The 223,250-nt window shown below is 62.3% G+C and carries 228 protein-coding genes, 2 tRNA genes, 1 other RNA gene and 2 pseudogenes (1 of these 233 running past the window's edge); 118 read left to right on the top strand and 115 right to left on the bottom strand.

Going from position 1 to position 223,250, the window contains the following annotated elements; all coding sequences use genetic code 11:
• The first annotated feature begins 204 nt into the window (after window positions 1-204).
• From ASD31_RS18540 to ASD31_RS18555, 4 genes are all read left to right on the top strand, one after another.
• Complete coding sequence (locus ASD31_RS18540) at window positions 205-1,527, top strand: MATE family efflux transporter (protein WP_056337296.1); 1,323 nt, start codon at window positions 205-207, stop codon at window positions 1,525-1,527.
• Between the two features lie 88 nt (window positions 1,528-1,615).
• Complete coding sequence (locus ASD31_RS18545) at window positions 1,616-1,894, top strand: metal/formaldehyde-sensitive transcriptional repressor (RefSeq protein ID WP_056337300.1); 279 nt, start codon at window positions 1,616-1,618, stop codon at window positions 1,892-1,894.
• Window positions 1,891-2,874: a CDF family Co(II)/Ni(II) efflux transporter DmeF gene (dmeF, locus tag ASD31_RS18550; RefSeq protein WP_056337303.1), complete on the top strand. Its 984-nt coding sequence runs from the start codon at window positions 1,891-1,893 to the stop codon at window positions 2,872-2,874. The genes ASD31_RS18545 and dmeF overlap by 4 nt, the downstream gene beginning before the upstream one ends.
• Window positions 2,875-3,013: 139 nt before the next feature.
• A complete protein-coding gene (locus ASD31_RS18555; RefSeq protein ID WP_056337306.1) occupies window positions 3,014-3,454 on the top strand; it encodes a MarR family transcriptional regulator in 441 nt (146 codons plus the stop codon).
• Between the two features lie 8 nt (window positions 3,455-3,462).
• Here the strand turns inward: ASD31_RS18555 and ASD31_RS18560 are convergent, their stop codons facing one another.
• The 3 genes from ASD31_RS18560 to ASD31_RS18570 form a co-directional block, all read right to left on the bottom strand.
• Window positions 3,463-3,873 carry an ester cyclase gene (locus ASD31_RS18560; RefSeq protein ID WP_056337309.1) on the bottom strand — a complete coding sequence of 137 codons (411 nt, stop codon included), beginning with the start codon at window positions 3,871-3,873 and terminating at the stop codon, window positions 3,463-3,465.
• A 292-nt stretch (window positions 3,874-4,165) separates the two neighbouring features.
• Entirely contained in the window at window positions 4,166-5,506 is a 1,341-nt protein-coding gene (locus ASD31_RS18565; protein WP_156392723.1) for a sensor histidine kinase, read from the bottom strand.
• Window positions 5,503-6,174 carry a response regulator transcription factor gene (locus ASD31_RS18570; protein ID WP_056337315.1) on the bottom strand — a complete coding sequence of 224 codons (672 nt, stop codon included), beginning with the start codon at window positions 6,172-6,174 and terminating at the stop codon, window positions 5,503-5,505. The genes ASD31_RS18565 and ASD31_RS18570 overlap by 4 nt, the downstream gene beginning before the upstream one ends.
• A gap of 239 nt (window positions 6,175-6,413) precedes the next feature.
• On the opposite strand from ASD31_RS18570, the pseudogene ASD31_RS18575 reads away from it, so the two are divergent.
• A pseudogene (locus ASD31_RS18575) lies at window positions 6,414-6,779 on the top strand (MOFRL family protein); the annotation flags it as partial.
• 294 nt (window positions 6,780-7,073) lie between these two features.
• Window positions 7,074-7,811 carry an SDR family oxidoreductase gene (locus ASD31_RS18580; protein WP_056337321.1) on the top strand — a complete coding sequence of 246 codons (738 nt, stop codon included), beginning with the start codon at window positions 7,074-7,076 and terminating at the stop codon, window positions 7,809-7,811.
• On the opposite strand, the gene ASD31_RS18585 is transcribed toward ASD31_RS18580, so the two are convergent.
• The 3 genes from ASD31_RS18585 to ASD31_RS18595 all read right to left on the bottom strand — a co-directional run bounded on the left by ASD31_RS18585 (window position 7,762) and on the right by ASD31_RS18595 (window position 9,997).
• Complete coding sequence (locus ASD31_RS18585) at window positions 7,762-8,700, bottom strand: LysR family transcriptional regulator (protein ID WP_056337324.1); 939 nt, start codon at window positions 8,698-8,700, stop codon at window positions 7,762-7,764. The two genes, ASD31_RS18580 and ASD31_RS18585, sit on opposite strands and share 50 nt — an antisense overlap.
• Window positions 8,701-8,985: 285 nt before the next feature.
• Window positions 8,986-9,204: a tautomerase family protein gene (locus ASD31_RS18590; RefSeq protein WP_056337327.1), complete on the bottom strand. Its 219-nt coding sequence runs from the start codon at window positions 9,202-9,204 to the stop codon at window positions 8,986-8,988.
• Between the two features lie 52 nt (window positions 9,205-9,256).
• Window positions 9,257-9,997 carry an SDR family oxidoreductase gene (locus tag ASD31_RS18595; RefSeq protein WP_056337330.1) on the bottom strand — a complete coding sequence of 247 codons (741 nt, stop codon included), beginning with the start codon at window positions 9,995-9,997 and terminating at the stop codon, window positions 9,257-9,259.
• A gap of 97 nt (window positions 9,998-10,094) precedes the next feature.
• On the opposite strand from ASD31_RS18595, the gene ASD31_RS18600 reads away from it, so the two are divergent.
• Window positions 10,095-10,988: a LysR family transcriptional regulator gene (locus ASD31_RS18600; protein WP_056337334.1), complete on the top strand. Its 894-nt coding sequence runs from the start codon at window positions 10,095-10,097 to the stop codon at window positions 10,986-10,988.
• A 339-nt stretch (window positions 10,989-11,327) separates the two neighbouring features.
• On the opposite strand, the gene ASD31_RS18605 is transcribed toward ASD31_RS18600, so the two are convergent.
• Window positions 11,328-11,414: transfer RNA gene (locus ASD31_RS18605), tRNA-Leu, on the bottom strand.
• A gap of 145 nt (window positions 11,415-11,559) precedes the next feature.
• Window positions 11,560-12,996, bottom strand: coding sequence for a phosphomannomutase (locus ASD31_RS18610; protein WP_200952228.1), 1,437 nt, complete (start codon window positions 12,994-12,996; stop codon window positions 11,560-11,562).
• A gap of 271 nt (window positions 12,997-13,267) precedes the next feature.
• On the opposite strand from ASD31_RS18610, the gene ASD31_RS18615 reads away from it, so the two are divergent.
• On the top strand, window positions 13,268-13,606 hold the full coding sequence (locus ASD31_RS18615) for a BA14K family protein (protein WP_056337338.1): 339 nt from the start codon (window positions 13,268-13,270) through the stop codon (window positions 13,604-13,606).
• Between the two features lie 54 nt (window positions 13,607-13,660).
• On the opposite strand, the gene ASD31_RS18620 is transcribed toward ASD31_RS18615, so the two are convergent.
• On the bottom strand, window positions 13,661-14,089 hold the full coding sequence (locus ASD31_RS18620) for a YqaA family protein (RefSeq protein ID WP_082520629.1): 429 nt from the start codon (window positions 14,087-14,089) through the stop codon (window positions 13,661-13,663).
• A gap of 14 nt (window positions 14,090-14,103) precedes the next feature.
• Entirely contained in the window at window positions 14,104-14,385 is a 282-nt protein-coding gene (locus ASD31_RS18625) for a SelT/SelW/SelH family protein (RefSeq protein WP_056337341.1), read from the bottom strand.
• 180 nt (window positions 14,386-14,565) lie between these two features.
• On the opposite strand from ASD31_RS18625, the gene ASD31_RS18630 reads away from it, so the two are divergent.
• On the top strand, window positions 14,566-15,015 hold the full coding sequence (locus tag ASD31_RS18630; protein ID WP_056337344.1) for a DoxX family protein: 450 nt from the start codon (window positions 14,566-14,568) through the stop codon (window positions 15,013-15,015).
• Between the two features lie 93 nt (window positions 15,016-15,108).
• Here ASD31_RS18630 and infB read toward each other — a convergent pair whose 3' ends face one another.
• The 4 genes from infB to rimP form a co-directional block, all read right to left on the bottom strand.
• Window positions 15,109-17,805, bottom strand: coding sequence for a translation initiation factor IF-2 (gene infB / locus ASD31_RS18635; RefSeq protein WP_056337347.1), 2,697 nt, complete (start codon window positions 17,803-17,805; stop codon window positions 15,109-15,111).
• Between the two features lie 104 nt (window positions 17,806-17,909).
• Window positions 17,910-18,593, bottom strand: a complete 684-nt coding sequence (locus ASD31_RS18640) for an RNA-binding protein (RefSeq protein WP_056337351.1) — start codon at window positions 18,591-18,593, stop codon at window positions 17,910-17,912.
• Between the two features lie 45 nt (window positions 18,594-18,638).
• Window positions 18,639-20,252 carry a transcription termination factor NusA gene (gene nusA / locus ASD31_RS18645; protein WP_056337354.1) on the bottom strand — a complete coding sequence of 538 codons (1,614 nt, stop codon included), beginning with the start codon at window positions 20,250-20,252 and terminating at the stop codon, window positions 18,639-18,641.
• A gap of 57 nt (window positions 20,253-20,309) precedes the next feature.
• Complete coding sequence (rimP, locus tag ASD31_RS18650) at window positions 20,310-20,930, bottom strand: ribosome maturation factor RimP (RefSeq protein WP_056337357.1); 621 nt, start codon at window positions 20,928-20,930, stop codon at window positions 20,310-20,312.
• A gap of 247 nt (window positions 20,931-21,177) precedes the next feature.
• On the opposite strand from rimP, the gene ASD31_RS18655 reads away from it, so the two are divergent.
• Window positions 21,178-22,806 carry an MFS transporter gene (locus tag ASD31_RS18655; protein ID WP_056337360.1) on the top strand — a complete coding sequence of 543 codons (1,629 nt, stop codon included), beginning with the start codon at window positions 21,178-21,180 and terminating at the stop codon, window positions 22,804-22,806.
• A 31-nt stretch (window positions 22,807-22,837) separates the two neighbouring features.
• On the opposite strand, the gene ASD31_RS18660 is transcribed toward ASD31_RS18655, so the two are convergent.
• Entirely contained in the window at window positions 22,838-24,109 is a 1,272-nt protein-coding gene (locus ASD31_RS18660; RefSeq protein ID WP_056337363.1) for a lytic murein transglycosylase, read from the bottom strand.
• 146 nt (window positions 24,110-24,255) lie between these two features.
• Window positions 24,256-24,861, bottom strand: coding sequence for a recombination mediator RecR (gene recR / locus ASD31_RS18665; RefSeq protein ID WP_056337366.1), 606 nt, complete (start codon window positions 24,859-24,861; stop codon window positions 24,256-24,258).
• 57 nt (window positions 24,862-24,918) lie between these two features.
• Here recR and ASD31_RS18670 point away from each other — a divergent pair, with 57 nt between their 5' ends.
• Window positions 24,919-25,530, top strand: coding sequence for an MOSC domain-containing protein (locus ASD31_RS18670; protein WP_056337368.1), 612 nt, complete (start codon window positions 24,919-24,921; stop codon window positions 25,528-25,530).
• A gap of 21 nt (window positions 25,531-25,551) precedes the next feature.
• Here ASD31_RS18670 and ASD31_RS18675 read toward each other — a convergent pair whose 3' ends face one another.
• From ASD31_RS18675 to ffs, 3 genes are all read right to left on the bottom strand, one after another.
• The gene (locus tag ASD31_RS18675) at window positions 25,552-25,875 is read right to left on the bottom strand and encodes a YbaB/EbfC family nucleoid-associated protein (protein ID WP_056337371.1); all 324 of its coding nucleotides are present in this window, start codon (window positions 25,873-25,875) and stop codon (window positions 25,552-25,554) included.
• Window positions 25,876-25,913: 38 nt separating this feature from the next.
• Window positions 25,914-27,791, bottom strand: a complete 1,878-nt coding sequence (locus ASD31_RS18680; protein ID WP_056337374.1) for a DNA polymerase III subunit gamma/tau — start codon at window positions 27,789-27,791, stop codon at window positions 25,914-25,916.
• Window positions 27,792-27,858: 67 nt separating this feature from the next.
• An RNA gene (gene ffs / locus ASD31_RS25590) (signal recognition particle sRNA small type) lies at window positions 27,859-27,955 on the bottom strand.
• Window positions 27,956-28,100: 145 nt separating this feature from the next.
• Between ffs and ASD31_RS18685 the strand changes: the two genes are divergently transcribed.
• Both ASD31_RS18685 and nudC read left to right on the top strand, forming a co-directional pair.
• Window positions 28,101-28,463, top strand: a complete 363-nt coding sequence (locus ASD31_RS18685; RefSeq protein WP_056338177.1) for an HIT domain-containing protein — start codon at window positions 28,101-28,103, stop codon at window positions 28,461-28,463.
• A 2-nt stretch (window positions 28,464-28,465) separates the two neighbouring features.
• Window positions 28,466-29,440, top strand: coding sequence for an NAD(+) diphosphatase (gene nudC / locus ASD31_RS18690; RefSeq protein WP_056337377.1), 975 nt, complete (start codon window positions 28,466-28,468; stop codon window positions 29,438-29,440).
• A 63-nt stretch (window positions 29,441-29,503) separates the two neighbouring features.
• On the opposite strand, the gene ASD31_RS18695 is transcribed toward nudC, so the two are convergent.
• The 3 genes from ASD31_RS18695 to ASD31_RS18705 all read right to left on the bottom strand — a co-directional run bounded on the left by ASD31_RS18695 (window position 29,504) and on the right by ASD31_RS18705 (window position 32,392).
• The gene (locus tag ASD31_RS18695; protein ID WP_056337379.1) at window positions 29,504-30,556 is read right to left on the bottom strand and encodes a porin; all 1,053 of its coding nucleotides are present in this window, start codon (window positions 30,554-30,556) and stop codon (window positions 29,504-29,506) included.
• 216 nt (window positions 30,557-30,772) lie between these two features.
• Window positions 30,773-31,627, bottom strand: coding sequence for a prephenate dehydratase (locus ASD31_RS18700; protein ID WP_056337382.1), 855 nt, complete (start codon window positions 31,625-31,627; stop codon window positions 30,773-30,775).
• Between the two features lie 12 nt (window positions 31,628-31,639).
• Entirely contained in the window at window positions 31,640-32,392 is a 753-nt protein-coding gene (locus ASD31_RS18705) for a 3-deoxy-manno-octulosonate cytidylyltransferase (RefSeq protein ID WP_056338180.1), read from the bottom strand.
• 155 nt (window positions 32,393-32,547) lie between these two features.
• Here ASD31_RS18705 and ASD31_RS18710 point away from each other — a divergent pair, with 155 nt between their 5' ends.
• On the top strand, window positions 32,548-33,339 hold the full coding sequence (locus ASD31_RS18710) for a c-type cytochrome (RefSeq protein WP_056337386.1): 792 nt from the start codon (window positions 32,548-32,550) through the stop codon (window positions 33,337-33,339).
• A gap of 100 nt (window positions 33,340-33,439) precedes the next feature.
• On the opposite strand, the gene ASD31_RS18715 is transcribed toward ASD31_RS18710, so the two are convergent.
• On the bottom strand, window positions 33,440-34,384 hold the full coding sequence (locus ASD31_RS18715; protein ID WP_056337389.1) for an AEC family transporter: 945 nt from the start codon (window positions 34,382-34,384) through the stop codon (window positions 33,440-33,442).
• Window positions 34,385-34,517: 133 nt separating this feature from the next.
• Here ASD31_RS18715 and ASD31_RS18720 point away from each other — a divergent pair, with 133 nt between their 5' ends.
• Window positions 34,518-34,772: a DUF982 domain-containing protein gene (locus ASD31_RS18720; protein ID WP_056338185.1), complete on the top strand. Its 255-nt coding sequence runs from the start codon at window positions 34,518-34,520 to the stop codon at window positions 34,770-34,772.
• A 77-nt stretch (window positions 34,773-34,849) separates the two neighbouring features.
• Complete coding sequence (locus ASD31_RS18725; RefSeq protein ID WP_056337392.1) at window positions 34,850-35,107, top strand: BON domain-containing protein; 258 nt, start codon at window positions 34,850-34,852, stop codon at window positions 35,105-35,107.
• A gap of 49 nt (window positions 35,108-35,156) precedes the next feature.
• Here the strand turns inward: ASD31_RS18725 and ASD31_RS26945 are convergent, their stop codons facing one another.
• The 4 genes from ASD31_RS26945 to ASD31_RS18740 form a co-directional block, all read right to left on the bottom strand.
• Window positions 35,157-35,288 carry a hypothetical protein gene (locus ASD31_RS26945; protein WP_274534274.1) on the bottom strand — a complete coding sequence of 44 codons (132 nt, stop codon included), beginning with the start codon at window positions 35,286-35,288 and terminating at the stop codon, window positions 35,157-35,159.
• A 12-nt stretch (window positions 35,289-35,300) separates the two neighbouring features.
• On the bottom strand, window positions 35,301-35,480 hold the full coding sequence (locus ASD31_RS26840; protein WP_056337395.1) for a hypothetical protein: 180 nt from the start codon (window positions 35,478-35,480) through the stop codon (window positions 35,301-35,303).
• A gap of 10 nt (window positions 35,481-35,490) precedes the next feature.
• Window positions 35,491-35,682 (bottom strand): hypothetical protein, encoded by a 192-nt coding sequence (locus ASD31_RS18735; protein WP_056337398.1) that lies wholly within the window; start codon window positions 35,680-35,682, stop codon window positions 35,491-35,493.
• A 112-nt stretch (window positions 35,683-35,794) separates the two neighbouring features.
• On the bottom strand, window positions 35,795-37,069 hold the full coding sequence (locus tag ASD31_RS18740) for an alpha/beta hydrolase (protein ID WP_082520630.1): 1,275 nt from the start codon (window positions 37,067-37,069) through the stop codon (window positions 35,795-35,797).
• 334 nt (window positions 37,070-37,403) lie between these two features.
• Between ASD31_RS18740 and ASD31_RS18745 the strand changes: the two genes are divergently transcribed.
• Both ASD31_RS18745 and ASD31_RS18750 read left to right on the top strand, forming a co-directional pair.
• Window positions 37,404-37,799: a DUF1236 domain-containing protein gene (locus tag ASD31_RS18745; protein WP_056337404.1), complete on the top strand. Its 396-nt coding sequence runs from the start codon at window positions 37,404-37,406 to the stop codon at window positions 37,797-37,799.
• A 154-nt stretch (window positions 37,800-37,953) separates the two neighbouring features.
• Complete coding sequence (locus tag ASD31_RS18750; protein WP_056338188.1) at window positions 37,954-38,193, top strand: hypothetical protein; 240 nt, start codon at window positions 37,954-37,956, stop codon at window positions 38,191-38,193.
• A gap of 234 nt (window positions 38,194-38,427) precedes the next feature.
• Here ASD31_RS18750 and ASD31_RS18755 read toward each other — a convergent pair whose 3' ends face one another.
• The gene (locus ASD31_RS18755) at window positions 38,428-38,814 is read right to left on the bottom strand and encodes a hypothetical protein (RefSeq protein WP_056337406.1); all 387 of its coding nucleotides are present in this window, start codon (window positions 38,812-38,814) and stop codon (window positions 38,428-38,430) included.
• 95 nt (window positions 38,815-38,909) lie between these two features.
• On the opposite strand from ASD31_RS18755, the gene ASD31_RS18760 reads away from it, so the two are divergent.
• The 10 genes from ASD31_RS18760 to ASD31_RS18805 all read left to right on the top strand — a co-directional run bounded on the left by ASD31_RS18760 (window position 38,910) and on the right by ASD31_RS18805 (window position 56,137).
• Window positions 38,910-40,484, top strand: a complete 1,575-nt coding sequence (locus ASD31_RS18760) for a recombinase family protein (protein ID WP_274534275.1) — start codon at window positions 38,910-38,912, stop codon at window positions 40,482-40,484.
• Window positions 40,481-41,395 (top strand): plasmid partitioning protein RepB C-terminal domain-containing protein, encoded by a 915-nt coding sequence (locus ASD31_RS18765; RefSeq protein WP_320409410.1) that lies wholly within the window; start codon window positions 40,481-40,483, stop codon window positions 41,393-41,395. Before ASD31_RS18760 ends, ASD31_RS18765 begins: the two co-directional genes overlap by 4 nt.
• Window positions 41,392-42,309: a plasmid partitioning protein RepB C-terminal domain-containing protein gene (locus ASD31_RS18770; protein ID WP_056337409.1), complete on the top strand. Its 918-nt coding sequence runs from the start codon at window positions 41,392-41,394 to the stop codon at window positions 42,307-42,309. The genes ASD31_RS18765 and ASD31_RS18770 overlap by 4 nt, the downstream gene beginning before the upstream one ends.
• A gap of 371 nt (window positions 42,310-42,680) precedes the next feature.
• Window positions 42,681-43,571 carry a helix-turn-helix transcriptional regulator gene (locus ASD31_RS18775; protein ID WP_413813823.1) on the top strand — a complete coding sequence of 297 codons (891 nt, stop codon included), beginning with the start codon at window positions 42,681-42,683 and terminating at the stop codon, window positions 43,569-43,571.
• Window positions 43,572-43,574: 3 nt separating this feature from the next.
• Window positions 43,575-44,033: a BREX-3 system P-loop-containing protein BrxF gene (gene brxF / locus ASD31_RS18780; protein WP_056337417.1), complete on the top strand. Its 459-nt coding sequence runs from the start codon at window positions 43,575-43,577 to the stop codon at window positions 44,031-44,033.
• A 14-nt stretch (window positions 44,034-44,047) separates the two neighbouring features.
• Window positions 44,048-47,779, top strand: coding sequence for a DUF6079 family protein (locus ASD31_RS18785; RefSeq protein WP_244483902.1), 3,732 nt, complete (start codon window positions 44,048-44,050; stop codon window positions 47,777-47,779).
• Window positions 47,780-47,824: 45 nt separating this feature from the next.
• Window positions 47,825-50,608 (top strand): DNA methyltransferase, encoded by a 2,784-nt coding sequence (locus tag ASD31_RS18790; protein ID WP_056337420.1) that lies wholly within the window; start codon window positions 47,825-47,827, stop codon window positions 50,606-50,608.
• Entirely contained in the window at window positions 50,605-53,418 is a 2,814-nt protein-coding gene (locus ASD31_RS18795) for a DEAD/DEAH box helicase (protein WP_056337423.1), read from the top strand. Before ASD31_RS18790 ends, ASD31_RS18795 begins: the two co-directional genes overlap by 4 nt.
• Window positions 53,415-55,415 carry a BREX-3 system phosphatase PglZ gene (pglZ, locus tag ASD31_RS18800; protein WP_056337426.1) on the top strand — a complete coding sequence of 667 codons (2,001 nt, stop codon included), beginning with the start codon at window positions 53,415-53,417 and terminating at the stop codon, window positions 55,413-55,415. Before ASD31_RS18795 ends, pglZ begins: the two co-directional genes overlap by 4 nt.
• Window positions 55,412-56,137 carry a hypothetical protein gene (locus tag ASD31_RS18805; RefSeq protein WP_056337429.1) on the top strand — a complete coding sequence of 242 codons (726 nt, stop codon included), beginning with the start codon at window positions 55,412-55,414 and terminating at the stop codon, window positions 56,135-56,137. The genes pglZ and ASD31_RS18805 overlap by 4 nt, the downstream gene beginning before the upstream one ends.
• 103 nt (window positions 56,138-56,240) lie before the next feature.
• Here the strand turns inward: ASD31_RS18805 and ASD31_RS18810 are convergent, their stop codons facing one another.
• From ASD31_RS18810 to ASD31_RS18850, 9 genes are all read right to left on the bottom strand, one after another.
• A complete protein-coding gene (locus ASD31_RS18810) occupies window positions 56,241-56,747 on the bottom strand; it encodes a 3TM-type holin (RefSeq protein WP_056337432.1) in 507 nt (168 codons plus the stop codon).
• Window positions 56,740-57,474: a glycoside hydrolase family 108 protein gene (locus ASD31_RS18815; protein WP_056337435.1), complete on the bottom strand. Its 735-nt coding sequence runs from the start codon at window positions 57,472-57,474 to the stop codon at window positions 56,740-56,742. The genes ASD31_RS18810 and ASD31_RS18815 overlap by 8 nt, the downstream gene beginning before the upstream one ends.
• An 81-nt stretch (window positions 57,475-57,555) precedes the next feature.
• A complete protein-coding gene (locus tag ASD31_RS18820; protein WP_056338200.1) occupies window positions 57,556-57,846 on the bottom strand; it encodes a DUF6127 family protein in 291 nt (96 codons plus the stop codon).
• 20 nt (window positions 57,847-57,866) lie between these two features.
• A complete protein-coding gene (locus tag ASD31_RS18825) occupies window positions 57,867-58,943 on the bottom strand; it encodes a DUF2793 domain-containing protein (protein ID WP_056337438.1) in 1,077 nt (358 codons plus the stop codon).
• Between the two features lie 9 nt (window positions 58,944-58,952).
• Window positions 58,953-62,918: a baseplate megatron protein TIM-barrel domain-containing protein gene (locus ASD31_RS18830; RefSeq protein ID WP_056337441.1), complete on the bottom strand. Its 3,966-nt coding sequence runs from the start codon at window positions 62,916-62,918 to the stop codon at window positions 58,953-58,955.
• Between the two features lie 6 nt (window positions 62,919-62,924).
• On the bottom strand, window positions 62,925-63,362 hold the full coding sequence (locus ASD31_RS18835; RefSeq protein WP_156392725.1) for an NlpC/P60 family protein: 438 nt from the start codon (window positions 63,360-63,362) through the stop codon (window positions 62,925-62,927).
• Entirely contained in the window at window positions 63,359-64,243 is an 885-nt protein-coding gene (locus ASD31_RS18840) for a DUF2163 domain-containing protein (protein WP_056337444.1), read from the bottom strand. Before ASD31_RS18840 ends, ASD31_RS18835 begins: the two co-directional genes overlap by 4 nt.
• Complete coding sequence (locus ASD31_RS18845; RefSeq protein WP_056337447.1) at window positions 64,240-64,866, bottom strand: DUF2460 domain-containing protein; 627 nt, start codon at window positions 64,864-64,866, stop codon at window positions 64,240-64,242. The genes ASD31_RS18840 and ASD31_RS18845 overlap by 4 nt, the downstream gene beginning before the upstream one ends.
• On the bottom strand, window positions 64,866-67,034 hold the full coding sequence (locus ASD31_RS18850) for a phage tail tape measure C-terminal domain-containing protein (RefSeq protein ID WP_056337450.1): 2,169 nt from the start codon (window positions 67,032-67,034) through the stop codon (window positions 64,866-64,868). The genes ASD31_RS18845 and ASD31_RS18850 overlap by 1 nt, the downstream gene beginning before the upstream one ends.
• A 46-nt stretch (window positions 67,035-67,080) precedes the next feature.
• On the opposite strand from ASD31_RS18850, the gene ASD31_RS18855 reads away from it, so the two are divergent.
• Window positions 67,081-67,440, top strand: a complete 360-nt coding sequence (locus tag ASD31_RS18855) for a DUF5655 domain-containing protein (RefSeq protein WP_200952221.1) — start codon at window positions 67,081-67,083, stop codon at window positions 67,438-67,440.
• Here the strand turns inward: ASD31_RS18855 and ASD31_RS26520 are convergent.
• The 4 genes from ASD31_RS26520 to ASD31_RS18870 all read right to left on the bottom strand — a co-directional run bounded on the left by ASD31_RS26520 (window position 67,434) and on the right by ASD31_RS18870 (window position 69,495).
• A complete protein-coding gene (locus ASD31_RS26520; protein ID WP_210168918.1) occupies window positions 67,434-67,574 on the bottom strand; it encodes a hypothetical protein in 141 nt (46 codons plus the stop codon). The genes ASD31_RS18855 and ASD31_RS26520 overlap by 7 nt on opposite strands.
• A gap of 98 nt (window positions 67,575-67,672) precedes the next feature.
• Window positions 67,673-68,110 carry a hypothetical protein gene (locus ASD31_RS18860; RefSeq protein WP_056337453.1) on the bottom strand — a complete coding sequence of 146 codons (438 nt, stop codon included), beginning with the start codon at window positions 68,108-68,110 and terminating at the stop codon, window positions 67,673-67,675.
• Window positions 68,110-69,051 carry a phage tail tube protein gene (locus ASD31_RS18865; RefSeq protein ID WP_056337455.1) on the bottom strand — a complete coding sequence of 314 codons (942 nt, stop codon included), beginning with the start codon at window positions 69,049-69,051 and terminating at the stop codon, window positions 68,110-68,112. The genes ASD31_RS18860 and ASD31_RS18865 overlap by 1 nt, the downstream gene beginning before the upstream one ends.
• Window positions 69,052-69,075: 24 nt before the next feature.
• Entirely contained in the window at window positions 69,076-69,495 is a 420-nt protein-coding gene (locus ASD31_RS18870) for a hypothetical protein (RefSeq protein WP_056337458.1), read from the bottom strand.
• 93 nt (window positions 69,496-69,588) lie between these two features.
• On the opposite strand from ASD31_RS18870, the gene ASD31_RS18875 reads away from it, so the two are divergent.
• Together ASD31_RS18875 and ASD31_RS18880 are read left to right on the top strand one after the other, a co-directional pair.
• Window positions 69,589-70,119, top strand: coding sequence for a hypothetical protein (locus ASD31_RS18875; protein ID WP_056337461.1), 531 nt, complete (start codon window positions 69,589-69,591; stop codon window positions 70,117-70,119).
• A 3-nt stretch (window positions 70,120-70,122) separates the two neighbouring features.
• A complete protein-coding gene (locus ASD31_RS18880; RefSeq protein ID WP_056337463.1) occupies window positions 70,123-70,602 on the top strand; it encodes a hypothetical protein in 480 nt (159 codons plus the stop codon).
• Between the two features lie 15 nt (window positions 70,603-70,617).
• Here the strand turns inward: ASD31_RS18880 and ASD31_RS18885 are convergent, their stop codons facing one another.
• From ASD31_RS18885 to ASD31_RS18920, 8 genes are all read right to left on the bottom strand, one after another.
• Entirely contained in the window at window positions 70,618-71,247 is a 630-nt protein-coding gene (locus tag ASD31_RS18885) for a DUF6441 family protein (RefSeq protein WP_056337465.1), read from the bottom strand.
• Window positions 71,244-71,555 carry a hypothetical protein gene (locus ASD31_RS18890; RefSeq protein WP_056337468.1) on the bottom strand — a complete coding sequence of 104 codons (312 nt, stop codon included), beginning with the start codon at window positions 71,553-71,555 and terminating at the stop codon, window positions 71,244-71,246. Before ASD31_RS18890 ends, ASD31_RS18885 begins: the two co-directional genes overlap by 4 nt.
• Window positions 71,555-71,890 carry a DUF2190 family protein gene (locus ASD31_RS18895; protein ID WP_056337472.1) on the bottom strand — a complete coding sequence of 112 codons (336 nt, stop codon included), beginning with the start codon at window positions 71,888-71,890 and terminating at the stop codon, window positions 71,555-71,557. The genes ASD31_RS18890 and ASD31_RS18895 overlap by 1 nt, the downstream gene beginning before the upstream one ends.
• A gap of 77 nt (window positions 71,891-71,967) precedes the next feature.
• Entirely contained in the window at window positions 71,968-74,022 is a 2,055-nt protein-coding gene (locus tag ASD31_RS18900) for a prohead protease/major capsid protein fusion protein (protein WP_056337475.1), read from the bottom strand.
• A 5-nt stretch (window positions 74,023-74,027) separates the two neighbouring features.
• Window positions 74,028-75,572, bottom strand: coding sequence for a phage portal protein (locus ASD31_RS18905; protein WP_056337477.1), 1,545 nt, complete (start codon window positions 75,570-75,572; stop codon window positions 74,028-74,030).
• Window positions 75,572-75,781, bottom strand: coding sequence for a phage head-tail joining protein (locus tag ASD31_RS18910; RefSeq protein ID WP_056337480.1), 210 nt, complete (start codon window positions 75,779-75,781; stop codon window positions 75,572-75,574). The genes ASD31_RS18905 and ASD31_RS18910 overlap by 1 nt, the downstream gene beginning before the upstream one ends.
• Before the next feature lie 2 nt (window positions 75,782-75,783).
• Window positions 75,784-77,787: a phage terminase large subunit family protein gene (locus ASD31_RS18915; RefSeq protein ID WP_056337483.1), complete on the bottom strand. Its 2,004-nt coding sequence runs from the start codon at window positions 77,785-77,787 to the stop codon at window positions 75,784-75,786.
• Window positions 77,735-78,331 (bottom strand): hypothetical protein, encoded by a 597-nt coding sequence (locus ASD31_RS18920; protein WP_056337486.1) that lies wholly within the window; start codon window positions 78,329-78,331, stop codon window positions 77,735-77,737. The genes ASD31_RS18915 and ASD31_RS18920 overlap by 53 nt, the downstream gene beginning before the upstream one ends.
• 111 nt (window positions 78,332-78,442) lie before the next feature.
• Here ASD31_RS18920 and ASD31_RS25595 point away from each other — a divergent pair, with 111 nt between their 5' ends.
• Together ASD31_RS25595 and ASD31_RS18930 are read left to right on the top strand one after the other, a co-directional pair.
• A complete protein-coding gene (locus ASD31_RS25595; protein WP_244483903.1) occupies window positions 78,443-78,598 on the top strand; it encodes a hypothetical protein in 156 nt (51 codons plus the stop codon).
• 157 nt (window positions 78,599-78,755) lie between these two features.
• On the top strand, window positions 78,756-79,328 hold the full coding sequence (locus ASD31_RS18930; RefSeq protein WP_056337493.1) for a DUF3489 domain-containing protein: 573 nt from the start codon (window positions 78,756-78,758) through the stop codon (window positions 79,326-79,328).
• 72 nt (window positions 79,329-79,400) lie between these two features.
• Here the strand turns inward: ASD31_RS18930 and ASD31_RS18935 are convergent, their stop codons facing one another.
• The 15 genes from ASD31_RS18935 to ASD31_RS19010 all read right to left on the bottom strand — a co-directional run bounded on the left by ASD31_RS18935 (window position 79,401) and on the right by ASD31_RS19010 (window position 91,954).
• Complete coding sequence (locus tag ASD31_RS18935; protein WP_244483904.1) at window positions 79,401-80,081, bottom strand: hypothetical protein; 681 nt, start codon at window positions 80,079-80,081, stop codon at window positions 79,401-79,403.
• A 100-nt stretch (window positions 80,082-80,181) separates the two neighbouring features.
• A complete protein-coding gene (locus ASD31_RS18940; protein ID WP_056337497.1) occupies window positions 80,182-80,403 on the bottom strand; it encodes a hypothetical protein in 222 nt (73 codons plus the stop codon).
• Window positions 80,400-81,758, bottom strand: a complete 1,359-nt coding sequence (locus ASD31_RS18945; protein ID WP_056337499.1) for a site-specific DNA-methyltransferase — start codon at window positions 81,756-81,758, stop codon at window positions 80,400-80,402. The genes ASD31_RS18940 and ASD31_RS18945 overlap by 4 nt, the downstream gene beginning before the upstream one ends.
• A 369-nt stretch (window positions 81,759-82,127) precedes the next feature.
• Window positions 82,128-82,562, bottom strand: coding sequence for a DUF6362 family protein (locus ASD31_RS18950; RefSeq protein ID WP_056337502.1), 435 nt, complete (start codon window positions 82,560-82,562; stop codon window positions 82,128-82,130).
• Window positions 82,559-82,756: a hypothetical protein gene (locus ASD31_RS18955; protein WP_056337505.1), complete on the bottom strand. Its 198-nt coding sequence runs from the start codon at window positions 82,754-82,756 to the stop codon at window positions 82,559-82,561. Before ASD31_RS18955 ends, ASD31_RS18950 begins: the two co-directional genes overlap by 4 nt.
• Complete coding sequence (locus ASD31_RS18960) at window positions 82,753-83,241, bottom strand: crossover junction endodeoxyribonuclease RuvC (RefSeq protein ID WP_056337508.1); 489 nt, start codon at window positions 83,239-83,241, stop codon at window positions 82,753-82,755. Before ASD31_RS18960 ends, ASD31_RS18955 begins: the two co-directional genes overlap by 4 nt.
• Before the next feature lie 458 nt (window positions 83,242-83,699).
• On the bottom strand, window positions 83,700-85,985 hold the full coding sequence (locus tag ASD31_RS18965; protein WP_200952223.1) for an AAA family ATPase: 2,286 nt from the start codon (window positions 85,983-85,985) through the stop codon (window positions 83,700-83,702).
• On the bottom strand, window positions 85,982-86,749 hold the full coding sequence (locus tag ASD31_RS18970; protein WP_056337514.1) for a hypothetical protein: 768 nt from the start codon (window positions 86,747-86,749) through the stop codon (window positions 85,982-85,984). Before ASD31_RS18970 ends, ASD31_RS18965 begins: the two co-directional genes overlap by 4 nt.
• Window positions 86,749-86,955, bottom strand: a complete 207-nt coding sequence (locus tag ASD31_RS18975; RefSeq protein ID WP_056337517.1) for a DUF6511 domain-containing protein — start codon at window positions 86,953-86,955, stop codon at window positions 86,749-86,751. The genes ASD31_RS18970 and ASD31_RS18975 overlap by 1 nt, the downstream gene beginning before the upstream one ends.
• A gap of 204 nt (window positions 86,956-87,159) precedes the next feature.
• Complete coding sequence (locus ASD31_RS18985; protein ID WP_056337524.1) at window positions 87,160-88,851, bottom strand: DEAD/DEAH box helicase; 1,692 nt, start codon at window positions 88,849-88,851, stop codon at window positions 87,160-87,162.
• 10 nt (window positions 88,852-88,861) lie between these two features.
• Window positions 88,862-89,449: a hypothetical protein gene (locus ASD31_RS18990; RefSeq protein WP_056337527.1), complete on the bottom strand. Its 588-nt coding sequence runs from the start codon at window positions 89,447-89,449 to the stop codon at window positions 88,862-88,864.
• A gap of 17 nt (window positions 89,450-89,466) precedes the next feature.
• Complete coding sequence (locus ASD31_RS18995; protein WP_056337530.1) at window positions 89,467-90,351, bottom strand: ATP-binding protein; 885 nt, start codon at window positions 90,349-90,351, stop codon at window positions 89,467-89,469.
• Between the two features lies 1 nt (window position 90,352).
• Window positions 90,353-90,838 (bottom strand): hypothetical protein, encoded by a 486-nt coding sequence (locus ASD31_RS19000; RefSeq protein WP_056337532.1) that lies wholly within the window; start codon window positions 90,836-90,838, stop codon window positions 90,353-90,355.
• Window positions 90,839-90,849: 11 nt separating this feature from the next.
• Window positions 90,850-91,059: a helix-turn-helix transcriptional regulator gene (locus ASD31_RS19005; protein ID WP_056337534.1), complete on the bottom strand. Its 210-nt coding sequence runs from the start codon at window positions 91,057-91,059 to the stop codon at window positions 90,850-90,852.
• A 205-nt stretch (window positions 91,060-91,264) separates the two neighbouring features.
• On the bottom strand, window positions 91,265-91,954 hold the full coding sequence (locus tag ASD31_RS19010; protein WP_056337537.1) for a hypothetical protein: 690 nt from the start codon (window positions 91,952-91,954) through the stop codon (window positions 91,265-91,267).
• A gap of 105 nt (window positions 91,955-92,059) precedes the next feature.
• Between ASD31_RS19010 and ASD31_RS19015 the strand changes: the two genes are divergently transcribed.
• Window positions 92,060-92,728, top strand: coding sequence for an XRE family transcriptional regulator (locus ASD31_RS19015; protein WP_056338212.1), 669 nt, complete (start codon window positions 92,060-92,062; stop codon window positions 92,726-92,728).
• A gap of 45 nt (window positions 92,729-92,773) precedes the next feature.
• Here ASD31_RS19015 and ASD31_RS19020 read toward each other — a convergent pair whose 3' ends face one another.
• Window positions 92,774-93,493, bottom strand: a complete 720-nt coding sequence (locus tag ASD31_RS19020; protein ID WP_082520641.1) for a thermonuclease family protein — start codon at window positions 93,491-93,493, stop codon at window positions 92,774-92,776.
• 4 nt (window positions 93,494-93,497) lie between these two features.
• Between ASD31_RS19020 and ASD31_RS26060 the strand changes: the two genes are divergently transcribed.
• From ASD31_RS26060 to ASD31_RS19040, 4 genes are all read left to right on the top strand, one after another.
• Complete coding sequence (locus tag ASD31_RS26060) at window positions 93,498-93,770, top strand: hypothetical protein (protein WP_156392726.1); 273 nt, start codon at window positions 93,498-93,500, stop codon at window positions 93,768-93,770.
• 339 nt (window positions 93,771-94,109) lie between these two features.
• Window positions 94,110-94,619: a DUF2924 domain-containing protein gene (locus ASD31_RS19030; protein WP_082520642.1), complete on the top strand. Its 510-nt coding sequence runs from the start codon at window positions 94,110-94,112 to the stop codon at window positions 94,617-94,619.
• On the top strand, window positions 94,616-95,953 hold the full coding sequence (locus ASD31_RS19035) for a recombinase family protein (RefSeq protein ID WP_056337544.1): 1,338 nt from the start codon (window positions 94,616-94,618) through the stop codon (window positions 95,951-95,953). The genes ASD31_RS19030 and ASD31_RS19035 overlap by 4 nt, the downstream gene beginning before the upstream one ends.
• Window positions 95,950-96,342, top strand: a complete 393-nt coding sequence (locus tag ASD31_RS19040; RefSeq protein ID WP_056337547.1) for a hypothetical protein — start codon at window positions 95,950-95,952, stop codon at window positions 96,340-96,342. Before ASD31_RS19035 ends, ASD31_RS19040 begins: the two co-directional genes overlap by 4 nt.
• A 54-nt stretch (window positions 96,343-96,396) precedes the next feature.
• Here ASD31_RS19040 and ASD31_RS19045 read toward each other — a convergent pair whose 3' ends face one another.
• Window positions 96,397-97,509 carry an NYN domain-containing protein gene (locus ASD31_RS19045; RefSeq protein ID WP_056337549.1) on the bottom strand — a complete coding sequence of 371 codons (1,113 nt, stop codon included), beginning with the start codon at window positions 97,507-97,509 and terminating at the stop codon, window positions 96,397-96,399.
• A gap of 494 nt (window positions 97,510-98,003) precedes the next feature.
• A tRNA-Ser gene (locus ASD31_RS19055) sits at window positions 98,004-98,093 on the bottom strand.
• A gap of 292 nt (window positions 98,094-98,385) precedes the next feature.
• Here ASD31_RS19055 and ASD31_RS19060 point away from each other — a divergent pair.
• The 5 genes from ASD31_RS19060 to ASD31_RS19080 all read left to right on the top strand — a co-directional run bounded on the left by ASD31_RS19060 (window position 98,386) and on the right by ASD31_RS19080 (window position 104,234).
• Window positions 98,386-98,703, top strand: coding sequence for a hypothetical protein (locus ASD31_RS19060; protein ID WP_056337555.1), 318 nt, complete (start codon window positions 98,386-98,388; stop codon window positions 98,701-98,703).
• 118 nt (window positions 98,704-98,821) lie between these two features.
• Window positions 98,822-99,469 (top strand): peptide-methionine (S)-S-oxide reductase MsrA, encoded by a 648-nt coding sequence (msrA, locus tag ASD31_RS19065; RefSeq protein ID WP_056337558.1) that lies wholly within the window; start codon window positions 98,822-98,824, stop codon window positions 99,467-99,469.
• 211 nt (window positions 99,470-99,680) lie between these two features.
• Window positions 99,681-100,565, top strand: coding sequence for a helix-turn-helix domain-containing protein (locus ASD31_RS19070; RefSeq protein ID WP_056337561.1), 885 nt, complete (start codon window positions 99,681-99,683; stop codon window positions 100,563-100,565).
• 172 nt (window positions 100,566-100,737) lie between these two features.
• A complete protein-coding gene (locus ASD31_RS19075) occupies window positions 100,738-102,936 on the top strand; it encodes a TonB-dependent siderophore receptor (protein WP_056337565.1) in 2,199 nt (732 codons plus the stop codon).
• A gap of 305 nt (window positions 102,937-103,241) precedes the next feature.
• Window positions 103,242-104,234 (top strand): BMP family lipoprotein, encoded by a 993-nt coding sequence (locus ASD31_RS19080; RefSeq protein ID WP_056337569.1) that lies wholly within the window; start codon window positions 103,242-103,244, stop codon window positions 104,232-104,234.
• 254 nt (window positions 104,235-104,488) lie between these two features.
• Here ASD31_RS19080 and ASD31_RS19085 read toward each other — a convergent pair whose 3' ends face one another.
• Entirely contained in the window at window positions 104,489-104,698 is a 210-nt protein-coding gene (locus ASD31_RS19085) for a SlyX family protein (protein ID WP_056337572.1), read from the bottom strand.
• A gap of 276 nt (window positions 104,699-104,974) precedes the next feature.
• Here ASD31_RS19085 and ASD31_RS19090 point away from each other — a divergent pair, with 276 nt between their 5' ends.
• The 7 genes from ASD31_RS19090 to deoA all read left to right on the top strand — a co-directional run bounded on the left by ASD31_RS19090 (window position 104,975) and on the right by deoA (window position 112,015).
• The gene (locus ASD31_RS19090; RefSeq protein WP_056337575.1) at window positions 104,975-106,510 is read left to right on the top strand and encodes an ABC transporter ATP-binding protein; all 1,536 of its coding nucleotides are present in this window, start codon (window positions 104,975-104,977) and stop codon (window positions 106,508-106,510) included.
• On the top strand, window positions 106,507-107,640 hold the full coding sequence (locus ASD31_RS19095) for an ABC transporter permease (RefSeq protein ID WP_056337579.1): 1,134 nt from the start codon (window positions 106,507-106,509) through the stop codon (window positions 107,638-107,640). Before ASD31_RS19090 ends, ASD31_RS19095 begins: the two co-directional genes overlap by 4 nt.
• A 3-nt stretch (window positions 107,641-107,643) precedes the next feature.
• Entirely contained in the window at window positions 107,644-108,615 is a 972-nt protein-coding gene (locus ASD31_RS19100; protein ID WP_056337583.1) for an ABC transporter permease, read from the top strand.
• Window positions 108,616-108,617: 2 nt separating this feature from the next.
• Complete coding sequence (locus ASD31_RS19105; protein ID WP_056337584.1) at window positions 108,618-109,010, top strand: cytidine deaminase; 393 nt, start codon at window positions 108,618-108,620, stop codon at window positions 109,008-109,010.
• Window positions 109,007-109,804, top strand: coding sequence for a purine-nucleoside phosphorylase (locus ASD31_RS19110; RefSeq protein ID WP_056337587.1), 798 nt, complete (start codon window positions 109,007-109,009; stop codon window positions 109,802-109,804). The genes ASD31_RS19105 and ASD31_RS19110 overlap by 4 nt, the downstream gene beginning before the upstream one ends.
• Before the next feature lie 121 nt (window positions 109,805-109,925).
• The gene (deoC, locus tag ASD31_RS19115) at window positions 109,926-110,699 is read left to right on the top strand and encodes a deoxyribose-phosphate aldolase (protein ID WP_056338221.1); all 774 of its coding nucleotides are present in this window, start codon (window positions 109,926-109,928) and stop codon (window positions 110,697-110,699) included.
• Complete coding sequence (deoA, locus tag ASD31_RS19120) at window positions 110,696-112,015, top strand: thymidine phosphorylase (protein WP_056337590.1); 1,320 nt, start codon at window positions 110,696-110,698, stop codon at window positions 112,013-112,015. The genes deoC and deoA overlap by 4 nt, the downstream gene beginning before the upstream one ends.
• Here deoA and ASD31_RS19125 read toward each other — a convergent pair.
• From ASD31_RS19125 to ASD31_RS19155, 7 genes are all read right to left on the bottom strand, one after another.
• A complete protein-coding gene (locus ASD31_RS19125; protein WP_056337593.1) occupies window positions 112,005-112,520 on the bottom strand; it encodes a TIGR02281 family clan AA aspartic protease in 516 nt (171 codons plus the stop codon). The two genes, deoA and ASD31_RS19125, sit on opposite strands and share 11 nt — an antisense overlap.
• 140 nt (window positions 112,521-112,660) lie before the next feature.
• Window positions 112,661-113,290 carry a uracil phosphoribosyltransferase gene (gene upp / locus ASD31_RS19130; protein ID WP_056337596.1) on the bottom strand — a complete coding sequence of 210 codons (630 nt, stop codon included), beginning with the start codon at window positions 113,288-113,290 and terminating at the stop codon, window positions 112,661-112,663.
• Between the two features lie 108 nt (window positions 113,291-113,398).
• The gene (locus tag ASD31_RS19135; RefSeq protein ID WP_056337597.1) at window positions 113,399-114,367 is read right to left on the bottom strand and encodes an adenosine deaminase; all 969 of its coding nucleotides are present in this window, start codon (window positions 114,365-114,367) and stop codon (window positions 113,399-113,401) included.
• On the bottom strand, window positions 114,364-115,584 hold the full coding sequence (locus tag ASD31_RS19140) for a phosphopentomutase (RefSeq protein WP_056337600.1): 1,221 nt from the start codon (window positions 115,582-115,584) through the stop codon (window positions 114,364-114,366). The genes ASD31_RS19135 and ASD31_RS19140 overlap by 4 nt, the downstream gene beginning before the upstream one ends.
• 149 nt (window positions 115,585-115,733) lie before the next feature.
• Window positions 115,734-116,372 carry a TadE/TadG family type IV pilus assembly protein gene (locus ASD31_RS19145; RefSeq protein WP_244483905.1) on the bottom strand — a complete coding sequence of 213 codons (639 nt, stop codon included), beginning with the start codon at window positions 116,370-116,372 and terminating at the stop codon, window positions 115,734-115,736.
• 2 nt (window positions 116,373-116,374) lie between these two features.
• Entirely contained in the window at window positions 116,375-117,016 is a 642-nt protein-coding gene (locus ASD31_RS19150) for a TadE/TadG family type IV pilus assembly protein (protein WP_056337603.1), read from the bottom strand.
• A 179-nt stretch (window positions 117,017-117,195) separates the two neighbouring features.
• Complete coding sequence (locus ASD31_RS19155; RefSeq protein WP_082520631.1) at window positions 117,196-117,621, bottom strand: pilus assembly protein N-terminal domain-containing protein; 426 nt, start codon at window positions 117,619-117,621, stop codon at window positions 117,196-117,198.
• Between the two features lie 295 nt (window positions 117,622-117,916).
• On the opposite strand from ASD31_RS19155, the gene ASD31_RS19160 reads away from it, so the two are divergent.
• The 9 genes from ASD31_RS19160 (at window position 117,917) to ASD31_RS19200 (ending at window position 126,890) form a co-directional block, all read left to right on the top strand.
• On the top strand, window positions 117,917-118,099 hold the full coding sequence (locus ASD31_RS19160; RefSeq protein ID WP_056337606.1) for a Flp family type IVb pilin: 183 nt from the start codon (window positions 117,917-117,919) through the stop codon (window positions 118,097-118,099).
• Window positions 118,100-118,257: 158 nt separating this feature from the next.
• Entirely contained in the window at window positions 118,258-118,770 is a 513-nt protein-coding gene (locus ASD31_RS19165; RefSeq protein WP_056337610.1) for a prepilin peptidase, read from the top strand.
• Window positions 118,771-118,946: 176 nt separating this feature from the next.
• A complete protein-coding gene (cpaB, locus tag ASD31_RS19170) occupies window positions 118,947-119,759 on the top strand; it encodes a Flp pilus assembly protein CpaB (RefSeq protein ID WP_056337613.1) in 813 nt (270 codons plus the stop codon).
• Between the two features lie 20 nt (window positions 119,760-119,779).
• Complete coding sequence (locus ASD31_RS19175; protein ID WP_056337617.1) at window positions 119,780-121,300, top strand: type II and III secretion system protein family protein; 1,521 nt, start codon at window positions 119,780-119,782, stop codon at window positions 121,298-121,300.
• 60 nt (window positions 121,301-121,360) lie between these two features.
• Window positions 121,361-122,041 (top strand): CpaD family pilus assembly protein, encoded by a 681-nt coding sequence (locus tag ASD31_RS19180; protein WP_413813825.1) that lies wholly within the window; start codon window positions 121,361-121,363, stop codon window positions 122,039-122,041.
• A 44-nt stretch (window positions 122,042-122,085) separates the two neighbouring features.
• Window positions 122,086-123,375: an AAA family ATPase gene (locus ASD31_RS19185; protein ID WP_056337618.1), complete on the top strand. Its 1,290-nt coding sequence runs from the start codon at window positions 122,086-122,088 to the stop codon at window positions 123,373-123,375.
• 32 nt (window positions 123,376-123,407) lie between these two features.
• Window positions 123,408-124,874, top strand: coding sequence for a CpaF family protein (locus tag ASD31_RS19190; protein ID WP_056337620.1), 1,467 nt, complete (start codon window positions 123,408-123,410; stop codon window positions 124,872-124,874).
• 8 nt (window positions 124,875-124,882) lie between these two features.
• Window positions 124,883-125,893, top strand: a complete 1,011-nt coding sequence (locus ASD31_RS19195) for a type II secretion system F family protein (RefSeq protein ID WP_056338232.1) — start codon at window positions 124,883-124,885, stop codon at window positions 125,891-125,893.
• A gap of 10 nt (window positions 125,894-125,903) precedes the next feature.
• The gene (locus ASD31_RS19200; RefSeq protein ID WP_056337624.1) at window positions 125,904-126,890 is read left to right on the top strand and encodes a type II secretion system F family protein; all 987 of its coding nucleotides are present in this window, start codon (window positions 125,904-125,906) and stop codon (window positions 126,888-126,890) included.
• A 248-nt stretch (window positions 126,891-127,138) separates the two neighbouring features.
• Here the strand turns inward: ASD31_RS19200 and ASD31_RS19205 are convergent, their stop codons facing one another.
• Complete coding sequence (locus tag ASD31_RS19205) at window positions 127,139-127,966, bottom strand: tetratricopeptide repeat protein (RefSeq protein ID WP_056337627.1); 828 nt, start codon at window positions 127,964-127,966, stop codon at window positions 127,139-127,141.
• Between the two features lie 138 nt (window positions 127,967-128,104).
• Here ASD31_RS19205 and ASD31_RS19210 point away from each other — a divergent pair, with 138 nt between their 5' ends.
• Window positions 128,105-129,493: a leucyl aminopeptidase family protein gene (locus ASD31_RS19210; protein WP_056337630.1), complete on the top strand. Its 1,389-nt coding sequence runs from the start codon at window positions 128,105-128,107 to the stop codon at window positions 129,491-129,493.
• A 100-nt stretch (window positions 129,494-129,593) separates the two neighbouring features.
• Here ASD31_RS19210 and dnaA read toward each other — a convergent pair whose 3' ends face one another.
• From dnaA to mutM, 3 genes are all read right to left on the bottom strand, one after another.
• Window positions 129,594-131,042 (bottom strand): chromosomal replication initiator protein DnaA, encoded by a 1,449-nt coding sequence (gene dnaA / locus ASD31_RS19215; RefSeq protein WP_056338235.1) that lies wholly within the window; start codon window positions 131,040-131,042, stop codon window positions 129,594-129,596.
• Window positions 131,043-132,112: 1,070 nt separating this feature from the next.
• Window positions 132,113-132,379 carry a 30S ribosomal protein S20 gene (rpsT, locus tag ASD31_RS19220; RefSeq protein WP_056337633.1) on the bottom strand — a complete coding sequence of 89 codons (267 nt, stop codon included), beginning with the start codon at window positions 132,377-132,379 and terminating at the stop codon, window positions 132,113-132,115.
• A 203-nt stretch (window positions 132,380-132,582) separates the two neighbouring features.
• The gene (mutM, locus tag ASD31_RS19225; RefSeq protein WP_056337636.1) at window positions 132,583-133,473 is read right to left on the bottom strand and encodes a bifunctional DNA-formamidopyrimidine glycosylase/DNA-(apurinic or apyrimidinic site) lyase; all 891 of its coding nucleotides are present in this window, start codon (window positions 133,471-133,473) and stop codon (window positions 132,583-132,585) included.
• A gap of 179 nt (window positions 133,474-133,652) precedes the next feature.
• Here mutM and ubiE point away from each other — a divergent pair, with 179 nt between their 5' ends.
• On the top strand, window positions 133,653-134,429 hold the full coding sequence (ubiE, locus tag ASD31_RS19230; RefSeq protein ID WP_056337639.1) for a bifunctional demethylmenaquinone methyltransferase/2-methoxy-6-polyprenyl-1,4-benzoquinol methylase UbiE: 777 nt from the start codon (window positions 133,653-133,655) through the stop codon (window positions 134,427-134,429).
• Between the two features lie 62 nt (window positions 134,430-134,491).
• On the top strand, window positions 134,492-136,066 hold the full coding sequence (gene ubiB / locus ASD31_RS19235) for a 2-polyprenylphenol 6-hydroxylase (RefSeq protein ID WP_056337643.1): 1,575 nt from the start codon (window positions 134,492-134,494) through the stop codon (window positions 136,064-136,066).
• A gap of 66 nt (window positions 136,067-136,132) precedes the next feature.
• Here ubiB and ASD31_RS19240 read toward each other — a convergent pair whose 3' ends face one another.
• Window positions 136,133-138,406: a heavy metal translocating P-type ATPase gene (locus ASD31_RS19240; RefSeq protein WP_056337646.1), complete on the bottom strand. Its 2,274-nt coding sequence runs from the start codon at window positions 138,404-138,406 to the stop codon at window positions 136,133-136,135.
• A gap of 81 nt (window positions 138,407-138,487) precedes the next feature.
• Here ASD31_RS19240 and ASD31_RS19245 point away from each other — a divergent pair, with 81 nt between their 5' ends.
• Entirely contained in the window at window positions 138,488-138,910 is a 423-nt protein-coding gene (locus ASD31_RS19245) for a MerR family transcriptional regulator (RefSeq protein ID WP_056337649.1), read from the top strand.
• A gap of 94 nt (window positions 138,911-139,004) precedes the next feature.
• Window positions 139,005-140,210 (top strand): bifunctional phosphopantothenoylcysteine decarboxylase/phosphopantothenate--cysteine ligase CoaBC, encoded by a 1,206-nt coding sequence (gene coaBC / locus ASD31_RS19250; RefSeq protein WP_056337652.1) that lies wholly within the window; start codon window positions 139,005-139,007, stop codon window positions 140,208-140,210.
• Here coaBC and ASD31_RS19255 read toward each other — a convergent pair.
• Entirely contained in the window at window positions 140,196-141,023 is an 828-nt protein-coding gene (locus ASD31_RS19255) for a class II glutamine amidotransferase (RefSeq protein WP_056337655.1), read from the bottom strand. The genes coaBC and ASD31_RS19255 overlap by 15 nt on opposite strands.
• Before the next feature lie 349 nt (window positions 141,024-141,372).
• Here ASD31_RS19255 and ASD31_RS19260 point away from each other — a divergent pair, with 349 nt between their 5' ends.
• The 9 genes from ASD31_RS19260 to ASD31_RS19300 all read left to right on the top strand — a co-directional run bounded on the left by ASD31_RS19260 (window position 141,373) and on the right by ASD31_RS19300 (window position 151,135).
• Window positions 141,373-142,227, top strand: coding sequence for a MurR/RpiR family transcriptional regulator (locus ASD31_RS19260; protein ID WP_056337658.1), 855 nt, complete (start codon window positions 141,373-141,375; stop codon window positions 142,225-142,227).
• 118 nt (window positions 142,228-142,345) lie between these two features.
• The gene (locus ASD31_RS19265; RefSeq protein ID WP_056337662.1) at window positions 142,346-144,277 is read left to right on the top strand and encodes a bifunctional 5-dehydro-2-deoxygluconokinase/5-dehydro-2-deoxyphosphogluconate aldolase; all 1,932 of its coding nucleotides are present in this window, start codon (window positions 142,346-142,348) and stop codon (window positions 144,275-144,277) included.
• A 263-nt stretch (window positions 144,278-144,540) separates the two neighbouring features.
• Window positions 144,541-146,391: a 3D-(3,5/4)-trihydroxycyclohexane-1,2-dione acylhydrolase (decyclizing) gene (gene iolD / locus ASD31_RS19270; protein ID WP_056337666.1), complete on the top strand. Its 1,851-nt coding sequence runs from the start codon at window positions 144,541-144,543 to the stop codon at window positions 146,389-146,391.
• 67 nt (window positions 146,392-146,458) lie between these two features.
• The gene (gene iolE, locus ASD31_RS19275; RefSeq protein ID WP_056337672.1) at window positions 146,459-147,361 is read left to right on the top strand and encodes a myo-inosose-2 dehydratase; all 903 of its coding nucleotides are present in this window, start codon (window positions 146,459-146,461) and stop codon (window positions 147,359-147,361) included.
• A 260-nt stretch (window positions 147,362-147,621) separates the two neighbouring features.
• Window positions 147,622-148,422 (top strand): 5-deoxy-glucuronate isomerase, encoded by an 801-nt coding sequence (gene iolB / locus ASD31_RS19280; protein WP_056337675.1) that lies wholly within the window; start codon window positions 147,622-147,624, stop codon window positions 148,420-148,422.
• A gap of 36 nt (window positions 148,423-148,458) precedes the next feature.
• Window positions 148,459-148,857, top strand: coding sequence for a GFA family protein (locus tag ASD31_RS19285; RefSeq protein ID WP_056337678.1), 399 nt, complete (start codon window positions 148,459-148,461; stop codon window positions 148,855-148,857).
• A 16-nt stretch (window positions 148,858-148,873) separates the two neighbouring features.
• A complete protein-coding gene (locus tag ASD31_RS19290; protein WP_056337680.1) occupies window positions 148,874-149,668 on the top strand; it encodes an AraC family transcriptional regulator in 795 nt (264 codons plus the stop codon).
• 76 nt (window positions 149,669-149,744) lie between these two features.
• The gene (locus tag ASD31_RS19295) at window positions 149,745-150,356 is read left to right on the top strand and encodes a LysE family translocator (protein WP_056337684.1); all 612 of its coding nucleotides are present in this window, start codon (window positions 149,745-149,747) and stop codon (window positions 150,354-150,356) included.
• Window positions 150,357-150,460: 104 nt separating this feature from the next.
• Window positions 150,461-151,135 (top strand): HAD family hydrolase, encoded by a 675-nt coding sequence (locus tag ASD31_RS19300; protein ID WP_056337686.1) that lies wholly within the window; start codon window positions 150,461-150,463, stop codon window positions 151,133-151,135.
• A 9-nt stretch (window positions 151,136-151,144) separates the two neighbouring features.
• On the opposite strand, the gene ASD31_RS19305 is transcribed toward ASD31_RS19300, so the two are convergent.
• The gene (locus ASD31_RS19305) at window positions 151,145-151,501 is read right to left on the bottom strand and encodes a VOC family protein (RefSeq protein WP_056337689.1); all 357 of its coding nucleotides are present in this window, start codon (window positions 151,499-151,501) and stop codon (window positions 151,145-151,147) included.
• 41 nt (window positions 151,502-151,542) lie between these two features.
• Window positions 151,543-153,126 (bottom strand): peptide chain release factor 3, encoded by a 1,584-nt coding sequence (locus tag ASD31_RS19310; RefSeq protein ID WP_056337692.1) that lies wholly within the window; start codon window positions 153,124-153,126, stop codon window positions 151,543-151,545.
• 98 nt (window positions 153,127-153,224) lie between these two features.
• On the opposite strand from ASD31_RS19310, the gene dut reads away from it, so the two are divergent.
• Together dut and ASD31_RS19320 are read left to right on the top strand one after the other, a co-directional pair.
• Complete coding sequence (dut, locus tag ASD31_RS19315; protein ID WP_056338238.1) at window positions 153,225-153,695, top strand: dUTP diphosphatase; 471 nt, start codon at window positions 153,225-153,227, stop codon at window positions 153,693-153,695.
• Window positions 153,696-154,595 carry a GNAT family N-acetyltransferase gene (locus tag ASD31_RS19320; RefSeq protein WP_056337695.1) on the top strand — a complete coding sequence of 300 codons (900 nt, stop codon included), beginning with the start codon at window positions 153,696-153,698 and terminating at the stop codon, window positions 154,593-154,595.
• Between the two features lie 3 nt (window positions 154,596-154,598).
• On the opposite strand, the gene ASD31_RS19325 is transcribed toward ASD31_RS19320, so the two are convergent.
• Window positions 154,599-155,045, bottom strand: coding sequence for an Lrp/AsnC family transcriptional regulator (locus tag ASD31_RS19325; RefSeq protein WP_056338240.1), 447 nt, complete (start codon window positions 155,043-155,045; stop codon window positions 154,599-154,601).
• A gap of 132 nt (window positions 155,046-155,177) precedes the next feature.
• On the opposite strand from ASD31_RS19325, the gene ASD31_RS19330 reads away from it, so the two are divergent.
• A complete protein-coding gene (locus tag ASD31_RS19330; RefSeq protein ID WP_056337698.1) occupies window positions 155,178-156,074 on the top strand; it encodes a DMT family transporter in 897 nt (298 codons plus the stop codon).
• A 26-nt stretch (window positions 156,075-156,100) separates the two neighbouring features.
• Here the strand turns inward: ASD31_RS19330 and ASD31_RS19335 are convergent, their stop codons facing one another.
• Both ASD31_RS19335 and ASD31_RS19340 read right to left on the bottom strand, forming a co-directional pair.
• Complete coding sequence (locus ASD31_RS19335; protein WP_056337701.1) at window positions 156,101-156,658, bottom strand: cysteine hydrolase family protein; 558 nt, start codon at window positions 156,656-156,658, stop codon at window positions 156,101-156,103.
• 37 nt (window positions 156,659-156,695) lie between these two features.
• On the bottom strand, window positions 156,696-157,328 hold the full coding sequence (locus ASD31_RS19340; protein WP_056337704.1) for a LysE family translocator: 633 nt from the start codon (window positions 157,326-157,328) through the stop codon (window positions 156,696-156,698).
• Between the two features lie 153 nt (window positions 157,329-157,481).
• Between ASD31_RS19340 and ASD31_RS19345 the strand changes: the two genes are divergently transcribed.
• Both ASD31_RS19345 and cysK read left to right on the top strand, forming a co-directional pair.
• Window positions 157,482-158,099: a LysE family translocator gene (locus ASD31_RS19345; RefSeq protein ID WP_056338243.1), complete on the top strand. Its 618-nt coding sequence runs from the start codon at window positions 157,482-157,484 to the stop codon at window positions 158,097-158,099.
• A 133-nt stretch (window positions 158,100-158,232) separates the two neighbouring features.
• Window positions 158,233-159,201 carry a cysteine synthase A gene (gene cysK, locus ASD31_RS19350; protein ID WP_056337706.1) on the top strand — a complete coding sequence of 323 codons (969 nt, stop codon included), beginning with the start codon at window positions 158,233-158,235 and terminating at the stop codon, window positions 159,199-159,201.
• 12 nt (window positions 159,202-159,213) lie between these two features.
• Here cysK and ASD31_RS25600 read toward each other — a convergent pair whose 3' ends face one another.
• The 6 genes from ASD31_RS25600 to rsmI all read right to left on the bottom strand — a co-directional run bounded on the left by ASD31_RS25600 (window position 159,214) and on the right by rsmI (window position 164,392).
• Window positions 159,214-159,651: a hypothetical protein gene (locus ASD31_RS25600; RefSeq protein ID WP_082520634.1), complete on the bottom strand. Its 438-nt coding sequence runs from the start codon at window positions 159,649-159,651 to the stop codon at window positions 159,214-159,216.
• 17 nt (window positions 159,652-159,668) lie between these two features.
• On the bottom strand, window positions 159,669-161,201 hold the full coding sequence (locus ASD31_RS19355) for a YifB family Mg chelatase-like AAA ATPase (RefSeq protein WP_056337711.1): 1,533 nt from the start codon (window positions 161,199-161,201) through the stop codon (window positions 159,669-159,671).
• Window positions 161,202-161,440: 239 nt separating this feature from the next.
• Window positions 161,441-162,388, bottom strand: a complete 948-nt coding sequence (gshB, locus tag ASD31_RS19360) for a glutathione synthase (protein WP_056337714.1) — start codon at window positions 162,386-162,388, stop codon at window positions 161,441-161,443.
• An 84-nt stretch (window positions 162,389-162,472) separates the two neighbouring features.
• Complete coding sequence (locus tag ASD31_RS19365) at window positions 162,473-162,973, bottom strand: cupin domain-containing protein (RefSeq protein ID WP_056337716.1); 501 nt, start codon at window positions 162,971-162,973, stop codon at window positions 162,473-162,475.
• Between the two features lie 131 nt (window positions 162,974-163,104).
• Entirely contained in the window at window positions 163,105-163,473 is a 369-nt protein-coding gene (locus ASD31_RS19370) for a YraN family protein (RefSeq protein ID WP_056337719.1), read from the bottom strand.
• Window positions 163,463-164,392, bottom strand: coding sequence for a 16S rRNA (cytidine(1402)-2'-O)-methyltransferase (rsmI, locus tag ASD31_RS19375; RefSeq protein ID WP_056337722.1), 930 nt, complete (start codon window positions 164,390-164,392; stop codon window positions 163,463-163,465). The genes ASD31_RS19370 and rsmI overlap by 11 nt, the downstream gene beginning before the upstream one ends.
• A gap of 187 nt (window positions 164,393-164,579) precedes the next feature.
• On the opposite strand from rsmI, the gene ASD31_RS19380 reads away from it, so the two are divergent.
• The 6 genes from ASD31_RS19380 to pyrF all read left to right on the top strand — a co-directional run bounded on the left by ASD31_RS19380 (window position 164,580) and on the right by pyrF (window position 169,462).
• Window positions 164,580-165,110: a dihydrofolate reductase family protein gene (locus ASD31_RS19380; protein ID WP_056337725.1), complete on the top strand. Its 531-nt coding sequence runs from the start codon at window positions 164,580-164,582 to the stop codon at window positions 165,108-165,110.
• Window positions 165,111-165,335: 225 nt separating this feature from the next.
• Window positions 165,336-166,454 (top strand): DNA polymerase III subunit beta, encoded by a 1,119-nt coding sequence (gene dnaN, locus ASD31_RS19385; protein ID WP_056337728.1) that lies wholly within the window; start codon window positions 165,336-165,338, stop codon window positions 166,452-166,454.
• Between the two features lie 76 nt (window positions 166,455-166,530).
• Complete coding sequence (locus ASD31_RS19390) at window positions 166,531-167,424, top strand: DUF72 domain-containing protein (RefSeq protein WP_413813824.1); 894 nt, start codon at window positions 166,531-166,533, stop codon at window positions 167,422-167,424.
• Between the two features lie 146 nt (window positions 167,425-167,570).
• Window positions 167,571-168,167 (top strand): phospholipid N-methyltransferase PmtA, encoded by a 597-nt coding sequence (gene pmtA / locus ASD31_RS19395; protein WP_056337734.1) that lies wholly within the window; start codon window positions 167,571-167,573, stop codon window positions 168,165-168,167.
• A gap of 3 nt (window positions 168,168-168,170) precedes the next feature.
• Window positions 168,171-168,761 (top strand): histidine phosphatase family protein, encoded by a 591-nt coding sequence (locus ASD31_RS19400; RefSeq protein ID WP_056337738.1) that lies wholly within the window; start codon window positions 168,171-168,173, stop codon window positions 168,759-168,761.
• A 2-nt stretch (window positions 168,762-168,763) separates the two neighbouring features.
• On the top strand, window positions 168,764-169,462 hold the full coding sequence (gene pyrF / locus ASD31_RS19405) for an orotidine-5'-phosphate decarboxylase (protein WP_162251170.1): 699 nt from the start codon (window positions 168,764-168,766) through the stop codon (window positions 169,460-169,462).
• On the opposite strand, the gene ASD31_RS19410 is transcribed toward pyrF, so the two are convergent.
• Window positions 169,463-170,542: a NosD domain-containing protein gene (locus ASD31_RS19410; RefSeq protein ID WP_056337745.1), complete on the bottom strand. Its 1,080-nt coding sequence runs from the start codon at window positions 170,540-170,542 to the stop codon at window positions 169,463-169,465.
• A gap of 164 nt (window positions 170,543-170,706) precedes the next feature.
• On the opposite strand from ASD31_RS19410, the gene ASD31_RS19415 reads away from it, so the two are divergent.
• Together ASD31_RS19415 and ASD31_RS19420 are read left to right on the top strand one after the other, a co-directional pair.
• The gene (locus tag ASD31_RS19415) at window positions 170,707-170,994 is read left to right on the top strand and encodes a DUF1330 domain-containing protein (protein ID WP_056338247.1); all 288 of its coding nucleotides are present in this window, start codon (window positions 170,707-170,709) and stop codon (window positions 170,992-170,994) included.
• Window positions 170,995-171,113: 119 nt separating this feature from the next.
• Window positions 171,114-172,094 carry a complex I NDUFA9 subunit family protein gene (locus ASD31_RS19420; RefSeq protein WP_056337747.1) on the top strand — a complete coding sequence of 327 codons (981 nt, stop codon included), beginning with the start codon at window positions 171,114-171,116 and terminating at the stop codon, window positions 172,092-172,094.
• Between the two features lie 494 nt (window positions 172,095-172,588).
• On the opposite strand, the gene ASD31_RS19425 is transcribed toward ASD31_RS19420, so the two are convergent.
• Window positions 172,589-173,395 carry an undecaprenyl-diphosphate phosphatase gene (locus tag ASD31_RS19425; RefSeq protein WP_056337751.1) on the bottom strand — a complete coding sequence of 269 codons (807 nt, stop codon included), beginning with the start codon at window positions 173,393-173,395 and terminating at the stop codon, window positions 172,589-172,591.
• Window positions 173,396-173,566: 171 nt separating this feature from the next.
• Here ASD31_RS19425 and ASD31_RS19430 point away from each other — a divergent pair, with 171 nt between their 5' ends.
• From ASD31_RS19430 to ASD31_RS26070, 14 genes and pseudogenes are all read left to right on the top strand, one after another.
• On the top strand, window positions 173,567-174,259 hold the full coding sequence (locus ASD31_RS19430; RefSeq protein WP_056337754.1) for a glutathione S-transferase family protein: 693 nt from the start codon (window positions 173,567-173,569) through the stop codon (window positions 174,257-174,259).
• Window positions 174,260-174,269: 10 nt separating this feature from the next.
• Window positions 174,270-175,445 carry a tRNA epoxyqueuosine(34) reductase QueG gene (gene queG, locus ASD31_RS19435; RefSeq protein WP_056338250.1) on the top strand — a complete coding sequence of 392 codons (1,176 nt, stop codon included), beginning with the start codon at window positions 174,270-174,272 and terminating at the stop codon, window positions 175,443-175,445.
• Entirely contained in the window at window positions 175,445-176,317 is an 873-nt protein-coding gene (locus ASD31_RS19440; protein ID WP_056337757.1) for an SDR family oxidoreductase, read from the top strand. Before queG ends, ASD31_RS19440 begins: the two co-directional genes overlap by 1 nt.
• A gap of 491 nt (window positions 176,318-176,808) precedes the next feature.
• Window positions 176,809-177,150: a septal ring lytic transglycosylase RlpA family protein gene (locus tag ASD31_RS19445; RefSeq protein ID WP_056337760.1), complete on the top strand. Its 342-nt coding sequence runs from the start codon at window positions 176,809-176,811 to the stop codon at window positions 177,148-177,150.
• A 189-nt stretch (window positions 177,151-177,339) separates the two neighbouring features.
• Window positions 177,340-178,629: an RsmB/NOP family class I SAM-dependent RNA methyltransferase gene (locus ASD31_RS19450; protein ID WP_056337763.1), complete on the top strand. Its 1,290-nt coding sequence runs from the start codon at window positions 177,340-177,342 to the stop codon at window positions 178,627-178,629.
• A 199-nt stretch (window positions 178,630-178,828) separates the two neighbouring features.
• Window positions 178,829-180,109 carry an imelysin family protein gene (locus tag ASD31_RS19455; protein ID WP_056337766.1) on the top strand — a complete coding sequence of 427 codons (1,281 nt, stop codon included), beginning with the start codon at window positions 178,829-178,831 and terminating at the stop codon, window positions 180,107-180,109.
• 268 nt (window positions 180,110-180,377) lie between these two features.
• Entirely contained in the window at window positions 180,378-181,886 is a 1,509-nt protein-coding gene (locus tag ASD31_RS19460) for a di-heme oxidoredictase family protein (protein ID WP_156392728.1), read from the top strand.
• Window positions 181,886-183,016, top strand: coding sequence for an imelysin family protein (locus ASD31_RS19465; RefSeq protein WP_056337772.1), 1,131 nt, complete (start codon window positions 181,886-181,888; stop codon window positions 183,014-183,016). Before ASD31_RS19460 ends, ASD31_RS19465 begins: the two co-directional genes overlap by 1 nt.
• An 8-nt stretch (window positions 183,017-183,024) precedes the next feature.
• The gene (locus ASD31_RS19470) at window positions 183,025-184,116 is read left to right on the top strand and encodes a DUF1513 domain-containing protein (RefSeq protein ID WP_056337775.1); all 1,092 of its coding nucleotides are present in this window, start codon (window positions 183,025-183,027) and stop codon (window positions 184,114-184,116) included.
• A gap of 66 nt (window positions 184,117-184,182) precedes the next feature.
• On the top strand, window positions 184,183-184,635 hold the full coding sequence (locus tag ASD31_RS19475; protein WP_056337778.1) for a TspO/MBR family protein: 453 nt from the start codon (window positions 184,183-184,185) through the stop codon (window positions 184,633-184,635).
• A gap of 83 nt (window positions 184,636-184,718) precedes the next feature.
• Window positions 184,719-185,171, top strand: a complete 453-nt coding sequence (locus ASD31_RS19480; protein ID WP_056337781.1) for a PaaI family thioesterase — start codon at window positions 184,719-184,721, stop codon at window positions 185,169-185,171.
• Entirely contained in the window at window positions 185,168-185,806 is a 639-nt protein-coding gene (locus tag ASD31_RS19485; protein WP_056337784.1) for a 5'-methylthioadenosine/S-adenosylhomocysteine nucleosidase, read from the top strand. The genes ASD31_RS19480 and ASD31_RS19485 overlap by 4 nt, the downstream gene beginning before the upstream one ends.
• A 104-nt stretch (window positions 185,807-185,910) precedes the next feature.
• The gene (gene guaA, locus ASD31_RS19490) at window positions 185,911-187,473 is read left to right on the top strand and encodes a glutamine-hydrolyzing GMP synthase (protein WP_056337787.1); all 1,563 of its coding nucleotides are present in this window, start codon (window positions 185,911-185,913) and stop codon (window positions 187,471-187,473) included.
• A 102-nt stretch (window positions 187,474-187,575) separates the two neighbouring features.
• Window positions 187,576-187,686 (top strand): annotated as a pseudogene (locus ASD31_RS26070) (LysR family transcriptional regulator); the annotation flags it as partial.
• Between the two features lie 47 nt (window positions 187,687-187,733).
• On the opposite strand, the gene ASD31_RS19495 reads toward ASD31_RS26070, so the two are convergent.
• The 3 genes from ASD31_RS19495 to ASD31_RS25605 all read right to left on the bottom strand — a co-directional run bounded on the left by ASD31_RS19495 (window position 187,734) and on the right by ASD31_RS25605 (window position 189,464).
• Window positions 187,734-188,123 (bottom strand): RidA family protein, encoded by a 390-nt coding sequence (locus ASD31_RS19495; RefSeq protein ID WP_056337788.1) that lies wholly within the window; start codon window positions 188,121-188,123, stop codon window positions 187,734-187,736.
• Window positions 188,124-188,272: 149 nt separating this feature from the next.
• Entirely contained in the window at window positions 188,273-189,007 is a 735-nt protein-coding gene (locus ASD31_RS19500) for an SDR family oxidoreductase (protein ID WP_056337791.1), read from the bottom strand.
• An 82-nt stretch (window positions 189,008-189,089) separates the two neighbouring features.
• Entirely contained in the window at window positions 189,090-189,464 is a 375-nt protein-coding gene (locus ASD31_RS25605; RefSeq protein ID WP_082520636.1) for an Atu4866 domain-containing protein, read from the bottom strand.
• 94 nt (window positions 189,465-189,558) lie between these two features.
• On the opposite strand from ASD31_RS25605, the gene ASD31_RS19510 reads away from it, so the two are divergent.
• Window positions 189,559-190,461, top strand: coding sequence for a LysR family transcriptional regulator (locus ASD31_RS19510; RefSeq protein ID WP_056337794.1), 903 nt, complete (start codon window positions 189,559-189,561; stop codon window positions 190,459-190,461).
• Between the two features lie 36 nt (window positions 190,462-190,497).
• On the opposite strand, the gene ASD31_RS19515 is transcribed toward ASD31_RS19510, so the two are convergent.
• Together ASD31_RS19515 and ASD31_RS19520 are read right to left on the bottom strand one after the other, a co-directional pair.
• A complete protein-coding gene (locus ASD31_RS19515; protein WP_056337797.1) occupies window positions 190,498-191,061 on the bottom strand; it encodes a methylated-DNA--[protein]-cysteine S-methyltransferase in 564 nt (187 codons plus the stop codon).
• Window positions 191,058-191,552, bottom strand: coding sequence for a methylated-DNA--[protein]-cysteine S-methyltransferase (locus tag ASD31_RS19520; RefSeq protein WP_056337800.1), 495 nt, complete (start codon window positions 191,550-191,552; stop codon window positions 191,058-191,060). Before ASD31_RS19520 ends, ASD31_RS19515 begins: the two co-directional genes overlap by 4 nt.
• A gap of 239 nt (window positions 191,553-191,791) precedes the next feature.
• Here ASD31_RS19520 and ASD31_RS19525 point away from each other — a divergent pair, with 239 nt between their 5' ends.
• From ASD31_RS19525 to ybaK, 4 genes are all read left to right on the top strand, one after another.
• The gene (locus ASD31_RS19525) at window positions 191,792-192,403 is read left to right on the top strand and encodes a 2'-5' RNA ligase family protein (RefSeq protein ID WP_162251168.1); all 612 of its coding nucleotides are present in this window, start codon (window positions 191,792-191,794) and stop codon (window positions 192,401-192,403) included.
• Between the two features lie 84 nt (window positions 192,404-192,487).
• Window positions 192,488-193,546 (top strand): succinylglutamate desuccinylase/aspartoacylase family protein, encoded by a 1,059-nt coding sequence (locus ASD31_RS19530; RefSeq protein WP_056337806.1) that lies wholly within the window; start codon window positions 192,488-192,490, stop codon window positions 193,544-193,546.
• 61 nt (window positions 193,547-193,607) lie between these two features.
• Window positions 193,608-193,955 carry an ArsC family reductase gene (locus ASD31_RS19535; protein ID WP_056337808.1) on the top strand — a complete coding sequence of 116 codons (348 nt, stop codon included), beginning with the start codon at window positions 193,608-193,610 and terminating at the stop codon, window positions 193,953-193,955.
• 4 nt (window positions 193,956-193,959) lie between these two features.
• Window positions 193,960-194,433 (top strand): Cys-tRNA(Pro) deacylase, encoded by a 474-nt coding sequence (ybaK, locus tag ASD31_RS19540; RefSeq protein ID WP_056337811.1) that lies wholly within the window; start codon window positions 193,960-193,962, stop codon window positions 194,431-194,433.
• 7 nt (window positions 194,434-194,440) lie between these two features.
• Here ybaK and ASD31_RS19545 read toward each other — a convergent pair whose 3' ends face one another.
• Window positions 194,441-194,950 carry a MarR family winged helix-turn-helix transcriptional regulator gene (locus ASD31_RS19545; protein ID WP_056337814.1) on the bottom strand — a complete coding sequence of 170 codons (510 nt, stop codon included), beginning with the start codon at window positions 194,948-194,950 and terminating at the stop codon, window positions 194,441-194,443.
• Between the two features lie 18 nt (window positions 194,951-194,968).
• On the opposite strand from ASD31_RS19545, the gene ASD31_RS19550 reads away from it, so the two are divergent.
• Both ASD31_RS19550 and ASD31_RS19555 read left to right on the top strand, forming a co-directional pair.
• The gene (locus ASD31_RS19550; RefSeq protein ID WP_056338257.1) at window positions 194,969-195,658 is read left to right on the top strand and encodes a glutathione S-transferase family protein; all 690 of its coding nucleotides are present in this window, start codon (window positions 194,969-194,971) and stop codon (window positions 195,656-195,658) included.
• A gap of 78 nt (window positions 195,659-195,736) precedes the next feature.
• The gene (locus ASD31_RS19555; protein WP_056337818.1) at window positions 195,737-196,990 is read left to right on the top strand and encodes an aminopeptidase; all 1,254 of its coding nucleotides are present in this window, start codon (window positions 195,737-195,739) and stop codon (window positions 196,988-196,990) included.
• 38 nt (window positions 196,991-197,028) lie between these two features.
• On the opposite strand, the gene ASD31_RS19560 is transcribed toward ASD31_RS19555, so the two are convergent.
• The 5 genes from ASD31_RS19560 to rph form a co-directional block, all read right to left on the bottom strand.
• A complete protein-coding gene (locus tag ASD31_RS19560) occupies window positions 197,029-197,901 on the bottom strand; it encodes an EamA family transporter (RefSeq protein WP_056337820.1) in 873 nt (290 codons plus the stop codon).
• A 20-nt stretch (window positions 197,902-197,921) separates the two neighbouring features.
• A complete protein-coding gene (hemW, locus tag ASD31_RS19565) occupies window positions 197,922-199,097 on the bottom strand; it encodes a radical SAM family heme chaperone HemW (RefSeq protein ID WP_056337823.1) in 1,176 nt (391 codons plus the stop codon).
• A 116-nt stretch (window positions 199,098-199,213) separates the two neighbouring features.
• Entirely contained in the window at window positions 199,214-199,858 is a 645-nt protein-coding gene (rdgB, locus tag ASD31_RS19570) for an RdgB/HAM1 family non-canonical purine NTP pyrophosphatase (RefSeq protein ID WP_056337825.1), read from the bottom strand.
• 43 nt (window positions 199,859-199,901) lie between these two features.
• Window positions 199,902-200,330, bottom strand: a complete 429-nt coding sequence (locus ASD31_RS19575) for a VOC family protein (RefSeq protein ID WP_056337828.1) — start codon at window positions 200,328-200,330, stop codon at window positions 199,902-199,904.
• A 170-nt stretch (window positions 200,331-200,500) separates the two neighbouring features.
• Complete coding sequence (gene rph, locus ASD31_RS19580; protein WP_056337831.1) at window positions 200,501-201,220, bottom strand: ribonuclease PH; 720 nt, start codon at window positions 201,218-201,220, stop codon at window positions 200,501-200,503.
• A 188-nt stretch (window positions 201,221-201,408) separates the two neighbouring features.
• Between rph and hrcA the strand changes: the two genes are divergently transcribed.
• Together hrcA and grpE are read left to right on the top strand one after the other, a co-directional pair.
• Window positions 201,409-202,488: a heat-inducible transcriptional repressor HrcA gene (gene hrcA / locus ASD31_RS19585; protein ID WP_056337834.1), complete on the top strand. Its 1,080-nt coding sequence runs from the start codon at window positions 201,409-201,411 to the stop codon at window positions 202,486-202,488.
• Window positions 202,489-202,588: 100 nt separating this feature from the next.
• Window positions 202,589-203,203: a nucleotide exchange factor GrpE gene (gene grpE, locus ASD31_RS19590; RefSeq protein WP_056337837.1), complete on the top strand. Its 615-nt coding sequence runs from the start codon at window positions 202,589-202,591 to the stop codon at window positions 203,201-203,203.
• Between the two features lie 86 nt (window positions 203,204-203,289).
• Here grpE and ASD31_RS19595 read toward each other — a convergent pair whose 3' ends face one another.
• The 8 genes from ASD31_RS19595 to lptC all read right to left on the bottom strand — a co-directional run bounded on the left by ASD31_RS19595 (window position 203,290) and on the right by lptC (window position 210,769).
• The gene (locus ASD31_RS19595) at window positions 203,290-204,525 is read right to left on the bottom strand and encodes a D-arabinono-1,4-lactone oxidase (RefSeq protein ID WP_056337839.1); all 1,236 of its coding nucleotides are present in this window, start codon (window positions 204,523-204,525) and stop codon (window positions 203,290-203,292) included.
• Between the two features lie 19 nt (window positions 204,526-204,544).
• Window positions 204,545-205,312 (bottom strand): SDR family NAD(P)-dependent oxidoreductase, encoded by a 768-nt coding sequence (locus ASD31_RS19600; RefSeq protein WP_056337841.1) that lies wholly within the window; start codon window positions 205,310-205,312, stop codon window positions 204,545-204,547.
• A 167-nt stretch (window positions 205,313-205,479) separates the two neighbouring features.
• A complete protein-coding gene (gene ptsN, locus ASD31_RS19605) occupies window positions 205,480-205,941 on the bottom strand; it encodes a PTS IIA-like nitrogen regulatory protein PtsN (protein ID WP_056338260.1) in 462 nt (153 codons plus the stop codon).
• A 173-nt stretch (window positions 205,942-206,114) separates the two neighbouring features.
• Window positions 206,115-206,690, bottom strand: coding sequence for a ribosome hibernation-promoting factor, HPF/YfiA family (gene hpf, locus ASD31_RS19610; RefSeq protein WP_056337843.1), 576 nt, complete (start codon window positions 206,688-206,690; stop codon window positions 206,115-206,117).
• 270 nt (window positions 206,691-206,960) lie between these two features.
• A complete protein-coding gene (rpoN, locus tag ASD31_RS19615; RefSeq protein ID WP_056337846.1) occupies window positions 206,961-208,526 on the bottom strand; it encodes an RNA polymerase factor sigma-54 in 1,566 nt (521 codons plus the stop codon).
• A gap of 178 nt (window positions 208,527-208,704) precedes the next feature.
• The gene (lptB, locus tag ASD31_RS19620) at window positions 208,705-209,511 is read right to left on the bottom strand and encodes an LPS export ABC transporter ATP-binding protein (protein ID WP_156392732.1); all 807 of its coding nucleotides are present in this window, start codon (window positions 209,509-209,511) and stop codon (window positions 208,705-208,707) included.
• 13 nt (window positions 209,512-209,524) lie between these two features.
• Window positions 209,525-210,085 carry an LptA/OstA family protein gene (locus ASD31_RS19625; protein ID WP_056337849.1) on the bottom strand — a complete coding sequence of 187 codons (561 nt, stop codon included), beginning with the start codon at window positions 210,083-210,085 and terminating at the stop codon, window positions 209,525-209,527.
• A gap of 15 nt (window positions 210,086-210,100) precedes the next feature.
• Window positions 210,101-210,769, bottom strand: coding sequence for an LPS export ABC transporter periplasmic protein LptC (gene lptC / locus ASD31_RS19630; RefSeq protein ID WP_056337852.1), 669 nt, complete (start codon window positions 210,767-210,769; stop codon window positions 210,101-210,103).
• 202 nt (window positions 210,770-210,971) lie between these two features.
• Here lptC and sppA point away from each other — a divergent pair, with 202 nt between their 5' ends.
• From sppA to ASD31_RS19645, 3 genes are all read left to right on the top strand, one after another.
• The gene (sppA, locus tag ASD31_RS19635; RefSeq protein ID WP_056337856.1) at window positions 210,972-211,931 is read left to right on the top strand and encodes a signal peptide peptidase SppA; all 960 of its coding nucleotides are present in this window, start codon (window positions 210,972-210,974) and stop codon (window positions 211,929-211,931) included.
• 133 nt (window positions 211,932-212,064) lie between these two features.
• Complete coding sequence (locus ASD31_RS19640; protein ID WP_056337859.1) at window positions 212,065-212,367, top strand: integration host factor subunit beta; 303 nt, start codon at window positions 212,065-212,067, stop codon at window positions 212,365-212,367.
• A gap of 61 nt (window positions 212,368-212,428) precedes the next feature.
• The gene (locus tag ASD31_RS19645; RefSeq protein WP_056338266.1) at window positions 212,429-212,773 is read left to right on the top strand and encodes a hypothetical protein; all 345 of its coding nucleotides are present in this window, start codon (window positions 212,429-212,431) and stop codon (window positions 212,771-212,773) included.
• 7 nt (window positions 212,774-212,780) lie between these two features.
• Here the strand turns inward: ASD31_RS19645 and ASD31_RS19650 are convergent, their stop codons facing one another.
• Complete coding sequence (locus ASD31_RS19650) at window positions 212,781-213,233, bottom strand: SRPBCC family protein (protein WP_056337862.1); 453 nt, start codon at window positions 213,231-213,233, stop codon at window positions 212,781-212,783.
• A gap of 116 nt (window positions 213,234-213,349) precedes the next feature.
• Here ASD31_RS19650 and ASD31_RS19655 point away from each other — a divergent pair, with 116 nt between their 5' ends.
• The 5 genes from ASD31_RS19655 to ASD31_RS19675 all read left to right on the top strand — a co-directional run bounded on the left by ASD31_RS19655 (window position 213,350) and on the right by ASD31_RS19675 (window position 219,163).
• Window positions 213,350-214,495 (top strand): class I SAM-dependent rRNA methyltransferase, encoded by a 1,146-nt coding sequence (locus ASD31_RS19655; RefSeq protein ID WP_056338269.1) that lies wholly within the window; start codon window positions 213,350-213,352, stop codon window positions 214,493-214,495.
• Window positions 214,492-215,352, top strand: a complete 861-nt coding sequence (locus ASD31_RS19660) for a TrmH family RNA methyltransferase (RefSeq protein WP_056338272.1) — start codon at window positions 214,492-214,494, stop codon at window positions 215,350-215,352. Before ASD31_RS19655 ends, ASD31_RS19660 begins: the two co-directional genes overlap by 4 nt.
• Complete coding sequence (gene lspA / locus ASD31_RS19665; RefSeq protein WP_056337866.1) at window positions 215,349-215,840, top strand: signal peptidase II; 492 nt, start codon at window positions 215,349-215,351, stop codon at window positions 215,838-215,840. Before ASD31_RS19660 ends, lspA begins: the two co-directional genes overlap by 4 nt.
• A 54-nt stretch (window positions 215,841-215,894) precedes the next feature.
• Window positions 215,895-218,195, top strand: a complete 2,301-nt coding sequence (locus tag ASD31_RS19670) for a hybrid sensor histidine kinase/response regulator (protein WP_056337868.1) — start codon at window positions 215,895-215,897, stop codon at window positions 218,193-218,195.
• Between the two features lie 89 nt (window positions 218,196-218,284).
• Window positions 218,285-219,163 carry a GNAT family N-acetyltransferase gene (locus tag ASD31_RS19675; RefSeq protein WP_056337870.1) on the top strand — a complete coding sequence of 293 codons (879 nt, stop codon included), beginning with the start codon at window positions 218,285-218,287 and terminating at the stop codon, window positions 219,161-219,163.
• A gap of 161 nt (window positions 219,164-219,324) precedes the next feature.
• On the opposite strand, the gene ASD31_RS19680 is transcribed toward ASD31_RS19675, so the two are convergent.
• The gene (locus ASD31_RS19680) at window positions 219,325-221,610 is read right to left on the bottom strand and encodes an NADP-dependent malic enzyme (RefSeq protein WP_056337872.1); all 2,286 of its coding nucleotides are present in this window, start codon (window positions 221,608-221,610) and stop codon (window positions 219,325-219,327) included.
• Between the two features lie 102 nt (window positions 221,611-221,712).
• Between ASD31_RS19680 and mutS the strand changes: the two genes are divergently transcribed.
• Window positions 221,713-223,250, top strand: the 5' portion of a protein-coding gene (gene mutS, locus ASD31_RS19685) for a DNA mismatch repair protein MutS (RefSeq protein ID WP_056337874.1). The gene runs 1,207 nt beyond the window's last position; 1,538 of the gene's 2,745 nt are visible here — the first part of the coding sequence; it begins with the start codon at window positions 221,713-221,715; its stop codon lies off the right edge, out of view.

Consider the following 223,250-nt stretch of genomic DNA (forward strand, 5'->3'; position numbering starts at 1 on the left):
GCCGCTGATCACCCACCGCATCGGCATCGACGGTTTCGCCGAAGGCTTTGCCGCCATGCGCTCGGGAAATTCCGGCAAGGTCGTCATGGATTGGTGAACGGCGAAGACGCGTTGGCGGATGATCGGAAAGTTCGCCGACGGAATAGAATGACATCAGGTCAGGCGGATGCGGCCGCTTTCTTACCGCCGGGACCTTTGTGAGAAATGAATATTTTGCCGCCTGTAGAGCACCAGGAAAACTGGAACCGCCGGATGGTCACACTGGCGTTTCCGATCATTCTCGCCAATCTTGCCCAGCCGATATTGTCGCTGGTCGATACGATGGTGGCGGGGCATCTGCCCGGGGCGTGGTTTCTTGGCGGTGTCGCGCTGGGTGGCGTGCTCTTCAATTTCCTGTTCTGGAGCTTCAGCTTCCTGCGTATGGCGACCACCGGCCTGGTTGCCCAGGCCTGGGGAGCGGAAGACGGCGCACTCATGCGAAAGCACCTGCTCCGCGCGCTTCTCATCGCCGCCGCTGGTGGCGGTGCAATCATCCTTCTGCAGAAGCCGATCATCGAGGCCGGCCTTGCTTTCCTCGGGGGAAGCGAAGCGGTCTATGAAAGTGCCGCCGCCTACGCCTTCGCACGGATCTGGTCGGCGCCGGCCACCCTCGGAAATTTCGTCCTGCTCGGTTACCTTTTGGGTCGCCAGCGCGTGATGGTATCGCTGGCGCTCCAGGTCATGCTCAATGCGATCAACCTGATTGCGACGCTGGTGCTCGTCTTCGGTTTCGACTGGGGGGTCGCCGGTATAGGCGCTGGAACTGCAATTGCAGAATGGATTGCGTTCATCGCCGGCCTCATGATTGTCAGGCCATTCAGGGCGAACCCGGCGTTGGAGCTGCGGGATCTGCTGGATGGGACTGCGTTTCGCCAGCTGATCGCCGTCAATCGCGATATATTCCTGCGCAGTCTGTTTTTGCTGGTCTGTTTCGCCTGGTTCGCCCGCAGCGGCGCAGCCGAAGGCGATGCAATCCTTGCAGCCAATGCGGTCCTCCTCAACCTCCACGGCATCACCTCCTATGGGCTCGATGGCTTTGCGCATGCCACCGAAACCCTCGTCGGATCGGCCATCGGTGCCCGCCGCAGGCAAGCCCTCTATCGTGTTATCAAGGCTGCCTTTGTATGGTCTGGCCTCGTAGCACTTCTCTTCTCTCTTTGTTACGCATTGGCTGGTCCATCGATCATCGCGCTTTTGACGAACCAGGAGGAGGTGCGCGCAACGGCTGTCGAGTACCTTCCCTATGTTGTCGTTCTGCCTCTCATTTCCGTCGTCGGCTATATGCTGGACGGCGTGTTCATCGGTGCGATCCGCACGCGGGACCTGCGCAACAGCATGTTCATTTCGACGATTGTTTTCATCGTGGCCGCCTATGGCCTGCAGCAGGTCTGGGGCAATCACGGTTTGTGGATTGGGATGATCGTGCTGATGATCGTTCGCACGGCAACACTGGGCCGCAGACTCAAATACATATTCGCTGGGCTGTAGCGCTGTCCCGACTTTGCAGCACCGGTTGATGATGTGGACGCCGGATGGGCTTGATTGATACCGCAGATATAGGGTACACCCCTATCTTATGAGTCATACATCGAAAAACAAAACGAAGATCATTGCGCGAATTCGACGGCTAAAAGGCCAATTGGAGGCGATCGAGCGCTCGCTGGAAGCCGAAGTTCCATGCGGCGATATCCTCAACCTCGTCGCATCGGTCCGTGGCGCGATAACGGGCCTGACTTCGGAATTGATCGAGGAACATATTCGAGAACATGTTTCCAACCCGGACAAAGATGACGATCCCGCCCGGGCGCAGGCAGCATCAGAGTTGATCGAAGTCATCAGGACATATCTGAAATGAACAAACAGACCACTCGACTGGCAAGCCCTCACGACCACGTCTTCCTGGGAGACAATCACGTTCGAAACGAACGGCGGACTTGGCTTGTAATCGCGATCACCGCAACAATGATGGTCGTTGAGATCATTGCCGGCACGATCTACGGCTCCATGGCGCTGGTTGCCGATGGATGGCACATGTCGACCCATGCCGCCGCCATGTTGATCGCGGCGCTCGCCTATCTCTATGCGCGCAGAAACGCCCGCAACCCGCGGTTCACCTTTGGTACGGGCAAGATTGGCGAACTTGCCGCATTTGCGAGTGCAGTCATTCTTGCACTGATTGCTCTCTTGATCGGTTGGGAGAGCCTCATGCGCCTCTACAGCCCGGTCGCTATCGACTTTTCGCAGGCCATCGTCGTCGCCGTTGTCGGTTTGGCTGTGAACCTGCTATGCGCCTGGCTCTTGCGCGGCGATCACCCACATCACGCTCACGGCCACCATCATCACGACCACCATGGCCACCACCATGATCACCATGATCACCATGGGCATTCTCATGGCGCACATGGCCATGCCGGCGACAACAATCTGCGTGCGGCCTATCTGCATGTTCTGGCAGACGCCCTGACATCGGTACTGGCAATCGTGGCTCTGATCCTTGGCAGTCTCTACGGCTGGAACTGGATGGATCCCGCGATGGGCATCGTTGGCGCTCTCGTGATCTCCAGATGGTCCTGGAGTCTTGTTCGCGATGCCGGCGGCGTTCTACTCGACTACGTGCCGGGCGATGAGGGCCTTCCTCGGGAGATTCGTCAGGCGATCGAAGGCGAGGGCGACCGGATAACCGATCTTCATGTTTGGCAACTCGGACCTGGCCATCATGGCGCAATCCTTGCGATCCGTTCGGCATCACCTTTGGAGCCCTCAAACTACAAGGAAAAGCTCTCGCATATTCACGAACTGTCTCATGTCACCATCGAGATCGAGAAGGCCGCATGACACCGGGCTTTTGCCATCTCACCTGAGCCGGCGTAGTCCGAGGGCAATTGCAGTTATTTCAGCGCGGGCATTCGCGAAATGTCCGCGTCGGTGTATAGCGTCGGTGAACCGCATTCTTCAGGATGGGCACGAACGACAGATGGCAGGCGATCAAGCCAGTTCCGGTCAGGAAGATGCGTTGGCTCTGGCCGAAAACCTCCGTGATACAATTGGAAAATTTGTCCGAGGCATCCGATCCCAAGCGGATACGCCCACGACATCACAGTCGGAGACGCTCTCGCTTCTGGACAGGAACGGTCCCTTGAGTGTCGCCCAACTGGCAGGCCTTCGCCATGTCAGGCACCAGAGCATGCGTCTGGTTGTCGCCCAGCTGGAAATGGAAGGGCTCGCCGACAAGCTGCCAAACCCCGCCGACGGACGCAGCCAACTTCTGTCCCTTACCGAAAAGGGCCGGGAGGCGCTATCCCGATCAAGGGAGGCAAGGACCTCGAAGATTGCGGACTTGATTGAAGAAAAACTGTCCGACCGCGATAGGCAAATTCTCCGGGCCGCAATCGTCGTCATCGAGCGACTGGCATAGCGGCGGCATTACACTTTCGCCAATGCAGCAAGGACATGCGCCAAGCTGTTCAGGCCCCAGTGCTCTGCATATCTGCCGTCCTCAACCCGCACGATATCGATGACCTCGATGGCGACATCCTTCCCCGTCGCCGGAATTCCCATCAATGTGCCCGAATGAATGCCGCCGATCGTTTTGCGGGTCGTCACCCTGTCTCCCTCGGCGATCTGATCATGGATCGTTACCCTGATGTCGGACAGAGCGGGACGAAGGATGTTCTGGAACGTGTTCCACATGCTTTGGGAGCCGCTCGGCATTCCCAACGGAGCGGCATGATTGATGAAATCCGGAGCCATCAAAGCATGGAATTCGACCTCGTTTCCATTTTGAATGACCTCGATGTTAAAGCGGCGAACCACTTCCTTGTTATCGGCGGGCATGACTGATCCCTTGCATAATTGTGCTACGAGAATACATACAGTCTAACTGTATATATTCTCGCTCTAATCCCCGCTTTGCCGGTTTGCAAGCCTTACGAAAGCGAAAAATTTCAGTGCGCTTTATTGCAACCGAAGCCCGCTTCGGGCGCAGCAAGCTCAGCGAGCAGCGTCTTTCGGCTGCGGAGGCAACGGGCGCCGGGCGAGGAAGCGGGGCAAGTCCTACGGTCGGAAGAAATTGACACCAGAATTGACACAAGAACTTGGCCCCGGATCGCCGGTGCTCCGTCGCTCTTCAGAGCGCAATCGTCACTGTCGTTCCCTCTCCATCGCTTTGCATCAAGACACGGCCGCCATGATTGGAAACGATCTGCTTCACCAGGCTCAAGCCAAGCCCGGCGCCCTGACTTTTCGGGGTCATGCGGTAAAACGGTTCGAAAACCAGTTCCTGCTGCTCAGCCGGTATGCCTGGCCCCTGATCAGCCACTGCTACCGCGCCATTCGCTGAAACGGAAACGGCAATCTCTCCCCGGCCTCCACAGTGATCAATTGCATTGCGGATCAGATTGCTGACGGCTCTCGCCAATGCTGGCGCGTTGCCTTGACGTTCCAACTTTTCAACGTCGCTGTGAAATGAAATCTGATAGCCGGCAGCGATCGCCAAGGGAGCGATGTCCGCCACGGCCGTGTGTGCGATTGCAACCAGATCGACCGTACCATCAAGGTCTATGGCCTGATCATTACGTTCAAAGTCGAGGAGTTGTTCGGCCGTATCTGCCAGGCGTGCGACATCGTCCAATAGTCGCTTGCGCTCCTGCCCCTCAAGCATTCCGTCAATCCGCGTCTGCATGATCGCGATCGGTGTTCTGAGCTCATGCGCTGCGTCGATCAGGAACCGCTGGCGCTTCCTGGCCTGGCTCTCAAGGCGATCGAGCGTTCCGTTGAAAGCCGTAACCAGAGGAGCGACTTCCGTCGGAATCCCAACCACGGGGAGCCGGACCCCATGCCGGCGCGGCTCGATTTGCGCTGCACTTTCAGCGACGTCGCTCACCCGCGCAAGTGCGCGGCTGACGATCCGCGGAACCGCCAGTGAAATCGCCGGCAGCGCGACCGCGAGCAGGGAGACATAGATCGGGTAGGCCCTGGTCAAAAGGGCGAAAACGGGCGATCCCTTGTCAGCCACGCCGCCAAACAGAATTCGAACTTCGCCAACCGCTGTCTCGGCGCTATCAATCGTCGCGATCTCGTTTGTCGCGGAGGATCCGCGTATGTCTGCGTCGTCAAATAAATACACCAGATGCGCGAGGCCGGCATAGGGTGGGGGGATGGTGCCATAAGAGACCAAAGCCCCATCCGTCGCGGCCACCACGTACCAGAGCGATATATTCTGGTCCTTGAGTGCCCTTAGTTCGGGAGTTTCTTGTAACTCCAGAAGCCCTTGGCTATTGCGTACCGCAGCTCCGGCTATTGCCGAACCAACCGTCTCCTCCATGGCGATATTCGGTGACATGACCGTCGCGGCCCAGACGCAGAGCCCGAAGATCACTGCGGCAACAACAGCGACGATGACCAGACTGAGCTGCCAGCTCAGTCTCCACCGAAGCGAAGGGGTCGGTTTCTCTGCTAAGCGCATCATTCTTCCTTCAGGAGATATCCGACGCCCCGGATATTGTGGATTGCAACGCCGGAGCCGGCATCCGCCAGTCGTTTTCGCAGCCGCGAGATGTGCGCATCCAGAGCATTGGACTGGATTTCTTCCTCATAGTTATAGACAGCTTCTTCCAGCATCGACCGAAGGACGGTCTTGTTCTTCCGCTTTGCCAGCGCGATGAGAACCGAAAGTTCGCGCCTGGGCACATCGAATTGAACCGAGTTGATTGCAACGTTTAACTGCAGCGGGTTGATCACCATGTGTCCGGCAACAATCTCCGGTTCGGCAAGGTTTATGGGCCGCCGAAGCACCGCGCGCACACGCGCCCTCAGTTCCTCGACCAGGAACGGCTTGCCGAGATAGTCATCGGCGCCGATATTGAGCCCCTCGACGCGCTCCAGCGGTTCGTTTCGAGCCGTCATGACAATGATTGGGGTATCCCGCCCCGACCGTCTCAGCTTCGGAATGAATGTCAGCCCTTCGCCGTCAGGCAAACGTCGATCCAGGAGAATGGCATCGTAGTCATTCTGAAGCGTCAATTCGACGGCGTCGGCGAGATGCGTTGTGTGGTCGATGACGATACCGTGCTTGCCGAGAGCAACCGCCAGCGCCGCGGCCAGTTCCTTCTCATCTTCTATCAGTAGAAGTCTCATCTTGTCCGTAACCCTTCCGTGCCCCCGTTCTCAGCGACGAAGGTTGCAGCAGTATTACGGGAAAAGAGCGGCCATCCGGTAATGCTGCTGCAATTGTCGATCCTCAGTAATCGAAGCCATGGAACGTAGAATTCGAGGCGCCCGGCAGCTCGCGGGCCGCTTCAACGCCAGCACTGGCGGCCAGACCAAGCATGCACTAACATTAAACCCGGATCACCCGACGGGGGCAGGCCAGCAAGCCCGTGATTGCCCCGGCCGTTCTCCTGTCCGGCGGAGAAGCAACCGTAACGATCGGGCCGGAAGGCGCCGGTCGAGGCGGCCGCAACACAGAGTTCCTTCTGAGTCTGGCGCTTGGCTTGAATGGCGCGAGCGGTATCTGGGCGGTAGCGGGCGACACTGATGGGATAGACGGAACAGAGGATGCGGCGGGAGCAATTGTCACTCCCTCAACGCTGATGCGTATGCGAGAAGCCGGGATCGATCCTGCGGCCATGCTGAGCAAGCACGACAGCTATACCGCGTTTCAAAGGATCGGAGATTTATTGTCTACCGGGCCAACATTTACGAACGTCAACGACATGCGTGCAATACTGGTGTCCGGATAAACAGTTCCGTCCGCGCTCGCGGTCGGGCGGAGCGTGGTGTTCAAGCCGGCGGACGAAAGGCGCTATCGGCGCTGACCCCACGGCTTTGGCGCAATGGACGGACTGCACACGAGCTGTTCAGCGTGGGTTGCCACGACCGATGGTCACGGTTTCGGCCTTGCAGAGGCTCTGGGGCTGACGCATCCAGCAACCCATCATCGGGATTTCCGATGGCGCTATCGGGCTTTTCCGTTTCCTTTGATCGAATCCATCTGCGAATTCCGGGTTGAAGCAGTTCGGCTAAGGATGGAACACATGGCATATAGAAAAGTCGGGATTGAAAAGGTTCTCATTGTTGGGGGAAGCTCCGGAATGGGCCTCGCGCTGGCAAGACGCTGTCTCCGCACCGGAGCAGAGGTCATTATCGTCGGGCGGAATGAGGAGAAATTGAAGCGCGCCCGAGAGCAATTGGATAATCTCGCGGCGTTGCACGCAATCGCAGCCGATATCGCGCACGAAGACCAGGTGGCCGATCTATTCAAACGGATCGGTCCCCTCGATCATATCGTCAGCACCGCCGCCGATATCGAGGGTGCTTATGAGCTGTTGCCATCGCTCAGGCTTGCCGCCGCGCAGAAGGTTGTGGAAAGCAAGTTCTACGGGCCGCTCCTTCTCGCCAAGCATGGCGCCCCCATGCTTTCAGCCGGTGGCTCTCTCACCTTCACGTCCGGCATCGCGGCCTATCGGCCATCGGCGCGCGGCTCAGTCGTTGCCGCCGTCAACGCGGCGCTGGAAGGGCTCGTCCGGGCGCTCGCCGTCGAACTGGCGCCAATCCGGGTCAATGCCGTCTCCCCAGGTTGGGTCGATACGCCCATTTGGGCTTACGTCGCCAGCGACAGGAAAAGCGACACGCTGAGCGCCATGGCAGAGCGGCTGCCGGTCGGGCGGGTCGGGCAACCTGATGATATCGCCGATGCCGTCGGCTTCCTGATGGGCAACACGTTCACGACGGGGACGATATTGCACGTCGAGGGCGGCCACCGGTTGATCTAGCCGGCGCGAAATTTTCACTCGCCGCCGCCAGCAGCAATTTCAGTGCTGGCGGCTGGACACGTCGGCGACGCCAGATCATCACGAGTGAAGCCGCCGGAGCAGGGGCTGGCCACGGTATTTCGATGATCTCGCTGCGGTCGAGCGCATCCGCGACCGCAATGCGCGGAACGAGAGCAAGGCCTGCACCGGCCACGACCATCCCCGCGATCGCGCGGATGCTGCCGACCTCTGCGGCCAGCTTCGGCATCGAAATACCCGCCTCGGAAAATGCCCTGTCGAACAGGTGCCGATAGACGCACCCAACCTCAGTCGCCACGAAACTCATGGAGGTAAGCATGGTCAAGCCAGGCCCTGCCAAGATAGGCTGTCGTGCGGGAGCGGCAACGAGAACCATCGGCTCCACCGATACGATTCGCCGGGAGAAGCGTTCGTCCGGATCCCCTCCGTCGAAGCAAAAGGCGATATCGATGTCGCCATCTTCAAGACCGCGCAGCAAGTCGTCGCTGCCGGCGACCTTAACCCGCAAATCGATGTCGGGATGGTTATTTCGAAAGCGTGATAGCCATTGCGGCAGCTTCACAGAGGCAATCGTCTCCAGTGCGCCGATCGTAACCAACCCGCCCGTATGTCCGACGGTTGCCTCTACCGCAGCCCGGGCTTCGTCCGTCAATGCGAGAATTTCCTCGGCATAGGACTTCAATGTTTCGCCCGCGGGCGTCAGCTTCAGGCCCAGCTTGGATCGCGTGAAAAGAGCCGTTCCCAATTCCGCTTCAAGGGACTGAAGCTGGTCGCTTACACTCGATTGGGCGAGATGGATTTCCTCGGCTGCGCGGGTGATATTCCGACTACGGGCAACCGCCAGGAATGTTCTAAGCAATTTTGGCTGCACGAATACTCACCATCAGTGGTTCTTGTCTGGTAATCCGGCTGATTGCAAATTCCGACGACTTGAAATTTACAGCGTCCATTCGTCGAATTTAATAGGCCATGATCGGTATTCTCGATAGGCGCCATCGCCTCGATCCTCGATCCTCGATCCTCGATCCTCGATCCTCGATCCTCGATCCTCGATCTCGGCGACAGCGAAAATACCGTTGCTGAACGATGCAGCGCTATCAATTTAGGCTTTCGGGTTCAGACAGTGGGCCGCCGGGGACGGGGCCTTGCGTATAAATCAGGTGACGTCCTTGGCCCGATGCGCATCGGGGATGACGAACACTTCGTCGGCACGGCCGTAGCCGCCGTCAGGTACGGTCTCGATCAGCACCATCGTATGGGGACGGGCGGCTTCACTTAAATAATCGACGAGCATCTGCGTCGTTTTGTGGATAAGTTCTTCCTGCTGGATCTTCGAAAGGGCGCCTTCCGGCAGCTTGAAATTGGCAAATGGCATGATCGTCTCCTGTTGGCCGATAGGTCGTATTGCATAAGCCTTCACCGGCCGGTCAGATTATGCCGCCATTGGCGCGGATCACCTGGCCGCTGACCCAGTCGCTATCCGGACCGGCAAGGAAGGACACGACGCCGGCGATGTCGCCCGGCTGGCCAAGGCGGCCGAACGGGTTCATGCCGGCAATCGTCTTCACCAGTTCCTCGCTCTTGCCGGTCATGAACAGTTCCGTTTCCACCGGCCCCGGCGCAACCGCGTTGACGGTGATGCCCCGCGACCCAAGCTCTTTGGCAAGTACATGCGTCATGGCCTCGGTTGCAGCCTTGGTGGCCGCGTAGACACCGTAGTCGGGCTGGTACATGCCGACGACACTCGATGAGAAGCTGATGATCCGCCCGCCGTCCCGAAGCCGCAGCGCGCCCTCGCGAAGTCCGCGGAACACCCCGCCGAGATTGATGGACATCATTTTCTCGAAGGATTCGTCGGTAACCCTGGCCATTGGCGAGAGCTCCATGATAGCGGCATTGTTGATGAGAATGTCGGTTCCACCGAAAGCCCGCTCGGCGGCGTCGAACAGGATCGCCATGCCGGCCGGATCGCCGATATCCGCGCCAACGGAAATGGCCTTGCCGCCCGAAGCCTCCAGCGCCGCAACGACGGCGTCTGCGGCCTCACGGTCTTTCGCGTAGTTGACGACGACGGCAATACCATCTTGTGCCAGGCGCTTTGCGATGGCCGCGCCGATGCCTTTGGAAGCGCCGGTGACGATGGCTACGCGGGTTTGTTGATCTGTCATTTTTCTCTCCATCTGTGATGGCGATAAGATATTGCATCGACGGGCGGAAACAATTACTCGGAATTTGACATGTAAGTTCGGCGGGGGCGAACAATGAATGGATAGGTTGGACCGGATGCAGCTTTTCGTGCGCGTCGTGGAGCGCAGTAGCTTCACGAACGCCGCGACCGATCTGAGGCTGGCACGCTCGACAGTAACTGAGGCTATCAAGCAGCTGGAGGCGGATATCGGCGCACGCCTTCTGGAGCGCACCACCCGGCATGTGCGGCCGACGCTGGATGGGCAGGCTTTCTATGAGCGCTGTCGGTCGATCCTCTCGGACGTTGACGATGCCGAAAACGTCTTCCGCGATGTCCGGCCGCGGGGTCTGCTGCGCATCGATGCAAACGTTCTTTTGACCCGTACATTCCTTTTGCCGCGGCTGCCGGAATTCCTGGCGCTCAATCCGTTGATCGACATCCATTTCGGACAGGGGGATCGCCTTGTCGATCTGGTTCGCGAGGGTGTGGATTGCGTCATCCGGGCCGGCGACCTTGCTGACAGCGGCATGATCGCTCGGCGGCTTGCGACGATCACGGAGGTGACGTGCGCCAGTCCCGGCTATATCGAGAGATACGGCATGCCGGCGTCTCCCGAAGACCTCAAGGGCCATGTGATGGTCGGGTTCATCTCGTCGCGGACGGGAGAGGTTATCCCCCTGGAGTTCATGATGGACGGCAAGGCCAAGGAGTTCATTCTGCCCTGTCGCGTCACAGCTAATCATTCCGACACGACCCATGACATGGCGAAGATGGGGCTGGGCTTGGTCCAGGCGCCCCGCTATCGCCTTCAGGAGGATTTGAAGGCGGGACGGCTAGTCGAAGTGCTGATGGGTTATCCCCCGAGCCCGACGCCGCTTTCCGCTCTGTATCCCCAGAACCGGCAGCTCGCCCCGCGCCTTCGCGTCTTCCTGAACTGGCTGGTGACGATATTTGCCGAGGCTGAGCTTTAGCCCTGCGCGGTGAAGCCCTGCCACCCACGCCCGCCGGCGCCGGTGCCATTTGCATCAGGATTGCCTTGACTCGCTGTCCGCAAGACGCCGGCTGGGAAGGAAGAGTCAAAGGACTGGAGAGATTTTTGTCCGCAAGGAAATGGCCACCAGCTGCGAGCCAGGGATCCAACGCAAGGTCGCGCGACACCACACTCGGCAACCGAAGGTGCCGTTGTACACCATCAGCCGTTTCGCGGGGTGTTCCAACGCGTTGAATGCCTCGATTTAACAGGCACTTTACAGCCGGGACATTGCTGAAAGCAAAAAGCCCTTGAATTAAATCAAGGGCTTAAAATGGAATGGTGCCCAGAAGAGGACTCGAACCTCCACACCCTTTCGAGTACCAGCACCTGAAGCTGGCGCGTCTACCAATTCCGCCATCTGGGCGACGGACCGGGATGTAAGGGGCTGGCGTCCGGGTGTCAACAGGGTTTTTGAAGTTTTCTGGGAAACGTCCGGAAAAAGGCAATAAACCATTGGATCGCAAGAGTTTTTGCCAAGGCGGTTTACGTCCGGCAGTCCATGCTGCCCGTCAGGAATGTTCCCTTTCAAAGGTCCGGATACGTTCGAGGCCCCGCTGGAGCAGCGCATCTGCTTCGGCTTGCGTCTCCGCTTCGACATAGCAGCGCATTTCCGGCGCATTGCCCGAGGGGCGGAAGTGAATGATGCCGCCGCCCGCGAGCGTTACGCGCAGGCCGTCTATGTCGCTGACATGTCGCGGCGTGCCGATCGGCGCGAGGAAGGCGGCAAGCTCGTCCATGCCGGTGCGCAGGCGGGCCATCAGGGCGGCGCTCGTTTCAAGCGGGAAATTCTCGACCCGGTCGCTGAGCGCCACCGGCAGGCGATAATCCGCCGCCAGCGCCGAAAGCGGCTTGCCAGCCTCGGCGGCCCTGAAAAGCACCGCGAGCATCGGCAGAAAACTGTCGCGTGTCGGCAGCGCGGCAAGCACTGTGCCATTGATCGTGAAATCGGTGGCAGTCAGCGTGCCGCCATTGGCCTCGAAACCGACCACGCCGGACGCACGGTCGCCATTGGCGCCAACGGCCTCCGTCATGCCCTCGATGACGAAAGGCGAGCCGACGCGGGTGCGCAGGATGGAGAGGCCCGGCTGGCGCTCCAGGCCGGAATTGGAGGTGACGGGGGTCACAGCCACCTTGGCGCCGGTAAATTGCGCCGCGATCAGGCCGAGAAGGTCGCCGCGCAATGGCAGGCCGGTCTCGTCACTAACAAGCGGCCGGTCGCCGTCGCCGTCGGCGGATATAATTGCGTCGAGCCGGTATTGCTGCGTCCAGGCTTTCAGAAGCGCCACGGTTTCCGCAGATACCGCCTCGGTATCGACGGGAATGAACGTCTCGGAACGGCCGAGCGCGACGATATCGGCGCGGTAATGGCTGAGCAGCTCGGCAAGCATGTCGCGGGCGACGGTGCTGTGCTGGTAGACGCCGACCCTGAGGCCTGACAGGGCGCCCGCCGGCAGGATGGCCTTGTTGCGGTCAAGGAAAAGCGTCTCCGCCTGCCGGGAGTGATCCTGCCCCCGGAGAGGGGTCGTTTCAGGCTGAAGCGCCTCGGCCATGATGTCGGCGGCGGCAGCGGCGATCGCCTGTTCGTCCGTCTTGGCGATCTCGCCGTCCGGGCGATAGAACTTGATGCCGTTGCGATCGGCCGGGATATGGGAACCGGTGACCATCAGCCCGGCCGCCCCTATCGTCCGCCCATAGAGTGCCAGCGCCGGCGTCGGCACCGTGCCGCAGTCGAGAACGGTCAGGCCGGCGCGGCTGAGCGCGCCGGTGCAGATGGCCGAGATCGACGGGCTGGAGGCTCGAAAGTCGCGGGCGATCAGGATCGGGTCGCCGGCCTTCGCCTGGCCTGACGCCAGAAGGTAGCGCGCAAATGCGGTTGCGTAGACCGCGGCGGCCGGGCCGTCGAGATCGGTGGAAAGGCCGCGCAGGCCGCTGGTGCCGAATTTCAAACTCAATGTCTTGTCTCCGTCGCGATGACAGGGTTTTGATGGGCCGAGCAAGTGACATATGGCGCATATTGGCGCATTCTACCCGGCTTGCCATGGACTGGATGGCAATCCTGATTTTTCAGGAGAGCAGCCTTCGCCTAGAATAAAACAAAAAGACCGTGCGTTTATGAAGCAGGGACATCAATCGAAGCAAACCCTTTTGGGAGAAAAGAGGAAGCAAATGACGAGATTTCGGAATTTCGTTGTTAGTTGCGCTCTGGGCGTCGCCACTATGATGACCCCTGCTGCGCCGGTGCTGGCGATGCCGCAGGCGGTGCCATCGACGGCCGTCAGTGCCGGGAACGACGTGCAATTGGTCGATCACCGACGCGGGCACCGTCGTCATTATTACAATCGCCATCACCGGCCCTATTATGGCCATCGCCGGCATTATCGGCCCGGCTTCGGGGTCTATATCGCCCCACGGCCGATCTATCGCGAGCGCTATGTCCGCCGCGGCAGCGCGCATGTGAACTGGTGTCTGGCGCGCTACCGCTCCTATAATCCGGCCACGAACCGGTTCCTGTCCTATGGCGGGGTCTATAAAATCTGCCGCTCGCCCTATCGATAGGGCGGTCACTTCAATCGACGGCGGGGCTTTCCCCCGCCGTTTTCATATCGGCTCCTATCGGGTGACCAGATCGTAGCCCCAGAGCAGCGCGGCATAGCGCGCCGCTTTGCCGATCGTCACATAGACGAAGAATACGGAAAAGGGCATGCGCAGCAGTCCGGCGGCAAGCGTCAGCGGATCGCCGATCAGCGGCAACCAGGAGAAGAGCAGAACCGGCCGGCCAAAGCGCTCGAACAGCGTCTGCGCCCTGCTCCGGTTTTCCGGGCCCACCGGAAACCATCGGCGGTTCTCGAAGCGCAGGAGAAAGCGACCGAGCACGAAATTGACGATGGCACCCGTCACATTGCCGGCGGTGGCGGCAAGGAACAGCGGCAACAGCCGGGCATCCTGCTGGGCCGCCGCCACGAGCAGCGCCGCTTCGGACACTCCGAACAGCAGTGTCGCGGACAGGAAGGCCGCTCCGAAAACACCCAGCAACAGCATAGCCGTCACAGAAATCAGCTCCGATCGGTATGGCCGAGATCGCGCTCCGGCTCGATCACATCGCGCACGCGCTGCTTCAGTTCCTTGGGTCCCGGAAAGCCGCCATCGCGCTTGCGCTCCCAGATCAGCGCACCATCCACGCATATCTCGAAATTGCCGCCGGTGCCCGGAATGAGCGCCACCTCGCCGAGGCTATCGCCAAAGGTGGAGAGCAGTTCCTGCGCCATCCAGGCAGCCCTTAACAGCCAGTTGCACTGGGTGCAGTAGAGAATGGTAATGCGTGGTTTTTCGTTCATGTCGATTTCCGGTGGAGTGCTGGCGAGACGTTATCCATCGAACATCGATCCCGCAACCATGCGGCCACCGACGGCTTCACGAAAATGTCAACTTATTTTATCATGTTTTCTCGGTGCGAGGCTTGCCCGCCAGTCGTTTGCCGGCAAGTAGATCGACATTCGAAATCCACAGGAGACGACATGACCGACAACATATCTGCCCGTCCGCCAGCAATGGTGCCGGCCCTGCAGCGGCTCTACCGGCCCTTTGACACGACAGCGGAGACTTTGCTGCGGGTGGTCGCCGGTGCGCTGCTCGTCACGCACGGCTATACCAAAATCCTCAATCCATTCGGGGCGGCCGGCATGGTCGAAAGCCTGGGTTTCTATCCCGGCGTCTTCTGGTCCCCGCTTCTGGCGGCAACGGAGTTTTTCGGCGGCATCCTCATCGCCATCGGCCTGTTCACCCGTCCGGCATCCTTCGCGGCAATGATCGTGCTGCTGGTGACCGTCTATTTCCACGGGATCGTTAAGGCGGAAGGGCTTGGCGGCGCCGAGAAGTCCATTCTCTGGGCGGCGATCTTCCTTTTCTTCGCAGTTCGCGGATCGAATGCGCATTCGGTCGATGCCAAGCTCGGCAGGCAAATCTGACGGCGCCGCGCGGTCGCAGCCCAATATCCAAGAACTGAAAACGCCGCCTGTGAAAACAGGCGGCGTTTGCTTGTCGCGCTCATGCTGAAAGGCTTACAGCGTGCGGGTGATGTGCTCCACGCGGAAGCACTCGATCGTGTCGCCGGCGCGGATGTCCTCGTAGTTCTCGAAGGCCATACCGCATTCCTGGCCCATCGGCACTTCGGCGACTTCGTCCTTGAAGCGCTTGAGCGTCTTGAGCTTGCCTTCGTGGATGACGACGTTGTCGCGCACCAGACGGACGCCCGCACCACGCTCGACCTTGCCCTCGATGACGCGGCAGCCCGCGACCTTGCCGGTCTTGGTTATGTTGAACACTTCCAGGATTTCGGCATTGCCGAGGAAGGTTTCGCGTCTTTCTGGCGAAAGGAGGCCGGACATCGCCGCTTTCACGTCATCCACCAAGTCGTAGATGATGTTGTAGTAGCGGATTTCGATGCCGGAGCGTTCCGCGGCGGCCCGTGCCTGGACATTGGCGCGGACATTGAAGCCGATGATGGCCGCATTCGAGGCTTCGGCCAGCGAAATATCGGACTCTGTGATGCCGCCGGCGCCCGAATGGACGATGCGGGCCCGAACCTCGTCGGTGCCGAGCTTCTCGAGCGCACCGGCAATGGCTTCTATCGAGCCCTGCACGTCGCCCTTGATGACCAGCGGGAATTCCTTCAGGCCGGTATTCTGCAGCGTCATCATCATCTGCTCGAGCGAGCCGCGCTGGCCCGACGCGCGGGCAACCGCCTTGTCACGGGTCAGGCGCTGGCGGTATTCGGAGATTTCGCGGGCGCGGCTCTCGTTTTCGACGACGGCGAACCTGTCGCCGGCCTGCGGCGTGCCGGAAAGGCCGAGAATTTCAACCGGGGTTGCAGGACCGGCGGACTTCACATGCTCGCCCTTGTCGTTGACAAGCGCGCGCACGCGGCCCCACTGATCGCCGGCAACGATGATCTGGCCGGGTGTCAGCGTGCCCTTCTGGACGAGGACGGTGGCAACCGAGCCACGTCCGCGATCGAGCTGGGCTTCGACCACCGTGCCTTCGGCGGACCGATCGGCGTCGGCACGCAGATCGAGGATTTCCGCCTGCAGCAGGATGGCTTCGAGCAGCTTGTCGAGGTTCTGGCGGGTCTTGGCCGAGACTTCGACATCGAGCACTTCGCCGCCCATGGATTCCACGAACACTTCATGCTGCAGCAACTGCTGGCGCACCTTGTCCGGATTGGCCTCGTGCTTGTCGATCTTGTTGATCGCCACGATGATGGGCACGCCGGCCGCCTTGGCATGGGAGATCGATTCGATCGTCTGCGGCATGACGCTGTCATCGGCGGCAACCACCAGCACGGCGATATCGGTCGCCTGCGCGCCACGGGCACGCATGGCGGTGAAGGCGGCGTGGCCGGGCGTATCGATGAAGGTGATCTTGTGGCCGTTCTGTTCCACCTGATAGGCGCCGATATGCTGGGTGATGCCACCGGCTTCACCCGAAACAACGCTCGTCTGGCGGATGGCATCGAGCAGCGACGTCTTGCCGTGATCGACGTGACCCATGATCGTCACGATCGGCGGACGCGGCAGCATTTCGCCGTCGTCCGATGCGTCGAACAGGCCTTCCTCAACATCGGATTCCGAGACGCGCTTGACCGTGTGGCCGAATTCGCTGGCAATGAGTTCGGCGAGGTCGGCGTCGATGACGTCGCCCGGCTTCATCATCTGGCCTTCCTTCATCAGGTACTTGATCACATCGACGGCACGTTCGGCCATGCGCTGCGACAATTCCTGAATGGTGATGGTTTCCGGCAGGATGACCTCGCGCATGACCTTTTCGCGGGTTTCCTGCATCTGGCTGCGCCGGAATTTTTCCTGGCGACGGCGCATGGCAGCCATGGAGCGGCTGCGCGGATTGCCGTCGTCGGCAAGAGCGGCCGTCAGCGTCAGCTTGCCCTTGCGGCGCTCTTCTTCGGTCTTCGGACGGGCAGGGGCCTTGGCAGGCTCGGGACGAACCACCTTGCCACGCACCGGCGTCGCGCCGGGGCGGCTCGGACGGGCTTCGTCTTCTTCCTGGGGCTTGCGGCGCGCATCGAGCGGTGATGCGGCGGCCGGCTTTGCAGCCTGGGCACGGGCCTGGTCTTCCGCCTTGCGGGCGGCAACGGCCGCAGCTTCCGCTTCCGCTGCCTGCGCGGCCTCCACGGCTGCCTTTTCGGCGGCACGTTCGGCCGGCGTGCGGGCTGCCTCTTCGGCGGCCTTGCGGGCGGCTTCTTCCTGTTCCAGCTTCAGGCGCGCTGCTTCTTCTTCCTTGCGGCGCGCTTCTTCGGCGGCGCGGCGCTTGGCATCTTCGGCATCGCGGATCTGTGCTTCCGCCAGGGCGCGACGACGCGCGTCGATCTCGCCAGCCGACAGCTGGTTGAGAACCACGCCGACGCGCGGCCGGGCAGCATTGCCGTCCTGGCGGTTGCCGTCTGGACGGTTGTCGCTGCGCGGCTGCGGCGACTGGGGTGCCGGACGCGAGGGTTGCTGGACCGGTGCGGCGCGCTGCGGCTCGGGGGCACGCGCCACGGGTGCCGGCGCGGTGATCGGAACGACCGGCTTGTCGTCTTCCGGTCGCATCGGCCGCCGCTTGCGCGTTTCGACCACAACGGCCTTCGTCCGGCCACGACCCATGTCCTGGCGAACGGTCCCCTGTTGAACCCCGGAGGGTTTCAGGGTCAGCGTCTTTTTACCCGCTGCACTGAAGTTCTTGTCGTCGTTGTTGTCGGTCATTCCGTTCCGTTCCTAAGATCAGGGCCGGATGCGTATCACCAGACCCTGCCGTTCGATTTCCGTTCTGCAATCGCGGTTGTTCCGGCATGCGCCGGTGACCCGCGTCATTGTGTCGGCTGGCCAGTATCGGCGCCAACGGCTCGTGCCGGGACGGTTCCCCGGTATCTTTCGAGCATGTTTGCGCGCTTCACTACACCTTCACCTGCCTGCCCTGCAAGCGCGCAAGCATGGATAAACGCATTCTGGCCTAAAAGCCCTTCCATTTCCGCCTCGGTGAAGAAGCGGTAGGAGGGTATTTCCTGTCCGTCCTCGACGACAAAGCTCATCGCCTTGCGCGCCTGGTCGATCTTGCGTACCCCATCCGCCGCGGCATCCACCGCGTGGAACGTGGCCAGCGCCGCCAGGCCGCGCACCGCCTGCTCGACCTTCGAGGCGCCGCTGACGAATTGCGCCGCCTTGCGCGCCAGGTTCATCATGCCGGCCAATTGCAACACCAGGAGCCGGTCGACCTCGTCGGCAAGCTCCGGCCCGGCCGTCACATCGGCCCGCAAGGCCCGGTTGAACAGCTTCCGTGCGATCGCCTTTTCCAGCACAGACCGTTCGGCGCTCACCCAGCAGCCGCGTCCCGGCAACTGCTTCTTGAGGTCCGCCACGACCCGGCCTTCGGGGCCGGCGACGAAGCGGATCAGCGTCTCGGGCGTGCCGCCCTGCCGCGTCACGATGCACATGCGGCCGTTCACGGCTTCACCTTCCACATCCGCGACCGGATCCCTGTCTTCAACCAGCATGGCGCTCGTCACCCAGCATGAGCGGCAATCGCGTCAGCAACGCCGTCAGGCGTCCTGTTCCGCGCCTTCCTCTATGACTTCTTCGAGGGCTGCTTGCTCCTTGGCAAGATCCTCCTCGGTGATCCAGCCGGCGGCAAGACGTGCCTGCAGCACCATGTTCTCGGCCTCGACGCGCGATACGTCGAGTTTTGAAAACAGGCCTTCGAACTTCTTCGTCTCGCCATCCTTGCGTTCCGACCAGCCGACGAGATCGTCGGCGGCACAGCCGGCGAAGTCTTCCATCGTCTTGATGCCGTCTTCGCCCAGCGCCACCAGCATCTGGCCGGTCATGCCGTTGATGGAGCGCAGCTCGTCGGCAACTCCGAGTTCAACCCGCTTGGCGTCCAGCTCGCCTTCCAGCCGCTCGAGATATTCGCGCGCCCGGGTCTGCAGTTCGCTGGCCGTATCGTCGTCGAAGCCTTCGATCGAGGCGATTTCGTCAAGCTCGACATAGGCAAGCTCCTCGACCGCCGCAAAGCCTTCCGAGGCGAGCACCTGGCCGACCATCTCGTCGACGTCGAGCGCTTCCATGAACAGGTTGGTGCGCTCGTTGAATTCCTTCTGGCGGCGCTCGGATTCCTCCGCTTCCGTCATGATGTCGATGTCCCAGCCGGTAAGCTGCGATGCCAGGCGCACATTCTGGCCGCGGCGGCCGATGGCCAGCGACAGCTGCTCGTCCGGGACCACGACTTCGATGCGCTCGGCATCTTCATCGAGAACGACCTTGGAGACTTCCGCCGGCTGCAGCGCATTGACGATGAACGACGCCGGGTTCTCGTTCCAGGGAATGATGTCGATCTTCTCGCCCTGCAATTCGCCGACCACCGCCTGGACGCGCGAGCCACGCATGCCGACGCAGGCGCCGACCGGATCGATCGACGAGTCGTTCGAGATCACGGCAATCTTGGCACGCGAACCGGGGTCGCGGGCAACCGAGCGGATCTGGATGATGCCGTCGTAGATTTCCGGCACTTCCATGGTGAATAGCTTCACCATGAACTGGGGATGCGTGCGCGACAGGAAGATCTGCGGACCGCGCTGTTCGCGGCGCACGTCGTAGACATAGGAGCGAACACGGTCGCCATAGCGCATGTTCTCGCGCGGGATCATTTCGTCGCGGCGGATGATGCCTTCGCCACGGCCGAGATCGACGATGACATTGCCATATTCGACGCGCTTGACCGTGCCGTTGACGATTTCGCCGATGCGGTCCTTGAATTCGTCGAACTGGCGGTCGCGCTCGGCCTCGCGCACCTTCTGGACGATGACCTGCTTGGCCGACTGCGCGGCGATGCGGCCGAAATCCATCGGCGGCAGCGGATCGGCAATGAAATCGCCGAGCGCCGCGTCCGGGTTGCGGTCACGCGCCAGCTCCAGCGGGATCTGGGTCGAGTAATCCTCGGCGACCTCGACGACTTCGAGCAGGCGCTGAAGCCGGATTTCGCCGGTCTTGGAATTGATGTCGGCGCGGATATTGCTCTCCGAACCGTAGCGCGAGCGGGCCGCCTTCTGGATCGCGTCGGCCATGGCGGCCAGAACGATTTCGCGGTCGATCACCTTTTCGCGCGCGACGGCATCCGCGATCTGCAGAAGTTCGAGCCGGTTAGCACTCACTGCCATATTCAAGTCTCCGTCTGAATGCCGGGGCCTCTCCCAGAGGCGTTCCCGCGCCTAAACTCAATTGATCGGCGAATCTTCGTCTTCGAAGTTTTCGTTGGCCGCTTCTTGCGCGGCCTTTGCTTTCTTGTCCGCCGTCAGCGCGTCGCGGATCAGGTCGTCCGTCAGGATCAGCCTGCCTTCCGCCAGCGCCGTGAATGGAATGGTCACCATCGGCGCTTCGCCGGCAGCCGGCTGGTCGCGCTCGATGGTAAAACCCTCGTCGTCGGCCGAAACGATCTTGCCGCGAAAACGCTTGCGGCTATCGACGAGCACCGAGGTCTCGCACTTGATCAGGTGGCCGGACCAGCGACTGAAATCCGATTTGCGCACCATCGGCCGGTCGATGCCGGGTGACGACACTTCCAGATGATAGGCCTTTTCGATCGGATCTTCCACATCGAGCACAGGCGAAATGGCCGTCGAAATCGCTTCGCAGTCTTCCACCGTCATCGTGCCGTCGGGCCGCTCGGCCATGATCTGCAGTGTGGCGCCGTTCTGCGAGGAAAGGCGAACGCGAACAAGCTGGTATCCCATAGGCGTAAGAACGGGCTCGATGATATCGGCAACACGCCGATCGATCCCGGTTTCGGTCACCAGTCGCGGCTCCATGGTATTTTCTGTCGCTGTCATGTCGGACAAACGAGGCTCTCCCGGTCTATCGGGTAATAAAAAAGAGCGGGTCCTGACGGGCCCACTCTTCATCAACCGATCAAGAATTTGAGCTTCATATACGCTCCATCGTCGATAAATGCAAGCCGTCGGCCGAGGTGGCAAAAGCATGATCCGGCGCTCGGCGACAAAATTCCGCCGCCGCGATGCTTTTGCTTGCCCGACACATCAACTGGCCTAAATTGCCAGCAAAGACAGACGAGATTGGAAAAGCGCCTTGCCGCAACGACTATCGCCATTGGCGCCCTTCAGGCACGATACGTTCCGCATCATCTGGGTAGCAAGCCTTGCTTCCAATTTCGGCGGCCTCATCCAGGCCGTCGGCGCCGCCTGGATGATGACCTCGATTTCCAACTCGGTGAACATGGTGGCGCTGGTGCAGGCCTCCACGGCCTTGCCGATCATGCTGTTTTCGCTGGTCTCGGGCGCGCTCGCCGATAATTTCGACCGGCGCCGGATCATGCTCACCGCCCAGTGTTTCATGCTGTGCGTCTCGGCCGCGCTGACATTCTGCGCCTATGTCGGATTGATCACGCCCTGGCTGCTCCTGTTCTTCACCTTCCTCATCGGTTGCGGCACAGCGCTCAACAATCCGTCCTGGCAGGCCTCGGTCGGAGACATGGTGCCGCGCGATGTCCTTCCCGCCGCCGTGGCTCTCAACAGCATGGGTTTCAACCTGACGCGCAGTGTCGGCCCGGCGGTCGGCGGCGCCATTGTCGCCGCTGCCGGCGCCGCGGCTGCCTTCGCAGTCAATACGCTCAGTTATTTCGCCATTATCTTCGCGCTGGTGCGCTGGCGCCGGGAAGTGAGTCTGAGCGCGTTGCCGCGCGAATCGATGGGCCGGGCAATTTCGGCGGGCCTGCGCTATGTGGCCATGTCGCCCAATATCGGCAAGGTGATGTTCCGCGGCTTCGTCTTCGGGCTTTCGGGCAGCGCCATCCTGGCGCTCTTGCCGCTGGTGGCGCGCGATCTCGTCTCTGGCGGACCGCTGACCTATGGCATCATGCTCGGGGCCTTCGGGGTCGGTGCGATCGGCGGTGCGCTTCTGAGTGCCCGGCTGCGTGAGCATCTGTCGAGCGAATGGGTGGTGCGCATCGCCTTTGGCGGTTTCGCGGTAAGCAGCCTGATCACGGCGCTCAGCCCCTATGGCTGGCTCACAAGCCTGGCGCTGCTGCTGTCGGGCGCCGGATGGGTGCTCGCCCTGTCGCTGTTCAATACGACGGTACAGCTTTCAACGCCGCGTTGGGTGGTCGGGCGCGCCCTTTCGCTCTACCAGACGACAACCTTTGGCGGGATCGCTGCCGGCAGCTGGATCTGGGGTCACGCAGCCGAAGCCTATGGTCCTGCCTATGCGCTGATGGCCTCCGCGCTGGTGATGATTGTCGGCGCGGCGATCGGACTGCGCCTGCCGCTGCCGGAGTTCCTGTCCCTCAATCTCGATCCGCTCAATCGCTTCTCCGAGCCGCTCCTGAAGCTGGACCTGAAACCGCGCAGCGGCCCGATCGTGGTGATGATCGACTATGAGATCGCCGATGAAGACGTGCCGAAATTCCTGACCGCCATGGCCGATCGGCGGCGCATCCGCATCCGTGACGGTGCCGGCCAATGGGGTTTGATGCGGGATCTGGAAAATCCGACGGTCTGGACGGAGACCTATCATGTGCCGACCTGGATCGAATATGTCCGCCACAATCAGCGCCGCACCCAGGCCGATGCGATCATCGGCGACCGGCTGCTGGCGCTCCACCGCGGCGAAGCCCCGCCACGGGTGCATCGGATGATCGAACGCCAGACCATCCTTCCCTATGACTACGAGCGCTACAAGCAGCAGGTCGATATGCACTAGCCGATTGAGATGGTGAAGTCCGGAGGCGAAACTATCTGAGCTTTGCCTTCAATCCCGCATCCGGAAAGCAGGTCGGACTCAAACCGTTCTTCGCCTGCCAGTCGCCCAGCGACCGGCGGGTCTTGTAGCCTGCCAGCCCATCAGCCTTGCCGACATCATAGCCTTTCGCCTGGAGGGCTTTCTGCATGTGCAAAACGTCCGAGCGCAGCATCTTGCCGACATCGCCGAAGCCGGCCTTGAAGGCGCCGCTACCGGACGAGATCCGGTCGGCGAGATTGCCGATGAACAGGGCGTAGAGATCGGAGTTGTTATATTCCTTGATCACGTAGAAATTCGGCGTGACGATAAATTCCGGACCGTGCCGGCCGGCCGGCACCAGCATCATGCCGTCCGCCTTCGTCTCGCGCGCAGGGAAAGCCTTGCCGGATATGCGCTCGATGCCGGTCGTTGCCCATTGCGCGATCGGCTTGGCCAGGTCCGGCCCTTCCTGCGCGCAGGAGATGTCCTGCGGGATTTTGACCTCGAAACCCCAGTCGCGGCCGCGTTGCCAGCCTTTTTCGGAGAGATAGTTGGCGATCGAGGCGAGCGTATCCGGCACTGACGTCCAGATGTCGCGTCGCCCGTCGCCATCGAAATCGACGGCATATTTCAGGAAACTCGTCGGCAGGAACTGCGGCTGGCCCATGGCGCCGGCCCAGGAGCCCTTCATGTCCGCCTCGCGCACATCGCCGCTGTCGAGAATATGGAGTGCGGCCACCAGTTCGCGCCGGAAGAGGTCGGGCCGCGTCGACATGAAGGCCTTGGTCGCGAGCACATCCATGACCGGATGGGGGATTTTCGCCCGGCCGAAGCCGGATTCCCGGCCCCAGATGGCAACGATGATCGATCCGGGAACGCCATAGGCCTTCTCGATCCGGCGCAGCGTCGCGGCATGGCTCTTGGCAAGGCTGCGGCCGGTCGCCGCCAACCCCTGCAGCCTCTTTTCGGAAAAATAGGCGCCGGGCGAGGAAAATTCCGCCTGGCTCTGCTTGCGTTCGCCCGGCGGCTTAGTGCCCGGTGGCACCAGATCGGGCAGGTCCCAATTGAGTTTCACATCGGCGAAGGCGGCCGTGAAGGATTTTTGCGAAATCCCGGATTTTTGGGCTTCCGGCCAGAGATCGGCCTGCAGCCACTGCCGGAACTGGGCTTCGGTATCGGCCTTGGAGGCGGCGAGGACGGGGGAGGATGAGAGGAGGAGCAGCGCGGCGAAGGCTGCCGTCAACGTCCTTCGGAGAGTACCCCCCTCTGTCGGCGACGCCGACATCTCCCCCTCAAGGGGGGAGATTGACCGAGACTGTTGTGCCTGCCTGACAATGTGGCCAACGAGGGAAAGGAATGATCTCCTCCCTTGAGCGGGAGAGGTCACGAAGTGACAGAGGGGGGGAAGCCACGGCATATTCAGAGGTTTCCTCATATCGCCGTCCTCGCCCGGAGCGCCGCCGTCAGCGTTCCCTCGTCCAGATAATCCAGTTCGCCACCGACCGGCACGCCGTGGGCGAGCCTGGTGATCTTGACGCCCAGGCCGTCGAGCTGGTCGGTGATGTAATGGGCCGTCGTCTGGCCCTCGACGGTGGCGTTGACCGCGATGATCAACTCGCGCACGCCACCCTTGGACACCCGTTCCACCAGGCCGCGGATATTGAGGTCGTCCGGGCCGACGCCGTCGAGCGGCGACAAGGTGCCGCCGAGCACGTGATAGGCTGTGTTCATCGCGCTGGCCCGCTCCAACGCCCAGAGGTCGGACACGTCCTCGACGACGATGATCACCGAATTGTCGCGCCGCTCATCGGAGCAGACGCTGCACGGATCGCTGGTATCGACATTGCCGCAACAGGAGCAGATGCGCACCTTCGCATGCGCCTCACCCATGGCATCGGCCAATGGCCCGAGCAATTGATCCTTCTTCTTGACGAGGTGCAGGGCCGCGCGCCGCGCCGAGCGCGGTCCGAGCCCGGGCACCTTTGCCAGGAGCTGAATGAGTTTTTCGATTTCGGGGCCTGTGACTCGCTTTGCCATGCGGCGGTTCTATCTCATATCCACATCGAACGGAATCGCTGAACGGGGTCGCCATCCATGAAAATCCTTGCCGTCTGTGCCGGCAGCGCTGAAACCTTGCCCGGCAAGTCCTACAAGACCGGCATCTTCAAACATTCGGTCGAGGCCGGCGTGATGGTCGATCGCGAGGGGCTGATCGGCGATAGAATCTGCAACCGCAAACACCATGGCGGCGTCGATCAGGCCGTCTATGCGCTCGGCACCATCGACCTCGACTGGTGGGCAAGGGAACTGGATCGCGTGCTGGAACCCGGCACGTTCGGTGAAAACCTGGTGATCGAGGGTGCCGACAGCCGCAAGATTTCGGTTGGCGATCGTTTCGTCACGGAGACGGTGGAACTGGAGGTCACCTCCACCCGCATCCCCTGCGCCACGCTTTCCGCCCGCATGGGCGATCCGGGTTTTGCAAGGAGGTTCGTCAGGGCCGGGCGGCCGGGCTTCTATTGCCGGGTATTGAAGGACGGCGTCGTCCGGGCCGGAGATGCCATTGTCTATCACGCCTATTCCGGCCCGCCGGTGCTGATGCCGGAAATGCTCGAAACCTATGGCAAGAACCTCTCCGACGAGGACCGGGCCCGCTATCTGGCGGCCCCGATCCATTATAAGCTCAGAGCCAGGCTGACGGGTTGAGAGATATCCTGCCGGCGCCGGTCAGAACGGCAGTTTCATGCCCGGCGGGATCGGCAGGCCGGCTGTCAGTTCGCGGGTCTTTTCGGCGGTGATCGCCTCGGCCTTGTCCTTGCCGTCCTTGTGGGCGGCGACGATCAGATCCTCGAGGATTTCGACATCGTCCTCCTTGAACAGCGACGGGTCGATCTTCAGTCCCTTGAGATTGCCCTTGCCGTCCATGCGCAGGGTCACCAGGCCGCCGCCGGAGGAGCCGTCGACTTCGAGCGCGGAAATCTCTTCCTGCATCTTCTCCATCTTGGCCTGCATTTCCTTGACCTTGCCCATCATGCCCATGATGTCGCGCATCGCCCTGTCCTCTTCTGAATGTCTCGATAAATCTTAAACTAGTGCTCGATATCGTCGCCGGGAAGGATGTCGCCCTCTTCGGATTCGGCGGCGGCCACCGCTACCGGCTCGAGATCCTCTTCCAGCTCGGGGCCTTTGATCCTGACATCGGTAATCTTGGCGCCGGGGAAGCGGGCGAGAATGGCGGCCACATCGGGGTCCTGGCGGGCGTCGCTGACGCGTTTTTCCTGCGCCTGCGTCTCGGCCTCGATCAGGGTCGGCGCGCCGGGTTCGCGGCTGAGAATGACCATCCAGCGAATGCCGGTCCACTCTTCCAGCTTCTTCTGCAATTCGGCGACCAGCGTCTTCGGTGCATCGTCGGGCAGGTTGATTTCCAGTCGCCCCGGCTCGAGATTGACCAGCCGGACGAAGCCGCGCACGAGGGTCTTCAGCTTGATGTCGCGGTTTGTGCCGCAGAGATCGGCAATGTCGCTGACGGAGCGGACGGTAATCTTCGGCTCGGCTTTCGCGGCAGGCGCCTCGACGGGCCTCTCCTCGACCCTGCCGACCGGCATGGCTTGCGGCGCTGCATCCGGCACGGCGCGCAGCATGGTGGCGCCGTTTCCGGTAGTGCGCTGCGCCGGCATCATGTCGCTGCCACGCGCCTGAACTGGCGCAGCTATCGAGGCCTGGGTGCCGCCGCCATTGCCGTTGCCCGGTGCCAGGGGCTGACGTGGCGCTTCGCCGTTCGACAGTTCCATGAGGCGCCGTGCGGCGTCTTCCGGCGAAGGCAGGTGTGCGGCATGGGCAAGCCGGATCAGCACCATTTCAGCGGCTCCCGCCGGGCGCGACGAGGCTTCCGTCTCGGGAATGCCCTTGAGCAACATCTGCCAGATGCGCGAGAGCGTCGTCACGGCGACGCCCTCGGCAAATTCAGCGCCGCGTGTCCGTTCGATCTCGCTCAGCGACTGGTCGTTGGCGGCATCCGGCACATATTTCAGCCGGGTAACGAGATGGGTGAAATCGGCAAGGTCGGTCAGCACGACAGCGGGGCTGGCGCCCATCTCGTATTGGCCGGCAAATTCGTCCAGCGCCGCGGCCACATCGCCTTTGACGATATGGGAAAACAGATCGACGATGCGGGCGCGGTCGGCAAGGCCGAGCATCGAGCGCACCGCCTCCACCTCGACAATGCCGCCGCCATGGGCGATCGCCTGGTCGAGCAGGGACAGGCCGTCGCGGGCAGAGCCTTCGGCGGCGCGGGCGATCATCGCCATGGCGTCCGGATCGGCGGAAATGCCCTCCTTGCCGAGAATGGTGGTGAACAGGCCGACGAGATCGGACGCGCCGATGCGCCGCAGGTCGAAGCGCTGGCAGCGCGAGAGCACGGTGATCGGCACCTTGCGGATTTCGGTGGTCGCAAAGATGAACTTGACGTGCTCCGGCGGCTCTTCGAGCGTCTTCAACAGGCCGTTGAAGGCCTGGGTCGAGAGCATGTGCACTTCGTCGATGATATAGACCTTGTAGCGCGCCGAAACCGGCCGGTAGCGCACCTGCTCGATGATCTCGCGGATATCGTCGATGCCGGTATGGGAGGCGGCGTCCATCTCGATCACATCGACATGGCGGCCTTCCATGATCGCCTGGCAATGCTCGCCGGGAATGCGCAGGTCGATGGTCGGCTTGTCGGTGTCAGATGTCTTGTAGTTGAGCGCGCGGGCAAGGATGCGGGCGGTGGTGGTCTTGCCGACGCCGCGCACCCCGGTCAGCATATAGGCCTGGGCGATGCGGCCGGTCTCGAACGCATTGGTGAGCGTGCGCACCATCGGTTCCTGCCCGACCATCAGGTCGGAGAAGTCCTTCGGCCGGTATTTGCGCGCCAGAACGCGGTAGGCGGCGGGCGTTTCGGATGTCGGGATCAGGCTATCTTCGCTCATCGCCCTTTTTTCCCACCATGGGGCCGCTTGGGTGCAAGTCGTGTCCGGACAGGACAGAAGGAAAAGGGTGGGAGGCTGGCACGATGACCCGTGCCTGGCTCGTTGGGGCTGCTTCCTTCCGGACCTGACCCGGTTGGCGAGTGGCTCGTCCACCACCAACCTCCCGGTTCTCATATCGGCAATATCCAAACCAAATGCAAGCCAAGCCTTCAAAAAACTGCTATCGATGTGCAAACAAACGGGAAATCAAAGTCATGGGAGAGTTGCTTGTCCGCCTTCGAGATCGATGAACGCCTTGAGCGTGACGGAATGTTGGTCACCACGCTCGGGCTTTGCCAGTTGCGCGTCCACAATGACCGGCGCTGGCCCTGGCTGGTGCTTATTCCGCAGCGCGGCGGCATCTCGGAAGTGTTTGACCTGACGCCGCTCGACCAGGCGATGCTGACCTTCGAGACGAACATGGTCGCTCTGGCATTGAAAAAGGCGACCGGGGCGACGAAGATCAATGTCGGCGCGCTCGGCAATATCGTCCGCCAGCTCCATGTCCATGTCATCGCCCGCAGCGAAGGCGATGCCAACTGGCCGGGGCCGGTCTGGGGTTTCGGTTCGGCCGAACCCTGGGACGAAAGCGGGCGCAAGGCATTCGCAGCACGGATAGTGGAAAATCTCTGACCATGACGAAATCGATCTTCGACCTGCACAGCCCGCATCCCGAGCCGAGCACGCTCGTCGCCTTCTCCGAAAATCATCTCGACAGACAATCCGAACATCGCCCCGACGATTGCCTGGAAACGGCGTTCCGCAAGCAGGGTGCCCATGTCTTTGTCTTTTCCGGCGGCAAGCTGGTCGTCAAGCATGACGAGAAGGTCATCGATCCCCTGTTTGCGCCCTATGAGCTGGCAGGCCTGGAGCCTGAACTCGACGATGCGATCCTGCTCGGTTTTATCGCCAATGGCGAGCCGCGGCTGGCCGTGCCGATCAAGCTCACCGAAGAAACCCTTCCCGAACCCTTCAAGCTTGCCGATGGCCGCACGCTTTATCGCCAGCAGATGCTGACGGACGAATTGCTGGGCCAGTTCGCGCAGGCCTCGAGCCTGATCAGCTGGAACGCCACCAACCGCTTCTGCGGTAAATGCGGATCGGCGATGGAGAGTAAGGCCGGCGGCTATCGCCGCATCTGTACCGGCTGCGGTCATATGACCTTTCCGCGCACCGATCCGGTCGTCATCATGCTGACCATCGACCTGGAACGCGATCTCTGCCTGCTTGGCCGCAGCCCGCATTTTCCCGAAGGCATGTATTCCTGCCTGGCCGGTTTCGTGGAGCCGGGAGAAACGATGGAAAATGCCGTCCGGCGCGAGACGCAGGAGGAATCCGGCATCCGCATCGGCCGTGTCCGCTACCATGCCTCGCAGCCCTGGCCGATGCCGCACACGCTGATGATCGGCTGCTATGCAGAGGCGAGGTCGCACGATATCCACTGCGACGAGCAGGAACTGGAAGATTGCCGCTGGTTCACCCGCGAGGAAACGGCCGCGATGCTGTCGCGCAATACCGGTGTGGCCTTGTCGGCGGGCGAACTCGGGCCACCGCCGAAAGGCGCCATCGCCCATCAGCTGATGCGCGACTGGCTGGACTGGCCGCAATAGGCGGTCAGGAGGGCCGGCGCCCGCAAGACGGGCGCCGTACTTTATCCGGCATCCTGCCCTTGCTTAGAAGTCGCGCTGCAGGCGGAAAGTCCCGCCGATCGCGTCGCCGCTGCCACGCTCTCCGCCGAAATCGGTATAGTTGATTTCCGGCATCAGCTTGAGGCCCGGCACGAGCGCATATTCGACATTGAGAGCCGCGGCAAACGTTCCGTCTTCCTCATAGGCTGCCTGGCCGTTGAGCGAAGCCTTCTCCGAGAGATTGGCGGAAAAACCGCCCCAGACCGCCCAGTCGCCATACCATGGGCCGTAATAATTCAGCTGCCGCGTGCCGCCCGGGCCATTGTCGTTGTCCCAGTCCGACTGGTAACCACCCATCACGAAAGCCGATAGCGTCTCGTTGAAGGTAACATCGACGCGGATCTTGCCGCCGAAGGCCTCGGCATTGGTGTCGTAGCCGCCGATGGCCGCGATGCCGCCCCAATCCTGCTCGTATTTCACGCCGCCGATGACATGCGGAAAATCATCCCCCTTGTAGGAACCGAAATCATAGGTGCCGGCACCTTCTTCCAGGCCGATCAGCGCTGAAAAGCCATTGCCGCCTTCATAGATGTAGCTGACCTGGTTGGTGCGCGAACCGGTGTAGTTGATGACATCGTCACTGATGATGTTGCCGGCCGAATCCGTCCAGGTATCGAAGCGCGAATCGGTGAAGCCGGCGCGGAATCCCGCAAGCTCGATATAGGCGCTGATCAGCTTCGCGGTTTCGTCGCCGTCGCCGTTAACCTCGAACCGCTGCTCGATAAAAGACCGCAACGTGCCGTATTCCGTATCGGAGCGCGCGTCATAGGTCAGCGTCGCGCGGGTAAGCGTTCCCCATCCGATATCTTCGCCGCTATAGACGTCATCGCCGGCCGTCAGATCGAAGCGAACATAGCCGCCGATCTTCAGGCAGGTTTCGGTGCCGGGAATATAGAAATAGCCTTTGCCGAATGCGTCGCAGACGCGCACATATTCCATTGCTTCGGGTTCGGCCGCCACAATCGCGTCGGCTGCGCCCGCGTTGGAGATGGCCATGAGCGCTGCCGCCGAGCCGAGAAAAACTGTCTTGAGAAACATGGGAGAACCTCTGCCGCGCATGGCGGCAGGGAGAGCCGTCCACGCCGGATAAATTGTTGCCGAAAAATGAACGCGCATCGTCGAATGCCATACTGGCCTGTTGCGTCAACGAACCATCTGGTCACCGTAAAATAACCATCTTTTGGCCACGAATTACAGAGGTCAGTTTTTGCCCTTTAAATTCGTCCCAGGCGTGCCTATGCCGCAATTGTCCGGCTACACCGCGGGCCGCATCGGATGGGCGGCATAGGAGCCGAGGATGCGCACTTTCTCGGAGAAGAACCGCAATTCGTCGAGCGCCCGGCGCACGGGCAGGTCGTCGGGATGTCCCTCGATATCGGCATAGAACTGCGTGGCGGTGAATTTGCCGCCCAGTTGGTAGCTTTCGAGCTTGGTCATGTTGATGCCGTTGGTCGCAAAGCCGCCAAGCGCCTTGTAGAGGGCGGCCGGGATGTTGCGGACATTGAAGACGAATGTTGTGACGATCACGTCATTATCTTTATTGCGGCGAATGTCCTGCGCCTCGCGCGCCAGGACGACGAAGCGGGTCACGTTGTTTTCCGTGTCCTCGACATTTTCGGCAATGATGTCGAGCTTGTAGAGATCGGCGGCAAGCCGTGGTGCAAGCGCTGCCATCGACCGGTCGCCGGTTTCCGCCACCAGCTTGGCGGCGCCGGCGGTATCGCCGGCCACTATCGGTCTCCAGCCATTGGCGCGCACGATCTTGCGGCACTGGCCGAGCGCGTGGATATGGCTGTGCACGGTCTTGATCTCGTCACGCGAAACGCCCGGCAGAACCATCAGCTGGAAGCGGATCGGCATGAAATATTCGCCGACGATATGCAGCCGCGATTCAGGCAGCAAGTGGTGAATATCGGCGACGCGGCCGGCAATGGTGTTCTCGATCGGGATCATCGCCAGGTCGGCCTCGCCGTTATCGACGGCCAGAAAGGCATCCTCGAAGGTCTGGCAGGGCAGCGGCTCCATCTGCGGGAACATGTCGCGGCAGGCCATGTCGGAATTGGCGCCGTAGTCGCCCTGAAAGGAAATCCGGTTGGTCTTGGTGGTCATCATGCGTTCCGATCAGTCGTTGGCAGTAAGAAGACGCCGTGCTTTTTCAAGGTCGGCCGGCGTATCGACGCCAAGCGGGATGGATTTGACGATCTCGACGTCGATGCGCATGCCGGCCTCAAGCGCTCGCAACTGTTCCAGCGACTCGCGCTGTTCGAGAGCCGAAGGTGGCAGCGAGACGAATTTTTCGAGCGCCGCGCGTCGGTAGGCATAGAGCCCGATGTGGTGATAAAGCGGCCCCTTTCCATGCGGCGCGGTTGCGCGGGTAAAGTAAAGCGCCTTTAGCCGACTTTCGGACAGGGGCGACCCGACCACCTTTACGATGTTCGGATTGAGCTTGTCGTCCTCTTCCTCGATCTCCACGGCAAGCGTGGCGATATCGACGGCGGGATCGGCGAGCGGCCGCAAGGCGGCGCGAATCGTCTCCGGCTCGATGGTCGGGAGGTCGCCCTGGACATTGATGATCACGTCGGCCTTGCCGTCCGGGTCGCTGGCCAGCAACGCCTCATGGATGCGGTCGGATCCGGACTGATGGTCCACCCGGGTCATCACGGCCTCGAAACCGGCGGCAGTGACGGCATCAAAAACCTTCCGATCATCGACCGCGACAACGATACGGCCGGCCTGCGCGTCCTGCGCCCTGAGGGCCACCTGGACGATCATCGGAAGCCCGCAAATATCGGCGAGCGGCTTGCCGGGGAGGCGGGTCGAAGCCATTCGCGCCGGAATGAGGATAAGTGTTTTGTCCAAATTGTCGCTGGTCATGCTTTGGCCTTCAAAATCCATTGGAAAAGTGTCAAAAGGTCTCAGTCCGGCACTTATAAAGTCTGTTGCAACGCAAAGCCAAAAGACATAGGTTCCGCGCGATTTCAAGATAGGCTGGCGTTTTGTTTGCGCCGGTTGCAAGGGAGCGTTTACAGATGAACTCATATGTGAACATGGGCGTGGGTGCCTTTCTGGGCACGGTCTTTGTTTTGATGACCGTGTCGATCGCATCGGAAGGCATTTTCCATTCGGAGACTCCCGAAAAGGAAGGCTTTGCCATCGTCGCCGAGGAAGGCACGGCGGATACCGGCGGCGGCGCCGCGGCGGAAGTCGAAGTCGATATCAAGCCGCTTCTGGCCACTGCCGACGCATCGGCCGGTGCTGCCGTCTTCAAGAAATGCGCGAGCTGTCACACCGCCGACAAGGGCGGCGCAAACAAGGTCGGACCGAATCTCTGGGGCGTCGTCGATCGCCCGATCGCCTCGCATGAGGGCTTCAGCTATTCGGCTGGCATGAAAACCTTCGCGGAAGCCAACAAGACCTGGACCTATGATCACCTGAGCTTCTTCATCGAAGCGCCGAAGAAGCATGTTCCCGGCACAGCGATGGGTTTTGCCGGTGTGAAGAAGCCCGACGAGCGCGCCAACCTGATTGCCTGGCTGCGTGAGCAGGCCGATTCTCCGGTTGCCCTGCCGGATGCATCCGCTGCCGCAGCTCCTGCCGCCGAAGCACCTGCCGCCGCCGAAGGCGAGGCAGCACAGCCAGCCGCCGAAAGTGACGCAGCACAGCCGGCCGCGGACGGCAATGCTGCACAGCCCGCACCGGAAGGTGCAGCCGAGCAGCCTGCCGCCAACGGCACTGCGCCGGCGACTGAGGGTGCGGCTGAACAGCCGGCTGCCAATGGCGAGGCAGAAACGCCCGCCACCGAGACCGCCCCGGCCCAATAAGCCAGGCGCTTGTGGACAAAAGATTGACGAAAAAAGCCCGGCCCCGTGCCGGGCTTTTTCGTGGAGCCTTGGTGGGGCGGCCATGCCGCCTTTCAAGACTTTAGAGGAGAATGAAGGCCCAGGCGGATACCGAAACGACCCCGAGCGCGGTGGTGATGGTGATCGTCGTCGAGGCCAGCCCGTGTCCGACATTGAAATGATTGGCAATCAGCCAGGCATTGACGCCGGTAGGCACGGAAGAGGTAAGGACCAGCGCCGCCGTCCAGTGATCGCCAAGGCCAAGCAGCCGGCAGGCGCAATAAACGCTGGCCGGCAGCACGACGAGCTTCAGGGTGCTGGTCAGCACGGCAAGGCCGCTATTGCCCGAAAGGCCGTATTTATCGAGCGCCATGCCGATCGATATCAGCGCAGCGGGGGCCGCGACGGCGGCGAGCTGGTCGATCACGACCTCGAACGGGCCGCCGAGCGGCACCCCGGCCAGATGGACGAGGGCACCGGCCACCAACCCGATGACCAGGGGATTGAAGGCCAGATTGCGCAGGATGCCTTTCAAAAGCTGCCAAGGGCTATGGCCGGGGCCGCCGCTGGAGCGACGCTCGGCACGCTCCATCAGGACAGTGCCGGCGATCATCATGACGGGAAGATGGACGGACAGGAGGATGGACAAGGCCACCACCCCTTCCTCACCCAGGCTGTGCGAGACCAGCGGCAGGCCGATGAACACCGTATTGGCAAAGGCGGAGGAAACGCCGGCCAGTACGCCGAGACGGGCATCCTTGCCGAAGAGCAGCGTGGCTGCGAGATGGCCGAGCGTCCATGTGATGGCCACTCCAGAGAAATAGGCGGCCCAGAGCGCCCAGGGGGACCCATCCCGGAAATCGGCAACGGCGATGGTGCGAAACAGAAGCACGGGTACCGCGACGCGGAAGACGAAGTCGCCCAGCGCCTCCCCGACGCTCGCCTTGAGATAGTCCAGCCGTACGATCAGCCAGCCAAGCAGGATCAGCACGAAAATCGGCACGACATTCAGGAATACATCGGACATCGCGCGCGGCCTCTCGGGAATCGGTCCTTCGCCATAGCGTTATTCGGCACAAATCCGCAACCGCATGCCGTCGCGCCGTTGAAAATCATATTTCACGCAAGTCTCATATGAGAATATGCGTGAGGAGGCGGAGATGATTGAGAAATGGTGGCAGGAGCCCGTCGTTCTCGAACTCGACGGAATAGGACAATACCGCATCGTGCGGAACACCCGCGAAGCCGCGGAGTGCCTCCTCGACCGGTGGCCCGTCCATGAGGGCATGGCCTACAAGGCCGCCATACGAATGTGCCGTTATGTGCTGACGGGCGATCAGCCGGCTGATTATGCTCGTCAGGATTTTATCGCGGCCGCGGTCGAGGCCTTCATCCACATTCGGCGAAACAGTTGAGATTTCAGGGCCGGCGTCAGTTCGCGGTGCGGAACATTCAGGGAAAACCGGCGTTCCTTTCCTGGAGGAAACGCATCATGGAAAAGCAGATTTATGCCCGTCAGGACGATCGCCCGGACCTGACCGATGATGATCTTGCCGGGAAGGTATTTCGCTATATCCAGTATGTGGCATTGATCGATACTTCCGGCCTGACGGTGGTTGCGCTGGGGCGAACGATCCTGTTGAGCGGCCATGTCTCCTGCGAAACGGAAATCGGTTGCGTCGAGGAGGCGGCCGCCTCGGTCATCGGCGTCCATCTGGTTGAAAATCATCTTGAGGTAAGAGTTCACTGAGGGCGCCACCATACGCCGGCCGGCAAGCCACCGGACATCAGTGCGGATATTAATAGATGAAAATTGCGATCAGCAGCAGAATAGGCAGGGGCACGCCGATAAGCCACATCACCAGTTGTCGAAACATCATCTGGCGATATTCGCGGTGAGCCGCCATCCGTTGCGTTTCCGAGGTGATCATCCTGGGCTCCTGTCAGATTGTGCCGCCGGTGACGGGGTTCACTACCGGTCTTTCGCTTGCATCTTCGACGCCGGGCGGTTGTACCGCAGGCGGCGCCTTGGAGGGCGCATCCGCGGAATTCGAGCCCGGCGGCCTGTGCACGTCGAGGGGCGTCTTCTGTTCCGGTTCGGTGTTTTTATCGCTGGACGACATCGTGCCTGCCTCACGCCATGCCGGCGGGATCGCCGATCGGCAGAAGGGCCGGGTCGAGAACCGGGTCGTTGGGGTTCTTTGTGTCGCCCTTGTCGATGATTGGCGGTGTGGCCGGCTTGTCCTGCGAACGATCGGGAATGCCGGGCGTCGGCTGCGGACCGCGCGGCGTTTCATCTTCTGGAATGGGAATGGTGGTCGGCATGATGGTTCTCCTTTGTCGGCAGGAAAACGATGCGGACCGCAAGATGGTTCCGAAGATCGAATTTCACCAAGGAGGAGCGCTTCAAGCCACCGCGTTCGCCGGCTTCAAGCGTTCAGTCCAGCGGTTCGGCTTCGCCGAGGAATGTTGCGTCGAGGACAGGCGGCTTTTTCTTCGGTGGCGTGAGGCTCCCGGAGAAAAGCTGCGCCGGTGTCGCGACCGTCGTGGCGGCGACCTTGCCGACTGTATTGGCCGTTCCGGCGACAAGCGCCGTGATGCCATCGCCGACGCCGATATCCGAATCGGTCAACGTCTGGCCGGTGACAAGCCGTTTGCCGATCAGTTGCACGATTTCCGGGCTTTCCGCGAATTTCCCATGGCGCAGGCTGCCCTCGGTTTTCACCCTGGTCAGGTCGACCACGGTAATGCCGGCCTCTTCGAAGCTGCTGCGATAGGGCTCGTCCGCCGGGTTGACCTGCCCCAGGCGCTGCACATCGCCTGATATATAGCGCGACAGGGCGAGCGCCCGGTCGTCCTGTGAGACGAAGATCGTGAAATTCGGGCGCTTCTTGCCAAGCTCGCTCCACTGGCGGGCGAAAACGTCGATATCGATATCGGGCGAAGCGAGAATGACGTTCTCGATCTTGGCCGGCAAGGTACCCTCGCGGATCGCCATCTGCCGGATCGCCTCCATGGCCAGCCATGTTCCCATCGAATGGGCGAGAATGGTGATGTCCTTGATGTTCTTGTCCTCGACCAGGGCCCTGAGCGTCAATTCCAGCGAGGTGCGCGAATAATTGGTGCTTTCCTTGTCGTAATTATAGTCGAACACCTTGGCCCGGGAGGGCCAGGTGAAGAGGATAGGGGTCACGTCGGAGCCTGAATCATGGACGATCTGGGCAAAGCGGAAGATGGAATCCTCATAGGTATTGTTGAAGCCATGGACGAAGACCATCGCGTGACCGGCCGCCGAATGCTGGCGCGTCCAGGCACGGGCATCCTTGAGGGTGGGCACCGGCCTAACCCGGACCACGGCGAATTCCTTGGCCGGATCGGGTGGCAGTGTCTTTGGCCACTGGACGGTGCCGACCTCCCGCATCTCGTCCGGCGGGATGGAGACGGCAACGTCGGTGATCGAGGGATAAGGGCTGCGCTCGCCGGAAAACAGGATGGCCGGATCGTCGGACGGCCGCCGGCTGGTCGCCACCAGCATATCGACGACGGTAACATCCTTGGCCTTGGCTGAAAGCTCCACCGGCTCCATGACGCCCCTGGCATGGCCGCAACCGGACAGAAGCACGACGAGCGAGAGGAGCCCCGCGGCGCAGCGCAGGCGGGTACGAGCCGGAGCAATTGTGGAACTAGAACTGCTGGATGACGGTGAAGTCATGAATGCGCGTCCGATCGGGCAGGAGATCACGAGACTGGTTTGACACGAGACTGGCCTGAGCGGTGCAGATCGCTCACAGCCGGAAGTCTCCGTCAAGTCCATCGCGGAAAAGGATGCGGCAAGAGGAACGATGGTGCGGCCGGCTATTGCATTTTTGGCACAAGCAGGGTGTCGCCAATCCCGGACAGAAGTCGCTCTTCTTCCCTTCCGTCCAGCCAGAACATTTGCCCGGTGTCGTTACGGAAGGAAACAATTCGCGATGATCTTTTTCGGAACGATAGGCGCCTCCCGACATTGTTGGTGCCATGGCCATGACAAACGAAAGGAGTGAGCCATGAAAACCAAGATCCTTATTCTCTCCGCCGCCGTCCTCGGCATGCTGTCGCCAGCCGCATTCGCGGAAGATGCAGCCGTTACCGGTGCCGCCGGTGGTGCCGTCACGGGCGCTATCGTTGGTGGTCCGGTCGGCGCTGCCGTTGGCGGCGCGGTCGGTCTTGTTGCCGGCGCCGCCATCGATCCGCCGCCGGAACAGGTCGTCACCTATGTCCAGCAGCAGCCGGTCCAGCAATCCGTGGTCGTTGAGCAGCCGCTGGTCGTCGGCAAGCCCATCCCGCAATCGGTCGTCCTGACGCCCGTGGCCGAGGATCCGCGCTATGCCTATACGATCGTCAACGACCAGCGTGTGATCGTTGATCCGCAGACCCACACGGTCGTGCAGATCATTCAATAACCGGCTGCTATCACAGCCAGGGCCGAAAAGGGCGACCCCGTCAGGGCTCGCCCTTTTCCTCTTGAACAGGGGCCGGCCAAAGATGATTGAGGGCGCAAGGAACCGCGGGGCCTCCTGCGCGTTTATGTTCGAGTTCAACGCGAAGGAGCGCCAAATGACGGATCGTGGACCTACAGTGATCAATACCGGCCGTGGAAGCGGTGCCGGATGGGCCGTTGCGGCCGTCTTGGCGATTGTGGTGATCGGTGCACTGCTGATCTTCGGCGGGGTGATCGATCTCGGCGGAAATTCCGGCAGTACGAATGTGGATGTCAACGTGCCGGCCGCCGACGCCCCGGCAGCCCAGGCCCCCGCGACCGATGCCCCGGCCACGACGACGGCTCCCGCAAACTAATCCGCGCGTGACGTCTGAAAATTCAAAACCTGAGCCGTCGCCCTTACCGGCGGCGGCTTCGTCAATGCATGTAATAAGCGGGCAGTATTCCAAATCTGGAAAAAATGGCGGAGGGAAAGCCCCCCGCCGGAAACTCTCTCGGCGGAGTGCTGCGCAGCAGGTGAATTCGCTGCGAAAATTGGCGAAAATAGTACGATACGCAGGACTTCTCCGGTCCAACCACCTTGCGGGCGGTCAGCCTTCGCCATCGCCCGGCAAGCTGCGAACGGCAATCAGCAACTCGATGATCGCCTGTTCGGCTGCGGCGAGTTTCATCGCCACCATCAGGTCCTGCCGCCCTGCCATCACCAGAAATGCGTTCAGGACCTCGTCGGAATGGCGAACGAGCACAGCGAGATGCTCGCCGCTAGGACCATAGCGCCCAGAAAACCAGTTCTTGACGGTCTTCTCGTTCGCACCGGTCCAACCTGCCACGGTCTTCACACCGGCACCAGTGGTTCCGAGCGAACGGCGTAGCGCAGCAGCGATAACGGCAGTGAAGCAGATAGCTTGCTGACCGTCGCAATCACGCTCATGCCCGTTTCGATCTGGAAAGAACTTGCCCTTATTCGGAAACGACATTCCACTCTCCTTAGATTTATATTGGCAAGGAGAGTTGAGCCGGAGGCGTTGCAGTAAAAGACGAGTTGCGCCCGCAATAGCGTGAGGACGATCTGTTGACTGGGCGCTATTCAGAAGACGGACCCCCAGGTGGTGACAAACTTGGCGACGAGATCCCGGCGATCGCCTACGTCCGGATGTCGACGGATCATCAGAAGTATTCGACGGAAAACCAGCTCGACGTGATCCGCAGCTACGCTGTGGCCCGTGGCCTCCAGATCCTGCGAGTGTTCGAAGACTCTGGGCGCTCAGGCCTCCGCCTCGACGGACGAGAGGCACTGCAGAACCTAATGGCCGAGGTCCAATCCGGCCAGGCCAACTTCAAGGCGATCCTCGTCTATGACGTCAGCCGTTGGGGTCGGTTCCAGGATGCCGACGAGGGCGCCTATCATGAGCATGTCTGCTCCCGCGCCGGTATCCGCGTCCACTACTGCGGTGAGCAGTTCGAGAACGACGGTAGCATTGGCTCTAATCTCCTGAAGACCGTCAAGCGGGTGATGGCCGGCGAATACAGCCGCGAGCTGTCGGTTAAGGTTTTCGCGGGGCAGTGCCGACTTGTAGAGCTCGGATTTCGCCAGGGCGGCGCGGCTGGATACGGTTTACGTCGCGTGCTCATCGACGAGCACGGCAATTCCAAGGGCGAGCTGTCGCGCGGCGAACAGAAGAGCCTGCAGACGGATCGCGTCATCCTGGTTCCTGGGCCAGATGAGGAGCAGCGGGTCGTTCAGCGTATGTACCGGATGTTCGCACTTGAGGGCCGTTCTGAGCGCGAAATTGCGGAGGCTCTGAACACCGAAGGGCACCACACCGATCTCGGCCGCCCATGGACACGCGCGACGGTCCACCAGGTCCTGACGAACGAGAAATATATCGGAAACAATGTCTTCGCCAAGATGTCGTTCAAGCTGAAGCAGCGCCGGGTCGTGAACCCGCGCGAGATGTGGATCCGCGCCGAGGGCGCCTATCCGGCCATCGTCGACCAGGCGCTGTTCCTGCGCGCGCGGGAGATCGTGGATGCGCGCAGTCGCCACTTCACGGATGAGGAACTGCTCGACGCCTTGCGCGCAATCCTGATGCAACAAGGCACGTTGTCTGGTCTGATCATCGATGAACAGGATGATCAGCCCTCATCAAGCGCCTATCGTAGCCGTTTCGGCAGTCTGCTTCGCGCGTACCGACTGATCGGATACGAGCCGGAGCGCGACTACCGCTACATCGAGATCAACCGGGCGCTGAGACAATCGTACCCCCAAGTGGTCTCCCAGATCATCGCCGGCGTCGAGCGCCGCGGCGGCATTGCCGTAAAACAACCGGACACGGAGCTGATCCGGTTCAACGGCGAATTCACCGCATCCATTGTTCTCGCCCGGTGTCATTCGACAGAGGCAGGATCGTTACGTTGGCGCATCCGATTAGACACCGGTCTGATGCCCGACATCACCATCGCCGTTCGGATGGACGAGCTGAACGAAGCGCCGCGCGACTACTATCTCCTTCCCAGCATCGACATGACGCACGATCGGCTCCGCCTTGCCGAGCAAAACGGACTCGGGCTGGACGCATATCGGTTCGACACGCTCGATTTCTTCTACACGCTCGCTGGCCGAACCCGCATCACGGAGGCCGCATGATGCCGGACGACTTGCAGGAGCACGACCCTAAACAGGTGGTGCTGATACCAACCAGCCAGATCCGCATTCTCAATCCGCGGGTGCGCAACCGCCGCAATTTTGAGGAGATGGTCGAGAACATCGCGCGCATCGGATTGAAGCGGCCCATCACCGTGGCCCAGCGCGCAGGTACCGACCCAGTCGAGTTCGATCTTGTGTGTGGTCAGGGCCGCCTCGAGGCCTTCGTTGAGCTCGAGCAGGAGGTGATCCCGGCTATCGTGGTCAATGTCGACGAAAGCGCGTGCCTCGTTATGAGCCTTGTTGAGAACTGTGCGCGCCGGCAACATCGGCCGATAGACCTGATGCGCGAGATCGGTACCCTTCGGAAACGCGGCTACGATGACCGGCAGATTGGCAACAAGATTGGCGTGACGACCGAGTATGTCAGCATGATTGCTGGTCTTCTCGATCACGGCGAGGAACGTCTCGTCTCGGCCGTGGAGACCGGTCTCCTGCCGCTCAACCTAGCCATCGAGATCTCAAAGACCAACGCCGAAGGTGCTCAGCGCGCCCTGATGGATGCCTATACCCAAAAGAAGCTGCGTGGGAAAAAGCTGACCGCGGTGCGCCGCCTCATCCAACAACGTGAGGCCCAGGGCCCGCACCTGAAATACCATCGCTATGGCCGCAAAGATGGCGCCAAGCGTCCCCTCACCAGTGACGCTCTTGTTCATGCATATCAGCAGGAGGCGGACCGCCAAAGACTTCTAATCAAGAAGGCGGAGTTGACGCAGGGCCGATTGATCTTCGTCGTCGAGGCATTCCGCAGCCTGCGAGACGACGAGCATTTCCTGACCCTCCTTCGGGCCGAGGGGCTCGACACGTTCCCAACGTATCTTACGGATGCGCTGCGTGAAGGAGCCCGGACATGAAATCGGGCAAGCGGAGTTCGGCCGGTGCGGTCGTCCTCGCCTTCGAGAATGACTGCCTGACCGTTCCAATCCAGTCGATCCTGCCCGTCCGAGCCCTCGGCTCCTCCGTCAAGTCCAGCCGCAAGTACCGGCAGATCACGGCATCAGTCCGTGAGGTCGGGCTAGTTGAGCCGCCGGTCGTCGTACGCGCTTCCGGGCAAAATGGCGCCTTCCTTCTCCTCGATGGGCATCTCCGGATCGAGATCCTGAAGGACCTAGGCTTCGACCAAGTCGAGTGCCTCGTCTCGACCGATGATGAAGCCTTCACTTACAACAAGCGGATCAGCCGTCTCGCCCCGATCCAGGAGCACCGGATGATCCTGAAGGCCATTGAGCGCGGCGTTCCCGAGGAGAAGATCGCAGCCGCACTGGACCTGAACCCCAGCAGCATTCGGCGCAAGGTTCGCCTGCTGGACGGGATCTGCGAGGAGGCAGTCGCGATACTTAAGGACAAGCCCTGCACCTCGGCCGCTTTCGAGGTTCTTCGCAAAATGAAGACACTGCGACAGATCGAGGCCGCCGAACTACTTGTGAACGCCAACAACTATTCAGTGGCTTATGTCTCCGCGATTCTTGCGGGCACGCCGCAGGCGCAATTGGTTGAAACTACCAAACCCAAGCGCCTGAGGGGAATGACGCCAGAAGCGATGGCCCGCATGGAGCGTGAGCTCGCTAGGCTGCAGGAGGGAATCACATCTGTCCAGGAGACCTACGGGCAGGATCATCTGCAGCTGACCGTGATCAAGGGATACCTCGCCAAGCTGCTCGGGAACGCGCGCGTGGTGCGACACTTGATGCAGCACCGGCCAGAGTTTTTTGCCGAGTTCCAGTCGATTGCCGAGATGACATCCGTCTTGCCGTCCGAGGCGGAGTAGGCCGACGCGGCAAGTGATGGGGACCCGGACCCGATAAGCGCGGGGACCGCAGGAGACGCCGGACGGTGGGCCGGATCAAGCGCGGCGGTGGGAATGGCGGCGAACCCGCTCGGAGCCCACCAGGTCGGCAGAGTTTTCGCCGATCGCATGGTCAGCGCTGGCTGGTCATGTACATATGGACGTGCCGGTGGAGCGGCGGCGTTTTCCCGGCACGTCCATACTTGCTGTCGGAAATACACCGCCCTTTGTTTGAAAATGGCTGCCGCATGCACTTTCGATTGATCGCGCTCGCCTACTCGACTATTTACGTGAGGGGCTTAGTAACTGGGCTCGCCTAGTTTCAAGACCGATCCGGTCACTGGGAGTGCATGGTGGAAACACAGAAGGCTGATCTTCGGTGGGGAGTCGAGCAGCGACTCGAATTCATCGAGTTCCGCTTGTTTTGGGAGGGGCATGTGAATCGAGGCGATCTGATGGGCGCGTTCGGGGTGTCGGTGAACCAGGCGTCCACCGACTTGAACCGCTATATCGGAATGGCGCCGGATAACATGCAGTACGACAAGAGCGCGCGCGCGTATGTCCGCGGCACAGCGTTCGCGCCGCTTTACCTGAAGCCGGACGCCAGTCGTTATCTCGCGCAACTTAGGTCCGTTGCCGATGGCATCCTAGACCGGGCTGACGCCTGGATCGGTCAATTCCCTTCCTATGACGCCACACCAACCCCTGCGAGGGGCGTCAACGCCAAGACACTGCGTTCGGTGATCGCCGCAATCCGCCGATCTGAGGCGATTGAGGTCAAGTACCAGTCGCTCTCCCGGCCCGAGCCTAGCTGGCGTTGGATCGCACCACACGCCGTCGGTTTCGACGGGTTCCGGTGGCACACGCGAGCCTTCTGCCTCACCGACCAAAGCTTCAGGGATTTCCTGCTCTCACGGATCATCGAGACCCGCGGTACCAAACCGAGCGAAGCGGAGGCTGAAGCGGATGCTGATTGGAACGAGCAGGTGACCTTGGAAATCGGGGCCCACCCGGAACTGTCCGATACGCAGCAGAAGGTCATCGCTCTCGACTATGGAATGCGTAGCGGGAAGGCCAAGATCCCAGTCCGGAAGGCGCTTCTCTATTACGCGCTCAAGCGGTTGGGGCTGGACACGGATCCCGCTGCGCGGCGCCCCCAGGATCAGCAAATCGTACTGCTCAATGGCGCGGAACTCGGCACCAAGCCACTAGCTCAGACCTCCGTGTCCCGAATGGAGGACTGACGCATGATCGAGAGATTGCATGGCGTCGTCGAGGATATCTCGGGCATCAACAGCAAGTTGGTACTTCTGATTGGTCCGCCCCGATCTGGGAAGAGCAATCTACTTGGGAAGCTAGCCGCGCGCAGGCAGCTCCGTCTGCTGAACCTCGGCGCGGCCCTTGGTCGTGAGTTGCTGACCGTACCCAGCACGCGAAGACATTTGCAAGCGGCCGACCTGTTAAAGGACCTCGCAGAAGACTTTGCCAGCCAGGGGGTATTGCTCATGGACAACATCGAGCTTCTGTTCGACCGGACGCTGCAACTCAGCCCGCTCGACTTACTGAAGCGACATGCTCATGCGCGTCGCGTCGTTGCGGTGTGGCCAGGAGACCTTCGGGAAGACCGGCTTTCCTACGCTACAACAGGACATCCAGAACATCGGGACTACGGCATCGACGGGCTGGTCCCGTTCAAAATTCATTGAAGGGGGAACACGGGATGCCGATGCGTTATGGCGATCTCATTCAATTTGAGCCGATCGAATCGGTCATTCAGCTTCTGGACGCTAACCGCCCGGACGAGGCGAAGAAGCTCGTATCGACCTACGTCATCTCCGACGACATGGCCGAGCGAATTGCGAAGCTGATGATCCCCCAGCTCTCGTTTGACGCGGCAGTAGACCATATGGGCGTGCTGGTTGTCGGCAATTACGGGACTGGTAAGTCGCACCTAATGTCGGTGCTTTCGCTGGTTGCTGAGGACGCCGCATATGTCCCGATGATTCGCCATCCGAAGGTCGCCGAAGCGGCCGCCGCGATCGCTGGAAAGTTTAAGGTACATCGGATCGAAATCTCCAGCCAGATGTCCCTCCGCGATATCGTCACACAGCAGCTTGAGATATTCCTAGAAAAGCACGGCGTCAGCTACAGTTTCCCGCCAGCCGAGAAGGTGACCAACAACAAGGGTGCCTTCGAGGAAATGATGGCAGCGTTCGCTGAGGTTCACCCGAACCATGGCGTTCTTCTCGTGGTCGACGAGTTCCTAGATTATCTTCGCTCTCGAAAGGATCACGACCTCGTTCTCGACCTGTCGTTCCTGCGTGAGATCGGCGAGGTCACGAAGCACCTCCGTTTCCGCTTCGTCGCCGGCGTTCAGGAGGCGATATTTGATAGCAGCCGTTTCCAGCACGTTGCCGATAGCCTTCGCCGTGTGAAGGACCGCTTCACGCAGGTCCTGCTCGCTCGGCAAGATGTCAGCTTCGTTGTGGCCGAGCGGCTCCTGAAGAAGACGGCTGACCAGCAGAACAAGATCCGCGCCTATCTCACGCCGTTTTCCAAGTTCTATGGCTCGATGAATGAGCGCATGGATGAATACGTCCGGCTTTTTCCGGTGCATCCTGACTACATCGGAACATTCGAACGCTTGGTCTTCACCGAAAAACGCGGGGCACTGGTTACGCTTCGGGATCAGATTCAGGCCGTCCTCAAAGATGAGGTGCCTGAAGATCGGCCGGGGCTGATCGGCTACGATAAGTTCTGGGAGACGGTTACCTCAAACTCCGTGTTGCGCGCGGATCCAAACATCGGACCAGTGCTCAACGTATCTGAGGTCCTGTCGGAGCGAGTGCGAAAGGCGTTCACCCGCCCAGCATACAAGCCGATGGCGCTTCGGATAATTGACGGTCTCGCGGTCCATCGTCTGACGACGGGCGGGGATATCTACGTTCCCGTCGGCCCGACCGCCGAGGAGCTCCGCGACACGCTATGCCTGTTCCAGCCGGGCATCGGAGATATGGGTGGAGAGCCGGAAGCCGACCTGCTGTCACTCGTGCAGACCGTCCTGCGGGAGACACTGAAAACCGTCAATGGCCAGTTCATCTCCAAAGCGCCGGACACCGAACAGTACTACCTCGATCTGAAGAAGGATGTCGATTACGACGCCCAGGTCGAGAAGCGCTCTGAAGCCCTTTCCGACGATGCGCTCGATCGCGCCTACTACAGCGCCATCCGACAGCTGATGGAGCGCACTGACGAAACCACCTACGTCACCGGCCACCAAATCTGGCAGTACCAGATCGAGTGGCAGGACCGACGTGTCGAGCGCAATGGCTATCTCTTCTTCGGCGCGCCCAACGATCGGCCGACGGCTCAGCCTGAGCGGGACTTCTACATCTATTTCATCCAGCCATTCGAACCACCGCGGTTCCGAGACGAACACAAAGCCGATGAGGTATTCCTCCGGCTGAAGGGGCTCGACGATACGATCCGGCGTCATCTCTCCTTCTATGCTGCCGCTCAGGATCTCGCATCGACCGCCAGCGGAGGTGCGAAATCCATCTACCTCGACAAGGCCAAAGACGCCCTGCGCGACATGAGCAAGTGGCTGCAGGAAAAGCAGATGGCGGCCTTCGAGGTTACCTATCAGGGAAAGACGAAGACTTTGCAGGAGTGGACCAAAGGTGTCTCCCTGCGCGACAAAGCCCGGCTTGGGCCGGAGGAGCGGATTAACTTCCGCGACGCCGTGAACGTCGTCTCCGGCCTGGCGCTGAACAATCAGTTCGCCGAAGTGGCGCCCGAGTACCCCACCTTCTCCGCCCTCGTAACCGAGTCAAACCGCAAGCAGCTCATCGGAAACGCCCTCCGCATGCTTGCAGGCGGGAACCGCACGAAAGACGCAGTCGTCATTCTCGACGGGCTGGAGATGCTCGATGGCGATCGGATCGACCCGACCCGGTCTCGGTACGCTCAGGAGGTGTTGACCCGGCTGAAAGCCAAAGGGCATGGCCAGGTGCTGAACCGCGGCGAATTGGTCAGCGGCGAAGCCGACGTCGAGTATTTCGCCCCGATCAAATTCCGCCTCGAGCCCGATCTTCTGGCCACCGTTCTCGGCGGACTGGTCTATGCCGGCGACATCGTCCTGGCGATCACCGGCGACAAGATCGACTCCGGCAAGATCACGCTGCTCGCCGAACGGCCGCTGGATGAACTCAAGCAGTTCAAGCACGTCGAGGCGCCGAAGGAGATCAACGTCGCCGTCCTCCGCTCGCTGTTCGAGATGTTGGGCTTGCCGCCTGGGCTGGCTCAGCAGGCCACGCAAGGCTCTGACGAGCCAGTCAAGCTGCTCCAGGAAGAAGTCGGGAAGCTGACGCGGCGCGTGCTCAGCGCCACCACGGACATGACCGGCAGGCTGAGCTTCTGGGGCCAGCCCCTCTTGCGGGACGAAGAGATCCGCGACTGGCGAACCAAGATCGATGCGCTAAAGACCTTCTCGGAAAGCCTGGCGCCCTACAACACGGTCGGGAAACTCAAGAACCTACGCATCGGCTCCGACGACATCGCGGCCCAGAAGAAGAACCTGGAAGTGCTGGAAGCCGTCGAGGGGATGCTGGATCTTGTCACCGAGCTCGGCGCGACGGCCAGTTATCTGTCGCAGGGCGAGATGGTCCTGTCGGCGGATCATGCATGGGCGAAGCAGGCGCAGGAGACCCGGAAGCAGATTCTTGACAAGCTCGCTTCGGATCGGACGGCGCAGCATGCGGCCGAGTACCGTCAGACGCTCGCTCGGCTCAAGAAAGACTACATCACCGCCTATGTCGGGCAGCACAGCCAGGCGCGTCTTGGCGTCGCGGAGGACAAGACGAAGTCCGCGCTTCGCAAGGACCCCCGGCTGGTCGCAATGCGTGCGCTGGCAGGCATCTCACTGATGCCGACCAGCCAGCTGACGAGCTTCGAGGAGAAGCTGGACAAGCTAAAGAGCTGCGCATCGCTGGTGGAATCGGAGCTCTCCGCAAGCCCGGTTTGCCCGCACTGCAACTTCTGGGCCGCAAACGAGCAAGGCGACCTGCTACCGGCCGCCAATGTGCTGAAGCAGCTCGACGACGAGCTTGACCTCCTTCTGGAAGGCTGGGTGCAGACGCTGGTCAACAACCTCGAGGATCCGATCATTCAGTCGAATTTCGAGCTCCTGAAGGACACATCCCGCAATATCGTGACGGGTTTTACCGAGAGCAAAACTCTTCCCGAGTTCGTCACGCCCGAGTTCATAGCTGCCGTTCAAGAGGCGCTGTCGGGTCTAGAAAAGATCAGCGTTGCTCAAGAGGACATCAGGAAGGCGCTGCTGCAAGGCGGGTCACCGGCAACGCCCGAGGATCTGCGCAAGCGCTTCGAAGCCTTCCTGAACGATCGCTGCAAGGGGAAGGACACCACCAAACTGCGCTTCGTGGTCGAGTGATACGTTGATCGCTCACCAAGACAGAAAGAATTCGAGGCACGACTGATGAGTAACCTTTTCCAGAACCACATGGCCAAATCAGGCCCCGTTGAATGCCTTGGGCAATCGTTCCCGAGTGATGAGGCCCGTCGCGAGCATTATCTGAAGTTGCTTGCGGAGAGGCTTAAAGATCCGGAATTCCGAAAGATCGAAGGATTTCCGATCGGTTCAGACGAAGACATCCTGGCGCTTTCTAATCCTCCCTTCTTTACGGCATGCCCTAATCCCTTCATTGGCGATTTTGTGCGAGAATATGGCACCCCTTATGAAGGCGGCGCATCTTACAGCAAAGAGCCGTTCGCTGCAGATGTGAGCGAGGGGAAGAATGACCCCATTTACAACGCCCACAGCTACCACACGAAGGTGCCGCATAAGGCAATTATGCGATACATCCTTCACTACACGCAGCCCGGCGACATTGTGTTTGATGGATTTTGCGGAACCGGAATGACCGGGGTTGCCGCCCAGCTCTGCGGAGACAGGAGGGCCATCGAGTCGCTTGGTTATCGCGTGGATCGCGACGGGAACGTACTCGAACACACACAAGAGGATGGATTAGGCACGTGGAAGCCTGTTTCGAAGATTGGAAAGAGGCGTGCTGTACTCAACGACTTGTCCCCTTTCGCGGCCTTCATTTCCTCGAGATATAATGATTTCAGGCCAAGCGACTACGATTCTAATTCGACTCTCGATGAACTCATGGGTAACGGCGCAGAGCATCGCGAGCTGTACGTTACCGCAGGTCCAAATGGCGATGCCAAGCGGCCGATAGATTACATCATATGGTCTGAAGTGTTCTCGTGCCCAAGCTGCCAGCATGAGGCTTCGCTGTTTGATTTGGCAGTCGACCGCTCGACGGGTGGAATGCGGGATGAGTTTTCCTGTCCCTCTTGTAGCAAGGCGCTGAAGAAGGAAGATCTTGAGCGCGTATGGGTGTCCACCCTAGATATCGACGGGAAGTCGCTACTCAGGGAGCCAAAAACGGTACCCGTTGAAGTGGTTGCAGATGTCTCAGGTCGAACGACCCGATTCAAGCCGACAGAGTACGACTTAAACCTTGCAAGTTCCTTTGATGACGCCCCTTTAAATGGGGTTCCTAACGCCGCGTTCCCGCATGGACGTCAGACTAGAAAAGTGAAAACAGGATCTGGTATCGGGAAGATCCACCAGATGTTTACTCGTCGAGGACTTCGGTTCCTTTCTGATGCCTGGAAGAGTGCGGCATCTCGGTCATCCACCAGATCAGGTAGAGCTGCTCTGTTCCTTTTGACGGGAACTATCACACTTATCTCCAAGCGTGAGCGATACCGAGATGGCTCTGGGAAGGGTGCCCAATCCGGGACCCTATACGTGCCTTCTCTACAAGTAGAAAAAAGTCCCTACGATGTTCTTGATCGCAAAAGGCGCTCCTTTGTTCGCTTGCCGCTAGAGACGGATCCCGATCATTCCGTAATTACGACTGGATCAAACTCCGATGTTCGCACGATCCCGGATAACTCGATCGAATATATATTCACAGACCCGCCGTTTGGTGAATCGCTCCAGTACGCAGAGCTAAATTTCTTTCATGAGGCATGGCTGTCGGTAAGGTCATCCATAGAGAACGATTGTGTACTGAACTATGTGCACAAGAAAGATCTGTCTTTTTACCACTCCCTGATGAAAAGAGCTTTTTCAGAATCATTTAGGGTATTGAAGCCAGGGCGTTGGATAACGGTAGAGTTCTCAAATACGCAAGCAAGCGTTTGGAATATCATCCAAGTGGCACTACAAGAATCAGGCTTTGTGGTCGCTAATGTGTCTGCTCTCGATAAGAAACAAGGCAGCTTCAATTCGGTCACTACCACTACCTCTGTTAAGCAGGACTTGGTCATTTCCGCGTACAAGCCAAATGGCGGCTTGGAAGATCGCTTCATTTCGGTCGGCGGAAGTGAGGAATCTGTTTGGGATTTTGCGCGGGCCCACTTGAAGTACCTTCCTGTCGTCAAGGCAAAGCATGGCCAACTAGAGTTCATCGCGGAGCGAGATCCCAGGATAATCTTCGATCGCATGGTGGCTTGGTTCGTGCGCCACAACACGCCTGTTCCGATGTCCACTAACGAATTTCAGTCCGGCCTCGTGCATCGATTCGTCGAGCGCGATGGAATGATTTTTCTTCCTGACCAAGTGACAGAATATGACAAGAAGCGGTTGCAAGCTGCCATCGCTCCTCAGATGGAGATGTTTGTTTCAGACGAGCGAAGTGCGATCGACTGGCTATCAGATTTCCTAAAGCGTCGTCCTTCAACTTATCAAGAAATCAGCCCTGAGTTCATGGGCCAGCTTGGCGCAGGTTGGAAAAAGCATGAGGCTAAACCTGAGTTGTTACCCTTACTGGAGGACAACTTCCTGAAATATGACGGCAACGGCGATGTGCCCAGCCAGATCCACAGCTACCTGTCCACAAACTTCAAGGACCAGCGCGGGCTGGAGAAAGACGACCCGCGGCTGAAGGTCAAGGCGAAGGATCGCTGGTACGTCCCCGACCCGAGCAAGGCGAAGGACTTGGAGCAGAAGCGCGAGCGTGCGCTGCTAAAGGAATTCGAGAACTACAAGTCCGCTCCCGGCCGTCGCCTCAAGGAGTTCCGCCTTGAGGTGCTCCGCGCGGGCTTCAAGACCGCGTGGGCCGGCAAGGACTATAAGACCATCATAGGCCTCGCGCAGAAAATTCCCGAGGAGGCGCTGCAGGAAGATGAGAAGCTGCTGCTCTGGTATGATCAGGCGCTCACCCGCATGGAGGCCGATGCGTGACGCATGCGGACGGCGGACATCGCATTGGCGCGTGGTGCTGGCATGAGAGACATGCCGCACCCTGCCGTGTCGTCGACCGGGAGGAGATCTGGGGCGAGACCGCCTATCGGGTCTGGCTGCCCGGCAAGGATACCGTCATCCGCGCCCGTTCACGCGACCTGAGCCCGCTCGACGCCGTCCAGCCGACGGTCGAGCAGATCCTGCACACCGCCGCCGCGGCGAAGCTGCTGGACGCACTGGAGAACAACCTCCTGCTGGCGCCGATCCAGTCGAGCGTCGTACCGCTGCCACACCAGCTTTATGCGTTGAACCGCGCCATGAGCAAGGATCGGATCCGATACCTGCTTGCGGACGAGGTCGGCCTCGGCAAGACAATCGAAGCCGGTCTCATCCTTCGCGAGCTCAAGCTGCGCGGCATGGCGAAGCGGATCCTTGTCGTGGCGCCGAAGGGGCTGGTCCGGCAATGGCGGGCCGAGATGCGCCTTCATTTCGGAGAAAACTTCCAATACATCGAGCCCTCGGAACTCTCCGCCTTCCGTCAATGGCGCAGCGACGAGGAAAACCTCTGGCGGCTCCATGATCAGGTGATCTGCTCGCTCGATTCCGTGAAGCCACTCGAGGGCCGCCGCGGCTGGAGCCTCGAGCAGCTCAGCACCTATAACAGGGAGCGCTTCGAGGACCTGATCTCGGCCTCGTGGGATCTGGTCATCATCGACGAAGCCCACCGCATGGGCGGCAGCACCGACCAGGTCGCCCGCTACAAACTGGGCGCTGCATTGGCGGAGGCGGCACCTTACCTGTTGCTCCTCTCGGCGACGCCGCACCAGGGAAAGACCGACCAGTTCCTTCGCCTGCTGCAGCTGATCGACCGGGATTCCTTCCCGGATGAGAACAGCGTGACGAGCGAGCGGGTGCGCCCGTTCGTCGTGCGCACGGAGAAGCGCGTTGCGATCGACGCGGAAGGCAAGCCTTTGTTCAAGCCGCGCATGACGCGGCTCCATCCGGTTGCCTGGGAGGACCGCCACGCGGCTCAGCAGAAGCTCTATGAGGCTGTCACGGACTATATCCGCCACGGCTATAACCAAGCCATGGACGCGAAGCAGCGGCACATCGGGTTCCTCATGATCCTGATGCAGAGGCTGGTAACCTCCAGCACGGCCGCCATCCGCACGACGCTTGAAAAGCGGCAGGCCTTGCTGGGCCAGCCGCAGCTCCAGCCATCACTGTTCGAAGCGGGCGACGTCGATGAGTGGGCGGAGCTCGACGGCCAGACCCAGGTGGATCTCGCCATCCAGGCCAGGGGCTGGGAGATGGAGAAGGCCGAGGTCGACACGCTGCTTGAACTGGCCCGGTCCACTGAGGCTCAGGGAACTGACGCCAAAGCCGAAGCACTGCTGGAACTGATTTACAAGGCTCAGCAGGAAGAGAACGATTCTGAGCTGAAGGTGCTGGTCTTCACCGAATTCGTGCCGACGCAGGCGATGCTCGCGAATTTCCTGGAAAGCCGCGGCTTCTCGGTCGCCACGCTTAACGGGAGCATGGATCTCGAAGCACGCGCGAAGGCCCAAGAAGTTTTCTCCCGCGATGTCCGTATATTGGTCTCGACCGATGCGGGCGGCGAGGGCTTGAACCTTCAATTCTGCCACGTCATCGTCAACTTCGACATGCCGTGGAATCCGATGCGCGTTGAACAGCGCATTGGCCGAGTCGACCGTATTGGGCAGCCGCACATCGTGCGCGCGATCAACTTCGTGCTGGAGGAGACGGTCGAGCATCGTGTCCGCGAGGTCCTGGAAACCAAGCTGGCGGTCATTGCCGAAGAGTTCGGCGTCGACAAAGCCTCCGATGTGATGGACTCTGTCGAAACAGAGCCGCTGTTTGATGCGTTGTTCGTCCACGGCATCCAGAACCCCGACGCAATCGAAAGCGAGTGCGACACGGTCATATCCCAACTTCGATCGACCCTTGCGGAAAGCCGCAAGAGCAGCGAGCTCTTGTCCGACGGCCACGAGCTTGATGCAGACGGTGCCCGAAAGTGGCGAGACCACCCGGCGCAGTTCTGGCTGGAGCGGGCCATCACAACCGGGTTGCCCGCGCGTGGCGGAAAAGCTGCCAAGGAAGGTGACGCATGGCAGGTGCGTTGGGCCGACGGCAGCGAGTCAGCCAAAGTTTGCTTCGACGCGAGAACAGCAGAAGGCCGCCCCGACGTCGAGTGGGTGACGCTCGAAGATCCCCGCGCTCGGGCGTTGATCAGCGATCTGCCGCGCTGCGTTTCGGGTCAACCGCTGCCGACAGTCCGGATTGCAGGACTTCCTGACAGCGTCCGTGGCGCATGGTCGCTCTGGGAGATAAGCCTGTCCGCCGATGATTTCAGCCGGCGGCGTTTCCTGCCCGTGTTCGTCAACGACGAAGGGCGTACCTTCCTGCCGACAGCCAAGCGGATCTGGGACCTTCTTCTTACGGAACATGTCGAGCGAGTAGGGGCAGTCGCTGCGGGAGATGCCGATGACGGGTTTGATCGGTCAAGGAATGCAGCTGTCGCTCATGGTGAACGCATCTTCACGGATCTGGTCCAAGAGCACAGGACCCGGGTCCAGGAAGAGCGCCAACGCGCCAAATATGCCTACGAAGCGCGACATCAGGCAATCGGCCGGATCGGCCTCCAGACGGTCCGGGATTTCCGTCGCAAGCGTCTGCAGTCCGACCATGATACCCGTATGGCCCAGCTCGATGCTGCCGAGGCATACACGCCCGATCTCAGTGCCGTTCTCATGTTGCGCGTCGGTGAACCGGCACCCGGTGCATCATGAGTGCCTGGACCGACCGCATACTGCAGGAGTTTCCGGCCGACCTGTCCCGCTTCTGGATCGCCTGCGACCCGGACGACCTTCTGTTGGATGAGCGCATCCTTCACAGTCTTCGGGAGCGGGGCTTCGAGGCGTTGCCATTTGAAGACTCTGTTGCCTTCAGGACAGAATATGAAGAGCGCTACCGGGCAGCTTGGGACCGCGGTGAGGAGGGCTCTGCAAAAGCGCTCATCTTGCAGCTGCGCGGGACCGATCTTAACGCGCTGCCGTGGGACTACGTCCGTATGGGACGAAAGGTCGGCCTCAGCCTGGCCGATCTATTTCCCAAGCTGAGCTATGGCGTACTCCGGCAGATCGACACGGAGTACCACGACGCCCTGTTCCTGGCGCACAACAGGCACACCACTCAGCCGCTCGGAGAAAGCGCGACCAAGGATTTCATACTCACCCACATCTTTCGCATCAGCCCCTACCTGCTCAGCAGGCCCGAGGACTTCTGGCGGGAGGTTCTGCGGCTGCACTACCGCGGAGCCGGGCTGCCGGATCTGCTCGCGCGGCATGTTGCGGCAGTATTGAAAGACACGCTCCTCGGCGAACTGCCCGTTGCAGAGCTGCTTTCGTCGAAGAGCTACATGGTGCGCGCCGTGCAGGAGGCGTGGAGTCGATTCTTATCGCAGTACGGGATCCAGAACGATCGTTCATCGAACGACGGAACGACAGAGGCGCTCGAACCGGTTTCGGTCCCGTTTGAGCATCCCGATGTCAGGGTCATCGTCGACACGATGTTTCTCGAAGGAGCCATTCAGCCGGTCGGTGTGCAAGGGTCTCTCCCGCCTGACTTGCCGGGGTGGATCAATGTGGGGCTGGTTGAAGATCCTCACGCGCTTGGCAACCTTATATCCGAAGGTGTGAAGAGGATCGCTGCCGACCTGCCCTCGGTCGAATCTTCGCATCGCGACTGGGTCGAGCTAGCGCGCCGGCTTGGAGAGGTCATCTCCCGGTTCAATAGTCTGAACGCGCAAATTGCTGAGCCGATACAACAGCAGGTCCGCGCGCTGCAGCGCGACGTGGACGAGCGTTTAAAAGACTGGCTGTTACAGCATTTCGCAGACCTGCCGTCTCTTCCTGCCGCGAAGGGGCCCGTGATGGTCCATCATGTCCCGCGGTATCTGGCATTGCGCCGGAGCGCGGGCGACGAACGGATTGCGCTCCTTGTATTCGACGGCATGGCAATGGATCAATGGATCCAGGTCCGAGAGTACTTGGCGGCAAGCGTGCCCGGTTTTTCGGCGGATGAAGGCGGATGCTTCGCATGGCTGCCCACTCTGACCTCTGTCTCGCGACAGGCTCTGTTCTCAGGTCTTAGGCCCCGTGAGTTCCAGAACTCGATCGAAACCACGTCTCAGGAACCTTCTCTGTGGACCCGCTTTTGGCAGGAGAACGGACTTCACAAATCGGAGATCATCTATCAGAAGAGCCTGAAGCGGACTGAGCAACTGGCTGAGTTGGAGGAGGCCATCGCCAGGCCGACAACTAAGGTGGCCGGAATAGTCGTCGATATGATCGATGAAATTGTTCACGGGGCGATGCTCGGGAAACGAGGCATCGCAGGGCAGATCCGTGCGTGGTGCGAAACTGGTTTTATCGAGAAGCTGTTCCTGCTTTTGGCCGAGCATGGGTATCAGATCTACCTCACAGCTGACCACGGCAACGTGGATGCGGAAGGCATTGGTCGGCTTAGCCAAGGTGTGGTGTCTGAGTTGAGGGGCGAAAGGGTGCGAACCTATCGCAATGAAACCCTAGCAGCGTCGGTACCGCCAGAAATCGATGCCTTCCGGTTCAATAGTCCTGGACTACCGACAGACTTCTTGCCGCTATACGCGGGCTCGCGGGGAGCATTTGTTCCGAGAGGAGAACAAATCGTTGCGCACGGCGGGGCATCAGTTGAGGAGCTGATTGTCCCTTTCATAAAGATAAAGATATCGAGAATGACTTCATGAGCTCGCCGTCCCCGCAAATCGGTTTTGACCGCTTCATTCAGTTGGACTGGGCTGTGACCGCGCTGCGCATCAGGGCGGGCGTGGCCACTATTGAAGCTCTCACGGAGGTACTGGAATCGTCGCACGCTGGGCCGGCAGCCAGGAAGAAGACCAGAACTGTACTTAATCGCCTGTGGCTGGAGCCGCGGCCTGATCTTGTCGACTTTGCAAATCGCGGCGTGCAAATCTATCGCGACGCACCCGATACCACCGCGCCCGGGCTGACCTGGGGCATGGCACTCGCCACTTATCCCTTCTTCGGAAGAGTGGCGGAGATCGTCGGGCGGCTGACGGCGCTACAAGGCGATTGCACCTCCGCAGAGGTCCATCGGCGTATGGCTGAGATCTATGGAGAACGTGAGGGCACTCGCCGCATGACCAATATGGTTCTGCAATCTCAGGCGAGCTGGGGCGCAATCGCGCGAGTCGATAAAGGTCAGCGGATCCTGCGCAAGGAGGCGATCGATCTACACGGGGCGCCAGTTGCTGCTTGGCTGGCCGAAGCGTGCTTACGATACAGCGGACGTGCGCTCGCCTTAGCGATCATAGAATCGAGCCCCATTATCTACCCATTCGTGCTTGGTGGCTCGACGGCCTACCTCCTTTCTAAGGCACCGGCACTTGAAATGCGGATGGACAGTGCCGGCAGCCAAGTCATCGGATTGTCGAATTCTAGCCGCTAAGGGGATTGCCCAAGATTGCTTTCCTGCTGACGTGCCAACGATCTAATCTCAAGCGCCGCTGTGATCATGATACACCTATGAGTGGCCCGAAGGCGTCGATGCCCTACCGCCCCAACACTGACTTTATGGTGTGACCGCCGCCATAGATGGCGAGCCAGAGGCCGGCGAAACCGAGCAGGTGCTCCCACGGGATCGGGACGATAGATGTACCGGCGGTTGCGTTCACAACCGGCAGGATCACGCCGTTCCACGACCAGAGGAACAGCAACATCCACGACATGGCCGGGCGCCATCCCCATGAGAAGACGCTGCCGCGCTGATCCTCACGGTCCAGCATGTGGTCGCGCTGCGCGGTCGCCATGGTGAGATAGCCAACCCACTCGGCGCTCCGTTCGCGCTCGATCGCCTGAACCTTGGTGGCGGCTTTGGGGTCCGCCTCGATCGCAGCTTTCAATGCTTCCGGTGTGGGCTGAGCACCGAAGGCCTGGGCGAGCGCCTCAACCACCTGTGCGGAAGCTTCTCCAGCGATCCCGCCGACATTGGTGCGCAGGATCGAGCCGAGAATGGGCGCGCCAAGGCTGACTAGAACAGGAGCAAGGGAACTAAGCATTTGCGGCCTCACGTGCGTAGGCTGTGGCGCGGTGGGTGTTGATCACTGCGCGGATGATGAGGAAGGCGAGCGCCGCGAACGCGACGGAGACGATGCCAGAGAGGATCCAGTCCCCGAGCTGCGCGCCCTGATCGATGGAGATTGCGCCGCCTCCACCGGCGCCAGCCGCGGCCCCGGTCTGCTTACCCGCCTGAGAGCGCGCCTTGTCCGCCTCGTCACCCAGTTGCTGCTTGACCAGATCGCTGTTGTCGTTCGCGGCCGTCAGTGCCCAGGCCACGCCCTTGGCCTCGATATCAGCGACGCGACGCGCCCAGCCGCGGCCGAAGGTGTTCCAGATATTCAGCGACCGCATGAAGCTGAGCCGCGTGGCGCAGATGCGCTTGACTGTCACATGGTCCGGCCCGCCGATCGAAGCGAGCAGCCATTTGCGGCCGCGCGAGACGCCGGAGTTCACCGACGCATCGTAGGTGGCGAGATCGACGCCGGTCGCCAGCGTTGGGCCGCCGCTGGGCACCCAATACTGCTCGAAGTAGATCTGCTCGGCTTCGGCAAGCGTGATCTGACGAACCGGGCGGATCTGCTTGCCGTGCTGGCGCAGCCAAGCGTGGTACACGGCTTCGGTCACGCCATACATCGTCTTGCCACCTGGATCGGCGGGATGGTCAGACCATCCGCCCTCCCATCTCTTCGTCACGTCATGGCAGCGCCGGAACTTGGCCGTGCTCATCGCCGGTTCTCCTCTTGATGCTGGATACGAAAAACCCGCCTCGAGGGCGGTGCGGTTGGCCAATCGGGTTGGTTGGTGCGCCTACGGAGTGCCGCCGAAGATCTTGAGCTTGATTGCGATGCCCGCGAGCAGCGCAAGCATGATCCCGGTGGTGATCATCCGCACCGAGGTCTGCACCGCTGTCCGCCGCACAAGCCGGATGCATTCCAGCAGCGAGCGGATGTCACGGATATCGAGTGCGGCTTCCTTGCCCTCGAGCCCGACGTCTGCGAGCGCACGTTTGGCGCCTTCTTCGGCAGCGCGCGCCAGCATCGCCTCGAACTCACCCTCTGGAATGCGAACGAAGCCTTGATCGGAACGGGGTGGTGTCATCATTTCTCCTTTCCCGCTCATCAGCCGACCTTCGCACCCCAGAACGAGGTGTGATCAGCGGCGAAATAGCCATCGGCAACGCGGAAGGCGCCCTGCAGCTCAACCGTGTCGCCGGCGTTGAGCGGCACCATCGTCTGAAGCCAGAGCGCGGTAGCCTCGGAGACATGGGGCCCCGAGATTTCCCCGAAGGTGCCTCTGATTTCAGTGGCGGCATTGAGAACCAGTCGGCCGCGCATCCGGGCTGTTGTGCTGGAATTCACCTTGTAGAGGAGCGTCGCGCCGAACAGGTAGGTGCCGGCGACCGCCGCCACGAAGCGGTTGTTGGCAGCGTCGAAGGCACCCTGGTCGTTATAGTCGGTGTTGTTGATGCCAATTTTGGTCCAGGTGTCGACGGCTACGTAGTTGTCGTAGTTCGTAAAGCTCTTGAAGCGCGGCAGGCGCGGCTGGTCGACGACGCCGTTGGCGTTGTCGACGATGAACCCGTCGAAGAAGCTCGAGCCATCCGCCGACACGGCAAGCCTGAACTTGTCCGAGCCGAACAGCCCCAGCAGTGCTTTTGTGACGTAGGCGGTCTGGAGGGTGAGCCCGAGATCATCGCCCGCCGCCTCCTTGTTCATCGTGTAGAAGAGATCGCCGCTTCCGCCTTCGCCGACGGTCCTGGCTGTCCAGAGCGCGGCGTTGAGCTTGGCGGAGAACGGATTAGCCGCGTCCGCTATGGTGCCTACGCCAACCGACACCAAGTTCTGCAGGGCCGCAGGGGTCGTGCTCTTCCATTCCGAGCCGTCATAGACGAGCAACAAATTCTCATCCTCGATCCAGACCCGCCAACCTGCCCGAGGCGGCAGGCGCAGCCAGGCGCCGTCGGTCCAGAGGGCGACGTTCAGGTCCCAGGTCGCCCAGTCGCCGGTGGCGCCAGACCCTACAATGTAACGGTCGCCGTCGGCCGGAGAACCGGGCGGCGCGGTCAGGTCCCGATCAAGGACCGAGAGCTGCACGAGCCCATCGAGGAGACGAAGCGCCTCGTTGTGGGTTACGTGCTTCTGGGCCTGCGCCGCCAGGATGTAGGGCAGCAGCAGATGGGTCGTGGCGTCGGACATGAAAGGCTTTCAGAACGTTAGCGTGACGGTCTTCGGTGCACCCCGTCCCACAAGGGCTGAGAGCTGGAATATGCGGACGGTGAGTGTGTTGCCGGGCTCAAGCAGTCCGCCCCAGTCGGCGGTCTGCTGTGCGGCGGTGTAGGTGACGCTCGTGGTGCCGGCACTCAGGACGCGCTTCACCGTCGCGCCGTGGAGGATCTCGACGTCGTATCCCTCCAATTCTTCGGCGAGCGGCACCTCGAGAGCGCCCCAGCTGTCGGCCGCAAGCGCGCGAGACCGGCGCGTCCAGCGGATCGTGAGATCGCCAGGTGCGCGAGGCGTGCGCCACGGCTGCTCGACATGGGCGGCCGAGAACGGACGAAGGCCGGCCCCCTCCGGCGTAAAGCTCTGCGCGATGAAGGTTTCGTCGCTCACAGGCCGGCTTGCCGGGCCGATGCGCCAGTTCCACGGAACGCCCAGGTCAGCCTCGGCAATCGGCAGGGGCGCGATGCTCCCGTCGAGTACGACAACCCGAGCACCAGCGGGCGCCGGATTGCTCATAGCGCCCTCAGTGCCGCGCTGGCCGCGAAGGAGCCGCGTCAAGCGATATCGGCTCGGCGCGGTGAGCTCGGCCGATCCCGCCTGTACGATCTCCCAGACGCCCGCTGCGCTCTCGATGGCAAGCGCATTGGCGCCGCCGAACAGTGTCAGGTCAGTGACGCTCTCGAGCGTGCCCGACAGCATATCTACCACCAGCACATTGCCCAGATCAAAGCGCGAGGTTGGCCCCGACCAGAAATCGAACGCCAGAACGCCGATGCGCGCTCGTGTTCCGAAGCTCGTCAGCAGTTCAAAGCCGTCGGTTGCAGGGCTCCGGAAAACGGCCATTTGGCCCGGCCAGGGAACGGCATGGGCGGCAACAAGCGGCCGATGCGCAGGCTGGTCCTCGGTCAGTTGAGGTAGATCGAGCAAGACCGCCACTGGCGCGCCGAAAACAACGGCCCTCGACAGCGCCGCGGGGCGTGGCGAACCGGGCGGCAGATCGTAGGCTTCCCGGTCCTGACGGAGAGCCTCGATACTCCGTGACTCCGTGTCAGCGGTCGAGACGAGGCGCAGCGAAACCCCACGCCCGTCATGAACCAGCGTGATGACGTCGGCCGGATCGAGCGCCAGCCGCGACGGCGGCAGGCGGAAGACGGCGCTCTCGCGCCCGGTCCATGCTTCCATGAGCGCGCGACGGCAGCGCCGCTCGGCCTCCTCGGGCGGCACGGCGAACGGGAAGCTCTCGGAGGCGATGCGGCTCGTATCCACGGTGATGCGCCGGGCCTCGACCAGTGCGGCGTCGTAGTCCTCGTCGGCGCGGGCCACCTGCCACTTCAATGCCTGCGGCAGTTCGGTCTCCTGCCCGCGGGTGAGTTCGAGCGCGTCGCCCTCGCGCGCGGCGACTACATCGTCCGCCGTCACGCTGGCGACCGCTGCCCGCCCGCGCATCATGAAGCGGATCACGCCTTGGGTCTCGACGGCATCGAAGCCGAAGTGGCGCGACAGCGTGGTGATCGAGGCGCGCGGGCTTTCGAGCGCGCCGATGGCGTAGCCCTCGATCGCACCCCACAGGCCGGAGACGTCGATCCTCTCCTCGGGCATCCCGGCGCGCAGGCAGAGATGGCGGACAAGCGCGGCCAGCGATACAGCCCCGAGCCGCCCGGTCAGCCAGTGTCCGAGCCGCCAGTTCGGCCCGTCCGTCCAGACGTCGGTGAGCTCGGGGAAGAACGGATAGGGCCGCGCATCCCAAGTCCAGGCGGCGCATTCGGGAACGTGCACCATCCGGTCGCCGTAGATCGACGACACCGGGTTGTTCGCGTCATCGCCCCAGAAGAGATAGGTCGCCTCGAGATAGGCCCTCTGTATCGCGTCGTCGCGCCAGCCGCGCGAGAAATGCGGCACGAAGCTCTCGGAAGACTTCGGGTCGAAGAAAACGTTCGGCTGGTTGGTGCCGCGGTCGATAGCCGGGCAGCCGAGTTCGGTGAAGCGGATGGGCTTCAGCTCCGGCACCCAAACAGTCGAAGTAGCGCTCTCCACCCCACCGGGACGATCGAAGTGCGGGTTGGACCACCAGCTGCGGAGATCCTTGTAGCGGAAGACCCATGGCTTGCCGGCAGCGCCATCGGTGATCGGTGTCCGCACCTGCGAAGACCGATCCAAGTCGGAGGCATAGAACCAGTCGAAGCCTTCGCCGCCCGCGATGTTTGCCTGCAGGTAGGCGCGGTCATAGATCGCGGGCCAGCCGTTCTCCGCGTCGAGATGCTCGAAGCCATCGCGCCAGTCGGACAGCGGCATGTAGTTGTCGATGCCGACAAAATCGATCTGCGGGTCGGCCCAGAGTGGGTCGAGGTGGAAGTAGACATCGCCGGATCCGTCGGCCGGCTGGTGCCCGAAGTATTCCGACCAGTCGGCGGCATAGCTGACCTCCGTTTCTGTCCCGAGGATGGACCGCACGTCGGCAGCCAGATCGCGGAAGGCCTGCACCGCCGGATAGGCGCTGGCGCCCGAGCGGATCGTCGTCAGCCCACGCATTTCCGTGCCGATCAGGAAGGCGTCGACCCCGCCCGCAGCCGCGCAGAGATGAGCGTAGTGCAGCACCATGCGGCGCAGACCCCAGTCGCCGGAGGCACCGATCCACGAGACGGTCTCGCCAGACACCGCGAAGTCGGACGAACTGGCCCAGCCGAAGAACGCCGCGACCTGTGTGCCCGCCGTGGCGGTCTTGTCGACGCTGCCAGCATAGCCGGCCGCGGGCGAACAGGTTATCCGGCCGCGCCACGGGAAGATGGGCTGGCCAGTCTCGGCGGTGTTGTCCGAATACGGGTTCGGTAAGGTGTTCCCAGGCGGAACATCCATCAGGATGAAGGGATAGAAGGTGACGCGCAGGCCGCGAGCCTTCATCTCCTTGATCGCCTGCACCACGGCGAAGTCGGCGGGGGTACCGCCATAGACCGGCCGGTCCTTTTCATCGCGGCTGACAAGATGGGCAGCAGATCGGCTGACGCCGTTAACGCTCCACGTCTTTGGGCTCGTGGCCTTCTCGGTATATTCGACGCCGGGCCTGATCTGACACTGTCCCGCGCGCAGGTCATCGCCGAACCACGCGACGACCAGGCTGACGCTTTCGACCTTCGGCGCCATGGCCTGCAGCCGGTCGAGCGCCACCATCATGTCGGCGGTGTCTGAGAGTGCGTTGAGGTTCTCGGGCGTCTGAGTGCCGCCGCTCCCCTTGCGAATTCCTTCCGTCGCATAGGTGAACTCGCCCGAGGCCGGGATCATCGTGACCGCCTGCGTCAAACCCTCAGCGGTGTCGGGATCGGCGAGCGGCCGGAAGATCTCGAAGGAGAGCTGCGGCAGACGGTTGCCGTAGTTTCCGAGCGGAAGCTCCTCGAAGACAACGTAGGCGGTACCGCGATAGGCGGGCGTGCTCGCCGCGCCCATCTTGGCCGAAATGAATGGGTCGGCCGTCTGTGTCTCGTCGCCTGGATACCAGCGCCAGGTGATCCCCGCAGTATTAAGCAGCTTGCCGTCGGCCCAGATCCGACCGATCCCGGTGATCGGACCTTCACACACGGCAACTGCGAAGGAGGCATCGTAGAGATACTCGGTGGTCCTGACCTTGCCGCCGCCACCACCCTTGCCGCCGCCCTGCGTGGTCGTGTTGATCTCCTCGCGGAAGTCGGTCGCCCAGATGATGTTGCCGCCCATCCGCATTCGTCCATAGACACGCGGGATGACGGCTCCCTCGGTGGACGACGTGATGCGCAGGCTGTCGAGCCGCGGGCCTTCGATCCGCTGGGTGGGCGCCAGCGAGGAAATGATCCAGCTGTCGACGACCGAACCGATGGCGGAGCCGACGAAGCCGCCAATCGTCGCCGCGCTCACGCCAAGGATGGCGCCGCCGATGCTGCCGCCGATGGCAGCGCCAGCCACGCCGAGAACGAGAGTTGCCATGGTGGATCAGATCTTTTCCGGGAAGAGGAAAGCGAAGGCGATGCGCCGGCGCCAGGCTTGGGTGAGCGGCTCCTCGATCACGCCCAGCCGCTCATAGGCGTGGAGTAAGCAGTCGGGCGCGGTCAGGATCCCCACATGCTTGGCGATGGCGCGGGGCTTCATTCGGAAGAGGACCAGCGCACCGGGACCGGCATATGAGGGTTCGATCTCGATCATCATGCGCCGTGCACCCTCGGCCAGAACTTCGAGTGGGCCAGTTTCACCCCAGTCGCGGCTGTAGGGCGGGATCGTGAACGGCTCGGACCCCACCACCTCGCGCCAGACGCCGCGAGCGAGCCCGAGGCAGTCGCAACCCACGCCCTTGAGGGACGCCTGATCGTGGTATGGGGTGCCAAGCCAGGAGCGCGCGCTGGTGATGATGCGTTCGGGATCAGCGGGGATCACAACACCCCTCCGTCGTGGCCGCCGTCTCTTGTGGCGTAGCGCAGGATCGTGTCCTGGCCGGGGATGTGCGGAAAGCCCCGGAAGTTGGCGGTGTTGGCGAACTTCGTCCCGCAGGTCTCGATGCGCTTGTCGCAGCCGGCGCGGATGGTGAAACCGTCGCTCTCGGCGATCGCGCGCACCGGCGCTTCGAGCAGCGTCAGCACCGCGATTCCATCCGTGACGTCATGGCCCAACACCTCGGTGCGCCGACCCGCGTTTGCGCCGCTCGTCCAGTCCAACGTGCCGAAGGTGAACCAGCCGGAGGTAAAACCGGCGAGTCCCGAGGCGGTGAAGGCGCGGTCGCGCAGCAGATCGATGACGGCGCCGGTACCTTTGAAGGCGGGATCCTCGAGATCGACTTTACAGCGCGCGTCGCCGAGCTCCGCATCGCAGCTCGCCTGGAAGGTTCGCCCGACCGTCTGGCCGAGCACATGCGCGAGCGACCGAACTTCTGCGACGAAGGCCAGCCGCCCGCGCCGGATCTGGCCGATGGCGCCGCGCCGCATCAACACGCGCTGATCAGTGTCGGTCCAGTTCACCCGCCAGACCTCCACCTCCGCATTGTCCCAGCGGCCGTCGAGAATGTCCGTCTCGGTGATGCGGTCGGAGGTCAGCACGCCCTCAGCATCCTGCGCATCGACGGACAGGTCCGAGCCCGAGCGCACCTCTGAGGCCGTCAGCCCGCTTTCGGGCTCGAAGTCGGTGCTGTCGAAGGTCAGCGTCCGGTCGTGGTCGGTGAAGCCGAAGGTGACACCGTCGGCACGGGTAATCCGCCAGCACCAGGCGAGCGTGGTCGTGCCCTCATCAAGATGTGCCTGGAAGTTTGGGTCGAGCGACTTCATCGCCGGATCTCCAGAAGCGGAATGGACGTGATCGAGCCGAGCCGCTCGAGGTCGAGCGTCACGTCGAGCGCGTCGGTGTCGAAGCGAACGGGTACGTCGAAATCGAAGCCCGCAGTGATGGCGACACCAGTGCCCGGCGCGGCGCTGAAGCTGACGACGCCGGTCGTGGTATCGACCGACCAGCCAGAAAGCTGCTCGACCCCGCCGAGCGCGATGCGCACGGTGTCTGCCATCGGCTTGGCGATGGCGCGCGTCCACGATTGCGCGCCGGAGGCGTAGCGCTTCACCAGCTGGAAAGCCGTCGTCGCGCCATCGCCTGTCCCGATCTGCTGATCGCTTGCGGCCGGCGCCTGCGCCGGCAGGCACGACTTGTGATCGCCCCAGTCCTTGAAGCGGAAGCCGTGGAGTCGCCCGTTGCGCGCCTCGAAAAAGGCGACGACCGCCGCCAGGTCGTCGACGCGGCGGATGCCATAGGCAACATCGTAGCGTCGGCGCGAATCAGCCCAGCTGGCGTTGCGCTCCTCGTCGCCCGAGGCAAGTTCGACAATTTGGGTGCGCCGCTCAGGACCGCCGCGAGCGCCGCGGCTGATGTCATCGGGAAACCGAATCTCGTGAAACGCCATCAGAGACCCCTCCGTCCAAGCGACACGGCGCGGGCAATGTCGGCAGCCACCTGAGTACGTGACTGGCGGAAACTCTCGGCGTCGCGGGCCATGATGGTGACGTTGACCCCGCCGCCTGCGCCGTAGCTCTTTGCCTCGCGCCGCGAGAGCACCCGCTCGCCCCGCTGCAGGATCGCGGGCACCTCATCATGGCGAAGACCAACGGTTCCCCCGGAGTGCATCCTGGGCGCTGCGGCGAAGGCGAGCGCCGGCACCATCCGTGCTGGTCCGCCAGCTCCGACGACGCCGCCCGCGTGCAGCACATTTGCGAACAGGCCACCGGCCTGGCCGAGAATGCCACCAAGCGCATTCGCAATGGGGCCGAGGATGAACCGCCGTGCCGCGAGCTTGGCGAGATCGGCAATGAGCGACGTGACGAGGTCGGTGAAATTGAGCTTGCCCGTTTTCACGAACTCGCCGACGGCGTTCTCCGCCGACTGGAAGGCGCTAACGAGGCTCTGTCCGATATCACCACCGATCTCGCGCGCCTTGCTGGCGTAGTCCGACAGCGCCGCCGTGACCGCCTGCCACCCTGTGACGGCGGCCTCGGTGTCGGGCTTCGCGGCGGCGGCCGCCGTTCCGGCGGCAGCACCTGCTTCTGTGGCTGCGCGCCCGGCATCGCCGAGGGCGCTTTCGAAGCGTTCGGCCGCATCCGTGGCATCGGTCAGCGCAGAACCGTCGGGTTCACTGGCGCGCGATAGTGCCTGACGCAGCGCTTCGATCGAGCTGAGGGGCGCTACTGCGGCGTTTGCTGCTGCCCTCGCAGAAGCCGCGAGCCGGTCAGCCTCTGCACTTGCCTCCGCAGCCGCGCCAGCCGTTTCGTAGAAAGCAGACCCGGCACCGACCGCCGCTCCATAGACGCCAAGCATGGTGGCCTCCATGCCGGGAATGCCGTCGAGGCCGCGCGCCACGGCGTGGAGGAAATCCGCCCAGGTCTTCTGGATATTTTGGAGCGCTGAAAGCCACCCAGCACGAATGGAAGCCCACACGGATTGGAGGGAGAGCGAAAGCGACTGACCACCCAGCTTGATTCGATCCCAGACCTCCGAAGCGACGTCGCCTAACAGGGACATCGCATTGCCGAAACCACCGGCGCCTTGGGCAAGTTGGGTGAACTGGTAGATCAGTTCGCCTGCGCCAACGATGAGCGCACCAATGCCAGTTCGGATAAGCGCCCCACGTAGAACAACGAGAGCGGTTGCGACGCCCCGCACCGACAGCGCAGCTGCTGTCAGTCCCGCAACCCACCGGCCGCCGAGGAATGCGGCGAACGTCGCGGCATAGGTGGTCAGGCGACCGATGTTGTCAAAGAGACCACGGATTGCGATGCCGAGCGGACCGGTGCGGCTGGCGACCGCCGCCATGGCATTGGCGACGGCTTCCAGCGCTGGAGCCGCGGCGACCGCCAGCTGGTTTGAAAGCCCGCGCCAGATCAGCCCGAGCCGTGAAATCGCGTCGTTCGTCCGCTCGATCTGGTCGGCATCCTGCTCCGAGACCACGACCCCGAATGCGACCACGTCCTCGGTCGCCTGGCGCAGCGTTGCGGTGTCGATCCGGCTCATGGCGATGGAGCCTTCCTCGCCGAAGAGCTGACCAGCCACGGCGGCACGCTCGGCAGCGGGGACGAACTGCTCGATGGCGGCGTTGATCGCGCCGACGCGTTGGTCGAGCGGCAGGCCGATCAGTTCATTGGCCGAAAGCCCCAGCCGGTCCAGTGCGTCGGCAGCGGGGCCGGTTCCAGTGGCCGCCTGGCTGAGACGGCGCGTCAGGTCCTTGGTCGCCTGCTCAATGCCGGACATCGACACGCCCGCCAGCTCGCCCGCGCGCTCCAGCGTCTGGATCGAAGCGACGGTGGTACCGAGTGACTGCGCGAGCTTCGCCTGCGCATCGACCGTCTGGAGGCCGGACCGGATCATTGCCACGCCAGCGGCGGCAGCGGCGGCCACAGCGGCGGCAGCCGCTACAGCCACACGGCGGGAAAACGCCGCGAGCCGGGCGTTCGCCGCTTCCATCTCCCGGCTGAGCCGTCCGAAGCCGCGCGACCCGGCCTCGCCGACACCTTCCAGCTCGGCCCGCACCTGCCGCCCGCCGACTGCGGCGAGCCGGACGGAGACACGCTTCTCTGTCATGATTGATGTTCATCCCGTCTACTTCAGCCTGTGCTAAGATCAGGCCATGACGCTTGAGGAGTTCTTCGAAGATCGGGACGAGGCGCGAGAACTGTTCGATGCGGTCATCGCCAATATGGCTGATCTCGGCAGCTTCGAGACGCGCGTCAGCAAGAGCCAGATCGCCTATCGGCGACGGCGCGATTTCGCCTGGATTTGGTGCCCGGACCGGTATCTGCGGGGACCGACGGTGGCGCCCCTTGCCCTCAGTCTCTCGCTGCCCGTGCGTGATGCCTCACCGCGCTGGAAGGAGGTCGTCGAGCCGTCGCCGGGGCGTTTCATGCATCATCTTGAGTTGCGCAACAGGTCAGACCTTGATGACGAAGTCCGCCGTTGGCTGCGACAGGCGTATGCCTTTGCTCAGTAGCCTCGCCCAGGCCGATCACCATCCATCTGTTCGTTGAGCTTCGCGACCATCACCGCCTCGATGACCGGCAGCAGTTCGGCAATGGCGAGTGGCGGCACGCCGAGCGCGTTGCCGAGCGCCAGCGCGGCCGACATGTCCCAGCCGATGACTGCACACGGCAGGACGCGCAGCTGGCCGCCGAGACGCCCGACGAGGTCCCAGACCTGCCAGCCCTCCGGCGTTTCCGGCCGGTTCAGCCGCGCCGGGCAGTCCGGGCAGGCTTGCGCACAGGCTTCGCAGTAGCGCTCGCCCCCACCGAAGGACCATTCGGCGAGAGCGCGGAGACGTTTTTTTCCTGTTCCAGCAGCAAACCCTTCGAGACGTAGGTCAGCTCGAAGGCCTCGAAGATCGGCCAGATGTCGAGCAGCGCGTCGATGCCCTCGGGGCTGGGGTCAATCAGGTTGCTGTCGGCATCGCCAATACCCTCCCAGGCGAGCACCGCCCGCCTCGCCAGCGCTTTGGCGAAGGCGACGGCACGCTCTTCGTCGGAGGCTTCTTCCGAAACCGCCTCAATCACGGGATCGCTGCGCGTCGCCACCATCAGCGCAGTGGTCAGCGGGCGCAACTGCACCCGCACGCCGGGCGCCAGATCATGCCAGCGCGGCGCGTTCGTCAGGTCGAGAGTCAGCATCAATAGGTCTCCACATCGTTCACGAGGGTGGCGGTGCACATCCTGCCGACGGTGCTGTTCCGCGCGGCCTGCCAGTCGAAAGTGGCCTGCACGCCCTGCGGCCCGGAGATCTCGATGCGCGGACGCGGCAGGTAGACGGCGTGCACGGTAAAGGTGAAGCTCTCACCAGAGGGCAGCGCATAGGCGAATTCCAACTCGCAGGCCTCGCCGTCGATCGCCTGTGTCACCAGCGTTTGATCGGTGAAGCGCACCTCGATGGAGCCGGTCAGTGCCGCGATGGACGGGTCCGCCCCATCGATGCGGCCATCCGCCCGAATCGTCTCGATCCGGTCGAGGTTGTTCGCGTAGGTGATGTCGGCCGAGACGACGTTGCCAAGGGCGGAGCCGTTCCTGGTGATCGCACCGTTGAAATGCCCGAAGCGTTTCAGCTCAAGGGCGGCAGGCGTTCCGGCACTAGTGGTCGCCCCGACTGTCTCGCCCTGCGCCACCAGCCGAGCCGTGGCGGTGAGCAGCCCCGAGCGCTGCATCTGCCAGGTGATCTGGTCGAGAACGCAGCCGGAATACATCGCATAGCGCGGCACCTCGGGCATGCCGGTCTCGATCGACATCGAGGGCAGCGTCCAGGACCCCGACTGGAACTCGTGGGTGTACGGGGCCTCCGCGCCCGTGGTCGTGGGCGTGCCGAAGGCGGCCTTCAGCCAGAATCCGAAGGCCTCGGCGTCGAGCGGCACCACGACATCACCGTCGGCCGTGACCGCGTCCTTGATCGGCGCCAGCGGATCGCGGCCGTAGCCCAGCAGCTCCGAATTCAGCAGCGGCTGCTCCGCGCCCAGCGAGGTGCTGGCGAAGGGCATCTTGGTGAAACCGCCAACGGGCGGCGTTCCGTAGGTCGTCTCGAACGCAAGCGCCATCTGCGCCCGGGCCCCTTGGGCTCGTGCCATGGTGTTCTCCTAGGGTTGTCGGGATCAGCCGAGCGGATCGGCCGTGGTGTAGTGCAGGACGACCGGAATGACGGTGGCCTTCATGCTGGCCGCCCCTTCGACGGGCAGATCGACCGGGCGCGGGGCTTCGGCCTCGATCCAGTCGCAGAGGCCACCTAGCGTCCGGTCGGCGGCGAGCACTGCGCCAACGCTTGCGGTAAGCGTGTCGAAGGCGGTGTCACGGTCGGCACCTTGCACGACCGCCTCGATCTCAGCGCGGTGCTGGTAGTGATAGCGGAGGGGCGACAACGTCACCTCTGGTTCGCCGGGCTCACCGTCGCGCAGGATCAGCAGCCCCTCGGTCGGGACACGCTCGGGCAGCACCTCGCCGCGCAGGGCGGTGGCGGGCAGTGCCGAGAGCCGCGCGTGCAGCGCGGCGAGGATGGTTTCGCGAAGGGTGGACATCCGTATCAATCGTTCACAGGTGTCTGCACCGTGTTGACAGCATCGCTTCGCCACCCTATCTTCACATGTGTCTGCACCATGTGAGGGGAAGCAATGGCTACCGAAAACACGACACGCGTTTCGTTTCGTCTAAAGACCGATATCTTTGACCTGGTTCAGAAGCTCTCGGCCGATGCCGGTCTGGATCCGTCAGCTTTCATGCAGCGAGCTCTGGAGCGTGCTGTGTACGAGCATCTTCCGCCCGAAAGGCAAAGGGAGCTCGACAATATGGAAACGCTTTACAACGCCGCGCAAAGCAAAGCGCGCGAGATATTCGATGCCGGGCGCTTCGATGAACACTTCACGCTGACGGTTTTCCGCGAGCTGATGTCCGACTCGAATTCACGTCAGCTCTACGAGCAGGTGATTGAGGCTGATGCCTATACGGACGGCGCGCCAAAAAAGACTCCACTCAATATGTATCTTGGCTGGTACATCAAGAACGCCATCAATGCCCAGCCGTCGTTGGACGACGCGGGGAAGCCACGCCGCGCGTTCGTCAAGGGCGAGCCAATCAAAAGCTACACATTGCTTCAAAGTGCGGCGGCTCGTGCGCCTGCTTTGGCAACCGCGCAGGACGTTTGAGCAATGAGCGATCATGAAAAGGTCCTTGCCTCCATCGCAGCTTCCACCGACGCCGATAAGCTGCGACGCTTTCGGGAGAACGCCCAGAGGATGGGCGTCACCGCTGTCGCAGATGCGGCATTCAGACGACTGGTAGAGATCCTCCCCGAACAGGCACCTGGTAGCATTGAACATGATTTCTGGATGACGATTCACGCCTTCGAGGAGGTTCTTCGGGACGAGCGGGGAAAAACGGTTCGCCTGTCTAGGACTCGGCAGAAGATTGGCCGAGTGGGTGTCAAGCAGACGTTGACAGATTTCGCTATGAGCAAAGCTCCGACCGATGGCTTCAACATGTTGATTGAACGAGGTCTCCCCGAACTGACCGGTGAAGCCCTCGTCCTAAAACACAGCGAATCCTTTGATTTAGAAGTTCAAGCAGCAGCTAAGCAGCGCTTGGAAGATGCGGGCGTAGACATCACCAAGCTCCGATCGAGCTGGTAGTCTTTTCCGATCCGTTTAGAGCCGCCCCTCCACCCAGTTCGCCACGATCAGCCCCGGCACACTGTCGAACGCCCGGTCCGCATCCCGTGCGAGGTCCAGCCGCTTCGGCAGCTTGACCTGCGGCACGAGCAGGAAGATCGGCGCGGTGACCTTGCCGCGCCCGGTCTTCGAGCGCGACACCACCGCTTGACCCTTGTTGTTCAGCCGTCCCTCCGCCACTAGCAAGCTCGGACCTGTGCGGCGATAGACGAAGCGCAGGCGCAGACCGCGCCGCCGTTCCCATTCGCCGGGCGTAATCCTGCCGCCGCGCAGGGACTTGCCTGCGGCGGGAAGCGGGATCGCCAGCCAGAACCCGTTCTTTGAGCGGATTAGCGGGCCGGTGTCGTGCGCGCCGACGATGACCGGGGCCTTGGACCAGACCAGTGCCGCGGCGTCGAGGCTTTCGCCCGACCTCGGGAAGTTCTGACTGCGGATCGAGTTGGCCAGCCGTATGCCGAGCCCCGCGCCGGTGATCTGCAACCGCCAGGCCGACTTCAGCCCTATTCCGGCCTCGCGCATTGCAGCGGTCACGGCGCGTTCGCCCGCCGTCACCTCGGCGGCCATCATCGCGACAATGTCGGGATCGATTTCGAGCTTCAGTTTCACGCAGGCCTCAGATCCACGGTCCAGACCAGCCGCTCGCGGTCGCGGGCGGGCTCGCCCTGAATGAGGAAGGCATCCCCGTCCATCTCGATGCGGTCGCCGGGACGCGGGTTCGCCACCTCGGCCACGCGCAGGTCGATACGGGTCGTTTCCGACCAGAGCCGCGCATCGCCGAGATCGCTGATCGCATCCGCGCGCCGGGCGACGACGCGCACCAGCACGGGCGCGCCGCCGTCGGCGATGTAGACCGCGTCGCTGCCGACGTTCGGATCGGCGAAGAGTGCGCCGACGGCGGCGGCGAAGGCGCTCATCAGAACGCGGCGTTCAGGCGCACCCGACCGATGGTGTCGCCTGCGCCGCTCGCCACCGCCTCAATTGCCACGCCGATCAGCGTGTTGTCGGTGGCGACTGTGGTGCAGCGCTTGTTGGTGTCGTCCCAATAGACCTTGGCGCCGACGGTCCATGCTTGAGAGCCGACCTTGGTAATGTCGAAGACGCCGACGAGCGCGGTCTCGACGGGCTCGCCGATGGCCGCGGCGCCAGCCGCGTTGCCGAAGATCGAGCCGACGAGCAGGCCATCGCCTGAGGCGACGGCATAGGGCGCGGCGAGCGTGATGGTGTTGCCGGGCTGGACGTAGGTTTTCATGATGGGGATCCTCGTGGAAAGACGACGGGCGGCCCGTCAGGACCGCCCGCATGTCAGGGTTCAGCATGGGATGCGGGTTACGCGCCCGGGTTCTTGTAGAGGCCGCGCCAGTCGATCGCCTTGGCGCCGAAGTCGAGGCGGCATTTGATCTCGACGCCGTCGACGTCGAAGCCGTTGCGCGTCTCGATGTAGGCGCCCTGTTGACCCTCGAGATAGGCGTACTCGATGGTGTCGATCTGGTTCGGGCTTGCCGCCAGATACCAGGCCGTCTCGCTGGCGGCGTCGAGCCGGGGCTCGCTGATCGGCGCCAGCGTGCGGATCGACTGCGGCACCACGCTCGACGTCGCGGCGGGCACCAGGTTCTGCGCCACCAGCTGCTCGGCCTTCAGTTCCAGCGAGGCGGGCACAATCAGGAAGGCGGGGCGAACGTTCAGCACCGTCTTCTTGTCGAGCCCCGTCTGCTTGGCCATGGCGGCGCGCGCCGCGCCAACCGCCTCGACCGCCAACGCCGCGCCAGCGCCCGCGAGGTTCTTGTGGGTTGTGTGGAAGAGCGCGTTGCCGTCGGCCATCGCCGGGTTGGCGGTGATGATGCCCCAGACAACGTCAGACTCCAGCTGGGCGATGGAGTTGCCGTACATCGCGGGGATCCGGGTGAAGGCGTCGAGATCGTCGTTGATCAGCACCTGCCGAGTGATGGCGACCACCCGGCCATAGGTTTTGACCTTGTAGCTCTCCTTCGACTCGCCGAGCGTGCCGCGCTTGAACTCGCCGCTTTCACCGACCTCCAGAAGCTGCGGGGCTTCGCCGAGCTGGACGCGGTGCATGGCCTTGAAGTCGGTGGCGAGCACCTGGCGACAGAACAGCATGAAGGTGCGGGGATAGGCCTCGTAGGCCTGCCGCAGGGTCTTGTTGGTGACCGCCGACAGGATCTCGGGGAAGTCCGAGGTCGAGTGCAGGGCGCGCGTCGCCACCTCGTCGCGCGACAGGCCCCGGGTGTTGACCCCGGCATTGCCGAGGCTTTCGCGGGCCAGTTCCAGCAGCGTCATGCCGCGATACTGCCGAGCGGCGGCGTCCAGCTGGAAGAGCGTCGGGCTGTAGCGGTGCAGGAGCGCGTTCGCCACGGCATCGCGGCGGGTGATGCGCTCGTCGCGGCCGCCGAGCGGGAGGGAAACATGGCCGAAGGTCCGGGTCTCGTCGGACTTGGCTGCGACCTGTTCGAGGATCAGGCGGCGGGACTCGTCGACGCTGACGCCGCGCTTGACCAGATCCTCGGCGAAGCCGCGCTCAAGGTTCAGCCGGCTCGCCAGATCGTAGATGGTCGAGACACGGTCGCGCTCTGCCTCGCGGGCGCGGGTCGCGACCACTTCGGTGTCAGACGTGCTCGTCTGGGCAGTCTGGGGTTGGCTGCGGGTTTCGCTGGCCGCGACCTTCGGGTCGGGCGCAGCCGCTTTCGGCTCGGTCATAGTGGCGTCCTCGGTTTCGACCGGGTCGGTCGGCTGGATGGTGGCGGGGGTTGCGGCGTCGCTCGCCGGGGTTTCGGTTTTGTCCGTCATCGGGCGTCCTTTCGGGCTGGAAGGGGCGTCCCGGCGGTGAAGGACGCAGTCGTGAAGGGGATGCTGGGCGCGGAAACCGGCAGCTGGGTCGGCCCCGACCGCGACGGCGGAGACCTCGAACGGCGTCCAGTCCACCGCGCGCCAGAGTTCGCGGGCAGCCTCGGGTTTCGAGACCTCGAAGCGGTGGACCTGGTAGCCGATCGAGACCGCGCGGATGTGCCCGGCCTGGATGTCGCGCCAGATCGGCTCGACATCGGCGCGCTCGGAGATACGCACCAGCGCGATACCCCGGCCATTCTCGATGCGGGCGGAACCCGGCACGACCGAGCCGATGACCGCATCAAGCGTGTCGAGCTCGTGCACCTTCAGGAACGGCGCGCCTGCGTTCAGCCGCTCGAGCCGCACATGGGCCGGATCGAGGCTGAGTTCCTCGTCATAGGGCTCGCCGAAGAAGGTGGCGCGGCGGACGCGGGCTCCGGCCGACCAGACCACCTCGACGGTGCGGCTGTCGGCATCAGCCGTGTTCGGCGCAAGTTCCGCCGACCGGCGCATGGCCGGCAGTTCGATCATCGTATCCATGAAGGTCAGTCCTGTTGGTCGGTCTGCGCAGGGTCGGTTTCATCCGCTTCGGCGGAGGGATCGTGGGCGGCGGGATCGGTCGCCGGATCGCTGGTCTGGGCGCTGCCGGTCTTGGTGACGCGGCGCGGGTCGCTGTCGAGCACCAGCCCGAGTGTGTCGAGCTTGGCGTTTGTGGCAGCGATCTCGGCGAGCACCGCGTCGGGGTTGCGGCCTTGCCGGGCGATCACCTCGGCCAGCGTCATGGTGCCGGAGCGGATCGACAGCAGGTTCGCCATCGCGTCCTTCTGCGGATCGACCGCTTCGAACTTCGGCGGCGACCATTCCACCGGCACGGTCGGCGACGGGATCTGGCCCGCCGCCCATGCGGCTTCCGTGAACCAGCGCCAGACGGGCACGCAGAACATCGGAATGAACAACTGCCACTGCACGGCGTCGATCTGGCGGCGGAACTCGACGAGCCCTGCGCGGATCGAGGAATAGTTCACCTGACTCAGGTCCCCGGTCAGCAGCTCGTAGGGCACCCGGAACCCGGCCGAGATCGTGTGCAGGCTCGCGCGCTTGTATTCGCCATAGCCGCCGGTCGCCGAGGGCTGGTTGAAGCGGATGTCCTTGCCGCCGCGGGCATAGGCGATCAGCCCCGGCTCGAACTGCTCGACCCGGTTGCCGTCAGCGTCGACCACGGAGGGCGCGATACCCTGTTGCGCCTCATCATCGCCAAAGACGATGGCAGTGACGCAGGCCTCGGTCTTCTTGCGGACCAGTTCGGCCACCTCATAGTCGTCGAGATCGCGCAAGGACCGGATCACCGGCGCGCCCCAGGGTACGCCGCGCGCCTGCGTGCGCTGCTTCTCGTAGACATGGGCGATCTCGGTCGCGGGGACCGGGCGGCTCTGCAACCCGTTCTGCAGTGACCCGTAGGCGTCGCCCGGATGCTCGGCATGGAGCCAGTAGGCGCGACGCTTGCCGACCGGATCGAACTCGATTCCCTGCACGAGGCGACCCGCGCCGAGTGTGCCGGATTTGGTGGCGTCGAGGAAGTCGGCCTCGAGCACCTGCAATTGCAGCGGCACCGGAAGGCCATCACTTGCCCGCCGCAGACGGCGGCGCACCAGCACCTCGCCCGCCTCGACCATCTCGCGGCAGATCAGCGTCTGAAGGCCGTAGAAGTCGAGCTGGCCATCAGCATCGCAGTCCGCGGTCCAGCGTTCGAAGAGCGCGTCGACCCTCCGGTCCAGCTTGTCGTCTCCGCTCGCCGCGCGCGGCATGATGCCCGCACCGATGATGTTGTTCACCAGCACCGCCACGGCTTTGGCCGCATGCGGGTTGTTGCGCACGAGGTCACGCATCCGGTCGCGCAACAGCGCACCGGCAACTCCGATCTCGGTGTCGGCCGAGGATCTCGGCGCGCGCCAGCCCTCCGTCCGCCGACCGCGCGCAGCGCCGTCATAGCCCCGCGTCAGGGTCTCGAAAGCCTGACGCGCCATCACGCGGCGGGCCGCCATGCGCGGGGCCACCGTGGCAATGGCGTGATCGAACCAGTTCGCCGACATCACCGGTCCCCGCGCGAGAAGCCAGCTAGGCCGGCGATCGGCAACGGCCGGCTGACGCCCGCGATGGCGCGTTCGATGGTCCGGATGCGGGCCAGCAGATCCTCGGCCGAGCCATAGTCCACCGACTTGCCGTCATAGCTGACGCGGGTCGTGCCGCTGGCATAGGCCCGGCGCAGCGCCGAGAGCTCGGTTTCCGTCCAGTCCGTCATGTTCAGAACCATCCTCCGCGCCGTCCGAGCCAGTCGGAGCGGCGCTTGCCCTGCGGGGCCTGTCCCTGCCGGTTGATCTGCCCGGCGGGATCGGTGTCGGTGGGTGCGGCCCCGAGCTGGTCCTCGAGGTCGCGCCATTTTTCGTCGGACCAGCGATCCGCGCCCGCGATCCAGGCTGCGGCGCGGGCATAGACCCGGCAATCCAGCGCCTCGTTGCGCTCGCGCAGCTTCTGCCATTCCAGCCGGGCAAAGCCGCGTTTCGTCCGCACCGTCACCAATTGCTCGGCGACGAACTGCTTCAGCCACTCATTCTCGACCCAGTGCGGCAGGTGCACCGAGCCGGGCGGGAACGCGGCACCGTCGGCCATCTCCTCCTCGGTGGGGCGCGCCAGCCGCAGGAAGCGGTAGGTCTCGGCCTTGAAGGTCGAGACCGCCACGGTCCAGAGCCGCGCCCCGCGCCGCAGGCGTTTGCCACCCTCGGTCGCGTCGACGAAGGTCGGGCCGGAGACCGGGCTCGAGCGGTTGAACCCCTCGACACCCTTCACGGGCGACACTTGCGCGAACCCCTGCGCCCGCGACCAGGAATAGACCGCCGGGGCCTCGTAGCCCGTGTCGATGGCGAGCCGCGCGATCCGAAGATGCGCGCCGCGCTCATGCGGCCAGGATCGGTCGAGCAGCGCGGTCAGCTCCGACCACGCGTCATGCCGGTCCGGCCCGCCCTCGATCACGACGTGATCGATGAGCCAGCTTTCCAGACCGCGGCCCCAGGCCCAGACATCGACCTCGATCCGGTCCTTCTGCACGTCGGCCCCGGCGGTCAGGAACAGCCCGCCCGCGGGCACCGTGCCGGATGTCCAGCGCTCGCGCCGGTCGTAGAGCCGCTGCCAGTCGGGGGCTTCGCCGGTCTCGACCCAGGTTTCGCCGAGGATCGTGTTCCGAAATGCCTTGATCGCCTCGTCCGACCCCTGCGCCGCGTCCCAGGCCCGCACGATCCGCTCCCAGCTCAGCCAGCCGATCGGCGAATAGAGCGCCGAGAGGTGATACCCCACCGTGGTTGGATCGGCGGCCGTGGCGGTCGCCCGCCATTCGCCAACCTCCAGCATCGCCGTCTTGTGGTGTTCCGCGATTGCCGCGTCGCAGCCCTCGCAGTGATATTCCGCCGTCTCCGGCTTGCCCTTCTGCCAGCGCAGGCGGTCGAACTTCAGCCACTGCATCGCGCCGCAATGCGGGCACGGCACGAAGTACCGGCGCTGGTCGCTGGCCTCGTACTCGCGCTCGATCCGGCTCAGCCCCCGGATGGTGGGCGTCGAGACCAGCAGCACCTTGCGCCGATGCGCGAAGGTCAGCGACCGCGCTTCCGCCAGCGTGACCGGATCGCCTTCCTCGTCGGCCGAGGCCGGATAGGCGTCGACCTCGTCGAGGAAGATGTAGCGCGCCGGGGTCGACCGCAGCCCGACCGCCGAGTTGGCCCCGGTCATGATCAGGATGCCGCCCGCGAATTCCTTCGACAGCATGGTGTTGCCCGCGTCGCGGGATCGGGCGGGTTTGACCCGCTCCCGCAGTTCCGGGCTCTCGTCGATCAGCGGGTCGATCCGCTGGCGCGAGTTGCGTTTCGCCAGTTCTACCGTCGGCTGGACCGCCAGCATCGGGCCCGGCGCCTGGTGGATCGCGAACCCGATCCAGTTGTTCCCTGCCTCGGTCGCACCGACCTGCGCGGCTTTCATGAACACGATCCGCTGCGTGGGATCGCCGGGGCTCAGCCGGTCCATGATCTCGCGCATGTAAGGTGTGCGCACCGTGCGATACCGCCCCGGTTCGGCCGAGGCGCGGCCCGAAAGCATCCGGTGCCGGTCCGCCCATTCCGAAACGGTCAGGTCTGGGTCGGGCCGCAGCCCGTTGCCCCAGGCGCGCAGGATCTCGCCCGCGCCGTCGAAGTCCGTCAGTGCGTCATCATCACCTGAAGTCAGGCCGGACCTCGGCAAGCTCGTCGAGGTGGGCGCGTACATGTTTCTCCAGGACCTTCTGCATCGCGGCTGGCTCCACGGTGATCTGCGAGCCTGTCGCGTCCCTGCACGAGGCGGAGAGCTCGGCCGCCATCAGCGCCGCCGCGCGTGCAGGCCAGTTCACCCACGCGTCCCGTTCCTCGCGCGCCAGGCGGAACACCAGCGACAGCGCGCGGGCCCGCTCGATCAACTCCCCCTTCAGCTTCTGGAGCCGGATGCGCCGCTCCTGCGCCTTCAGCACCTCGTTCGCGGTCTTGGCCTGCAGAAAGGTCGTGCCGCCGCCGACGGCCGGAACCGCCAAACCCTGTTCGCGGAGCGTGTCGCCAACAGCGGCCACCGCCGCCTCGGGGACAGGCTTCAGCTTCGGCGCGGGCGGCTTGCGGGTCTTGGACGGGTCCGTCGTCTCCACCCGCCGCGCATCACTTGCGGCTGCGTTGATGCTGCCGTCCGGATAGAAGACCAGTCGCTCGGCCGTCTTCGCCTTCTGGATCGCGCCCCGCGACAGCCCGACATGCGCGGCGTACTGCCGCTCGCTCATGCCCTGCATCGACGGCTCCGATTATCATTCAAGATCATGTGCTTATCGAGTTGATAAGCGTGGCGGACAGAGGGAACGTGTCTCCAGAAGGACGATGCAACTCACCACGGAGCCACCCCGATGACCCGCCGCGCCACCGACAATTCCAACGCCCTCGACGCCTTCATCGCCGCCAAAATCGAGATCGACGGGATGCTGGAGCGGCTCTCCGCCCTCAGGCGGACCATTTCGGGACCAGCCCCGACGAGATCAACTGGGGCCATGTCGGCACCCTGAACCACTACCGCGCCAAGCTGCGCGAGATAACCGACATGGCCTTCAGCGAAGGCGAACACGCCGAGTAAGACGACCCGCTCCCGGTCCCGCCCGCCGACTGGCGGGCTCGACCTCGTAGAAGGGGCCGCATCCCGCGCGCCCGATACGGGAGACGACGATGACACAGCTTTCCGACACCCAAGCCCTGATCCTGAGCGCCGCCGCCCAGCGGCCCGAGCATATCGCCCTGCCGCTGCCCGAGAGCTTGCGCGGAGGCGCCGCCGCCAAGGTGGTGGGCGCGATGCTCGCAAAGGGCTTACTCGCAGAGGTCGACGCGGACATGCGCAACAGCGAGCCCGTCTGGCGCGAGACCGGCGACGGCCACGGCGTCACACTGGTCGCCACCGACGAAGGCCTCACCGCCATCGGCATCGAGCTCGAGGACGCGGATACCGCGCCTGCGGGCGCGACGGACGCGCCGACCGAGGAGTCCGCGCCGGACACCCCCACTGAGCCAGTACCCGCGCCCAAGGCACGCAGGCCGCGCGAGGGCACCAAGCAGGCCACGCTGATCGCCATGCTGCGCGCGCCGGATGGCGCGACCATCGAGGAGATCATGGCCGCGACCGGCTGGCAGTCGCACACGGTGCGCGGCGCGATGGCCGGGGCGCTGAAGAAGAAGCTCAGGCTCGACGTGACCTCGGAGAAAGTCGAGAACCGGGGACGCGTGTACAAACTCCCTGCCGCCTGACGCACTTGACCCCCGACAAGTTGACGATCGCCGCCCCGGAGGACGGCGGTCGTCATGCCTCTAGCCGAGATCTCAGATGGAGATCTTCCAGTAGGCGAGTACCTCCCGAACTTCATCGCGAGGATAGTGTGGACCGGCGTTCGCTAGATCGTGGCGAATTCGCGCCAGTCGGTTGTCCGCAGCAATCTTGATGCGCGACGAGAAGGACGCCGTTCCAGGCGGGATGGAAGGCCTGTCCGGCCTGGGCCAGCTTTCGGGATAGCCATGCCACTCCGACCAGTTTTCGACCTGGGCAGCTAGCGCCGCGACCTCTGTGTGGTCGCACGACCAGCCGTAGAGATGTAGTGCGCACACTCGCAGCAGCATCTTCACTTCGGTCATGACGTCGGTGAAGGCTTTCAGTGGCGTTGGAAGCAATACCATGTTCGCCACGCACGAGAAGAAACGCCTGTCCTGAACAACAGCGTTACTCATCTGAAAGAACGCGTCATCCACCCCCCAGATATGGCAGCACGACCAGTTCGGCCGCTCATCAGAACGGAGCCCTAGCGCGAGTGTCAGAGCCTTGTTTGCATGCACATTCCCCTCGGACTTATGTACGCTGACGCGCGTCTGCCGATTGGTGTTCATCTGCGGCTCTGACCAGTTCGCCTTGTAGAAAAGACTGCGCCGAGCATGTTCCGGGTACCAGACCGGCAGATACTGAAACGTCTTCGGATCGACCCATCGGGCGGTCCGCTCGATGAGTTGCATCACATCCGCAAGACTAAGCTCGCGACGAAGGGCCTCAAGCCCATCCGGAAGCGTTGCGTCGCTGGTGCCACCGTTCTCTATGGTCAGAAATATTTCTCCGTCACACTCGGCGAACTCGAATCGCCTCAAACAGCCGCCGTAGTCCAAAGCTTCTCACTATACTCACAAGAGTAAAGATCGCGCCCATCTGGAGGTTCTGCGCCAGCGTGGTGTGCAAGCCAAAAATCGGGAAGATCAGGATCTGCGTCACTACGGCGACGCCGTAGCCGACCGCGACATTGGCGATCGACTCGACCAGTGACATTAGCCGCGACTGTTTCATGCCGCCTTGCTCTTCCTGCGCCGTATGCTCGCAGCCTCGGTGAGGGTATTGGCCTCATCTCTAAGTCGCTCGGTTTTCACCTGCGTGAAGGTCCGGCCGTCTCCGTCGAGGATCGCCTCGCGTCCTGTTTCCGCCTGCCAACGTTCCACGGCGACATCCACATAGGTCGGGCTGATCTCCATCGCGAAGACGCGACGGCCGTTGGCCTCGCCCGCGATGATCTGCGAGCCGGAGCCGCAGAACGGCTCGTAGCAAAGCCCGCTGCGCGCCACATGCTGGCGCATCGGAATCCCGAAGGCGTCGAGCGGTTTCGGCGTGGGGTGGTCGGGCCGGTCGTCCTTGGCGAAGCTGGGCAGCGCCCATGTTGATGACAGTGTTTCCTCGGCCACCTTCGGCGGACGGTTCGGTCGGCGCCAGCCCATGAAGCAGGGCTCGTGCTTCCAGAGGTAATGCGAGCGGGTCAGGACGCCGCGGTCCTTCACCCAGATGATCTGCTGATGGACGAAGGCACCGGCCTTCTCCCAGCAGGCCTCGAGCATCGCCTGACGGCGCGAGGCGTGCCAGCAGTACCATGCTGCGTCCTCGGCGATGGCTTCCGCCACGGCCGCCGAGATGAACCCGTCGTATAGTTCCGCGCCCTGAGAACTGTCATCCCAGGTCGTGCCGTAGGACGCCGACCAGTCCTTGTTACGCGTCGGATGGTTCGAGCCGTCATAGTCGACGAGATACGGCGGATCGGTTGCGAACAGAATCGCGCGCTCGCCATTCATCAGGCGCCGCACGTCGTCGTGGCTCGTGCTGTCGCCGCAGAGCAGCCGATGGTCGCCGAGTATCCAGAGATCGCCGGTGCGGGACGCCGGATTGCGCGGCGGCTCCGGGATGGTCACCGGGGGCACGGAGCCGCCGGCACCACCTTCTTCACCGTCCCCCTCGGGCACGAAGGCCAGCAGCTTGTCCAGCTCGCCATCGGTGAAGCCGACCAGCGACAGGTCGAAGTCGTCTGCCAGCAGGTCGTTCAGTTCCGCCGACAGCAGCGCCTCGTCCCAGGTGCTCAGTTCCGTCAGCTTGTTGTCCGCGATTCGATAGGCCCTGCGCTGCGCCTCGGTCAGATGCCCCAGCACGATGACTGGTGCCTCGGTCAGCCCGAGCTGCGTCGCCGCCAGGACCCGGCCGTGCCCAGCAATCAGCTCGCCGTCCTCCGCCACGAGGCACGGCACGGTCCAGCCGAACTCGGCCATGCTGGCGGCGATTTTCGCGACCTGGTCCGCGCCATGCGCCTTCGCGTTCTTTGCGTAGGGCTGGAGGCGCGACAGCGACCAGGTCTCGATCGCGTCCGGGGCGAAGCTCAGCGTCATGGTGGGCAAGGTTCCTCAGTCGGGTGGATGCCGGTGGTTTCCGGACTCCGGATGCCCTGCTGGACTCCACGCAGGTCCAGCGGCCACCAGCGGTGTCCGGTCAAACGGCTCGTGTTCATTGGTGTTTGCGCGGGGCGCAGGTGGGGCCGGCTTCCGGGTGGCTTCCCAAAAATCCGGCCCTGTCGCTGGCGATGTCCCGCGCTTCGCCCGCCAGCATACGAATATCGCCAGGAAGGACCCGCGAACTCGCATGATAGCGGACCGCGATTGGGATGCGCGCGCCTCTCGCGAGGATGGCCGAAAATCTAGTCTGATCTGCCGTTTATGTCCGTTCGAAAACTGTCCGGCAGACACTTTCCTCGCCATTGCTCACCGCCGCGCCGCGCCAGTCAGTTCGATCACCTTGCGCTTCGAATAGCTGCGATTGAGCCGCCGGCCATTGAGCCGGAATGCAATGACGCATAGCGCATACAGCCAGCGCTCGTGCGCCGCCGACCGCTGCAGTCCCACCGTCCAGCAGATCGTTTTCCAACGCTCGCCGTGCGCACGCAGCCAGATAATCTTGCCGTCAACAGGTTCGAGCCCCACCGTCCAGCTGAGCGTCTCCTCCATCCGGCTGATGGCAGCGGGCGACGGCAAGATGCGCATTGGCTTGGGCTGCTGTCCAACCTTGTCGGCGAAGTCATGAACGACCTCTGGCCAGGTGCTGAAGTATCCCTGTCGTTGCTGTTCGGGCAGTCGCTTGAGCACGTAAGCGGCTTCCGCCAGGCGTTCCTCGACGAGGCTCGGTGTCCACTCGGTCATCGGCGCGCCTCCTTCGCCTGATCGCGATCGCCATAGAGCTTGTCGCCGAGTTGCCGGATCAGTTCACGTTCGGGCCAGGTCAGCCGGTCATCATCGAGCGACACCGCGAGGACGCGCTGCTCCCGCCAGCCCTCGCGCTTGACCTCTTCGGGGCTGCGGCGCTGTCCGCCATAACCTCGTGGCGCCCACCTCACAGCACACCTCCCCGGGTCTCCATCGCCCAGAGCAGGATGGCGATTGCATCGGCCTCATTATCGTCGGCGGGCTGGAACCCACGCTCGCGCATTGCGGCCAACACGGCTTCCTTGCCGGCGTTTCCCTTGCCGGTGGCGAACCGCTTGATGGTGCCGACCGGTACGCCTTGATAGGCGACGCCTTCGCGCTCGCACCAGGACGTCAACGTTGCCAGAAACCCGCCGTAGAGGTGGGCGGCGTCGGTCCCGATGTGACGCCGGACCTCCTCGAAATAGATCGAGGCCAACCCACCACTGTCGTCAGCCAGCTGTTCGAGCCAGTGCTGGAAACGCAGATACCGCATGCCGCCGCCGTCATAGCGCCCGGTCCGGAATGTCGCGGTGCCACTGTGAACGATCCCGCTGACAAGGCTCGCCCAGCCAGTGGTGGTCCCAAGGTCGAGAGCGAGGATGGTGCTGCCGGCAGAAGCGGAAGCAACGCGCATGGGAGAGAGGTCGGTTACAGGGACGGGTGATGGATGCATGTTCATGCGGGTTGATCCTTCTCGTGTTCTGTCGGGAATGAGAGGTCCGGCACGCCATGCGCACGCGAAGCCCCTGGGGGTGGGCGAGGGAGAACCCGCCTGCGGCGTTCTCCCCCACCCCTGAAGGGGGTGGCTTTCACCCCCACAACTTGGAAGGCCAAACGAGGCCCTGATAATGTTGATAAATTTCAAGTTGGGGATGGGCTGGGGAGCCGCCGCTTCCCCAACTTGAACCTGCGCAGCCCATCGAAGCTGTACGAGCAGCAGCGCAGGTAGTTGGGAGAGGTCTGCCCAACTTGACGCCGCGCAACCGCAGGCGGCAGTGCGGAAGGGAGCGAAGGTAGTTGGGCGCCGCTTTCCCAACTTCCCCAACTTGAAGCTGCGCAAGTCTGCGAATGATGCGGATCGGTGGAGGGCGATCATTCGGCGCCCTCCGGATAGACCCAGACGCCAGGGTTCTCCACGGGAAGAGCGGCACCGGTCTGGGGGCACTTGTACGTGCTGGGCAGGACCTGTATCCGCTCCGGAATGAGCTCGCCGGTCTCGACATCAGCAATCTCGTCGCCGGTCGGGAACACCATGTCCTCGACGCAGAGATAGCCGAACTTCGACTTCGAGGTGGGCAGACCGAAGGGTGCGCCGTCGCGGACGAACTTGATGAAACCCTTGGTCGCCAGCACGCTGATCCGTTCGCGGATCGTGTCCTTGCCACCGAGCCCGGCGCGGTTCTCGAAACTCTCAGCGAACTGCAGCGCCGTGTAGAGCCGCCCGGCTTGTGCTTCATCGAAGAGCAATTGAAGGATGACGTCATGCTTGCGGACGCGCTCGGCGTCGAGCTTCTCGCCGAACTCGCGGCGTACGAGCCTTGTCTCGGAGCGGTCGATATCGACCCAGCGCCCACCGGCCTTGTCGACGACCATGGGCTCGATGCCCGGCCCATTGCGCAGTTCAAAATGCAACATCCGCTCCGGGCACTCCTCGTCGGGCCGGTGCATGATGATGCCGGAGCTATAGAAGCTGCGGAGGGATCCGGCGCCCGAGAGCGCCATGAACGGATCCTCGACCAGCTGCTTCTTGGTGATCTTGCGTGTGTGGTGACAGAGGATCAGGCCGGCATCGGGCGCAACAGCGTCGCGCAATGCCTCGATCCGCTCCTGCAGGAAGAAAAGCATCGCCGTGTTGTCATTCTCGCCACCTCCGTCCGGGCCGCCATCGAAGAGGTTGCGGATCGGATCGATGCAGAGGATGTCGGGTGCGCCGTGTCCGTAATGAGCACGGGCGGCAGCGACGGCGAGAGCGACGCCGCCGGCGTCGAGCAGCATGCGCACCTTGGGCGTGGCGACCAGATTGCCGCGCGCCTTCGCCAGGAGAGCGGGATCGACCTTGATGGCCTGGAGACGCTCCCGGAGGTAATGATATTGGATCTCGGCCTGCAGATAGAAGATCCGCAGCGGCCGGCTCGGCGCGAAACCGAGGAACGGCACGCCTGCTGCCATGTGGACCAGCAGGCTGATCAGGAAGTCGCTCTTGCCGACCTTCGGCGCGCCACAGAGCACCAGCATCCCGCCCGGCGTCAGCAACCGCGGCGCTATGATGTCCTCCGGCATCGGGCTCAGATCGTCGAGCAGCGCGCCGAGTGTGAAGGCCGGCAGTGCCGACATGGGTGGGGCGGAGAGCCGCTCGAGCGCCGGCCCATGACGTTCCTCGTGCAGTCGCCAGAGGCGCTGCGCTTCCGAGGCGAGTCGCTCCAGCGGCCAGTGTGGGCGTAACTGGGCGGCGTTGTACTGGCAGATTGCCTCCCAGGCCTCGTCACGGCTCATGCGGCCTTCGTGCGCCATACGCACATAGTGACCGATCGCGGCGCTTGCTCCCTGGAAGCGCGACCAGTCGTCGGCGCCACCTTCGCGGGCCGGAGTCGTCAGGATCTCCGTAATTGATGGTTTTCCGGTCGTCGGTCCGGGCTCGGAACCAACACCTGCCAGCGGCGGCATGTCAGCGACGAGTTCGGCGAAATCGCCCAGATGGACCTCTACCCGAGGGCTGTGGCGGCGGATGTTGACCAACCGTCTGAACCCGCCCTTGTGATAGACCGAGCCCGCCAAACGGATGGGTTGGTGGGCCGAACGGAAATGGGTGTCGCCGCCCACCTTGACGGCGATATCACCGCGCAGCCGACAAAGGAGCGAGATGTCCTCGCCCTCGGCCGGTTCACTCAGGCGCCACCAGACATGAAGCTTATCCAGGCCATCTGGCGTGCGGCCGCCGCTTTCGACGAGCAGAGTCGGTTCGCCGAGATGCCGGATGAGATGATCGAGCTTGGCTGTGATGTCGCCCGCGTCGAGATCGACCAGAACGGTCTGCATCTGCCGGACGTCGGCGGCCTTCGCCTTGCCGGTCTCAGCGACCGTCCCCGGCACCACATAGAAGGCCGCGCCCTCGCGCGCCGCCCAGCTGGCGAAGGCCCCCGCTTTCTCCAGCAAACTGTCGCCGATCTCGATCCAGGCGTTATGGGGGCGGCCGTCGATGCCCTGGCCCTTGTCGACGAAGCCCCGCAGCGGCACCCAGCCCTCGCAATAGCCGAAGACGACGTCGAGAAAGATCGCGATCTGCTCAGGATCCGGCTCAACGTCGAAGGCATCGGGCTGCGGCGCGGCGTCGTTGAAGTCCCGCCATGCTTCGAGGGAGACGACCTTGTTCTCGCTCATGCCGGTAGCCCCCAGCAACGATCCGCCCACGGGCACATTCGGCATTCGTGAAAATCGCGCGTCGTGGCGATGCGGGGGAGCAGCTCTCCTGCGTCCGTTGCCTGCAGGATCCGCACGCCGCGGTCGCTCATGCGCTGGGCCAGCCCTGCGTCGAACGGTACGAGCTCGTGGTGGAGTTCGGCGGTGTCCTTGTTGATGGCGGTGAACAGCGCCGGATTGGCGGACATGCCCGGCACCTGCGCTTCCATGTAGGCCTGGTAGAGCGCGATCTGCGCCGCGTAGATGGGCTTTGCCAGAACGACACCCCTGGCCACGGTGTCGCGCCAGTTCTTCGCGTTCATCGTCTTGCATTCCCAGAGCGCCGGAACTTTGATCTGCAGCGGCTCTGGTGCCGCGGCGATGATCCCGTCGACGTGCCCGCGAATACGTCCATCGGCGGCAGAGAAGCCGAATTGCTCTCCGTCCGGCTGGTTGCCCTTACGGGTGTAGAGATCGAACCTGGCGCCGCGCAGCCACCGGATTGCGAGGTCTTCGAGGGCGTGTCCGATCTCGAAGATCCGCAGTGTCCGCCCGCCGAAATCAGCGCCATCGTCCTTCGGAGCTCCGGCGAACTCGAACTGCAGGGCGCGCTCGCAGGCGTGTCCGAGGCGAGAGCCCCCGAGATAGGTTCGTGGCGGGATTAACGTTCGTTCAGCGACGATCGCCTCGTCGATGACCGTGTTGATGTGTTCCGCACAGGGGGCGCGGTGATTGTAGTCGAGCATCAGAACGGCACCTCCGCATCGACGTTTGCGGCCATGCCGTGCATGGCGTCCTGGAAGCCGCCGACGGCGACCTCGATGAGCGTGAGCACCTGCGCCTCGGAGAGATCAGAGAAGCGCGCCTGCCAGCCGATCTCCTCCATGATTTCGGCGAGCGGTTTCATGGCGGCGCGGATCGCCGCCTTCTCGTGTTCGGTGAGGTCAACCATGGTCCATCGCTCCCGCGCCAAGCGCGTCCAGAAGCCTTGGCAAACCATCGAGCAGAACCAGACCGAGGGGCGCGGTTGCTTGGACCGCACCGGGTCGGACCAGCCAAAGCCACGAGTTGGCCGCCGACACACGGCGCAGAGTGTCCCACGCGGATGCCAGAGCCGCAGTCGATCGGAAACGGCCGAGACCAAGAGCATCCTCCATCACGCCGCCGCTCCGATTGGTGCCTCGGGATCAGCGTCGGCGGCCCCGAAGACGAGGGAGCGGATGGCATCGCGGTTGAAGCGGAATGACAGCAACGCCGAGGCCTGGTAGCGGGTGAGCCCGAAGTCCTGCCGGTATTCGGCGGGCAGGAATGCGAGTTGCCGGCTGGTCGGCGGCTCATTGAGCCAACGACGCGTCTTGTGGGCGCTTTCGTCGCTCTCATGCTCGTTGAGCCAATCGTCGGCTGCCGCGAGGCACACAGTGCGCTCGCCCAGCGCCAGCAGATGCGGGCGCTGCTTCTGCAGGCCGCCGACGCCATACCAGCGGCTACCCAGAAAGAAGACACCTCCCCATGCGTTGAAGCCGTTGGCGACAAGCGCAGCATCGTCGCCGAAGAGGTCGCACCAGCGGAAACTCGACCGTTTGAGGAGATCGATCTCCGACATGACGAAGTCGCCGAGCGGGGCTGCTTCGCCGCCTTCAGGGCGCTCCCAAAGGTGACCGCACAGCGGGCACTCGGTGGTGGCGAGCGGCACAACGGCCCCGCACTCGGGGCAATCCTTCGTCGGCGCCTCGCCGGAGGGTTCATGGCCGTTCAGGTCGACGTCCTGCTCCAGCGATCCATGCAGCAGCGTCGAGGTACCAAAATCGAGCACGATGCAGTCGGTCTTAACGATGCCCGGATGCTCTTCGGGCGAGACCGTGCGAAGGCCCCGGCCTACCATCTGGATCATGGTCGATTTGTAGGAGCTCGGCCGCAGCAGCACGACGCCGCTGGTCGGCGGGTGATCCCAACCTTCGGTCAGGACCGCGACGTTGACGACGACACGCAGGTCACCAGCGGCATACGCCGCCAGGGTGGCCCTGCGGTCCACATCGCTCATGTCGCCGTGGATCAACACCGCGGCGATGCCGGCCGCGTTAAAGGCGTCAGTGACGTTGCGAGCGTGGTCGACGGTAGAGCAGAACACCACCGTCTGGCGCTCACTCGCCTTCTCCTGCCAATGTCGAATGACCGCTTCCGTGACCGGCGAGCGGTTCATGATCGCATCGACCTCGGCCATGTCGAAATCGTCGGCCGTGCGGCGCACCCTGGTGAGCTGATCCTGGACGCCGACATCGATGACGAAGGTGCGCGGCGGCACGAGGTGGCCGGAGGCAATCAACTCACCGATCCGGATCTGGTCGGCGACGTTCGAGAACACCGGGCGCAGTCCGCGCTTGTCGCCCCGGTTGGGCGTGGCGGTAACACCATAGATGCGGCACATCGGATTGCGCTTGAGCGCGGTGTCGATGATGCGTCGATAGCTGTCCGCCGCCGCGTGATGCGCCTCGTCGATCACCAGGAGGTCGAGCGCAGGGATCTGATCGAGATTGCCGGCGCGTGCCAGCGTCGGCACCATCGCAAAGGTGACCTGTCCGCCCCAGGACTTCTCCCTGGCGTCGACGACCGAGGTCGTGATCCTCGAATTCACGCGACCAAACTTGCTGCGGTTCTGAACGGTCAGCTCGTCGCGGTGGGCCAGCACGCAGGCCTTGGCTTCGGTCTCGGCCACCATTCGTCCAGCGACCGCAGAAAGCATGATCGTCTTGCCCGCTCCGGTTGGGGCAACGCCGAGGGTGTTTCCATGCTCGCCGAGCGCGCGGACGCTGCGCTCGACGAACTGCTTCTGGCGGGGGCGCAGCAGCATGGCGTGCCCCTCACTGTGCCCAGGAGGGGCGCACGCCCGGCTGCGGCATCGAGGACTGGGCGGTGAAAGCCGGTGGCTGCGTCGGCGGCACGATACCGGCCGCGCCCATGATGGCAGCGTATTCTTTGTGGTCCGGCGTCACCGCCGCGCGAACCTCGTTCTTCTCGTCGCCATTGGTGTCTGTGCCGATGTCGACCTTTGCCACGAACTCGAGCCCGTCGAGATCGGCGAAGCTGCTGATGCGGCGGGCGGCCTGCGCCTGTGCAGAACTGTCCTTGTCCGAGATGCCGCGCGCAGAATTCAGCATGCCGCGGATCAGGCTGCGGCCCATGTTTGCCCAATCCGGCCCCTTAGGGCTGTAGAGCCCGATTAGGGTGAATATCTTCCGTCGGGCATAGGGCCCTTCGAGCACCGTGAACTCGCCCGAGAGGTAGACCGAACCGGTCGTTCCCCGCGCGGCGTATCCACCGGTCCAGCCCTGCGCGGGGTCGTCGAACCCGCCCGGGCGGATCGTCAGGCGGACCTTGGCCAGCGTGCCCTTGGGAATGATGTTGGTGTTCTGCTTGGCGTCGTTGAAGTCGTTCCAGGATCCAGACATGACTGGGCTCTCCTCGTTCAGGCGTTTTGGGATTGGGTGGGGGTGTCGGTGTCCGGGGCGGCGGCCGGTGATGGGCTGCGATGGTCGAGCCGCTCGGAAGCGGGTTTCACCGGCCCGCGGATCTTCGCCATGAGACGGCCGAGATGCGGCTCCTCGACAGACAGGAGCCGGCCGGAGCGGTCTTTCGCGGGGAAGTTCCAGGGATTGATGGTCTGGCAGACAAAGGCGCGGTACGGCGTGCCGGACTCGTCCTTGATCTCGGCCATCGTCAAGACTTCATCGACGATGCCAGGGAGCTCGAGTCCGGTCTTGGACCCGTCGATCTGCGCCGAGAAGACGCGCTTGTTGAAGTCGTCGAGCTTCTCATCGAGGATCCCGACGAACCAGACGTTCTTCGCTCGCGTGTGCTGCAGATGGGTGAGCCACGCGATCATCTCGCGCCCGTGCAATCCATAGGCGCCGCGGATGTCGGGCTTGCAGGTCTTTTCCGAAAAGGCTTCCGGTTGACCCTTGCACCACTGGAAGCAAAGTCTGGCCGCAACGGTGATCGAGTCGATGAAGATGGTCTGGTAGCGGTCCAGCGCCGCCGGATCGCCGAAGCGATCGCACACTGCAGCGTGGTGGGCCTCGCTGTAGACCTGGTCGTCCCGGAGCGCCGGATTGGGTCCGCCGATGAAGACGGCGAAGTCGCGGCATTCGGCCCAGGTACGCGGTCGCACGCTGTCACCGGACCAGCCTTCGATGGCCAGATCGCCCGCCTCCAGATCGATGAAGAGCGTCGTGGCGGGATCGAGCGTCCACAGCAGGCTGGTCTTGCCGATGCCGGATTTGCCGAAGATCGCACCCTTGATGCCGCGCGGTTCGGCGAGCCGCTGATCGGCCGAGATGATGGGGAGGGTCATTTCATTCCTCCCCGGCCCGGATGAGCCTGAAGGTCATCTTGCCAGTGCGAACGGTACGGGCTGGTTCGAAGATTTTGCGGATGTGTGAGGGCCATGCTGCGTAAGCGCGCTCGGTGATGTCGAACTTCGTCCTGACGTATTCGGCAGGGTCTTCGCCGGCGGCTCTGATCTTTTCGACGAGCGCAGCAAGGATATGCTGATCCCAGTCCACCCTCTTGGGCGTGGTCACGGCAACGACGACGCCATCTTCGTCAGCAAGGCGCACCGTGCCGGTGTCCTTGGCAGCCTCGAGGCGCGCCATGGCGGCGCGGTCGGTGTATTTGAGCGCAATGGCCCCGTTGAGCCACTCGCTAACAGCCTCGGCGGCGCGCAGCCGCTCGCCGGCTTCCTCCTGCAGAAGCGCCAGTTGCTCGGCGGCCAGAGCGGCGATGTCGCCGATCGGCATAAGCCCGAGGTCGTCAAGTGAAATGCGGTTGGAATCTCTCATCGCCGCACCCCTCACGCCGCAGGATTGGCGAAGGTGCGGGCAGTGCTTGCGCGGATCTGCTCGCGCTCGTACTCCTCGATGTCCTCGAGCCGGTACACGACCCGGCCGCCCAGCTTGACGAAGCGTGGGCCTTCGCCCGTCCAGCGCCACCGCTCGAGCGTGCGGTGCGAGATGTTCCAGCGCGCAGCCAGATCAATTTGATTGAGGTGTTTGGTAGCCATCTGTCTGTCCTTCGGTTCCAGTCGAAAACCTGCGGAGAGGATGGCGAAGGATCAGAACTGCGTCGTCGGGACGGAAAGTGGATCGTAGGGGGATGAAATAGGATCGTTTTCCTATGTGAAGGGGGATGTCTGGGGGATAAAGCTCAGGCGAGCCAGACCCATCAAATGCGAAAAGCCCGGCGGAATCCGGCTTCGTGGTGGGGGATCAGGAGAACTTGATGTTAAGCCGATATCGTCCGCGCCGGTCGGACTGGATGAGCTTGCGCCAATCGGGCTGCGTCTTGAAAAGATCAGACAGGCGCGTGCAGGAGGAGCCAGCATCCGCCAGCACTGCCTTACCGTGCTGCCATGGGCACCCGCTCACGGCAGCATCATGGAGGATTTTCACGACGCGAGCCTGGAACTGCCCGAGCATGTAGGTTCGTTCTCCGAGGGTAACCTCGCTGAAATCATCCCTTTGTTCGAAGACGATCTCGGAGCCGCGTCCGGTGCCCGCCAGTCCGTGCTTGGCTTCAGCACGATCCCGCTCATCTCGGCGGACAACCAATTCATCCTGCTTGACCAGGATGCCATTCTCCGGCTGCAGCACCACACAGTAGCGGTCAGAGGGAGCATCGAAGCGCTCGACGCGCAGCGCGCCCTCGTGGAACAGACGATAGGCGTCGTGAGCCCTAAGATCCTGAAGCCCGTGAAACAGACTCTGATCCTCGGGGATGCTGCACCACTGGCCCTTGTCCACTTCCTCGTAGCAGCCCTGTTCCAGGCGAACGCCATAGAGGCGCACGGAAACTTTCAGCAGTCCGTTCTCGGTAAGGTACACCAAGTCGCGGTGAGGCAGTTCCCACCGCTCCTCCAGCTCTTCGAGCGCAAAGTACTCCTTCTCGATGCCTGCCATGCCACGGACTCGCCCACTACCATTCGTTCCGTGTTTGTTCTATTTCCTTGACGCGGACGAATCAATCCGCTTATGTCCACATTATCCACATATCGGATGACCCAGATGCAGATGAAGCTCGCCGAACGGCTCAGGGCACGCGCTCAGCAGTTGGCAATGAACGCGCGCGAGGTGGCAGAGCAGGCACGCGTTAACCGGTCGTTCGTCTACGACATCATGCGCGGTCGATCGGAGCATCCCAACCTGGAGAAGCTCGACAAGATCGCCAAGGTGCTGAAGGTCGACCGCAACTGGTTGCTCAACGGCAGGGGCGAAGTCGAAGGCGAAGAGCCCGTGATGGGTGGGGAACCGGACGGGTTCGTTGCCATTCCCTCAGTCGAGGTCACTGCCTCGATGGGCGGCGGGAAGCTCGTCGCCGACGAGGTGGAAACCGGCGAGCCCTATCACTTCAAGAGTTCGTGGATCAGCCATAGCCTGCGCGCCAACCCGGCGAACCTCAGGATCATGCACGTCGAAGGGGACAGCATGATGCCGACCCTTCACGACGGAGATGTCGTCCTCGTCGATCTCGGTCGCGCTCTCCCTACTCCACCCGGCATCTTTGTGTTGTTCGATGGAATGGGCCTGGTCGCCAAGCGGCTGGAACACATTCCGAACTCTGACCCGCCACAGGTCCGCATCATCTCCGACAATACGTTCTATAGCCCCTATGAGCGAACGGCCGAGGAGATCAAGATCATCGGGCGCATCAGGTGGTTCGGGCGAGAGATCTAGTGGGAGAGCATGTGTCAGCGGAGGCGGCAGCTCGGGCTTCAGAGGTCATCGCTGGGCGGGTCTCCAGCCAGCATCTCCCGCTTCAGCCTCGCTGCAGAACCAGCGCTCCCCCGCACGCTCGTTGATCCGCGTCCGGTCATAATCGCGCATGCCTGGAACGTGATAGATCCGCTCGCCACTCCTGCTGATGTTACCCTTGATGTCGCAACCGTCCGACGTGACCGGCGCGGTCAGAGGGGCGACAGGTGACGAATTCCGTTGTGCTGCCCGCCACTCCCATGGCGGCTGAAATTCGCCCTGCCAGATTCCTGCTTTCTCGACGGCCGCCGCCGACTGCTCATCCGCGTAGGCGCCACCACTATAACGCGGCCAGTCCATAGCCATTCCGGCTCGCACCATTGCAACTGCCACGCCTAGCCCGTCGGCACGGAAGCAGTCCCCGACGAACCGACCATATTGATCCCGCTCCACGAACTCGCAGCGCACGGGTCGAGACTCAGCAAGCAATTGGTCGAGGGCGCGTGCCGACATCGCTCCGCAGCGGTATGATCGTCCCTGATCGTCCTCGCAGAGCTGCGAGGATTCAGGCGCATCTATGCCGTTGATCCTGATGCGCTCACCGGCGATCTCGATCGTGTCGCCATCGATAACCGAGGCGCGACCAACCAGTGACCGCACGCTCTCGTCCTCAACCAGCGAGTCTGCCGAACTTGCAACGAGCGCAAAAGCAGCAAAGATAAACGGCAAGATTGCGCGTTGGATCATTGGCATGTTCTCCATCTTCTCCAAATGGCTCGAAAGACGACGAGAGTTAAGACGGCTTTGTCGGGATGACGCACGCCAACTTGTAGAGCGGGATCCCCTGACCGCCTATTATGATGCTCAACGCGCCGCCGCCCAGGCTCGCTTTGCCGGTGATGGCGGGGCTTTTCTTTATTGGGCGCGTGTCGCAGCGGAAGTTGCGCGAATCAGCCAGGCGCCGATGAACTTCGAAACCGTCAAATCGATCGTTGACGAGGAAGAGCGCCGCGCCCGCAGTTGAGACTCGCGCACCTGTTTGAATGATTTCTCCACGTTGCGATAACCCACTGATATCGCTTGTAACCTGTTCAGCCACCGGTACCGTTCGCTGATCATCTTCAGTTGCGAACGGTCTCATGCAAGACGCTCGATCCGGTCCAAACCCGCTGTCGCCCGGCCATCTGTCGGCGCACGAACGCCTTGATGAGCTCGCCAGCATCGTTGCTGCGGGGCTGAGGCGTCTTCTGCCGGAACAGTCCAGTTCTTTACTTGCAGCTGGCGAAGACAGTTCATTCGACATTCTCGCCCTCAAACGCCGTGTTGCTCGTCGCAAACCGAGCAACCGAATTGGAGAGCGATGATGCCGGGCAGGACCGGAAGTATTGAGGCCGAACATGGACAACCGCGCGAGAGCGCCGCGGCAGATGCGAGCGTGATTGCGCAACTGGCGGCGATTAAACGTATGACCGTGGTCGAGTTGAAGACGAAGTGGGAGAGCCTCTTCGGCGCGCCCGCCCCGAACAACAGCCGCAGTTACCTTGAGCTGAGGCTGGGTTACCGGATCCAGGAACTGAGCCTCGGCGGGCTATCGCGCGAGACCCGTCGGACGCTGGACCTGCTGGCTGACGAGATCGAAGGCCAAGCCAGGCACAGGTCGATTATCGCCGATCCCCGCAACCCAATCGTCGGCACAAGGCTCGTGCGCGAATGGGACGGGGTGGAGCACACCGTCACGGTCTTGAAGGACGGCTTCGACTGGCAGGAGCGGAGGTTCAAGTCACTGTCGGCGGTGGCGAGGGCGATTACCGGCACGCAGTGGAACGGCTACCGCTTCTTCGGTCTTCGCGAAGCTCGGAGGGACGACCGATGAGCCGCCCTCAGGAAGCCGTCGCGATCATGCCGCGCCGCCAGCGTTGCGCCATCTACACCCGCAAGTCGAGCGAGGAAGGGCTCGACATGGAGTTCAACAGCCTCGACGCCCAGCGGGAGTCTTGCGAGGCCTACATTGCCAGCCAGCGCTCGGAAGGCTTCGCCGCCATCCGAGAACGCTATGACGACGGCGGGCAATCCGGTGGCACGCTGGAGCGACCCGGCCTGAAGCGGCTCATTCATGACGTCGAGGCCGGCCTGATCGACGTGATCGTGGTCTACAAGATCGACCGTTTGTCGCGCTCCCTGATGGACTTCGCCAAACTGGTCGAGATCTTCGACCGCAATCAGGTGACTTTCGTGTCGGTCACGCAGTCGTTCAACACCACGACGTCGATGGGCCGCCTGACGCTGAACATTCTCCTCAGCTTCGCTCAGTTCGAGCGGGAGGTGATTGGCGAGCGCATCCGCGACAAGGTCGCCGCGAGCCGCAAGCGCGGCATGTGGATGGGCGGGCATGTCCCGCTCGGCTACGATGTGCACGACCGCAAGCTGGTGATCAACGAGGCTGAGGCCGCGACGGTCAGGATGATCTTCCAGCAGTTCGTCGCTATCGGCTCCGCCACGACGCTGGCGAAAGCGCTGGCGGCCGAAGGCGTGCTGAACAAGCGCGGCAAGCCGATCGACAAGGGCTTCCTCTACAAACTGATCAACAACCGGGTGTACCTCGGCGAAGCCGTCCACAAGGGCACGGCCTATCCCGGCGAGCACGAGGCCATCATCGATCAGGCCCTGTGGGTCAAGGTGCGCAGCATCCTGCAGGAGAGCCCGCGCCTGCGGGCGAAGAACACGCGCCGCCAGACGCCGGCCATGCTGAAAGGGATCATCTTCACCGAGACGGGGGCGGCGATGACGCCGACGGCGACGAAGAAGGGTACGCGCCTATACCGCTACTACGCGTCTATGGACCTGATCCGAAACCGCCTAACTGGCGCTGCCTCGGGTCCGCTGCGTTTGCCCGCAGGAATGGTCGAGGACGCCGTCGTCGGCGAAATCCGTCGCATGATCCGCGCGCCCGAGATTGCGGCCCGAACGATCAAAGCCCTTCGCGAAGATGGTTCGACGATCGAGGAGAAGGCGGTGGTCAAAGGGCTCGGCGAGTTCGATCAGCTCTGGGCGGCGCTCTATCCCGCGGAGCAGACCCGCATCATTCAGCTTCTGGTCGAGCGGGTGACCGTCGGCGAAGCCGGCATCGCCGTCGATCTGCGCCAAGAGGGGCTGGGGTCGGTCCTGCGGGACATGATGGCGCCACGCCAGACGGAGGCCTGCGCATGACCGGCACGAAGAACACCATCCGCGTGGTCATTCCGCTAACGATCCGCAAACGCAACGGGCGGCCGAAGATCCTGCCGCCCGACGACACGATCGTTCGGGACAACCGGTCACAAGACCCTCACGTGCTGCGGGCCATTGCCAGGGCTTGGAGCTGGCGGCGGCAGCTGGAAACCGGGGCCGCCTCTACCATCCAGGATGTTGCCGCAGCAGAGAATATCTCCGACCGCTTTGTAAGCCGGATGATCCGCCTGACTTACCTGGCGCCTGATGTTCTCGAAAGGCTGGTCATCCACCGCATGCCACCGGCGCTGTCACTCAACGATCTGATCGCCGTCACCAATCGACCTTGGGCAGAGCAGGTGGAGACCGTGTTCGGCGCAGAGCTATGAAGAGCCCAGCGTGGACTACGCGAATGCCTGAAATTCCAATTGCGCGCCGAACTGCTACGCGATCACTCTTACGCCCATGATCCCATCGGCTTCCGCTGCCGGCTCGAGCTGGTAGCCGAGGTTTGACTTGTTGTGCAGCCGACAGAGGGCTTCGAATTCTCGTTGGGTCAAGCCTTCGCCGATGTGCTTTCCGACCGGAACTCCATTGAAAGGGTCGTGACCGGCAGCCTCGTAAATGGCGCGCATGGACCACAAAGGATCGATGCCAACAGGGATGAACCTGTCGCCGAGCTCGCGGATTTTCCGGCCGACCCATTCGGGCGACGCAAACTTTGAAACGTCCGCCTGGTACGTCGTCACACCTGATTTTTCGCCACGCTTGTGAAGCGGTATAAAATCCTGATCAGAAGAGATTATGCAGATCGAGTCAGCTTCGTAATCGACGCAAGCGTCGACCGCTCGGATCGTAATCCGGGTGTCGACCTCCTTCTCGTCAAATGCCTTCAATCCCCATGAGTCGACGTAGATCTTGTAAAAACCTTCTTCCCAGCGGGATACGTTCGAGCCGCGCTTCATGCATTCAATGAAGTGCTCGAAGATGCTGTAATCCCGCGTGTCGCCGTGCACGTTTAGAATCCCGCTACCGATATCGGCGAGCTGTCGGCGCGCATTTGCACTTCCCTTATTGGCCTCCTTGCGGAGCCGCCATTCGATATCCTTGAGTGCGAGAGGGGCGTAGAACAACTCAATGCTAGGCTTGATGTCCACGACCTGTCGGATCAACCCAAGCTGATCGACTTCTTTCCGAAAAATCGCACGAATAAGGTCATTGCGAGCAATCCCGCCGTCGACCTCCCGGATGATCTTTTCATCGACCTTGGCGGACACAGTCTCGAGCAGGTAGTGGGCGAAACGGCTGGCAAGCATGCCGCTATCGAGTGGAATGCTCTGCTCCTTCATCCATCGCGTAAAGCCTAGGTATACGCCCTGCAAATCCACTAGGATGAGCACGTTGTGCTTTGTCGGTGGCTCTTTCAGAGATTGCGCGAACTGGTCGGCGAGACCAGCGCACGTGTCGTAGTATGACGACAGCCGATCTGGAGAGAAATTCCCGTCGGCGTCTGCCGCCTCACGAGGGTATTTCACCGAGAGATTTCCCTGTCCCATTTACTGATCCTTCGAAGCCGAACCGATCTTGGTACTGCTACGGACAAGATTCCGTTCGATCAAGTCAATGGACTGGTCCATCCTGCGCCCACCTCCGCCAGACAGCAGCATCTGACGAAAAAGGAGGACATCATGACCGAAACCGGACACGCGCTTCAGCTTTTCGATGACTACCTGCAACGAACCGCACGCGACACACTGCGCTGCGTTCCGCCCGGCGACGCCTACCTCGGGTTTCTCTGATTGGGTGGCTGGTGGACGAGCCCGTCGAAACTGCGTTACGCCTTCAACCTTCTAATATATTGAAATTGTATCTCTTTCGTTGCTCGAACCAATTCCGACGAGGTTCGCTCGGTTTGAGACGAAAGCCGCTCAGAGACCGAAAGTCGGGATTGCGGTAGTCTCTGTGGTTCGGTCTCCATCGCTAACTTCCTTTGAAATCAAAAGAACTTTCGACGCTCAGATCGGGATGTGGGGAGTTCGCAACTTGATAATGGCGGACAGAGCGGGATTCGAACCCGCGATACGCTCTCACGTATACACACTTTCCAGGCGTGCGCCTTCAACCACTCGGCCACCTGTCCGTTTGCCATCACACCGGCGGTTGGCCCGGTGGACTGGAGAGCGTTGCCGCTTTCCCCTGCCGGTGGACGCAAGGCCCGGCCGGAAGCGCCCGCGGTGCAAACCAGCGGACCGGCGGGATATATACTGATGAACTCGGCGGGATCAACCGATTTCTGACAGTTTTTTGACTTCATGTGAGCGGGGCCGCGGAAGGGCGGCATTGCACTTCACCGGTCCAGCGCCTATTTTTGCCGTAGTCAGGCAAATGCGGGTAAAGATTGCGCGCCTGCGAGCCGGCAAGCGGAGAAAGAAATGCGGCTTCTGCTGCGATTTGCGAGTTTTATTGCGCTGATTGCCGGCGTGCTGGTGGCATCTGTCGATGCCATTCAGTCGGTCTCGGCCTCCCAGCCGGTGCTGACGCCGCTGGCGTCGGCTCTGGCGGCCGTCGGCGGCTCGGCGCAGACACTGGTCCAATCGCTCGAAAAGCCGCATGCGGACTGGGCCTTGCTGGATGCCGTGATCGCATGGTCGTTGCGCCAGCCCGCCTTTGCCTTTTTCCTGCTGATCGCGCTGGTTTTCTGGGTGGTCGGCTACAAGCGTGCGCCGGCGGCCGGTCGGTTCTCAGCCTGAACGAACGGCACGCCGGCTGCCTTGGCCTTTGAGCAAAGTCTGAAATGCGGTGCCGGCCCCGAGACCGGATGATCGGCGATAGCGGGGCTTGCTGGTCGAGAGTTGAAAGGATGACACGATGTTCCTGACCGAAATGTTCAACAAGAAGACGGCGATGCCGGATGCCGGAAACGCCCTGCCGGGCAGGGACGCCGAAATTCCGACCGCCGAGGCGCATTATGTCAGCGGTCGGCCGTTGAAAGGCCCTTATCCAGCCGGTTCCAGGCAGGTTCTTTTCGGGATGGGGTGCTTTTGGGGCGCCGAACGGCTGCTCTGGCAAATCCCCGGCGTTCATGTCACGGCTGCCGGCTACTCCGGTGGTCTCACGAAAAACCCGACCTATCAGGAAACCACGACGGGACTGACCGGCCATGCCGAGGTGGTTCGCGTCGTCTATGATCCGACAGAGCTCTCCTTCGCCGAGCTTCTGAAGGTCTTCTTCGAGAATCACGATCCAACCCAGGGCATGCGCCAGGGCAACGACATAGGCACGACCTATCGCTCCGTCATCTATGTCGAGGACGATGAGCAAATGGCCGAGGCGCAGGCGGCGCGTGACGCGTTCCAGGCTGCGCTGCAAAAGGCCGGCCACGGCGGCAGGATCACCACGGAAATCGCCAGGGCCGGGGATTTTTATTTCGCCGATGCCGACCACCAGCAATATCTGGCGAAAAATCCCGGCGGCTATTGCGGCCTGCGCGGCACCGGCGTCAGCTGCGCCATCTGATATCGGCTCGCCGGAAACTTGCTTGAATTTCTGGAATGCCGCGCCCGAACAGGCGCGGCATTTTCGTGTGGAGGGCATGGCAAAAAGGTCGCAGTCCCCCTGAAGCATGGACTTGCAGGCAGTTCGGCGATTGAAACCGTGCGGAAAGTCGATTAGTAAACTTGACTATTATAAGCAAGTTTACTGGCGGCCACGCTGCCCGAGATCAGGCATGACCTTCCAACCGCGCATGAACAACAGGATATCCGGGTTTTCCGTCATCGGCGGCCTGAACCGGCGCGAATGGAATGGGATCGTCGCCGATCTCTGGGATGTCGAATGCGCGCCGGTCGCGGGCGGCTTCTATGTGGCCGATGATCCGCGGCTGTTCATCGTGCTCGATGCCAAGGGCGGCGGCCGGCGCAATATCCGGCTGCGCCGGACCCAGCAGGCGGTTGCCGAAGACGGCAGGCGGCAGGTGATCTCCTATATTCCCGCCGGCATGGAACTCTGGGCGGAGATGGTCGATGTCAATTATGTCCGTCATCTCGATCTGCATTTCAACGTCGAAACGCTGAGCCGCCGACTGATGGAAGACCTTGATCCGCGCAAGCTTGCCATGCCGCGCCTGCTGTTTTCCGAGCCGCGCTTCCTGGCGCTGGCGGAACTGATCGCGGCGGAATGCGTCAATCCGCAGCCCTTGCATGATCTCTATGGCGACGGCCTGTCGGTGGCACTATTCGTGGATGTCATGCGGCTTGGCCCGGTTCGCTCGCGCAAGCGCAGCGAACTGGCCTCATGGCAGTTGCGCCGGTCGATCGACTACATCGAGGAAAATTGCCTGCGCGGCATCCGGCTGGAGGAACTGGCCACTCTCACCGGCCTGTCGCAATCCTATTTCAGCCATGCGTTCAAGGCCTCGACCGGCCTGCCGCCGCATCAATGGCAGATGAAAGCCCGGATCGAGCGTGCCAAAAGCCTGATGCGCGGAGGCGATCTGCCGATGAGCGTCGTGGCCGCCGAAACCGGCTTTGCCGACCAGGCGCATTTCACCCGCGTCTTCCGGAAAACCGTGGGGGCGACACCGGCGACCTGGGCAAAAAGCCAGCGGCTTTGATCCCGCGCCCATTCGAAGCCGGAATATAGGCCAGAAACGTTCAATTTCCGCAGCCAGAGACAATCCCCACCGAAAAAGTTGAATTAACTACTCATCTTATTTCGTAAATTTTCCGGAGCGTATCCTGTCGATGGGGGCGGGGACGATCGGGTTCAGTTGGGGTGACGAACAGATGCAGATCAAGGCGACCGGTCTCTACAGGATAATGATGGCAAGCGCGGCGGTGACGGCAGTCGCGGTCCCGCACGCGGCCTGGGCGCAGGATGCGACGGCAGGCAATGCGACGCAGCTTGAACAACTGACGGTCCAGGGCGGCCAAGGTGGTGGCCAGGCGATGGAGCCTGTCGATGGCTACGTCGCGAAGACCACCGGCGCCGGCTCCAAGTCCGCCACCCCGATCTCTGAAATTCCCCAATCCATCTCGGTGGTCGGCCGCGAGGAGCTGGAAGATCGCGGCGTCGTGACCAAGATCGACGAGGCTCTGCGCTATACCGCCGGCGTTTCCACCGAACCCTTCGGTAGCGACCCGGATACGGACTGGTTCTATATCCGCGGTTTTGACGCCACCCAGACCGGTGTCTTTCTCGACGGCTTGAACCTTTTTTCCTTCGGCTTCGGCGGGTTCCAGACGGACGCCTACATGCTGGAGCGCGTCGAGGTGCTGAAGGGACCGGCTTCGGTTCTCTACGGTGGCGCCAATCCAGGCGGCATCGTCAATCTCATTCGCAAACGGCCGCAGGCGGAACCGGCCTATTCGACCGAGATCGGCATCAATAATTTCGGCAATGCCTTCTTCGGCTTCGACGCCAACGACAAGCTCAACGAGGACGGCACTGTCACCTACCGCGTAACGGGCAAGATTGCCGGCGGCGACAATTACAGCGACTATTCCGAAGACCTGCGCGGCTTCATCATGCCGCAGGTCACCTTCGCGCCGGATGATGCGACGAGCCTCACGCTTTATGCCATGGCGTCCGCGCTCGATCAGGTCCATGTCGGAAACGGATTTTTGCCCTATGCTGGCACCGTGACCGATGGCCCATTCGGCGGCAAGATCGATCGTGACTTCTTCTTTGGCGAACCCTACCACGATTTTGGCCGCTACGACCAGCAGATGATCGGCTACGAATTCTCGCACGAATTCGACAATGGCTGGAAACTGTCGCAGAATCTGCGTTACGCCCATGTCGATAAGGCCGAGGAGCTTGTCTATCCCTATGCTTTCAGTTCGGTACCGGGCAGTACAGACCTTGCCCGTCTTGGGTTCAAGCACGATACCAGCGTGGACAGTTTGAGTATCGACACACGCGGCGAGAAGGAATTTTCGACAGGCCCACTGGATCATACGCTGCTCGTTGGTATCGACTACAAGAACTTCAAACTCGATCAGACGCAGTCCTCCGCCTTTCCTGCGTCCGACCTCGATCCGACCGATCCTGAATACGGAAAGCCGTTTCCGACTTACGGTTCTCCCTACATCGATGGCGTTACGCGGATGCAGCAGGTGGGAATTTATGCCCAGGACCAGATCCGCTTCGGCGATGGATGGTTGGCGACGTTGAACGGTCGTTACGACTTCATCAACCTGAAGGGCGAATCGCGGCTTGTCGGCGGCGACTACGATACGAAGGACGAGCAACTGAGCGGTCGCGCAGGCCTGGCTTACGAGTTCGACAACGGACTGACACCCTATGTCAGCGCGGCGACGTTCTTCAATCCGTTGGCTGGTACGCGTCAGACCGACCCTGCCGATCCGTTCAATCCGTTGAAGGTCGCGCCGCTGATTGCGGAGGAAGGCGAACAGTACGAGGCCGGCATCAAGTACGAACCGACCTTCGTGGACGGTCTCCTGACGGCTTCGCTTTTCCACATCACCAAGCAGAATGCCCTCGTAACGAGCGGCCTGATCCAGGAGCAGGTGGGTGAAATCGAATCCAGAGGGCTGGAAATCGAAGGCAAGCTGAACATCAACCAGAACTGGAAGATATTGGCTTCCTATGCCTACACGGATATGGAAATCACCGAGGACGCAAACCCGGCATTTATCGGAAACCGGCCTTACCTGATCCCGGAACATCAGGCTTCCGTTTGGCTTGACTATCTTGTAACGGACGGCCCGATGGAAGGCGTCAGCGTCGGGGGCGGTTTGCGCTACCAGGGTGAATCTTTCGCTGATATGGCCAACACGGCCACGGTTCCGGATGCGGTCGTTGCCGATGCGGCGATCCGTTACGAAAAGAACGGCTGGGGTGCGGCGCTCAACGTGACCAATCTGTTCGACAAGGACTATGTCAAGGGTTGCCAGGGCATGTTCACCTGCGGCTACGGCGATCAGCGGACGATCACGCTGAAGCTCAGCAAGTCCTGGTAAGCCGGAAAATCTGCCTGGATAAAAACCCGCGACACTTCTGCGCCGCGGGTTTTTCATATGTGCAAGAGACGGAAAAAGGCGCTCGCATCCGACAAATCCGCCCGCAAAGCCAATGATTTTTGCAGCGTTTTGCCCGTTTACCTTTTTTTACCAACTGAAAAATTTCGGGTGAATTTTCGCCTGAGGCGTGCAAGGATGCGCCCCAGCCAGGCATCCCTCATGGGAGCGGTGGTTCCGCAGACATGTTCCCGAAGAGGAACTTGCGGGAGGACCCAATAAGATCAATAGCAACACAGGGCTGCACAATGAAAAAAACCCTTCTCGGTCTCCTTGCCTTCTCGATGATGTCCGCGACGGCGCTGGCCGCCGATATCAAGCCGGCGGTCATCTTCGATCTTGGCGGCAAGTTCGACAAGTCCTTCAATGAAGCGGCCTTCAACGGCGCGGAGAAGTTCAAGGCTGAAACCGGCATCGAGTACCGCGAATTCGAAATCGCCAACGACGCGCAGCGCGAGCAGGCGCTTCGCCGCTTTGCCGGCGACGGCAACAATCCGATCGTCATGGCCGGCTTCTCATGGGGCGCTGCTCTGGAAAAGGTTTCCGCCGAATATCCCGATACGAAGTTCGCCATCATCGACATGGTCACCGACAAGCCGAATGTGAAGTCGATCGTCTTCAAGGAACAGGAAGGTTCCTATCTCGTGGGCGTGATGGCCGCGATGGCGTCGAAGTCCAAGACGGTCAGCTTCATCGGCGGCATGGACATTCCGCTGATCCATAAATTCGCCTGCGGCTATATCGGCGGCGCGAAATCGGTCGGCCCCGAGGTCAAGGTTCTCGAAGCCTATACCGGCACGACGCCGGATGCCTGGAACGATCCGGTCAAGGGTGGCGAAATTGCCAAATCCCAGTTCGACCAGGGCTCGGACGTGGTCTATCACGCAGCCGGCGGCACGGGTGTCGGTGTCCTGCAGGCGGCGGCAGACGCCGGCAAGCTCGGCATCGGCGTCGATTCCAACCAGAACATGCTCCAGCCGGGCAAGGTTCTGACCTCTATGCTCAAGCGCGTCGATGTCGCCGTCTATGAGGCGTTCACCGATGCCAAGAACGACAAGTTCGAGTTCGGCATCTCCAATCTCGGTCTCAAGGAAGATGGCGTCGGCTATGCCGTCGACGAGAACAACAAGGCCCTGATCACCCCGGAAATGCAGGCTGCGGTCGACAAGGCCAAGGCCGACATCATTGCCGGCACGGTCGAGGTTCACGACTACATGTCGGACGAAGCCTGCCCCTATTGATCGTTTGATGGATTGAATGAAGAAGCCGCCGATCCTTTGAGATCGGCGGCTTTTTATTGGCAGCGCAGCCCACACCTCTCCGTCATGGTCGGGCGCGACCCGACCATCTGCTGGCCCCTCGATGTGACGAGAGGGTGATAGATCCTCGGGTCAAGCCCGATGACGGAGAATGCGAGGCGGTCTCTCGGTATCCAACAATTGGTCAAGATATGTGGCCGTTTGCGCTGCCGGGGAAAGCTGCAAGTTTTTGCGGCTCAGTAATGCGGCGGGCGGGTGTTTGCCGGCGCCTCGATGCTCTGTTCCTCCAGGTTGAGGAACCGCTCGGTCAGGCGGTCGAGCTTGGCGCGGGTCTGCTCCACGACCTTCCACTGCTCCGTCAACTGGTCCGAAAGCTCCTCGATGACCTTCGCCTGATGCGCGATCGTCTCCTCGAGCCGGGTGATGCGTTCGTGATCTTCGCTCATGATCTTCCTTGCCAGCCATTTTTGTGCAGGGCTTTCCCTAGCATATCCACATGAAGGATAAAGGCCGCAGAGCCGCGCTCTTGCCTTTCGCCGGCAAGCGGTTAAATCGCGCTGGACTCTCCTGGCCGAACTGGGAAGAGTAGGCGGCCTGCGATTTTTGGACTTCCGTGCCCGGATTTCGATGCTAAACTTATACCAATTGGTAAAAAAATCGACGCCTGGACCGCGACCCTTGGGAGCGTGAAGAACCGGGCCGACTTGGGGACATTGGTCAGCATGAGCGATATTGCCATCGAGTTGCGCGGCATCGACAAGAGCTTCGGCCTTGTCCATGCCAACAAAAACATCGACCTGACCGTCCGCAAGGGCACCATTCACGGGATCATTGGCGAAAACGGCGCCGGCAAATCGACGCTCATGTCGATCCTCTACGGCTTCTATCAGGCCGATCGCGGCGATATCCTCATCGATGGCAAGAAGGTGACCATCAAGGATCCGAATGCTGCCATCGCCAGCGGCATCGGCATGGTGCATCAGCATTTCATGCTGGTCGAAAATTTCACGGTGCTGGAAAACGTCATGCTCGGCGCCGAGGGCAGCCAGGTCCTCAATGCCAGCATTTCAAGGGCGCGCCTTGAGCTGAAGCGGCTGGAGCACGAATATGCGCTGGAGGTGAATCCGGATGCGCTGATCGAGGAATTGCCGGTCGGCCTGCAGCAGCGCGTCGAGATTTTGAAGGCGCTCTACCGCAAGGCCGATATCCTCATTCTCGACGAGCCCACGGGCGTTCTCACGCCCCCGGAGGCCGACCACCTGTTCCGCATCCTCGGCCAGTTGAAGGAGCAGGGAAAGACGGTGATCTTCATCACCCACAAACTGCGGGAGATCATGGCGATCACCGACGAGGTCTCGGTCATGCGCCGCGGCGAGATGGTGGCGACCCGCAAGACGAAGGAAACCTCGGTGGAGGAACTCGCCGAATTGATGGTCGGCCGCCGCGTCCTGCTGCGTGTCGACAAGGGCGAGGCCCATCCGGGTGAGGTCAAGCTCGCTGTAGAGGGCCTGACGGTGCGCGACAGCCGCGGCGTCACCATGGTCGACAATGTCTCCTTCAACCTGCGTGCCGGCGAAATCGTCGGCATTGCCGGCGTGGCCGGCAACGGCCAGTCGGAACTGCTGGAGGCGATTTCAGGCATCCGCAAGGCGGTCAGCGGCAAGGTCCTGCTCGGTGGCGCTGCCATCGACGTCACCGGCCATGCCGATCCCGCCGAACTGCGCGAGCGCGGCCTCGCCCATGTTCCGGAAGATCGGCACCATGTCGGCCTCGTCCTGAAATTCGAGGAAAGCGAGAACGGCATTCTCGGCTATCACCGCGACAAGCGCTATCTGAACGGCGCCTTTCTCGACATGAAGGCGATAAAGGCCGATGCCGAGGAGAAGATCAGGAAATATGACATCAGGCCGCCCAATCCGCGGCTGAAGACCGCCAATTTCTCCGGCGGCAACCAGCAGAAGATCGTCCTTGCCCGCGAAATGGAGCGCAATCCCGAAGTGCTGATCATCGGTCAGCCCACGCGCGGCGTCGATGTCGGCGCCATCGAATTCATCCACAAGCGGATCATCGAAATGCGCGACCAGGGCAAGGCGGTGCTTCTCGTTTCCGTCGAACTCGATGAAATCCGCGCTTTGTCCGACCGTATCCTCGTCATGTTCGCCGGCCGCATCGTCGGCGAGCGCGAACCGGATGCGACCGAAGGCGAATTGGGGCTCTTGATGGCCGGGATAGAGGAAAATCGGGAGGCCGCCGAATGAGCAATCCCTATGCGAAGCTGCCGGCCTGGGCGGAATATGGGCTCATCCCGCTGGTCAATCTCGTCGTCGCCTTCCTGGTGGCCGGGCTCGTCGTGCTTCTGGTCGGGGAAAATCCGCTGGAAGCCGCCTATCATATGGTCAACGGTGCTTTCGGCCGGGGCGAATATATCGGCTTCACGCTCTATTATGCCACGACCTTCATCTTCACCGGCCTCTCGGTGGCGGTGGCCTTCCATGCCGGGCTTTTCAATATCGGCAGCGAAGGACAGGCCTATATCGGCGGCATCGGTGTTGCACTGGTCTGCCTCTGGTTTGACGCGACCATGCCGTGGTTTATCGTCTTTCCGCTGGCGATCGTCGGATCGGCGCTGTTCGGGGCGCTCTGGGCTTTCCTGCCCGGCTGGCTGCAGGCAAAGCGCGGCAGCCATATCGTCATCACCACCATCATGTTCAATTTCATCGCCTCGAGCCTGATGGTCTATCTGCTCACCCGCGTCCTGAAGCCGCTCGGTTCGATGGCGCCGCAGACCCGCACCTTCGAGGCGGGCGGCCAATTGCCGAAGCTCGACTGGCTCCTGTCCATCTTCGGCCTCGATATCGGCAATGCGCCGTTCAACGTGTCCTTCCTTCTTGCACTGCTTGCCGCCTTTGCGGTCTGGGCGCTGATCTGGCGCACCCGGTTCGGCTATGAAATGCGCACCATGGGCCACAGCCCTTCGGCCGGGCGCTATGCCGGTATCAGCGAGACCCGCATCATCATCATCGTCATGATGATTTCCGGCGGCCTGGCCGGGATGATGGCGCTGAACCCGATCATGGGCGAGCAGTTCCGCATGCAGCTGGATTTCGTGCAGGGTGCGGGTTTCGTCGGCATCGCCGTGGCGCTGATGGGACGGTCGCATCCGGCCGGCATCATCCCGGCGGCGATACTCTTCGGCATGCTCTACCAGGGCGGCGCCGAGATTGCTTTCGAAATGCCGTCGATCTCGCGCGACATGATCGTCATCATCCAGGGCCTCGTCATACTCTTTGCCGGCGCGCTCGAAAACATGTTCCGCCCGGCGATCGGCCGTGCCTTCGCCGGGCTTGGCCGCCGGTCGGCTCCAGCCGTACAGACAGGGGGAGCCTGAGCCATGGACCTGTTCCAGACCATCATCGCGATCCTCGAATCGACCATCCGCGTCTCCGTGCCGCTGATCTTTGCGGCGCTGGGCGGGTTGTTCACCGAACGGGCGGGCGTGTTCGATATCAGCCTCGAGGGCAAGATGCTCGGAGCCGCCTTCGCGGCCGGTGCCGTTGCCGCCGTCAGTGGCTCCGTCATGGCCGGATTGCTGGCCGCCATCCTGATTTCGGTACTTCTGTCCCTCGTCCACGGCTATGCCTCGATCACCCAGCGCGGCAGCCAGATCGTTTCCGGCGTCGCCATCAATTTCGTCGTTGCCGGCTCCACCGTCATTCTCGGCGAAGCCTGGTTCCGCCAGGGCGGCCGCACGCCGGCGCTTTCAGGCGATGCGCGTTTCCAGACGGTGACCTTGCCCTTTGCCGAAGCGGTCAAGGACGTGCCGATCCTCGGGCCGATCTACTCGGACCTGCTTTCCGGCCACTTCATCCTCACCTATCTGGCCTTCGCCATGGTGCCGTTCAGCTGGTGGGTCCTCTACCGCACGCGGTTTGGCCTGCGCCTGCGCGCCGTCGGCGAAAATCCCGGCGCCGTCGATACGGCCGGCATTTCGGTGATCTGGCTGCGCTACCGCGCAGTCATCTGCGCCGGCATATTGTGCGGTTTTGCCGGGGCCTATCTATCACTTGCCATGAGCGCCGGCTTCGTCAAGGGCATGACCGCCGGCAAGGGCTATATCGCGCTTGCCGCGCTGATCTTCGCGAAATGGCGGCCGCTCAATATCATGCTCGCCTGCCTGCTGTTCGGCTTCCTCGATGCGCTGGCGATCCGGTTGCAGGGCAATCCGCTGCCGCTGATCGGCCAGGTGCCGGTGCAATTGATGCAGGCGCTGCCCTATATCCTGACCGTCATCCTGCTTGCCGGCTTCATCGGCAAGGCGATCCCGCCGAAAGCCGGCGGCATACCCTATGTGAAGGAGCGCTGACCATGGAAACCGAACTCTTCGAAGCGGCGCGCGAGGCCATGGCCAAGGCCCATGCGCCCTATTCCAAATTCCCTGTGGGTGCGGCCATTCGCGCCGAGGACGGGCAGATCTATACCGGCGCCAATATCGAGAACCTGTCCTTTCCGGAAGGCTGGTGCGCCGAAACCACGGCGATCAGTCATATGGTCATGGCCGGCCAGCGCAAGATCGTCGAGGTTGCCGTGATCGCCGAGAAGCTGGCGCTCTGCCCGCCCTGCGGCGGCTGTCGCCAGCGGCTGGCGGAATTTTCCGGCGCCAGCACCCGCATCTATCTCTGTGACGAAACCGGCGTGAAGAAGACGCTCGCCTTGTCCGATCTCTTGCCGCACTCGTTCGAGACCGAGATTCTCGGATGACCGCCGCTGCCGAGATGCTGAAGCAACGGCTTTCCGGCTTTTCTCCGCGCTACGGCATCGTGCTCGGCTCTGGCCTCGGCTCGCTTGTGGAGGCGGTGAGCGCGCCGCAGCGTATATCCTATGCGGATATTCCGAGCTTCCCGATCAGCGCTGTTTCCGGTCATGCCGGCGAACTGGTGGCGGGTACAATCGGCGGCGTGCCGGTGGTGGTGCTGTCCGGCCGCGTTCATTATTACGAGCGCGGCGATGCCAATGCGATGCGAGTGCCGATCGAAACCATGAAGGCGCTTGGGATCGAGACGCTGATCCTCACCAATTCCGCCGGTTCGCTCCGCGAAGACCTGCCACCGGGATCGGTGATGCAGATCACCGACCACATCAATTTCTCCGGCGCCAGCCCGCTGATCGGCGAGGAGAGCGATGCTCGCTTCGTCGGCCTGACCTCGGCCTATGATATCGAAATGGCCGCGCGCATGCGGGCCGCCGCCATCCAACTCGATATCCCGCTTGGCTCCGGCGTCTATATGTGGTTTTCCGGGCCGAATTTCGAAACCCCGGCGGAAATCCGCATGGCGCGCATTCTCGGTGCCGATGCGGTGGGCATGTCGACGGTGCCCGAGGTTATCCTGGCGCGGTTCTTCGGGATGAAGGTGGCGGCCGCGTCCGTCATTACCAATTACGGGGCGGGCATGACGGGCGGCGAACTCAGCCATCACGAGACCAAGGACATGGCACCGGTCGGCGGTCGGCATCTGGCGTCGATCCTGACGGAAATGATTTCTGCTTCGGCCTGAAAAGCCGAACCGGCCTTCGCATCTCATGACTTTGCCTCGCCGCTCCAAGTCTATAGAACAACCGTTCGTGATCGCGCTTTCGGTCGCGGCCCATCGTGAACAGCAATGGACGGACCAGATGATGCCCGAAGCCAATAATCGCCAGACCGCCGCACTCGCTCTGTCGCTGCTCGATCTCACCGACCTGACGGAGGATTGCACGCCGGCCGCCATCGAAAAACTCTGTGCCTCTGCCCGCACGGCGCATGGCAATACCGCGGCGATCTGCATCTGGCCGCGTTTCGTCGCCCAGGCCCGGTCGATCCTTGGAGCCAACAGCGCGGTAAAGATCGCCACCGTGGTGAATTTCCCCTCCGGCGGCCTGCCGGTCGAAACCGTTGTCGCGGAAACCCGCCAGGCAATTGCCGATGGCGCCGACGAGATCGATCTGGTCATCCCCTACCGCGCCTTCATGGCCGGGGACGAGCAGGCGGTGCGCACGATGATATCGGCAGTCCGCCAGGCCTGCCCGGCGCCGGTCTTGCTCAAGACAATCCTGGAAACCGGAGAATTGAAGGATCGCGACCTGATCCGCAATGCGTCCCATATCGCCATCCAGGAAGGCGCCGATTTCATCAAGACGTCCACCGGCAAGGTCCCCGTCAATGCGACGCTGGAGGCGGCCGATATCATGCTGACCTGCATCCGCGAGAGCGGCCGCAAGGTTGGCTTCAAGCCGGCCGGCGGCGTGCGCACCGTCGGCGATGCTCGTCTCTATCTCAACCTGGCCTCGACCATTCATGGCCCGGACTGGCCGATGCCTTCGACATTCCGCTTCGGCGCCTCCGGCTTGCTCACGGATATTCTCGCCGTGCTCGACGGTCGCGAGCCGGTCGCCGGTGCCACGGCCTATTGACGATGATCCCGCAGGAAATCATCCGGATCAAGCGCGACGGAGGCACGCTCGGAGGGGCGGAGATCGCCAGCTTCATCCACGGCCTCGCCGATGGATCGATTTCCGAGGGACAGGTGGCCGCCTTCGCCATGGCCGTCTGGTTTTCCGGCATGAGCCTTGACGAGACCGTGGCCTTGACGCTTGCCATGCGCGACAGCGGCGCCGTGCTCTCCTGGGCGGATATGGATCGCCCGGTCGCCGACAAGCATTCGACAGGCGGCGTCGGCGACAATGTCTCCCTGATGCTGGCGCCGATCGCCGCAGCCTGCGGCCTTGCCGTGCCGATGATTTCCGGCCGGGGGCTTGGCCATACCGGCGGTACGCTCGACAAGCTGGAATCCATCCCGGGCTATGACATCAAGCCCTCCGAGACGCTGTTCCGGCAGACGGTGAGGGAGGCCGGCTGCGCCATCATCGGCCAGACCGCGGACCTCGCCCCTGCCGACCGTCGCCTCTATGCCATCCGCGATGTCACGGCGACGGTCGATTCCGTGCCGCTGATCACCGCCTCCATCCTGTCGAAGAAGCTGGCCGCCGGGCTGCAATCGCTGGTGCTCGACGTCAAGATCGGCAGTGGCGCCTTCATGACCGGGCTTGAGGAGGCGGAAACGCTTGCTCGGTCCCTGGTTGGCGTCGCCAATGGCGCGGGCGTCCGCACAACGGCTTTGATCACCGACATGAACGAGCCCTTGGCGGATGCCGCCGGCAATGCTCTGGAAATCGAAAACTGCCTGGCGTTCCTGCGCGGCGAAAAGGCCGGGACCCGGCTTGAAACGGTGGTCTTGTCCTTTGCCGCCGAAATGCTCACGACGTCCGGCCTCGTGGCTGACCCTGCTGAAGCCATGCCTATTGCGCGTAGGGCGCTGAAGAGCGGTGCGGCGCTCGAACATTTCGGTCGCATGGTTCGGTGTCTGGGCGGGCCGGGCGATTTTGTCGAGCGTTCGCAATCCTACCTGGCAAAAGCGCCTGTCATCCTTCCCGTCAAGGCGGAGAGGGGCGGGTTCCTGGAGGCCTGCGATGCCCGTGCAATCGGCATGGAGGTCATCGCGCTTGGTGGTGGCCGCACCCGACCGGACGAGCCGATCGACCATCGCGTCGGATTCAGTGGTTTGAGACCGCTGGGTACGAAAGTCGAGGCAGGCGAACCCTTCGCCTTCGTCCATGCGGCAAGCGGGGATCAGGCCGAGAAGGCCCGCGCCCGGCTTGTCGAAATCTACGCGGTGGGCGACGAAACGCCCGCCGGGCGCCCCACGGTGCTTTCCAGGATCAGCGGTTGAGATGCAGGCTACCGCCTTCGACGCGGTAGGACGAGAGCTTGTTGAGGAAGCTCATGCCGATCAGCATGCCGGAGAGCGAGGTGTCGGGCAGCACCATTGCATCGACCTGCTTGACGGAAATGGTCCCGATCTCGACCCGATCGAGCACGACATGGGCGGCCTTGACCGTGCCGTTGGCCGTGTTGACCCTGGCGCGAAAGGACAGCGACCCCGTCGAAATTCCAAGCCGCCGCGCTGTGGAGAGGTTGATCGCCACAACGCTGGCGCCGGTATCCACAAGGCCGTTTTCCTTGCGCCCATTGACGGTGAAACTGCCGAAGAAATGGCCTCCGGCACTGGGCTTGAGCGAGACGCCTCGACCACCGGCATATGCGGCAGGACTCGTCTGCATGGGCTTGCTTTTCTCTTCCGGCTGAGGTCGCTCGAGATAGGATGTGGCAAGGCCCGGCAGCACCATGGCCGCCACGGCCACGCCAGCGGAAAAGACGGCCAATCGCAACAACATTCTGACCTCACCCCATTTGCCGATGAGGAAAAGCTAAGCACGAAGCGCACTAACAAGGCGCAAAAAGCGGCCCGAAAACGCGATCGCGCCAAAAGGATGTGAAAATCTGGTTAAGGAACAGATATCCTGCCGAAGCGCGCCTATTTCGTCCCGTACATCCGGTCGCCCGCATCGCCGAGCCCCGGCACGATATAGCCCTGCTCGTTGAGATGGCTGTCGATCGAGGCGGTGTAGACCGGCACGTCGGGATGAGCTTCCTGGAAATTACGGATGCCTTCGGGCGCTGCAAGCAGGCAGAGGAAACGCAGCCTGGTGGCGCCGCGCTCCTTCAGCTTGTCGATGGCCGCGATGGCGGAATTGCCGGTCGCCAGCATGGGATCGACGACGATGATCAGGCGTTCCGACAGGCCTTCGGGAGCCTTGAAGAAATATTCGACCGCCTCCAGCGTTTCATGGTCGCGGTAGACGCCGACATGCGAGACCCGCGCCGAGGGCACCAGTTCCAGCATGCCTTCGAGCAGGCCGTTACCGGCGCGGAGGATCGAGGCGAAGACCAGTTTCTTGCCCTCGAGCACCGGCGCCTGCATTTCCTGCATCGGCGTCTGAATGGTTTCCATCGTCAATTCGAGGTCGCGGGTGACCTCGTAGCAGAGCAGGGTGGAAATCTCGCGGAGCAACCGGCGGAAGCCTGCCGTCGATGTCTCCGCCTTGCGCATGATGGTCAGCTTGTGCTGAACGAGCGGGTGATTGATGACTGTAACGCCGTCCATGGCCAGGCCTCCTGCGCGATCCGGATTTAGAAACTCTTTTTTCATGGAAACGAGAGCGGCCGCAAGGCCCGGGCGGCGCTTTGCCCCGTCATCCCCAGCCCCGGCGGCTCAAATCGAGGCGAGCAGTCGGGCGCGTGTCGCCTCGTCGACGAAAGCCGCCTCGATCGCGGTGCGGGTCATGCCGTTGATCTCCTCGTCGGAAAATCCCATGACCTGCGAGGCGATCTCGTATTCCTGCCTGAGCGAGGTGTGGAAGAAGGGCGGATCGTCGGAATTCAGCGTCACCCGGCAGCCGGCCGCATGGAGCGCCGTGAGCGGATGCGAGGCGAAATCGGGGTAGACCTGCAGCGAAACGTTGGAGCCCGGACAGGTTTCCAGGACAACGCCTTCGCCGGCGATCCGCCGGACGAGGTCGGCATCCTCGATGGCGCGCACGCCGTGGCTGATGCGGGACGGGCGGACATGATCGAGCGCGTCGCGGACGCTGAAGGCGCCGGCCATCTCGCCCGCATGAATGGTGATGCCGAGGCCGGCATCGCGGGCTATGTCGAAAGCACGCGCGAAATCGGCGACGCTGTGCATGCGTTCCTCGCCGGCGAGATTGAAGCCGGTCACCAGCCCGTGCGCGCGTTTCGCCGCGTAGCGCGCCGTGCGCTCGGCAGCTTCAGCGCCCATATGCCGGATAATGGTGATGATCATCCGGCCCTCGATGCCGGTCTTTGCCTTCGCGGCTTCGATGCCGGCGGCAAGCCCTCGAATATAGGCGTCGCTGCCAATGCCGATCGTATTGCCATGATCGGGGGAGACGATGATCTCGCTGTAGATCGTGCCCGCTTCGGCAAGCTCGGTCAGATAGGCCTCGGCCAGCAGCGCATAATCCTCTTCGCTGCGAAATAGTTCGGCCACCGCGTCGTAGCATTTGAGGAAATGGCTGAAATCGGCCCAGACATAGGCGCCGTCTTCGATGAGGCCGCTCACATCGACATTATATTTGCGGGCCTGGGCAAGTGCGAGTGCCGGCGGCGCCGCGCCCTCGATATGGCAGTGCAGCTCGGCCTTTTTCAAATGTGCGGTCACAAAAAACTCCTTCCATGCAGTCCCAGCTCGATGCCCAAATGTCGGGCGACGGTTTCTCCTATGCCGGCAAACCCCGTGAGGACGCCAAGCGAGCGGGGCCGGATGCCGGGGCCGTAAACAAGGATCGGCACCCGTTCGCGCGTATGGTCCGTACCGCGCCAGGTCGGATCGCAGCCGTGGTCGGCGGTCAGGATGACGATATCGCCTGGCTTCAGCTTATCGTCGATCTCCGGCAGGCGCCTGTCGAAGGCCTCGAGCGCTGCGGCATAGCCCGGAACATCGCGCCGATGGCCGTAGAGCATGTCGAAATCGACGAAATTGGTGAAAACCAGGTCGCCGTCCCCAGCGTCGTCCATGGTTCTCAGTGTTGCGTCGAACAAGGCCATATTTCCATTCGCCTTGATCAGCCGGCCTATGCCCTGATGGGCAAAAATATCGGCGATCTTGCCGACCGCATGCACGGTTCGTCCAGCCTCCTTCAGCCGGTCGAGCAAGGTCGGCTCGGGTGGCGGCACCGAATAGTCGCGGCGATTGCCTGTCCGCTGAAAATCCTGCGGCGAGGTGCCGACGAAGGGCCGGGCGATGACGCGGCCGATATTGTACTCATCAAGCAGGCGGCGCACTATCAGGCAGAGTTCGAGCAGCCGCTCCAGCCCGAACGAGTGCTCGTGCGCGGCGATCTGAAAAACGGAATCCGAGGATGTATAGCAGATCGGCTTGCCGCTGCGCATATGCTCCTCACCATGCCGGGCGATGATATCGGTGCCTGAGGCATGGTAGTTGCCAAGGATGCCCGGCACATTGCCTTCCCGGCAGATGGCTTCGACAAGTTCGGGCGGAAAGGCATCGCCCTCGGCGGAAAAATAGCCCCAGTCGAAACGCACCGGCGTGCCGGCGATTTCCCAGTGGCCGGAGGGCGTATCCTTGCCGCGCGACACTTCGCTTGCGGCGCCGTAGAGCCCGGATAGCGTTTCCGGCATCGGCATGCCGGCGGGCAAACGGCCGGCTGCGAGCCTGGCGGCGTGCAGTAATCCGAGCGCCGACAGGTTCGGCAACAGCAGCGGCCCTTCGCGCAGGCCCGGCCTGTCGCCGGCCCCGGCCGCGCAGAACTCGGCGATATGCCCGAGCGTATCGGCGCCCTCATCGCCAAAACCGGCCGCGTCCGGCGCGCCGCCTATGCCGAAGGAATCGAGAACGAACAGAAAGGCACGCGCCATGAATTCCCCGCAAGGCTGCCGTCGTTTTTAAAGGCGACGGCAGATGGTTGTTGTCGCTCCACGCCCCTATGATGCGGCAAAGAAGGCGCGAAGATTTACGCCGCGCCGCGCCGGATTGCAAATGAGCACAAGCCGTCAGGCAGTGCGCGTCAGAACGCGCAATCGCTGCAGGTGCTCATATTGCCGATGCGCTGGCGAAAATAATAGGTCTTGGCAATATGAATCGGTTTTAAAGTCTTGTCGGTCATATCGGCCGCGAACAGCAGAATATCGTGGGGAACGTCGATCTCTGTACGCACGATGAAGTCGTTCGCGGCCGCGATATCGTCCGAAAACGTCACTGGGGTGCCTGGAATATAAGCGACGGAACCGGTCGGCTCGGAGGTCCCGGCCCAATTGCCGGACCAGCCACGCGACCAGACGACGACACCGACGCCCGGCGCCATGACCTTGATGCCCGTCACCTTCAATGTCGACCCGTTTTTCGGCTGGAAGGGGGCCATGACGCCCTTTACCACATTCGGCATGGCATTAAGCGAATTCTTGCTCCATTGGTCCTCCCGGGTGAGGATATCGGTGACGGTGCTGGCCGCACGTGCCACCTTGCGGGCGACACTGTAACCCAGTGTCAGTTCGAAGGATCCGAGATAGGCGGCGATCAGCAGTGGGACGATGATGGCGAATTCGACGCCGCCAGTGCCGCGCCGGTCCTTGAAGAAGGCGCGCAGAACGGCTGCCTTCCTCGAAAGTGCCCCGATGGAGTGACGGTAGGCGGTTTTCATCGTCATCCTCAATAGTTCTCGTTGACGAAGGTTGCCGTCGACACCATCAAGTAATCATGTGGCATGCTGCTGCCGGCAGGACGCAGATTGGTGACATAGGGGCGGACAAGATCGGTCGCGACGTCCCAGCGGTAAAAGGCCCGAAGCACATTGATCGATTTCGGTCCGCCGGGATCGAATTTGAAGCCGGTGGGATTGAAGTCGGACGAACGGTCCGATGACACTTTGCGCGGGATATCGGTCGGAATATCCGAAAACTTGTCATAGCTGCGCACGTCGATGAAGAGCTTGGAGGCAGTGGTGGCTTCGGTCGGCGAGCACGTCATTATTATGGCGATTTCGTCGCAGAACGCTCGCCGAAATACTTCTTGATCCATATCGGTCGCGGGATTGACCCCGGAGGTAATTTCACCGGTGCGGATCTTGCGAGCCATCGTCTCGGTGGCATTGGCAAGCAGTTGTTCGCCGGTAAAGGCCACGAATGTTTCAAGGGTTGCGAAAACGACGAGCATGAACGGAACGGCTAGGATAGCGAATTCGATTGCCGTCGCGCCGGTTCTTTCCCTGAACAGCCGCCGCAGCAGGCCCTTGCCGCCTGATGGCGCGGGGCCGGCTTTCTTTGCGGAAGTTTCGCTTTCGTATTTCAGCATCCGTCATGTCCACCAGCAGCCACACGATAAGGCAGTCTAGGAAATGACTGTTTATATTTCGTATGCAGATAATGGGACAATTCGAGTTGAGCGGCTTACCGTTTGGTAAGCATCAGGTGAGCAATCGGGCAGAAAGCCTCGCCCTTATTCCCGCAGGCATGACGATCGAACAGCCGCCGTCAGTTGCCGGAGGCGGATTTCCGCGCGGCATGCTCCTCGCAATTGGGTGTGCAGGACAGGACGGTACGGTTCGTCTGGCGGAAGACGCGTAGCGTATTGCCTTCGTCGATCGAGACCAGGATGCGTTCGTCGACGATCGCGTTGCCGTCGATATCGAGAATGACGAGATTGGTCGTGCCGAAGGAGCGGCCGGTGAGCACGATTGTCTTTGCATCGGCCACGGTGGCATCCGCGACGTCCGAATTGCCGATGATCACCTTGCTGATCGGCCGGTCCAGTTTGAGAACGCGCGCGTGATCCATGAAGACGCGCATCATTTCCTCGCCGGCGGAGGCCGGGTTTGCAAAAAACAGCGTGATAGCGGCAAAGCCTGCGAAGGCGGGTGCCAGCAGCCGGGTGCCGATGACCGAGTTTTGCAAGTTCATGACCGTTTCCTGATGATGCGGATGATTTAGCATCGCCGGTTTTGGTGAATGAAGCCTTAATGTTCGCGCGCAAAGCCGTGCCTTGGTCGCGCCCGCGCTGTCGACCATCTGCAAACTTCGATCGAAAGCGGGACATTGATGGTCCGTTTACTATGAAAGCCGCCATCCTTTGTTAACGGATGGGTAACTGTTTTCCTTAAGCCGATCGAAATTCACCCTGTGTAGGTTCGCTTCATCCGATCAACGGAAACAGTTGGCGGAAGTGCTGAACAACAAAGTGAAGTAGGAGAAATACATGACCAAGCTTTTTTCGCGTTTCATGAAGGACGAGTCCGGCGCTACCGCGATCGAATACGGCCTGATCGCAGCCCTGATCTCCGTTGCCCTGATCGCCGGCGCGACGACGCTGGGCGACCAGCTTAACACCACATTCGGCGAGCTCGCAGATGAGCTGGATACGGCAAACGACGCTCGTTAATCAGCGTTGAACGTCAAGCTAAACTGATTGACGATGCTGAAGGCCGCCTCCGAAAGGAGGCGGCCTTTTAATATCAACAGCTTGGCAGCAACGAATCCTTAATCCGATACTTGTAAATTCTGTGGGCTATACATTCTGCGTTCAATGTTGGGGAAACCATGACAGAGGCAGCCATATTTGTGGTATTTCCGCTTTGCCTCGCGATTGCGGCCTTTTCCGATCTCTTCACCATGACCATCCCTAACCGGGTTTCCGCCATTCTTCTCGGCGCCTTTGTGCTGGTAGCACCGCTCGCTGGCCTTGGCCTCGCGGGCATGGGCGTTCATCTGCTTGCCGGCCTGGCCGTCTTTGCGGCCTGTTTCGCGCTTTTCGCGCTCAATATCATGGGCGGCGGCGATGCGAAGCTCCTGACGGCGTCGGCGGTCTGGTTCGGCTTTAACAGCTCTCTGCTCGCATTCCTCGTCTATGTCTCCATCATCGGGGGCGCTTTGACGCTTTTGATCCTGGCGATGCGCAAGCGGGAAAACACGATCCTTGCCACCGGCCTGCCAGTGCCCCATCTGCTATTCACTGCTCAGAAAGTCCCCTATGGCATTGCCATTGGTATTGGCGGCTTCCTGGCCTATCCGTCGTCGCCGCTGATGCAGGCGGCGCTCGCCCAAATCCATTAATATCTCTGTGCCGTCTTGAACGCATGCGCGCCGGCCGGCGCGCCGTTTCGCGTCTGTGTTGTGTTCTTGTGGCGCAAATTCTTTGTTAACCACGAATGTAAGCGGTCCGTTAACTATAATTACACCAATTCCGATCATTCTCTTTCCAGCATAGTCTCGGGGTGCAGGGAAAGATCATGAAGCCGGTGCGTGTTATCATTTTGGCGGTTGCCGTCGTCTCGGCGGGATTGGCTGGATTTCTGGCACTCAAGCTGACCAGCGGCAAGGGCGGTTCTTCCGCCGAGCCTGTGGTCGAGCGCGCACCGGTGGTCAATGTCCTGGTCGCCAGCAAGAGCCTGCCGGTCGGCTCGCGGCTCAATGCCGATTCCATACACTGGGTTTCTTGGCCGAAGGACGGCATCGTCGATGGCCTTATCACGGAAGAAGCGCGACCGGGCGCCGTAACCGATCTCGAGGGCGTCGTCGTGCGCCTGCCGATCTTCAACGGCGAGCCGGTGCGCCAGGAAAAGATCGCCGATGCGTCGAGCCGCATCATGTCGTCGCTGCTTCCCGCCGGCAAGCGCGCCGTGGCCACCGAAATCACGGTCGCCACCGGCGCCGGCGGCTTCATCCTTCCGAACGACCGCGTCGACGTGATCATGGTGCGAAAGGGCGCGGAAGACACCTTCCTCACCGAAACCGTGCTCAGCAATGTCCGCGTGCTCGCCATCGACCAGCAGATCGAGGAACGGGAAGACGGTGGCAAAACGGTCGTCGGAACCACCGCCACACTGGAACTCACGCCCGATCAGTCGCAGGTCATGGCGGTCGCCCAGCAGATGGCCGAGCGCCTGTCGCTGGCGCTGCGCAGCATTGCCGACGCACAGGAGCCCGATACCAGTGCCGCCGATTACCTGCTGAGCGGCGACGGGCGGCCCTCCATCCAGGTCATCAAATCGGGTTCCATCGTCGCCAGCGACGAAAATACCTCCTCGATCGAGGCGAGATAATGTGTGAGCGGGAGCGAAACATGAACCGGGTCGGAAACAAACTTCGTAGCTCCGTCGCGGGCGGACTGGCCTTCTGTCTGGCTTTCTGCGGCCTGCCCATCCAGCCATCGACCGCCGAGGCTGCATCGCAATCGGTGGTGCGCATCGTGGAGAGCGGACCCGGCGTGAAGAAGACCATCAAGCTCGGACTGAACAAGGCGGTCGTGGTCGATCTTCCCTCCGACGCCCATGATATCCTTGTGGCTGATCCTGCCCTTGCCGACGCGGTAACCCGCACGTCGCGGCGCATCTATCTGTTTGGAAAATCCGTCGGGCAGACGAATATTTTCGTCTTCGGCCCGAACGGCGAGGAGATCGTTAGTCTCGACCTGGCGGTAGAGCGCGATATCGCCGGCCTCGAGGACAATCTGCGGCGCTTCGTGCCGGATTCCGACATCAGGGTCGAAATCGTCTCCGACAACATCGTTTTGACAGGCACCGTGCGCACACCGCTTGACGCGACCCAGGCCGAAGCACTCGCCAGGGCCTTCATTCAGGGTGGTGAGGCCACGACCCGCAACATCACCGCGCAGGGCAATAACGGCGACGCGGACATTTTCGCGGAGGATCGCCAGCAATCCCAGATCGTCAACCTTCTGGTCATCGGCAGCGAAGACCAGGTCATGCTGAAGGTCACGGTGGCAGAAGTGTCCCGCCAGGTGCTGAAGCAGCTTGGTTTCAGCGGCTCGATCCGCAGTTCCACCAGCGGCGACGGCATCACCTTCCGCAATCCTTCGAACCTGGGCAATGCGGTCAACGCGATCTCGTCGGCCGTCACCGGCAGCATCGGCTCCGGCTCGATGGGCTTTGCCAGTTATTTCAATGCGATGGAGCAGGCGGGCGTGATGCGCACGCTAGCCGAACCGAGCCTTACGGCGATTTCCGGCAAGAAGGCGAGCTTCTCCGTGGGTGGCGAATATCGCCTGCCCTCCGAACAGGAAGTCGATGAGGACGGCGCGATAAACCGGACCACCGAGACCGTGGAATACGGTATCGGCCTTGATTTCACCCCGGTGGTGCTCGGTCCGGGCCGTATCAGCCTGGACATCTCCACCGAAGTCTCCGAGCCTACCTTCGAAGGGTCGGTGGTCAACGCCAATGCCGTTAACGTTCCCGGCCAGACCTATATGTCGATCCGCCGCCGCCGGGCCTCTACCAGTGTCGAGCTTCCTTCGGGCGGCTCGATCGTCATCGGCGGCCTCGTGCAGGACAATATTCGCCAGGCCATGTCCGGCCTTCCGGGTGCCAGCAAAATCCCGGTTCTGGGCACGCTGTTCCGCTCGAAGGATTTCGTCCGCAACGAAACCGAGCTCGTCATTATCGCGACGCCCTATCTGGTGCAGCCGGTGGCGCGCTCCGCCATTTCCCGTCCGGACGATAATTTCAATCCGACCGACGATCTCTCCAGCTTCTTCCTCGGCGAGGTCAATCGCATCTACGGCAACCGCCAGGCCGCCCCCGTCGGGCAGTATCACGGCAATGTCGGCTTCATCTACAAATAGGCGGGAACGGACATGAGCAATCAGATCATCCTGGACCCTCTGACAAAAAGGCACTCGACCATGCGGCCACATATCCCGACCGGTCCGTTTCGTTTCGCACGCCTGGCGGCGGTCGGCCTCGTTCTTGTGGCAGGCACGAGCCTTGCCGGCTGTGCCAACCGGGACAATTTGTCCACGGGCGCCTTGCCCGACGATTACCGCACCCGCCATCCGATCGTGATCGCCGAAGCCGAACATTCGATCGATATTCCCATTGCCTCCGGCGACCGACACCTGACTAAGGGGGCGCGCGACGTCATCCGCGGCTTCGCATCGCGCTATACCAATTCCTCCACCGGCACGGTTCGGATTCTCCTGCCCAGCGGCTCCGTCAACGCCCATGCGGCCTCGGTGCTTCGCCGGGAAATCCGCAACGTGCTGGTTGAAACCGGCATTCCGGCGGCGCGGCTGGTCGAGGTCAGCTATCAGGCGGGAGCGACCGGCGACGCCGCACCGATCCGGCTGAGCTATATGGCCATCACGGCGCAGACGGAACCTTGCGGGAACTGGCCGGCGGACCTGGTGACCAATACCGTGCAGAACCGCAATTACGAGAATTTCGGGTGCGCGTCACAGGCAAACCTCGCTGCCATGGTCGCCGAGCCGATGGATCTGATCGGACCGCGCCAGATGTCGCCGATCGACGCCGTTCGGCGCGGCCAGGTGATCAAGGACTACCGCGGCATCAAGACTGCAGACTAGGCACCAGGCATCGACATAACCCACGGGTTTGACGGGACAGAACAATGAGCGCGATTGAGTACGAGATCGAGACCGGTACCGGAGAGACGGATGGTATCAATGATGTCATGCGCCCAGGCGAAGTCGATCACCTGCGACCGCTGCCGCGGATATCCGTGCATGCCTTCTGCGAGACGGAAGGCCTGTTGCGGGTGATGGAGCGTTGCGGCCAGGACCGGCGGATGAGCAAGGTCTCCTTCCGCATCAATAGCGGTTCGATCGCCGCCGCCGCCAACATGTTCTCGACGACGCCGACGCCGAACCTCATCATCCTCGAGACAGCGACCGAGCCGCGCCTGCTGATGGAGGAACTGGCACCGCTCGCGGCCGTCTGTGATCCCAGCACCAAGGTCATCCTGATCGGCCGCTACAACGATATTCCGCTCTATCGCGAACTGATACGCAACGGCATCTCCGAATATATCGTCGCGCCGGTGAGCATGCCCGATATTCTCGGAGCCATCGCCTCGATTTTCGTCGATCCGGAAGCCGAGCCCCTCGGCCGCTCGGTGGCCTTCATCGGCGCCAAGGGCGGTGTCGGCTCCTCGACACTGGCCCATAATTGCGCCTGGGGAATTTCCAACCTGTTTTCCACCGAGGTCGTGCTTGCCGATCTCGACCTGCCCTATGGCACCGCCAACATCAATTTCGATCAGGACCCGCCGCAGGGCATTTCCGAGGCTGTGTTCTCGCCGGAGCGGCTCGACGAGGTCTTCCTCGATCGCCTGCTGACCAAATGCTCCGAGCATCTGTCGCTGCTGACGGCGCCCTCCATGCTCGACCGGCCCTATGATTTCGACGCCACGGCCTTCCAGCCGCTGATGGAAATCCTGCAGCGCAACGCGCCGGTCTCGGTGCTCGACGTGCCGCATCTCTGGGCGGACTGGACGCGCACCGTGCTTGCCGATGCCGACGAGGTGGTCGTCACCGCCGTGCCGGATCTCGCCAATCTGCGCAATGCCAAGAACCTCTTCGATTCGCTCAAGAAGATTCGTCCGAACGACAAGATGCCGCATCTGGTGCTGAACCAGGTCGCCATGCCGAAGCGCCCGGAAATTTCGCCGAGCGATTTCTGCGATTCGCTCGAGATCGAACCGGTGGCGATCATTCCCTTCGACGCCATGCTGTTCGGCAATGCGGCCAATAGCGGCCGGATGATCGCCGAGATCGACAAGAAAGCGCCGACGGCCGAGACCCTCTCGCAACTCGCCCATCTGCTCACCGGCCGCACCACCGCCAAGAAGGCGAAAAAGAGCGGGCTTGGCAAGATGATGGAAATTCTTGGGCGTAAGTAACTGGCGTATAAACGAAAAATCGGATTGAACGCATGTTTGGTAAACGAGGAAACGAAGGCTTCGGAAAGGGCGGTCCTGCCGCGCAACCGCCCGTATCCGCTGCCGCGACCGCGGTCATGGAGCGGCCGGCGGCGCCCGTGCTTGCCGAGCCCGTGCGCGAGGCGGCGCCCGTCGTGCGCGCCCAGCCATCCCCGCCGCCGATGCGCAAGAAAGCTGCCCGTACCGAGGACTACTACGATACCAAGAGCCAGGTCTTCTCGGCACTGATCGATACGATCGACCTGTCGCAGCTCGCCAAGCTTGATACGGAGAGCGCGCGCGAGGAAATCCGCGATATCGTCAACGACATCATCACGATCAAGAATTTCGCGATGTCGATTTCCGAGCAGGAGGAACTGCTCGAGGACATCTGCAACGACGTGCTCGGCTATGGTCCGCTGGAGCCGCTTCTGGCACGCGACGACATTGCCGACATCATGGTCAACGGTGCCGGCCAGACGTTTATCGAAGTCAACGGCAAGACCATCGAATCGGAGGTTCGCTTCCGGGACAATGCCCAGCTCCTGTCGATCTGCCAGCGCATCGTCTCACAGGTCGGCCGCCGCGTCGACGAATCCTCGCCGATCTGCGACGCCCGTCTTCCCGACGGTTCGCGTGTCAACGTCATCGCGCCGCCGCTTGCCATCGATGGCACGGCGCTCACCATTCGTAAGTTCAAGAAGGACAAGCTGAAGCTCGATCAGCTCGTCAAGTTCGGCGCCATCACCCCGGAAGGGGCGGTGCTTCTCCAGATCATCGGCCGCGTCCGCTGCAATGTCGTCATTTCCGGCGGTACCGGCTCCGGCAAGACGACGCTGCTCAACTGCCTCACGGGCTATATCGATCTGGAAGAGCGGGTCATCACCTGCGAAGATACGGCCGAACTGCAGCTGCAGCAGCCGCATGTCGTGCGTCTCGAAACCCGCCCGCCGAATATCGAAGGCGAGGGCGAGATCACCATGCGCGATCTCATCAAGAACTGCCTGCGCATGCGTCCCGAGCGGATCATCGTCGGCGAAGTGCGCGGACCGGAGGTCTTCGACCTGCTGCAGGCAATGAACACAGGCCACGACGGCTCGATGGGCACGATCCACGCCAATACGCCGCGCGAATGCCTCAGCCGTATGGAATCGATGATCGCCATGGGCGGCTACACGCTGCCTGCAAAGACAGTGCGCGAGATCATCGCCGGCTCGATCGACGTGATCGTGCAGGCTGCCCGCCTGCGCGACGGCTCTCGCCGCATCACCCAGATCACCGAGGTGATCGGAATGGAAGGCGATGTCATCATCACGCAGGATCTGATGCGCTACGAGATCGACGGCGAGGATGCGAACGGCAAGATCATCGGAAAACACAAGTCGACCGGCATCGGTCGCCCGCATTTCTGGGACCGGGCCCGCTATTTCAACGAGGACAAGCGGCTGGCCGCAACCCTCGATGCGATGGAAAAGGATTGATTGCCTTGATCCTGGGAATAGACATCTCCATCCTGGCCATCGCCGGTCTCGCCGCCTTCGCGATGGCCGGCCTTGCCTATGGCATTCTGTTCACCCGCATCGAGACCGAAAAGAAAGCCGAGAGCCGTGTCCGCAAGGTAAAATTCGCCGAGACCGACAGGGTCAAGATGAAGGCGGCGCGCGACCGCGTGAACGAATCGTCGAAACGGCGGAAATCGGTCCAGGATTCGCTGAAGGATCTTGAGAAGAAGCAGCAGGAAAAAACCGCGAAAGCCAAGCCGACGATGAAGATCAGGCTGATGCAGGCCGGCCTTCCGATCTCGATCGCCCAGTTCTATCTCGCCAGCGGGATCTTCGGACTTGTGGCGGGAATGATGGCACTGCTTGCCGGCGCCGCGCCCGTGGTCGCGGCCGGCATTGTGCTCGTCTGCGCCGCCGGCCTTCCGCGCTGGATCGTTGGTTTCATGATCAAGCGGCGCTGCAAGGCGTTCCTCAACGAATTTCCCAACGCCCTCGACGTCATGGTACGGTCGATCAAATCGGGCCTGCCGCTCAACGATGCCATCAGGCTGATCGCCAATGACGGGCAGGAGCCGGTCAAATCCGAATTCAAGCGCGTCATCGAGGCGCAGCAGGTCGGCCTGAATATTCCCGAAGCCTGCGCCCGCATGATCAACAGCATCCCTCTGCCCGAGGTCAATTTCTTCGCCATCGTCATCGCCATCCAGGCGCAGGCCGGCGGCAATCTCTCCGAGGCGATCGGCAATCTCAGCAAGGTTCTGCGCGAACGCAAGAAGATGAAGGCCAAGGTCCAGGCGCTGTCGATGGAGGCCAAGGCCTCCGCCTGCATCATCGGCGCCTTGCCGTTCATCGTCTCGCTGCTCGTCTACATGACATCGCCCGACTACATGATGATCCTGTTCACCGATCCGCGTGGTCATTTGATCATGGCCGGTGCGGCGGTGTGGATGAGCATCGGCATTCTGGTCATGCGCAACATGATCAACTTCGACATCTAGGAGGTCCGGCATGAGCGAAGGCTTAATCAGTACCCTGACCGATCCAAATATCATCGTCGCCTTCCTGGTCGCGGTTGCCGTCCTTGCGACCTTCTACTCGCTGGCCGTGCCCCTTCTGGAAAGGGGCAACCTGGACAAGCGGATGAAATCCGTCGCGACCGAGCGCGAACTGATCCGCGCCCGCGAGCGCGCCCGCCTGAACGCGGAAGGGTCGGGCAGCAAGGCCTCGCTGCGCGCCCAGAACAATATCTCCGCGCGCCAGTTCGTCGAACGGCTCAATCTGCGCAAGGCATTGGTCGATGACCAGACCGTCAACCGGCTGAAATCTGCCGGCTATCGCTCGCAGAACGCGCTCAATATATTCCTTGTCGCCCGGTTCTGCCTGCCCTTCCTGTTTCTCGCCGTCGGCGCCTTCTATATCTTCGTTCTGAACCATCTGGCCGACAAATCCCTGCCGATCAGGCTCCTGGCGGTGATCGGCATCGGCTATGCGGGCTTTTATGCACCGAACATGTTCATTTCCAATGCGGTTTCCAAGCGCCAGCACTCGATCCGCAGGGCTTGGCCCGACGCGCTCGACCTGCTTCTGATCTGCGTGGAATCCGGCGTTTCCATGGAACTGGCGATGCGGCGCGTCGCCGATGAAATCGCCGCCCAATCCGCGCCGCTGGCGGAAGAATTGGTCCTGACCACGGCCGAGCTTTCCTTCCTGCCCGATCGCCGCGTCGCGCTCGAAAATCTCGGCACGCGAACCGGGCTCGACGATGTCAAGGCGGTGATGCAGGCCCTCATCCAGGCCGACCGCTACGGCACGCCGATCGCGCAGGCCCTGCGCGTGCTGGCCCAGGAAAGCCGCGACCAGCGCATGAACGAGGCCGAAAAGAAGGCCGCGGCGCTGCCGCCCAAGCTCACCGTGCCGATGATCCTGTTCTTCCTGCCGGTCCTCGTGGCCGTCATCCTCGGCCCGGCCGGCATCCAGGTGTCGGACAAGTTCTGAAGATTTCGGCGTGTGGCAACGAGAGGCAGGGCGGGCGGCAATTTCCGCTCCCCCTAGCTATTGGCTAAATAGTTGAAATCGGCTCAGGCCCGGTAACGGGCGGCCAAATGTTCCGCTCCAATCCTGTGCGAATTGAAGGTCCGACTCTTCGCGGAGACGATGGGCCGAAGAGACGCTTGCGGTGGATTGCGGCCAATTCCACCGCTGATCGAGCGCTCGTTCGCTATGGTCGATCAAACAATGCAGCGTCAGTTCGTGGCCTTGTCGTCGTCCTTGGCCAGCTTTTTCCAGGCATTCTGCTGCGACAGGATGGAGCGCAGATATTTGACATTGGCTTCCGCCTGCTGCGGTGAAAGCTCCTCGCGGGCGATCTTTTCGGCTTCGCCGAAGCGCCCTTGCAGGCCGACGGCGAGCGCCAGGTTCTGGCGGATGCCGCTATTGGCGCCCGGCTGGCCGGCGGCGTTGCGCAGATAGCTCTCGGCGGTCTTCAGATCCTTGGCGAGTAGATAGGACATACCCAGATTGGAGAGGACGGACGGCTCGTTCGGTTCGATCTGAAGCGCATCGCGGTAGCGCTGGCGGGCTTCTCCGGAACGGCCAAGCTGATCGAGGATGGCGCCCTCGGCCGATTTCAGTCTCCAATCCGGCCGGTCGGGCGTCTGGGCCCGCGAAATCGTGTTCAGCGCCTGTTCCAGCTGGCCGGCGGCGGCCTGCGATTTGCCATAGGCGGCCAGCACTTCGCGGTCGCTCGGAAAATGGATCGCCACCTGCTGCATCACCGCCAGCGCCTGGTCGTTGCGGCCGGTCATCCGAAGCATATTGGCATAGTTGAGCCCGGCGGCCCGGTCCTTCGGGTTGCGCTCATAGGCCTGGCCGATGCTTTCGGCGGCCGCCGCCAGTTCACTGGCGTTCATCGAGGAGACGGGCTTTGAGAAGCTGGCGGAGGAGGGCACCGAGCCCGTCGTCAGTTCCTTCTTGTGGTTCGCGCAGCCGGCCAGCGCCAGGGCGAGGATCGCGACTGAAGCGCCCCTTAGCCACCGGCTGTCGGAAATGGATGAATAGCGACGTGCAGTCATAACCAATGCCCCCAGCATCTGTTCACGCGCCAACAGGTTCCCTGGCACTATCGGCGCACTCTCCACTCCAGCAATAATCTGTTAACCCTAACAGAGCGTTAATCAGGTGATTCTGCAGAAGTTTGTCCGGAGATTTTCATGGCTTCCTACCAGTTTATCGATCGTCCCTCGCCATTCTATGCCGGCACTGGCCCGACCCTGCCCGTCTTTGCGGTGACGCCGGCGGATATTGAGGAAGGGACGATCGACAGGGCAGCGCTCGATTGGGCGCGGGGGGCGGGCTTCAAGGCGGAAAGCGGCTCGGTCCTGCTGGTCGCCTCGGCTGGAGGAAAACTGGGTGGCGCCTTGTTCGGGCTCGGCGCCCATCCCTCCGATAGCCCCTTGGCGGCCGGACAACTGGCGAAAAGCCTGCCTGCCGGCAACTGGCATATTGCCACGACGCCGCTTTCGGCGGAGCGTCTGGCGCTCGGTTACGGCCTCGGCGCCTATCGGTTCGACCAGTACAAGCCGAAGTGCAAGGATGCCGCCGTTCTTGTCGTTCCTCAAGGCGCCGATGCCGTCGATATCGAACGCCAGATCGCCGGCGTCTATCTTGCGCGCGACCTCATCAATATGCCGACCAATGACATGGGGCCGGATGCGCTGGAAGATGTGTTTCGCGCGCTCGGCGGTCATTACGGCGCTAAAATCTCGGTCATTGCCGGCGAAGACCTGCTGGAGGAGAATTTCCCGCTGATCCATACGGTCGGCCGTGCCAGCGCCGAAGCGCCGCGTCTTCTCGAGATGCGCTGGGGCCGAAAGGGAGGCCGCAAAATCACGTTGGTCGGCAAGGGCGTGTGCTTCGATACCGGCGGGCTGGATATCAAGCCTGCCTCCTCCATGCTTCTGATGAAGAAGGACATGGGCGGTGCCGCCAATGTCCTGGGGCTTGCGCTGATGATCATGGACGCGAAGCTCGATGTCGAACTGCGCGTGCTGGTGCCGGCGGTAGAAAATTCGATCGCCTCCAATGCCTTTCGACCCGGCGATATCTATCGCAGCCGCAAGGGCCTGACGGTGCAGATCGACAATACCGATGCCGAGGGACGCCTGATCCTGGCCGATGCGCTCGCCTATGCCGACGAAGAAGAGACGGACCTCTTGATCGACATGGCGACGCTGACCGGTGCCGCCCGGGTGGCACTCGGGCCGGACCTGCCGCCCTTCTATACAGACAGCGAGACCCTCGCAGCAGACATTGCGCAGTCAAGCCTTGCGGCCGATGATCCGCTCTGGCGCATGCCGCTCTACAAGGGTTACGAGAAGGATATTTCGGCGCGCATCGCCGATCTCACCAATGCGCCCTCGGGCGGCATGGCGGGATCGATCACGGCGGCGCTGTTTCTCAAGCGCTTCGTCACCCGCGCCCAAAACTGGGCGCATTTCGACATTTTCGGCTGGTCACCGAGCGAGCGGCCGCACGCGCCGCTCGGCGGCGAGGCGCAGGCCATCCGCGCCCTCTACCATATGATCGCGAAGGCGAAGTAGGTCTTTCGCCTTCGCGTCACAGCACCGCCCTTACAGCCTCTCCCGATCGGGCGAGGCTGTAAGCGGCAGGAAAAATCCTCAGCAGGGGAGGGCGGTCGGGCTATTCGTTGATCAGGCGCTTCAGAAGCTCGATCTCGTGCGACAGTTTCGTGTCGCCGGAAATCAGGTCCTCGATCTTGCGCACGGCATGCAGCACCGTCGTGTGATCGCGTCCACCAAAGCGGCGACCGATTTCCGGGAAGGAGCGCGGCGTCAGGGACTTGGCCAGGTACATGGCGATTTGGCGCGGCTTGACGATGACCCGGGTCCGGCGATTGGACACGAGTTCCTGGCGCGAGACATTGTAGTGTTTCGCCACTACGCGCTGGATATCCTCGATGCGCACCCGGCGCGGCTCGCCGGCATTGACGAGATGCCCCAGCAATTCATCGACCCGCTCGATCGAAAGCTGTGGCTCGAAGGAAAGGCGGAACAGCAGCTGATTGAAAGCGCCTTCGAGTTCGCGCCCGCTGGCGGTGATGTTGCGGGCGACATGGCTCAGAATGGCGGCGGGAATATCGAGCGACGGATCGTCCTGGCGCACGACTTCGAGCCGGCGCTTGAGGATTTCCAGGCGCATCTCGTAATCAGGCGCTTCCATTTCGATGGCGACGCCGCCCTGCAGGCGCGAGCGGACGCGCGGGTCGAGCGATTCCAGCTCCCAGGGCGCGCGGTCGGCTGCGACCACCACCTGCTTGGCGCTGTCGAGCAGCATGTTGAGAAGGTGACAGAATTCATGCTGGATCGACTTGCCCTGCAGGAACTGCATGTCATCGATCACCAGCAGGTCGATATTGCGGAGCGTCTCCTTGAGGGACAGCGCGTCATTGTCGCGGATGGCGGTTGCAAAGCGCCACATGAAATATTCGGCCGTCAGATAGACCACGCGCGGAACGCGCGGGCTCTGGATGGCGGCGGTGGCGATCGCCTGCAAAAGATGCGTCTTGCCCAGTCCCACGGTCGAATGGATGAACAGCGGATTGAAGCGCACGGCGCCGGCGCCAGCTTCGGCGATCGTCTTGGCGGCGGCAAGCGCGACCCGGTTGGAAGAGCCTTCGACAAAGCTCTCGAATGTATAGCGCGGATCGAGCGGCGAGCCGAACAGCGGGCCGGCGACCGGCTGGGCCTTCTGCAGATTTCCGACCGTGGCGGCGGCGTGATGGGCAAGCGTCTGCGGCACGGACCGGCGCGGAGTGGTGTTTGCGGCATCGCCGTGGCTGACCTGCGGCGCGTCCTCGGCAAGGCCGGGCCGGGCGCCGCGCGTTGCGCTGCGCACCAGGATTTCGACCTTGAGGACCTCCGGGTCCTCCTGCTGGACGAGGCTGGTGATCAGATCGAGGTAACGGTTGTTGATCCAGGATTTCAAAAAGGTCGTCGGTACCGAAAGCCGCACGACGCTTTTGGAGACCGAGTGAAGCTTCAGTCGTCCGAACCAGCTCGCAAAGACGTCGGGGCCGACCTGGGCTTTCAAGCGCGCACTGACCCGTTCGAACAGTGCACTGTGCCTCATATCGCCCTTTTCCCCCGTGGCTCCGTCAGGCTGCTGCGCAGCGATCTGACGTATATTCTCCCCATTTTCGAATACGATCGCCGACGTCACCGAATTACCAAACATATTGCCGCCTTCCAATGTCATTCCGCGACGCCGTCATTGCTGCCGACGTCAGCCTTTATGTCTGTACCTGCGGCCCTTCTTTAAAAGGCATGCCGCCCATCCAGACGCTCGCCGAGCCCCAAGAGGAATCCTCATCCTCCTCTCGCTGCCCGGTTCCGTACAGACCCGCCGGCATGAAGCCAAACGCCTGTCCCGCCTGTACGGTTTCATTCTCTCGTCCAAGGCCGGCCCTATAACAGGGGCCGCCTCTCGTCCGTTGTCTCCTTCCCGCCGACATCCCGACCCTCGTTACAAGAAGGGTTGCCGTACTTCCGAATATCCTCCCCTGGATATCCGCATGACCTGTCGCGCGGTTCCACGGCGCGTATGTCTTCCGGGGGTGCGCACCACAACCAGAAATCGCAGAACACCGCGCCGCGCGACAGATCGTGCGGTTGGGGATTCTCAGGTCTGATTGATGGAACGTTGTGGAACCACCCCGTCACAAAAAGCTTAAGTGAAATTGTGCGACCCGTTGAATGGTCGCTTTTTCATCTTGTCCACAGGTATCCCCCGCGCCTTCTGTGGAGGCATTTAGGCAGGATCGTGGCACAAGATCAATCGCCAATTTTATGGGCGAGAGGCGACTGGCCGTTGACTCTCATAGCGTGTCCTGCATGGGCCGGTAGCCGGCTTGTGAGAATCGCTTTTGAATCAAGGGCTTTGATTTTTGGCTTGGAAATCGGCCGGCGAAAAACAAAAAAAATAAAAATTCTCTTGACTCGCCGCAGGCTTCGGCAGGGCTCCGCAAAAGCTGCGGCCGCTGCTATGTCCTCCGACAAGTTACTGAAATTGCTTATAAAATGATGTCATCACATTGACATGATGAAAATGTGATGACAGCGGGTAATCCCTGGCCCAAGCCCGAATCCGAAAAGCCCGGTCGTGGGACCGGGCTTCCGCTTAACGAAAAATTAGAAGTCTTATTAAGCCTGGAGCGACTTCACGCGGCTGGCCAGACGCGAGACCTTGCGCGATGCCGTATTGGCATGCAGCACCCCCTTCGTGGCTGCCCGCATCAGTTCCGGCTGGGCTGCCTTGAGGGCTGCCTGGGCCAGTGCCTGATCGCCGGTGGCGATAGCTTCCTCGACCTTGCGGATGAAGCCGCGAACGCGCGAACGGCGGGACTTGTTGACTTCCGTGCGGCGTGCGATCTTGCGGGTCGCTTTTTTCGCCGAAGTTGTATTGGCCATTTGGTGTCTCTCTTCGAAATCTGACAAAAACTTCCGACGCGCCGTGCCGGGTCAGTGCGACCTGTCGTCCAAGCAATTCGGGAGCAATATCGGAAAACCTTGGAGCGGCTTTCCAAACTGTGGGCGGCATATAGCCTTAAACACCGGCGGCGTCAACGCGCTATTTTTGAAAAGGCCTGGGCCCGGAACCGGCCGGGAGGGGGTTATTTCTGGCATTTTGGGCAATAGAAGGTCGAGCGTCCCGCCTGGACGATGCGGGTGACCGTGCCGCCGCAGCCTATCGTCCGGCAAGGCTTGCCCTCGCGGTCATAGACCGAGAAGGAATGCTGGAAATAGCCAAGCGTGCCGTCCGTCTGGATATGATCGCGCAGCGACGAGCCGCCGGCGGCGATGGCGTCCGCGATCACGGCGCGAATTGCCTCGGTCAGGCGTACAAGCGCCGCTTTCGGCCGCCCCTTCGTGTCCACAAGCGTGCCCGCCGCCCTCAGCGGCGAAAGGCCGGAGCGCCACAAGGCCTCGCAGACATAGATATTGCCGAGCCCGGCAATGGTTCTCTGGTCGAGCAGCGCCGATTTCAGCGGCTGCGTCTTGCCGGAAAGGCGCATCGCCAGATAGGCCGCGTCAAGCAGGTTGCCCGTCGGCTCCTCGCCAAGGCCGCGGAAAAAGGGATGGGCTTCCAGCGCCTCGCGCCGGACAATGTCCATGAAGCCGAAGCGGCGGGGATCATTATAGATGACGCGCGCCGGCCCGCGGGCATTCTCCAGATGGAAGATCACGTGATCATGCTTCTCGTCCTTGCCGCGCGGATGATGGAAATCCCCCGGCAGCGCGGCGCATGCTCCTTCCTCGACGCGGAAGGAGCCCGACATGCCGAGATGGGCGATGATGACGTCGCCGCCTTCAAGGTCGATCAGGAGATATTTCGCCCGGCGTCCGAGCGAGGTGATCCTCCGTCCGGCAAGCAGTGCCGAAAATCCGGCCGGGAATGGAAAGCGCAGGTCCGGCCGGCGCAATTCGGCGCGCACCAGAAGCGCCCCTTCCATCGTTGGTGTCAGCCCCCGTCTTACGGTTTCCACTTCCGGAAGTTCCGGCATCGGCGTCTCCTTGGCTGGTCCTGCCTCGCCATGTGTCAGATGGTCTCGACACGGGCAATTCCCTTCGCCGCGCGCATGCCCTATATGAGGGCGCAGCTTGGCGGCATCCGCTGCAGAGATAGCGCGGATCGGGCGGAGTGGCCATGGTCGGCTTTGTGGGATCGAACCGGAGTTTTTCTATGACAGGTGAGCGCACGTCCGCCGAGGGCGGCATGGAGACCTCCTACGGGTTCCGCCAGGTTGGCCAAGGCGAAAAGCAGGCGCTGGTCAACGATGTCTTCCATAAGGTCGCCAAGCGCTACGACATCATGAACGACGTCATGTCCATGGGCCTTCACCGCGCCTGGAAGGACGCGATGATCGCGTCCCTCAATCCGCGCCGCAGCGAGGACTACCGCGTGCTCGACGTTGCCGGCGGCACCGGCGATATCGCCTTTCGCATTGTCGAGGCCTCAGGCCGCCAGGCCCATGCGACCGTGCTCGATATCAACGGCTCGATGCTGGGCGTCGGCGCCGAACGGGCCGAAAAGAACGGGCTTTCGCCCAATCTCACTTTCGTCGAGGCCAATGCCGAGGAACTGCCCTTCGAGGCGAATTCCTTCGATGCCTATACGATCGCCTTCGGCATCCGCAACGTGCCGCGCATCGATGTGGCGTTGAACGAAGCCTATCGCGTCCTCAAGCGCGGCGGCCGGCTTCTGCTGCTGGAGTTTTCCGAGGTCGAGATGCCCTTGCTCGACAAGGTCTATGATGCCTGGTCGTTCAATGCGATTCCGAAATTCGGCCGGCTCGTCACCGGCGATGCCGAGCCCTACCAGTATCTGGTGGAATCGATCCGCAAATTTCCCAACCAGCGCGATTTCGCCGCCATGATCACCAAGGCCGGCTTCTCCCGTGTCACCTTCACCAATTATACCGGCGGCATCGCGGCCCTTCATTCCGGCTGGAAAATCTGATCCATGATGCCGACAGGATTAAAGCGCGCCCGGACGGGCGTCACGCAGGGCGGAAAATCATCATGAGTGCGCCGGGAGCCTATCTCCGCCTGCTGCGGATCGGTTGGGTGCTGATGCGCGAAGGCGTCATTTCGGCCTTGCCGGCCGAGGATCTCCCGCCACCGGCGCGCGCCTTCCACGGTTTTGCCGGCCTCCTGGCCCGACGCCGGACGAAAAGGGAAGACCGCAGCGGCCGTCTTGCCCGCGCCATCGAGAGGCTGGGGCCTTCCTATGTGAAGATCGGCCAGTTTCTCGCCACCCGACCGGATGTCGTCGGGGCAGGCTTTGCCGAGGACCTTGCCTTCCTGCAGGATCGCATGGCGACCTTTCCCGTCGAGGAGGCGCGTGCCGTCGTCGAAGCCTCGCTCGGACGCCCGATTTCCGATCTCTATCTGCATTTCGGCGAGCCGATCGCCGCCGCCTCGATTGCCCAGGTCCATCCGGCCATCGTGCTCCGCAACGGCGTCGAGGAGAAGGTCGCGGTCAAGGTCGTGCGTCCCGGCGTGCGCCAGCGCTTTGCCCGCGATCTCGAGGCGATGTATCTCGTCGCCCGCCTGCAGGAGCGTTTTGTCGCCTATACCCGCCGCCTTCGTCCGGTCGAAGTGACGCGGACGCTTGAGCAGACCACGAAGATCGAGATGGATCTGCGGCTCGAGGCGGCCGCCCTGTCGGAACTCGGCGAGAATTCCGCCGAAGACCCGGGATTCCGGGTGCCGAGGGTGGATTGGGAGCGCACCGGCCGCGACGTGGTGACGATGGAGTGGATCGACGGCACCAAGATGTCGGATGTCGAGGGCCTGCGCCGCGCCGGCCATGATCTCGATGCGCTGGCCGATACACTCATCCAGTCCTTCCTGCGCCACACGCTGCGCGACGGATTTTTCCATGCCGACATGCACCAGGGCAATCTCTTCGTCGATCCGAGAGGCATGGTCGTTGCCGTCGATTTCGGCATTGTCGGGCGCCTCGGCGTCAAGGAGCGCCGCTTCCTCGCCGAAATTCTCTATGGCTTCATCACGCGCGATTATCGCCGCGTCGCCGACGTGCATTTCGAAGCCGGCTATGTGTCTGGCAATCATGATGTGGCAAGTTTTGCCCAGGCGATCCGCGCCATCGGCGAGCCGATCCATGGGCAGCCGGCCGAAACCATCTCCATGGCCAAGCTCCTGACCCTCCTGTTCGAGGTGACGGAACTGTTCGACATGGAAACGCGGCCGGAACTGGTCATGCTGCAGAAGACCATGGTCGTCGTCGAGGGCGTGGCCCGCACACTCAATCCGCGTTTCAATATGTGGAAGGCGTCGGAGCCGGTGGTCGGCGGCTGGATCAGAGACAATCTCGGCCCCAAGCGCGTCCTCTCCGATATGAAGGAAGGCCTGCACGCGGCACTCCGGCTTGCCGAAGCGGCGCCCGAGATCGCCAGGAAGACGGAAAAATTCTCTCGCGACCTGACCACCATGGCGGAAAACGGCCTGCGCTTCGATGCAGAGACTGCGGAAGCCATCGGCCGCTCGGAAGCCCGCCACAGCCGCTCCGGCCGGGTGGCGCTCTGGGTCATCGCCTTGGCGCTCGCCGTCATCGCCTGGCGGATGTTCTAGCGGCGTCCCGCGCTGAGCCACACGGCAAGCCGGCGGAACATCGCCGGCTTTCGGTAATGGGTGTGTCTATCCGGCTGATCGGGCAGGTGCGAGCAGGCGCAGGGCATTGATCGTCACCAGCACCGTCGCCCCGGTATCTGCAAGGATTGCCGGCCATAGCCCGGTGACGCCGATGATGGTGGTCACCAGGAAGACGGCTTTCAGGCCGAGCGCGATGGTGATGTTCTCACGGATATTGCCCATGGTGCGCTTCGAGAGCGCGATCATCTCCGCGACATCGCCGACCCTGCCGTGAAGCACTGCGGCATCGGCGGTTTCAAGCGCCACATCGGTGCCGCCGCCCATGGCGATGCCGATATCGGCGGCGGCCAGCGCCGGTGCATCGTTGATCCCGTCGCCGACCTTGGCAACGACCAGGCCTTCGCGTTTCAGTTCCCCGACGATCCTCTGCTTGTCCTCAGGCATCAGTTCGGCGCGCACCTCCATGCCCAGTTGCAGACCGATGGCGCTTGCCGTGCGTCGGTTATCGCCGGTCAGCATGACGGTCCTGATGCCGACGTCCTTCAGCGCCTTCAAACCGACCTTGGCATCTGCGCGCGGTTCGTCGCGCATGGCGATGGCGCCTGCCAGCGTCGCGCCGATGATCAGCACCGACACAGTCTTGCCCTCGTCGTTGAGCGCGGTGATCCGTTCCATCTGCGCGGCCGACAGGGCAACCCGCTCGCCGGCCGCCTGCGGCGAGCCAAAGAAGACCGGCTGGCCCTCGATATTTGCCGTCACGCCCTTGCCGCCGAGCGCCTTGGCCTCTGCGGCTGCGGGAAGGACAAGCCCTTCTTCGGTCGCTTTCCCGAGGATGGCCTTGGCAAGAGGGTGGCTCGATCCGGTCTCCAATGCGGCTGCGAACGACAATACGTCAGGTTCGGAGCGGTCGAAGCCAATGATATCGGTGACTTTCGGCCTGCCTTCGGTCAGGGTGCCGGTCTTGTCGAATGCCACGGCGCTGATCGTGCCGAGCGTCTCGAGCACCGCGCCGCCCTTGAGCAGCAGGCCGCGACGGGCGCCAGCCGAGAGGGAGGCGGCGATCGCTGCCGGCGTCGAGATGACCAGCGCGCAGGGGCAGCCGATCAGAAGGATGGCCAGCCCCTTGTAGACCCATTCGCCCCAGGCAGCCCCGACGGCAAGAGGCGGAATGATCGCCACCAGCGCCGCGACCACGACGACGGCAGGCGTGTAGTAGCGCGAGAAGCGGTCGATGAACCGCTCGGTCGGCGCCTTGGATTCCTGCGCCTCCTCGACCAGCCTGACGACGCGGGCGATGGTATTGTCGGCCGCAGCCGCCGTGACCCGCACGCGCAAGACCCCGTCACCATTAATGGTGCCGGCAAAGACCGTCTCGTCCGTGCCTTTGCGCACCGGCGTGCTTTCGCCGGTGACCGGCGCCTCGTCGATGTCGCTCTCGCCCGAAAGGATGATGCCATCCGCCGAAATCCGGTCTCCGGGACGAACGAGAATGCTTGCGCCGACGGCAAGGCTTTCGGCCGGGACAGCGCGTGTCTGGCCGTTTTCCTCCAGGAGCGCCTCTTTGGGCATCAGTGCTGCCAGCGACTGGATGCTCTGGCGTGCCTTTCCGGCCGCCACGCCCTCCAGCAATTCGCCGACGAGGAAGAGAAAGACGACGGCCGCCGCCTCTTCGCCCGCATCGATGATGACGGCACCGATCGCGGCGATGGTCATCAGCATCTCGATCGAGAACGGCGTGCCCGCAAGCGCCGCCATGACGGCGCGCCGCGCGATCGGCACGAGCCCGATCAGCATGGCGGCGATAAAGGCGTAAGGCGCGATTGAAGGCACGAGGTGGCCAATGGCGTAGGCGGTAAGGAGCGCGGCGCCCGAAAGGATCGTCAGCCGGCCCTTGCGCCCGGCCCACCAGGGGCCGGCGGAGGGCGCATGATCATGCCCGTGCAGGCCCTCGGTTCCACTGTTGCCCGCCTGCACTGAATGGTCATGCCCCGAATGATCGTGTCCGGAATGGTTATGTTCGGGATGCGCATGGGATCCGTGTATATGGCCCCCGCAGCACGCGGTTTGATGACCAGCGGCCGGGTTGGCCGTGTCCTTACCCACAATTTCCGAAACGGAATAGCCGAGCCCCACGACCTTTTTTGCGATGGTGGCAAGATCGCTCGTTTCACCGTGCCGCACCGTCATCGTGCCGGCCGTCACCGAAACGGAGACATCCTCGACACCAGGCATGCGCCGGACCGCCGTGTCGATCTTGGCCGCGCAACTGGCGCAATCCATGCCCTCCACCCGGTATCGTGTCTGTATCGCATCCGCCATGATCTTGTCCTGTAAGCTTGGTTGTCAAAATCCGGCTTCCTTCCTACATCCTCTAGCGACTAGAGGTGCAAGAGATAAATGATGAAAAAGATCACCATAGGCGAGGCGGCGCGGAAAAGCGGGGTCAAGGTGCCGACGATCCGCTATTATGAAGGCATCGGTCTGCTCGCGGCACCCAGCCGTAGCGAGGGCAATCAGCGTGCCTATGAGCAAACGGACCTCGATCGCCTGACCTTCATCCGCCATGCGCGCGAACTCGGCTTCGAGATCGACGCCATTCGCGCCCTGCTCACCCTGCAGGACGATCCGCACCAGTCCTGCGCCTCGGCCGATGCCATCGCCAAGGCGCGCCTCGTAGAAGTCGAGCAGCGCATCCGCAGCCTGACGGCGCTGAAGGCGGAACTTGAAATGATGGTGGAGGGCTGCGGCCATGGCCGGGTGGATCAATGCCGGGTGATCGAGGTCCTTGCCGATCACGGCCAATGTGCCCACCATGGCCATTGATGGTGTTTGATGCCTGATCGCCGCCGATTGCCTCGGCGCCGCCCCTCGCGTAGGGTCCGGCCGAAAGAGCAGGGCCCGGCAAACGGAACATGTCATGACGCTTCAGGATAAACGCATCCTCCTCATCATTTCCGGCGGCATCGCGGCCTATAAGAGCCTCGATCTCATCCGCCGCCTGCGCGAGCGCGGCGCAAATGTGCGCCCGGTGATGACGGCGGGCGCCCAGGCTTTCGTCACCCCGCTTGCCGTCGGCGCGCTTGCCTCCGACAAGGTGTTTACCGAGCTTTTCTCCCGGGAAGACGAGCAGGACATCGGCCATATCCGGCTTGCCCGGGACTGCGACCTCATCCTGATCGCGCCGGCCACCGCCGATCTGATGGCCAAGATGGCCAACGGACTTGCTGACGATCTTGCCTCCACCATTCTCCTGGCGACCGATCGCCCGGTGCTGGTCGCGCCGGCCATGAACCCGAAAATGTGGGCGCATCCCGCCACCCGCCGCAACCACGCGACGCTTGTCGCCGACGACATTCGCTTTGTCGGGCCTGCCTCCGGCGAGATGGCGGAGGGCGGCGAGGCGGGCGAGGGACGCATGGCTGAACCGCTGGAAATCGTTGCCGCGGTCGAGGCTTTGCTCGAGGGCGGCCCAAAGCCGCTGGCCGGACGCAGGGCGATCGTCACCTCCGGGCCGACCCATGAGCCGATCGACCCGGTGCGCTATATCGCCAACCGCTCCTCCGGCAAGCAGGGCCATGCGATCGCGGCCGAGCTTGCCCGGCTGGGCGCGCAGGTGACACTGGTTTCCGGCCCGGTGACGATCCCCGACCCGAAGGGCGTTACCGTCATCCGCGTCGAGCGGGCCGAGGAGATGCGCGATGCCGTGCTTGCGACGCTGCCGGTCGATATCGCCGTCATGGTCGCCGCCGTCGCCGACTGGCGGGTGGCCGGTACCTCCGGCGACAAGATCAAGAAAAAGCCCGGCGAAGCGCCGCCGCCGCTGCAGCTTGCGGAAAATCCCGATATCCTGAAAACCGTCGGCCATCATGCCGACCGTCCCAGACTGGTGATCGGCTTTGCGGCGGAAACACAAAATGTCGCCGAAAACGGCCGCGCGAAACTGGAGCGCAAGGGCGCCGACTACATTCTCGCAAACGATGTTTCGTCCCATACAGGCATCATGGGTGGAGACCGCAATACAGTGAAGCTGATCGGCCGGGCGGGCGAGGAGGACTGGCCGGATATGGGCAAGCAGGCGGTTGCCGAACGGCTCGGCCGGCTCGTCGTCTCACATTTTTCCTGAGGCCGTCCGGTCCAGTTGCGGAAGCTTCGAGGTGGCGCCCTGGGTGCTGAACAGGCGGACATCGACTCCGTTTTCGCCGACGATCACCGCCGTGCCGTCGGGGATTTCCACCCAGGCATTGTCGTCGTCGTTGAGCGGTTCGGAGACCAGGCAGTATCCGCCGCTCGGCCCCATCGGCGCCGCATAGAGCGTCGGTGCCTTCCAGTCGGTTGCATAGCGCACGGCATAGAGATTATGCCCGTCGGAAAAGGCGGCCGTGAAGCGCACCAGAACCTTGCGTTCCAGATGTTCCGCCAGGCGCTCGACGAAAGCGAGCGTTTCGGCAAGCGCGCCGAGCGGATCGTTCTCCAGCCCGAATTGCAGCGCAAGAAGAAAGAGCAGTTCGCTGTCGGTGGAGCCGGTGCGGGCGGCATAGAGGTCATTGTCGAGCATTGTCTCGAGCGGCCGGCGCAGATGCTCGAAATCGCCGATCTGGCCATTGTGCATGAAGGACCAGCCGCCATGGACGAAGGGATGGCAGTTGTCACGCCGCGTGCCGCCGCCGGTCGCTGCCCGTACATGGGCGAGGAACAGCGGCGAGCGGATCTGCCGGGCGATGCTCTTGAGGTTGCAATCCGACCAGGCAGGCAGGATATCGCGGTAGCGGCCGGGCTCGGGGTGATCGCCATACCAGGCGAGGCCGAAGCCGTCGCCATTGGTGGCGGTCTTGGCGCGGGTGGCGCAATGGGATTGTTCGATCAGCGAATGGGCTGGCGATGTGACCAGTTCTTCCAGGTAGAGCGGCTCCCCGCGATAGGCTGCCCAGCGGCACATGAATGACACTCCGGAACGCGGGCGGACGGCCCGCTTGATGGTTCGTTAACCATGTTATCTGAGATCATCGGCCGAACATGGTAAAAATGCGTTAACGAACAGATGTCTCACTTCATCTTTCGCGCGAGTATGCTGGAATCCGCGAAGCCTGCCTGTTTCCCGAGGAACCGGAGGCTGCTTCAACCGTCATTCCCAGGGCTCAAGACAATCACGCGCCGGCCTCGGGAGTGAATATACGTTGGACGAAGCGTTCGCCCGAGGGCGAGAAAATCGAATTTTTGAAACAGATGTTCTATTCCTTGCTCCATTCTTTGCATAAGCTTGGTCTTCCGCAACGCAGGAAGATCGAATGCACGAAATGGACAGCCGCCCGTCTCCTCCTCAGGATTTCGACGGACTGAAGGTGCTGATACTGGAGCGCAAGGGGCAGTTGCCCAAGCGTCTTGCCCAGGTGGCCGCCTATGCGCTCGACAATCCCGACGAGATCGCCTTCGGCACGGCGGCGAGCATTGCCGCCTCGGCCGATGTCCAGCCCTCGACGCTCGTTCGCTTTGCCCAGCATTTCGGCTTCGAGGGATTTTCCAGCCTGCAGCAAATCTTCCGGGCGCGCCTTCGCGAGCGCACGCCGGGCTACGACGAACGGCTGAGGGCCCTGAGCGGCAATGATCACAGCAGGCTCGAAAGCGGTTCGATCTTCAACGGCTTCGTCGCCGCCGGCCACCGCTCGCTCGACAATATTGCCGGCTCGGTGGCGCCGGAATCCTTCGAGCGGGCTGTCGATATCCTTGCCGGCGCCGAGACCGTCTATCTGCTTGCCAAGCGCCGTTCCTACCCGATCACCGCCTATATGGCCTATGCCTTCGGCAAGCTGAAGGTCAGATACCAGCTCGCCGGTACCGCCGCCGGCATCGATGACGATCTCTTGGCCATGGCGGGGCCTAGAGATGCCGCCTTTGCCGTCTCCTTCTCCCCCTATGCCTCTGAAAGTGTTGATCAGGCCCGGTTGCTGGCCAGTCGCAAGGTGCCCGTCGTCTCGCTGACCGATTCTGCCTTCTCGCCGCTCGCTGAATCCTCGAAGGTCTGGTTCGAACTGGTCGAGGCGGATCATGCCGGCTTTCGCTCGCTCTCGGCCAGTATGGCCTTTGCCATGGCGCTGACGGTGGCGATCGCTGAAAAAAGACGACGAATGGGCGTTGAAGGATAATGGAATGAAAATTCCACATTGACTTATCTATGGAATTTATGTTGCATTGAAATTGCCCGCCATCCGGCCGGTCAATCAATGGAAATGACGGTGCGCCGCCGGCGCCCGGGAGGAAAAAGTGAGCCAGGACAAGCAGACGGACAGGCCGCTCGATCTCATCACCATCGGCCGCGCCTCGGTCGATCTCTACGGTCAGCAGATCGGCACGCGACTGGAGGATGTCGCAAGTTTCGCCAAATCGGTCGGCGGTTGCCCGACCAATATCGCCGTCGGTACGGCGCGGCTTGGCCTGAAATCAGCCCTCCTGACCCGCGTTGGAAAGGAGCAGATGGGCCGCTTCATCCGCGAGCAGCTGGAGCGCGAAGGCGTCGAGGTGAGCGGCATCGTCACGGACCCAGAGCGGCTGACGGCGCTTGCCATCCTGTCGGTCGAAAGCGATCAGTCCTTCCCCCTGCTCTTTTATCGCGACAATTGCGCCGATGGCGCGCTGTGCGAAGAGGATGTCTCCGAGGAATTCATCCGCTCCGCCCGCTCCGTCCTGGTCACCGGCACGCATTTCTCCAAGCCGCATACGGATGCCGCCCAGCGCAAGGCGATCCGCATCGCCCGCGAAAATGGCGCCAGGGTCATCTTCGATATCGACTACCGGCCGAACCTCTGGGGCCTTGCCGGCCACGATGCCGGCGACAACCGATACATCGCCTCGCAGAAAGTGTCCGCGCATCTGAAGACGGTGCTTTCCGATTGCGACCTGATCGTCGGCACCGAGGAAGAAGTGCTGATCGCGTCCGGCGAAAGCGACCTGCTTGCCGCGCTGAAAACCATCCGGGCGCATTCCAGCGCGGTGATCGTCCTGAAGCGCGGGCCGATGGGCTGCATCGTCTATGACGGGCCGATCTCCGACGATCTGGAGGATGGCATCGTCGGCAAGGGTTTCCCGATCGAGGTCTATAATGTGCTGGGTGCGGGTGACGCCTTCATGTCCGGTTTCCTGCGCGGCTGGCTGAGAGGCGAGGAGCACCAGACCTCCGCGACCTGGGCCAATGCCTGTGGTGCCTTTGCGGTTTCTCGCCTGCTCTGCGCGCCGGAAATCCCCACCTGGACCGAATTGCAATTCTTCCTTGAAAACGGCAGTTCCGAAAAGGCGCTGCGCAAGGACGAGGCGATCAATCACGTCCACTGGGCGACGACACGCCGCCGCGACATCCCGCAATTGATGGCGCTTGCCATCGATCACCGTAGCCAGCTGGAAGAGATGGCCGGTGGTGATCCGGAAAAACTCGCCCGCATTCCGGCCTTCAAGCTGCTTGCCGTCAAGGCGGCCGAACGGATTGCCGCCGGCCGGCCCGGTTTCGGCATGCTGATCGACGATAAATATGGCCGCGAGGCGCTGTTTGCCGCGTCGAAGAACCGGGATTTCTGGATCGGCAAGCCGATCGAACTGCCGGGGTCGCGACCGTTGCAATTCGAGTTCAGCCAGGATCTCGGCAGCCGGCTGATCGACTGGCCGGTCGATCATTGCATCAAGGTGCTGAGCTTTTACCATCCCGACGATCCGGCCGAGATGAGGGCGACCCAGGTTGCCAAGCTGCGTGCCGCCTTCGAGGCAGCGCGAAAGATCGGCCGTGAAATCCTGATCGAGATCATCGCCGGCAAACATGGCACGCTTGACGACCGGACCATACCGCGAGCCCTTAACGAACTTTACGATGCCGGGCTGAAACCCGACTGGTGGAAGCTCGAACCGCAGGCCAGCCGCGCGGCCTGGGCGGCGATCGACGCGGTGATCGAGGCACGCGATCCGCTCTGCCGCGGAGTCGTCCTGCTCGGCCTCGAGGCACCCTATGAGACCCTCAAGGAGGGCTTCGCAGCGGCCCGCTCGTCGAAAACGGTCAGGGGCTTTGCCGTTGGCCGGACGATCTTCGCCGATGCGGCGAAATCCTGGCTCGGGGGCGATATGACCGACGAACAGGCGATCGCCGACATGGCGGGCCGGTTCGGGGCCTTGGTCGAGCTCTGGCTGGGACTTGGAGAGACGAAGGCGGCCTGACGAGATGGTGCGGCATTTGCGGCTTCACCCCCCTCTGTCGGCTAAGCCTGTCCTCGGGCTTGCCGAAGGCAAGACCCGGGGGCCGACATCTCCCCCACAAGGGGGGAGATTGCCATCTGCTTCTGATCGTCCCTTACAGAAATAAGGGAAAGGAATACTCTCCCCCCTTGTGGGGGAGATGTCAGCGAAGCTGACAGAGGGGGGTGAACTCTCCCCACATGCGAAATCAATGGCGAGGCGTTGCCTCGTTTACGGAGGAAATGATGAGCCAGAAAACAGTCCGCCTGACCATGGCGCAGGCCGTGGGGCGGTTCCTGACACGGCAGATGACGGTGGTGGATGGCGAAAAACTGCCGATCTTCGGCGGCGTCTTCGCGATTTTCGGCCATGGCAATGTCGCCGGCATCGGCGAGGCGCTGCATGGCGTGAAGGATACACTACCGACCTACCGCGCTCAAAACGAGCAGGGCATGGCCAATGCAGCAATAGCCTTCGCCAAGGCGAGCTTCCGCCGCCGCTTCATGGCCTGCACCACGTCCATCGGCCCCGGCGCGCTGAACATGGTCACCTCGGCGGCACTTGCCCATGTCAACCGGCTGCCGGTGCTCTTTCTGCCCGGCGATGTCTTTGCCAATCGGCGGCCCGACCCGGTCCTGCAGCAGATGGAGAATTTCGGCGACGGCACCATGACGGTGAACGACTGTTTCCGCCCGGTGTCGCGCTATTTCGACCGCATCACCCGTCCCGAACAGATCATTCCGGCGCTGCGCCGCGCCATGCAGGTTCTGACCGATCCGGCCGATTGCGGCCCGGTCACGCTGTCGCTCTGCCAGGATGTCCAGGCGGAGGCCTATGATTATCCCGAGAGCTTCTTTGATGAAAAGCTCTGGATACCGCGCCGCGCGGAGCCCGATGCCGATGAGCTGGCAACAGCGATCGCGGCCATCAAGGCCGCGAAAAACCCGGTGATCATTGCCGGCGGCGGCGTCCTCTATTCGCAGGCGAGTGCGGCGCTCGCCAGCTTTGCCGAGAAGCACGGCATCCCGGTCGTCGAGACCCAGGCCGGCAAGTCGTCGCTCCCACACAGCCACCCGCTCAATATGGGCTCGATCGGCGTGACTGGCACCTCGGCTGCCAACGGGTTGGCCGAACAGGCCGATGTCGTGCTGGCTATCGGCTCGCGCCTGCAGGATTTCACCACCGGCTCCTGGGCTCTGTTCCAGAACGAGGCCGTGAAGATCATCGGCCTCAACGTGCAGCCCTTCGATGCCGCCAAGCATGAGGGCCTGCCGCTGGTCTCCGATGCTTGCGTCGGTCTCGAACGGCTGGGTGCCGGCCTTGGCGGCTACAGGACGGATTCGGCATGGGAGCGCAAGGCGACGGACGGCAAGTCGGATTGGCTGAAAGCGGCCGGAAAGGCGACGGCGACCACCAATGCGGCGTTGCCCTCCGATGCGCAGGTGATCGGTGCGGTGCAGCGCGCCCGACCGAACAATACCACGCTCGTCTGCGCCGCCGGCGGGCTTCCGGGCGAACTGCACAAGCTCTGGCAGGCCGGCGCGCCCGGCAGCTATCATATGGAATACGGCTTCTCGACCATGGGCTATGAAGTGGCCGGCGGCCTCGGCGTCAAGCTCGCCAGGCCCGACAGCGATGTGATCGTCATGATCGGCGATGGCAGCTATATGATGCTAAATTCGGAAATCGCTTCCTCGATCATGCTCGGCGCCAAGATGACCATCGTGCTCCTCGACAATGGCGGCTATGGCTGCATCAACCGGCTGCAGATGGCGACCGGCGGCGCCAATTTCAACAATCTGCTGCGTGACACGCATCACGTCGCGCTGCCGTCCATCGATTTCGCCGGCCATGCCGCCTCCATGGGTGCGGTCACTCGCAAGGTCTCGTCGATCGGCGAACTGGAAAGCGCATTGAAGGAAATGGCCGCCGAGGAGCGCACCACTGTCATCGTCATCGATACCGACCCGCTGATCACCACCGACGAGGGTGGCCACTGGTGGGATGTGGCGGTTCCGGAAGTTTCGGAGCGCGCCGAGGTTCTTGCAGCCCGCAAGGGCTATGAAAAGGCGCTCGCCTCGCAACGCATCGGCTGAGAAGCACGATGGCCGCGCCGGTGCGCGGCCTTCCGCAGACTGAACCTATCTGATGAGAGAAGACATCATGATCCGCTACGGCACCAATCCCATCGCCTGGAGCAATGACGACGACCAGACGCTCGGCGCGCATCTCACCCTGGAAGATTGCCTGTCCGATTGCCAGACGATCGGCTTCGACGGCATCGAGAAGGGGCACAAGATGCCCTCCGATCCCAAGGCGCTGAAAGACAAGCTGGCCTCCTACGGTCTCGTTTTTGTTTCCGGCTGGCACTCGACCAATCTTCTGACGCATGACGTCGAAGCCGAAAAGAGGGCGATCCAGCCGCATCTCGACCTGTTGAAATATAATGGCTGCAAGGTCTGCATCGTCTGCGAAACCTCCAACGCCATCCATGGCGACGATATGAAGTCGGTGGTCGGCGACAAGCCGGTTCTGCCGGCCGCAGACTGGAAGAAATTCGGGGCCGATATCGAGGCGATTGCGCAATATTGCGCCGATCAGGGCATCGACCTCGTCTATCACCATCACATGGGCACGATCGTCCAGACCGGTGCGGAGATCGATCTGTTGATGGACAATACCGGCCCTGCCACCAAGCTCCTGCTCGATACCGGCCATGCCTGGTTCGGCGGTTCCGATCCGGCCGAACTTGCGAAGAAATACATGCACCGCGTCCGCCATATCCACGCCAAGAATGTCCGCACCGAAATCCGCGGCCAGGTCGAGGGTGAAGGCCTGTCCTTCCTCGAAGGTGTGCGCCGCGGCGTCTTCACCGTCCCGGGCGACAGTGAAGGCGGCGTGGATTTCGTGCCGGTGCTGAAAATCGCCGCCGAGCATGGCTATGACGGCTGGCTGGTGATCGAGGCCGAACAGGATTCCGCCGTGCGCAACCCGCTGGACTATCAGTCGCTGGGCCTCAAATCGCTGAAGGCCTATGCGAAGGAGGCGGGGCTGGATCGCAGGTGATTTCACTTTTCCCTTCTCCCCAGCGGGGAGAAGGTGCCCGAAGGGCGGATGAGGGGGACGGCGGCTGATGAATGTGCCGCGGCACCCCCTCTGTCGGCGACGCCGACATCTCCCCCTCAAGGGGGGAGATCGCCCAAAACAGCCTGCGCCCCTTACCAGTAGCCCATCGGGGAAAAGAACAATCTCCCCCCTTGAGGGGGAGATGTCACGAAGTGACAGAGGGGGTAAACCCCGCCCCGATAACGAAATTGGAGGAATCCATGCCAAACCTGCTCGTCAAGCCAAACGGCACATCCGGCCTCGTGCACGACATCACGCCGCAATCGGCCGGCTGGACCTATGTCGGCTTTGCCCTTCACCGGCTTTCTGCCGGCGAGACGGCAGGCGGCGAAAGCGCCGACCGGGAAACCTGCCTTGTGCTGGTCTCCGGCAAGGCGAAGATCACCGTCGATGGCGAGGCTTTCGGTGAACTGGGGAAACGCATGACGCCCTTCGATGGGCAACCCCATGCGGTTTATGTCCCCGAGGGCTGCCGCTGGGAGGCGGTCGCCACCACTGCGCTCGATCTTGCCGTCTGCTCGGCGCCCGGCGGCGAAGGATTCAAGCCGAAAGTGATTGCGCCTGGTACGCATCCGCAGATGACGCGCGGCAAGGGTACCAACACCCGCTATGTCACCAATATCATGCCGGAGGACGATGGCGCCGCCCATTCGCTGCTGGTCGTCGAGGTCATCACCCCGGGCGGCAACACCTCGTCCTATCCGCCGCACAAGCATGACGAAGACAATCTGCCGGCCGAAAGCCTGCTTGAGGAAACCTATTACCATCGCCTCAATCCCGCCCAGGGCTTTGCCATGCAGCGCGTCTACACCGACGATCGGTCGCTGGACGAGACGATGGCGGTGGAAGACGGCGACGTGGCGCTGGTGCCGAAGGGCTATCATCCGGTTGCCGCGATTCACGGCTATGATCTCTACTATCTCAACGTCATGGCCGGCCCGTCGCGGATATGGAAATTCAACAATGCCAGGGAGCATGCCTGGCTGTTCACCGGTGTCTGATGCTATAGTTTCCTTCCTTGCCGAAGGGAGATGCCGATGAGAATAGACGGGCAATGCCATTGCGGCTTCGTGACCTATGAAGCGCGCATCGACCCGGACGATGTCGGTATCTGTCACTGCACCGACTGCCAGCAATTGACCGGATCGGCCTATCGCGTCACGGCAACCGCCCGTCGCGAGGATTTCCGGCTGACCGGCGGCGAGCCGAAACTCTATGTGAAACTGGGCGATAGCGGCGGAAAAAGCCTGCAATTCTTCTGCCCGACCTGCGGCTCGCCCTGCTATCGCACCGGCGAGGGCGCCGAGGAAGTGGGCATCCGTCTCGGCACCGTCAACCAGCGCCGTGCCCTAGTCCCCAGGCGCCAGAGTTGGTGCGGCTCGGCACTTCCATGGGTTGACGAGATCGGCCGCCTGCCGCGCGGGGAGGATTCATGAGAAGGCGCCATTCCCGATGACCGCCGGCCGGTTCCGGATGCGGCCATGCGCGATCTCAGGCGTCGAGGCCGTGGAGGCGGACAGCGCCCATAGTTTCGGCCGGCATATGCATGACCAGTTCGGCATCGGGCTCATTCTGGGCGGCGCACAGAAATCAGCAAGCGGGCGGGGGCCGGTCGAGGCCGGGGCCGGCGATATCATTACCGTCAATCCCGGCGAAGTGCATGACGGGTGCCCGATCGGCGACCACGGGCGCTCCTGGCGGATGCTCTATTTCGATCCGGCCGTGATGGCGGCACTGGCTCTCGATATCAGCAACGGCAGGACCGCGGATTTCGTCTTTACCGATCCCGTCATCGGTGACCGGCAAAGAGCCCGGGAATTTCATGCTCTCTATGCCGGCATGACAGAGACGAAGGACACACTGGCTCCAGAGACGGCGCTGCTGCAATTGGTCGCCTCGCTGGCCGGGCAGCGCCGCGAAACGCAATTCCTGCCGCCGGCGATCAGCCGGGCCCGGGAGAGAATCGATGACGATCCCGCAGCTGCGGTCACGCTGGGCGATCTGGCGGCTGCGAGCGGCCTCAGCCGTTTTCAGGTCGTGCGCCATTTCAACGAGGCGACCGGCATGACCCCGCATGCCTATCTGGTCCAGCGCCGCCTTGCCGTGGTCCGGCAGTTGATCGCGAAAGGTACGTCGCTTGCCGATGCGTCCTTCGCCGGTGGCTTTGCTGATCAAAGCCATATGACGCGGACTTTCGTCAGGGCCTATGGCATCACGCCCGGTGCCTATGCGCTAGCGGCCGGCTGACCGCTTGCAATTTTGTTCAAGACCGCCAGAGCGCAATCCGCTTTTCTGCCGTTTTCAATCTGAAGCGGAGAGCGCCGTGACTATCGAATATCTCATCACCTCCATCATCGTCATCCTTCTGCCCGGCACCGGGGTGCTCTATACGCTGGCCGTCGGGCTGAATGCCGGCACCCGGGCCAGCATTCTGGCGGCACTCGGCTGCACGCTCGGCATCCTTCCGCATATCATTGCCAGCATCGCCGGCCTTGCCGCCCTGCTGCACGCCAGCGCGCTTGCGTTCCAGGTGATCAAATATCTCGGCGTCGCCTATCTCATCTATATGGCCTGGAACGTCCTCAGGAATGCTGAGGCTTTTGCGATCGCTGAAAGCCAGCCTCCGGTTCCGGCGCTGCGGGTGATCGCGACCGGCGTGCTGCTCAATACCCTCAATCCGAAACTGTCGCTGTTTTTCCTCGCTTTCCTGCCGCAATTCGTGCCGGCGGCCACGCCTTCGCCGACCCCGTTCATGCTGGCTCTGGCCTTGGTTTTCATGGCCCTGACCTTCATCGTCTTCGTGCTCTACGGTGTCTTTGCCTCGGTTGCGCGCCGGCATGTGATCGCCAAGCCGGGCGTCACGATCTGGCTCCGGCGCGGTTTTGCCGGCGCCTTCGGATTGATGGGATTGCGGCTCGCCCTGTCGGCCCGGTAATTCGCTAGGAGCGGATATCCGTTTGATCTGCGGGGAGAATCCTCCTATTCGAGCGGGTAGGCACTGACCGCAGGGGTCAAGCCCAGCAATGAAGGAGCCTGCCCTTGTCTTCCGCCTCCTCGCCGGTTTTCGGCAAAGCATATTCCGCCTTCCTGTTCGACATGGACGGCACGCTCCTGAGTTCCATCGAAGCGGCGGAGCGGGTCTGGGGCGGCTGGGCCGAGCGGCACGGGCTGGATGTTGCGACCTTCCTGCCGACAATGCATGGCAAGCGCGGCGTCGATACGATCCGCCAACTCGGCCTGCCGGGCGTCGATCCGGAAGCCGAGGCCGCTATCATCACGCAGCTGGAAATCGAAGATGTCGAGGGCGTCAGGCCGCTGCCGGGCGCAATCGAATTCCTGAAAAGCCTGCCGCCTGAGCGCTGGGCGATCGTCACCTCCTCGCCGCGCGAGCTTGCCAAGGTGCGGATCGCCGCCGCCGGCCTGCCCGAGCCACGTTTCATCGTCATCGCCGAGGATGTGTCGCGCGGCAAGCCCAGCCCGGAATGCTATCTGCTTGGTGCGAAGCGCGTCGGGTTCGATGCCGGCGATTGCCTGGTCTTCGAAGATGTCGCCGCCGGCGTGCTGGCCGGGGAGGCGGCCGGCTGCGATGTCATGGTCATCACCGCCACGCATACGCATCCCTTCGAGACCACTCATCCGAAAATTCCGGGCTATGTGGGGATCGAGGTCTCGGTCGATGAGAATGGCGATCTTATCCTGACAGATCGCCGCTAGCGGCGGTCTTCAAGCCGTTTGGTGGGAGAGAATATTGACGATGGTCCCGAACGGGTCGCGCAGATAGAAGCGCCGCACGCCCCAAGGCTCGTCTGTGAGATCATAGAAGATCGCGAGGCCGAGCGCCTTGGCCTTCCGGTAGATGGCGTCGACATCATCGACCTCGATCGAAAGCTGCGGAACAGGCGTTCCCGATCCGCCTTCGCTGGCGAAGGAAATCTGCGCCGGCGCCTGAACGGTGGAGGCAAAGGTGACGATCCAGCCCTGATCCATGACGATATCGAGACCGAGCAGATCGCCGTAGAAGGCCCGTGCCGCCTGCGGATCGGGCGCTTGCAGATTGGCAACGATACGGCGAACGGTCATCGGTCACTCCTTGCCTGTCGCGGGCCGCTGCAAGCGACCGATCACGCCGCCTTAGCGACGTGATATTCCTTGATGGCGACCATCTTGATCGCCGGGTAACGTTCGGCTTCATAACGAAGCGAAAATGCATCCTGCGCCAGGAAAACCGGATCGCCGTCGAGATCGCGAGCGATATCGCCGCGCCTCGCGGTGATGAACTTTTCGAGTTCTGCCGGCTGGTCGGCCGAAATCCAGCGGCAGACCGAGAAGCGTGCCATGTCGAAGGAGACAGGCAGGCCGTATTCCGCCTGCAGGCGTTCTTTGAGGACATCGAGCTGCAGCGCACCCACGACGCCGACAATGGCGGGCGAGCCGTCTTCCGGCGAGAACAACTGGACGACGCCTTCCTCGGCCATCTGCTGCAGAGCCTCCTTCAGTTTCTTTGCCTTCATCGCATCTTCCAGGCGTACGCGTCGCAGGATTTCCGGCGAGAAGTTCGGCACGCCCTGGAACACCAGCTGTTCGCCTTCGGTCAGCGTGTCGCCGATGCGCAGTGTGCCGTGGTTGGGGATGCCCACCACGTCGCCGGCATAGGCGGTATCGGCAAGCTGGCGTTGCGAGGCGAAGAAGAACTGCGGCGCCGTCAATCCCAGCTGCTTGCCGGTGCGCGCCAGCCGCGCCTTCATGCCGCGCTCCAGCTTTCCGGAGCAGATGCGGGCAAAGGCGATGCGGTCGCGGTGGTTGGGGTCCATGTTCGCCTGGATCTTGAAGACGAAGGCCGTCATCTTGTCGTCGGTCGCGTGAACCGTGCGGGTATCGGCCACCTGGTCGCGCGGCGGCGGAGCGAAATCGCCGAGCGCATTGATGAGATCGCGCACGCCCAGATTCCGAAGCGCCGAGCCGAAGAAGACGGGCGTAAGATGGCCTTCGAGGAAGGCCTTCCTGTCGAAGGGCTTGCAGGCCTCGATCGCCAGCGAGGTTTCCTCGATAAAGGTCTCCCGCTCGTTTTCCGGCAGGCGATGGGCCACCATTTCGGGGCCACTGACCTTGGTCGGGATTTCCTGCGTATCGGCGCCGCGCACCGTATTGTCAGCGAGATTATAGGAGCCGCAGAATGTCTTGGAACGTCCGATCGGCCAGGTGATCGGCGCGCAGTCGAGCGCCAGTTTCTCTTCGACCTCGTCCAGGATCTCGAACGGGTCGCGGCTTTCGCGGTCCATCTTGTTGACGAAGGTGATGATTGGGATATCGCGCATGCGGCAGACTTCGAAGAGCTTCAGCGTTCGCGGCTCGATGCCCTTGGCGGCGTCGATGACCATGACGGCGGCATCGACCGCCGTCAGCGTGCGATAGGTGTCGTCGGCGAAATCCTCGTGGCCCGGTGTGTCGAGAATGTTGAAGACATTGCCGCCATATTCGAAGGTCATCACCGAGGTGACGACCGAAATGCCGCGCTCGCGCTCGATCTTCATCCAGTCGGAACGTGTCTGGATACGGTCCTTCTTGGCCTTCACTTCGCCGGCGAGCTGGATCGCGCCGCCGAACAGCAGCAGCTTTTCGGTCAGCGTGGTCTTGCCCGCATCCGGATGCGCGATAATAGCAAATGTGCGGCGGCGGGAAACCGCCTCGGCGAGACTTTCGGCCATATGTCGAGATTCCTGTGAGTTGCCGCGTATGTAGCGGAGCCGTGGATAACTTGCAATTCGCATTGGCCATGTCGGACCCGGAATTGCTAATGAAAGGCATGACCCTTCACGCAGAGATCAGCCCGTCCCTCAGCCTCGTCCGACTGCCGCATGGCGCGGATATCGCCCTGCCGGTCTACGAGACATCAGGTGCCGCCGGAATGGATCTGCGCGCAGCGGTCGCCGCCGATCGGCCGATGGTGCTCGGGCCGGGCAAGCGGGCGCTGGTGCCGACCGGCTTCATCTTCGAAATTCCGGCAGGCTTCGAGGCGCAGATCCGCCCGCGCTCCGGTCTCGCCTTCAAACATGGGGTGACCTGCCTGAACACGCCCGGCACGATCGACAGCGATTATCGCGGCGAGGTGAAGGTGCTGCTGGTCAATCTCGGCGAAGAGGATTTCATCATCGAGCGCGGCATGCGCATCGCCCAGATGGTGGTGGCTCCGGTGATGCAGGTTTCCGTTCGCGAGGCTTCCGGGACAAGCGAAACCATGCGCGGCACGGGCGGCTTCGGCTCGACGGGCGTTTAAGTGGCGGCCGCTACCGATGATCGCGGATTGACTTTCCGTCAGAATTATTTTGGCGATCCGGCAGCCTGGGCTGCGCTGGTCGCGTTGCTACACGACACATTCAATATCGATGTCGGCATTCAAGATCGGTTCGGTGGGCCGGATCCGACCAGCATGCCGTTTGCCTATTTCGACGAAAATGGTGTTTGCGCCGCCAATTTCAGCGCTTTTTCTATGCCGATGATGATCGATGGTCACCTAGTCAAGGCGGCTGGTTTCCAGTCCGGCGCGGTACGGCCACAATGGCGGGACCGCGGGCTTTTCCGGGATCTGATGAACCGAGCGTTCTGCTGGTGCGACGAACAAGGTTTCGAACTCGGCATTCTTCTGACGGACAAGCCGGCCATGTACCAGCCCTACGGCTTCACGGTTTTGCCGCAGCAACGATTTGTGGGGCCCCCGCCGCAGGTGAAAACGAGATTTACCGGCACGGTGCGTGAACTCTCACTCGACAATGCCCGAGACATTGCTCTGACCTGTCAGGTTTTGCATGAAAGGTCGCCAGTCTCTTCAAGCTTCGCAGTTGCGGCGCAGGCGGAAATGTTCTTGCTCAACAGTGTCTTCGATCCCGGCGTCAGGCTCACCTATCTCGATCCATTCGAGGCGGTGGTCGCTTGGAAAGATGATGGTGCGTCGTTTCAGATTCTCGATGTCGTCGGAAAATCGATCCCATCGCTCTCTGCCATTCTCGGTGTGTTCGATCAGTGCCCTGATCGCGTTGAAGTTTGCTTTTCGCCTGACAAATTGGGCTGGCTGGGCACGCCAGAACCGTTTCCTTCCGATGTCCACCTGATGATCCGGGGGAAAGCCACGGACGGCTTATCCGCCCCTGTCATGCTATCACCGATGGCGGAATTCTGACGCTTACCTGCCGCTGTCAAGCGGCGGCAGGCGACGCTTGACCGGGGTCGATTTGACGATCGAAGTATTGGTCTGGGCGCGCTCGGCGACGCGGTCGAGGATGGTGTCGAGCTGTTCCATGTTGCGCACCAGCAATTTGGCGATGAAGCAGTCGTCGCCGGTCACCTTGTCGCATTCGACGATTTCCGGCGTGTCCTGGATCAGTTTTTCGACGATATGCAGCATGCCCGGCATCGGCCTCACCCGCACGATCGCCTGCAGCACATAGCCCAATGCTGCCGGAACGACGCCGACCGTGAAGCCGGTGATAACGCCGCGATCCTCCAGCCGCCTGAGGCGGTCGGCGGTGCTGGGCGAGGACAGTCCGACAGCGCCGGCCAACTCCTTCAGCGAAATGCGGGCATTGAGCGAGAGAATGTCGAGCAAGCGGCGGTCGAGATCATCAAGCATGGAAGCCTCCATAAGGAGAAAGATATGTCGTGGCTTTCATGTTAAGGCATAATTCCATTAATGCCTACCAAAATCCATATATTCCACGCGGGCGGCGTATTATCTTCCATTCTCGTCAATGGAGTAGATGGAATGGACAAGGACGTGAAGACCGGCAGCATCGAAATGACCGCCGCCATGCTGATCTCGGGCACCATCGGCTGGTTCGTTCTGATGTCGGGACAGCCGGTGATCGATGTGGTTTTTTGGCGTTGCCTCTTTGGTGCGCTGACGCTGATGGCCATCTGCGCCTCGCTCGGGCATTTCCGCGAGGGCATCCTGACCTGGCGGCTGTTCGCGCTGGCGGTCCTCGGCGGCATCGCCATCGTCGTCAATTGGCTGCTTCTGTTCGGCGCCTATTCGCGTGCCTCGATCTCGATTGCCACCATGGTCTACAACACCCAGCCCTTCATGCTGCTCGCCATTGGCGGATTGATTTTCAGGGAAAAGATCACCACCGCCAAGCTTGCCTGGCTCGCCGTGGCCTTTGCCGGCATGGTGGCGATCGTCCAGGCAAAGCCATCCGGCGGTTTCGGTGGTAGCGACTATCTGACGGGCATCGCCATGGCGCTCGGGGCCGCCTTCTTCTATGCGCTGGCAGCGCTGGTCGCCAAACGATTGAAGGGCACGCCACCGCATTTGATCGCGCTGATCCAGGTCGTGACCGGCCTTCTTATGCTCGTTCCCTTCGCGGGCGCGTCCGGCCTGCCGACCGAGGCCCATCAATGGGGTTTGCTGATCGCCATGGGCGTGGTCCACACCGGCCTCATGTATGTGCTGCTCTATGGCGCGATCCAGAAGCTGCCGACGCATCTCACCGGAGCGCTTTCCTTCCTCTATCCGGTCGCAGCCCTTGCCGTCGACCGTCTCGCCTTCGGCCACCAATGGCAGCCGGTTCAGCTTATCGGATCAGTAGCGATCCTGATTGCCGCCGCCGGCATGACTTTCGGCTGGACTTTCATCCGCCCGGCACGGCATCAGGCGGGTTGATCCAGCCTATGGAGAGCGCCAAGCCCTCAAAAATTCATCTCGCCGGCGCGACGCAGTGTGATCGCATGCGCGCCGGCGCTGAAGCCGCCGAGCAGCCGGTTGTGATGGGCGATGATCTGGCTGAAGGTAAGATCGCCCATGTCGCCGGTCGAGTGGCCGTCGGACAGCAGCGTCACGTCATAACCGAGCGAAACCGCCCGGCGTGCGGTGGTATCGACGCAGAATTGCGTCATGCAGCCGCCGATGACGAGATGCGTCACCGACAGACCTTCCAGTTGCTCCTGCAAATCTGTCCCGTGGAAACTGTCGCAGCTGGTCTTGTGGACGACGGTCTCGCCGGGCAGTGGCGCGATTTCATGGCGCAGCGCCCATCCATGCGACGAGCGGGCAAGGGGATCGCCCGGTCCGCCATCATGCTGCACCAGGACGACCGGTATATGCGCGGCCCGCGCTCGCGCCTGGACCGACTGCAGGCGACCGACGGTCTCGTTCAGAGCGGCGTCGATCGCCCCTTGCCGATCGGGCGTGCCTTCGCCTTCCACAATGGCATTCTGGACGTCGATGATGAGGAGGGCTGTGGTCATGTCATGCTCTGGTCTGTTTCGAGGGATTGCGGGAATGTCAGCGGCGGCTTTCCATTGCCATGCGAAGCGCAAGCGCTCCCAGCACGCCGCCCATCAGCCAGCGCTGCACCGAAAGCCAGGCCGGCCGGCTGCCGAGGAAACCGGCAATCGAGCCAGCTGCCAAAACAATGAGGCTGTTGACGCAGATGCTCGTGGCGATCTGGATTGTGCCGAACAGGATGGACTGGGAAAAGACATTGCCGAGCATTGGATCGATGAACTGCGGCAGCAGCGAGAGATAGAGCACGGCGATCTTCGGATTGAGCAGGCTGGTGGCAAAGCCCATCAGGAACAGGCGCCGTGGCCCGTCCTTCGGCAGGCTGCGGACCTCGAAGGCCGACCGTCCGCCGGGACGAAGCGTCTGCCAGGCGAGATAGGCGAGATAGAGCGCACCTGCAAGGCGCAGGATGTCATAGGCATAGGGCACGGCGAAAAGCAGCGCCGTGATGCCGAAGGCGGCCGAAAGCATATAGACTAGGAAGCCGAGGGCAACGCCCGCCAGCGAGATAAGCCCTGCCGACGGGCCCTGGCAGAGCGAGCGGGAGATCAGATAGATCATGTTGGGGCCGGGCGTCAGCACCATGCCGAGCGCGATGAGTGCAAAGGCGGCAAGGCTCGCTGTTTCGGGCATGAACGCTCTCTCCCATCCGGCAGCGCAAGGCAAAAGTTTTCGAGAAGCCGTCATCTCGCTTTAGCGCGGAAAAGGCCGGCCGATCAATGCCCGCCGAATTGTCAGCAGCATGAAAAACGGCTAGATGGAAAATTCGAAACGTGGGAGCCAATGATGAGCCTCGCAACCCTTCTCGCCTATTGCACTGCCCTGTTCATCGCCGCCGCGATTCCCGGCCCCGGCATGACGGCGATCGTCGCACGCGCGCTCGGTTCCGGCTTCCGCGAGACCTTCTTCATGGGGCTCGGGCTTGCGATCGGTGATCTCCTCTATCTGACGGCGGTCATTCTCGGGCTTGCCTTCGTGGCCCAGACATTCACCACCAGCTTCATGGTGCTGAAGATCCTCGGCGCCCTCTATCTCATCTATATCGCCTGGAAACTCTGGACCGCCGGCCTGTTGCCGCAGGATATAAAGGCGAGGAAGAGCACCAGCATGGGTCTCTCCTTTCTCTCCGGTCTGCTGGTCACGCTCGGAAATCCGAAGACCATGCTGTTCTATGTGGCGCTGGTGCCGACGCTGATCGATGTGCAGGCAATCGGCCTCAGCGAATATGCCGTGCTCGTGGGCGCGACCTTCGCCGTGCTGATGGTCGTTCTCATCCCCTATATCCTGCTTGCCTCGCGCGCCCGGCTGCTGTTGAAACAACCACGGGCGCTCAGATCGTTGAACCGGATCGCCGCCGGCATTCTCGGCGGGACCGCCGCCTATATCGCCGCCCGCGTGGCCTGAAAAATCCATCCGGTAATTGCCGAGTTGCGGGCATTTTTTTCCAGGCCGGGTCATGCCGTTGGAGGCGGCACCCTGGCTTGGCGGAGGCTTCGGCCCTATCTTGCCGATAAATTCTGCGGAAAAGGAGAACATCATGTCCGAACAGCGCAAGGCCGGCCGAGGCCGGATCTATTCGTCGATCACCGAGACGATCGGTGATACCCCGATCGTCCGCCTCGACAAGCTGGCAAGCGAAAACGGCGTCAAGGCCAATCTTCTCGCCAAGCTGGAGTTCTTCAATCCGATCGCCTCGGTCAAGGACCGCATCGGCGTGGCGATGATCGAATCGCTCGAGGCCCAGGGCAAGATCGCGCCCGGCCGAACGACGCTGGTCGAGCCGACTTCCGGCAATACCGGGATCGCGCTTGCCTTTGCCGCCGCCGCCAAGGGTTACAAGCTGATCATCGTCATGCCGGAAACCATGTCGGTGGAGCGCCGCAAGATGTTGGCGCTGCTTGGCGCCGAACTGGTGCTGACCGAAGGCCCGAAGGGCATGAAAGGCGCCATTGCCAAGGCCGAGGAACTGGCCGCTGCGCTGCCCGACGCGGTCATTCCCCAGCAATTCGAAAATCTCGCCAATCCTGAAATCCACCGCAAGACGACAGCCGAGGAAATCTGGAACGATACCGATGGCGGCGTCGATATCCTGGTGTCGGGCATCGGCACCGGCGGCACGATCACCGGCGCCGGCCAGGTGCTGAAGGCGCGGAAGCCGTCGGTCCAGATCGTGGCGGTCGAACCGGAAGAATCCGCGATTCTCTCGGGCGGCGCTCCCGGCCCGCACAAGATCCAGGGACTTGGCGCCGGTTTTGCACCGGCGATCCTCGACACGACGGTCTATGACGAGGTGGTCACCGTTAACAGCGCCGAGTCGATCGAAATGGCCCGCCATGTGGCGCGCCTCGAAGGTGTACCGGTCGGCATTTCTTCGGGTGCGGCATTGGCGGCGGCCATCAAGGTCGGCCAACGCCCCGAAAACGAAGGCAAGAACATCGTCGTGATCATACCCTCCTTCGCCGAGCGCTATCTTTCGACGGTGCTGTTCGAAGGCTTGGGTGGCTGAAACTTAAGGTATCTACGGCGGACCGGCTGAGACTCGGTCCGCCTGATAACGCCAGTCGGCGCAAAAGCATTCGAACGTTTCGTCTCTAAAATAAAACAGAAAATGCCTTTGACCGGCATTCGGAGAATGATGGCTTATCCAATCCTGCGGATCGTCGCAGCAGTCGTCATCTCCGATCAGTTCGTAGAAATGGCCCCATTCCGGCGCAACGCGGCTGTAACGGCATTGACCCCGATACCAGCCTTCGTCGTTCGTGAGCCCAAGTCGCCATCGGCTGCAATTGACGAAGGTAATAGTGCCTTTCTGGCCCGGTCTTGCAACATGAATCCACGGATTGAGATAAAAACGCAATTGTATGGAACCTGAGTCAATAATGACTTCCGGAAAGGGAGCATTGGGTTCGGCGTTCCAACCGGTATTCAGCTTCACAAAAGTTGGCTTATTGAACATCACCGGTCACCCAGCATTTAAGCCGCCGCCGTCAGGCGCTCTCCGGCAATGCGGTACGAAATCGCCTCGGCCAGATGGATGCGCCCGACCATCGGCTTTTCGTCGAGATCGGCAAGCGTGCGCGCCACTTTCAGGATACGGTGATAACCGCGGGCCGAGAATTTCAGCTTCTCCGCCGCATCGCGCAGCAATTGCAGCCCGCCCGCATCCGGTTCCGCCATCCTCTCTATCATCGCGGTCGAGCAGCGCGCATTGGAAAGCACATGCGGCAGGCCGAGCGCGATGAAACGGTCCGCCTGGATTTCGCGCGCCCGCGCCACTCGCCTGGCGACGACGGCGCTCGGTTCGGCCGGAGCCGGCCGGATCAGGTCGGCGGCGGTGACCGAGGGCACGTCGATGCGAATGTCGATGCGGTCCATCAGCGGGCCTGAAATGCGGCCCTGGTAATCCGAAACGCAGCGCGGCCCGCGGGAGCAGCTATGGCCCGGCTCGCCTGCCATGCCGCAGCGGCAGGGGTTCATCGCGGCCACCAGCTGGATTGCCGCCGGATAGGTGACGCGGTGATTGGCGCGCGCGATGATGCATTCCGCCGTTTCGAGCGGTTGGCGCAGCGCATCGAGAACCTGCGGGGTGAATTCCGGAAACTCGTCCAGAAACAATACGCCGTTATGGGCAAGCGAGGCCTCGCCGGGCTTGGCGCGCAGGCCGCCGCCGATCATTGCCGCCATGGTCGCCGAATGATGCGGCGTGCGGAAGGGCCGGCGATCGGAAAGCTTGCCGCCTGGCAATTGTCCGGCAATCGAATGGATCATCGAGACTTCGAGCAGTTCGGTCGGAGACAGCGGCGGAAGGATCGACGGCAGGCGGGCGGCCAGCATCGACTTGCCGGAACCGGGCGGGCCGACCATCAGGAGGTTATGGTTTCCGGCCGCCGCCACTTCGAGCGCCCGCTTGGCGCTTTCCTGCCCCTTGATGTCGGCAAGGTCCGGCATGTTGGCGACGCTGGCCCGGATCGTCGGTTCGGGCCGCGACAGGACCTGGGTGCCACGGAAATGATTGGCAAGCGCAATCAGGCTGCGCGGCGCGAGAATATCGATTTCGGCACCGGCCCAGGCGGCCTCGGCGCCGCTGTCTGCCGGGCAGATCAGGCCCTTGCCGAGCCCGTTGGCGCCGATCGCAGCCGGCAGCGCGCCGGCGACGGCGGCGATCGTGCCGTCGAGATTGAGTTCGCCGATGACGACATAGCCACCGAGCGCGTCGGCTGGAATGGCGCCCAGTGCCGCCATCAGACCAAGCGCGATCGGCAGGTCGAAATGGCTGCCCTCCTTCGGCAGGTCGGCGGGGGCGAGATTGACGGTCACCTTCTTGGCCGGCAGCGACAGTCCCGATGCATGAAGCGCTGCCTGGACGCGCTCGCGGCTTTCTGCCACTGCCTTGTCGGGAAGCCCGACGATCTGCATGCCGACCTTGCCGGGCGCGACCATGACCTGGACGTCCACGGGCACACCCTCTATGCCCTGAAATGCAACCGTGCTGACACGCGCGACCATGATTGCCCCTCTTGCCGCGAGGCGAGAGCATGCCCCGCCACCACAACCTTCATCGGTTGTGGTGGAAAATCTTGCACGAATAGCGGAATAAAACAAGAACAATTATCGAACAGAATTGCGGTTTCCAACCGCGCAGATTGCAGCCGGTTGCAATTTGCGAACCGAACGGAACAACCGTGAACATCCCTCGGCTGCATGTGCCGGCGGGAACCAGGGAGCAACTGCCCGCCTGGCTCGTCTCAGGCGCGCTTGCGCTCGATCGCGTCCCAGAGCAGGGCGGCGATATCGGCACCGCCGAACTTCTTGACCTCGCGAAGGCCGGTCGGCGATGTGACGTTGATTTCGGTCATCACGTCGCCGATCACGTCGATCCCCACCAGAAGGAAGCCACGTTCCCTCAGGGCCGGGCCGATCCGTGCGCAGATTTCCTTTTCGCGGGTGGTGAGTTCCGCCGGCTCGGGCTTTCCACCCGCATGCATGTTGGAGCGGGCGTCGTGCTCCGCTGGCACGCGATTGATCGCGCCAACGGGTTCGCCGTCGACGAGAAGGATGCGCTTGTCGCCCTTGCGCACCGCCGGCAGATATTCCTGCGCGATGAAGGGTTCGCGGAACATCTGGCCGAACATTTCGAGCAGCGACGACATGTTGCGATCGTCGCGGGTCGAATGGAAGACACCGGCGCCGCCATTGCCGTAGAGCGGCTTGAGGATGATATCGCCCATCTCCGCCCGGAAGCTGGCGATTTCTGCTGGATCGCGGGTGATCAGCGTCTTCGGCATCAGGTCGGGAAATTCGGTGACGAAGATCTTTTCCGGCGAATTGCGCACCCAGGCCGGATCATTGACGACGAGCGTCTTCGGATGGATGCGCTCCAGAAGATGGGTGGAGGTGATATAGGCCATGTCGAAGGGCGGGTCCTGGCGCAGGAGCACCACGTCCATGGTCGAAAGATCAATGCGCTCGGGCTCGCCCAGCGTGTAGTGATCGCCCTTGACGTCGCGCAGGCTCATCGGCTCGACGGTGGCAATCACCTTGCCGTCGCGCAGCGAAAGCTGGTTCGGCGTGTAATGGAAAAGCTTGTAGCCGCGCTCTTGCGCTTCCATGCTCATGGCGAAGCTGCTGTCGCCGGCAATATTAATGCCCGAGACGTGATCCATCTGGACCGCGACATTCACAATTTTCGCCATGCGATGATCCCCTTTTGCGCCCGGAACATTTAAGATGCCGGACGGCCAAAGGCAACGGGGCGCGCCATCTTTTAGGACGGCATGTCAGGCGGCGAGGCCACCGCGAAGCCCGCCGCGCAGCATGTCGCGTACCTTGTAGGCCAACGCGATCGGTGCCGGAAACTGCTTACGGCAGAAGGCGACCTTGCGGACATAGTCGTCGATCCGCCAGGTTGCCCAGGTGTCGCCCGAAAAATAGCCGATATCGCCGGCGCGCAAGGTTTGCTCCGAGCCGTCCTCGGCCGTCACATGCACCGAGCCCTCAAGGATGACCACCGTCTCGTCCCAGCCGAAATACCAGCGGAATTCTCCGGCGGTGCAATCCCAGACCGCCGTCGTTGCCGCATCGTCATTACTGCGCGAGTGAAGCGCCAGCCGGGCTTTCGGGGCACCGGAAAGAACCCAGGATGGGTCGATCGGCGCTGCCTGCATGTCGAGATTGTCGATGGACTGCGCCACCAGTGGCCCGGACCGCGCCGGAACATAATAAGGTACCTGACGCACGGCCATGGCCATTGCGCTGGCGATCAAAAATTTTACGGCCATCGGCCTCTCCCTTTCCTGTCCCCTTGGCGAGATCTAGCAGACAAGAGTAGAGGGAGATTTTCATAATTCGTTCGCATTTTAGCGATCGCTGCATCGGCAGGCGAATACCGGGCATTTTATAGGCTGATGGCTCAGAAGGCGTCCGGTAGATGCACCGGCCAGCGCCAGGGCCGAACCGAGATGATATCGTAGCGCAGCGAAAGCCGCGCCGCATCCGGCTGTTTCGCCAGCCAGAGATCGCTCGCCGAGCGAATGCGGCGCTGGGCGCTGTTGGAAACGGCAAAGACGGAGGCTTCGAGCGAAGTTCGAGCCTTGACCTCGACGCAGGCGACCAGATCGCCCTTGCGGGCGATGATATCGATCTCGCCCAGCTTCGTCCGGTAGCGGAAGGCGACGATGCGGTAACCCTTGAGGATGAGCGCAAAGGCCGCGCGATATTCCGCAAGCGCCCCGCGCCGCAGCGCCTGCAGCTTTTTTCGGGCGGGCTGCTCAGCTCTCATCTCGCGCCTTGAGTTGAAGCAGCCGGTCATAGAGGATCTTGCGATTGAGGCCTGTCTGCTTCGCCGCCTCGGTCGCCGCCTTGCCGGTCGGCATGTCCTTGATCAGCGCCGTGAGAAGCGCATCGACATCGTCTTCATCCGGTGCCGCGGGCGCATCCGGCGGACCGATGACCAGCACGATCTCGCCTTTGACGGTTGCACCCTCGTCGTAGAAAGCCTTGAGCTCAAAAAGCGTGCCGCGGCGGAATTCCTCGAAGGTCTTGGTCAGCTCCCGGCAGACGGTCGCCCGGCGATCAGGCCCCAAGACATCATGGGCTGCAACCACCGTTGCGGCGATCCGGTGGGGCGATTCAAAGAACAGCAGCGTTGCGGGAATGGCGGCGAGCTCCGCCAGCCGGTCGCGGCGGGCCTTGTCCTTGGAAGGAAGAAAGCCAGCGAACAGGAAGGTCTCGTTGGAGAGGCCGGAACCGACGAGAGCCGCAAGCGGCGCCGAAGGGCCGGGAATGGGGATGACGCGGTGACCGGCCTCGATGGCTGCCTGGCCGAGCCGGTAACCGGGATCGGAAACGAGCGGCGTGCCGGCATCGGAGACCAGAGCGACAGACTTCCCGGCTTCGAGAGCCGCGATCAGGCGCGGGCCGGCCTCGTCGGCATTGTGTTCATGATAGGCATAGGGCCGGTTGACGATGCCGTACCGGTCGAGCAGCACGCGCGTCACGCGGGTGTCCTCGCAGGCGAGCACATCGGCGCCGGCCAGCGTTTCCAGCGCCCGCAGGGTAATGTCCGAGAGATTGCCGATCGGCGTTGCAACGAGATAGAGCGCCGGCTCCAGCGGACGGGCAGGCACGGCGATGTTTTGGATCCGATAGGTCCTTTGCCTGTCGCTCGCTCCGGTGTTGCCGTCTGACTGATGTTCCACGATACATTCTTTCTCTGTGCTGCCGCCATTCCTTATGGGCGAGCCAGGCGGTGGCGGCAAGAGCCGGCCGGCGGCGCGCTCTTGCACATGTTCAGGCATTGTGGTGCAAAATTCATCGTTCTGGCGGATGGGCGATTGCGGAATGTCATGAGAAACATGAGGATGTGCCAATCGAAGGGAAGCGGATATGGCGAGGCTTGTGTTTGGAATGAACCAGTCGCTCGACGGCTACGTCGATCATATGGCGTTTGCGCCCGGCCCGTTGCTGTTTCGCCACTTTATCGAAGAAGCGGAGCGTCAGGCGGGCAGTCTATACGGTCGCCGGATCTACGAGATCATGCGGTATTGGGACGATGAGCATCCGGAATGGGGCGCGGAGGAGCGGGCCTTTGCGGCGGCATGGCGCAAGCAAACGAAATGGGTCGTTTCGCGTTCGCTGACCTCCGTCGGGCCTAATGCCCGGCTTGTCTCCGGCGATCTTGAAGGCACGATCCGCAGGTTGAAATCCGAACGCGACGGGGAGATCGAGGTTGCCGGCCCGGAACTGGCGCAGAGTCTCGGCGAGCTTGGCCTGATCGATGAGTATCGGATCTATCTGCATCCGGTCGTAATTGGTCACGGCAAGCCCTATTTCGCCGGGTCACGGCCCCGGCTCCGTCTTGTTGCGCATGACCTGATGACCGAGGATGTGATCCGGCTGACTTATGTTCCTGCCTGAACTTCCGCAGTGTCGGGGGCTTCGCCGGCAAGTCCTGCAGGATACTGGGGAATATTGGCATTGTCGTTGACAATCGTCCCGACAATCCGGCGATAGCGCTTGCTTTTGGCGGCCTGTTTCTGCCATTTTGCCCCTCCACATCTTTCCCGTCCGAAAGCGGGCTCTTCAAAAGTTCAAGCCGGGAGGCGCGGCCCGCCCGGCGATGGTTGAAAGCGGTAGCATCCCATGCGCATTACTCTCGAGCGGTCCAATCTCCTGAAGTCGCTGAACCACGTTCATCGCGTGGTAGAGCGGCGCAACACCATCCCGATCCTCTCGAACGTTCTTCTGCGCGCCGACGGTGCCAATCTCGAGATGAAGGCAACCGACCTCGACCTCGAAATCACCGAGGCGACGCCGGCGCAGGTGGAACAGGCAGGCGCGACCACGGTGCCGGCACACCTGCTCTATGACATCGTCCGCAAGCTGCCGGATGGTTCGGAAGTGGCGCTCGCCACCAATGCCGAGGGCACGGCGATGACGGTGCAGTCCGGCCGCTCGAAATTCTCGCTGCAATGCCTGCCGCAATCGGATTTCCCGGACCTGACCGCCGGTGCCTTCTCCCATACCTTCAAGATGAAGGCGACGGATCTGAAGATGCTGATCGACCGCACCCAGTTCGCGATCTCGACGGAGGAAACCCGCTATTATCTGAACGGCATCTATATCCACACCATCGAAAGCAAGGGGCAGTTGAAGCTGCGCGCCGTCGCCACCGACGGCCACCGGCTGGCGCGCGCCGATCTCGAGGCCCCGTCGGGCGCGGAAGGCATGCCGGGCATCATCATCCCGCGCAAGACCGTCAGCGAATTGCAGAAGCTGGTCGACAATCCCGACGTCACCGTCACCGTCGAGGTCTCGGATGCCAAGATTCGGCTGACGATCGGCTCGATCGTCATGACCTCGAAACTGATCGACGGCACCTTCCCGGACTATCAGCGCGTCATCCCGGCCAATAACGACAAGGAGCTGAAGATCGACTGCCAGTCCTTCGCGCAGGCCGTCGACCGTGTCTCGACGATCTCCTCCGAGCGCGGCCGCGCCGTGAAGCTGGCTCTCGCCGATGGGCAGTTGACGCTGACCGTCAACAACCCGGATTCCGGCAGCGCGACGGAAGAACTGCCCGTGGGCTATGACAGCGACCCGCTTGAAATCGGCTTCAACGCCAAATACCTGCTCGACATCACCGCCCAGCTTTCCGGCACGGATGCCGTCTTCATGCTGGCCGATGCCGGTTCGCCCACTCTGGTGCGCGACATGGCTGGCGACGATGCGCTCTACGTGCTGATGCCGATGCGCGTCTAGCGTCCCCCACGATTCAACCTTCAAGGCGGCCGGAACGATCTTCGGCCGTTTTTCGTTGTCGCTCCAACGGACAAGAGTGAGGGCGATGGCGGGCAGGGTGCGTATCGGGATATCCGGTTGGAACTATCCGCCCTGGCGCGGTGGGTTCTATCCGAAGGGTCTTCGCCAGAAGGACGAGCTTTCGCATGCCGCCCGGCAGTTCGGGTCGATCGAGATCAACGGCACTTTCTACGGCCTCCAGCAGCCCGAAAGCTTCATTCGCTGGCGGGACGAGACGCCGGAGGATTTCATCTTCTCCGTCAAGGGACCACGCTACATCACCCATGAGTTGAGGTTGAAGGAGGTCGAGACGCCGCTTGCCAATTTCCTCGCCTCTGGCCTCCTGGCACTCGGCTCGAAGCTTGGGCCGATCCTCTGGCAATTCCCGCCTTCGATGAGATTCGATGCCGGCAGGTTTCAGCAGTTTCTCGGCATGCTGCCGCACACCGCACAGGAAGCGCTCGCGCTGGCGAGACGACATGACGATCACGTTGCCGGTCGAACCTGGCTCCAATTCGATGGAAAGCAGCAGATTCGGCACGCGGTGGAAATCCGCCATCCAAGCTTCAAGACGCCGGGGTTCATCCAACTGCTGCGGCGCCACGATATCGCGCTTGTCTGTGCCGATGCCGTCGATTGGCCGTTGCTCACCGACCTCACCTCCGATTTCGTCTATTGCCGCCTTCATGGCGCCGAAGAGCTTTATGTCAGCGGGTATGATGACGAAGCACTCGACCGCTGGGCGGCGCGTATTCGCCTGTGGGCGCGGGGCGAGGACCCGGAGGATGGGGAGCATGTCGTGGAGCGGTCGCAGCGCTTTGCCGCCGGCCGCGATGTCTTTGTCTATTTCGACAACACGTTCAAAAAATCCATGGCGCCGATAAACGCAACCGATCTTCGCCATCGGATTGACCGCAGGAACTGCGAGTGAGCTGTTGGCCTATGGATTTTATGGCGTGAAACGACTTGTTTTTGTCGCTGTTGGCAACACATAATCGTTTCGGGATGACGCTGGATTCAAGACGGCAGGCATGATGCGCTGTTGTACACAGGCGGCCCATGGGTGGAGAGATACGCATGAATTTTCGTCTGAAAGAACGGCTGGGCAGGAAGTTCGACGAGGAAATCCGGTTCTTCAAGGGCTGGAAGAGCAATATGAAGGCGGTCGGCGCCATCATCCCGACATCAGGCGTGACGGCCCGCAGAATGGCCAGCGTCATCAATCCGCATTCGGGCCTGCCTGTCTTGGAGCTGGGGGCCGGCACCGGAGTCATCACCAAGGCCATCCTGGAAAAGGGTGTGAAGCCGGAGAACCTCGTCTCCATCGAATTTTCCACCGATTTCTTCCAGCATCTCGTCAGGACCTTTCCCGGCGTCGATTTCATCAATGGCGATGCCTTCGATCTCGATAACACGCTCGGCGCCCGCAACGGCCAGCAGTTCGACAGCGTCATTTCCGCCGTGCCCCTCCTCAATTTCCCCATGCAGCGCCGCGTGGCGCTGATCGAGGATCTTCTGTCGCGGGTGCCGGCCGGACGGCCGGTCATCCAGATTTCCTACGGTCCCCTGTCGCCGGTGGTCGCAATGCCGGATCGCTACCAGATTTCCCATTTCGATTTCGTCGTGCGAAACATCCCGCCGGCGCAACTGTGGGTCTACCGCAAGGTCGATTGATCGATGTTCGGTATCTACCTGACCCATCCGCAAATCCGCATCGAGCCGGATGTGCCCGTTCCGCGCTGGGGCTTGTCCGATCTCGGTATCACGCGAGCCGAGGCTGCGGCGCGATCTGTCTGGGCGTCTGCCTTGAGACGCATTCTTTCCAGTGACGAGACCAAGGCGCTGGAAACGGCGGAGATAGTGGCGCGGGCAGGCGGCGCGAAGGTCGAGGTGCTGGAGCATTCCGGCGAAAACGACCGATCGGCCACCGGTTTCCTGGTGCCGGATGAATTCGAGAAGGCGGCGGATTGGTTCTTTGCCCATCCGCAAGAGAGTTTCGACGGCTGGGAGCGCGCCGTGGATGCGCAGGCCCGCATCGTTTCCGCGGTGACCTCGGTGCTCGAGCGGCATGATCCGAGCCAGCCGATCGCCTTTGTCGGCCATGGCGGCGTCGGAACGCTGTTGAAATGTCATCTGGCCGGGTTGCCGATCGTGCGCAGCCACGACCAGCCCGCGGGCGGCGGCAATCTCTTTGCTTTTTCCCTTGCGGACCGATCCCTCGCATGCGACTGGACCGCCATGGAACTCTGGCAGGGATGGCAGCAATGAGTTTGACCGCGCGCGACCGGCTTATCGTCGGTCTTGATCTTCCCACTATCGGCGAGGCCGAGACGATCGTCAGGGCGCTCGGCGACGATGTGCTGTTCTACAAGATCGGCTACCAGCTGGTTTTTGCCGGCGGGCTCGAATTTGCCCGCGATCTGGCCGCCGACGGCAAGAAAATCTTTCTCGACATGAAGCTGCTCGACATCGACAACACGGTCGCCAAGGGTGTCGAGAACATCGCCCGGATGGGCATGTCCATGCTAACGCTGCATGCCTATCCGAAGGCCATGCGGGCCGCGGTCGAGGCGGCGGCCGGTTCCGGTCTCTGCCTGCTTGGCGTCACCGTGCTCACCTCCATGGACGAACAGGACGTGATCGACGCCGGCTACGAATATGATCCGCATACGCTGGTGCTGCGCCGCGCCGAGCAGGCGCGGGCCGCCGGCATGGGTGGTATCGTCTGCTCGGCTGAAGAATCGGCTGCCGTCCGCAAGATCGTCGGCCCGGATATGGCGATCGTCACGCCGGGCATCCGGCCGGCCGGAAGCGACCGGGGCGACCAGAAGCGCGTGATGACGCCGGCCGATGCGCTCAAAGCCGGTTCGAGCCATCTCGTCGTTGCCCGCCCGATCGTCAAGGCCGCCGATCCGAAAGCCGCCGCCCTTGCCATTCTTGCGGAAATGAGCGGCACGCTGCGGGTTTAGCTATTCGCCATTGTCGTCGACCGTGTTGGTGTCGTCATCATTGCGGATCAGCGAAGGTCCTCCCCCGATAAGACGATTTCCGGTGACGGTGTTGAACTTCGCGAAATCGAGCGAACTGGCGCTGCTGCCGAACGGATAGTCCGGATCTCGGAAACAATAGAACCGGGCGCCATTGCGCGAGTTCAGCCACACCGCCGGCTGCGAGAAGAACGATGCCCGGTAGCGGAAGACATTGCCGGAAATGACATTGTGCTGCGGTGCCTGATGGCGGATCGTGCCGCCTTCGCCGCAATTGCGGTAGAGAAAAATGCCGCCGCCGACCGGATCGTCGAAGCGATTGCCGGAAATCACGTTATAGGCGGACCCATCGACGGCGATCTGTTCCCGTGACTTTGTCGTTACGGAAAATCTATTGTCGATGATGGTATTGCGCGCCGATTCCGCATCGAGATAGAGCGCCGTGCCGTTGCTGTGCCCGGCGATCGTCGATCGGCGCAAGGTGACACCGGTGACTCCCGGCCCCAGATAAAGCGGGATGCGGCCGTCGGCGATCAGCGTCAGGCCGGAAAGCGTGATCCGTGTTGGCGCCGAAGCTTGCGCATGGCCAGTGTGGTCACGATTGTAAGAGGATTGTTTCACCGCCTTTGCCTGGCCGTTGGTGCCAAGCCCCTGCAAGCGGATCGCTCCCTTGACGATGCAATTGCGCAGGGTGATGTCCGTCGGCACGCTCCAGTCACCGGTCCGGGTTTTCGTCGAGCGGATCAGCACCAGGCTGGATTTGCCGGAATTGATCGTGCCTGGCGATCCGTCCAGCGTTGCTCCCTGGCAGTCGATCACGGCCCCGGAGGCTCGGGCGCCGGAAAAGAAAATGCGCTTGGTCACGACATCCGTGGGAGCAAGGGTGAGGCTGCAGCGGATTTCGATGCTGGCCGCCTGTTTCGTCGCCGGCGCCCTCAAGGCTGCAAGGATGCGAGGGGAGCATTGGTCCGGGCTGGCCGCGGCCTGGTCCGCATTGCCGAGATAGAGGCTCAATACGGTGAGAAGCAGGCAGGCAACCGGCCATGGCGGAAATGCCGGCATTTTCCTGTCTCCACGTCGCGCCGGCTTTCCGCTTCTCATCCCGTTTCCTCGTTGCCGGCTGCATATATACGGCAGTTGTGCCGGAAGCTTGACCGGGCATGCAAATTGGCCGATGAAATTTCCAACGTAATGCCGGGTTTCCGGTGATGGCAAGGGAGGTGATCATGGCCAAGGGATACTGGATTGCGCGGGTCGATGTCCGCGATATCGAGCGCTACAAGGACTATGTGGCCGCGGCAAAGCCGGCCTTCGAGAAATACGGCGCCCATTTCCTTGCCCGCGGCGGCGCTTGCGAGCGTCTGGAGGGCGATGTCCGCGCCCGTAACGTGGTGATCGAATTCCCTTCGCTGCAGGCAGCGGTCGATTGCTACAATTCGCCTGAATACCAGATCGCCGCCGCGATCCGCCAGGAAGTGGCCGATGCCGAAATGGTGGTCGTCGAAGGCGTCTGAGACATCGCGAAGCTGCGGCGGAATGCGGCGGGCAGCCGTTGTGATAAGCCTTCCCGTCGCCCGATGATTGGGCTATGTAGCTCCCCTATATCAAGTCGCAGATCAGGAGTGCCCGCGCCATGACCTTGTCCAATCTTCCGCCGCTCGTCACCGTGTTCGGCGGCTCCGGATTTGTCGGCCGTCACGTGGTGCGGGCGCTGGCCAAGCGTGGTTTCCGCATCCGCGTCGCTGTCCGCAGGCCGGATCTCGCCGGCTTCCTGCAGCCGCTCGGTAATGTCGGGCAGATCTCCTTCGTCCAGGCGAACCTGCGCTATCGTTCATCGGTCGATGCGGCCGTTGCCGGTGCCGATCACGTCGTCAATTGCGTCGGCATCCTGTTCGAGAGCGGTCGTAACAGCTTTGATGCCGTCCAGGATTTCGGCGCCCGCGCGGTCGCCGAGGCGGCCCGCAATGTCGGCGCAACCCTCACTCATGTTTCGGCGATCGGCGCCGATGCCGATGGCGCCTCCAGTTATGCCAGCAGCAAGGGGCGGGCAGAGCGCGCGATCCTGCAGATCGTTCCGGATGCCGTCATCCTGCGGCCGTCGATCGTCTTCGGGCCGGACGACGGCTTCTTCAACAAATTCGCCGAAATGGCCCGTTTCTCGCCGGTCCTGCCGCTTGTGGGCGGCGGCAATATGGCGTTCCAGCCGGTCTATGTCGCCGATCTCGCCGAGGCGATCGCGCTGTCGGTTGAGGGCAAGGTCGCGCGCGGCCGCATCTATGAAATCGGCGGCCCGGAGGTCCTCACCTTCAAGCAGTGCCTCGAAACCATGCTGCGGACCATCAACCGCAAGCGGCTGCTCCTGCCCTTGCCGTTCGGTATCGCCTCGATGGTCGGCTCCGTCGCCTCGATGATACCCTTCGTGGCGCCGCCGCTGACGGCGGATCAGGTGACGCTCCTGAAAAACGACAATATCGTCTCCGCCGAGGCACAGGCCGAGGGGCGCACGCTGCAGGCCTTCGGCGTGGATCCGGTGTCGGTCGAAGCGGTGCTGCCCACCTACATGGTGCGCTACCGTCCGCAGGGCCAATACACCGGTTCCGGCAGCGCTGCCTGACATTCAGGCAAGGATGAAACCTGTTTATAGAGAGACCGTCGGCAAGTGCCGGCGGTTTCTTTTTGTCTGCCGCCGATCAAAACGTTGCAGTTCTGCCGCACCTGAAAAAGTGATTGATCTTTACCGTCGATTCAACATGTCCCGATATTGATTACGGCGGGTCCAGCGCATAGACAGCAGCCGCGCCGCATCCTCCGGTTTGGGGAAAGACCGGCGCCGTCATATCATCTCGAGAGGCATAAATTTCATGGGCAAGTCGATCGCAATTTTCTTTGCGTGCGCGGCACTTATCGTCCTGGCTGGCTCCTTCGCTGCACCGAAGACCGTTGCGGGCCATCATGGCGATTGCAGCCCGGCCTATGGGGTCGATCCTTGCACCACGGCGTCGATCGGGGCGATTGCCGTCAATTAGGATTTTTCGCGAGAGCGGACAAGTTTATGGCGGGGGCCAGGAACCGCATGCAGCCTTGAAACAGGATGCATGCGGTTTTTTTTCAGCCGACGAGCCAGAGGCCGATCAGGCCCGCGCAGCCGACGATGATGCGCCAGATGGCAAAGGGCGCAAAGCCCCGATTGGAAACGAAGTTCAACAGCGAACGCACGACGACGAGGGCGGCGAGGAAGGCCGCGATGAAGCCGAAGGCGATCAGCGAGACATCGTTGAAATCCAGCGCATCGCGGTTCTTGTAGAGATCGAGCGTGAAGGCGCCGAGCATGGTCGGCATGGCCAGGAAGAAGGAAAATTCCGCCGCCGAACGCTTGTCGGTACCCATTAGCAAGGCACCGGCAATGGTTGCACCGGAACGCGATGTGCCGGGAATCATCGCCAGGCATTGGCAGAGGCCGATTTTAAGCGCGAGCGACGGTGGATAATCCATGACGTCGCGATATATCGGCTTTAGCGGCAGCCGGTCGATTGCATAGAGAATGATGCCGCCGACGATCAGCACGATGCAGATCAGCATTGGCGTTTCGAACAGGACGCTCTTGATGAAGCCATGCGCGACGGCGCCGATCACGGCAGCAGGCAGGAAGGCGAGAATGATCGAGAGGACGAAACGCCGCGCCTTTTCGCTGGATGGCAGGGCCATGGCGATGGCGAGCAGCCGCTGGAAATAGACGAGCAGGATGGCGAGAATCGCGCCGAGCTGGATCAGCACCGCAAATGTATTGCCGGGTGATTTGAAGCCGAGGAAATGCCCCGCCAGCAGCACATGCGCCGTCGATGATACGGGGATGAATTCGGTCAGGCCCTCGATAAGGCCGAGAATGAGTGCGCTGATGATCGACTGGTCGGCCATGAATTAAGCATCCCTGAAGCATTGGAGATTAGGGTGAACCACTGACGGCTTGGCTGATTCGCTTGTGTTTGCGCCAGCAAGTTTCTATAGCTTTTTCGAACGCGCCGTGGCCAGCCGTACCGCCGTGACAATCCATTCCCTCCCGAACGAACTGACGAAGCCCGATATCCCATGCCGACACTTTATCACCACCCCATGTCCACCGCGTCCCGTTTCGTCCGGCTGATCCTGTCGGAATACGGCTATCAGACGGAACTGGCGGAAGAGCAGCCCTGGGAAAAACGGCGCGACTTCCTGTCGCTTAATCCGGCCGGCACGCTGCCGGTCTATGTCGATGACAGCATGCGCGCCCTTTGCGGAGCAACGGTGATCTCCGAATATCTCGACGAGACCAATGGCGTGCTGAAGCGCGATCGCAGGCTTCTGGCGGAAGACCCGTTCCAGCGCGCCGAAATCCGCCGGCTGGCCGAATGGTTCCTGCAGAAGATGGAGGCCGATGTGACCCGGCCCTTGGTGCGCGAACGGATTTTCAAATTGCAGATGACGCCGGACCAGGGCGGCGGTGCGCCGGATTCGAAGATGTTGCGCACATCCCGCTCCAATATTCGCCAGCATCTGAAATATCTGGCTTGGCTTGCCGGCTCGCGCACCTATCTGGCCGGCGACCGCCTGTCCTATGCCGATCTTGCCGCCGCCGCCGCCGTTTCGGTGCTGGATTATCTCGGTGAGATCGACTGGTCGGAAGCGCCGGCCGTCAAGGATTGGTACCAGCGGCTGAAATCCCGACCGTCCTTCCGCCCGCTGCTTGCTGAACGGGTGCGTGGCGTCACGCCCGTCTCCCATTATGCCGACCTCGATTTTTGAGAAGGCGACCATGCCCGGCGATGCGCTCCATCAGGAGAAGCACGAAAAGCGGCGCCGCACCCTTACCGGTTTCCTGAAGGACGAAGCGCGGGACAAGGGCTTCGACGTCTGCCGGGTGACTCTTCCCGGTGCCATTCCCAAGGCACCGGAGCGCCTTGCCGATTTTCTCGGCCAGGGATTTCACGGCACGATGGAATGGATGGCGGAAACCGCCGAACGCAGAGCCGATCCGCGCGTCCTGTGGAGCGAGGTGCGCTCGATCGTGCTGTTCGGCATGAACTACGGGCCCGACGAGGACCCGCGCGCCGTTCTCGCCAAGCCGGATCGCGGCGCCATTTCCGTTTATGCGCGCAACCGCGACTACCACGATCTCGTCAAGGGCAAGCTGAAGGAAGTGGCGACGCGCTTTGCCGCCCGCGCCGGCGAGGACGTCAAGGTCTTCGTGGACACCGCGCCGGTGATGGAAAAGCCGCTGGCCGAGCAGGCGGGCCTTGGCTGGCAGGGCAAGCACACCAATCTCGTCAGCCGGGATTTCGGGTCATGGTTGTTTCTCGGCAGCCTGTTCACCACAGCCGATCTCCTGATCGACGAGCCGGAACAGGATCGTTGCGGCTCGTGCCGCGCCTGTCTCGATGCCTGTCCCACCAGTGCCTTCCCGGCGCCCTACCGGATCGATGCGCGCCGCTGCATTTCCTATCTGACGATCGAGCACAAGGGGGCGATCGACCCGGCCCTGCGACCTCTTATCGGCAACCGCATCTATGGCTGTGACGATTGCCTTTCCGCCTGTCCCTGGAACAAATTCGCGGCAACCGCCTCGCAGATGAAGCTGCAGGCGCGCGAAGACCTCAAGGCGCCGCCGCTCTCCTTTCTGCTGACGCTGGACGACGCAGAATTCCGCTCCTTCTTCTCCGGCTCGCCGGTCAAGCGCATCGGCCGCGACCGCTTTATCCGCAACTGCCTGATCGCCGCCGGCAATTCCGGCGACCGCGCGCTCTTGGACCTGTGCCGCACGCTGGCGCGGGATGCATCCGCGACGGTGCGGGCAATGGCTGTCTGGGCGCTGTCTCGGCTGCTGGCCCCGGACGAATTCTCCGACTTTAAGGCGACGGGGCAGGGCGAGGCCGATCCTGATGTGCTGGCCGAGTGGAAACTGGCCGAACGGAACCCGATAGGAGTTGTCTGATGCATGTTCTGATCCTGGGCGCCGGCTTCTCCGGCAAGGCGATCGCCAGGGAATTTCTGCCGCTGGCGCAATCCGTGACCGGCACCACCCGCTCGGCCGACAAATGCGCGGCCCTTGTCGAATTGGGAATTGATGCCTTCGTCTATGACGGCGTCACCATATCGCCCGAGCTTGCGGCGGTGATGAGGAAAACGACCCATCTGATCCAGTCGATCGCGCCGGGCCGCGATGGCGATCCGATGATGCGCGGTCAAGCGCCCTCGCTTGCCGGGCTGATGCCCAATCTCCAATGGGTAGGCTATCTTTCGACCATCGGCGTCTATGGCGACCGCGGTGGCGAGTGGGTGGATGAGGAAGCCTCGCTGGAGCCGGTTTCCGAGCGTTCGGTGGAGCGTGTGGCGGCCGAGCGCGCCTGGCTCGCCTACGGGCGGGAGGCCGGTATCCCTGTCGCGGTGCTGCGTCTCTCCGGCATCTACGGGCCTGGCCGCAATGCCTTCTGCAATCTTGCGGCCGGCACGGCCCGCCGGCTCGTCAAGCCCAATCAGGTCTTTAACCGCATTCGCGTCGAGGATATCGCCGGTGCCGCCATTTTCCTGTCCGGCCGTTCGATCGGCGGCGTCTTCAACGTGACCGATCACGAACCGGCACCGCCGCAGGATGTGGTGGCCGAGGCCGCACGGCTCATGGCGATTGCCCCGCCGCCCGAGACGCCGTTCGAGACCGCCGAACTCACGCCGATGGCCCGGTCCTTCTATGGCGAGAACAAGCGTGTTTCCAATGCGCGCTTGAGGAACCTGGGCTTTGCTTTCCGCTTTCCCGACTATCGGATTTCGCTAGCGGATTTGTGGAATAGCGGAAATTGGCGCGGCTGATCTATGCAGTAAAGATGTCTGCGGATAGTCTATCATGTTAGTGGCATATGTGGATTGTTGCCGGCCCTGAAGTGTAGGCTGCACAAATCGATTTATAAGCGTTCCCGATGATAGTTTAGCACTCTCTATTTTGCCAAATTTCCACAACCTATAAGGGAATAAGGTTTTTATTGTGCCGCAAGAGGCGGAATTACCGCCAATTTCAAAAAATTGAATCATTTCCGAGCGGGAATGCCTGCTAAGGTCCCTGCGGGTTTGTCCTTTTCAGATGAGGCCTTGATTCCAAAGGTGTTAATACGGAATCTTACAGAGATTCAAAATTTCGTAATTTTAATTTTTCGTAGATCGTCAATATTTCCTAATAAGAGTTTAAGGGTTGAAGCACGTTTTCGCCATTTTTGGCGCTGACAAGGCCATTCTTCGCAAGACTTCACTGAATTTTTCAAACGAAGGGGGCATCTTTGCTCAAGACGAAATTCGCGTCTGCTGCAATGGCAGCACTCTTTGCCTTGGGGGCAAACATCACATCTGTCACGCCAAGCCACGCCGCCGGTTCAAACTGTGGTGGCGCGTCCTGGTATGCGCTCACTTCGCGCACCGCGTCCGGTGAACGGATGAATGCCAAATACCTGACGGCCGCCCATCGCAGCCTGAAATTCGGCACCAAGGTTGCCGTCACCAACAAGCGCAACGGCAAGACCGTCGTCGTGCGTATCAATGACCGTGGCCCCTTCATTCGCGGCCGCGTTATCGATCTCTCCAAGGCCGCCGCATCCCATATCGGCATGATCCGCTCGGGAACGGCCAGCATCTGTTACCGCGTCGTCGGTTGATTGAACGCGCCCACCCGGATTTGGTTCCGGCCGGGCTGATCCGTCGGGAAGGCGCTGTTCCATCCCGACCGCGATCTGCTTCGGTCCAAGCTGCGTCGGTCCGGCCTGCTCCGAATTGCTGATCGCGGCCATTCCGTCTTGCTCTTCCGCGCCATCCTCGCTACCACGGCGGAAAATGGAGTTTGAAAGATGCGACTGGGTGGCAGGCTCGCTGGAGCCATTGAGGTCCTTGCCGATATCGAGACGCGCAAGCGTCCGGTAGCCGATGCCCTCAAGGACTGGGGCCTTGCCCATCGTTTTGCCGGTTCCGGCGATCGCGCCGCCATCGGCAACATCGTCTATGATGCCCTGCGCATGAAACTCTCGCATGCCTGGCTGATGGACAGCGACAAGGCGACGGCGCTCGCCCATGCGGTGCTGTTTCGCCAATGGGGCCTTTCCCGCGATCAATTGGCCGGCGAACTGGAGGGCGACAAGTTCGCGCCCGAACCCCTGACCGACGAAATGGTCGCCGCCTTTTCCAGCCGCAGCCTCGATGACGCGCCGCTCCATGTCCAGGGCGATATCCCCGAATGGGTACAGACTTCCTTCGAGGAGAATTTTGCGGAAGACTGGCTTGCCGAGGCGAAGGCGCTGGCCGGACGCCCGGCGCTCGACCTGCGCGTCAACACGCTGAAGGCATCCCGCGAAAAGGTTCTGAAGGCGCTGGAGCGCAGCGGCGTCGCACCGACCGCCATCGCCCGGCATGGCATGCGCGTGGAGGCCGGCGAAGGTCCGTCGCGGCTGCCCAATGTCACCGCCGAACTGTCGTTTCAAAAGGGCTGGTTCGAGGTGCAGGATGAAGGCTCCCAGATCGTCGCGGATCTCGTCATGCCCCAGGAAACCGACCAGGTTCTCGACTATTGCGCCGGCGGCGGCGGCAAGACGCTGGCCATGGCGGCGGCCATGCACAACAAGGGGCAGGTGCATGCCTATGATGCCGACCGCAGGCGCCTTGCGCCGATCATCGAGCGGCTGAAGCGCGCCGGTACCCGCAATGTCCAGGTTCATGACCGGCTGGAAAGCCTGGTGCCTTTTGCCGGAAAGTTCGACCGGGTGCTGGTGGATGCGCCCTGTACCGGCACCGGCACCTGGCGCCGTCGCCCGGATACGAAATGGCGGCTCACCCAGAAGAACCTTGAAGAGCGCCTTGCCCAACAGCAGGAGGCGCTGGCAGGCGCTGCCACCTTCGTACGCCCCGGCGGTCATCTGATCTATGTCACCTGTTCGGTGTTGCCGGAAGAAAACGAGGGACAGGTCTATGCATTCTGCGAGGACAATCCGGAATTCGAAATCCTCTCCGGCGCCGATGCCTGGGCCGATCTGTTCGGCACGGACAAGAAGCAGCCCTGGTCGGCCGACATGAAGACCGTCACCCTGACGCCTGCCTCCACCGACACGGACGGCTTCTTCTTTTGCCTGATGGGCCGCAAGGCCTGATCGGCTTGCGCGGCAGCGGTCGTGCCGCACCCGTCCCAATGGGGCCTCTTAAACTATACACTTTGACACAAGTTTAGTTTTGGTTCATGAAAACCCGGCTGAATAGCCAAGACCTTGTTTGCGGTTGCGCATTGCGCGACCGCCATGAAGGCGGCGGGAACACCGAACTCGTTTCGGAAAAAAAGGACCAGGAGAGGCCATGACCACATCATTTCTTCGCAAATCCGTGCTGGCGCTTGTCGCTGCAACGTCGATGCTGGCCTTGCAGCCGGCCCATGCGGCGGCCGACGCTGCCGCCGTCGTCAAGCATTATGCAGACGTGGCCCATGCCAAATATTCCGACGCGCTTTCGACCGCCCAGGCGCTCGACACAGCCATCGATGCGCTGATCACGACGCCGAGCGATGCGACACTGAAGGCAGCGCGCGAAGCTTGGCTTGCGGCGCGTAATCCCTATCAGGAAACCGAAGTTTATCGCTTCGGCAATCCGATCGTCGATGAATGGGAAGGCAAGGTCAACGCCTGGCCGCTCGACGAGGGCCTGATCGATTATGTCGATCCGAGCTATGGCGTGGAAAGCGACTCGAATGCGCTGTTCACCGCAAATGTCGTCGCCAACAAGGCGGTGAAGATCGACGGCAAGGACGTCGATGCCACCAATATCACTCCGGAATTCCTGTCCGGCACCCTGCAGGAGGCAGGCGGTATCGAGGCGAATGTCGCCACCGGCTACCACGCCATCGAATTCCTGCTCTGGGGCCAGGACCTGAACGGCACCGGCAAGGGCGCCGGCAACCGCCCGGCAACCGATTTCGACACGAAGAACTGCACCAACGGCAATTGCGACCGCCGCGCCGCCTATCTGAAGGCCGCAAGCGATCTGCTGGTTGCCGATCTCAAGGATATGGCCGAGAAATGGGCACCGGAAGGTGCTGCCGCCAAGGCTGTCGAGGGTGATGCGAAGGCTGGCATTTCCGCCATTCTCACCGGCATGGGTTCGCTTTCCTATGGCGAGCTGGCCGGCGAGCGCATGAAGCTCGGCCTGCTTCTGCATGACCCGGAAGAAGAGCATGACTGCTTCTCCGACAACACCCACAACTCGCATCTGCATGACGCGATCGGTATCCAGTCTGCCTATACCGGTGACTATACCAAGGTTGACGGCACCAAGCTGTCCGGTCCTTCGCTTTCCGAACTCGTCGCCGCCAAGGATCCGGCGCTCGACAAGGAAATGAAGGACAAGCTCGCCACCACCGTCGCCGCCATGGAAGCCATGGCCAAGCGCGCCGAAACGGTCGAGGCCTATGACCAGATGATCGGCGAGGGCAACGCCGAGGGCAATGCCACTGTCCAGGCCGCCATCGACGGCCTCGTTGCGCAGGCGAAAGCCGTCGAGCGGGTGATCGCGGCTCTCGAATTGGGCACGATCGAGCTTGAAGGTTCCGACAGCCTGGATAATCCTAACGCCGTCTTCGAATAAGAAAAAAGGCGGGCCGCCGCCTGGCGCGCGGCCCGGTTTCAGAATGCGTATTCTGCGCCCACAGCGCCTTGTTCTGCCGCTTGCCCTCGCACTCGCTTGCGCGGGCGGCGGCTTTTCGGTTTTTGGCGGGAATGCCGTGGTCGAGGCGGGTCACCCCCCTCTGTCACTGCAAGACATCTCCCTCTCAAGGGAGGAGATTGGCTCCGAGCCAGCCGTGATTTCCGCAGGGCGAGAGGTCGCCACATCGATCTCCCCCCTTGAGGGGGGGATGCCCGACAGGGCAGAGGGGGGTAAAGCCTCGGCAGCAGAAAGCGATGCGGTGGAAATGCATGTCGCTCCAAGCCGCGACGATCTTTCCGAAGCCGACCAGGCCCGCGTCGAACGGGTCACCCGGCCCACCGCGGATTTTTCCAAGGCCGAAAAATTCGAAGCCATGTCCGGCGGCGCCGGCACCTCCATCGCCTCCGTCAATCAGGACAGTTTCTCGCAGTTTTCGGCCAATATCACCTTTGCCGAGGAAGAAAGCTTCAAGCTCGGCAATGCGCTGTTTCGCAAGCTCTGGGTATCCTCGCCCTCCTCGACCCAGGCATCCGATGGCCTGGGCCCGCTCTATAATGCGCGCGCTTGCCAGTCCTGCCATCTGAAGGACGGGCGCGGGCGCCCGCCGGAAGGTGCGGCGGACGCGACATCGATGTTCCTCAGGCTTGCCCGCGCCCCGAAAACCGAGGCCGAGCGCCAGACGATCGCAGCCCACACCGTCCTGAATTTTCCCGATCCCGTCTATGGCGCCCAGTTGCAGGACAGCGCCGTTCCCGGCCTTGTCGCCGAGGGCCGGATGAAGATCAGCTATACCGAGACAAGCGTGACATTGAGTGGCGGCGAAACGGCCTTTCTGCGCAAGCCGCATTATTCGGTCGAGCAGCCCGGCTACGGCGCCCTTGATGCCACCACAACCCTGTCGCCGCGCGTAACCCAGGCGATGACCGGGCTTGGATTGGTCGAGGCGATCCACCCCGCCGATATTCTCGGCCATGCCGACGAAGACGACAGCGACGGCGACGGCATCAGCGGCAGGCCGGCGCTGGTGCGCGATCCCACAACCGGCGAACTCACGCTCGGTCGCTTCGGCTGGAAGGCCCAGAGCGCGTCCGTGCGCCAGCAAAGCGCCGAAGCCCTTGCCACCGATATCGGCATCTCCTCTCCGGGCGCGCCGCGCAGCCATGGCGATTGCACGGAGGCGCAAACCGCCTGCATGGCACTGGCCGATGGCGTCCAGCCGCGGTTGGGTGACACGGAAGCGCCCGATCCGGTTCTCGATCTCATCGGCTTCTATTCGCAAAATCTCGCGGTGCCGGCGCGGCGCAGGGCGAGCTTAGAGGAAACGTTGGCCGGCAAGAAGATATTTTATGAAGCCGGCTGCATTTCCTGCCATGTGCCGAAATTCGTCACCCGTCGCGATGCCGGCAACAAGGCCCATGCCTTCCAGTTGATCTGGCCCTATTCCGATTTTCTCCTGCACGACATGGGCGAGGGGCTGGCCGATGGACAGCAGGTGGGCGTAGCCTCCGGCAGGGAATGGCGCACGCCGCCGCTTTGGGGTATCGGTCTGACTGAGACGGTGAGCGGCCACACCTTCTTCCTGCATGACGGTCGCGCCCGCAACCTGACGGAAGCCATTCTCTGGCATGGCGGCGAGGCGGCAGGCGCGCGGGATCGTTTCGCCGCCCTTGAAAAAGCCGAGCGGCAGGCCCTGATCACATTCCTGGAGTCCCTTTGATGCATTATCGGCCCCTCCTGCTTCTAAGCCTCCTTCTCGCCCTGTCGCCGCTTGCCGCCGCCGCGCAGGAGCCGGAAGACGGCGCGTCGCCGGCCGGAGGGCTCAAGCTGGAGGCCGTCCCAGCCGTCATGCAGAAGGCCGTCGACGATTTCATCCGTCCCGGTTACCGCGACCTTCTGGAGGGAACGGAAGCCGTTGCCGAGGCCGCGCATATGCTGTGCGAAAAACCGTCCGAGGAAACATTGGGCGACGTGCAGATGACCTTCGACGAACTCGTCCAGCAATGGTCGACGATCGAGATCGTCCGTGTCGGACCGGCGATCGAGAACAATCGTTTCGAGCGTTTCCTGTTTTTTCCTGACCGCAAGAGCACCGGCTTGAAGCAGGTCCAGCGCATCCTGGCGACGCAGGATCAAACCGCCCTGTCGGCGGAAACGCTTGAGGGCAAGAGCGTCGCGGTCCAGGGTCTCGGCGCGCTGGAATATGTGCTCTACGGGACGGGTGCGGAAGATCTCACCTCGGACCCGAACGGCTTTCGGTGCCGCTATGGTGCTGCGATCGCCGACAATCTGAACTCCGTCGCCGCCGAGCTTCATGCAGAATGGGAAAAGCCCGACGGTATCCAGGCTGCCTGGAAACAGCCCGGCCCTGACAACCCGGTGTTCCGGAATGGCAAGGAGGCGGTGACCGAACTGCTCGGCATTCTCGTTCATGGCGTCGAAAGCATCAGGGACCAGCGTCTGCGGCCTTTCTATGCCGGCATTATCAAGGGGGTGCCGGACAAGGGCCATCCGAAGCTGGCGATCTATTGGCGCTCCGGCAATACGATGCCGGCCTTGTCGGCGAATTTCATGGCGCTTCAGACCCTGTTCAACGCTGCCGACATGCAGGCCCTGTTTCCCGAGAAGGACCGCCCGGTCGCAGGCGCCGTCAACTACGTGCTGCAGGCGATCGTCGACGATGCCGATCAGATCGACCTGCCGATCGACGAGGCGATCACCGACGAGGAGCAGCGCGGCAGGCTCAACCGCATTCTGCAGAACACCAATGATGTCCTGCAGAGATTGAACCTGGATTTCGCTGCCGCCATCGGCCTCGGCACCGGCTTCTCCTTTGCGGATGGTGATTGAAGCTCGAGATGAAAAACGGCACGGATCCGATAGACAGGCGCGTCTTCCTGAAAATGGCTGGCGCCGCCTGGGCGGCGAGCCTTGCGCCGCAGGCGGCCTTTGCCCTGTCGCGTACCGATGCGGTCTATGCCTCGGCGTTCATGTCGCCCAGTGGCGCCTATGGCGTGGCGGTGTTGACCGAGGAGGGCGCGATCATCGAGCAGATGCCGCTGCCGGCCCGGGCGCACGGCATGACCTATTCGCCGGCAACCGGCCGCGCTGTTGCCTTTGCGCGCCGGCCCGGCACCTATGCAATGATCTTCGCGCCTGATGGGAGCGCACAGCCGGTGGTCATCACCGCCGGAGAGAACCGGCATTTCTACGGCCATGGCTGCTTTTCGGCGGATGGGCGCCTGCTCTATGCCACCGAGAACGATTTTTCCGGCAATCGCGGCGTGATCGGCGTCTATGACGGAACCGATCGCTTCGCCCGGATCGGCGAATTTCCCTCCCATGGCATCGGCCCGCATGACATGACCCTGTCGGCCGATGGTACGATGCTGGTTGTCGCCAATGGCGGCATCGAGACCCATCCGGATTTCGGCCGCACCAAGCTCAATCTCGATCATATGGCGCCCTCGCTGGCTCTGGTGGATACGGCGACAGGCGGGCTGATCGAGCGTCACGCGATGCCCGACAACCTTCGCCGGCTCTCGACCCGCCATGTCGATATCGGTGCCGATGGCAGGGTCTGGTTCGCCTGCCAGTATGAGGGCCCGCGCAACGACCTGCCGCCGCTTGCCGGCTCGTTTTCGCTGGGCGAGGACATCCGCTTTCTCGAATTGCCGGAAAGGGCCACGCAGGCGCTTGCCAATTATGTCGGCGCCATCGCCGTCAATCGCCGCGAAGGCCTTGTCGGCCTGACCTCGCCCAAGGGCGGAACCATGGTGACGGTAGATGCGAAGACGGGGTTAGTGCGCGGGCAGGAGAGGCTGGTCGACGCAGCCGGTATCGCGCCTGCGGAGCATGGCTTCATTGCATCCTCCTATGAGGGCGCGCTCGGAGGCACGCAAAGCGATGTGGCCTGGGACCAGCATATCGTCCGGCTTGGCGCGCTCTGATCCGCTCGCCGTCAAATTTGCAACCTGCCTCTGGCGATCGTGCCCGCGGGTCCTATCTCTGGCCGCATGAACCGTATTCTCGTCCATATCCTCTTCATTGTCGCCGTTCTCGGCTGCGGCCTGTTCATCGGCATCAACAATATTCCCGGCGAATGGTATCAGTCGCTGGTCAAGGCCTCGTTCAATCCGCCGAACTGGATTTTCGCGCCGGTCTGGTCGATCCTCTATGTCATTATCGGCTTTGTCGGCGCCCGCACCTTCCTCAATCACCGCCATTCCGCGTCCATGCGGTTCTGGATCGCGCAGATGATGTTCAATTTTGCCTGGTCGCCGCTGTTTTTCGGAGTGCATGAAATCGCGATGGCATTGATCGTCATCATCGCTCTTCTGGTCTCCATTGTTGGTTTCATCGCTACCAGTTGGAACCGGGATAGGCTTTCGGCGCTCCTGTTTACGCCCTATCTCGCCTGGGTGACCTTCGCGACCTTGCTCAACGCATCGATTTTCCTCATGAATTGAGGCTTGTCCTGCTTTCCACCCCATGCAATCTTTCTCCGCCGCGCGCAGGGCGCCGTGACCATGAGGGGCAATCGTTCAGGCTGATGGAAGACTGGCATCCGGCGGATTTCCGCGACCGCATCCGCAAGAGTTTCGGCAGGCAGGCCACCATGGCGACGATCGGCGCCGAGCTGACCCTGGTCGAACAGGGCACGGTGGAGATCGAGCTTGCCTTCGATGCAAGGCTGACGCAGCAGCACGGCTTTCTGCATGCCGGCATCATCTCGGCGGCACTCGATGCGGCCGGAACCTATGCCGCCTATTCGGTGATCGACCCGGACGCTTCGATCCTCACCATCGAGTTCAAGGTCAATCTCCTGTCGCCGGGTCGCGGCGAGCGCTTCCTGTTTCGCGGGGAGGTGACCAAGCCCGGCACGACGATCATCGTTTCGGATGGCCGGGCCTATGCGATTTCGCCGGACGGCCCGGCTAAGCTGGTCGCCTCGATGACGGGAACCATGATGGTGGTTCGCGGTCGAGAGGGGATCGAGGGATGAATTTCACGCTGAAACAGGTGGGCGGCAGGACGCTGCTCTACGTCATGGCCGTCGATGCCGAATATGGCCCGCATCTGCGCCAGCGCATCACTCCGCTGATGACCGGCGTCGGCCCGGTCGAGGCGGCGGTGGCACTCACCCGCGCGCTGGCCGGCCTCGAAGGCGGCGCTGGCCTGCCCGATCTCGTCGTTTCGCTCGGCTCCGCCGGGTCCGCAAGGCTCGAGCAGGCCGAGGTCTACCAGGCAGTCTCGGTCGCCTATCGCGACATGGACGCCTCGCCGCTCGGTTTCGAAAAGGGCGCGACCCCGTTTCTCGATCTGCCGGTTGTCGTCGATTTGCCACTGCGCATTCCCGGCGTGAAAGAGGCGAACCTCTCGACCGGTGCCAACATAATATCCGGCGCGGCCTATGAAACGATCGCCGCCGATATGGTGGAAATGGAAACCTTTGCGATCCTGCGCGCCTGCCAGGCTTTTCATGTTCCCCTGATCGGCCTGCGCGGCATTTCCGACGGCAAGGCCGAACTGAAACATGTCGGCGACTGGACGGAATATCTGCACGTGATCGACGTGAGGCTGGCCGCGGCCATCGACACGCTGGAAAAAGCCCTCGAAACCGGCGAAATCGCCCTTTAGGGCTCAAAATTGTCGGGGTGCAATGTAATTCATTGCGCTTGGGGGCGCCTTTATTTAAAGCCTCGCCTAGTTCCCCACATATTCAAAGCCAGCGGAAGCGTTTCATGACCGAGACAGTCCATCCCGATACCGTTCTCATCATCGATTTCGGCAGCCAGGTCACCCAGTTGATCGCTCGGCGCGTGCGCGAGACCGGCGTCTATTGCGAGATCGTGCCCTTCCAATCGGCGGACGAGGGTTTCAAGCGGCTGAAGCCGAAGGCGATCATCCTATCGGGCAGCCCCGCCTCGACGCTGGAGATCGGCTCGCCGCGCGCGCCGCAGATCGTGTTCGACAGCGGCCTGCCGGTTCTGGGCATCTGCTACGGCCAGCAGACCATGTGCGAACAGCTCGGCGGCAAGGTCGAGGCCGGCCATCACCGCGAATTCGGCCGCGCCTTCATCGAGATCGACAGGGAATGCGCGCTCTATGACGGCATCTGGGCCGTGGGCTCGCGCCATCAGGTCTGGATGAGCCACGGCGACCGCGTCACGGCCATTCCGGAAGGCTTCCAGGTCGTTGCAACCTCTCCGAATGCGCCTTTCGCCTTCATCGCCAATGAAGAGAAGAAATTCTATGCCGTGCAATTCCATCCGGAGGTCGTGCACACGCCCGATGGTGCCAAGCTGCTTGCCAATTTCGTCCACAAGATCGCCGGCCTGAAGGGCGACTGGTCGATGGCCGCCTATCGCGACAAGGCCATCGCCAACATCCGCGCCCAAGTCGGCGACAAGCGCGTCATCTGCGGCCTCTCCGGCGGCGTCGATTCCTCCGTTGCCGCCCTTCTGATCCATGAGGCGGTCGGCGACCAGCTGACCTGCATCCTCGTCGATCACGGCCTGATGCGCAAGAACGAGGCGGCGGACGTCGTCGCCATGTTCAAGGAGCACTACAACCTGCATCTCGTTCACGTCGATGCTTCCGATATGTTCATTAATGCGCTGGAAGGCGAGAGCGATCCGGAAACCAAGCGCAAGACGATCGGCCGGCTGTTCATCGACGTCTTCGAGGCGGAAGCCAAGAAGCTCGGCGGCGCCGATTTCCTCGCCCAGGGTACGCTCTATCCGGATGTCATCGAAAGCGTCTCCTTCACCGGCGGCCCCTCTGTCACCATCAAGTCGCACCACAATGTCGGCGGTCTGCCGGCTCGCATGAATATGGCCCTGGTGGAGCCGCTGCGCGAACTGTTCAAGGACGAGGTGCGCGTGCTCGGCAAGGAGCTCGGCCTGCCGGATTCGTTCATCGGCCGCCATCCCTTCCCGGGTCCGGGGCTTGCCATCCGCTGCCCGGGCGGCATCACCCGCGAAAAGCTCGAAATCCTGCGTGAAGCCGACGCCGTTTATCTCGACGAAATCCGCAAGGCCGGGCTTTACGACGCCATTTGGCAGGCCTTCGCAGTACTGCTGCCGGTACAGACCGTCGGCGTCATGGGCGACGGCCGCACCTATGAATTCGTCTGCGCGCTCCGCGCCGTCACCTCGGTCGATGGCATGACGGCGGATTTCTACCACTACGACATGGACTTCCTCGGCCGCGCCGCCACCCGCATCATCAACGAAGTGCGCGGCATTAACCGGGTGGTCTACGACGTGACGAGCAAGCCGCCCGGCACGATCGAGTGGGAATAATCAGGCGTATTGCGGAGAGTGTCGGATAGCAGGGACATTCGATAGCAGTCGATAGATTCTAGGCGACCTCAGATCTGCCGCTCTGTCGGCGGTCTCTCATTCAGGGGGAGACAACGCAAGACGAAGCGCGTGCGGCTCTTCACGGAGTTCGTATCCCGCAGGCTCGCCGCCTACGCTCCGCTTCTCGCAGGGCTGTCTGTATCGGGCGACTGATCCGGTCGGAAGCCGAGGATTAACGAAAACGCAAGGCGCGCATGCCTTTAGGGAATGCGGGCAATGACCTTGATTTCAAAATCGAAACCCGCAAGCCAGTTTACGCCGATCGCCGTCCAGTTGGGGTAGGGCGGCGCGCTGAATATCTGGTTCTTGACGGCCATGATGGTTTCGAACTGTTTTTCAGGATCCGTGTGGAATGTGGTCACATCGACGATATCGTCGAAGGAGCAGCCGCCTGCTTCCAGCGTTGCCCGCAGGTTGTCGAAGGCCAACCGGACCTGGCGTTCGAAATCAGGTTCGGGCGTTCCATCTGGACGGCTGCCGACCTGACCGGAGACAAAGAGAAGCTCGCCGGAGCGGATCGCGGCTGAATAGCCGTGCGCCTCGTAGAGTGCATGCCTGTTGGCAGGAAAGATCGCTTCGCGCTGCGCCATTTTAAAATTCCTCTGCATCTTTGCTGTTGCATAGGGAGCGGGTCCCGGCCATCCAGGCTCGCAAGACGTCGCACCCTTTGACATACGTCACGTATGGCAGATAGGAATATACGTGCCGTATGTCAATGTGCAGATGCCACGTTTCCCCGTCAGTGGGCGCTCGCGGTCGGCCTGATGATGATCTCGCTGACATCGACATCCGCCGGTTGGCTGAGGGCATAGAACATCGCATCGGCCACCGCATCCGGGCTGATCGCCACCGCGCGCCAGCTGCGCATGGCTTCACGACTTGCCTCGTCGCTGATGGTTTCGGCAAGCTCCGACGTGGTGACACCCGGTGAAATGATGGTGACGCGAATGCGATCCTCCTCCTGCCTCAGCCCTTCGGATATGGCCCGAACGGCGAATTTCGTCGCGCAATAGACGGCGGCCGTCGGGGAAACGCTGTGCCCGCCGATCGAAGCGATATTGATGATATGGCCGCAGTCCTGTGCCTTCATGATCGGCAGTGCCGCGGCAATTCCGTAAAGCACCCCCTTGATGTTCACATCGATCATGCGATCCCATTCCTCGGTCTTCAGCGCCGCCAGCGGTGAAAGCGGCATGACGCCGGCATTGTTGACGATGGCATCGAGGCGGCCGAATTCCGCCACTGCGTGATGGGCGAAGGCCTCGACATCGCCACGATCCGTCACATCGAGGCGTCGCAGTCGAACCGAGCCGCCGCCGGCTTCGATCTCTCCTGCCAGCGTCTCGAGGCGGTCGGTGCGCCGCGCTCCGATGACGACATGGGCGCCGGCGGCTGCAAAGAGGCGCGCGGCGGCTTCGCCGATACCGCTGCTTGCTCCGGTGATGGCGATCACTTTTCCTTCGATCTTGGGCATTTTCGTACTCCTTGAATAATTGTCTGTCCTGCGCGTGCCTCGCCTGGGTTGCGAGCACGCCTTCTTCGTTGAGCCAACGGACTCACTGGCGACGCAGGATCATGCCGCCATGGTGGAGGGTATCCTCGTCCACGAAATCGCCGTCGGCGGTAAACCCGGTATCGTCCCAGTATTCGATATGGGTGCCGTCCACCTCGTAACGCCCCTGATAGGCGCTCTGCCGGTTGCCGCGTGCCTCGTCGTAGCGGCCGTCGGGAAGAAGTTCGTGCCGGACATGGCCGTCATCGGTCGTCCACATGCCGACATAAGGGTGCCGTATCATTTTTGTCTCCTTTGCCTGGTCTGTCTCATTCGTTTCCGCCCATGCCGGCGCTGCAAGGCCCGAGGCCGCTGCAAGAGCCAGGGCAGAAAAGGTCATCGCGGCCATGGCGCCGGAGGGGCGTGCATCTTGCTTCATGTTTTTCTCCTCTGGTCGGGAGTTCGAAAATAGGTCCTCCCATCTTTGCGATCGAGTTGCCAATCGCGCATGCCTTGGTTAGGAATTCTAACCAATGAGCGATGACTTCGAGGGCATTTCGATATTTCTGGCGATCGCCGAGGCGCGGAATTTTCGTGTCGCCGGCGAGCGCCTCGGCGTTACCCGCTCGGCCGTCAGCCAGGCCCTGCAGCGGCTGGAGGATCGGATCGGCGTTGCTCTCGTGCAGCGGACGACACGCAGCGTTCGTCTCACGGAAGCGGGAGAACAGTTTTATACATCTGTGCGACCATCGGCGAAGAATATCCTCGACGCCGTCGAGGCGGTCCGGGATGTGCAGGCCTATCCGGCCGGACTGTTGAGGATTGCCGCCTCCTCGATCGCCGAAAGCTTCATATCGGGCCCGCTGCTTGCCGGCTTTCTCGCGGCCTGCCCGCGGGTGAAACTGGATATCACGATCACCGATGACGAATTCGATATTGTCGAGAAGGGGTTCGATGCCGGTGTCAGGCTGGGCGAGATCATCGAGGAGGATATGATCGCGGTGCCCGTCTCGCCAAGGCAGCGGCAGTGCGCGGTCGCCTCGCCGCTTTATCTCGCGCGCCATGGCGCGCCACGCCATCCGCGCGACCTGGTCGAGCACGCCTGTATCGGCTGGCGGCCAAGACCGGACACTGCGCCCTATCGCTGGGAGTTCACGGAAAACGACCGCGATTTCGATGTTGCCGTCGATCCCGCCGTCACCACCAACGACATGGGCATGATGATCCGCATGGCCTGTGTCGGCGCCGGCATCACATTCGGCATGGCCGAAACCTTCCAACCCCATATCGAGCGGGGTGAGCTTATGCCGCTACTGGAAGATTATTGCCCCTCTTTTGCAGGCTTCTATCTCTATTATCCGAGGCGACACCGACAGCCGCTGAAGCTGCGCGCCCTGATCGACCATATCAGGGCTTTCCGGAAGAACGAGGCGTAGGCGGAGGCGGGCTGCCGAAGACGCTGTTACGCTGGATCACAGGCCGAGCGATTGCTGTGCCGGTTCCGGCGGGCGGAGGTGCACGCCTTCGAGTTCCAGCATGTGGATCTTGGCGGTCGCGCCGCCGGGGGCCGAAAAGCCGCCCACCTTGCCGCCGGCGGCGAGCACGCGGTGACAGGGAATGATCAGCGGCACCGGGTTCTTTGCCATGGCCTGCCCGACGTCTCGCGCGGCCTGCGGACCTGCCCCGAGCGCCTTGGCCAAGGTGCCATAGGTGGTCGTGTGTCCCCAGCCGATATCGCGCAGGGCAGCATAGATCTGCCTGAAGAAGGTCTCTTCCTTCGCAAGATCGAGGCGCACATCCGAAAAATCGACTTCCTCACCGTTGAAATAGCGTTTCACGGCCGCGATGACATCGCTCACCTCCGGTGGCGGCGACAGCGGTTCGGCATCGGGCAGGCGACGGCGAAGGTTTCGCTCCGTCGCCTCGGCACTGCGGGTCGGCAACTGGAACCGCGATATGCCGGCGCTGTTCCAGGCAATGCCGCAATAACCGCCGGTCGTTTCGAAAATCGTGTATTTCTCCATGTCCTCGGTCATGTTCCTGTTCCTTTGATGCGTTCCAGGTCCAGCAGATACTGCTTCACCTCCAGCCCGCCGGCAAAGCCGTGCAATTTTCCGTCGGAGCCGATGGCGCGATGGCAGGGCGCCAGAATCGAGATCGGATTTCGGCCATTGGCAGCGCCCACCGCCCGCGACGCCTTCGGCCGGCCGATCTGCCGGGCAATCTCGGCGTAGCTTCGCGTCGCGCCGAAGGGGATCGTCAGCAAGGCCGCCCAGACCCGTTTCTGGAATTCCGTGCCGGTCATGTCCAGTTCGATGTCGAAGGCGGTTCGCACGCCCGCGAAATATTCGGCCAATTGCCGCTCGGTTTCAAGCAGGACAGGGTGATCGGGATCTCCCACGAGCACGCCGAGGCGCACGCGCTTCGGATCGTCCCGCTCCCACAGGATCGCCGTCAATCCCCTGCTGCTCGCGACCAGCTTTAGCGCGCCCACGGGCGACGCAATTATCTTGTAGCTGTGAACCATGCGTGATCTTCATCCAAATCCGGCGCTCGCGCCACCCGTTTCTTGTCGTTTGCAGCGCTATCAAGTCGGAATTTGCGCTCGTGTCATTCTTCGGCGGGTACAGGCTAAACCTCAAAAGCCCTGGGAATAAATTCATATTGTTCCTGTTTTGTTCTTGACGAAAACACGGACGCGATTATACTGGCTTCATTCAAAAAGGGATGAGGTCTGCCATGCTTGGGAAAGCCGGGAATGAAGTCGTGCGCCGTAATCAACAGTCTTTCGCCTTCGCCGATACGGGCAATCGCCGCGCGCGGAAATTTGATCCGTCGGTAAAAAGCAATCTCTTTCTGGCCGTGCTGCCCGAGCCGGAAACGGCGCTGCAGGCGGTCGAAATCGGCCGTCATCTGTCGCTGGAATTCGGGCTGTCGCGGAATTTCCGTTCGCATGAACTCATGCATGTGTCCCTGAATCCCATCGGCGCCTATCCGCGTCTTCCAGAGGACGTCGTCTTTGCGGTCTGCGCCGCCATGGCCAATGTTCACGCCATGCCCTTCGAGATGAGCTTCGACCGCGCCATGAGCTTTGCCAATGGCTATGCCAGGCCGCTGGTCCTGAGCAGCGCCCTGCGCAGCGAGGAAATGATGGACCTCCATGTGCAACTGGCCAAGGAGATGTGGAGCGCCGGGCTGATATTCTCCTACAATCCGCGATTCCTTCCGCATATGACGCTTCTCTACGACGAAAAAACGGTGCCGGAACGGGAGCTGGCCGAACCGCTCCGCTGGACGGTCCGTGAATTTGTCCTCGTCCATAGTCTGGTCGGCGAGGGCCGGCATGAATATCTCGGTCGCTGGCCGCTGCTTGGATAGGTCAGGTCATTATTCCCCGCTTGAACTTTGATCCGGAACCGGCAAGAAGCATGCAACAACGGCCGAACCGGCGGAGGACAAGCGGTGGATATTTCGGAAATCGTTATCAGGGGAGATACGCCGGGCAGCGAATGGCGCCTACCGGTCATTCGGTTCAAGGGCAGCGATGCGGCGGCGCCATCGGTCTATATCCAGGCGGCGCTGCATGCCAATGAACTGCCTGGCACCGCCCTTCTGCATTTTTTGTGCGAGCGGCTGCGCCAGGCTGATGCCGATGGCCGGATTCGCGGAAATATCACCATCGTGCCGCAGGCCAATCCCATCGGTTCCGCCCAGTCACATTTCGGCGAGATGGAAGGCCGCTTCGATCTCGGATCGCGCACCAATTTCAACCGCGATTTTCCGCTGATCGCGCTTGCCGACCGGCAGACGCTGCTGGACGATCTCGATCGTTACCCGGCCGTCGAGCAATTGAAGCGGCAATTGCTGCATATGGCGCTCGGCGTGGATTTGATGCTCGACCTGCACTGCGACGATGAATCCGCGCAATATGCCTATATCGACGAGGCGTTCTGGCCGGAGGCGGCCGATCTCGCAGCAGCGCTGTCGATGCAGGCGGTGTTCCTGGCCGATGGCGAAAGCAGTGCCTTCGAAGAGGCTGTCGGCTACGCCTGGAAGCGCGCCGATGGCGAGAAGAAGTCCCGGCTTCCCGGCCGTCTTGCGGTAACGGTCGAACTGCGCGGCCGGCGCGACGTCTATCCGGACATGGCCCGCGCCGATGCCGATGGTCTCTGGCGCTTCCTCCTCGGGCGCGGCGTGGTGGACGGGGCGGTGCCGCAGGCCGCGCCGTTCGAAGGGCCGGCCACCCCGCTCGACCATATCGAGATGATCCGCGCGCCGGCCGCCGGCACCATCCTCTTTCATCGCGATGTCGGCGATACCGTCTCCGAAGGCGACCTGTTGGCCACGCTCATCACTGCGCCCGGCATGGCGGATGGTACCATCGACGTCCGTGCGCCGCAGGCCGGGTTGATCGTCACCCGCTGCTCGCAGCGCTTCGCGCGCTTCAAGGCAGACCTGATGAAGATCGCCTGTTCCGGGCCTACAAAGGCGAACCGCAAGCCGGGGACGCTGGAGGATTGAGAGGGGGGCCTGTGAGGCCTCCGTCCATGCTTCAAACGCGACGACGAAAGGTGATCTCTGAATGACGACGATCTACGGCATCCGCAATTGCGACACGATGAAGAAGGCGCGTGCCTGGCTGGAAGGCCAGGGCATCGCCCATGATTTCCACGATTACAAACAGTCGGGCGTCTCGCGCGAGATGCTATCGCGCTGGTGCGCGGCACTTGGCTGGGAAACCGTGCTCAATCGTGCCGGCACGACCTTTCGCGCCCTGCCGGAGGCCGAGAAGGCGGGTCTCGACGAAGACGGGGCGGTGTCGCTGATGCTTGCCCAGCCCTCGATGATCAAGCGACCCATTCTCGATAGGGATGGAGAATTGATCGCCGGCTTCAAGCCGGACATCTATGAAAAGGTGCTGGCGGGATAGGGCCATGTCGAAGACGACCCGTGCGACGCTTGCACTTGAAAAGGCCAAGGCGGCCTTCACGGTGCATGTCTATGATTATGATCCCTCGGCCGATCGCATCGGGCTGGCCGCGGCCGAAGCGCTGGGCGAGGCGCCTTGCCGCGTGCTGAAGACGCTGATGGCGGAGGCGGACGGAAAGCCCGTCTGCGTCGTCGTTCCCTCCGATCGGGAGGTGAGCATGAAGAAACTGGCGGCGGCCTTCGGCGCCAAGGCGGCGAAGATGATGAAGCCTGCCGATGCGGAGCGTCTGACCGGTTATCATGTCGGTGGCATCAGCCCTTTCGGACAGAAGAAGCAGGTTCCGACGGCCATCGAGGAAACGGCCCTTGCCGAGCTCCTGGTCTATATCAATGGCGGCCAGCGCGGCCTGCAGGTGAGGCTGGCGCCGGACGAGGCCCGCAGGGTTTTGAATGCCAGCGCGGCAGCCCTAATCGCCTGATCGCCCCTCAGGTAAAGCGCGAAAGCAGCTTGGCCAGTTGCACCGCGTCCGCATCCGCAAGTTTTCCTCCGATATGGGTCTTGATCGAGCGGGAATAGATCGTCCACATGGCCGCACGCAGGGCGCGGCCCTTTTCGGTGATGACCACCCAGCGCCCGCGGCCATCCGTATCGAACGTCTGCCGTTCGACTAGGGCATGGCGTTCGAGGCGGTCGATCAGTCGCGAGAGATTATATTGCGCCAGCAGCGTGCGCTCCTCGATCTCGAACGGCCGCAGCCGCCCGCCATCGGCACGGTGAAGCTCCCAAAGCACGTCGTACCAGCCAAGCCCCGGCAGTCCGGCCGCCTTGAAATCGGCTTCGATCGCTGCAAGCAGCCGCTGTTGCGCGCGCATCAGGCTGATCCAGGCCTGGGTAATTTCGGCTGACGGCTGCTCCGGCCGGGAAGATGTCTCGCTCATAAATGCATCTACATCTATCTTGACGATCGAGGCAAGAAAATATACATGCATATGCATCTAATGCGGAGCAATATCATGCATTCCAAGCAACTCACTCTCATCAGCCATCATCTCTGCCCCTATGTGCAGCGCGCCTCCATCGTCCTGCCGGAAAAGGGCGCGACCTTCGATCGACGCTATATCGACCTGGCGGAAAAGCCCGACTGGTTTCTGCGCATCTCGCCACTTGGCAAGGTGCCGTTGCTCGCGGTGCCGCGCGGCAGGGCCGATGCGATCCTGTTCGAAAGCGCGGCAATCTGCGAATATCTGGAAGAAACGCTGGCCGGCGCGCCGCTGCATCCGGCCGATCCGCTGGTGCGCGCCCGCCACCGCGGCTGGATGGAGTTCGGCTCCTCCGTGCTTGCCGATCTCTGGGTCTATGAGACGACCAAGGATGCAGCGCAATTCGACCTCAAGCGCCAGGGTCTGGCCGCCAAATTTGCCACGTTGGAGCAGGAGCTGGGTGAAGGCCCCTATTTCGCCGGCACCCGGTTTACCATGGTCGATGCCGTCTTTGCGCCGGTGTTCCGTTATTTCGAACTGTTCGAGACCCTGTTCGAAAGCGGTATTTTCGACGGGCTGGCCCGCGTCAATGCCTGGCGGCAAGCCCTGTCGGAGCGTCCGAGCGTTATTGCAGCGGTCACGCCGGACTATCGCGACCGCTTGCTGGAATTCCTTCACAAGCACGATGCGCATCTTCTGGCGCGCAGCAGGATCGCCGCGTAAACCATGGTGCAAAAGCCTTCTGTTTTGCTGCGAAGCACATTAGAACGGTGCTTCGCAGCAATAGCAGCAGGATATGCGATGACCTTCCACTCCCCCGCCCACAACCCTGTCGATCCGGTCAAACTGGAGAAGCTCGCCGAAGTCGCCGTCAAGGTCGGGCTCCGGCTCGAGCCTGGACAGGATCTGGTGATCACGGCGCCGATCGCTGCCCTGCCTTTGGTGCGGCTGATCACCAAACATGCCTATATCGCCGGCGCCGGGCTGGTCACGACCTTCTATGCGGACGAGGAAACGACGCTCGCCCGCTACAGGCATGCGCCCGACGAAAGCTTCGACCGGGCCAGCGGCTGGCTTTACGAGGGTATGGCACGTGCCTTCGGCAACAATACTGCCCGGCTTGCCATTTCCGGCGACAATCCGATGATGCTGGCGGCCGAGGATCCGGCCAAGGTGGCGCGCGCCAACAAGGCCAATTCGATCGCCTACAAACCGGCGCTGGAGAAGATCTCCAATTTCGACATCAACTGGAATATCGTCTCCTATCCCAATCCCGCCTGGGCGAGACAGATGTTTCCGGGCGATCCCGAAGCGGTCGCCGTGGAAAAGCTGGCCAATGCGATCTTCGCCGCCTCGCGCGTCGATGTCGACGACCCGATTGCCGCCTGGGCGGAGCACAATGCCAATCTCGCCAGGCGTTCGTCCTGGCTGAACGGCGAACGGTTTTCGGCGCTACATTTCACCGGGCCGGGCACGGATCTGACGGTCGGCCTTGCCGATGGCCATGAATGGCATGGCGGCGCCTCCACGGCCAAGAACGGCATCACCTGCAATCCGAATATCCCCACAGAAGAGGTCTTCACCACGCCGCATGCACTGCGCGTCGAAGGCCATGTATCGAGCACCAAGCCCCTGTCGCATCAGGGTACGCTGATCGACGATATCCGGGTTCGGTTCGAAGGCGGCCGTATCGTAGAGGCGAAGGCTTCGAAGGGTGAGGAAGTTCTGAACAAGGTATTGGACACCGACGAGGGCGCGCGCCGGCTTGGCGAGGTGGCGCTGGTTCCGCATTCCTCGCCGATTTCCGCCAGCGGCGTGCTGTTCTACAATACGCTGTTCGACGAAAACGCCTCCTGCCATATCGCGCTCGGCCAGTGCTATTCGAAGTGCTTCCTTGACGGCGCGTCGCTGAGCGAGGCGCAGATCGCCGCACAGGGCGGCAATTCCAGCCTTATCCATATCGACTGGATGATCGGCTCCGGCAAGGTCGATATTGACGGACTGCGGGCAGATGGCGCCAGGGTTCCGGTCATGCGCAAGGGCGAATGGGCCTGAGCCTGGACTGCGATCGCTGAAGTCGCTGTTTCAGCGGCTCACTGTTGAGCGGCAACTGGCCGGCGGGTCATCTGCGCCCGCTGCGCCAGCCAGACGCTGGCGAGCACCGCGATCATGCCGGCAATCTGCAGGGCGGTCAGACTTTGGCCGAGCACGCGCCAGCCGAGCAGGGTTGCCACCAGCGGGCTGAGAAAGCCGAGCGAGGCAACGGCGCCGGGATCCAGTTTGGCAAGCCCGCGAAACCAGAGAAGATAGGTGAAGGCGGCGCCGACCAGGCCGAGCCAGGCCATGCCAAGAATATTGGCCGTGCTTGGCACGGGCAGGGCGGGCTCGAGAAGCAGCCCGACCGGCAGAAGCAGGATGCCGCCGGCGGTTAACTGCCATGCGGTAAAGGTGAGGCTGGAGACGGGTGGCATCCAACGACGGGTCAGCACCGTGCCGAACGCCATGGAGATGGCACCGGCAAGTCCGGCGATGATGCCGACCGGATCAAGGGCGGCGCTTGGCGTCAGCACCAGCAGGCTAACCCCCGCCATGCCGATAATGCCGGCGACGATCGCGACGGAACGAATCGGCGTGCCAATCAGGAAACGCGCCAGCATGACGACGACCAAGGGCTGGATCGCGCCGACGGTGGCGGCGACGCCACCGGGCAGGCGGTAGGCGGAAATGAACAGCATTGCCCAGAAAAAGGAAAAGTTGAGCGCGCCGAGGATGAAGGCGCGAAGCCACCAGATACCCCATGGCAGTTGCCTGACGATAAGCAGCAGAAGAATCCCCGCCGGCAGCGCGCGTAGCATGGCAACCGTCAACGGATAGCCATGAGGCAGAAATTCCGTCGTCACCAAATAGGTGCTGCCCCAGATCGCCGGCGCGATGGCTGTCAGCAGGATGTCGGAGAGCTTCGTCATGTCCTTCCCGGTTCGGATGTTCAGCAGGCGAGGTCGGCGACCACGGCGTCGAGGATCAGCATCCCGGCCGGCGTGCAGCGCAAGCGGGAATTGCCCAGCCGTTCGATGAAGCCGTGCTCGATCAGGAATTGCTCGCGATCGGGGTCGAGATCGCGACCGGACAGGCTGCGCCAGCGCACAAGATCGATGCCCTCCCTCAGCCTCAGCCCCATCAGCATGAGTTCGTCGGCCTGCTCGTCATTGCCAAGCATCTCCTGCTCGATCATGCCGTGGCCGTGTTCCTCCACCAGTTGCAGCCAGCCCTCCGGCCTGCGCTCGGTGGCCGTGGCGATCTTGCTGCGTCCGGTGGTCAACCGGCCATGGGCGCCGGGGCCGATGCCGGCATAGTCGCCGTAATGCCAATAGGTGAGATTATGGCGGCTTTCGGCGCCCGGCACGGCATGGTTCGATACCTCATAGGCCGGCATGCCGAAGCCTGCGGTGATTTCCTGCGTCGCCTCGTAGAGAACCGCCGAATGTTCGCCATCCGGCACGATCAGCTTGCCTGCCTTGTGCAGGCCATAGAACGGCGTGCCTTCCTCGATCGTCAACTGGTAGAGCGAAAGATGATCGACGGCATAGGAGACCGCCTCCTTCAACTCCTGTTCCCAGGCCTCCACCGTCTGGTCGGGCCGCGCATAGATCAGGTCGAAGGACATGCGCGGAAAAATGTCGCGCGCCAGCCGGATCGCCTTCAGCGCATCCTCGACATTGTGCAGGCGGCCGAGAAATTTCAGGTCCCGGTCGTTCAGCGCCTGCACCCCAAGCGAAACCCGGTTGACGCCGGCGGCGCGGTAGCCCTTGAAGCGTGTTGCCTCGACGCTGGAGGGATTGGCCTCCATGGTGATCTCGATGCCGTCGGGCATGTGCCATAGCCCGGCAATGCCGTTCAGCACCGCCTCCACCGTCGCCGGGTCCATCAGCGAGGGCGTGCCGCCGCCCATGAAGATGCTGGTCACGGTCCGCGGACCGGAAAGGCGGCGCGCCTCTGCCATTTCGGTAAGAAAGGCGGAAACAAACCGTGGCTGGTCCACCGGTTGATGCCGGACATGGCTGTTGAAATCGCAATAGGGGCATTTGGCGGCACAGAAGGGCCAATGCACATAGACCCCGAAGCCGGGATCGGTGCTGTTGCCGATGGAGGAAAACATGGCCATTCTTGTTTTCTAGTCTTTCAAGAGTCGGAGCGGCACGAATTATGGCCGGAAGGGTTCGTTGATGGGTGGCACGTCTTTATCCCGGTAGCGGTCAAGCAAAAACCAAAACAGCCGTCCTACGCCCCAAGACAGGTCTCGGCAAAAAGCTTGAAAGCCCTTGCCCGATGGGACAGGGCCTCGGAATCGCCCGGCTTCCAGCCATGCTTCTCTTCGGCGCTCATCTCGCCGAAGGTGCGGTCATGGCCGAGCGGCTGGAACACTGGGTCATAGCCGAACCCTTGCGTGCCGCGTGGTGGCCAGACGACATGGCCTTCGACCTCGCCGCGAAACAGTTCGGCATGCCCATCCGGCCAGGCAAGGCAGAGAACGGAGACGAAGCGGCCGGTGCGCCTGTCGAAGGCCGTCGCGTCCGCGTCCTGTAGGGCCGTTTCCACCTTCGTCATCGCCATCATGAAATCCCGGCTGCCGTCGGCGGTCTCCGCCCAATTGGCCGTATAGACGCCGGGATCGCCGCCAAGCGCATCGACCACTAGCCCGGAATCGTCCGAAAGGGCCGGCAGGCCGGATGCCTTCGCCGAGGCCAGCGCCTTGATCTTGGCATTTTCCTCGAATGTCGTGCCGGTTTCGTCGGGCTCGACGAAATTCAGGTCGGCCGCCGATTTGGCGGTAAAGCCGAGCGGGCCGATCAGGTCGCGGATTTCGCGGATCTTGCCTTCATTATGGCTGGCGACGATCAGGGTCTTGTCTTCAAGCTTGCGCATGGCGTCTTCTCTCCGGCGGTCTCCGCCGTCCAATTGATGTCGATCAATCCAGGTTCCAAAGACCCGGTTCGGCGCATTCGAGGCTGTTGCCGGCCGGATCGCGGAAATAGAAGGACCGCGTCCCGTTCGGCCAGACGATATCCGCCTCGATTGCCACACCCGCTGCTTTCAGCGTGGCCTTCCAGATGTCCAACTGCTCAGGCGCCGCCCGGAAACAGGCATGCCCCGGGCCGTGCGTGCCGTGCGGTGGCACCGCCAGTCCATTCCCGGATGGCGGTTTTATCGTCTCGTTCGCATCGAAGAGCAACAATATGCCCTGGCCGCAACGGAAGAACACATGCCGGTTGCCGGCCCGGGTGACTTTCTCAAGCCCGAGAACGGAGCCGTAGAACGCCTCCGCCTTGTCGATATCATCGACATAGAGCGCGGTTTCCAGGATGCCTTCCAGTTTCGGCTTCCGATCGCTAGCCATCGGCGTTGCCCCTCACCCTAGCCCTCTCCCCGCAAGCGGGGCGAGGGGACGACAGGGTTTGCCGCACATCTCTTCGCCCCGCTTGCGGGGAGACGGTGCCCGCCCTCTTCTATACAAAGTTGGGCGGATGAGGGGCAAGCGGGCTGACGGCATCGGCAAATCTCGGCGTCTTACCCGGCGATCGCCTGCTGCTGCATCGTCACCAGTTCGGCAATGCCGTTCTTGGCCAGCCCCAGCAGCGTGGCGAATTCCTCTTCCGAGAAAGGCTTGCCTTCCGCCGTGCCCTGGATTTCGACGATGCCGCCGGAGCCGGTCATGACGAAATTGGCGTCGGTTTCGGCGGCGGAGTCCTCGATATAGTCGAGGTCGATTACCGGCTGGCTGGCGAAGATGCCGCAGGAGATGGCCGCGATATGGTCCTTCAGCACCTTCTCGACCTTGATCATGTTGCGCGCTTCCATCCAGGCCAGGCAATCGCGAAGCGCGATCCAGGCGCCGGTGATCGAAGCCGTGCGGGTGCCGCCGTCCGCCTGGATCACGTCGCAGTCGATCGAGATCTGGCGTTCGCCGAGCGCCTGCAGATCGACGACGGCCCGGAGCGAGCGGCCGATCAGGCGCTGGATTTCCTGCGTGCGGCCACTCTGCTTGCCGCTGGCGGCTTCGCGCCGCATACGCTCCCCGGTGGCGCGGGGCAGCATGCCGTATTCGGCGGTCACCCAACCCTTGCCGCTGTTGCGCAGCCATGGCGGCGTCTTTTCTTCAAGGCTTGCCGTGACCAGCACATGCGTGTCGCCGAACTTGACGAGGCAGGACCCTTCGGCATGTTTGGAAACATTGCGCTCGAAGGAAACCTTGCGCATCTGGTCGGTTTTTCTGCCGGAAGGCCGCATCATGAACTCCTGTGATGTTTGTCAGCCTTCTAGCCTAAGTTGGACGGAAGGGAAATCATCTGGCGCAAAAGAGTGGGAGCCACTGCAAAGCCTTTGCAGGACGGGGTGTCCCGTCAATTTCCGTTTTGCTATCCTGGCCGGGATCACTATATTTCAATTGATCAGGCAGTATGGATTTTTGCGTTCGAATGATGGTGGATAAATCTGCGATGCGGGAAGGGCTTTCGGCGCTTGATGAGCGCTCGGGCGAGATTTTCCGCCGCATCGTCGAAAGCTATCTGGAAAGCGGCGAGCCGCTCGGCTCGCGCAGCCTGTCGCGCATCCTGCCCATGTCGCTTTCCCCGGCCTCCGTGCGCAATGTAATGAGCGACCTGGAGGATCTCGGCCTCATCTATTCGCCCCATATCAGTGCCGGCCGGCTGCCGACCCAGATCGGTTTGCGTTTCTTCGTCGATGCCTTCATGCAGGTTGGCGATCTCTCGGCGGAGGACCGTGCCTCGATCGACCGGCATGTGCGCCGCCCGGATCGCGACCAGTCCGTCGAGACCTTGCTGACGGAAGCAAGCCAGATGCTGTCGGGCATGTCGCGCGGGGCAGGGCTGGTCATCACCGCCAAGAATGATCCGGTGCTCAAGCATGTCGAATTCGTTCGTCTTGCCCCGACCAAGGCCCTGGCCGTCCTGGTCGGCGAGCACGACCAGGTGGAAAACCGCATTATCGAGCTGCCGGCCGGTGTCACCGGCGCTCAGCTGACGGAGGCTGCCAATTTCCTCAATGCCCATCTCGCCGGCCAGACGCTGCCCGAGGTGCGCGGCCAGCTTCAAAAGGTCAAGGAGACGGTGCGGCGCGAACTGGACACACTGAGCCAGGACCTGGTCGAGCGCGGGCTTGCCATCTGGTCGGGCAGCGAGGCGGACGACAAGCCGACGCAATTGATCGTGCGCGGCCGCGCCAATCTCCTGGAAGGCCTGGCCGGGGCGGAGGATGTGGACCGGCTACGGATGCTGTTCGACGATCTCGAAAAGAAGGACAGCCTGATCGAGATCCTCAATCTCGCCGAAAGCGGGCCGGGCGTGCGCATCTTCATCGGCTCGGAAAACAAGTTGTTCTCGCTGTCCGGCTCGTCGCTGATCGTTGCGCCCTATCGGGACAGTGATGAGAGGATCGTCGGCGCGGTCGGCGTCATCGGCCCGACGCGGCTCAACTATTCGCGTATCGTGCCCATGGTGGATTACACCGCCCAGCTGATGTCGCGCCTGTCGCGCTAGGCCCGGTTTTTCCCTCATCCTCGATTGAGCCCTTGATTTTTAGGCCCCGAAGCTCGATATCGGGACCAAATCCAAACATGTTGACATTGCGGAGACCGTCATGACCGACGAAACGAACAAACATGGTGCTGAAGCAGACGCGGCGGAGGTTGCCGCCGCCTATGCCGAGGCCGCCGCCGAACAGGTCGACGCGCCCGTTGCGGAGCCGGACCCGCTGGAACTTGCAAGGGCCGAGGCCGCCGACCTGCGCGACCGCTATCTGAGGCTCGCCGCCGAAATGGACAATCTGCGCCGCCGCACCGCGCGTGATGTCAAGGATGCCAAGTCCTATTCCATCGCCGGCTTTGCCCGCGACATGCTCGCCGTGTCCGACAATCTCGCCCGTGCCCTGGAGGCCATCCCGGCCGAGGCGCGCGAGGCAGGCGATGCCGGCTTCAACGCCCTCATCGAAGGTGTCGAGATGACCGAGCGGGCCATGCTGTCGGCGCTGGAGCGTCACGGGATGCAGAAGCTCGATCCGATCGGCCAGAGGTTCGATCCGAATTTCCATCAGGCGATGTTCGAGGTCCCGAATACCGAAGTGCCCAACAACACCGTCGTCCAGGTGGTCCAGGCCGGCTACACGATCGGTGAGCGCGTCCTGCGCCCCGCCATGGTCGGCGTCTCCAAGGGCGGCCCGAAGGCGGTGGTTACGGAAGAGACTCCGGAGGCTTGAAGCCTGACCGAATGGCTTTGTGCCGTGTATACCCCTCTGTCGGCGACGCCGACAGAGGGGGGTAAGCCCCACGCACTCGGGTTGAGTTACCCGAACAATTGCCTCAAATGATCGTTCAAGAACCGCCCCTCCGGATCAAGCGTGTTGCGTAGCGCCTTGAAATCCCTGGCGCGCGGATAGAGCGCGGTCACGTCCTCGGCACCCAGAAAATGCAGCTTGCCCCAATGCGGGCGTGAGCCGAACTGGCGCAGGATGTCGTCGACATCCTTCAAATAGTTCCAGTAGTCCGTGCCCGGTTCTCCGGAAACCGAAAGCGTGATCGAATCCTGCTCGAAGAAGGGGCTGATCCAGCCGCTGTCGCCGGCGGTGAAGCGGTATTCGATCGGGTAGATGCAGTTGGGGTGCTTCTCCAGCATCAGCTTGCGCACCTCCATGCAGGCCTGCTTGCCGTATTTGACTGGCACCGCATATTCCAGCTCGTGGAAATTGGGCACATATTCGATCGGATAGATCTCCGAGGAATAGGCAATCTTCTGGAAGCCTTCTTCCATCGGCTCCCGGTCGGTGATGTCCAGGGTCTTCATCTCGCAGACATCGGAGAGACGTGTCGTGGTCGAGACGGAGGACGTGTCCGGCAGGCAATAGCAGTGGCGGCTTTCCGGTACCGGGCACCAGAAGAAGCCGAAATGCCGGTGTTTGGCGGCCAGATCGTCGTGCTGCTCCATGCATTCGTCGAAGCTGCAGCGCCACAGCTTCTCATGCAGGTTGTAGCTGTCCATCACCTGCAGGGTGATTTCCGAGATGACGCCCAGCATGCCGATCGAGACGCGCGCGGCATTGAGCATGTCCGGCTGGCTGTCGTCGATGGCAAGAATGCTGCCGTCCGGCTGCACCAGCCGCATGCCGACGATCTGCGAGGCCATGTTGCCGAGCTTGAGCCCCGTACCGTGCGTGCCGGTGGTCAGCGCGCCGGCCAGCGCCTGGCTGTCGATATCGCCCTGGTTGATCATCGATAGGCCGCTTGCCTTCAGCGCCTTGCCGAGCGTGTTGATGGTCGTGCCGGCATGGACGGAGACGCGCTTGCGCGCCTCGTCTATGCCGACGATCCCCTGCAGGCCGGAAAGCGTCAGGTGCAGGCCGCTGGTCAGCGCCACCGGCGTGAACGAATGGCCGGATCCGGCGCAACGCACGTTTAGCCCATTCGATGTAGCCTCCCGGACCATCTCGGCCAGCGCCGCCTCGCTATCGGGCGCGCCCCTGTGCCGCACGATACAGGACTGGTTCCCCACCCAGTTGCGCCAATGTCCGCCTGCCTGCATCATGTCCCGTTCTCCCCCTTTTTCAGACAGCCGTAAAACAATTATCGACGAAAAGATGGGTGCCGTTGACGAAGCTCGCCTCGTCGCTGGCGAGGAACAGGGCGGCCTGGGCCACTTCCATCGGATCGCACATGCGCCCCTGTTGCGCGGCAATCGCCGCATCCGATACATCGACCCCATATTTGGAAAGCCCGACCAGTTCGCGCTTGCCGTGATCGGTGGCGATGAAACCGGGGCAGACGGCGTTGGAGCGGATACCGCGGTCGCGGAACTCGACGGCGATTGCCCGGGCGAACATATGGCAGGCGCTCTTGGTCGTGTCGTAGAGCACTTCCATTGGCGTCGCCGCGACGGCCGAAATCGAGGAGGTGGAAACGATGCTGCCGCCGCCGGCGGCCAGCATGCCGGGCAGTACCGCCTTCGTCATCAGAAACATCGAACGGACATTGACGGCCATCACCCGGTCCCATTCGTCTTCCTCCGTTTCGAGGAAGGGGCCGACCGCCAGAATGCCGGCATGGTTGAAGAGCACGGTGATCGGCCCGAATGTATCCTCGACAGCCTTTACCGCCGCGCTGACCTGCGCCGAGACCGAGACGTCCGCCGCCGCAAACACGGCCTCACCGCCTTCGGCGCGGATTTCGGCCGCCAGTTCCTCGCCCTTACTGCGCGGCAGGTCGACGATGCCGACACGCGCGCCTTCGCGAGCGAAAAGCCTCGAGGCCGCAAGGCCGCATCCGCCCGCACCCCCGCTGATCAACGCGGTCTTTCCCGAAAGCCGTCCAACCATTGCCGTTCTCCCCCTGTTATCGGAGGGAGTATTGTCTAGCGGCATGTTCCTGTCGATATCCCCTTGGCCGTGTTTGACGAAATCCGGGTATCAAGACGTAGGTGGCGGCAAAATGAAAAAAGCGCAGCCTCTCAGCCGCGCTTTCGATATCTCGATCGCCTGGTTGATCAGGCCGCGTTCGCTTGCTCGTCGCTAAGGAAGGCGTAGATGGCCGATGCGCTGTCGGTGGCCCGCAGCTTGGCAACCGTTTCCGGATCGCGCAGCACCCGGGCAATCCGGGACAGAGCCTTCAGATGGTCGGCGCCGGCACCTTCGGGCGCTAGCAGCAGGAAAACGAGATCGACCGGCTGGTCGTCCAGGGCCTCGAAATCGACGGGCGCCTCAAGGCGCGCGAAAATCCCGACGATCGACGAGAGATGGCCGAGCTTGCCGTGGGGAATGGCAATGCCATTGCCGACCCCGGTGGAGCCCAGGCGTTCGCGCTGGAGAATGACCTCGAATATGTCCCGTTCGGGCAATCCGGTGATCTTGGATGCCTTTGCCGCCAATTCCTGAAGCAACTGCTTCTTGGAGTTGGCCTTCATCGATGGAAGTATTGCATTTTGCTGCAGCAGGCCTGCCAATGCCATTCTTTTCGTCCTCGTTCGCGGGTAGGACCATCCGACCGGCAAAATGCCGGGCGGCAGATCCATCCATCTTCTCTCGGTGGCTTCCGGGCCGTCTTCAACGGCCTTGTACGCGTCCACCACCAGAAAAAAGCGGCGGCACGGACAACGGTAAACCGCCGTCCGTGCCGATCCGCTCAGCCCTTGATATTGGCTGCATCAATCCAGCCAATGTTTCCATCATTGCGTCGATAGACGATATTCAACTGTTCATTGCCAGGGCTGCGGAACATCAGGACGGGCTCGTCCGTCATGTCGAGGGCCATGACCGCGTTCGCCACGGACATCGTCCTCAACTGTTTCGAACTCTCCGCGACGATCGTCGGCGCGTAGTTTTCGGGAAGCTCGTCGTCCTCTTCCGGTATGGAATCCATCACGGTGTAGGCGATTTCGGCAGATCCAGCATTGCCGGCGCCATTGTGGTGGTCCTTGAGCTTCCGCTTGTACCGGCGGATGCGCTTGGCGATCCGTTCCGATGCCGCGTCGAACGCGGCCTGCGGGTCGTTCGCTTCTCCACTGGCCTGCAAGGCCGCGCCTGAATCAAGATGTATCTTGCAATCGGCGCTGAAACGAGATCCAGACTTTTCCACAGTGACTTGGCTTGAATATCCTCCGTCAAAATATTTGGTTACGGCCTGTTCGATCTGGTCTTCGATCCGCAGACGGAACGTTTCGCCGATTTCCATATGTTTACCGGATACACGCACACTCATGGAGTTTCCTCTCTCTTCGTGATTTGCGTAGCCAGTCTATTCCAACCGCATCCTTCATCCAAGCACTTCACGCACGCAAAACCATTATGCGTCGCGGCGGCCCGGATTTTTGAAGGAATATGACTGGGTGGGCTCCATGCCCGACCTCATTGCGGCCGCCTCATACCCGCAGTCGCTAATAAAGTCAAGAAAGCAGCCGTAAAGTGAGGCGGCAGGGGCAGGCAGCCTGTTGATAGCGGGGATAAGCCGGCTGGCGCTCGCCTGCCGCCTTCAGGCCGAAACCCTGGCAAGCGCCCTTTTTTCCCGTCGGCGTTGGACCGAGGAGGGAATGTTCATCGCCTCGCGGTATTTCGCCACCGTCCGGCGGGCGATGTCGACGCCGCCTTTTCGCAAGTGATCGACAATATCGTCGTCCGAAAGCACCGCGTCGGGGCTTTCCAGCACGATCAGGCCGCGAATGCGGTGACGCACGCTTTCGGCGGAATGCCCGTCTACCCCCTCGGCCGAGCCGAGCGCGACGGTGAAGAAATATTTCAGCTCGAACAATCCGCGGGGCGTCAGCATGTATTTGTTCGAGGTGACGCGGCTGACGGTGGATTCGTGCATCTTGATGGCGTCGGCCACCGTCTTCAGGTTGAGCGGGCGCAGATGATCGACACCGTTCACCAGGAATCCGTCCTGCTGCCGCACGATCTCGGTGGCGACCTTCATGATCGTCCGGGCGCGCTGGTCGAGGCTGCGGGTCAGCCAGTTGGCCGTCTGCAGACATTCGCTGAGGAAGGCGTGGTCGGCGCTGTTTTTCGGCGCATGGCGCAGCACCCTGGCGTGATAGGCCTGGTTGACGAGGACCCGCGGAAGTGTGTCCGGGTTGAGCTCCACTGCCCAGCTGCCGTCCGGTGCCGCACGCACCAGAATGTCGGGAACGACGGTCTCGCAGGGGCTCGCCTCGAAGCGGCTGCCGGGCTTCGGATCGAGCTTGCGAATTTCCGAGAGCATGTCGATCAGGTCTTCTTCGTCGACGCCGCAGATGCGCTTGAGACTGGCAAAGTCGCGCCGTGCCAAAAGATCGAGATGATCGAGCAGGGCGGCCATGGCCGGATCCAGCCGGTCGCGTGCGCGCAACTGGATGGCCAGGCACTCGCCGAGCGAGCGCGCAAAGATGCCCGGCGGGTCGAGCAGCTGCAGTTCGCTCAGAACCCGGGCAACGTCGTTTGCCGCGCAGCCCAGCCGCCCGGCGACCTCGCCGATGTCAGCCTGCAGGTACCCGGCTTCGTCCAGTTGGTCGATCAGGAGCTGGGCAATCAGCAGATCGCCGGCGCCATGCACGCTGAACGGCACCTGTTCGTTGAGGAAATCGCGCAGCGTCACGCGGCTGGCGGCGAAGTCGTCGAGATCGTAACCGTCGCCGCTGTCGCTGCCGCCTTGCATCGATTTCCATTGGCCGAGCAGTTCCGGCGCATCGGCGCGCTGCGCTATGGTGTCGTCGGGAAAGACATTTTCGAAATTGACGTCGAGCTGCTCGCTCATCGGTTCGCCGGTGGCCGAGGTGGCGCTGTCATAAACATCACCCGGCCGATCGAAGGATGCGGGCTCCCCATCCTCATAATGGTCGTGCTCCACCGCGGCGGAATGAGGCTCGCTCGTCTCCTGTCGCTCGGAGCCGTGCATCTCGTCGCCCGAGGTCATTTCGAGGAGCGGATTCTTCTCGATTTCCAACGCGATGAACTGGTTGAGTTCGGCATGCGTCATCTGCAGCAACTGGATCGACTGCATCAGTTGCGGCGTCATCGCCAGCGTCTGGCTTTGCCGCAGGAAAAGGCTGGCTGACAGGGCCATGCGAATGCGAAACTCCCGTTGACATGCGGCGCATCGGTGCCGTGCCCTCCGCTCGAAGGCAGCGGTCCTTCATCTGGCCCGAAAATTGCCTATTGATCGGGCCCGGTCAAGCACCGGCGAACAATAAGGTGAATGGCGGGCGGGCGGTTTGGCGGGGAGAAGGCAGGGCAGGTCGTCGTCAGAGACTGAAATTGTCGCCGAGATAAAGGCGGCGCACGTCCGGATTGGTGACGATGTCGTTGGCCCGCCCATGGGTCAGGACCTCGCCGGCATGGATGATATAGGCCCGGTCGATCAGTCCCAGCGTCTCGCGCACATTATGATCGGTGATCAGGACGCCGATGCCCCGTGAGGTCAGGTGGCGCACCAGCGCCTGGATATCGGCGACGGAAATCGGATCGACGCCGGCAAAGGGCTCGTCGAGAAGCATGAACGTGGGGTCGGTCGCAAGCGCGCGGGCGATTTCCAGGCGCCGCCGCTCGCCGCCGGAAAGCGCGACGGCCGCGGATTTGCGCAAATGCGAGATGTTGAACTCGCCGAGCAGTTCGTTGAGCTTGTGTTCGCGACGCTCGCGGTTCTTATCATGGACCTCGAGAACCGCCCTTATATTGTCCTCGACGGTGAGGCCACGGAAGATCGAGGCCTCCTGCGGCAGATAGCCGACGCCAAGCCGCGCGCGGCGATACATCGGCATGGTCGTCACATCATTGCCGTTGATCTCGATCGCGCCTTCGTCCACCGGCACAAGCCCGGTAATCATGTAGAAACAGGTGGTCTTGCCGGCGCCGTTCGGGCCGAGCAGGCCGACGGCCTCGCCGCGGCGCACCACCAGCGACACGCCGTTGACGACCCGGCGCCCGCGATAGGATTTCGTCAATCCGCGCGCGATCAGCGTGCCTTCGTAGCGGGTCTTGTCGACCATGCGGGCGGGCAGCGCTTCCGGCTTGCCGGCCCGCTTGCGTTTGTGAAGGAAGGGAATATTCACGTCGGCGTCTGCATCAGTTCGTCTTCTGGGACTTCGGGTCGAGCTGAATCTGGACGCGTCCGCCGCAGGCTTCGAGCTGCGCCTCGCCGGTCTCCATCTGAACATTCAGCTGGCAGCCGGTAAAGACGTTCTTGCCCTCGGAAAGAACCACCTGCTTGCCCTTCAGGACCAGCGTCTGGGCCGTCATGTCGAACACGCCGGTATCGGCGGTCGCCTGTTGCGTCCCCGATTGCAGGAAGACCTTCTGGCTGACCTCGATCCGGTCGATATCGGCATTGCCGCCGGAAATCGAGCCGCCGCCCTTCTTGTAGAACACCACCATATTGCCCGCCTGCAGCGTCGTCGTCCCCTGGACGACCTTGACATTGCCGGTGAAGATCGCCTTGCTTTCCGGGTCCTTGATCTCCAGCTTGTCGCTCTCGATCTGGATCGGCTCGTCATTGGAGAGTTCCAGCCCCTTCATCTTGCTCGTTGCCGCCTGGGCTGCGGCCGAAGACAAGGGAACGGTGGCGAAAAGACTTAAGAGAATGACTGTTCCGGCAAGCCGAAGGGAAAGGGCTGAAATGGCCGACATTATGTGCACCGGTTTCTAGTTGGCGGTTTTGCGGATGGTGCTGGGCTCGACAACGACCTTGACCATGCCTTCAAACGTTACAATACGTCCCTTATCCGTCATTCTCAGCGTCTGTGCAACAATGGAACCGCCATTCATGCTGATTGCAATCGGCTTCTTCGTCTCCATTTCGCCCGCATTGATATCCAGATAGGCCGCCTGGAAATCGGCGACAAGGCCATTGTTCATGGTAATGCTGAAGGGCGCGTTCATGTCGAGCGTGTTGAGCCCGCGGTCATAAATGCCGCTTGTTGCCTCGACGGTGGCGATCAGTGTGTCGTTGACCGGCATCTCGGCGTGGATCTGTTCGAGCGTGATGATGTCGGGATTGGCAATGTCCTGCAGCGCCCGCACCGCCTTCATGGAATAGCTGATATCCTGCTTGTTGCGGCCGGAGATCGCCGGATTCTGCATGACGATCTTGCCGTTTTCGATCGTTGCATTCTCGATTTGAACATTTTCCGGCAGGAAGGCACGCACCACCGACACTGCCAGGAAAACGGCACCGACCAGCGCGGCGAGGAGGGGCAGGGCGATCTTCAATTGCTTGACCCGCCGGGAGTGCCGCGCGGCCTCGCCATAGGCGTCGGCGATGCTCGCCCCCGAATGCGGCAAGGCGCCGGAAAATTGCACTTCGTTCAGCATAAACAGACCTGTCACTCGAAATCGGCCGGGCGCATCCAGGGCGTGTCATGCCCGGCAATGTGATTGATCGCGAATATGGAGATTTTTTTGTCCGGCTACAATGGAGGCTCGAATTTTGTTGAAACCGCGTTACAACGATCGGCGCCGCCGCTATGGAATGCGTCGCTACGCGTATCGCAGGTCCGGATAAAGGGAGAAAGACATGGATCAGCTTGCCATCGCCGACCGGCGCCAGTTGCGGCGGAAGCTCGGCTTCTGGCGGCTCGTCGCCATTGCGCTCGTCCTCTGCGCCGGCATCGCGGTCTATCTCTATTCCAGCGGGGGACAGGCAGGTGCCTTCGCCCGCCCGCATGTGGCGCGGATCGATATTTCCGGCATCATCCAGGATGACCGCGAACTGGTGGAGAGGCTCGACCGGATCGCCGAGAACGACGCGGTCAAGGCGTTGGTCGTCACTATTTCCTCGCCGGGCGGCACGACCTATGGCGGCGAAGTGCTGTTCAAGGCGATCCGCAAGGTCGCCGCCAAGAAGCCCGTCGTCTCCAATGTCCGGACGCTCGCCGCTTCGGCCGGCTATATGATCGCGCTCGCCGGTGACCGCATCATTGCCGGCGATACCTCCATTACCGGCTCGATCGGCGTTCTCTTCCAGTATCCGCAGATCAAGGACCTGATGGACAAGGTCGGCGTGTCGCTCGAGGAAATCAAGTCGTCGCCGCTGAAGGCCGAGCCTTCGCCCTTCCATCCGCCCAGCGAAGAGGCCAAGGCGGTAATCCAGGCGATGATTGACGACAGCTTCAACTGGTTCGTCGATCTTGTCGCCGATCGCCGCAACCTGCCGCGTGGCGAAGCCTTGGCGCTTGCCGACGGGCGCATCTTTACCGGCCGCCAGGCGCTGGGCCTCAAGCTGGTCGATGAACTTGGCGGCGACGACGAAATCCGCGCCTTCCTTGAGAAGCGCGACGTCGGAAAGCAGCTTCCGGTGATCGATTGGGAAGCCCCCAGCAATTCCTTGCCCTTCGGTCTCGGCTCGGCCGCCGCCGCCTGGGTCAAATCCTTGGGATATGAAGCTTTTCCGCTGCTTGGCCATGTCGAAAATCTGGGCCGCGAGAAGTTGTTTCTTGACGGTCTGGTTTCGGTTTGGCAGGTTGGCAAGGATTGAAGACAGCCGGTGACCCGGTGCCTGCCGCTTTTGCCGGCCGGTCGGGAGCTGGTGCCATCCTGGCGGCTGGACATGGCCCTTTCCTGGGCGTAAGGCTTTAAGAACAAATGTAAATTCACGAGAGGGGGCGACAGTGATCAAGTCAGAACTGGTGCAGATTGTTGCGGCTCGCAATCCGCATCTCTACCATCGCGATGTCGAGAATATCGTCAACGCGGTTCTCGATGAGATCACTGATGCCCTGGCCGGCGGAAATCGTGTCGAACTGCGCGGCTTCGGCGCCTTTTCCGTGAAGAACCGGCCGTCGCGCTCCGGCCGCAACCCGCGCACCGGCGACAGCGTATTCGTCGAGGAAAAATGGGTGCCGTTTTTCAAGACCGGCAAGGAATTGCGCGAACGGCTCAATCCCGGCACCGACGACCAGGACGACGAATGACCTCTGCCGGCTGGCCCTGGCGCCGCTTCAAGGCCGGTGAGATGGCAAGGACGGGATGAGGATGATGAAAAAGCTTGTGAACATCGTGGTGCTGGTGCCGATTGCCATCGTCCTGATCGTCCTGTCTGTCGCCAATCGCCAGATGGTGACGCTGGCGCTCAATCCGTTCGATCCGGCCGACAGCGTTCTCTCCGCCTCCGCGCCTTTCTTCGTCTTCCTGTTTCTGGCCGTGATCTTCGGCATGATCATCGGCTCGCTTGTCACCTGGCTTGGTCAGGGAAAATATCGCAAGCGCGCGCGCAACGAGGCGCATGAGGCGGTCAAATGGCATGCGGAGGCCGAAAAGCACCGCACCCGCGCCGAAACCATCGCCTCGCAGACGCTTCTGCCTTCAACGTCGAAATAATTTCCGGTTATTCCGGCGCCTTGGCGCTGACTGCGGTATTGAAGTCGGCGAAAAACTGCTGGGCAAGCTTCTTGGCGCTGGAGCCGACGAGCCGCGAGCCGAGTTGCGCCAGCTTGCCGCCGATCTCTGCCTTGGCATCATAGACGAGAACGGTCTCGTCGCCATCTTCCGTCAGGGTAACGTCGGCGCCGCCCTTGGCAAAACCGGCGATGCCGCCCTTGCCTTCGCCGGAAATCGTGTAGCTTTCCGGCGCATTGATGTTCGACAGGATCACGTCGCCCGCAAAGGATGCGGAAACCGGGCCGATCTTGAGCTTGACGCTGGCCGATAGCTCAGTCGGCGACTTCAGTTCCAGCGACTGACAGCCCGGGATGCACTGCCTTAGAATGTCCGGATCGTTCAGCGCCGCCCAGACCGTTTCGCGGCGCGCGGCGATGCGTTCTTCCCCTTGCATATCCATGACGATCCTCCCTGATCCTATGCGCTCAAACTATCGCAGATGGGAAACAGCTTTGCCAAGAGGTGGAGCGGTGCTATTTGCTGCCGGAGCAAAATGGCAGCGTATGGACGAACGGCGTGAAAGATAAAGATCGACGGCCAGGAAAGAAAGCCGGACCGGCGACATCGTCGCGGGGCGTGCAGGGCCGCGCCGTGCAACCGGCGGCAGGCAGGCTGAAGCCCGCAAAAGCGCATCCGGCGTCGCACGGCAATAGCCGCCCGCCCGCCGCCCGGCTTTCCGAAAAAACCGCATCGAAGCCGCCAGCACAGGAAACCGTTGCGCCGCGCGAACTGCGCATGCGCACCGGCGACAAGCCCGGCGAGCGGATTCCCGTCATTCTCGAAACCAAGGGTGCGCGCGACTATCACCTGATCGACAGCGGCGATGGGTTGAAGCTCGAGCAATATGGTCCCTACCGGATCGTCCGCCCTGAAGCGCAGGCGCTCTGGCCGAAGTCCCTGCCGGCGCATGTCTGGGAGAACGCCGATTCCATCTTCACCGGCGATACCGACGAAGATGGCATGGGACGCTGGCGCTTTCCGCGCCAGGCGCTCGGTGAGACCTGGCCGATGCAGATTCTCGACTCGGAATTTTATGGCCGCTTCACCGCCTTTCGCCATGTCGGCGTATTTCCCGAGCAGCTTGCCCATTGGAGCTGGATGAAGGAGCGCATCGAGGCCGCCGACCGGCCACTGAAGGTGCTCAATCTGTTCGGCTATACCGGCGTCGCCTCGCTGATTGCCGCGAAAGCCGGCGCCGAGGTGACCCATGTCGACGCGTCGAAGAAGGCGATCGGCTGGGCGCGGGAAAACCAGGCGCTCGGTCGCGCCGAACATCTGCCGATCCGCTGGATCTGCGAGGATGCGATGAAATTCATCCAGCGCGAGGAGCGCCGCGGCAGCCGCTACGACATCATTCTCACCGATCCGCCGAAATTCGGCCGCGGCCCCAATGGTGAGGTCTGGCAGCTTTTCGATCATCTGGCCTCGATGCTCGACATCTGCCGCGAAATCCTGTCGCCGGAGGCGAGGGGCCTGGTGCTGACCGCCTATTCGATCCGGGCGAGTTTCTATTCCATCCACGAACTGATGCGCGAAACGATGCGCGGGCGCGGCGGCATGGTTGAATCCGGCGAACTGATCCTGCGCGAAGGCGGTCTTGACGGCAGCGAGCCGGGCCGGGCGCTCTCCACTTCCCTTTTCAGCCGATGGGTTCCGAAATGAACGACACTACACGGGATAACGCCCCACGCCGCGTCGGCCAGGTGAAGGAAGTCACCAGTCTTGCCAACCCGATCATCAAGGATATCAAGGCGCTGTCCCAGAAAAAGGAGCGCGACGAAACCCGTTCCTTCATTGCCGAAGGCTTGAAACTGGTCATCGACGCGCTCGATCTCGGCTGGACGATCCGGACGCTGGTCTATGCGAAGGCTGCCAAGGGCAAGCCGCAGGTGGAGCAGGTGGCGCTGAAAACGGTCGCCAGCGGCGGCCTGGTGCTGGAGGTCAGCGAGAAAGTCCTGTCGGCGATCACACGGCGCGACAATCCGCAGATGGTCGTCGGTGTCTTCGAGCAGCGCTATGGCGATCTGCGCACGGTCAGGCCGATGCCGGGAGAAACCTATGTGGCGCTCGACCGCGTCCGCGATCCCGGCAATCTCGGCACCATCATCCGCACCGCCGATGCGGCCGGCGCTTCGGGCGTCGTCCTTGTCGGCGAAACCACCGATCCGTTCTCGTTGGAAACGGTGCGGGCGACGATGGGCTCCGTCTTCGCGATGCCGCTGATCCGCGCGAGCATCGCCGAATTCGTCAAATGGCAGAAGGCGGCCGGCGTGCAACTCGTCGCCACTCATCTGGCCGGCGCCGTCGATTATCGCACCATCGACTACCGCAAGAAGCCCGTCGTGCTGTTGATGGGCAATGAACAGGCGGGCCTGCCGGACGAGCTTGCAAGGGAGGCGACGGCGCTGGCGCGCATCCCGCAGCAGGGCCGCGCCGACTCGCTCAATCTGGCGATTGCCACCGGCATCATGCTGTTCGAGGCGCGGCGTCATCTTCTCGTTCTGGATGGCAAGGCATGACCGGCAAGACCGCGCTATTTTCCCGGCCGCTGCCGATCGCCCTGTTCATCCTCGTCGCCGTCCTCACCGACCAGGCGATCAAGCTTGCGGTCGAACTCTGGTTGCCGTTCGAACGCATGGTGCCGGTTATCCCGATGCTGGCGCTGTTTCGCACCTATAATTACGGCGTCGCCTTTTCCATGCTGTCGGGGATGGAGGGCTGGTTCATCGTCACCATGCGCCTGGTGGTGGTCGGTTTCGTCCTGTGGCTCTGGCGCCGTACGCCGAACGACCGGTTTTTTGCACATCTCGGCTATGCGATGATCATTGCCGGCGCACTCGGCAATCTTGTCGACAGGCTGCTCTTCGGCTATGTCATCGACTATGTGCTTTTCCATACCGCGACCTGGTCTTTCGCCGTCTTCAACCTTGCCGACAGCTTCATCACCCTTGGCGCAGGCGCGATCATTCTCGACGAGGTCCTGCAGATGAAAAAACGGAACGACTAAAATTTTAGGAACCGGTTGAAGCCATTCCAAACCCTTCCCGTGCTAGGGCAGGCCATGAACGAGCCGTCGCATCTCCAGGAACGGATTGCCTCCGAATTCACTCCGCCCGCCCGCAGGCTGGGCGAAAAGGAGGCGCCAACGCTCGTCTTGAACGAGAATCCCGTCACGCTGGAAGACCATGGGATCGAGACGGTCCCGGACCGTTATCCGCTGCTGAAGCCGCTGCTGGCCGGCGCCGGGCTGGTCAGTTCGACGGCCATTCTGGGAACCGGCGCCGAAGCCGGGCTTCACCTGCTGGCCGCCGGCCTTGCCGCCGCCGGCATTGCCGGCGCGGCCCTCTTCGTCAGGGACTGGTACCGCTCCACTCGGCCGATGCGGCTGGCGACCCGGCTTCAGGCTGAAAAGGCCGATGACAGGCGCTGGGAGCGCAGTGAGACCTCGCAGCTTCTCTCCACCATCCACGACGCGCTGGGCGATATCGCCATTATCCGCGAGCCGGGGGGGATGATCGTCCAGGCCAATTCCGTCTTCTGCCGGCTGGCCAGGCAATCGAAGCCGGAGGGCATGACCTGCGAGGCGCTCGGGATCGTATTCGAGCCGGCGTCAGCCCCCAATCGCTACCGCGTCCGTATCGCCACGACCGCCGGCGAAAGCCTGTTCGATTGGCATGACGTGATCGCCCGCGAACCGTCGAGCGGCCGCTTCATGCTGCACAGCATCGCCCGGGATGTGACGGAGGAAACCCGCATCGCGCGCGAGAGCGAAGAGGCACGCCGCCGCGCAGAAGAGGCCAGCCAGGCAAAGTCGCGGCTGCTCGCCACCGTCAGCCATGAGATTCGCACGCCGCTTTCGGGCATTCTTGGCATGAGCCATCTGATCGGCCAGACCCGGCTGACCGGCGAGCAGCAGAGCTATCTCGTCGGCATGCGTCAGTCGGGCCATGCGCTGGTGCAATTGGTTGATGATCTCCTCGATTTCTCCTCCATCGAAGCCGGTCGCTTCCAGCTTCGCCCGGCGCCCGGTCCCTTGCGCGAAACGATCGAAAGCGTGGTCGAAATGCTGTCGCACCGCGCCCATGAAAAGGGTATCGAGATCGGCGCGACGGTCAGCGTCGGTGTTCCGGCATTGATTGATTTCGATGCGGCGCGCCTGCGCCAGGTGCTGTTCAACGTCATCGGCAATGCGGTCAAGTTCACCCATGCCGGCGGGGTGTTCGTCAGCGCCGCCGTCGAAAAGGGGATGATCGTCATCCGCGTCGAGGATAGCGGCCCCGGCATGAACCTGCAGGAGCAGGCACGGGTCTTCGACGAATACGAGCAGGCCGGCGGCAATGCGCAGCGATCCGGCGGCTCGGGTCTCGGCCTTGCAATCTCAAGGCGGATCGTCAGGGAAGGTGGCGGTTCGCTCCGGGTCTCGAGCATCCCGGGCAAGGGCAGCACTTTCGAAATCCGCTTTCCGGCCCTCGGTTGCGACTTGACGGCGCCGGTGCGTGCCCGCAAAGGCGCTCTTGCCGGTTCCGCCGTGCTGGTCATGGCCCCGGCCGGGCCCGCCTCGCGAGCACTTTGCGATACCATAAGGACGCTGGGCGGCTCCTGCGAAGCCGTCGAAACGCTGGAGGAGGCGCAGGCCGCCGCGATCCGGTCGCTGTCGGCCAGCCGCGCGCTCACCGATATCATCGTCGATCACCGCCACGCGGCCCAGTTTCGCGGCCTGCTGGCGCTGGTGCCGGGCCTTGCCCGCCAGAAGCTGCGGCGGACCTATCTCATTAATCCGGAGGAGCGCAACGGCCGGCGCATCAACCATATGGACGGCTACGATGCCTGGCTCATCCGGCCGCTCAGGGAAAAGTCGCTGGTCGATGTGCTGCGCGGGCGGATGAAGGGCATGGAAGTGCGCGACGCCATCAACGACAACCGACCGGTTCTGCGCGAAGTGCCGCCGCTGCGCGAAAGGCCGCAGCAAGGCGGCGTGCTTCTGGCGGAGGATGACCCGATCAATGCTCTTCTGGTTCGCGCCGTCCTGGAAAAGGCCGGGCACCAGGTCCGCCTCGTGAGTGATTTCGAGGCGCTGGCTGCGACCCTCTTCGACGCGCCACAGGACAAGGCCGATGCGCCAAAGCTGATCGTCAGCGATCTCAATATGCCGGGTGGCGACGGGCTGTCGATGATCGAGCGGATCCGCAACGACGAACGCCAGTCGGGCAGGGCGCCGGTTCCCTTTATCGTGCTCACCTCCGACACGCGACAGGAGATCCGTGAGGGTCTGATCGCCGCCGGCGCCAGCGCCGTCCTTTCCAAGCCCGCCGATCCGCACGCGCTCACCGCCCAGATCGACAGCCTGCTCGATCCCCGGTGAAGCCTGTTGCGTGCAGCCCCAATGTCACTATCCTGTCGCAGAAACATGGTTTAACGCGGATAGGAACAAAGCGACCGGGATGACGCGCAATGACAATCGAACCCTTGGATCTGGTGCACGTGGCTGACCAGCCGCAGTCCTATGTCCGGGGCCTTGCGGCTCCGGCGTCCGACGTGCTCGGCCGCATCGGCAATCTGGAAACGCGGCTTGCCCGCAACGCCTCCGAAGTCGATGCCGCCCAGGCGGTTCGTTACCGGGTTTTCGTCGAGGAGATGAAGGCGCAGGTCCCGCTGGATGCCGAAAGGCGCAAGCGGGACGCCGATGCCTGGGACCTTGTCTGCGATCATCTTTTGGTGCTCGACACCTCGATCGATGGCGATGCCGAAGACCAGATCGTCGGCACCTACCGCCTGCTGCGCCAGGATGTTGCCATGCGCGCCGGCGGTTTCTATTCCACCTCCGAGTTTTCCGTCGGCGCGCTTCTGGAGCGCCACCCGGACAAGAGGTTCATGGAACTCGGCCGCTCCTGCGTACTGCCCGATTACCGCACCAAGCGCACTGTCGAACTGCTGTGGCAGGGCAACTGGGCCTATGCGCTGAAATACGGCATCGACGCGATGTTCGGCTGTGGCTCCTTCCCAGGCGTCGTTCCCGAGGAACATGCCCTGGCGCTGTCCTTCCTGCACCATCACATGGCGGTGGGCGGCGAATGGGACGTTTCGGCGCGCCCCGAGCGGTTTCGCACCATGGACCTGATGCCGGTCGAAGCGATCAATATGCGCAAGGCGCTCGCAGCCCTGCCGCCGCTGATCAAGGGTTACATGCGCCTGGGTGCGATGGTCGGCAAAGGCGCGGTGGTCGATCACGCCTTCCGCACGACCGACGTGCTGATCGTCCTGCCGATCACCAGCATTTCAGGCCGCTACCTGAATTACTACGGCGCCGATGCGGGCCGCTTCGCCAGCTGAGATTTTGCTCGTAAAGGGCTTTCGGCCCTGCCTTCCCTCTTGCTTCCATTCCTTTTGCAGTTCCCAAAGTTATTTTATCAAGATCAGTATTAAGGCAATGAAGAAGCCGCTCCGGTCATCACCGGAGCGGCTTTTTTACGCGGTGCCGTTGGCGCGTTGGATCAGCTATTGGCATTGTGCGCGGCGAGTGCCGCCATGTTGACGATGTCGGAATCCTTGGCGGTCATCGAAACGATCTGGACGGATTTGTCGAGCCCGACGAGCATCGGGCCGATCACCGTCGAACCGCCCAGTTCCTGCAGCATCTTGGTGGAGATGGAGGCCGAGTGGAAGGCCGGCATGACCAGCACATTGGCGGTGCCCGAAAGCCGGCAGAACGGATATTGCTCCATGACCTTGGGGTTGAGCGCCACATCGGCCGCCATCTCGCCGTCATATTCGAAATCGACGCGCCGCCTGTCGAGAATATTGACCGCCTCGCGCACCCGTTCCGAACGCTCGCCGGAAGGATGGCCGAAGGTGGAATACGCCAGCATCGCCACGCGCGGAAAATAGCCGAGCCGGCGGGCAAGGCCGGCGGCCTCCTCGGCGATATCGGCCAGCTCTTCGGAGGTCGGCATGTCGTGGACCGCGGTATCGGCCACCAGCACGGTGCGGCCGCGGCAGAGCGCCAGCGACACGCCGATCACCCGGTGGCCGGGCTTGGCATCGATGCAACGGCGCACGTCCTCGAGCGCCGTCGAATAGTTACGGGTGATGCCGGTCACCATGCCGTCCGCATCCCCCAGCGCCACCATGCAGGCGGCGAAATGGTTGCGGTCGTTGTTGATCAGGCGCTGGGCATCGCGGAACAGATAGCCCTGCCGCTGCAAACGGGCATAGAGATAATCCGTATAGGCGCCGGTGCGCTTGGAAATGCGGGCATTGACGATCTGGATGCCGGGGCGGTCGAGATCGATGCCTTCGCGCTCGGCCGTTTCGCGCATCCGGTCCTCGCGCCCGAGAAGCAGCGCCGTGCCGAGATTCTGGTTGGCATAGGCGAGCGCGGACCGCATCATCTGCACCTCCTCGCCTTCGGCAAAGACGATCCGCTTCGGATAGCGCCGGACGCGCTCGTAGATCCGCTGCAGCGTCGAGGCGATCGGATCGCGGCGGGCCGAGAGCTGGCGGCCGTAGGCGTCAAGATCGGGGATCGCCTTGCGGGCGACGCCGCTCTCCATCGCAGCCTTGGCCACGGCCACCGGAATGGCCGAGATCAGTCGCGGGTCGAACGGTACGGGAATGATATATTGCGGCCCGAAACGGGGACGATTGCCCTGATAGGCCGCCGCCACGTCGTCCGGCACGTCCTCCTTGGCAAGGTTGGCCAGCGCTTCCGCTGCGGCGATCTTCATGGCGTCGTTGATCGTCGAGGCGCGTACGTCGAGCGCGCCGCGGAAAATATAGGGAAAGCCCAGGACATTGTTGACCTGGTTGGGATAGTCCGACCGGCCGGTCGCCATGATCGCGTCATCGCGGATGCGCGCCACTTCTTCCGGGGTGATTTCCGGATCGGGATTGGCCATGGCGAAGATGATCGGCCTGTCCGCCATCGAGCGGATCATTTCCTCCGACAGCGCGCCCTTCTGCGAAAGGCCGAAGACCACGTCGGCGCCCTTCATGGCCTCCGTCAGCGTGCGCCGATCGGTCTTCACCGCATGCGCCGATTTCCACTGGTTCATGCCTTCGGTGCGGCCCTGGTAGATGACCCCCTTGGTGTCGCAGAGAATGATGTTGGCCGGGTTGAAGCCCATGGCCTTGATCAGTTCGACGCAGGCGATCGCGGCCGCACCCGCGCCATTGCAGACCAGCTTCGTCGTCTTGAAGTCGCGGCCCGTCAGGGTGAGCGCGTTGATCAGGCCGGCTGCCGCGATGATCGCCGTGCCGTGCTGGTCGTCATGGAAGACCGGAATATCCATGATCTCGCGCAGTTTCTGCTCGATGATGAAACATTCCGGCGCCTTGATGTCCTCGAGGTTGATGCCGCCGAAGGACGGTCCGAGAAAGCGCACGCAATTGATGAATTCATCGACATTCTCGGTATCGACTTCCAGGTCGATGGAATCGACATCGGCGAAGCGCTTGAACAGCACTGCCTTGCCTTCCATCACCGGCTTGGAGGCGAGCGCGCCGAGATTGCCAAGGCCCAGAATGGCCGTGCCATTGGAGATGACGGCCACCATATTGCCGCGCGCCGTATAGTCATAGGCCGTCTGAGGGTCGGCGGCGATCGCCTTCACCGGCACGGCGACACCCGGCGAATAGGCAAGCGAGAGGTCGCGTTGCGTCGCCATCGGCTTGGTCGGGGAGATTTCCAGCTTTCCGGGGCGACCCTGCGCGTGAAAATCCAAAGCTTCCTGATCCGTGACGCTGGTCGCGCTGCGGCCGCTCTTGTCTTTTGCCGGCATGGGTCCTCCAACCTTTTGTGGGCGACGGCACTCCCGCGCCGCTTTGTTGTTGTCTTCTATAAACGCGCATGGATAGTGAGGCACCACTTTTCTGGGACCAGCATGACTTTTGTGACCGAGCCGACCATCCGCAACCCCGAGGTTCTTTCCGCCGCCCAACTGGCGACGGAGGAAAGCCGCGCCACGGCCACGCCGATGATGGAACAATTTATCGAGATCAAGGCCAACAATCCGGACTCGCTGCTGTTCTACCGGATGGGCGATTTCTACGAGCTGTTCTTCCAGGATGCCGTGGAGGCATCGCGGGCTCTCGGGATCACGCTCACGAAGCGTGGCCAGCATCTCGGGCAGGATATCCCCATGTGCGGCGTGCCGGTGCATGCCGCCGACGATTACCTGCAAAAGCTGATCGGGCTCGGCTTTCGCGTCGCCGTCTGCGAGCAGATCGAGGATCCGGCGGAAGCCAGGAAACGTGGCGGAAAATCGGTTGTCCGGCGCGATGTGGTGCGGCTGGTGACGCCCGGCACCATTACCGAGGACCGGCTGCTCTCGCCCTCCGAGAGCAATTACCTGATGACGCTCGCGCGCATCCGTGGCGGCACGGAGGCGGCTCTGGCGCTCGCCTGGATCGATATTTCCACCGGCGTCTTCCGGCTCTGCGAAACCAACGAAACGCGGCTGCTTGCCGATATCCTGCGCATCGAGCCGCGCGAACTGATCCTCGCCGATACGGTTTTCCACGATCCGCAGATGCGGCCCCTCATCGACGTTCTCGGCCGTGTGGCCGTGCCGCAGCCGGCCGTGCTGTTCGATAGTGCGACCGCGGAAAACCGGGTTACCCGCTACTACGGCGTCGGGACCCTCGATGGATTCGGCAGTTTTTCCCGCGCCGAGCTTGCAGCGGCCTCGGCAGCGATTTCCTATGTCGAAAAAACCCAGTTTGCCGAACGTCCGCCGCTGGGCAGGCCCGAGCGCGAAAGCGCCGCCTCGACCCTGTTCATCGATCCCGCCACCCGCGCCAATCTCGAACTGGTCAAGACCCAGTCGGGAGACCGCAATGGAACCCTCCTGAAAGCACTCGACCGGACGGTGACCGGCGGCGGTGCGCGCCTGTTGGCGGAGCGGCTGATGTCGCCCTTGACCGACCCGGAGCGGATCAATGCGCGACTCGATTCCATCACGGCACTTTTTGACCAGCCGGCCTTCTGCGGCGACCTGCGCTCCGCGCTCAAGCATATGCCCGACATGCCGCGCGCCCTGTCGCGTCTTTCGCTGGGCCGTGGCGGCCCGCGCGATCTGGGCTGCATCCTTGCCGGATGCCAGGCGGCGGTCGAGGTCGAAAGCCTTCTTCGCAGGGCGGAACTGTCCGACGAGCTTGCCGTCGCCGGCGATGCCATTGCCGCCTTGCCGGGCGAAATGGTCCATCGACTGGCCACCATGCTCGGTGATGAACTGCCTTTGCTGAAGCGCGACGGCGGCTTTCTGCGCGATGGCGCCAACCCGGAACTCGACGAAATGCGGACGCTGCGCGACCAGTCGCGCCGCGTCATCGCCGGCCTGCAGCTCGATTATGCCGAGGAAACCGGCATCAAGGCGCTGAAGATCAAATACAACAATGTGCTTGGCTATTTCATCGAGGT

The sequence above is a fragment of the Rhizobium sp. Root482 genome (genome assembly GCF_001426565.1).
In the GTDB taxonomy this organism is placed as follows: Bacteria; Pseudomonadota; Alphaproteobacteria; order Rhizobiales; family Rhizobiaceae; genus Pararhizobium.

Bases quoted from the DNA above. Each gene is read 5' to 3' on its own strand.
- rdgB (WP_056337825.1), bottom strand. From the start codon at position 199,858: ATGCGCAAGCTTGAAGACAAGACCCTGATCGTCGCCAGCCATAATGAA.
- ASD31_RS18915 (WP_056337483.1), bottom strand. From the start codon at position 77,787: ATGTACGCGCCCACCTCGACGAGCTTGCCGAGGTCCGGCCTGACTTCA.
- iolE (WP_056337672.1), top strand. From the start codon at position 146,459: ATGATCCGCTACGGCACCAATCCCATCGCCTGGAGCAATGACGACGAC.
- ASD31_RS18725 (WP_056337392.1), top strand. From the start codon at position 34,850: ATGGAAAAGCAGATTTATGCCCGTCAGGACGATCGCCCGGACCTGACC.
- ptsN (WP_056338260.1), bottom strand. From the start codon at position 205,941: ATGGCATTGGCAGGCCTGCTGCAGCAAAATGCAATACTTCCATCGATG.
- iolD (WP_056337666.1), top strand. From the start codon at position 144,541: ATGAGCCAGAAAACAGTCCGCCTGACCATGGCGCAGGCCGTGGGGCGG.
- ASD31_RS18600 (WP_056337334.1), top strand. From the start codon at position 10,095: ATGGATAGGTTGGACCGGATGCAGCTTTTCGTGCGCGTCGTGGAGCGC.
- ASD31_RS18590 (WP_056337327.1), bottom strand. From the start codon at position 9,204: ATGCCATTTGCCAATTTCAAGCTGCCGGAAGGCGCCCTTTCGAAGATC.
- ASD31_RS18755 (WP_056337406.1), bottom strand. From the start codon at position 38,814: ATGTCGTTTCCGAATAAGGGCAAGTTCTTTCCAGATCGAAACGGGCAT.
- ASD31_RS19335 (WP_056337701.1), bottom strand. From the start codon at position 156,658: ATGACCACAGCCCTCCTCATCATCGACGTCCAGAATGCCATTGTGGAA.
- ASD31_RS19420 (WP_056337747.1), top strand. From the start codon at position 171,114: ATGACCTTGTCCAATCTTCCGCCGCTCGTCACCGTGTTCGGCGGCTCC.
- hemW (WP_056337823.1), bottom strand. From the start codon at position 199,097: ATGGCCATGTTTTCCTCCATCGGCAACAGCACCGATCCCGGCTTCGGG.
- ASD31_RS19160 (WP_056337606.1), top strand. From the start codon at position 117,917: ATGACCAAGCTTTTTTCGCGTTTCATGAAGGACGAGTCCGGCGCTACC.
- nusA (WP_056337354.1), bottom strand. From the start codon at position 20,252: ATGGCAGTGAGTGCTAACCGGCTCGAACTTCTGCAGATCGCGGATGCC.
- ASD31_RS18935 (WP_244483904.1), bottom strand. From the start codon at position 80,081: ATGCAACTCATCGAGCGGACCGCCCGATGGGTCGATCCGAAGACGTTT.
- ASD31_RS19510 (WP_056337794.1), top strand. From the start codon at position 189,559: ATGAGCGATGACTTCGAGGGCATTTCGATATTTCTGGCGATCGCCGAG.
- grpE (WP_056337837.1), top strand. From the start codon at position 202,589: ATGACCGACGAAACGAACAAACATGGTGCTGAAGCAGACGCGGCGGAG.
- rph (WP_056337831.1), bottom strand. From the start codon at position 201,220: ATGCGGCCTTCCGGCAGAAAAACCGACCAGATGCGCAAGGTTTCCTTC.
- ASD31_RS18660 (WP_056337363.1), bottom strand. From the start codon at position 24,109: ATGTCGGCGTCGCCGACAGAGGGGGGTACTCTCCGAAGGACGTTGACG.
- ASD31_RS19485 (WP_056337784.1), top strand. From the start codon at position 185,168: ATGAATTTCACGCTGAAACAGGTGGGCGGCAGGACGCTGCTCTACGTC.
- dnaA (WP_056338235.1), bottom strand. From the start codon at position 131,042: ATGAGGCACAGTGCACTGTTCGAACGGGTCAGTGCGCGCTTGAAAGCC.
- ASD31_RS18710 (WP_056337386.1), top strand. From the start codon at position 32,548: ATGAACTCATATGTGAACATGGGCGTGGGTGCCTTTCTGGGCACGGTC.
- ASD31_RS19550 (WP_056338257.1), top strand. From the start codon at position 194,969: ATGCATTCCAAGCAACTCACTCTCATCAGCCATCATCTCTGCCCCTAT.
- ASD31_RS18695 (WP_056337379.1), bottom strand. From the start codon at position 30,556: ATGTTTCTCAAGACAGTTTTTCTCGGCTCGGCGGCAGCGCTCATGGCC.
- ASD31_RS18675 (WP_056337371.1), bottom strand. From the start codon at position 25,875: ATGCGCGACATCATGGGCATGATGGGCAAGGTCAAGGAAATGCAGGCC.
- ASD31_RS18540 (WP_056337296.1), top strand. From the start codon at position 205: ATGAATATTTTGCCGCCTGTAGAGCACCAGGAAAACTGGAACCGCCGG.
- hrcA (WP_056337834.1), top strand. From the start codon at position 201,409: ATGATGGTGGATAAATCTGCGATGCGGGAAGGGCTTTCGGCGCTTGAT.
- ASD31_RS18845 (WP_056337447.1), bottom strand. From the start codon at position 64,866: ATGGCGTTTCACGAGATTCGGTTTCCCGATGACATCAGCCGCGGCGCT.
- ASD31_RS18735 (WP_056337398.1), bottom strand. From the start codon at position 35,682: ATGCCGACCACCATTCCCATTCCAGAAGATGAAACGCCGCGCGGTCCG.
- ASD31_RS19210 (WP_056337630.1), top strand. From the start codon at position 128,105: ATGGCTTCCTACCAGTTTATCGATCGTCCCTCGCCATTCTATGCCGGC.
- ASD31_RS19460 (WP_156392728.1), top strand. From the start codon at position 180,378: ATGCCCGACAGGGCAGAGGGGGGTAAAGCCTCGGCAGCAGAAAGCGAT.
- ASD31_RS18880 (WP_056337463.1), top strand. From the start codon at position 70,123: ATGAGCGATCATGAAAAGGTCCTTGCCTCCATCGCAGCTTCCACCGAC.
- ybaK (WP_056337811.1), top strand. From the start codon at position 193,960: ATGTCGAAGACGACCCGTGCGACGCTTGCACTTGAAAAGGCCAAGGCG.
- ASD31_RS19400 (WP_056337738.1), top strand. From the start codon at position 168,171: ATGTTCGGTATCTACCTGACCCATCCGCAAATCCGCATCGAGCCGGAT.
- ASD31_RS19015 (WP_056338212.1), top strand. From the start codon at position 92,060: ATGCAGATGAAGCTCGCCGAACGGCTCAGGGCACGCGCTCAGCAGTTG.
- ASD31_RS18830 (WP_056337441.1), bottom strand. From the start codon at position 62,918: ATGGCAACTCTCGTTCTCGGCGTGGCTGGCGCTGCCATCGGCGGCAGC.
- ASD31_RS19045 (WP_056337549.1), bottom strand. From the start codon at position 97,509: ATGGGACAGGGAAATCTCTCGGTGAAATACCCTCGTGAGGCGGCAGAC.
- ASD31_RS18560 (WP_056337309.1), bottom strand. From the start codon at position 3,873: ATGCCCGCCGATAACAAGGAAGTGGTTCGCCGCTTTAACATCGAGGTC.
- ASD31_RS19645 (WP_056338266.1), top strand. From the start codon at position 212,429: ATGATGAAAAAGCTTGTGAACATCGTGGTGCTGGTGCCGATTGCCATC.
- ASD31_RS19000 (WP_056337532.1), bottom strand. From the start codon at position 90,838: ATGAGAGATTCCAACCGCATTTCACTTGACGACCTCGGGCTTATGCCG.
- ASD31_RS18965 (WP_200952223.1), bottom strand. From the start codon at position 85,985: ATGAGCGAGAACAAGGTCGTCTCCCTCGAAGCATGGCGGGACTTCAAC.
- ASD31_RS18905 (WP_056337477.1), bottom strand. From the start codon at position 75,572: ATGTCGGCGAACTGGTTCGATCACGCCATTGCCACGGTGGCCCCGCGC.
- brxF (WP_056337417.1), top strand. From the start codon at position 43,575: ATGATCGAGAGATTGCATGGCGTCGTCGAGGATATCTCGGGCATCAAC.
- ASD31_RS18975 (WP_056337517.1), bottom strand. From the start codon at position 86,955: ATGGTTGACCTCACCGAACACGAGAAGGCGGCGATCCGCGCCGCCATG.
- ASD31_RS19175 (WP_056337617.1), top strand. From the start codon at position 119,780: ATGAACCGGGTCGGAAACAAACTTCGTAGCTCCGTCGCGGGCGGACTG.
- ASD31_RS18930 (WP_056337493.1), top strand. From the start codon at position 78,756: ATGACACAGCTTTCCGACACCCAAGCCCTGATCCTGAGCGCCGCCGCC.
- ASD31_RS19670 (WP_056337868.1), top strand. From the start codon at position 215,895: ATGAACGAGCCGTCGCATCTCCAGGAACGGATTGCCTCCGAATTCACT.
- dmeF (WP_056337303.1), top strand. From the start codon at position 1,891: ATGAACAAACAGACCACTCGACTGGCAAGCCCTCACGACCACGTCTTC.
- ASD31_RS19595 (WP_056337839.1), bottom strand. From the start codon at position 204,525: ATGATGCAGGCAGGCGGACATTGGCGCAACTGGGTGGGGAACCAGTCC.
- ASD31_RS18995 (WP_056337530.1), bottom strand. From the start codon at position 90,351: ATGACCCTCCCCATCATCTCGGCCGATCAGCGGCTCGCCGAACCGCGC.
- ASD31_RS26945 (WP_274534274.1), bottom strand. From the start codon at position 35,288: ATGATCACCTCGGAAACGCAACGGATGGCGGCTCACCGCGAATATCGC.
- ASD31_RS19680 (WP_056337872.1), bottom strand. From the start codon at position 221,610: ATGCCGGCAAAAGACAAGAGCGGCCGCAGCGCGACCAGCGTCACGGAT.
- ASD31_RS18580 (WP_056337321.1), top strand. From the start codon at position 7,074: ATGGCATATAGAAAAGTCGGGATTGAAAAGGTTCTCATTGTTGGGGGA.
- nudC (WP_056337377.1), top strand. From the start codon at position 28,466: ATGACGAAATCGATCTTCGACCTGCACAGCCCGCATCCCGAGCCGAGC.
- ASD31_RS19370 (WP_056337719.1), bottom strand. From the start codon at position 163,473: ATGAGAGCTGAGCAGCCCGCCCGAAAAAAGCTGCAGGCGCTGCGGCGC.
- ASD31_RS19010 (WP_056337537.1), bottom strand. From the start codon at position 91,954: ATGGCAGGCATCGAGAAGGAGTACTTTGCGCTCGAAGAGCTGGAGGAG.
- ASD31_RS19090 (WP_056337575.1), top strand. From the start codon at position 104,975: ATGAGCGATATTGCCATCGAGTTGCGCGGCATCGACAAGAGCTTCGGC.
- ASD31_RS25595 (WP_244483903.1), top strand. From the start codon at position 78,443: ATGACCCGCCGCGCCACCGACAATTCCAACGCCCTCGACGCCTTCATC.
- ASD31_RS18825 (WP_056337438.1), bottom strand. From the start codon at position 58,943: ATGTCCGACGCCACGACCCATCTGCTGCTGCCCTACATCCTGGCGGCG.
- ASD31_RS18615 (WP_056337338.1), top strand. From the start codon at position 13,268: ATGATGACCCCTGCTGCGCCGGTGCTGGCGATGCCGCAGGCGGTGCCA.
- hpf (WP_056337843.1), bottom strand. From the start codon at position 206,690: ATGAGTGTGCGTGTATCCGGTAAACATATGGAAATCGGCGAAACGTTC.
- ASD31_RS19075 (WP_056337565.1), top strand. From the start codon at position 100,738: ATGCAGATCAAGGCGACCGGTCTCTACAGGATAATGATGGCAAGCGCG.
- ASD31_RS19205 (WP_056337627.1), bottom strand. From the start codon at position 127,966: ATGACTGCACGTCGCTATTCATCCATTTCCGACAGCCGGTGGCTAAGG.
- ASD31_RS18990 (WP_056337527.1), bottom strand. From the start codon at position 89,449: ATGTCTGGATCCTGGAACGACTTCAACGACGCCAAGCAGAACACCAAC.
- ASD31_RS19125 (WP_056337593.1), bottom strand. From the start codon at position 112,520: ATGTTGTTGCGATTGGCCGTCTTTTCCGCTGGCGTGGCCGTGGCGGCC.
- ASD31_RS18950 (WP_056337502.1), bottom strand. From the start codon at position 82,562: ATGACCGAGTGGACACCGAGCCTCGTCGAGGAACGCCTGGCGGAAGCC.
- ASD31_RS18715 (WP_056337389.1), bottom strand. From the start codon at position 34,384: ATGTCCGATGTATTCCTGAATGTCGTGCCGATTTTCGTGCTGATCCTG.
- ASD31_RS18860 (WP_056337453.1), bottom strand. From the start codon at position 68,110: ATGCTGACTCTCGACCTGACGAACGCGCCGCGCTGGCATGATCTGGCG.
- ASD31_RS18595 (WP_056337330.1), bottom strand. From the start codon at position 9,997: ATGACAGATCAACAAACCCGCGTAGCCATCGTCACCGGCGCTTCCAAA.
- ASD31_RS19260 (WP_056337658.1), top strand. From the start codon at position 141,373: ATGCACGAAATGGACAGCCGCCCGTCTCCTCCTCAGGATTTCGACGGA.
- ASD31_RS18895 (WP_056337472.1), bottom strand. From the start codon at position 71,890: ATGAAAACCTACGTCCAGCCCGGCAACACCATCACGCTCGCCGCGCCC.
- ASD31_RS26060 (WP_156392726.1), top strand. From the start codon at position 93,498: ATGTTCTCCATCTTCTCCAAATGGCTCGAAAGACGACGAGAGTTAAGA.
- ASD31_RS19030 (WP_082520642.1), top strand. From the start codon at position 94,110: ATGCCGGGCAGGACCGGAAGTATTGAGGCCGAACATGGACAACCGCGC.
- ASD31_RS19310 (WP_056337692.1), bottom strand. From the start codon at position 153,126: ATGGCCGAAAGTCTCGCCGAGGCGGTTTCCCGCCGCCGCACATTTGCT.
- ASD31_RS19465 (WP_056337772.1), top strand. From the start codon at position 181,886: ATGCATTATCGGCCCCTCCTGCTTCTAAGCCTCCTTCTCGCCCTGTCG.
- ASD31_RS19515 (WP_056337797.1), bottom strand. From the start codon at position 191,061: ATGACCGAGGACATGGAGAAATACACGATTTTCGAAACGACCGGCGGT.
- ASD31_RS19285 (WP_056337678.1), top strand. From the start codon at position 148,459: ATGAGAATAGACGGGCAATGCCATTGCGGCTTCGTGACCTATGAAGCG.
- msrA (WP_056337558.1), top strand. From the start codon at position 98,822: ATGTTCCTGACCGAAATGTTCAACAAGAAGACGGCGATGCCGGATGCC.
- ASD31_RS19410 (WP_056337745.1), bottom strand. From the start codon at position 170,542: ATGCCGGCATTTCCGCCATGGCCGGTTGCCTGCCTGCTTCTCACCGTA.
- ASD31_RS19450 (WP_056337763.1), top strand. From the start codon at position 177,340: ATGCGACTGGGTGGCAGGCTCGCTGGAGCCATTGAGGTCCTTGCCGAT.
- pglZ (WP_056337426.1), top strand. From the start codon at position 53,415: ATGAGTGCCTGGACCGACCGCATACTGCAGGAGTTTCCGGCCGACCTG.
- ASD31_RS19500 (WP_056337791.1), bottom strand. From the start codon at position 189,007: ATGCCCAAGATCGAAGGAAAAGTGATCGCCATCACCGGAGCAAGCAGC.
- ASD31_RS19440 (WP_056337757.1), top strand. From the start codon at position 175,445: ATGCATGTTCTGATCCTGGGCGCCGGCTTCTCCGGCAAGGCGATCGCC.
- ASD31_RS18985 (WP_056337524.1), bottom strand. From the start codon at position 88,851: ATGCTGCTGCGCCCCCGCCAGAAGCAGTTCGTCGAGCGCAGCGTCCGC.
- ASD31_RS19140 (WP_056337600.1), bottom strand. From the start codon at position 115,584: ATGGCGCGTGCCTTTCTGTTCGTTCTCGATTCCTTCGGCATAGGCGGC.
- ASD31_RS18565 (WP_156392723.1), bottom strand. From the start codon at position 5,506: ATGATGCGCTTAGCAGAGAAACCGACCCCTTCGCTTCGGTGGAGACTG.
- ASD31_RS19380 (WP_056337725.1), top strand. From the start codon at position 164,580: ATGGCGAGGCTTGTGTTTGGAATGAACCAGTCGCTCGACGGCTACGTC.
- ASD31_RS18545 (WP_056337300.1), top strand. From the start codon at position 1,616: ATGAGTCATACATCGAAAAACAAAACGAAGATCATTGCGCGAATTCGA.
- ASD31_RS26840 (WP_056337395.1), bottom strand. From the start codon at position 35,480: ATGTCGTCCAGCGATAAAAACACCGAACCGGAACAGAAGACGCCCCTC.
- ASD31_RS19190 (WP_056337620.1), top strand. From the start codon at position 123,408: ATGTTTGGTAAACGAGGAAACGAAGGCTTCGGAAAGGGCGGTCCTGCC.
- ASD31_RS18555 (WP_056337306.1), top strand. From the start codon at position 3,014: ATGGCAGGCGATCAAGCCAGTTCCGGTCAGGAAGATGCGTTGGCTCTG.
- ASD31_RS18680 (WP_056337374.1), bottom strand. From the start codon at position 27,791: ATGAGCGAAGATAGCCTGATCCCGACATCCGAAACGCCCGCCGCCTAC.
- ASD31_RS19520 (WP_056337800.1), bottom strand. From the start codon at position 191,552: ATGGTTCACAGCTACAAGATAATTGCGTCGCCCGTGGGCGCGCTAAAG.
- ASD31_RS19415 (WP_056338247.1), top strand. From the start codon at position 170,707: ATGGCCAAGGGATACTGGATTGCGCGGGTCGATGTCCGCGATATCGAG.
- ASD31_RS18900 (WP_056337475.1), bottom strand. From the start codon at position 74,022: ATGGATACGATGATCGAACTGCCGGCCATGCGCCGGTCGGCGGAACTT.
- upp (WP_056337596.1), bottom strand. From the start codon at position 113,290: ATGGACGGCGTTACAGTCATCAATCACCCGCTCGTTCAGCACAAGCTG.
- ASD31_RS19535 (WP_056337808.1), top strand. From the start codon at position 193,608: ATGACGACGATCTACGGCATCCGCAATTGCGACACGATGAAGAAGGCG.
- recR (WP_056337366.1), bottom strand. From the start codon at position 24,861: ATGGCAAAGCGAGTCACAGGCCCCGAAATCGAAAAACTCATTCAGCTC.
- cysK (WP_056337706.1), top strand. From the start codon at position 158,233: ATGTCCGAACAGCGCAAGGCCGGCCGAGGCCGGATCTATTCGTCGATC.
- ASD31_RS19345 (WP_056338243.1), top strand. From the start codon at position 157,482: ATGAGCCTCGCAACCCTTCTCGCCTATTGCACTGCCCTGTTCATCGCC.
- ASD31_RS19085 (WP_056337572.1), bottom strand. From the start codon at position 104,698: ATGAGCGAAGATCACGAACGCATCACCCGGCTCGAGGAGACGATCGCG.
- ASD31_RS18620 (WP_082520629.1), bottom strand. From the start codon at position 14,089: ATGCTGTTGCTGGGTGTTTTCGGAGCGGCCTTCCTGTCCGCGACACTG.
- ASD31_RS19455 (WP_056337766.1), top strand. From the start codon at position 178,829: ATGACCACATCATTTCTTCGCAAATCCGTGCTGGCGCTTGTCGCTGCA.
- ASD31_RS18700 (WP_056337382.1), bottom strand. From the start codon at position 31,627: ATGACCACCAAGACCAACCGGATTTCCTTTCAGGGCGACTACGGCGCC.
- ASD31_RS19475 (WP_056337778.1), top strand. From the start codon at position 184,183: ATGAACCGTATTCTCGTCCATATCCTCTTCATTGTCGCCGTTCTCGGC.
- ASD31_RS19150 (WP_056337603.1), bottom strand. From the start codon at position 117,016: ATGCTGAAATACGAAAGCGAAACTTCCGCAAAGAAAGCCGGCCCCGCG.
- ASD31_RS18785 (WP_244483902.1), top strand. From the start codon at position 44,048: ATGCCGATGCGTTATGGCGATCTCATTCAATTTGAGCCGATCGAATCG.
- ASD31_RS19165 (WP_056337610.1), top strand. From the start codon at position 118,258: ATGACAGAGGCAGCCATATTTGTGGTATTTCCGCTTTGCCTCGCGATT.
- ASD31_RS19005 (WP_056337534.1), bottom strand. From the start codon at position 91,059: ATGGCTACCAAACACCTCAATCAAATTGATCTGGCTGCGCGCTGGAAC.
- guaA (WP_056337787.1), top strand. From the start codon at position 185,911: ATGACCGAGACAGTCCATCCCGATACCGTTCTCATCATCGATTTCGGC.
- infB (WP_056337347.1), bottom strand. From the start codon at position 17,805: ATGACCGACAACAACGACGACAAGAACTTCAGTGCAGCGGGTAAAAAG.
- ASD31_RS19560 (WP_056337820.1), bottom strand. From the start codon at position 197,901: ATGACGAAGCTCTCCGACATCCTGCTGACAGCCATCGCGCCGGCGATC.
- ASD31_RS19100 (WP_056337583.1), top strand. From the start codon at position 107,644: ATGGACCTGTTCCAGACCATCATCGCGATCCTCGAATCGACCATCCGC.
- ASD31_RS19245 (WP_056337649.1), top strand. From the start codon at position 138,488: ATGAAAAAGATCACCATAGGCGAGGCGGCGCGGAAAAGCGGGGTCAAG.
- ASD31_RS18720 (WP_056338185.1), top strand. From the start codon at position 34,518: ATGATTGAGAAATGGTGGCAGGAGCCCGTCGTTCTCGAACTCGACGGA.
- ASD31_RS18570 (WP_056337315.1), bottom strand. From the start codon at position 6,174: ATGAGACTTCTACTGATAGAAGATGAGAAGGAACTGGCCGCGGCGCTG.
- ASD31_RS19470 (WP_056337775.1), top strand. From the start codon at position 183,025: ATGAAAAACGGCACGGATCCGATAGACAGGCGCGTCTTCCTGAAAATG.
- ASD31_RS19290 (WP_056337680.1), top strand. From the start codon at position 148,874: ATGACCGCCGGCCGGTTCCGGATGCGGCCATGCGCGATCTCAGGCGTC.
- ASD31_RS19430 (WP_056337754.1), top strand. From the start codon at position 173,567: ATGCCGACACTTTATCACCACCCCATGTCCACCGCGTCCCGTTTCGTC.
- iolB (WP_056337675.1), top strand. From the start codon at position 147,622: ATGCCAAACCTGCTCGTCAAGCCAAACGGCACATCCGGCCTCGTGCAC.
- ASD31_RS19555 (WP_056337818.1), top strand. From the start codon at position 195,737: ATGACCTTCCACTCCCCCGCCCACAACCCTGTCGATCCGGTCAAACTG.
- mutM (WP_056337636.1), bottom strand. From the start codon at position 133,473: ATGCCGGAACTTCCGGAAGTGGAAACCGTAAGACGGGGGCTGACACCA.
- ASD31_RS19545 (WP_056337814.1), bottom strand. From the start codon at position 194,950: ATGCATATGCATGTATATTTTCTTGCCTCGATCGTCAAGATAGATGTA.
- ASD31_RS18910 (WP_056337480.1), bottom strand. From the start codon at position 75,781: ATGACGGACTGGACGGAAACCGAGCTCTCGGCGCTGCGCCGGGCCTAT.
- ASD31_RS18850 (WP_056337450.1), bottom strand. From the start codon at position 67,034: ATGACAGAGAAGCGTGTCTCCGTCCGGCTCGCCGCAGTCGGCGGGCGG.
- ASD31_RS25605 (WP_082520636.1), bottom strand. From the start codon at position 189,464: ATGAAGCAAGATGCACGCCCCTCCGGCGCCATGGCCGCGATGACCTTT.
- ASD31_RS19675 (WP_056337870.1), top strand. From the start codon at position 218,285: ATGACAATCGAACCCTTGGATCTGGTGCACGTGGCTGACCAGCCGCAG.
- lptC (WP_056337852.1), bottom strand. From the start codon at position 210,769: ATGCTGAACGAAGTGCAATTTTCCGGCGCCTTGCCGCATTCGGGGGCG.
- ASD31_RS19020 (WP_082520641.1), bottom strand. From the start codon at position 93,493: ATGATCCAACGCGCAATCTTGCCGTTTATCTTTGCTGCTTTTGCGCTC.
- ASD31_RS19070 (WP_056337561.1), top strand. From the start codon at position 99,681: ATGACCTTCCAACCGCGCATGAACAACAGGATATCCGGGTTTTCCGTC.
- ASD31_RS18790 (WP_056337420.1), top strand. From the start codon at position 47,825: ATGAGTAACCTTTTCCAGAACCACATGGCCAAATCAGGCCCCGTTGAA.
- queG (WP_056338250.1), top strand. From the start codon at position 174,270: ATGCCCGGCGATGCGCTCCATCAGGAGAAGCACGAAAAGCGGCGCCGC.
- ASD31_RS18640 (WP_056337351.1), bottom strand. From the start codon at position 18,593: ATGCTGGTTGAAGACAGGGATCCGGTCGCGGATGTGGAAGGTGAAGCC.
- ASD31_RS18920 (WP_056337486.1), bottom strand. From the start codon at position 78,331: ATGCAGGGCATGAGCGAGCGGCAGTACGCCGCGCATGTCGGGCTGTCG.
- ASD31_RS19495 (WP_056337788.1), bottom strand. From the start codon at position 188,123: ATGGCGCAGCGCGAAGCGATCTTTCCTGCCAACAGGCATGCACTCTAC.
- ASD31_RS19080 (WP_056337569.1), top strand. From the start codon at position 103,242: ATGAAAAAAACCCTTCTCGGTCTCCTTGCCTTCTCGATGATGTCCGCG.
- ASD31_RS19660 (WP_056338272.1), top strand. From the start codon at position 214,492: ATGAACGACACTACACGGGATAACGCCCCACGCCGCGTCGGCCAGGTG.
- ASD31_RS19060 (WP_056337555.1), top strand. From the start codon at position 98,386: ATGCGGCTTCTGCTGCGATTTGCGAGTTTTATTGCGCTGATTGCCGGC.
- gshB (WP_056337714.1), bottom strand. From the start codon at position 162,388: ATGGCGAAAATTGTGAATGTCGCGGTCCAGATGGATCACGTCTCGGGC.
- ASD31_RS19105 (WP_056337584.1), top strand. From the start codon at position 108,618: ATGGAAACCGAACTCTTCGAAGCGGCGCGCGAGGCCATGGCCAAGGCC.
- ASD31_RS18945 (WP_056337499.1), bottom strand. From the start codon at position 81,758: ATGACGCTGAGCTTCGCCCCGGACGCGATCGAGACCTGGTCGCTGTCG.
- ubiE (WP_056337639.1), top strand. From the start codon at position 133,653: ATGACAGGTGAGCGCACGTCCGCCGAGGGCGGCATGGAGACCTCCTAC.
- rpoN (WP_056337846.1), bottom strand. From the start codon at position 208,526: ATGGCCCTGTCAGCCAGCCTTTTCCTGCGGCAAAGCCAGACGCTGGCG.
- ASD31_RS18960 (WP_056337508.1), bottom strand. From the start codon at position 83,241: ATGCGCGTTGCTTCCGCTTCTGCCGGCAGCACCATCCTCGCTCTCGAC.
- dut (WP_056338238.1), top strand. From the start codon at position 153,225: ATGACCCTTCACGCAGAGATCAGCCCGTCCCTCAGCCTCGTCCGACTG.
- ASD31_RS18630 (WP_056337344.1), top strand. From the start codon at position 14,566: ATGACCGACAACATATCTGCCCGTCCGCCAGCAATGGTGCCGGCCCTG.
- ASD31_RS18815 (WP_056337435.1), bottom strand. From the start codon at position 57,474: ATGAGCACGGCCAAGTTCCGGCGCTGCCATGACGTGACGAAGAGATGG.
- ASD31_RS18705 (WP_056338180.1), bottom strand. From the start codon at position 32,392: ATGACCAGCGACAATTTGGACAAAACACTTATCCTCATTCCGGCGCGA.
- ASD31_RS19425 (WP_056337751.1), bottom strand. From the start codon at position 173,395: ATGGCCGACCAGTCGATCATCAGCGCACTCATTCTCGGCCTTATCGAG.
- ASD31_RS19200 (WP_056337624.1), top strand. From the start codon at position 125,904: ATGAGCGAAGGCTTAATCAGTACCCTGACCGATCCAAATATCATCGTC.
- ASD31_RS18685 (WP_056338177.1), top strand. From the start codon at position 28,101: ATGTTGGTCACCACGCTCGGGCTTTGCCAGTTGCGCGTCCACAATGAC.
- ASD31_RS18940 (WP_056337497.1), bottom strand. From the start codon at position 80,403: ATGAAACAGTCGCGGCTAATGTCACTGGTCGAGTCGATCGCCAATGTC.
- ASD31_RS19365 (WP_056337716.1), bottom strand. From the start codon at position 162,973: ATGGCCGTAAAATTTTTGATCGCCAGCGCAATGGCCATGGCCGTGCGT.
- ASD31_RS18875 (WP_056337461.1), top strand. From the start codon at position 69,589: ATGGCTACCGAAAACACGACACGCGTTTCGTTTCGTCTAAAGACCGAT.
- ASD31_RS18625 (WP_056337341.1), bottom strand. From the start codon at position 14,385: ATGAACGAAAAACCACGCATTACCATTCTCTACTGCACCCAGTGCAAC.
- ASD31_RS19040 (WP_056337547.1), top strand. From the start codon at position 95,950: ATGACCGGCACGAAGAACACCATCCGCGTGGTCATTCCGCTAACGATC.
- ASD31_RS19445 (WP_056337760.1), top strand. From the start codon at position 176,809: ATGGCAGCACTCTTTGCCTTGGGGGCAAACATCACATCTGTCACGCCA.
- ASD31_RS18840 (WP_056337444.1), bottom strand. From the start codon at position 64,243: ATGAAGTCGCTCGACCCAAACTTCCAGGCACATCTTGATGAGGGCACG.
- ASD31_RS25600 (WP_082520634.1), bottom strand. From the start codon at position 159,651: ATGTTCAATAAGCCAACTTTTGTGAAGCTGAATACCGGTTGGAACGCC.
- cpaB (WP_056337613.1), top strand. From the start codon at position 118,947: ATGAAGCCGGTGCGTGTTATCATTTTGGCGGTTGCCGTCGTCTCGGCG.
- ASD31_RS19110 (WP_056337587.1), top strand. From the start codon at position 109,007: ATGACCGCCGCTGCCGAGATGCTGAAGCAACGGCTTTCCGGCTTTTCT.
- ASD31_RS18670 (WP_056337368.1), top strand. From the start codon at position 24,919: ATGAAAATCCTTGCCGTCTGTGCCGGCAGCGCTGAAACCTTGCCCGGC.
- ASD31_RS18765 (WP_320409410.1), top strand. From the start codon at position 40,481: ATGATGCCGGACGACTTGCAGGAGCACGACCCTAAACAGGTGGTGCTG.
- ASD31_RS19330 (WP_056337698.1), top strand. From the start codon at position 155,178: ATGGACAAGGACGTGAAGACCGGCAGCATCGAAATGACCGCCGCCATG.
- ASD31_RS18970 (WP_056337514.1), bottom strand. From the start codon at position 86,749: ATGCTCGACTACAATCACCGCGCCCCCTGTGCGGAACACATCAACACG.
- rpsT (WP_056337633.1), bottom strand. From the start codon at position 132,379: ATGGCCAATACAACTTCGGCGAAAAAAGCGACCCGCAAGATCGCACGC.
- ASD31_RS18745 (WP_056337404.1), top strand. From the start codon at position 37,404: ATGAAAACCAAGATCCTTATTCTCTCCGCCGCCGTCCTCGGCATGCTG.
- ASD31_RS19035 (WP_056337544.1), top strand. From the start codon at position 94,616: ATGAGCCGCCCTCAGGAAGCCGTCGCGATCATGCCGCGCCGCCAGCGT.
- deoC (WP_056338221.1), top strand. From the start codon at position 109,926: ATGCCCGAAGCCAATAATCGCCAGACCGCCGCACTCGCTCTGTCGCTG.
- ASD31_RS18870 (WP_056337458.1), bottom strand. From the start codon at position 69,495: ATGTCCACCCTTCGCGAAACCATCCTCGCCGCGCTGCACGCGCGGCTC.
- ASD31_RS19600 (WP_056337841.1), bottom strand. From the start codon at position 205,312: ATGGTTGGACGGCTTTCGGGAAAGACCGCGTTGATCAGCGGGGGTGCG.
- ASD31_RS26520 (WP_210168918.1), bottom strand. From the start codon at position 67,574: ATGTCGGCCGCGCTGGCGCTCGGCAACGCGCTCGGCGTGCCGCCACTC.
- ASD31_RS18810 (WP_056337432.1), bottom strand. From the start codon at position 56,747: ATGCTTAGTTCCCTTGCTCCTGTTCTAGTCAGCCTTGGCGCGCCCATT.
- ASD31_RS19145 (WP_244483905.1), bottom strand. From the start codon at position 116,372: ATGACGATGAAAACCGCCTACCGTCACTCCATCGGGGCACTTTCGAGG.
- ASD31_RS19325 (WP_056338240.1), bottom strand. From the start codon at position 155,045: ATGCTTGATGATCTCGACCGCCGCTTGCTCGACATTCTCTCGCTCAAT.
- ASD31_RS19155 (WP_082520631.1), bottom strand. From the start codon at position 117,621: ATGAACTTGCAAAACTCGGTCATCGGCACCCGGCTGCTGGCACCCGCC.
- ASD31_RS18750 (WP_056338188.1), top strand. From the start codon at position 37,954: ATGACGGATCGTGGACCTACAGTGATCAATACCGGCCGTGGAAGCGGT.
- ASD31_RS19255 (WP_056337655.1), bottom strand. From the start codon at position 141,023: ATGTGCCGCTGGGCAGCCTATCGCGGGGAGCCGCTCTACCTGGAAGAA.
- ASD31_RS19340 (WP_056337704.1), bottom strand. From the start codon at position 157,328: ATGCCCGAAACAGCGAGCCTTGCCGCCTTTGCACTCATCGCGCTCGGC.
- ASD31_RS18740 (WP_082520630.1), bottom strand. From the start codon at position 37,069: ATGACTTCACCGTCATCCAGCAGTTCTAGTTCCACAATTGCTCCGGCT.
- dnaN (WP_056337728.1), top strand. From the start codon at position 165,336: ATGCGCATTACTCTCGAGCGGTCCAATCTCCTGAAGTCGCTGAACCAC.
- ASD31_RS18855 (WP_200952221.1), top strand. From the start codon at position 67,081: ATGACGCTTGAGGAGTTCTTCGAAGATCGGGACGAGGCGCGAGAACTG.
- sppA (WP_056337856.1), top strand. From the start codon at position 210,972: ATGGATCAGCTTGCCATCGCCGACCGGCGCCAGTTGCGGCGGAAGCTC.
- ASD31_RS19650 (WP_056337862.1), bottom strand. From the start codon at position 213,233: ATGGATATGCAAGGGGAAGAACGCATCGCCGCGCGCCGCGAAACGGTC.
- ASD31_RS19575 (WP_056337828.1), bottom strand. From the start codon at position 200,330: ATGGCTAGCGATCGGAAGCCGAAACTGGAAGGCATCCTGGAAACCGCG.
- ASD31_RS18805 (WP_056337429.1), top strand. From the start codon at position 55,412: ATGAGCTCGCCGTCCCCGCAAATCGGTTTTGACCGCTTCATTCAGTTG.
- ASD31_RS19180 (WP_413813825.1), top strand. From the start codon at position 121,361: ATGCGGCCACATATCCCGACCGGTCCGTTTCGTTTCGCACGCCTGGCG.
- ASD31_RS18770 (WP_056337409.1), top strand. From the start codon at position 41,392: ATGAAATCGGGCAAGCGGAGTTCGGCCGGTGCGGTCGTCCTCGCCTTC.
- ASD31_RS18820 (WP_056338200.1), bottom strand. From the start codon at position 57,846: ATGACACCACCCCGTTCCGATCAAGGCTTCGTTCGCATTCCAGAGGGT.
- ASD31_RS18865 (WP_056337455.1), bottom strand. From the start codon at position 69,051: ATGGCACGAGCCCAAGGGGCCCGGGCGCAGATGGCGCTTGCGTTCGAG.
- ASD31_RS19185 (WP_056337618.1), top strand. From the start codon at position 122,086: ATGAGCGCGATTGAGTACGAGATCGAGACCGGTACCGGAGAGACGGAT.
- ASD31_RS19240 (WP_056337646.1), bottom strand. From the start codon at position 138,406: ATGGCGGATGCGATACAGACACGATACCGGGTGGAGGGCATGGATTGC.
- lspA (WP_056337866.1), top strand. From the start codon at position 215,349: ATGACCGGCAAGACCGCGCTATTTTCCCGGCCGCTGCCGATCGCCCTG.
- coaBC (WP_056337652.1), top strand. From the start codon at position 139,005: ATGACGCTTCAGGATAAACGCATCCTCCTCATCATTTCCGGCGGCATC.
- ubiB (WP_056337643.1), top strand. From the start codon at position 134,492: ATGAGTGCGCCGGGAGCCTATCTCCGCCTGCTGCGGATCGGTTGGGTG.
- ASD31_RS19480 (WP_056337781.1), top strand. From the start codon at position 184,719: ATGGAAGACTGGCATCCGGCGGATTTCCGCGACCGCATCCGCAAGAGT.
- ASD31_RS19355 (WP_056337711.1), bottom strand. From the start codon at position 161,201: ATGGTCGCGCGTGTCAGCACGGTTGCATTTCAGGGCATAGAGGGTGTG.
- pmtA (WP_056337734.1), top strand. From the start codon at position 167,571: ATGAATTTTCGTCTGAAAGAACGGCTGGGCAGGAAGTTCGACGAGGAA.
- ASD31_RS19305 (WP_056337689.1), bottom strand. From the start codon at position 151,501: ATGACCGTTCGCCGTATCGTTGCCAATCTGCAAGCGCCCGATCCGCAG.
- ASD31_RS19095 (WP_056337579.1), top strand. From the start codon at position 106,507: ATGAGCAATCCCTATGCGAAGCTGCCGGCCTGGGCGGAATATGGGCTC.
- ASD31_RS19625 (WP_056337849.1), bottom strand. From the start codon at position 210,085: ATGTCGGCCATTTCAGCCCTTTCCCTTCGGCTTGCCGGAACAGTCATT.
- ASD31_RS18890 (WP_056337468.1), bottom strand. From the start codon at position 71,555: ATGAGCGCCTTCGCCGCCGCCGTCGGCGCACTCTTCGCCGATCCGAAC.